Here is a 230686-nt window from a genome sequence, read left to right on the forward strand (position 1 = left end):
TGGCCACGTCGACCCGCCAGCCGTCCAGCCCGTACGGCGGACGCAGCCAGCGGCGCAGCAGCGAGTCCGGATCGGTGGCGAACCGGCGCCGCAGTTCGGCGCTGCCCCAGTTGAGCTTGGGCAGCGACCGCACCCCGTTCCACGACTCGTACGTCACCTCTCCGTCGCCGGCGGCCGCGTCGAAGTAGTACAGCTCCCGCTCGGGGGCGTGGACGTCGGCCAGGGCCCGGGTGAACCACTCGTGCGCGTCGCCGGTGTGGTTGCTGGTGATGTCGCCGAGCAGCCGCCAGCCCCTGGCGCGTACGGCGTCGGCGAGCCGGACCAGCGCCGCGTCCCCGCCGAGCAGCGGGTCCACCGTGTCGAAGCTGGCCGCGTCGTACCGGTGGTTGGAGCGGCCCGGGAAGATCGGCGTCAGGTAGACGGTGTTGACGCCGAGCCGGTCCAGGTGGTCCAGCCGTTCGGTGATGCCGTCCAGGTCGCCCCCGTAGAACTGGCGTGGGGTCTGCGGGCCGCGCCCGATCACCGGGGTGTCCCAGTCGCACGGGATCGCCCAGTCGGGCGGGGTACGGCCGGCGGCGGCGGCGGACCGGGCGAACCGGTCGGGGAAGATCTGGTAGACCAGCGCGTCCCGTGCCCAGGCGGGTGGCGGGGCGTGGCTGACCAGCTTGAAGTCGCCGTGGTCGGGCACGTCGTGGTCGACCAGGCCGGCGGCGTTGAGCCAGCGGTAACCGGTAGTCCCGGTGAGCATGAACCGGTAGTTGCTGACCGGGTTGCGGACCTCGACGTCGGCCCGCCACCACACGTCGTGGCCGTCCCGGCGGTCGACGGTGGCCTCGACGAAGCGCGGTTCACCGTCCCCGGTGGTCCGGACGTGCACCTGCCGGACGTCGGTGCCCTCGGGCGCCCTGACGAAGACCGGCACCCGCTGCCCGAGGGTGGGTTCCTGCTCGGGCACGTACAGCGCCGAGCCGTCGTGGTGCGGCGACAGGGACATCATGCGACCTTCCGCTTATCCCTTGACGGCGCCGGCGGTGAGGCCGGAGACGATGTATCGCTGGAGTAGCTGGAAGACCAGCACGGTGGGGATCGCGGTGAGCAGGGTGCCCGCCGCGAAGATGCCGAAGTTGTTGTTCCGCTCCCCCGCCACCAGGCCGAACATGCCGACCGCGAGGGTCTTGGATCCGGTGTCGGTGAGGAACACGTTGGCGATCATGAACTCGTTGATCGTGCCGATGAACGACAGCAGCGCGGTCACCGCCAGGATCGGTGCCACCAGCGGCAGCATGATCCGGAAGAAGACCTGGGCGTGGCTGGCACCGTCCATGGTGGCCGACTCGTCCAGTTCCCGGGGCAGGGTGTCGAAGAACCCCTTCATCAGCCAGGTGTTCATGCCCAGCGCGCCGCCCATGTAGAGCAGGAGCAGGCCCCACGGGGTGTTGAAGCCGATCGCCGGCCACAGGTCGGTGACCCGGGTGAAGATCAGGAAGATCGCCACGATCGCCAGGAACTGCGGGAACATCTGGATCAGCAGCAGGGTCAGCAGCCCGAACCGCCGGCCGCTGAAGCGCATCCGGGAGAACGCGTACGCCGCCAGCGAGGACAGGAAGATCGACACGAGGCTCGCCCCGCCCGCGATGAGCAGCGAGTTGAGGAACCAGTGGCCGAACTCGGTCCGCGCGAACAGGTTGCCGAAGTTCGTAAGCGACGCCCCGGTCGGCAGCAGTTGGGTCGACGAGAGGGTGCCGAGCGGGTTGAGCGCGGCGGAGAGCACGAACAGGATCGGGAAGAGGCTGAACGCCACCGCCAGCACGCCGACGAGGTGCCGCCAACCGACCTGGGTGAACCACCGGCTCCCGCGCCGGCCGGCGGCGTTCGGGTGGGTCGTCACGAGTAGACCTCCTCCTGCTGGCGGGTACGCCGGAAGCTGATCGCCGAGACCGTGGCCACGATCGCGAAGATGAAGATCGACACTGCGGCGGCCAGGCCGAACTCGGCGCCCTGCGCGCCGAAGGCCAGCCGGTAGGTGTACGTGATCAGCAGGTCGGTGGCCCCGTTGGTCGGGTTGTCCGGCGCGAACGGGCCGCCCTCGGTGGTGAACCAGATCGCGTTGATGTTGTTGAAGTTGAACGCGAACGACGCGATCAGCAGCGGCGAGAGCGCCACCAGCAGCAGCGGCAGGGTGACCGCCCGGAACGACTGGAACGGCGACGCGCCGTCGACCGAGGTGGCCTCGGTCAGCTCCCTCGGGATGGCCTGGAGCGCACCGGTGGCCACCAGGAACATGTACGGGTACCCCAGCCAGAGCTGCACCAGCAGCACCGCGAGCCGGGCCGACCAGGCCTCGCCGAACCAGTCGACGCCGAGGCCGAACAGGTTGTTGATCAGGCCGAAGTCGGTGTTGAACATGTCCCGCCAGACCAGCAGCATCGCGAACGACGGCATGGCGTACGGCAGGATCAGGAAGACCCGGTAGAGGTTGGTACCCCGCATCCGGGGCGAGTGCAGGGCCAGCGCGATCGCCATGCCGAGTCCGAAGGTGAACCCGGTGGAGCCGATCGCGAAGGCGAAGTTCCACAGCAGGGTGCCGAAGAACGGGCCGGAGATGTTCGGGTCGGTGAGCACCCGGGCGAAGTTCTTCAGCCCGACGCCGACCTGCCAACCCTGGGCGAGCCGCTCGCCGTCGGCGGCGACGAAGGCGCCGGCCGTCCCGTCGGCGGTCCAGGTCCGGCCGGTCTCGCTGTCGGTGATGCAGTCACACCTCTTGTCGTACGCCCGGATGGCCTTGCCCTCGTAGGCGCGGGACAGGCCGGTGGAGCGCAGCGCGCCCCCCGGGGTCGGCACGACCAGGTCGGTGATCTCCTGGCTGCGGACGCTGGCCTGGCCGACGTTCAGCACGGTGTAACCCTCGGCGGCGGTGACCTTGCCGCCCGGGGTGACTGTCACGTCGGTGGCGGCGAGCGGGCGCAGCCCGTCGGCGTCCCCGGCGGAGACCGTGCCGGTCGAGGGGTCGGTGACCAGGAAGACCAACGGCCCGGTGGCCGGGTCGCCCGTGGTGGCGATGGTGAGGGCGTACTCGGTGGAGCCGGGCACCTGCTTGACCGAGGAGCTCTGGATGGCGACGATCGCGTCGTCCTTGGAGCCCCGGTGGCCGTCGCCGAAGTTGGTGAATGCGGTGCTCGCGGTGTAGAGCACCGGGAAGACCTGGAAGGCGATCAGGAAGATCGTGCCTGGCACCAGGTACTTGGCCGGGATGTGCCGGCGGGTGAGGTAGAGGTAACCCAGGCCGACGGTGGTGACCACCAGGACGGCCAGTCCGACCCAGAGCCTGGCGGCGATGAGCGGGAACGCCGCCCAGATCGCGATCCCGGCCACCAGGCCGAGCAGGACCACCTTGACGACGAGGCCGGTCGCGGTGATCGGCGCGTGGCTACGCGCGGTACGGGTCGTGTCCGGGGGCCCGCCGGGGACGGGCCCCCCGGCCCGGGGCCTGCTGGGCAGACCCCGGGCCGGACGGCATGCTCATTACTTGATCTGACCCGAGATCGTCTTGCCGGCGGCGGTGACGGTCTTCGCCGGGTCGGCACCACCGATGACGGCGGCCTCCGCCTTGCCGAACGGGTCCCAGATCGCGGCCATCGCCGGGATCGCCGGGAGCACCTGGCCGTCCTTACCCGCCTCGGAGAACTTGGCCAGGTCCGGGTCGGTGCCCTTGACCTGGTCGAACGCGGCGGTCAGCGCCGGCGGGCGCGGTTCGGCCTGGTAGAGCGCCACCGCCAACTCCGGCGTGGTGACGTAGTTGGTGACGAACTCCTGGGCCAGCGCCTTGTTCTTGCCCTTGGCGGCGACGTAGAACGCCTGGACGCCCACGAACGGCTGGGCCTGCTTGCCACCGGCGAAGCCGGGGACCGGGGAGATGTCGTACGCGATGTTGGCCTTCTTGGCGTCGGCCACGGCCCACGGGCCGGAGACCAGGAAGGCGCACTTCTTGCCGGTGAAGGTGGAGATGGCGTTCTCCGGGGTGATGGAGCGCTTCAGCGCGCCGTCGCCCTTCTCCCCGAGCTTGCCGATCTTCTTGAACGCCTCGATCGACTCCGGCTTGCCCACGCCGAGGTCCTTCGGGTCGTAGTCACCGTTGGCGGCGGTGCCGAACAGGTAACCGCCGGCCGAGGTGTACAGCGGGTAGATGTGGTACGCGTCGCCGTTCTGGCCGGACTGGAGGCAGAGGATCTCGCTGGCCTTCTTCTCGGCCTTGAGCTTCCTGCCGGTGGCGACCAGGTCCTCGATCGTCTTCGGCGCCTCGGGGGCCAGCGCGGTGTTGCGGATCAGCGCGATGTTCTCGGTGGCGTAGGGGACGCCGTAGAGCTGACCGTTGAAGGTAACCGCCTTGATCGCGGTCTCGTTGAAGCTGGACTTCTGCGCGGCGGCGAGCTGCACCGGGTCGATGGCGCCGTTCTGGACCAGGTTGCCGATCCAGTCGTGCGCGCCGACCACGACGTCCGGGCCACTGCCCTGCTGGGAGGCGGTGACGAAGTTCGTCTGGAGGTCCTTGGAGACGGCCTGCACCTCGACGGTGATCCCGTTCTCCTGGCCGAACTTCTCGGCGAACGGCTTGAGCGCCGCGGTCCGCTTGTCGTCCGCCCAGATGACGAGCTTGCCGCCCGCGGCCTGGGAGGTCGCCTTGGCGGCCGGTTCGTCGTTGCTGTTGTCGCCGCCGCAGCCCGACGCGGCGAGCGCCAGGCCGAGAACGGTGACCACACCCGCGGTACGGATGCGCATCGGTACTCCTGTCGTCATGGCGAACCGCCGGGGGAGGGGCGATTCGCCGTGGGAAACCCTGAAAAGTTCTTGCCAACGGGCGCCGGAACGGCCGCGCCCCTGCTCTCGTGTGTTGCCGGGACGTTAGCAAGAGGTTGCAGGATATGGAAGGCCTTGCAGAAACGTACGCAAGAACTTGCCCTTGGGCTAAAGTTCCGCCATGCGCGCTCGACTGTCCGACATCGCCCAACAGGCCGAAGTCAGCGAGGCCACGGTGTCGCGGGTGCTCAACGACCGCCCCGGCGTGGCCCCCGAGACCCGGCAGGCCGTCCTGACCGCCCTCGACGTGCTCGGCTACGAGCGCCCCGCCCGGCTGCGCAAGCGCAGCGCCGGGCTGGTCGGCCTGGTGGTGCCGGAGCTGGACAATCCGATCTTCCCGGCGTTCGCCCAGGTGATCGAGTCGACCCTGGCGCAGAGCGGGTTCACCCCGGTGCTGTGCACCCAGACCCCGGGCGGGGTCACCGAGGACGAGTACGTGGAGATGCTGCTCGACAGGCAGGTCTCCGGCATCGTCTTCGTCTCCGGCCTGCACGCCGACACGGCGGCCAACCACGACCGGTACCGCGCGCTGATCGCCCGGCCGCTGCCGGTCGTCATGATCAACGGGTACGCCCCGGGTATCGCCGCGCCCTTCGTCTCCTGCGACGACGGAGAGGCCACCGAACTGGCCGTGGCGCACCTGGTCGCGCTCGGGCACCGGCAGATCGGCCTGATCACGGGGCCGGACCGGTTCGTGCCGGTGCAGCGCCGGGTGGCCGGCTTCCGGGCCGCGATGACCCGGCTCGGCGCCACCGGAAGCGAGCTGGACGCACTCGCCGAGCTCTCCCTGTTCGGCGTCGAGGGCGGCGAGGCAGCCGCCGGCCGCCTGATCGAGCGCGGGGTCACCGGGATCGTCTGCGGCTCCGACCTGATGGCGCTGGGCGCGGTCCGGGCCGCCCGCCAGCGTGGTCTGTCAGTCCCCGGCGAGCTGTCGGTGGTCGGCTACGACGACTCCCCGCTGATGGCCTTCACCGACCCACCGTTGACCACCATGCGGCAGCCGGTGGCCGCGATGGCGGTGGCCGCGGTCCGGGCCCTGGTCGACGAGATCAACGGGCACGCCGCCCCGCACTCGGAATACCTGTTCCGCCCCGAGCTGGTGGTCCGCGGGTCGACCGCGGTGGTGCGGCAGGCGACCCCCGCCCGGCAACGCCCGGTGCCTCCCGCGCTCGCCGTCCCCGCCTGACAGCGGGGACGTGGGAGCGGGGTCGCCCGGGTCCGGCCGCACCGGTTTCTCGACCCGGCAGCGGCCGACCCAGCGGGGGGCAGGACAGGTCGACCTCCCGGCTGCTGGGACAGCCAGGAACTCCGTCCCTGCCCGGCGGCAGGTGACGGACGTCATTTCTTGCGCAAGCGATGCTTGACTCTTGCAGCATTCGGCCGGCATTCTCTCAGCACCCGCGTCCGTCATCACCGCCGTGCGGGTACCACCGTCCCGCCACAGAACGGGGATCCGCACCGATGACCGCCGCCACCCACCCCACGCCGCTGACCTCCGACGACGACTGGTGGCGTGCCGCGGTCGTCTACCAGGTGTACGTCCGCAGCTTCGCGGACTCCGACGGCGACGGCGTCGGTGACCTCGGGGGCATCCGGCATCGGCTGCCCTACCTGCGTGATCTCGGCGTGGACGCGCTCTGGCTGACCCCGTTCTACACCTCGCCGCAGGTCGACGCCGGCTACGACGTGGCCGACTACCGGGACGTCGACCCGCTCTTCGGCGACCTGGCCGACTTCGACGCCATGATCACCGACGCGCACGCGCTCGGCCTGCGGATCATCGTGGACCTGGTGCCGAACCACACCTCCAGCGCGCACCCGTGGTTCACCGCCGCCCTCGCCGCCGCCCCCGGCTCCCCGGAGCGGGCGCGTTACCTCTTCGCCGACGGCCAGGGCGCACACGGCGAGCTGCCGCCGAACGACTGGGAGAGTATCTTCGGCGGCCCCGCCTGGACCCGGCTGCCCGACGGCCAGTGGTACCTGCACCTGTTCGACCCGGCGCAGCCGGACCTGAACTGGCGGCACCCCGAGGTGCGCGCCGAGTTCATCGACGTGCTCCGCTTCTGGCTCGACCGGGGCGTCGACGGGTTCCGGATCGACGTCGCGCACGGCATGATCAAGGCCGAGGGGCTGCCGGACGTCGGCTTCAGCTCGATGACCACCGGCCGGCGTCAGTCGGAGCTGCTCGGCAAGGGTCGGCTGCCCTACTTCGACCAGGACGAGGTGCACGACATCTACCGCGCCTGGCGGCCGATCCTGGACAGCTACCCCGGCGGTCGGATGGCGGTCGCCGAGGCGTGGGCGGAGACCCCGCAGCGGCTGGCCCGCTACATCGGCCCGGACGAGCTGCACCAGGCGTTCAGCTTCGACTTCCTCGACGCCACCTGGTCGGCCGACTCGTTCCGCAAGGTGATCGACACCGCGCTGGCCGAGTCGACGATCGTCGGCGCGCCGACCACCTGGGTGCTGTCCAACCACGACCGGCAGCGGCACGTCACCCGGTACGGCGACGGCGAGGTCGGCCTGCGCCGGGCCCGCGCCGCCGCCCTGCTGATGCTGGCGCTGCCCGGCTCCACCTACCTCTACCAGGGCGAGGAGCTGGGCCTGCCGGAGGTGCTGGACCTGCCCGACGCGCTCCGCCAGGACCCGGCGTTCCTGCGGACCGGGGAGAGCCGTGACGGGTGCCGGGTGCCGATCCCGTGGAGCGGCGAGCTGGCCCCGTACGGCTTCGGTCCGGAGGGCGGCGCGCTGAGCTGGCTGCCGGCCCCGACGACCTGGCGGGCCCTCTCGGTGGCCGCCCAGACCGGGACGCCCGGCTCGACGCTGGAGCTGTACCGGGCCGCCCTGCGGATCCGGCACGAGCACCCCGCGCTGGCCGCCAGCGCCGGCCCGGTGGTCTGGCGGGAGACCGGGCCCGGCGTGCTGGCGTTCAGCCGCTCCGCCGACGACGCCGTGCTGACCTGCGTGGTCAACCTCAGCGGCGCCCCTGTTCGGATCGACGGGTACGGCCAGCCGGTGGTGGCCAGCGCAGACCTCACCGCGCAGGACGCCGGACACGTCCTGCCGGTCGACGCCGCCGCGTGGTTCACCTGGCGTTGAGCCGGGTAACCCGCCATTGACCTGGTCGTCCGTTGTGCCCCGCGCCGACGGGCGGCTGGGCTGCCGGCCCCTTGTGGTGGGGGGTGAGGTGGCACCGGCGTCCCGGGGAGTCCGCTCCCCGGGACGCCGGAGCTCCATCGCGTACCGGCACGGCCCCTGGTTCTGCGCCGACGCCGCAGGCCGGCGTCCGACCGGTCGTCGGGTGGTGCGGGTGCCCGGCCCCGGTCGGCGAGGGTCGGGGCTCAGCAGGTGGAGGCGTCACCGCTCGCGCAGCAGCCGGGCGATCCGCCCGAAGCCCGCCCGCACCTGCGCCTCGGTCGGCACGGGCGGCGGTTCCGGCCGGTCCGCCCCGGCGTCCGCTGCCTCCTCCTGCGCGTCGAGGACGTCGTCGAAGTCGCCGTAGAGGTCGGCCGCCTCGATCCGGGCCGCCTCGTCGTCGGCGGCGAGCTGTGCGGCGGCGACCTCGCCCCGGATCTCCTCCGCCGACAGCGCCGGCAGCAGCGGCTCGACCACCGCCATCAACTGTTCGTCGGCCACCACCGCCTCGGCCAGCGCCAGCGCGTGCGGACGCTCGTAGGGGCCGCAGACCACCGGCTCCCACTCCGCCGGGTCGCCGAGAGGGCCGACCGTGATGATCCACGGCAGGCCGAGCAGCGGCGAGTCGTCCGGCAGGTCCAGCGTCACGAGTGCGCCCACCGGCTCATCATGGTCGGTCCGGCCGGCACCCAGGGTGGCATTTGCACCATTCATCTTTTTCCGCGGCTGTCGGTCTCCCGCTACCTGATGTCGTGGTCAGCCGCCCAGGGCGGCGCGGACCACGGCCAGCGCACGGTCGGGCGGCACACCGAGCCGGGCCGCCTCCTCGGCGTACCGGGTCGCCGCCCGCTGCAACCGGTCCGCCGCGTCGTCCCGCCCCGGGGCGACGAAGCTGCCGTGCCGGCCCCGGGTCTGCACCAGCCCGGCCGACTCCAGCTCCCGGTAGGCGCGGGCCACCGTGTTCACCGCCAGCCCCAACTCGGCGGCGAACTGCCGGACCGGGGCGAGCCGGGTGCCCACCGCCAGCCGGCCGTCCCCGATCATCGCGGCGAGCTGGCCGCGCACCTGCTCGTACGGGGGCACCGGTGAGTCCGGGTCGAGCTCTATCGGCATCAGCCCGCTCCTCCCGGCGTACCCGGATCGGTCTCGGTGTCGACGTCGGCCTCGACGTTGACCTGCCGCATCACCGCCCCCTCGGAGAGGTCGACGACCCGGCCGTGCCGGCTGGTCGCGGCGAGCGCCGCACCGAAGAGCACCAGCTGGTTGAGCAGGTAGAGGTAGAGCAGCACGGCCACCGCGCCGGTCACCACCGCGTATGCCGGGTTCCGCTCGGTCCGCACGATGTAGAACCGCCCCACCGTGTTGAGCAGGGTGATCCCGACCGCGACCAGCAGCACCACCGGTCGCAGCCGACGCCGGCTCATCCGCAGCCGGGGCACCACCACCAGCAGCGCCGTGGCCAGCACCGCGTTGACCAGCACGCTGAGCACGGCGCTGACGGTGGTCAACCCCACCGAGCCGGTGGCCCGCAGCAGGAACCGCAGCACCGACTCCAGCGCGTCCACGGCCGCCACCGAGACGCCGAGCATGACGAAGACCAGCAGCAGCACGCCCAGGTCCACCAGCGGGCGGACCACCAGGTTGCCCGGCTGCTGGTTGAAGCCGTACATCAGCCGCTGCGACGACCGGATCGCCTCCACCCAGCCGATCCCGGTGAAGACCAGGATGACCAGGCCCACCACGCCGACGGCGTTGCTGCTCTCGGCGATCTGCCGGGGGTCGAGGAAGGGCAGGTTGTCCCGCAGGAACTCCGCCGCCGCGGCGGAGACGTCGTCGTTGTCCTCCAGGATCGCCCCGAAGACCGAGTACGCGACCAGGGCGAGGGCGAAGACCGCGAAGAAGCCGTAGTAGGCGATGGCGGCGGCCAACCGAGCGCCGAGCACCTCGCCGTAGAGGTCCACCGCCCGCCAGACGTGGTCGAGCCGGGGCCACCGGTGCCGGGCCACGGTGAACCGGCGCTCGATGCCGGCCGTCCACCGGCCCCACGCGTTCACCACGTCATCCTCGCCGATCTGTCGTCACCGGTGCCGGCCAACCGGTCACCGGTGGGAGGTTCAGCCGCCGAGCCGGAAGTCGCGGCGTGGCTGCCACCGGGTCTGACCGCTGTGCGAGAAGAGGGTGAACGCCTCCACCTCGAACATCGCCGAGAAGTCGGCAAGGTCCTCGTACGCCCGGTCCAGCGCCTCGGGGGCGACGTCCTGGGCCACAGTGACGTGCGGGTGGTACGGGAAGCGCAGCTCCCGGTGCAGGTGGGGCGCGGCGTTGATGGCGGCGGCGAGCAGCTCGCACTCGCTGATCCCGGCCGCCACCGCGACGAAGACCACCTGGGTCACCGGCCGGAACGTGCCCGTGCCCCGCAGGTGCAGGGTGAACGGCAGGTGCGCGGCGGCGACCTGGGCCAGGTGCGCCTCGACCGCGCCCAGCGCGGCCACCGGGATCTCGGTCGGGCCGAGCAGGGTCACGTGCGCCGGGACGACCTGCGGGTCGCCTGTCTGCACCCGGCGTCGGGTGAGCAGCTCACCCCAGGGCGGCGGGATGTCCACCGCGATCCCGATCTGGATGGTGTCGCCGGTCACCGGAACCCCGTCCCTGCGATCCACGCTCCGCGCCACCCCTCCGGCCATCGTCCCGACCCGTACCGCCGTACCGCCCACCGTTACTCGAAGTGGACCGGCGCGAGGAATCCGACCCGCTCGTAGGCTGTCCGCAGCGTCGGCACGGTGACCGCGCGCGCCTTCTCCGCACCTGCGGCGAGCAGCTTGTCCAGCTGGGCGGGGTCGTCGAGGTAGGTCCGGGTGCGTTCCTGGATCGGGGTGACGAACTCGCGGACCACCTCGCCGAGGTCCTTCTTGAGATCGCCGTAACCCCGGCCCGCGTACGCGGCCACCAGGTCGTCGATGCTCCGGCCGGAGAGCGCGGAGTGGATGGTGAGCAGGTTGGACACCCCGGGCTTGGTCTCGGCGTCGAAGACGATCTCCCGGCCGGTGTCGGTGACCGCCGAGCGGATCTTCTTGGCCGAGCGGGCCGGATCCTCCAACAGGTCGATGATGCCGGCCGGCGAGGACGACGACTTGGACATCTTGGCCGTCGGCTCCTGAAGATCGGTGATCTTCGCGGTGTCCTTGACGATGTGCGGGGCGGGCACCGTGAAGGTCGGCCCGAACAGCGAGTTGAACCGCTGGGCCAGATCCCGGGAGAGCTCCAGGTGCTGCCGCTGGTCCTCGCCGACCGGCACCGCGTCGGCCTGGTAGAGCAGGATGTCGGCGGCCTGGAGGATGGGGTAGGTGAACAGGCCGACGCTGGACCGGTCGCTGCCCTGCTTCTGCGACTTGTCCTTGAACTGGGTCATCCGGCTCGCCTCGCCGAAGCCGGTGATGCAGCCCAGCACCCAGGCCAGCTGCGCGTGCTCGGGCACCTGCGACTGGACGAAGAGGGCGCTGCGCTCCGGGTCGATGCCGACCGCGAAGAGCTGCGCGGCGGCCACCCGGGAACGCTGCCGCAGCACCGCCGGGTCGTGCCCGGCGGTGATCGCGTGCAGGTCGACCACGCAGTAGAACGCCTCGTGGCTGTCCTGCAACGCCACCCAGTGCCGCACCGCGCCCAGGTAGTTTCCGAGATGGAACGAGTCGGCCGTCGGCTGGATGCCGGAGAAGACGCGGGGGCGGGCGGGAGCGTCGGACATGCCGGCAATTCTGTCAGCAACCCCCGGCGTACGTCATGACGGGCCGGCGGGTCGACTCGCCGCCGCTCCCGTCGGGGCGGTGACCTCGCGTCCCGACGCTCCCGTCGGGGCGGTGACCTCGCGGCGCGGCTCCGGTAGGCGGGCGACGGAGACCGCGACCCGGGACACCCGACGCCCGTCGAGGGCGAGCACCCGCAGCAACCACCCTTCGGCCGACCCCGTCGGCAGCGGGGCGGCCGACGACGTGACCGGGACCTCGTCCCCGGCCACCGGGAGCCGACCGAGCGCCGCCATCACGAACCCGCCGACCGTCTCGTACGGGCCGGCGGGCAGTGGCACCCCGGTCCGCTCGGCGAAGTCGGCCAGGTTGAGCCGACCGTCCACCACGGCCGGCAGGCCGGCGGAGGCCGGTTCGGGTGGGCCGGTGTGCTCGTCGTAGATCTCCCCGACCAGCTCCTCGATCAGGTCCTCGCAGGTGACGATGCCTGCGGTGCCGCCGTACTCGTCGACCACCACGGCGAGGTGGTGGCCCTCCCGGCGCATCTCGGTCAGCGCGGCGAGCACCCGCTTGCTGCCGGGCAGCCGCTTCACCTCCCGGCTCAGCCGCCCCACCGTGGTGTCCGGATCCAGGTCGGGGCGGAGCAGCACGTCGCGCAGGTGGACGAAGCCGACCACGTCGTCCTGGGTGCCGTCGACCACCGGGTAGCGGGTGTGCGGCTCCACCCGGACCAGCCGTCCGGCCTCGGCGAGGGTCAGGCCGGCGGCGAGGAAGACCACCTCGGTACGGGGCATCATCACCTCGCGGACCAGACTGGCCCCGGCGACCAGCACCTCGTCGATGATCCGCCGTTCGTCCGGATCGAGGACGGTGTTGGCGGCGACCAGGTCGCGCAGCTCGTGCTCGCTGATCCGTTCCCGACCGGCGGCGGGGCTCGCGCCGAGCAGGCCGGTGACCAGCCGGGTGGCCCCGTCGGCGGCCCGTACGACCAGCCGGGCGACGCCACGGGCCACCGGTCCGGGTACGCGTCGGGTCCGCCCCGGCGCGCGTCTCCGGAGCCCGGGACCGCCCGCTTCCCGCATGGAAGTGATGGTAGGGCCGCCGGTCACCAGGCGTGGGTGATGTGCGGATCTGTTCAATCATGAAGGTTCATGGTGGAATAGGGGCGACCCGCGACGCACAGCGCGACGACAGCGCCCGGCCGTAGGGTGATCACGAACGGCCGCACCGCGCGCGGCCAGGCAGGAGGACCGACGTGAAACTGCTCGTCACCGGCGGTGCCGGGTTCATCGGCAGCGTGGTGACCCGGATGCTGCTCGACGCCGGCCACCGGGTGACCGTCCTGGACGACCTGCGCACCGGTCACCGGGCGGCGCTGGCCCCCGACGCCACCCACGTCGACCTGCCGGTGCACGAGGCCGCCCAGGTGCTCACCCCGGACGCCGGCTACGACGCGGTGCTGCACTTCGCCGCGCTGATCGCCGCCGGTGAGTCGATGGTCCGCCCCGAGCTGTACTGGCACGCCAACACGGTCAGCTCGATCGCGCTGATCGACGCCGTCCGGGCCGCCCGGGTCCCGCGCCTGGTCTTCTCCTCCACCGCCGCCGTCTACGGCGACCCGGTCGAGCTGCCCATCCCGGAGACCGCCGCCAAGGCACCCACCAACACGTACGGCGCCACCAAGCTCGCCGTCGACCTGGCCCTCACCTCCGAGGCGACCGCGCACGACCTGGCCGCCGTCTCGCTGCGCTACTTCAACGTCGCCGGGGCGTACCTGCGCGACGGCCTCGCCATCGGCGAACGGCACGACCCGGAGACCCACCTCATCCCCATCGCCCTGGACGTCGCCGCCGGCCGGCGGGAGAAGCTCCGGCTCTTCGGTGACGACTACCCCACCGTCGACGGCACCTGCGTCCGCGACTACATCCACGTCGAGGACCTGGCCCGCGCCCACCTGCTGGCGCTCACCGCCGCCGTGCCCGGCCGGCACCGCATCTACAACCTCGGCAACGGCAGCGGCTTCACCAACCGCCAGGTCGTCGACGTGGTCCGTGAGGTCACCGGTCACCCGCTGCCGGTCGAGATCGCGCCCCGCCGCGAGGGCGACCCGGCCGAACTCGTCGCCTCCTCCGCCCTGGCCCGCGAGGAACTCGGCTGGGTGCCCGAGAAGCCGACCCTGACCGACATGGTGGGCGACGCCTGGGCCTTCTACCGCGCACACGTCCTGGAGCAGTCGTGACGTCGGCAGCGCCGGGAGGACCCGCCGCCGCACCCGACGTCACCGACCGCGCCACCGCCGCCTTCTCCTCCGGGTACGACGCACAGCCGACCGGCCGCTGGGCGGCGCCCGGACGGGTCAACCTGATCGGCGAGCACACCGACTACAACGACGGTTTCGTGCTCCCCTTCGCCCTTCCGCTGCGTACCGTGGTCGCCGCCGGTCCCCAGCCCGGCGAACGCTGGACGGTCCGGTCGGAGATCGCCGACCGACCGGTCGACTTCGGTGCCACCGAGGCCGACACCCCCGGCCGGGTCACCGACTGGGGCGGGTACGTCGCCGGCGTGGTCTGGGCCCTGCGCGAAGCCGGGTACGCCGTCCCCGGCGCCCGACTGGCGATCGCCTCGGACGTCCCGCTCGGCTCCGGGCTCTCCTCGTCGGCGGCCCTGGAGGCGGCGGTCCTCGCCGCCCTGGCCGACCTGGGCGGGCTGGACCTGCCCACCGAGCGCCGGCCCCGGCTGGCCCAGCGCGCCGAGAACGGCTACGTCGGCGCGCCCACCGGCATCATGGACCAGTCCGCGGTGATCCGCTGCCGCGCCGGCCACGCTCTCTTCCTCGACTGCCGTGACGAGTCCGTCGAACACGTCCCGTTCGACCTGGACGCCGCCGGCCTGGCCATCCTGGTGATCGACAGCCGCGCCCCGCACCGGCACGCCGACGGCGAGTACGCCTCCCGCCGCGCCGCCTGCGAACGGGCCGCCGACCTGCTCGGCGTGCCCGCACTGCGCGACGTGCCGATCGCCGACCTCGACGCCGCCCTGGGTCGGCTGCCCGACGACGAGACCCGACGCCGGGTCCGCCACGTGGTAACCGAGAACCAGCGGGTGCTCGACACCGTCGAGTTGCTGCGCGCCGGCCGGGTAGCCGAGATCGGGCCGCTGCTCACCGCCTCGCACGCCTCGATGCGGGACGACTTCGAGATCACCGTCCCCGAGGTCGACACCGCCGTCGAGGCGGCGCTCTCGGCCGGCGCGCTCGGTGCCCGGATGACCGGCGGTGGCTTCGGCGGCTGCGTCCTCGCCCTGGTCGAGGCGGACCGCTCGGACGCGGTGGCGGCCGCCGTCCGGGCCGCCTACGCCGACCGCGGCTTCACCGCCCCCACCACCCTGACCGCCCTCCCCGCCCCCGGCACCACCCGCCTCCCCTGACCCACCCGCCCCACCCCACCCCTGGTCCCGCCCCACCCCGGTCCCGGTCCCGGTCCCGGTCCCGCCCCGGTGATCAAGAGGTTTACGTCAACCCGCCAGCGAAATCTGACCCGAACCTCTTGATCACCAAGCCACAGCCGGGCCTGGGGCGCGGTAGGGGCCGCTGGGGCGCGGTGATCAAGAGGTTTGCGGCATCTGCCGGGCGGAATTTGACGCAAAGCTCTTGATCACCGCGAGCCGACGGGGCGGGGCTGGGGCGGCGGGGAGGCGGGGAGGGGAGGGGGAGGGGGAGGGGGTTAGGCGGTGTCGACGATCATGCCGGCGGCTACTGTGCGGTTGGTGGCCTCGTCGATGACGATGAAGCCGCCGGTGGTGCGGTTACGGCGGTACTCGTCGGCGAGGAGCGGGATGGTGGTGCGCAGCCGGACCCGGCCGATCTCGTTGAGGCGCAGCTCGCTGGCGGTCTCGTCGCGGTGCAGGGTGTTGACGTCGAGGCGGTAGTACAGGCCACGCACGATCGCCCGCGCCGTCCGGGTGGTGTGCTTGATGGTGTATTTGCCGCCGACCTGGAGGGGGCGGGTCTCGTCCATCCAGCAGACCATCGCCTCGATGTCCTGGGAGACGGTGGGGGCGTTGTTGGGTCGGCAGATCATGTCGCCGCGGGAGATGTCGATCTCGTCGGCGAGGCGGACGGTGACCGACATCGGGGGGAACGCCTCGTCGACCGGCCCGTCGGCGGTCTCGACCGCGCTGATCCGGCTGGTGAAGCCGGACGGCAGCACCATCACCTCGTCGCCGGGCTTGAGCACCCCGGAGGCGACCTGACCGGCGTAGCCCCGGTAGTCGGTCACTGTGGTCGACTGCGGCCGGATCACGTACTGCACCGGGAACCGCACGTCGACCAGGTTCCGGTCCGAGGCGATGTGCACGTGCTCCAGGTGGTGCAGCAGCGACGGCCCCTCGTACCAGGGCATGTTCTCCGACCGGGTGGCGATGTTGTCCCCGCGGAGCGCCGAGATCGGCACCACCGTCAGGTCCGGCGCGTCGAGTTTCGCCGCGAAGGCGGTGAACTCGTCGGCGATCCGCTCGAACACCTCCTGGGAGAAGTCCACCAGGTCCATCTTGTTGACGCACAGCACCAGGTGCGGCACCCGCAGCAGCGAACACAGGAACGCGTGCCGCCGCGACTGCTCCACCAGCCCCTTGCGCGCGTCCACCAGGATCAACGCCAGATCCGCCGTCGACGCCCCGGTGACCATGTTCCTGGTGTACTGGGTGTGCCCGGGGGTGTCGGCGATGATGAACTTCCGCCGGGGGGTGGCGAAGTACCGGTACGCCACGTCGATGGTGATGCCCTGCTCCCGCTCGGCCCGCAGACCGTCGGTGAGCAACGCCAGGTTGGTGTACTCGTCACCCCGCGCCGCGCTGACCGCCTCCACCGCGGCCAACTGGTCGGTGAACAACGACTTCGTGTCGTAGAGCAACCGGCCGATCAACGTCGACTTGCCGTCGTCGACACTCCCGGCCGTGGCGAACCGAAGCAGGTCCATCGGCCGGGCCTCGACCTCGGGCGACACCGTCTCGGTGCTCATCAGAAGTACCCCTCCCGCTTACGGTCCTCCATGGCGGCCTCGCTGACCCGGTCGTCACCCCGGGTCGCGCCCCGCTCGGTGATCCGCGTCGCGGCCACCTCCTCGATCACCCGCTCCACCGTGTCCGCGTCCGACCGCACCGCCGCCGTACAGGAGGCGTCTCCCACCGTGCGGTACCGCACCCGGGCGGTGAACGGCTCCTCACCCGCGCGGGGCGAGAAGAACTCGTTCACCGCGTAGAACATGCCGTCACGCTCCACCACCTCGCGGTCGTGCGCGTAGTAGATCGACGGCAACGGCACCCGCTCCCGCGCGATGTAGTGCCAAATGTCCAACTCGGTCCAGTTCGACAACGGGAACACCCGGATCGACTCACCCGGATGACGCCGCCCGTTGTACAACGACCACAACTCCGGCCGCTGGTTCTTCGGATCCCACTGCCCGAACTCGTCCCGGAACGAGAACACCCGCTCCTTCGCCCGCGCCTTCTCCTCGTCCCGCCGCGCCCCACCGAACAACGCGTCGAACCGGTGCTTCTCCACCGCGTCCAACAACACAGGCGTCTGGATCCGGTTGCGCATCCCGTCGGCCGACTCGCGGACCGTCCCGGCCGCCAGGGCGTCGGGCACGCTCGCCACGATCAGGTGCAGGCCCAGCTCGGTGACCCGTTGGTCGCGGTAGGCGAGCACCTCGGGGAAGTTGTGCCCGGTGTCCACGTGCATCACCGGGAACGGCACGTTGGCCGGCGCGAACGCCTTCTGCGCCAACCGCAACATCACGATCGAGTCCTTGCCACCGGAGAAGAGCAGGACCGGCCGCTCCATCTCGGCGACCACCTCACGCATCACGAAGATGCTCTCCGCCTCCAACTCGTCGAGGTGGGAGACCTGGTAGAAGCGGCCGGGGGCGGTCATGCCACGGGCTCGATCGGCGCGGATCCGTTCATGGATTCCAGACCTTTCCGGTCGGACAAATCAAAAACAGCGCTCAGGTTACCCGGAATGCCTCTGCAGCGCTGCAAGCAACCGGCTGGCGAGATCCTTGCGGCAGACCAGCAGGTCCGGCAGGCGCGGATCCGCCTCGTTGTATCTCAGCGCAGAACCGTCGATTCGGGAAGCGTGCAGCCCGGTGGCCGTCGCCACAGCGATCGGGGCCGCCGAGTCCCACTCGTACTGGCCGCCCGCGTGGATGTACGCGTCCACGTCACCGGTCACCACCGCCGCGATCTTCGCCCCGGCCGAACCCATCGGCACCAGTTGGGCCCCCACGTCCTCGGCCAGGTCGGTGAGGAAGGCCGGCGGCCGGCTCCGACTCGCCGCCAACCGCAGCGTACGGTCGCCCGAGGTGGCCGCCTCCACAGTCATCGGCGGGTACGCCGGCGGATAGTCCGTACCCAGCACCCGGTGCTGCGCCGGCAGACCCACCGCGCCCGCCACCAACCCGTGCGGCGACGGCGCGTTGCGGGCCCAGAGCGCCACGTGCACCGCCCAGTCGGAGCGCCCCTCCTCGGAGAACTCCCGGGTGCCGTCCAGCGGGTCGATGATCCACACCCGGTCGGCGGTCCGTCGGGAGACCCCGCCGGCGGTGTCCACCGACCGCGACCCCTCGTCCTCCTCGGAGAGGACGGCGTCACCCGGCCGCCACTTCGCCAACTCGCTGCGGATCAGGTCGTGCGAGACCTTGTCCCCGGCCGACTTCAACGCCCCGGCGTCGGCGAACCCCAGCTCGGCGCGAAGCTCCACCAGGGCCTGCCCGGCCCGGTCCGCCAGCCATCGGGCGAACGCGCCGTCGATCATCGGAGGACTGCCCACGAACTCGCTCCCGTCGCCTCACCACGGCCCACGCGCGGAGTCGGGCCACGTCAGAAGGCGCAGACTACCGGCACCCCGGCCCGCTCCGAGTACGCCCCCGTGCCTCAGGCCCCGTGATACGCGTTCTGGGTCGGCTCGACACCCTTGGTGACCACCGACTCCACCATGTCGGCGGCCCGGTCCACCAGGAACTCCAGCTCCTTGCGCTCCGCCGTGCCGAAGTCGGACAGCACGTAGTCCGCCGGATCCTGCCGCCCCGGCGGCCGACCGATGCCGAACCGCACCCGGACGTACTCCTTCGTCCCCAACGACTTGGACATCGACCGCAGACCGTTGTGCCCGCCCTCGCCACCGCCCAGCTTCACCCGAAGCTGCCCGTACGGGATGTCCAACTCGTCGTGGACCGCGATCACCCGGTCGGCCGGGATCTTGTGGAACTGCGCCAGCGCGGCCACCGGCCCGCCTGACAGGTTCATGTACGTCTGCGGCTTGAGCAGCACCAACTTCGGCCCACCGAAGCCGATCCGCCCCTCGGCGACGTCCGCCACCACCCGCTTGTACCGGCCGAACCGCCCGCCCAGCCGTACGGCGAGCAACTCGGCGACCATGAAACCGACGTTGTGCCGGTTCCCGGCGTACTCCCGACCCGGGTTGCCCAGCCCGACCACCAGCCACGGTCCCGTCTCGTCCGTCACTTCCTCGCATCTCCCCTCACCGTCGGTGCCCCGATACGCCGACAGGCGCCCCCGCGACGGGAGCGCCTGCCGTGAAACGATGCGACCGATCAGGCCTCGGTCTTCGCCTCGGTGTTCTCGGCACCCTCGGCGGTCGGAGCCTCGCCACCCTCGGCGGCCTCCGCACCCTCGGCCTCCGTCTCCGGGGTCTCGATCTCCGGCAGGGTCGCCTCGAGCTGCTCGGCGGTCGGAGCGGCGGTCACCGAGGCGACCGTCTGGTCCGCGTCGGCGGCCAGCTCGACACCCGAGGGCAGCTCGACGTCGGCGGCGGTGACCTGGCTACCGGCCTCCAGGCCCTCGATCGAGGCCTCCAGGTGGTCCGGCACCTTGGTGGCGTCGGCGGTCACCGAGAGGGTGTCGTGGTCGTGCACGATCAGGGTGTCCCGCGCGGCCTCACCGGTCAGCTGGACCGGGACCTCGACGGTGACCTTCTCGCCCCGGCGGACCAGCAGCAGGTCCACGTGCTCGAAGCTGTCCCGGATCGGGTCACGCTGGATCGCCTTCGGCAGCGCCAGCACCTGGGTGCCGTCACTGACCTCGATCGCGAAGAGCTGGTTGGCGCCGCCCTTGCGGATGGCGGCGGCGAACTCCCGCGCCGGCAGCGCGATGTGCTTGGGCTTCTCGCCGTGGCCGTACAGCACAGCGGGCACCTTGCCGGCTCGGCGGGTACGACGGGCACCACCCTTGCCGAACTCCGTACGGGGCTCGGCGCTGATCTTTACCTCGGACACGGGAAAACTCCTGATGCTAACGCTACGGCGGCTTGTCGTCTGGCGGTGCTGGGGCGAGGGGCTCGCTTGGGGCTCATGCGTCATGAACGACTGCCCGGAGCACCGCGTCGATGACGGTGCCTCCGTGCGGCGCTCTGTCAGCGACCCGCCGGGCACCCTCGCCGTGGCAACCGCACCAGTCTACCCGAGGTCTTTCCGCGCCTTGCGGCAGTCCCCCGGTCCGCGGGTCAGCTGAGTCCGCCGAAGAGGGTGGTCACCGAACCGTCGTCGAAGACCTCCCGGATCGCCCGCGCCAGCAGCGGCGCGATCGACAGCACGGTGAGCTTGTCCAGCTGCTTCTCCGGCGGCAGCGGCAGCGTGTTGGTCACCACCACCTCGGTGATCGGGCTGTTCTTCAGCCGCTCGGTCGCCGGGTCCGACAGCAGGGCGTGGGTGGAGGCCACCACGATCTCCGCCGCACCGGACTCCTTGAGGATGTCCGCCGCCTTGCTGATCGTCCCACCCGTGTCGATCATGTCGTCGACGATCAGGCAGACCCGACCCTCGACCTCACCGACCACCCGGTTCGCCACCACCTGGTTCGGCTTCAACGGATCCCGGGTCTTGTGGATGAACGCCAACGGGCAACCACCGAGCCGGTCGGTCCACCGCTCGGCCACCCGCACCCGGCCCGAGTCCGGCGCCACCACCGTCATCGGGCGGCCGGCGAACTTGCGCTCCACGTACTCGGCGAGGATGTCCATCGCGAACAGGTGGTCCACCGGGCCGTCGAAGAAGCCCTGGATCTGCGCGGTGTGCAGGTCGACTGTGAGAATCCGGTTCGCCCCGGCCGTCTTGAGCAGGTCGGCCACCAGCCGGGCCGAGATCGGCTCCCGGCCGCGGTGCTTCTTGTCCTGCCGGGAGTACGGGTAGAACGGCAGCACCACGGTGATCCGCTTCGCCGAGCCCCGCTTCAACGCGTCGATCATGATCAGGGTCTCCATGACCCAGGTGTTGACCCCGTGCGTGACGGACTGCACCACGAAGGCGTCCGAACCACGTACCGAGTCCCGGAACCGTACGAAGATCTCACCGTTGGCGAACTCGTACGCGTCGGAAGGGGTCGGCGCCACGCCGAGCACCTCACCGATCTGGTTGGCCAACTCCGGAAAGCCACGTCCGGAGAAGAGCATCAGGCTCTTGCGGTTTTCGGCCACGATGCTGCCCATGGGCTCGTCTGCTCCCGTTGGTCGGTGGTGCCCGGCGGCGGTGGGCCGGGGCTAGTCGGTTGCAGTATGCCCGGACCCCGGCGACCCTCACACCGTCTCGGCGCCCCCGTGCATTGCCTCACCTTCGCTTGCCGGCGACGAAGCGTCCGACGCGCCCTCGGCAGCCGCCCGGGCCTGCTCGGCGGCCCGCGCGGAGACCGTGCCCGGCCGGTTACGCAGCACCCAGCCCTCGATGTTGCGCTGCGGTGCGCGGGTCACCCCCAACGCCCCCGGCGGCACGTCCTGGCTGAGCGCGCTGCCCGCCGCCACGTACGCCCCCGCGCCCACCTCGACCGGCGCGATCAGGTTGGTGTCGCAGCCGACGAACGCACCGTCACCGACCACCGTGCGGTGCTTGTTCACCCCGTCGTAGTTCACGAAGATCGTCGCCGCGCCGATGTTCGCCTTCGCCCCGATCGTCGCGTCCCCCACGTACGACAGGTGCGGCACCTTCGCGCCCGGCCCGACGTCGGAGTTCTTCACCTCGACGAAGGTGCCCACCTTCGCCTTCCCGGCCAGCCGCGCCGCCGGCCGCAGGTAGGCGTACGGGCCCACGCTCGCCCCCGGGCCCACCTCGGCGCCCACCGCGTGGCTGCGCAGCACGGTCGCCGTCGGACCCACCACCGTGTCGATCAGCGTCACGTCCGGCCCGACCACCGCCCCGGCACCCACCGTCGTGGCCCCCCGCAGCTGGGTGTTCTGGTCGAGCACCGCGTCCCGCTCGACGGTGACGGTGACGTCGATCCAGGTGGTCGCCGGGTCCAGGATCGTCACCCCGGACCGCATCCACGCCTCGTTCACCCGGTCCCGCAGCAACTGGCGCAGCCCGGCCAGCTCCACCCGGTCGTTGCAGCCCAGCGTCTCGACGTGGTCGGCGGCCACGTGCACGCCGACCGGCTCACCGGCCGAGAAGAGCAGCCCGAAGACGTCGGTGAGGTACTCCTCGCCCTGGTCGTTGTCGGTGGAGAGCTTGCCCAGCGCGGCCCGCAGCCGGGCCAGGTCGAAGGCGTAGATGCCGGCGTTGATCTCCCGCAGCGCCCGCTGGGCCGGGGTCGCGTCGCGCTCCTCGACGATCTGCTCCAGCCGGCCGGCGACGTCCCGGACGATCCGCCCCAGGCCGGTCGGGTCGGGCACCTCGGCGGCGAGCACGGTGGCCGCCGCCCCCTCACCCTCGTGCGCCGCGACCAGTGCCTCCACCGTCCCGGCCCGCAGCAGCGGCACGTCCCCGTTGATCACCACGACGGTGCCGGTGGCCTCCGGTACGGCGTCCAGCGCGATCCGCACGGCGTGCCCGGTGCCGAGCTGCTCGGCCTGCAGGACCGCGGTGGCGTCCGGGGCGACCTCGGTCAACTGGGCGCGCACCTGCTCGGCCCCGTGCCCTACCACCACCACGGTGCGGTCCGCGCGCAGCGGCCCGGCCGCGGCCAGCACGTGACCGAGCAGCGTACGGCCGAGCAGCGGGTGCAGCACCTTGGGCAGCGCCGACTTCATCCGCTTACCCTCCCCGGCGGCGAGCACGACGACGGTACGGCGGTGGGGCTGGGACACGGGTGGGCTCCCGTCAGGGAAGGCGACAGTCTCGCCGCCATGCTAACCAGACTTCAAGGGCGGATCAGCAGAAGCTCCCGGGAGAGGATTCGAACCCCTACAATCAGGACCAAAACCTGACGTCCTGCCATTAGACGACCCGGGACGGTCTAAAACGGGCAAAACCCAACTGGCTTCGCCGGTCCCCTACACCTTAGCGCCCCGCGTCGTCCTCGCCATCGCTCATTCCCCTCATGATCCCTTCGATCCGCCAGTACAGCTGACGCGACCTGGGTACTTCGACGATCAGACAACCTCGATAGTCCTCACCGGTGTTGCGCCGAACCGTAGTCGGCCGATGACGCTTGAGCGACGTGGGGCGGAATGCCTCGATCGGGACCGCCACCCGCTCGGCCCACCACCGGACTGCCGCCTCGGAGTCGGCGGTCTCGTGGATGCTCACCCGAAAGCGCAGGGTCTCCCGTGGTGCACCCATCACCTCGACGAAGCGGATGAAGACGTCGACCAGCCCGGGATCGCTGTTGATGAACCTGACCCGACACTCGTGGGGCCGCCAGGGCTTGGCCTTCTCCCCCTCCGCCCAGTAGAGCGCCGCGCCGACCAGGATCAGCTCACGGTGCTGCATCGACCCGACCCAGGCCGAGGCGTCCGACACGACCGCTGTCCGCGCTGCGTCCCGTGCCTGTCGATGGGCCACCCACCGGGCGTCCGTCATCACCTTCGAGTGCGCCCGTCGACGTTCCCGGGCGGCCTCCTCGTCGGGATCGAGGGGCAGGTGGCGCACCCAGAGGTAGGCGGTCGACTTCGCCACCTCCACCCGGGCCGCGATGTCGTCGACCGAACAACCCTCGCCGCGCAGCGCCACCGCCGCCGCACGCAGCCCGTCCTTCGCGGTCGGCCGCCGGGTCCACGCCGGCGGCGGTACGCCGCGCAGCAGCGCGTACACCCGGTTGCGGCCGAGACCGGTGCGGGCCTGGATCTGCCGGACGGAGAGCCCCTCCTCGGCGCGCAGCCGGCGCACCTCGGCAGCCGTCGGATCGGTCATGAGCGGCAGATTAGAACAGGCGTATGACAGTCGAGCCGTCCGGCCACGCGGAACCCGGCGGTGCCCGGACGGGTCACCTGGCAGGATGACCGGGTGACCGAGACAGGCGGGCACGACCGGAGCATTCCACGACAGGGCGTCACCGAGCGCCGGCGAGGTGACGAGATGGCGCAGGCCCCGGGCGGGGAGAACACCGGTGCGCGACGACGGGCGGCACCGACGACAGGTGCGAAACCGACGTCCCGGGTACGGATGTCGGCCGCCCAGCGGCGCGAGCAACTGATCGCGATCGGTCGGCAGGTCTTCGCCGAGAAGGGCTTCGACGCGACCTCGATCGAGGAGGTGGCGGCGCGGGCCCGGGTCTCCAAGCCGGTGGTATACGAACACTTCGGCGGCAAGGAGGGCCTGTACGCGGTGGTCGTCGACCGCGAGGTGCGGGCCCTGCTGGACAGGCTCAGCACGGCGTTGACCGCCGGTCATCCCCGGGAGCTGCTGGAGCAGGCGGCGCTGGCGCTGTTGGGCTACATCGAGGAGGAGACCAGCGGGTTCCGGGTGCTGGTGCGGGAGTCGCCGCTGATGTCGGCGACCGGCAACTTCAGCAGCGTGATGAACGACGTGGGACACCAGGTGGAACACATCCTGGGCGCCGAGTTCTCCAGCCGGGGCTACGACCCGAAGCTGGCCGAGCTGTACTCGCAGGCGCTGGTGGGGATGGTGGCGTTGACCGGCCGCTGGTGGCTGGAGGTCCGCAAGCCGCGCAAGGAGACGGTGGCGGCGCACCTGGTGAACCTGGCCTGGAACGGACTGTCCCACCTGGAGGCCAGGCCGGGGTTGGTCACCGTACGCAAACGCGGTTGAGCGGCGGGCCGGACCGGCGGGCAGCGGGCGCCCGGGGTCAGCGGGCGCCGGCCTCGCGGGCCGGATGGAGCCGGCCGGCCCGTTCCTGTTCGGCGTGCTCGTCGGTGCCGATCTTGTCGTACAGGCCGGTGGCGAGCAGCAGCAGCCCGAACAGCAGCGAGACGATCACCGTCGACATCGAGAAGTTGAGGACGTTGGCGCGGGTCTGGAGCACGCTCATCATGGCGATGCCGGTGACCATGAAGACCACCCCGGCGGTGAGGTTCATGACGTGACCGAGGTTGCCGCGCCGGGACGCCCCGACGATCAGGACGACCCCGAAGGCCACCGAGACCAACGAGAACGCCAGGTTGGTACGCAGGCCCAGGGCCCAGTGGCTGCCCCTGTCGAACAGTGGTTCGCCCCAGGTCTGCACGACGCCGAGTGCGCCGAAGACCAGGATGTAGAGCCCGACGAGCCCGGCGAAGACCCGGTACAGCGGGCGGGCCGGGTGGTTGACCGGAAAGTGCGCCATGGCCCCTCCTCCGCGGACGACATGCCGGGACGATTGTCTCCCGTCATGCCGTCCGGCGTCGGCGAAACGCCAGGTCACCACCGCACCCGGCCCGCGTCGGAGCGGCGTCAGAGCACCAGGCGGGCCTTCTGCCAGGCTTCCTGCTCGTCGTCGGTGCCGACCTTGCCGTACATGCCGACCATCAGCAGGACGAGGCTGAGGGTCATCAGCACGATCACCGTGAGGATGCTGAAGTTGACCACGTTGGCGTCGGTCTGGATGAAGGCCAGACCGGCCAGGCTGATCACCATCAGGAGGTAGGACAGCCACTGGTTGATCGCCACGTCGAGGTTGCGGCCGATCACCGTGCCGACCAGGATGACCACCCCCAGCAGGGCGGACAGCACGGAGAACCCGAGGTTCGTGCCCTGACCGAGGACCTTGGTGTCGTCCTGGGCGAAGAAGTCGTTACCGGCGCTGGCGATGACGCCGAGCACGCCGAAGACCACGAAGTAGAGACCGATGAGCCCGCCGATCGCCCGGTAGACCGGCCGCGCGGGGTGGTTGACGGGGGTATGGGCCATGACTGTGTCTCCAACGCCGTTCGGGTGAGGGTCGCCGACGATTGTCCCGCACCCCGGGGTGTGACGCCGCACACGGGGGCGGTCCGGGTCTACAACGGCGGGATGTCGTCGGCCAGGGTCAGCCAGGTCTCCTCGGTCCGCTCCCGTTCGGCGCGTACCTCCTTGAGCTGCGTGTCGAGCTCGGCGACCTTGGCGTAGTCGGTGGCGTGCGCGGCGAGCTGGCCGAGGAGGGTGGCCTCCTTCTGGTCGAGCTTGCCGATCTGCCGTTCCAGCCGGGTCAGCTCCTTGCGGGCCTGCCGGGCGTCGGCGGCGGACATCCCGCCACCGGCCGGGGCGACCGGTGCGGCGGCGGGGCCGGTCGCGGTCCGGGCCGGGCCGGGTCCGGCGGCGCGGGTCAGGTACTCGTCGACCCCGCCGGGCAGGTGCACCAGCCGCCCGTCGCCGAACATCCCGTACGCGGTGTCGGTGACCCGTTCGATCAGGTACCGGTCGTGACTGGCCACGATGATCGTGCCGGGCCAGGAGTCGAGCAGGTCCTCCAACGCGGCGAGGGTGTCGGTGTCCAGGTCGTTGGTGGGCTCGTCGAAGAGGAGCACGTTGGGTTCCCCGGCGAGCAGCCGGAGCATCTGGAGCCGGCGACGTTCCCCACCGGAGAGGTCGCTGACCGGGGTCCAGAGCCGCCGGTCGTCGAAGCCGAACACCTCGGCGAGCTGGGCGGCGGAGATCTCCCGGTCGCCGAGCTGCACCCGGCGGGCGACCTCCTCGACGGCCTCCAGGACGCGCAGGTGGCCGGGGAGTTCGGCGAGTTCCTGGGAGAGGAACGCCGGCTTGACGGTGGACCCGGTGTGGAACCGGCCGCCGTCGGCGCGGGTGATCCCGGCCAGCAGCCGCAGCAGGGTGGTCTTGCCGGCGCCGTTGCGGCCGAGGATGGCGATCCGGTCGCCGGGGCCGACCTGCCAGGTGGTGTCGTGCAGGATCTCCTTCGGCCCGGCGTGCAGCCGGACGTGCTCCAGGTCGTACACCTGCTTGCCGAGCCGGGCGGTCGCCATCCGCTGCAACGACATGGTGTCGCGCGGCGGCGGCACGTCGTCGATGAGCGCGTTGGCCGCGTCGATCCGGAACTTCGGCTTGGAGGTCCGGGCGGGTGGGCCGCGCCGCAGCCAGGCGATCTCCTTGCGGAGCAGGTTCTGCCGGCGGGCCTCGGTGGCGGCGGCGACCCGTTCCCGCTCGGCGCGGGCCAGGATCCAGGCGGCGAAGCCGCCCTCGTAGGCCCGGACGGCCCGGTCGGCGACCTCCCAGGTGGCGGTGCAGACCGCGTCGAGGAACCACCGGTCGTGGGTGACCACGACGAGCGCACCCCGGCGGCCGACCAGGTGTTTCGCCAGCCAGTCGACGCCACCGACGTCGAGATGGTTGGTGGGCTCGTCGAGGATGAGCAGGTCCGACTCGCGAACCAGCAGGGCGGCCAGCGCCACCCGGCGGCGCTCGCCACCGGACATCGGGCCGACCGGCTGGTCGAGGCCGAGGTGGGGCATGCCGAGGCCGTCGAGGATGGCCCGCACCCCGGCGTCGCCGGCCCACTCGTGTTCGGCGCCCATGCTCTCACCGAGCCAGGCGGTGCCGAGCACCACGTCCCTGACGGTGGCCTCGGGGGTCAGGGTGAGGGCCTGCGGCAGCCAGAGCACCCGCAGGTCGCGGCGGTGGGTGACCCGGCCGTCGTCGGGGTCCTCCTGCTTGGTGAGCATCCGCAGCAGGGTGGACTTGCCGGCGCCGTTGAGGCCGACCACACCGATCCGGTCGGCGTCGTCGAGGCCGAGCGAGACGTCGGTGAGCAGCGGCCCGGCGGCGCCGTACCCCTTGGACACCCGGTCCAGGTTGACGATGTTGGCCACGACCTCACCTCCCATGATCAAGGCGTCCCGGTGCCGGCGGGCACCTCGGGACGCCTGGGGCAAGGGTACGCGGAGGCCCGAGGGCGCCGGTGGGGGGCGCGGGTCAGCCGATCCGGGCGCCGACGACCGGGCCGTGGGCCACCCGGGTCTCCCGGCAGACCCCGGCGGCCGTCACCTCGGCCCCGATCCGCTCCGCGTCGGCGGCGTCCCGGGCCAGGAATACGCAGGTCGGGCCGGAGCCGGAGACGATGCCGGCGAGCGCCCCGGCGGCCTCTCCCGCCTTCAGGGTGTCGGCCAGGGCCGGACGCATCGACAGCGCGGCGTCCTGGAGGTCGTTGCCGAGGCAGCCGGCCAGCACCCGGGGGTCGCGTTGGCGCAGCGCGCCGAGCAGGCCGTCGGTGCTGCCCAGCGGCGTACCCGCGGTGCCGGCGTCGCGCAGCCGGTCCAGCTCCCGGTAGGCCGCGGGGGTGGACAGCCCGCCGTCGGCGACGGCCACCACCCAGTGCCAGGAGGTGGGGCGGGCCAGCACCGGGCTGACCGCCTCGCCCCGGCCGGTGCCCAGCGCGGTGCCCCCGTGGATCAGGAACGGCACGTCGGAACCGAGGTCGGCGGCGATCCCGGCCAACTCGTCGCGGGACAGGCCGGTGCCCCACAGGGCGTCGCAGGCGACGAGCGCGGCGGCGGCGTCGGCGCTGCCGCCGGCCAGCCCACCGGCGAGCGGGATCTGCTTGCGCAGGTGCAGCCGGGCGTGCGGCGGCACACCGGCGTAGCCGGCGAGGGCGTGGGCAGCCCGGATGGCCAGGTTGGAGTCGTCCAGGGCCAGCTCGCCGGTGCCCTCGCCCTCCATGGTCAGGGTGAGCGTGTCGCCGCGTCGGGCGGTCAGCTCGTCGTAGATCGAGATCGCGTGGTAGACGGTGTTCAGCTCGTGGTAGCCGTCCCTGCGCAGCGGTCCCACCCCGAGGTGCAGGTTGACCTTCGCGGGGACCCGGACCCGGACCGGCCCGCTGCTGCCCCGCCGATGGTGGTCGTCGTCCTCCGGTCGCCAGGCCTCGGTCACCGGGTGACGCCCCGCGGGCAGGTGCGGGTGTCGGACGGCATCTCCACGATCAGCTCCTCGGCGGAGTCGGCGGCCGGCGACGTGCCGGCCGGCAACCAGGTCGTACGCGCGGCTGCGGCGCACCCCTCGGCGGGCACGGCGTCAGCCTACTGTGCGTCGGGCGTCGCCGTCGGGGCCGACGCGGCGATCGCGGCGAACTGCTCCACGGTGAGTGACTCCCCCCGTGCACCGGGATCCACCCCGGCGGCGGTGAGCGCCGCGGCGGCCCGGTCCGGGCCACCCGCCCAGCCGGCCAGCGCGGCCCGCAACGTCTTGCGCCGCTGGGCGAACGCCGCGTCGACCACGGCGAAGACGGCCCGCCGGGGTACGTCGTCGCGGGGTGGTTCGCGGCGGGTGAAGGCGACCAGGCCGGAGTCGACGTTCGGCACCGGCCAGAACACGTTCGGTGGCACCCGGCCGGCGGCCCGGGACCGGGCGTACCAGGCGAGCTTGACCGACGGGATGCCGTACACCTTGGAGCCGGGGCCGGCGACCAACCGGTCGGCGACCTCCTTCTGCACCATCACCAGGCCGTGCCGCAGGCTGGGCAGCTCGGCGAGCAGGTGCAGCACCACCGGGACGGCGACGTTGTAGGGCAGGTTCGCCACCAGCGCGGTGGGCGGCGGGTCGGCCAGTTCGGCCGCGGTGATCCGCAGCGCGTCGGCCCGGTGCACGGTGAGCCGGGCGGCGGCGTCCGGGCCGGCGTGCGCGGCGGCGGTCCGCGGCAGCGCGCCGGCCAGCACCGGGTCGATCTCCACCGCGTGCAGGTGGGCGGCGGCCGGCAGCAGGGCCAGGGTGAGCGAGCCGAGGCCGGGGCCGACCTCCAGTGCCACGTCGTCGGGGGTGAGCCCGGCGGCGGTGACGATCCGGCGGACGGTGTTCGGGTCGTGCACGAAGTTCTGGCCGAGCTTCTTGGTCGGGTTGACGTCGAGGCGCGCGGCGAGTTCCCGGATCTCCGCCGGGCCGAGCAGGCCGGTCACGCCCCGAAGCGTAGTCGCGGGTGCCGGGGCGTTCACCACGGGCCGAAGGCCCGGTCCCCGGTGGCGGAGATGGCCGCGCACAGCTCGTCGAGGTCGGCCCCGGTGGTCTCGGCGAGTGACCGCACCGTCAGCGGGATCAGGTACGACGCGTTGGGCCGGCCCCGGTGCGGCATCGGGGTCAGGTACGGCGCGTCGGTCTCCACCAGGAGCTGGTCGATCGGGGTGAGCGCGGCGGCCTCCCGCAGCCCGGTGGCGCTGCCGAAGGTGACCGTGCCGGCGAAGCTGAGCAGGTGGCCCCGGCGGACGCACTCGCGGGCGAAGTCGGCGTCGCCGGAGAAGCAGTGCAGCACCACCGTGTCCGGGGCGCCCTCGTCGTCGAGGATCCGCAGCACGTCGGCGTGGGCGTCCCGGTCGTGGATGACCAGGGCCTTGCCGTACCGCTTGGCGATGGCGATGTGGGCCCGGAAGCTCTCCTCCTGGGCGGCCCGGCCGTCGTCGCCGGTGCGGAAGAAGTCCATGCCGGTCTCACCGACGCCCCGGACCCGGTCCCGGGCGGCAAGCGTCTCGATCTCGCGCAGCGCGGCGTCCAGGTCGGTCAGCCGGGGGGCCTCGTTGGGGTGCAGCGCCACGGTGGCGAGCACCGCCGGATACCGGTCGGCGACGTCGGCCCCCCAGCGGGACGATTCGACGTCCACCCCGACCTGCACCAGCCGGTCCACGCCGACGGCGGCGGCCACCTCGACCGCGGCGGCCACCGGGTCGGCGGGGTCGCCCCCGCCGGGCGCCCCGGCCTCGGCGACGGTGATGTCGAGGTGGGTGTGGCTGTCCAGCACGGGACGGGGCAGCGGCGGCGGGGCGGGCGGGAACTCGCCGGCCCGGCGGGCGGCGCGCTGCTTGCGGGTTTCGGTCGGCTCGGTCATCGCGGCCAGCATCACACACCCGGGCTGCGGCGCGTCCCCCGGACGCCACCGGCTGTTCACCGGGCCGGCACCTGGCCGGCTTACCCTCGCCGGGATGAGTGTCACCGACCGGGCCAGCGACGCCGCCTCCGCGCGGACCGGGTTGCGTGTGACGTACGGCGGGGTGGTCCATCCGGCGGAGGAGTTGGCCCGGGGCGCGGCCTACGAGCTGTTCAGTGCCGAGGCGGCGACCGGTTTCGAGTGGGCGCCCCGACCGGGCTCGGCCTGGCCGTGGCGGCGGTTCGTGCACGTGACCGAGGTCACCGAGGTCCGGGGGGCCGGCGAGCCGGTGGAGGAGCCGGAGGCGGCGCTGCTGATGCCGGTGCACCGCGACCGGGGCTGGTCGTACGTGCACCGGCTCAGCCAGCAGCCGACGGCGGCCGGCGACCCGACGCTGGCCGCCGTGCGCGGGTCGGCGGTGCTGCGCCGCGGCACCCGGATGGTCAAGGTGCTCTCCGCCCGGCAGCTCGCCGGGTACGTGCGGGGTTGGTTGCCGCACGGTTTCTGCTACCGCGAGCACGACGTGGCACACCTGCGGACACCTGCCGCGCTGGCGGTGCTGCGCGGCGACGGCACCAGCGGCGACGGCAGCGAGATCGGGTACGCGCTGCGCTGGCGGGCCGCCGACCCGGGCGACTACGACGTCCCGGTCGGCGAGGCACACCGTGGCCTGCTGGGGTTGCCGCCGCACGACCGGCTCGGTCCACCGGTGCTGGGCACCGGGTTCGTGCCGAGCTCGGCGCAGCTGATCCCCGAGTTCGTCACCCGGGACTTCGCCGACCTGCCGATGCCGGCCAACGCCAGCCTGCTGGCGTACACCGCCGAGGGTGCCGAGGTGGTGCTCTACAGCTACCAGGCGGAGCAGCGTGGCTGGCTGCGGATGGTGGGGCCGCAGTGGCGGCACCTGCTGGCCGCGGTGCCGGGGCTCTCCCCCGACCAGGAGTACGTGCCGACCGGCGAGGTGCCGCGCTCCACCCAGCTCGTCGGCGGGTACGCGGGCGACGAGTACGAGGCGGTGGCGGACCTGCCGGGCGGGTTCCGGGTGCTGGCGATGACCCGGGCGGCCCGGTATCCGGTGGACCAGGTGGCCCGGCGGCTGCGGTACGCCCGGTGGCGGGGCGTGCCCTGCCTGGTGCTCCGGGAGGAGGGTGGCTGGTTGCGGCTGCGGCTGTGTCGCCCCGATCCGGACGCGGTGCGCGACACCGGGGCGCAGTGCCACGAACGGGGCGTGTACGAGACGTGGGCGCCGGCCGTCGAGGTGACCGACGACCGGGTGGTGGATCTGCCGTACGCGCACTGAGGGCATAACGGTGGTCGGCCGGGGAAAGCGCGGCGGGTCCGACACCGACGGATCAGGAGAAGATCATGCCCTTCATCACCGTGGGTACGGAGAATTCCGCCCCTATCGACCTTTACTACGAGGATCACGGGCAGGGTCAGCCGATCGTGCTGATCCACGGCTTCCCGTTCAACGGGGCGACCTGGGAGAAGATGTCCGGTCCGCTGCTCGCGGCCGGGTACCGGGTGATCACTTACGACCGGCGGGGCTTCGGCAGCTCGGCCCAGCCGGCGATGGGGTACGACTACGACACCTTCGCCGCCGACCTCGACGTGCTGATGACCGAGTTGGACCTGCGCAACGCGATCCTGGTGGGCCACTCGATGGGCACCGGCGAGGTGACCCGCTACCTCGGCGCGTACGGGTCGAACCGGGTGGACCGGGCGGTGCTGATGGCGCCGCTGGCGCCGTACCTGTTGCAGACGAAGGACAACCCGGAGGGCGTCGAGAAGAGCCTCTTCGACGGGTTCCAGCAGGCGATCGTCGCGGACCGGTTCGCCTACCTGACCCAGTTCTGCGACACGTTCTTCAACTACAGCGAGAACAAGGGCAAATGGGTCAGCGAGGAGGCGTACCGGGCGCACTGGCAGATCGGCGCGCAGGCGTCGGCCAAGGGCACCCACGACTCGGTGGACGCCTGGCAGACCGATTTCCGGGGCGACGTGCCGAACATCGACGTCCCGGTGCTGATCATCCAGGGCGACAAGGACAACGTGCTGCCGTACCCGAAGACGGGTCAGCGGTTGGCGCCGATGCTGCCCAACGGCAAGCTGGTCACCCTGAAGGGTGCGCCGCACGGCATTCCGTGGACCCACCCGGCCGAGGTGAACAAGGCGCTCATGGAGTTCATCGGCGCACCGTCGATGGCCCGCGCCTGACGTACCGCCGACCCGGCCCCGGGGGAACCCCCGGGGCCGTCGCGGGCCGGTCAGCCTTCCAGCCGGGCCAGTTCCTCGTCGACGATCGACGGGTCGAGCTTGCGGAAGACCGGCTTGGGCGCGGCCAGCGGCCGACCGGCCTGCAACGGTACGGACTCCCAGCGCGCGCCGACCGTGTAGTCCCCGGTGAGCACCGGGTAGCCGGGCCCGCCGTCGAGGTCGTCGACCTCTTCGAGCACCGGCATCGGGGCGTGCACCCCGGTGCCGCCGAGCAACTCGTGGATCTGCTGGGCGGAGTGCGGCAGGAACGGGGTGAGCAGGGTGTTGGCGTCGCTGATCACCTGGAGGGCGACGTGCAGGATGGTGCCCATCCGGGGCTTGTCGGCCTCGGACTTGAGCTTCCAGGGGGCCTGCTCGGACAGGTACCGGTTGGCCTCGGCGACGACCTTCATCGCCTCGCCGATGGCCTGCTTCTGCCGGTGCCGGGCGATCAGGTCGCCGACCGTGGCGAACCCGGCGCGGGCCACCGCGAGCAGCGCCTCGTCGGCCTCGGTGAGCCCGGCCGGGTCGACCGGCGGGATCGCGCCGAAGTTCTTGGCCGCCATGGAGACCGAGCGGTTGACCAGGTTGCCCCAGCCGGCGACGAGTTCGTCGTTGTTGCGGCGGAGGAACTCGGCCCAGGTGAAGTCGGTGTCGTTGCTCTCCGGCCCGGCGACGGCGATGAAGTAGCGCAGCGCGTCGGCGTCGTAGCGGGCCAGGAAGTCGCGGACGTAGATGACGACCTTGCGGGACGAGGAGAACTTGCGCCCCTCCATGGTCAGGTACTCGCTGGAGACCACCTCGGTGGGGAGGTTGAGCCGGCCCAGCTCGCCGGGCTGACCGTCGCGGCTGCCCGCCCCGGAGTAGCCGCCGAGCAGCGCCGGCCAGATCACCGAGTGGAAGACGATGTTGTCCTTGCCCATGAAGTAGTAGGCCGGGGCGTCCTTGCCCTCCCCGTCGGCCGACCACCACCTGCGCCACGCCTCCGGGTCGCCGGTGCGCCGGGCCCACTCGATGGACGCGGACAGGTAGCCGATCACCGCGTCGAACCAGACGTAGATCCGCTTGTCGCCCCGGTCCTGCCAGCCCTCCAGCGGGATCGGCACACCCCATTCCAGGTCCCGGGTGATGGCCCGGGGCTGGAGGTCGTCGAGCAGGTTGCGGGAGAAACGCAGCACGTTGGGCCGCCAGCCCTCCCGGGTGTCCAGCCACTGGCGCAGCGCGTCGGCGAGGGCGGGGAGGTCGAGGAAGAAGTGCTCGGTCTCCACGAACTCCGGCGTCTCACCGTTGATCTTGGACTTCGGGTCGATCAGGTCGATCGGGTCGAGCTGGTTGCCGCAGTTGTCGCACTGGTCGCCCCGGGCACTGTCGTAGCCGCAGATCGGGCAGGTGCCCTCGATGTAGCGGTCGGGCAGGGTCCGCCCGGTGGACGGTGAGATCGCCCCGGTGGTGACCTTCGGGACGATGTAGCCGTTGCGGTGCAGCCCGGTGAACAGCTCCTGCACCACCGCGTAGTGGTTGCGGGTGGTGGTCCGGGTGAACAGGTCGTAGGACAGGCCCAGCGCCAACAGGTCCTCGGCGATCACCCGGTTGTACCGGTCGGCCAGCTCGCGCGGGGTGACCCCCTCGGCGTCGGCCTGCACCTGGATCGGGGTGCCGTGCTCGTCGGTGCCGGAGACCATGAGCACGTCGTGGCCGGCCATCCGCATGTACCGGGCGAAGACGTCGGAGGGAACGCCGAAGCCGGACACGTGGCCGATGTGGCGCGGACCGTTGGCGTAGGGCCAGGCGACCGCGGCGAGAACGTGACTCATGACCAGCAAGCCTAGTGACCCGCGCGGGGTGCCCGCGAACCAATAGGGGGGAGCACACCGCGCCGACGGAAATCCGCCGTACACCCGAATTGTCGGCCGACACGCGGAGTCAGCTCACCGGCACCGAGGGCGACCCGGTGTCCAATGGCTGTCGTGACGGGCGGACGATCGGGGCACGACGAGTCGGCGGCGGGCACCCGGCGACCGCGCCCGGGTCCCGGGGACGGCCCGGGGCCGCGCGGGGCCGCCGTCGCCCCGCAGCGACGACCCGGCCCCGGGCCCGCCGAGGCGACAGTCGAGGTCGAGCCGACCACCGGGGCACCGGTCGACGCGGTGCCACAGCGGGTTCCGGTACGCCAGCCGCGCAGCCACCGCCCGCCCGGGGGTACCCCGCAGGACGACGACGCCTTCTTCTGGGCACCGATCGAGCAGGTGCACTGGGACGGCACCCCGTTGCGCAAGGAGCCGAAGCAGCGGCTCCGCGTACCGCGCCGACGTCGTCCGGCCCGCGTCGCCCATCCGCCGGACCCGGTCCGGGGACTCGCCGTGCTGCTGACGTTGAGCCTGGTGGCGACGTTCTTCGCCTGGGTGAGCGCGGGGCCGCTCTGGCTGGCGGTCGGGCACTCCACGGCGGGGACGGTGATGATCACCGACTGTTCGGGTGGCGGGCTCACCCAGCGCTGCCGGGGTATCTTCGCCGCCGACGGCGACCGGTTCCTGACCCACGGGGTACGGGTCAGCGGAGTGCCGGCCGAACGCACCGCCACCGGCACGGTGCTGCCGGCGCGGGTGACCGGAGCGCGCGCGGAGACCGCGTACGTGGACACCGGGGTGGGCCGGCATCTGCGCTGGCTGCTCGGCCTGCTGGCGGTGGCCGGCTGCGGGGCGGGGATCGTCCGGTGGACCGGGGCGACCCTGCTGGCCGACCCCAGACAGCGCCGCTGGGCGACCGGCGGCGGGTACGCCGGGCCGGCGCTGATCACCCTGGGCTTCCTCGTCGCCGCCTGGTGAGCCGGGGCCGACCGACGCGCTTCGCGGTCCACCGGCACGGGCCGCACGCGCGGCCATGCCACCGCGCGTACCACGGCTCAGCGGTGCACGACGGTGTAGACGTCCCGGCGGCGCAGCCCGTACCCGGTGGCCACCTCGCTGATAGCGTCCCGGCGGGACATCCCGGCGGCCTCCCGGTCGGCCACCTGGGCCCGCAGCGTGTCGTCGTCGGGACGCTCGGCGGGTGCCTCCGGCGCCCCCGCGACGACCAGGGTGATCTCGCCGCGCGGTTCGCCCCGGGCCGCCCAGTCGGCCAGTTCGCCGAGCGGTCGACGGACGACCTCCTCGTACGTCTTGGTCAGTTCCCGGCAGAGCGCGGCGGGCCGGTCGGCACCGAACGCGGCGGCCAGGTCGGCCAGTGCGGCGGCGATCCGGTGCGGGGCCTCGAAGAGGACCAGGGTGCGCGGTTCGTCGGCCAGCGCCCGGAGCCGGGCCCGCCGGCCGCCGGGCGAACGGGGCAGGAAGCCCTCGAAGCAGAACCGGTCGCAGGGCAGCCCGGACAGGGCCAGGGCGGTGGTGACGGCGCTCGGGCCGGGTGCGGCGGTGACCGGCACGCCGGCGTCGAGCGCGGCGGTGACCAGCCGGTATCCCGGGTCGGAGACGCTGGGCATACCGCCGTCGGTGACCAGCGCGACCAGGTAGCCCTCGCGGAGCACGTCGACCAGTTCGGGGGTACGCCGTTCCTCGTTGCCCTCGAAGTAGGACACGATCCGCCCGCCGACGGTGACGTCGAGGTCGCGGGCGAGCCGGGCGAGCCGGCGGGTGTCCTCGGCGGCGACCACGTCGGCGGTGGCGAGGGCCTCGCGGAGCCGGGTGGACGCGTCGGCCGGGTTGCCCAGCGGCGCACCGAGCAGAATCAGGCGTCCAACTTCGGACATTTCGCCCACGAGGCGTGCTCCTTCATCGATAGTCGTACCAATCTCGGGGACGACGGGCGCCACCGGGCACCTCCGCAGCCTACGATCGCCGGGTGACGAGTGCGTCGACAGCACAGAGTGCGAGCGCGGACCGGACCGACCCGGAGGCACCCCCTCCCGAGGGCGGCGGAGGTGGCGTGCCGGCGATCGTCCGTCGCCGGCTCGCCACCGTCGAGACCCGGCTGGACGTGAACTCGTGGATCGCCACCGCCGTGGTGGTGGCGATCGCCGCCGTCCTGCGCCTGCTCGGGCTGAGTAGCCCGAAGGGCAAGATCTTCGACGAGATCTACTACGCCCGGGACGGCTACGGCCTGATCGACAAGGGCGTCGAGTGGAACTACAAGGACAACGGTCCGTCGTACGTGGTCCACCCGCCGCTGGGCAAGTGGCTGATCGGGCTCGGCGAGTGGGCCTTCGGCTACCAGGACGCGGAGACCAACATCTCCGTGCCGGGCCACCTGATGACCACCGCCCCGGAGTTCGGCTGGCGGATCAGCTCGGCGGTGGCCGGCATCCTCACGGTGCTGATGCTGACCCGGATCGCCCGCCGGATGTTCCGCTCCACCACGCTCGGCTGCGCCGCCGGCCTGTTGCTCGCCCTGGACGGCTTCCACCTGGTGCTCTCCCGCACCGCGCTGCTCGACATCTTCCTGCCGCTGTTCATACTGGCCGCCTTCGGCGCGCTGGTGCTCGACCGGGACGCCCGCCGCCGACGCTGGGCCCGCGCCCTCGACGAGGGCCTCGACCCGACCGTCGCCGGCCGGGCCGGTCGCCCCGCCGGTGGCTGGCGGAACTGGCCCTGGTGGCGGCTGCTCGCCGGGGTGCTGCTCGGCTGCGCGTGCGCCGTGAAATGGAGCGGGATCTACTTCGTGCCGGCCTTCGGGCTGCTGGCCCTGCTCTGGGAGGTCGGTCTGCGCCGGTCGGTCGGGGTCCGCCGACCGTGGCGCGACGCGCTCCTCGACGAGCTGCCCTGGCTGGTGCTCGCCGGGCTGCTGGTGGTCGGGACCTACCTGCTGACCTGGTCGGGTTGGCTGCTCTCCGACGACGGCTACTACCGGCTCGCGGCCCGGTACCCGAACCTCCCGGGGCTCAGTGACACCCCGGTCATCGGCGCGCTGACCAACCTGTTCCAGTACCACAAGGCGGCGTTCGAGTTCCATACCGGCCTGGAGACCGCGCACAAGTACCAGTCGTGGCCCTGGCAGTGGTTGCTGCTGGGCCGGCCGGTGGCGTTCCACTGGTCCGGCGACGGCGCGTGCGGCGCACCGACCTGCGCGTCGGAGATCCTGCTGCTGGGCACGCCGCTGCTCTGGTGGTCGTTCCTGCCGGCCCTGGCCGCCACCCTCTGGCTCGGCATAGCGCGGCGGGACTGGCGGGCCGGGGCGTTCCTGGTGGCCGTTGCCGCCGGTCTCCTGCCCTGGTTCTGGTACGCCCTCGACGGCCGGACGATGTTCTCCTTCTACGCCGCCCCGGCGCTGCCGTTCCTGGTGTTGGCGGTGGTCTACGTGCTCGGTGCGATCGCCACCCCCACCACCACCGCCCGAGCCACCCCGGCCAACTCCGGCCCCGGCGACCCCGCCCTCGGCAGCCCTGCCCCCGGCAACCCTGCCCCCGGCAACCCTGCGTCGGACAACCCTGCGTCGGAGAGTCCCGCGTCGGGCAGTCCTGCAGCGGACGACCCCAGGCCGGACGACCCGACGTCGGGCAGCCGCGAACCGGTCGAGCCGAACATCACGGTCATGGTCGCGGAGGCCGACGCGGCGACCGCCGAGGAGATCGCCGACCGGCGACTGATCGGCGGGGTCATCGTCGGGGCCTACGTGCTGCTGGTGGCGCTCTGTTTCGCGTACTTCTATCCGATCTTCGTGGGCAATCTCCTGCCGTACGACGACTGGTCGGCCCGGATGTGGCTGGACGGCCGCTGGATCTGACCGACTTCGCCCCACCGCCTCACCGCCTCACCGCCCCACCGCCTCACCGCCTCACCGCCTCACCGCCTCACCGCCCTACCGCCCACCGCCTTATCGCCGCGAACCGTCAGCCTGACCCGCCCACCACCGTCCGTCGCGTCCGCCCCGCCGGGATGCAGCCCGGTACCACCGGGATGCCAGAAGAGAGCTGTCGAACCGGATCGGAAGCCGGCCAACCCTCACCGGTCTCGTCGCAGGTCGCCCGCCAGCGAACGCACGCGACCGTTCCCCCATGCACTCGCTACAGAGCTGATGACGTCAACGAATCACCCCCCAGTCATCGCACCCGGAGCGCCCGACCCCCTGCCGCATCGAACAACCACGCCACCCAGACCCCATATCCGCCGAACCACCAGCGGCCGTCGATCATGGAGTAGTGGTGGTCGTTCAGCACCTTTTCAGACCCTTTGGAAGCACCACAACTCCATGATCGACCATGGGGAACGCCCGGCACGAGGTGGAACCACGTCGTCGGGTGGGTGGGGGCGGCAGAGGAACGGGCGAGGCGGGCGAGGCGGGGAGCCTGCGGCGGATACCGGCGACACGGGTCGGCCCGGCCGGGGCACGGGGAACCGGGATCGGACCGGCGACACGGGTCGACCCGGTCGGGGCACGGGGAACCGGGGAGGTGGGGGGACGAGGGGCTCGCTGTCGGCCGCACGGAGGCGGGATGGCTGATTCGTTTTCGTCATCAGCTCTACAGGAGCACTCCGGACATCACCGCCGCCACATCACCGCCGCCAGCGAGGATCGATCGTTGTCGCGGCCCAATCCGCACGGGCACGGGCAGCCGAGATCGGAAGCGCGGGAGATGTTCCACGAGTGGATCCGGCAGAATCACGGCAGAAGGGCGCGCCCCGATCGCCTGCCACGGGGGAAGCGGGCGATTGGGGCGCGCAAGTTAGAGCTTAACCACGTTGCGCCAAGGGCACAACGGGTCGACTTGAGTCAGATTTCCGACCGATGCATCGTGCGGCAAATGCTTTACATATAGCATCTAACGGACAGTCATCCACCTTCGACCGAGCGCCCCACATCGACCGCTCGGCCGGGGCGGCTGCCCGGAATCCTGCCCACCCCGACTGCCCGGCGATCCGGCATCTCGCACCCGTGGCGATCCCGGGCGGACCTCCATAGTGGATCTCACTACACTTCGCCCGGTGATCAACACGAGACGACGATCGACGGCCGTCCTGATCGGAGTGTTGGCGGCGACGGCGCTGACCGGCCCCGCACCGGCCCACGCCGATGACGAGGAGCCCGCCGAGCCGCCCAAGGTCGAGCTGGTGCTCGACGTGAGCGGCTCGATGCGGGCCAACGACATCGACGGACGCAGCCGGATCTCGGTCGCCCAGCAGGCGTTCAACGAGGTGGTCGACGCGCTGCCCCAGGAGACCCAGCTCGGCATCCGGGTGCTCGGCGCGACCTATCGGGGCAAGGACAAGAAACAGGGCTGCCTGGACACCCAGCAGATCGTGCCGGTCGGGCCGGTGGACCGTACCGCGGCCAAGGCGGCGGTGGCGACGCTGCGGCCGACCGGCTTCACCCCGGTCGGACTGGCCCTGCGCTCCGCCGCCCGGGATCTCGGCACCGGCACGACCGCCCGCCGGATCGTGCTGATCACCGACGGCGAGGACACCTGCGCCCCGCCCGACCCGTGCGAGGTGGCCCGCGAGCTGGCCGCCCAGGGCACCAAGCTGGTGGTCGACACGCTCGGCCTGGCCCCGGACGCCAAGGTCCGCAGGCAGCTGCTCTGCATCGCCACCGCGACCGGCGGCACCTACACGGCGGCACAGAGCGCCGACGAACTGACCGGCCGGATCAAGCAGCTCGTCGACCGGGCCAAGGAGACCTACACCGCCGCCCCGACCGTGGTGACCGGCCGGACGGACTGCGCAGGCGCGCCGTTGCTCGCCCCCGGTGTCTACGCCGACCGGGAGGCGTTCTCCGAGCACCGCTGGTACCGGGTGCCCGTCCGGCCGGGGCAGGAGTTGCGGGCCTCGGTCAGCGTGGCGTTGGACCGGCCGGTGAACCCCGACCACGCGGTACTGCTGCGGGCCACCGCCACCGACGGCCGGGAACTCGTCCGGGGTGTCGACGCCGGCAGCGGTCGTACCGACGTGGTGTCGGCGGGGTTGCGCTGGTCGGGGACGGCGGACGGTGCGACACCCACTCCGTCGGCCACCGACGCGCCGGTGCCGGCCACCACGGTCTGCCTGGTGGTCAGCAACGCCTTCGCCCCCCGTCCGGGGACCCGGGCCGAGCCGGGCATGCCGGTCGAGCTGACCATCGACGTGGTCGACTCCTCACCCGCCCCGGCCGCGCCGGACCTGGGCCGCGGCTGGGTGCTGCTGCTCCTGCTCACCCTGGCCGGGCTGCTCACGGGTCTGGTCGTCGGGCTGCTCACCCGCTGGTGGGTGGCGACGTGGAGGACGAACTGACGATGCGTACCCCGATCATCCGGACCGGTGCGGCCCTGGCCGCCGCCGGGCTGACCCTGCTCGCCGCCCCGGCTGCGGCCACCGCCGCACCCACCCCCTCCCCCGGCGCCACCCCGGTCACCCGGGCCGGGACGTCCTTCCTCACCGCCACCGGCATCGCGGCCGGTCAACCGGTCCGGGTGGACGCCTCCACCGGCGACTTCCTGTACTGGTCGTTCCCGGCCTCGGCGGGGCAACGCCACGAGATCACCGCGACGGTGTCCCTGCCGAAGGCCCGCACCGGGGCGTCCACCTGGACGGTGGAGGTCTTCGACGGCCTGCGCCGCCGGCAGGCGTGCACGGCCGGGGCACAGACCCCGACGGTTGCCGCCTCCGCGGGCAGCGTGGCGCTGGGCTGCACGCTGCGCCAGGTGCGGTCCTGGGCGGAGCCGTGGTCGGCCGACCCGCTGCCCGGCACCTACTTCGTCCGGTTGTCCGTGACCGACCTCCCCGAGGCCGACCTGGGGCAGCCGATCGACGTGGAACTGCTGGTCTCCGCCGAGGGTGAGGGCTCGCGCGACGACGGCGAGCTGAAGGCGCCGCTGGTGCCGAACACCAGGGCCGGCACGGTGCTGACCGGCGAGCCGGCGGCGACCCCCGCCGAGTCCGACGACGACTGGTTCGACGGCGACTGGCTGCCCGCGCTCGGCTCGCGCTGGGCGTGGAGCGCCGTCGGCGGCGCGCTCGCCGCCGTCGCCGGGGTGGTCGGCTTCGCGCTGACCCGCCGCCCGCGCCGCCCCTGATCCCGGCGGTGGCCGTCCCGGGATCGGGGCGGCCACCGCCCGCCGGCACCACCGCCCGCCCGGGACAGCCCGGCGCGAGTGCCCACCCACCGCCGCCACGCAGCCACCACCCTCGCGCCGGCGGCACGGGACCCTCCGGTGTCGTCCGGTTGCGGTACGTTCACCAGCCATGGACGGTGTTCCGCTCACCGAGCGGGGCCGGCGGTGGTCGTACCGGAATGGGGTGGGTTGATGCGTGACCTGCTGCCGGCGGCGGTCTCGGTGGCGGTGGCCGAGACAGCCGACTGGGTGGGTGAGCTGCTGCCGGCGGAACGGGCCGGGCTGGGCGAGCGGGCGGTGGAGAGCCGGCGGCGGGACTTCACCGCCGGCCGGGTCTGCGCCCGGCGGGCGATGACCGCCCTCGGCCTGCCGGCCACGCCGGTCCCGGCCGCGCCGAACCGCGCACCGGTCTGGCCGGTCGGGCTGGTCGGCACCATCACCCACACCCGTGGCTACTGTGCCGCCGCGGTCGCCCGCCGCACCGACCTGCGCGCAGTCGGCATGGACGCCGAGCGGCACAAGGAACTCAACCCTGGGGTACGCCGGCTGATCCTGCGCCCCGAGGAGGAGGACCGGCTGGCCCGGCTGCCGGCCGGGGTGAACTGGCCGGTGGTGGTGTTCAGCGCCAAGGAGACCATCTACAAGGTGTGGCACCCCGTGGTCGGCTCCTGGTTGGACTTCCTCGACGCCACCGTCGAACTCGACCCGGACACCGGCGTCTTCACCGCCCGGATCAACGAGGCGCGGGTGTCGGCAGCCACCGTGGCGGACCCGCCCTCGCTGGTCACCGGCCGGTTCGTGGTCGAGGGCGACCTGGTCCGCACCGCCGCCGTGCTGCCCCTGCGCTGAGCCCTTGCCGCCACCCACTAGCGTCCAAGAGTTACGACAGTCGAAACGCGTGCGAGGAGTACGGTGAGCCAGCCTCAACCCCCTTACGGGCCGCAGGACCCCCACCAGCCGCCCCTCGGGGCGGCGCAGCCGTTCCCGTCGGCACCCGGCCAGCAGCACCCGGTCGACCCGACCGCCGCCCTGCCCCCGGTCCCCGAGCCGCCGCAACCGTCCTACTCCGACCCGTACGCGCCGCCGTCGCCGTACGCGCCGCCGCCGGGCTCCGGAGCCCCGCAGCCCTACCCGTCGTACGAGCCGGGGGCGGCGCCGCCGCCGGTCTCCGGTGCCGGCTTCACGCCGATGTCGGGCGCGGGATACCCGCCGCCCGCCCCGGGCTACCCCCCGGTCTCCGGTGCCGGATATCCGCCGCCCGGCGGTCCGGGTGGGCCCGGTTATCCGTTCCCGCCGCCGCCGGCCGCCTCGTCCGGCCGGAAGGTCTGGGTCGTCATCGGCATCGTGGTCGCCGTGGTGCTGCTGCTCTGCTGTGGTGGCATCGTCGCCGCCGTGGTCGCCGGGGGCAAGAAGGCCGACGAGGCGGCCGAGGAGTTCGAGCGCTCGTTGCCGACCCCCGACGTCACCAGGGCACCGGCGCTGCCGGGCGACCGACCCTCGGCGGCACCGTCGTCCACCGACGAGACGTTCAACCTGAAGGCCGGCGAGACGCTGGTGATCAGCGACGACGACGGGACCATCGAGATCACCGTCCGGAGCTTCACCACCTCGTCCAAGGGCTGCCGCTCGTTCGCCCCGCCACCGGACAAGGGCATGTACCTGATCGCCGACGTCACCGCCACGGTGACCAAGGGCACGGCGTCGATCAACCCGTTCTACTTCCAGTGGGTCGCGGACGACGGCACCACGGTCAACGGGCTGGCCGGCGCGCTCTCCGGCTGCGGCGGCGACATGCTCGACTCGGGCAGCAACATCCGGGCCGGCAGCAAGCGTTCCGGCGCGGTGGTGTTCGACGTGGCCGACAAGTCGGGGGCGGTCGAATACCAGCACAAGTTCGAGGCGGCCGGCTCCTGGAAGCCCTGACCTCCCTGGTTCCGTGACGGGCCGGTTCCCCTGGCGGGAGCCGGCCCGTTCCCGCCGCTGCGCCACCCCGAACCGGTCACCGGCCGGGATCGCTGCCGGGCCTTGAAACGGAGCCGGCACCGGCGGATGCTTGATGCATCGACCTTCACCGATCGACTTGGAGGTGGGAGATGCGCCGTCTCTCGCTCGCCGCCCTGACCCTGGCCGTCGTCCTGCTGCCGGCGACCCCGGCCGCCGCGCACGCCGGCGCCCCCGCACCGGCCGATGTGCACGCCAACGCCACCGAACCAGTGGCCGCGCACCTCCGGGCCACCGGACCGGCCGCCGCGCCCGCACTGCCGGACGTGCGGACGGTCGGCACCACCTGGGGCCCGGATCCGACGACCGGCCGGCTGACGGTCACCGTCGACGACACCGTCCCACCCGAGCAGGTACGCGCACTGCGTGCCGCCGCCGTCCGAGCCGGCGGGGAGCTGCGCCACGAGCCCGGCCGGTTGCGCATCCTCATCGCCGGTGGGCAGGCCGTCTACGGTGGGGGCGCCCGCTGCACGCTGGGCGCGAACGTGCACAGCGGCAGCACCTACTACTTCCTCACCGCCGGACACTGCACCGCCGGCGCGACGACCTGGTACGCCGACGGCGGTCAGAGCAGCGTGCTGGGCAGCCGCGTCGGCAGCAGTTTCCCCACCAACGACTACGGCCTGGTGCGCTACACCGGGACGGTCAGCCACCCGAGCGCCGTCTACACCTATCCCGGCCTGCTCACCGTCAACGGCGTCGGCACCGCGTACGTCGGGCAGGCCGTCTGCCGCAGCGGCTCCACCACCGGCGTCCGGTGCGGCACGGTGACCGGTCTCAACCAGACGGTCAACTATGCCGAGGGCAGCGTGTCCGGGCTGATCCGGACCAACATCTGCGCGGAGCCCGGCGACAGCGGCGGTCCGCTCTACGTCGCCGGGACCGGGCTGATCCTCGGCATCCTCTCCGGTGGCAGCGGCAACTGCACAAGCGGTGGCACCACCTACTACCAGCCGATCGCCGAGATCCTCGCCGCCTACGGCCTCACCCTCCCCTGAACACCACGTCGACCGTGACCCGTGGCCGACCCTGGCACGGGTGGTGCGGTGCCGTCCTTACCCCGTCCGGGGGCCGGAACGCGGGGGCTGGTGACCGCATAGCCGAAAGACAAGGCCCTGACCAGCAGGAAAGCTGGTCAGGGCCTTGATTATGTGGAGCTGTGGGGATTCGAACCCCAGACCCCCTCGATGCGAACGAGGTGCGCTACCAGACTGCGCCACAGCCCCTCCGCCGGCATGCCGGCTTCGGTCCCACCCGGCTTTCACCGGGCGGGCCGGCGCCAAGACTAACAGCCCACCCACCCCCCGGGCGAATCACCCCTCCCACCGCACGGGCCGGGTGGTGCGCCGCACCGGTGGGCCGAAGAAGCGCCACCCGGCCCGCCCCGATACCGCCGCTTCGGCCCACATGAGTCGATCAAGGGCGCAGCCCGCCCCGAGGGCAAGCGAGGGGTCAGCGGGGGTCGCGGCCGGACTGGTAGGGGCGTCCGCGCAGGCCACCGGAGCGGCGGTAGGACACCGAGCCGCCCCCGCTGGCCGCCGCCGGCAGGTCGGTCGGTCGGTCGAGACCCATCGCCGTGCGGCGTACCGCCTCGCGCTGGGCGGCCAGTCGATGCTGCGCCTCCCGACGGGCCGCCGCCCGACGGGCCTGTTCGCGGCGCACCTCGGCCTGCCGGACGGCCAGCCAGGCCGCCTCCCGGGCCCGCAGCCGCCGCCGGCGGCGCTCGGTCAGCGCCCGTCGTCGCAGGTGTACGACGTACACGGCGAGCAGGGTGGCGGTGACCGAGAAGCTGATCCAGAACCCGGGGCTGACCAGGATCACGCCGACCAACTCGACGAAGTTGAGCAGCAGCAGCGCGGCGAGCACCCGGCGTCGCCGGTAGACGGCCGGGGTGTGGTGCCGACGCGGGGGCGGCCGGCGACGGGCCTGCCGGGAGGCGGGCGGCACGGCGCGCAGCCGACCGGACCGGCGGGTGGAGGCGGCCGACCGGGCAGCCTGGCGGTCGGAGACCGGCGGGGCGGCACCACGGGCGGAGGCCGGTGGCGCGGAGACCGGTGCGCCGAGTTCCCCGGTGGCGGCGTCCTCGGTCAGCGTGACCACGAGCGCCCTGGGCTGGTTGACGGGTCGCCGACCGGGGACAGTACGACGCCGCCGGCGGCGCTGGAGCACCCGCGCCGTCGACTGCGCCCGCTCCGCCACCAGCCGCTCGGTGGCGTCGTACCGACGAACCAGCGCCGGGGCGAGGGCGAGCAGACCGGCGGCGGCGAGGACGGCGAGGAGCACCGAGGTCGGCACCCTCACCCCTCCCGTCACCGAAATTCGGGGCAACCGCCGAGAAGCAGCAAGATCTTTCCCGAAATCTCACTCTCGGCGCAGATCCTGCGGCCGGCAGCGCTTGCCGCAGCTTGCAGTTACTTGAGGTTACGGGCCACCGACCGGGGATGCCGGCACGCCGCGCCGAATCCCGTCCGTGGGACGACTCACCCGACGTCGTGGCGCTGCCGGTGCCAGCGGGCCAGCAGACCGCCGTCGGCAGCCGCCTCCTCGCTGGTCATCGCGTATCCGATGTGGTCTCGCCAGGCCCCGTCGATGTGCATGTAGCGCACGTGGTACGCCTCCTCGCGGAAGCCCAGCTTCTCCACCACCCGGCGGGACGGCTTGTTCTCCGGGCGGATGTTCACCTCTACCCGGTGCAGACCGCCCGGACCGAACGCGTGGTCCACGGCGAGCGCCATCGCGGTGGGGATCACCCCGCGACCGGCCACCCGGGAGTCCACCCAGTAGCCCACGTATCCGGAGCAGAACGCCCGGCGGACGATGCTGCCCACGTTGAGGTGCCCGACCAGCCGCTCCTGCCCGTCCTCGCGCAGGCAGACCGCGAACGGCATCCCCTCGCCGGTACGCGCGGAGCGCCGCTGGTCGGCGTGCACGTAACGGAACGCGGCGGGCGAGTTGGCCTGGTCCCAGCCGCCGGGCAGGTGCGACTCCCAGGGGGCCAGCCACGCCCGGTTCGCCCGGCGTACGGCGGACCAGGCGGTGGCGTCGGACCGCCGGTACGGTCGCAGCACCACCGGACCGTCCATCAGCACCACCGGCCACCCCGGCGTCCGCCCGAACCAGCTCACCGCGCCGACCTCCCGTCTGCGACCGGGACGCCGACCGCACCGACCCGGCTCACCGTCGCCGGTCCAGGAGCAGCACGTCGACGGTGGAACCGGCCGCCGCAGTGGTGACCCGCTCACCGAGCACCATCAGGCCGTTCGCCTCGGCCAGCCCGGAGAGGGTGTACGGCCCACCGCTGAGCGGCTGCACCGTGTAGCCCCCGCCGCGCCGCTCGGCCACGTGCGCGGGCCGGAACTCGCGCAGCCCACCGGGGGACGAGATGGTCTCCAACAGGTGCGCCCGTACGCTCGGCCGGAACACCGGCTCCGCGCCGGCCAGCAGCTGGATCGCCGGCCGGGCCAGCACCTCGAAGCCGATCAACGCCGCACCGGGCTCACCGGGAAGACACACCACCGGCACCTCCTCGGCGCCGACGGTACCGAACCCGAGCGCCGTGCCGGGGTACAGCGCCACGTCGGTGAAGGTCACCGGACCGGCCCGGCCACCCTCGCGGCGGGACAGGATCCGCCTGACCATGTCGCCGGGGCCGGTCCCGGTGCCGCCGGTGGTGATGATCAGGTCGGCCCGCAGGGTCTGGTCCTCCAGCAGGCCGCGCAGCCCCTCCGGGTCGTCGTCGCAGATCCCCACCCGGTACGCCAGCGCGCCCACCTCGGCGGCGGCGGCGGTCAACGCGTGCGAGTTGGCGTCCACCACCTGACCGGGCTGGCTGCCCCGGCCCACGTCTACCAGCTCGTCCCCGGTCGCCACGATGACCACCCGGGGGCTGGGCCGTACCACCACGTGCCCGATCCCGGTGGCGGCGAAGACGGCCACCAGCGCCGGGGCGACGTACGTGCCGGCGCGGGCGAGTACGGTGCCGGCGGGCAACTCCTCACCGGCGCGGCGGACGCCGTACCCGCGCTTGGGGGTGCGGAAGATCTCCACCGCCGCCATGCCCTGATCGGTCCACTCCACCGGCACCACCACGTCGGCGGCGATCGGCATCGGCGCACCGGCCGCCACCGAGAAGCACGAACCGGGGGTGAGCCGCACCGGACGCCAGCTCGCCGCCCCGAGGTCACCGACCACGTTGAGCCGGACCGGGCGGCCCGGCCCCTGCGAGGGGACCGGGCCGTAACCGACGAGGTCCTCCCAGCGCGCGGCGTACCCGTCCACCGCCGCCTGGTCGAAGGCGGGGAACGAGTGCGGGGCGACCACGTCCGAGGCGAGGACGTTGCCGTACGCCTGGGTGAGGTCGAGGTCGAGCGGAGGCAGCGCGCGTAACCTGCGCAGCACGCTGCCCAGGTAGTCGGCGAGCGGCGTCAACTCGTTCGCGGCCGCCTCGGCGTCGGCCGTCGAGGTCATGTACCGGAGCCGCCCGCCGCGTCACGTACCCCGTCGAGGACCGCCGCCGTGACCGTCTGGTCGCCGTTGTTGACGAACTCGGTCAGCCACGCCCGGAACTCGGCACCGAGGTCCTCCCGTTCGACGGCGATCTGCACGACTGTCTGGAGGTAGCCCAGCGGCATGCCGGTGTCGTAGCGGGTGCCCCGGTAGACGATCGCGTGCACCGGTACGCCCTCGCCGCGCAGCAGCTCCATCGCATCGGTCAGCTGGATCTCGCCGCCACTTCCCGGCTCGGTACGCCGGATCGCGTCGAAGATCCGCCCCGGCAGGACGTACCTGCCGAGGACGGCCAGGTTGCTCGGGGCGTCCTCCGGCTGGGGCTTCTCCACCATGCCGGTGACCTTCACGACCTCGCCGAGGTCGGTCAGCTCGGCCTCGGCCGGCTCGACCGAGGCGATCCCGTACCGCCTGGTCTCGGCCGGGTCGACCTCGAAGAACGCCAGCACCACGCCACCGGTGCGGGCCTGCAGCTCCAACATGGCCGGCAGCAGCGGCTCGGACGGCTTGACGAACTCGTCGCCGAGGAGCACCGCGAAGGGCTGGTCGCCGACGTGCGACTCGGCGTACCCGACGGCGTGGCCGAGACCGAGCTGCTCCGGCTGCCGGCAGGTGTAGATCTCGGCCAGTTCGCTGGGGCGCTTCACCGCGGCCAGCCGCTCGGCGTCACCCTTGGCCTCCAGCCGGGCCTCCAGGTCGGGGCGGCGGTCGAAGTGGTCCACCATCGACGTCTTGCCCCGACCCGTGATCAGCAGCACGTCACCGATACCGGCCTGGGCGGCCTCCTCGACGATGTACTGGAGCACCGGCCGGTCGATCACCGGCAGCAGCTCCTTGGGCACCGCCTTCGTGGCCGGCAGGAACCGGGTGGCGAGGCCGGCGGCCGGGATCACGGCCTTGACCGCACGGGCGCGACCGGTCGCGGCGGTCGTTGAGGGGTTCGCTGAGTGCTCCGACATGCCGCGAGACTATCGGCCACGGCTCTGCCGCGGCGGGTGAGGACCGCAAGACGCGCCGCCCGGCTGCGTCACACCGGGAGCGCCGACGGCGTGCCGACCGGCCGGCTCGCCGGGCGGCAGGTCGGTCGGCAGGTCGTCGACGGGAGCCCGATCGGTCGGCGGCCGGTGGGCGGGTGGCTGGTCGGCACAGGTCGGCTCGACGGGTGGTCCGGCCCGGGGCAGGCCGTCGTCCGGGCTGGTCGCCCCCGCCGGTACGGCGATCTCCTCGACCGCACCGTCCGCTGCCGGCGTCGGTCGGGGCCGCGCGGTCGCCACCCGGTAACCGTCGCGGCCGGCCCCCTTGGCCGCGTACAACGCCTCGTCGGCGGCGTCCAGCACCTCCGCGCCGGTGCTGGCGTGGTCGGGATAGACGGCGATGCCGATGGAGACCGACACCGTGATCGTGGTCGGGGTGCCCGCATGGCCGGTTACCACGACCGGGGTGTCCCGCACGGCCGCGCCCAGCCGCTCGGCGACCGTCGCCGCACCCGGGGCGTCGGTCTCCGGCAGCAGCACCACGAACTCCTCACCACCCTGCCGGAAGGCCAGGTCCACCTCACGGATCTCGGCCCGGACCCGGCGGGCGAACTCGACGAGCACCGCGTCCCCGGCGGCATGCCCGTAGCTGTCGTTGACGATCTTGAAGCGGTCCAGGTCGAGGACGAGGATGCTGAGCATCCGGCCGAACCGGCTGGCCCGCTCGACCTCCCGACGCAACGACTCGCGCAGGTAGCGGTAGTTCCACAGCCCGGTCAACGGGTCGGTCAGCGACAACCGCTGCGCCTCCTCGTGCACCCGGACGTTCTCCACCGCCACCGCGGCGTGCCCGGCGAAGGTCCGCAGGGTGGCCAGGTCGTCGTCGTCGAACTCGGCAGCGCCGGGCCGGTCGTAGAGGACCAGCACGCCGACCGCCGGGGCCCGGCCGGCGGCGTCCCCGCCGGGCACGGTGAACGGCACCGCCACGTACGTCTCGCACCACGGCTCGCCGGGTGGCGTCGGGCCGGCCGGGAGCCGACCGCGCTGCGGCTCGCCGGTGGCGGCGACCGCGCCCACCACGCCCGCGCCGACCGGCACCCGCAACTCCTCCGGCTCGGTGCCCGGCGGGCAACGCCCGGCCAGCCCTTCGGCGCACTGCCCGACGAGCATTCCGGTGTCGTCGAGCAGCAGCACCGCCCCGGCCCGCGCCCCGGTCGCCGCTATCGCGCTGTGCAGGATCACCCGCAGGATGCGTTGCAGGTCGTGGGTGCTGGCCAGGGTGTCCCCGAGCACCCCGAGATGGCCGCGCAGCTGGTCCCGGCTGCTGGTCAACGCGGTCACGTACCCGGCGGTCTCCCGGATCATCCGGTTGAACGCGGCGGCGAGCCGGCCGATCTCGTCCCGGCTGCGCACCGGCACCCGGGTGGTCAGATCACCCCGGGCCACCCGGTCCACCGCCCCGGCCAACTCCACAAGTGGCCGGGTGGTGACCCGGGCCAGCCGCCACGCGGTCAGCACGGCCAGCGCGGCGGCCAGCAGCACCGCCCCGACCAGCACGACCGGCAGACCCGACGGCTGTTCTCCGTCCACCGAGAGGATCAGCGGCAGCGGCTGCCCGGGGGTCGGCCCGAGCCGCCGGACGTACCGGCCGCCGGGGGTCGCGCTGACCCGGTCGCCGTCCACCGTGCCGGCGGCGGCGAGCACCGCCTCGCGTACCCCGTCGGCTTCGGTGGTGTGGGTGATCCGGCCGGGGCCGGCGGTGTCGTCGAGGAGGGTGACCGCGACGCCGGTCGCGGCGGCCAACCGGGCCACGAACGCCGGGTCGACCACCTCGGCGGCGGCCACCGCGCCGAGCGGCGTGCCGGCCGGATCCCGCAGGTCCACCCGGGCGCTGAGGGCCAGGACCGGTCCGCCGACCGGGACGCCCGCGCAGTCCTGCCAGGGTGGCGGGGGTCCACCCGGGGTGGCGTACGCGATGCCGCCGGTCCCGTCGGTGACCAGCACGGCGGCGGCCAACCCCCGGCTGACCACCTGGCCGGCCGCGCCCGCCCGGCTGGCCGGGTCGGAGCGCAGGGCGACCGCGTCGGCGGCGGCCCGCAACTGCTGGCAGAGCGCGTCGATCGAGGTACGGACGGCGGACGCGGCCAGGCCCAGCCGTTCGGTGGACCGGCTGCGGTCCACCGTCGACAGCGTGGTGCCGACGAAGGCAGCGCCGAGCAGCACCGGGCCGAGCACCACCGTGAGAAAGGCCGCCGTCAACCGCCCGCGTAGCGTCAACGCTGTCCCCCCGGAAGTCCCAGGCCCGTTCCTGCGATGCTGACACAGAGCGACCGATTTGACAGCGTTGCGTCAGGAGTGTTGCGTGCCCGATTTTTCTGCCGAAGCGGAAGTCGTCCATGCGGCGAAACGCGAGACGCGCGCCGCGTTGCTCGCCCACCGCCGGGCGCTCACCGCGCCGCAGCGGGCCACCGCCGCGATGCGCGTCCAGGCCGAGCTGACCGAGTTGGTACGCCGCCTGCGCCCGACCAGGATGACCGGGTACGTGCCGGTCGGCTCGGAACCGGGCGGCCCCGACCTGCCCGAGGTGCTCCGCACCGCGCTACCGGCCGGGGCGGAACTGCTGCTGCCGGTGCTTTGCGACGATCTCGACCTGGACTGGGCGTCGTACGCCGGGCCGGGCACCCTGGTCGCCGCCGGTCGGGGCATGCGCGAGCCGGACGGTCCCCGCCTGGGCCGGACGGCGATCACCGGGGCGACCCTGGTGGTGGTGCCCGCGCTGGCGGTCGATCGACGCGGGATGCGGTTGGGTCGGGGCGGCGGCTCCTACGACCGGGCCCTGGCCCGGGTGCCGGCGACCACCCTGACCGTGGCGCTGCTGCACGACGGCGAGCTCCTTTCCTCGCTACCCGCCCAGCCGCACGACCGGCCGGTGCGGGCGGCCCTCACCCCGTCCGACGGCCTGCGCCCACTCACTACGACCCCCTCCGCCACACCCTGAGCGCCCCCGCCTCCGTCGACCGGCGGTCCTCCTGCCCGCTCTCCCGACGGCGGGGCGGTGCTCCGACACCCGCGTCCGCTCCGCCGGGTGTGGGGTGCCGGGGGGTGACGATCGTCCCCGTCCGCTGGACGAACCCGGGTCGCATGACGCACCATTGGCACTCGAATACGCCGAGTGCCAATCGGCCGTGCCAGATCCGGAGGAGAACGTGCCCACGTACCAGTACGCCTGCACCGCGTGCGGCCACCAGCTCGAGGCGGTGCAGTCGTTTTCCGACGAGCCGCTGACCGAGTGCCCCGCCTGCGAGGGGCGGCTGCGCAAGGTCTTCAACTCGGTCGGTGTCGTGTTCAAGGGTTCCGGCTTCTATCGCACCGACTCCCGGGCCTCGGGCGCCGAGGGCAAGAGCGGCGCCGCGAAGTCGGAGAGCACCTCCTCCGGTTCCGGCACGGACTCCTCGGGCTCGGGCAAGTCCTCCTCGGGCACGTCTTCCTCGGGCTCGTCCTCCTCCTCGGGCACGGGTTCGGGATCCTCAGGCTCGGGATCCGCCCCAGGATCGGGTTCGGGTACTTCGACGAGCGGTGGTTCCGGCTCGACCAAATCCCCCACCGCCAGCACTCCCGCCTGACCCCGCACACCCCCGACGTCCCTGCCGCCCCCGGGCCGCAGGAACGTTCGACACCCTCCCCCTCCCTCCCTCCCCCTCCTCCCTCCCCCTCCTCCCCTCCCTCAGCGTTGATCAAGAGGTTTCGGTCAAGAATCGGCCTTCTGGTGACCTAAATCTCTTGATCACTCCCGGCTCGTAGCTCCGTCTGGGTGGGGGACGGGAGCGGGGGGTGGGGGGGTGGGGGGTTTTCCACAGGTTCGTTTGTTGTCCACAGGCTGCGGACGACGGCTCGTGGGTTGGTGGTCCCGCGCCTAGCCTGCTGAAGCGGGATGCCGGCAGGGCGCCCGGTGAGCGGCGGAGGTGTGGTCATGACGGCCGGTGGCATGGATGGTGAGGGCTCGCTGCGGCCGTTCCGTTGGCCGCGCCGCCCCGGCGGGGGAGCCCTGCTGCGGGCGGCACTGGTGGCCGCCCTGCTCGGATTGGCGGTGCTCGTCCTGGACACCCCGACCGGCTGTCCCACCAGCGCTGCACCACCCACCGTCTCCCTCGCCGCCGCAGGCTCCTCCACCCCGACGACCGACCCGGGCGGATGTCCCGCTCCGCCGACCGGGGCGACGGACGGGGCTGCCGCCGCGAGCCAACCCGGCCACGCTCGCATCGCACCCACCCCGGGTACCGGCGGGACCGTTGTCCCCGGTGGGGCGGACGGGAGCCGGTCCGCCGACGGGGACACCCCGGCCGCGCTGCCGCTGCCGAGAGGCTTCGTGGGGGTGCCGGTACGTCTGGCCGAACCGGCCGCCCTCGCGGTCCTCCGCCCCGGCGCGCGGGTCGACCTGCTCGTGGTGCCGGGTGGTCGGACGGCCGGTGAGACCATCCTGCTGGCGGCCGACGCGCTGGTGCTCGACGTGGTGGGTGGAGGTGCCGCCGACGGCTCGTCCGCGCTCTACCTGGCGGTCCGGCCCGATCAGGCGCAGCGCTCCGTCGGCCAGCCGGAGGGCAGCCGGTTCAGCGTCGTGGTCCGGGGCTGAGCCACTCACGTGTCGACACAGCGGTATCGCACCCGCCCGGGTGCGCCACCGGAAGTGGATCCCGCCGGCCCCACGTCAGGACGATATTGATCGTGCGGGCCCGCACGATGGCCGGCGACGCTCAGTCCCAGTGCGGAGGACGCTCGGCGAGCAACCAGTCGTCGTTGCCACCACGGCGCTCACCCCAGCCGAAGTCGGTGTCGTCGGCGGTCTGCTCGGGCAACACCACGAAGTCGTCGCTGAGGTCGACCGCGCGGTCGTCGTCGCCGGGCACGCCGCGCCCGGCCGGGTCCTCGGTGATCACAACCGGCAAGACTACCCGGAGGACCGGCCCGATCGACCATCCTGCGGAATGGCGGGTCGACCCGTTCCGCGGGCCTGGTTGGTAGCGTCGGACGGCGTGACGACGCCCAGCGGTGCCAGCCCCGAGGACGACTACTGGCGACGCCCGCCCGCGCAGCAACCCACCCCCGCACCCACCGAGCCGACGCCCCCGACGAACGCAGCCGAGCCGAAAGCCGAAGCCGGATCGGGGTGGCCTGCGGCGGGGGGTTACACCGGGCCGCCGCCGACCATGCCGCCGCCGCCGGGCTGGCGTCCACCGGTACACCTGGAGGCGACACCGGCCCGCGCCCTGCCCGGTCAGGACATGGCGGCGATGGACACGGCGGAGCAACGGGCGCAGCGGGTCACCTGGAGCGTCGGCGCAGTGGTAGGCGTCGTGTTGCTGGTGCTGCTCTGCCTGCTCTGCTCCCGCGCGCTGCGCTGACCACCGCCAGCCACCCCCGCCTGGACACCCGCCGGACGCCCACCTGCGGACCGGCCGGCCGCGCACCCTCGCCCGAGCGGCGGTGGTGCGCGGCCGGCCGTGGTCGGCCTACCGCCCGGGGTGACCGGTCAGAACGTGTTGCTCCACACCGAGGCGGCGCCGCTGTCCCCGGTGAGATAGGCGGAGATGGTGGTGAGCACCGCCAGCACCACGACGATCGCGGTCAGTACCCAGATCGCCCAGGTGGGCAGGTCCGGGGTACGCACCCGGTCGCTGGTCACCGCCAGCAACAGCAGCGCCGCCACGGCCAGCCCGAGGGTGAACCAGAGCAGAATGTCGCCGAACTCGGAATGCTCGTGGATCTTGGCAAGCAGTTCGGGTGAGTAGCCCTTCTCCTCCAGCGCCTCCTCGAACGCCTCCCCCGACTCGGTCGCCACCCAGGCGAGGACCGGGGTGACCACGGCCAGGATGGCCACCGCCCAGTCGAGGCGGGGCCGCCAGCGCGGCATCAACCCGTACGCGCTGGCCAGCAGGGCGAGCAGCGGTACGAAGACCACCACGGCATGGACCACCAGGACGTGACCTGGCAGACCGTTGATCTCTTTGAACACCGACACCTCCGGCAGTGGAATGCGGTTGCGGCAGACAGCGTACGACGGGCCGGTCGGCGCGATGTCCCCCATCCGCGTACACGTGGTCGCGAGCGCCCCGGTTCACCCGGCGTCGTCCCGACCCCGCAGCCCCGCAGCCCCGCCGGCCCGCCGGCCCGCCGGCCCGCCGGCCCGCCGGCCCGCCGGCCCGCAGTGGAGTATCCCGGCACCGGGCGGTACGCCGTCCGGCGTGGCACTGTTGACGGGTGGACAGCGACGATCTCGGCCTCTTCGGTCCCGGTTCGGTCACCTGGAAGGTGCACGACGAACCGATCCTGATCGTCGCCGGCCTGCGTTCCCTCTACCTGCAGGCCCTGCACCCCCGGGCGATGGCCGGGGTGGCCCAGAACAGCAACTTCCGGTCGGACGCCTGGGGCCGGCTTACCCGCACCGGCACGTACATCGGGACGGTCGCCTACGGCACCACCGCCGAGGCCGAGACGGCCGGTCGGAGGTTGCGGGCCCTGCACGCCCGGTTACGCGCCACCGACCCGTTCACCGGGGAACAGTTCCGGATCGACGAGCCGGACCTGCTGCGCTGGGTGCACGTCACCGGGGCCGAGTCGTTCGTCGGTACCGCCCGACGGGCCGGTCTGTCGCTGACCGGGGCCGAGGTGGACCAGTACTACACGGAGCAGCGGCGGGCCGCCGCACTGGTCGGGCTGGATCCGGCCGAGGTGCCCGGCAGCGCCGCCGAGGTGGCCGACTACTACCGGGCGGTCCGGCCCGAACTGCGGATGACGAAGGCGGCGGCGGAGACCGCTTTGTTCCTGACCGCACCGCCGATCCCGTGGAAGCTCAGCCGACCGGCCCGGCTCGGGCTGAGCCTCGGGCCACCGCGCTGGGCGTACTTCGGGGTGGCCGGCACCGCGCTCGGGTTGCTGCCGCCGTGGGCGCTCCGGCTGTACGGCGGTCTGGGGCTGCCCACCACCGCACTCTCCGCGGATCTGAGCGTACGGGCGCTGCGGCTGGCCCTGTCGGCGCTGCCCCGCACCTGGCGGGAGGACCCGATCCAGCAGGCGGCGAAGGAGCGCGCCGCCCGCCTCACCGCCGCCTGAACCGGGCAACTCCCCGCCCCGGCCCGGTACCCCGCACCGCCCCCGCACCGTGGGCTCGACCCGGCTCGACAGCGGCACCGGAACCGGCGTCAGTCGGCCGCCGGGGTGGTGGGGCGGTCGATCGCCGACCACGGTTCCCGGCCGGGCGTCTGCGCGCCCACCGGGCAGGTGCGCCGGTAGTCGCACCAGCCGCAGCGCGGCCCGGCCACGGTGGGGAACGCCTCGTCCGGGTCGACGCCGTCGGTGACCGACCGCTCGGCGGCCATGATGTCCCGGGCGGTGTCCTCGGCCCGGGTGAGCTGGCGGGTCAGCGACTCGACGCTGTGGTCGTGCCCGGCGACGGTGCCGGTCGGCAGGTGGTGCAGCTCGACCCGGCGGCACGGCCGACGGAACGTCCGCTCGGCCGCGTACGCGTAGAGGGCCAGCGCCTGCGAGCCGCGCGCGTCGTCGGCGTCCAGCCCGGTGCGGCCTGTCTTGTAGTCGACGATGACAAGCTCGGGGCCGTCCGGGCCGGGGCGGGAGTCGATCCGGTCGGCCCGCCCGTTGAAGGCCAGCACGGCGGTCTTGACGGCGACCACCCGTTCCACGCCCAACGGGTCGTCGCCGGGGTCGAGGGTCGAGACGTACCCCTCCAGCCAGCCCAGCGCCCGCTGGTAGGCCGCCCGTTCCTGCTCGTCGTCGCGGTAGCCCTCCCGAACCCAGGTGCCCTTGAGCAGGGCGGGCAGCGCCTCGGGACGACGCCGGTCGGCGGGCAGCGCATACCAGTTCTTCAGGGCGGTGTGCACGCTGGCGCCGAGCGAGTTGTGCGCCCACGGCGGCCCCTTCGGCGGGGCGGGCCGGTCCAGATAGGCGTAGCGGTAGCGCCGGGGGCAGTCGGCGTACGCCCCGAGCTTGCTGGGTGTGCAGGTGAAGAGCCGTTCGGGCATGCCGGCGAAGCCGAGCTGTTCGGACTGGCCGGAGCGGGGCCGGGGGGCACCGGCGGAGGAGGCTCGTCGCACACCCGTGATCCTGCCAGCCCGGTACGACAGCCCGGCACCGGCACGACGGTGGCTCAGCTCATGTTCACGTACTGGGTGACGAAGGCGGCCACCGCGTCGGCGATGAGCTGCACCGCGATGGCGGCCAGCAGCAGGCCGGCGATCCGGGTCAGCACCTCGATGCCGCCCGGCCGGAGGATCTTCACGATCCCGCCGGAGAACCGCAGCACGATCCAGACCGCCAGCATCACCGCGACGATCGCGGCGGCGATCGCGGACACCTGTCCCACCCCGTCGGCCTGCTGCACGAAGAGCATGGTCGCCACGATCGCGCCGGGGCCGGCCAGCAGCGGGGTGCCCAGCGGCACCAGGGCGATGTTGGAGGTGACCTGCTGGCTGGGGTCGTCGGCCTTGCCGGTGAGCAGTTCCAGCGCGACCAGGATCAGCAGCAGCCCGCCGGCGGCCTGCAACGCCGGCAGGTCGACGTGCAGGTAGGCGAGGAGGGTCTGGCCGGCGACGGCGAAGACCACTATGACGCCGAGCGCCAGCGCGACCGCCTGCCAGGCGGCCCGGTTCCGGTCACGGGCCGCCAGCGGGCCGGTCAGGGCGAGGAAGATCGGCATCATGCCCGGCGGGTCGACGATGACCAGCAGGGTCACGAAGACCTCGCCGAAGAGCTTGAGATCCACCGGACGAGGGTAGCGGTGCCGCTGTCAGGCCGAACGCGGATCAGCCGGAAGCGACGCCGGTCACCCCCGAGGACGCCGCGACGATCCGCTCGTACGCCTCCGGCGCGGTGGTGTGCGCGCCCAGCCGGACGGTCTTGTGGCTGCCGTGGAAGTCCGACGAGCCGGTGACCAGCAGACCCAGTTCGGTGGCGAGCCGTCGGACGTGGGCCGCCTCGGCGGGCGTGTGGTCCTCGTGGTCGGCCTCCAACCCGGCCAACCCCACCCCGGCCAACTCGGCGATCAGCTCGTCCGGGACGATCCGCCCCCGCCGGCTGGCCCGGGGGTGGGCGAAGACCGGTACGCCCCCGGCCGCCCGGACCAGGGCGACGGCCCGGAACACGTCGATGTCCTCCTTGGGCAGCCGGTACCGCTCGCCCAGCCAGTCCCGGCCGAACGCCTCGGTGGTGGTGGCGACCAGACCCGCCCGGATCAGCGCGGCGGCGATGTGCGGGCGGCCGACCGTCCCACCGTCGGCGGCGGCCATGATCTCCGACCAGCTGACGTCGACGCCGTCGGCCCGCAGCAGCGCCACGATCCGTTCGCCGCGTACCTCCCGGGCCTGCCGTACCCGGGCCAGCTCGGCGACCAGCCCTGGGTGCGCCGGGTCGAACAGGTACGCCAGCAGGTGCAGCGGGACGGCCGGTGCGACGCCGTGCCAGCGGCAGGAGATCTCCGCGCCCCGGACCAGGCTCAACCCGGGCGGCAACGCGTCGACCGCCGGCCCCCACCCGGCGGTGGTGTCGTGGTCGGTGATCGCCACGACGGCCAACCCGGCCTCGGCGGCGGCCCGGACCAGTTCGGCCGGGCCGAGCGTGCCGTCGCTGGCGGTGGAGTGGGCGTGCAGGTCGATCATCGGGCGCGCGGGCATGGTCCCGACGCTACCGGGCGGGTCAGCCGCCGCCGGTCAGCGCGAGGTCACCCCGGGCCTGCCACCACTACCGGTCGGACGTCGGCGTTGGCCCCGGCAACCGGGGTAGAGACAGCCCGCTCCCCCGCCAGCACGTCGTCGGCGCGTAGCCGGGCCAGGGTGCCGTCCCGGTCGACGTACGCCGCGTGGCGGGTGTCCGTCCAGGCCACCTCGTCGCCGATCACCGGTCCGGCGGTCCGCTGGGGCGCGGCGGTGCCGGTCAGGTCGACCAGGATCGCGCCGTCCGATCCGGCGAGTCGACCGTTGACCAGCAGCCACCGCCCGTCGGGGGAGACGGCGCCCCGACCGTCGGCGGCGGGCGTCGGCTCGCAGCGGGTGCTGCCCGGGCTCAGGTCGGGGCCGAGCAGGGCCAGGCAGCTCCGGGTGCCGACGCGCACCCGGGCGACCAGCCGGCCGTCCGCCCTGCTCCCGTAGACGTCGAGGACGTCCGGTGCGACGGTGCCGGGCGGCGTGCCCGGGGACGGCCGCCACAGCAGGTGACCGCCCTGGGAACCGGCCCGGAGCACGACCTGGCTGCCGACGAACCGGACCGGGACCACACCGGCGGGAGCCGGCTCGGCCACCGTCGCGAGGAGCTGACCGGCGACGATCCCGGCCGCGAAGACCCGGCCTTCGTCGCGCCAGGCCACCTGCCGACCATCCGGCGACAGGACGATCTCCTCCGCCCCGGCGAGCAGCGCCCGCGGTTCACCGCCCGCGGGCACCATCCAGAGGGTACGGCCGGCAGCGGTGACCGCCCCGGTCAGCAGCCAGCCACCACGATCGGGCAGCCGTTGCGCGCGGTCGACCGGCCCGACGCCCAGGTCGTACCGCTGACCGGTGGCGGTGACCAGGACACCGGCCATGATCAGCTCGACCTCGCCGTCGGTCGGTTCGTCTGGTGGGACGGGCGCGACCGGGTCGGCGGACCGGGTGGCCACCCTGCTCGGGTCGCCGAGCACCACGGTCGGGGTGGTGGGCCGCTCCGCCTGCCCGCCGAGCTGGGTCATCCCACCGGTGGCCAGGGCCGTCACGACGCCGGCCAGCGCGAACCCGGCGACCGTACGCCGTCGGCGCATCCGCCGGGCCCGACCCAGCGCCGTCCCGGCCGGGTCTACCGGTAGCCGGTGCGGTACGGCGACCCGCTGGGAGAGGGTCTCCCGCAGGGCCCGCTCCAGCCGCTCGTCGTGCGTCACGGCGAATGGACGCTCGGGGCGGCCGGTCTGGTTGCCCGGCCGGGGTGACGGGGAGTTCATCGGGTCTCCGCGGCGACCGGTGTGGCCCGCGTCGGTGTCCGGGCCCGGTCGGTGACCAGGCCGGGCGAGGCCGGTCGGGGGGTACGCACCGGACGGGCGGACGCCACCACCGGACGGGGGCCGGCATCCGCCGGGAGCGGTGCCGGCTCGACCGGGCGGGGGACGGGATCGGTCGTAAGGTCGAGCTGTGCCTCGGCCCCGAGCCTGCGGCGCAGGGTGGCCAGGGCACGGGACGTCTGGCTCTTCACCGTGCCGGGCGAGATCTCCAGCAGGGCCGCCGTCTGGGCTTCCGACAGATCCTCGTAGTAGCGCAGCACCAGCACCGCGCGCTGTCGGGCGGGCAACGCCCGCAGGTGCTGCCAGAGCGCGTCCCGGTCGAGGTGCTGGGCGATCTCGTCCACGCCGGCCCGTTCGGGCAGCACCTCGGTGGGGCGCTCACCGTGCCACCGTCGCCGCCACCAACTGGTGGACGTGTTGACCAGCACCCGCCGGGCGTACGGCTCGACCGCCTCGATCCCACCCAGCCGTCGCCAGGCCAGGTACGTCTTGGTCAGCGCGGTCTGGAGCAGGTCCTCGGCGGTGGCCCAGTCCCCGGCGAGCAGGTACGCGGTGCGCAGCAGGGCACCGGAGCGCGCCGCGACGAAGTCGCGGAACTCGTCCTCCAGCGGATCCCGGTCGACCACCGCTCACCTCCGCACCCCGTCCTGCCAGGCAGGCTGCCATGCCGGGCGGCACCCGGTCGACGGCGAAAGGTGTGTAGTTCGCCCGACGGACGGACGAAAACCTTCAGGCGCCGTCGTCGGCCTTGGCCTCGTCGGCCTCCTTGCCCAACCGGGCCTCGACCGCCTGTGGCTCGTACATCTCCTCGACCACCCGCAGGTAGAGCTCGTTCGGGTTGGGCAGATTCTTGATCTCCCGCAGCGCCTGCTCCTGGCCGGCGGACTCCAGCACGAAGGTGCCGTAGTTGAGGGCCCGGCCGGTCGGGGTCTGCTCGTACTTCATGTCGGTGACCCGGGCCAGTGGCATCATGGCGACCTTGCGCGTGACGATGCCGTTGACCACCATGACCCGTTTGTTGGTCAGGATGAAGCGGTCGTACCACCAGTCGGCGACCTTCCAGGCGACCCAGCCCATCACCGCGAACCAGAGCAGCACCGCGATGGTGGTGAGGGCGCCGACGTCCTGCCCGGCGAGGAAGCCGGAGAGGTAGCCGAGGACGAAGGTGGCCGCCACGCCGACGATGATCGGGGTGGTGAGGTGGATCCAGTGCCGTTTCCACTCGCCCCGGTAGCGCTCGGTGGGGAAGAGGTAGCGGGCGACAAGCGAACTGGGCTCGTCCTCCAGCGGGAGTACCCGGCGGGGGGCCATGCCCTGGGAGTCGGACCGCAGGCCGGCCAACTCCTCCTCGGAGATGACCGGCTGCTGGTAGTCCGCCTCCGGATCACGGACCCAGGGGCGCCCCTCACCGCCGTATCCCGGGCCGTCGCCGTAGCCGGCGTCGTCCGAGAAGGACGGTCCGCCGGGGAACCCCGCACCGGACCCGTAGCCCGGCCCGTCGTCGGGCCGGTACCTCGGGATCGGTTCGGTGTCCTGTTCCCGGCGGTCCCGGCCGGGATCGTCCGGGTCGAACGGGGGTCCGGAGGGGCTGCCCATCGGCGGCTAGGCGACGAGGCTCGTGAAGAAGTCACCAAAGCCCTGGGCGATGTCCACGATGCCACCGCCGAGCGACTTGAAGACGTCCGCTGCCGAATTTGGCCGGTAGGCAACGAAGAAGATCAAGAATGCGATACCGGCCCAGGTGAGGACCTTCTTGACCATAGCGGGCCATCCTCTCGCGCGGCGCCGGGTCCATTTACCGCAGCGGCACCCACAGTATCAGCATGGTGCCGCAGCGTGAATATCTGCGTCCCATCTCCGACTCACCCGGAGGGCCGTCAGGCCCTGCCGTGCAGGTACGGGGACGGTGCGCCGTACACGAGCTCGGGCGGAGTCCACTCGGTGAGGTCGTGCAGGACGACATCTTCCGCGAGGAGGTGACCCGCGCTCGCCGGCCAGGCTATCGCATGGAGCCACATTCCCCGAGCCTCACCGGCGTACGCGCTTCGATCCGTTGCGGAATTGACCAACCACAGTGGAGTCGGATGGCCGCCGGCCCGGATCCTCGCCGGCTCGACGTGTTCGGGATGACCAGGGCCGGGACCCGGCCCTGCCAGCACCTCCGTCAACTCTGGACCGGGGTCCGGGCCGGCCACCCCGGCGAACCGGGTGCCCAGTCCGACCCCGGGCTCCTCCGCCACCAGCACCAGCTCGGCCGGTCCGCCACCGAGCGGCGCCGGCCCGGCGCACGCGACGGCCGTGGCCCGGACGCCACCGGCCTCGTCACCGGCCCAGGCCACCCCGGTCACGGTCCAGCCGGACGGCAGCGGCCACGGGCACCACAGCGGCAGCGCGGGCCGCTCCGGGTCGCCCTCGGCGGCGACCCGGTCCACCACGCTCGCCACGATCTCGGCATCGATGTGCTCAGGCACGTGCAGCGGAGCGACCGGCCCGCACCGGACGCAGCGCGACGCACCGTTCATCAGGTCGGGCGGGCGCACCTGACCCGCACACCTCGGACAACTCACCACGACACTCACATCCCCACCGTGGCCCCACGAGGCGGGTCCGTCAAGCCGACCCCGCCGACGCGCTGCCCCTTCCTCGTCCCGCCTGCCGCCGGCCGCCCCGAGAGCCTGGGAAGGCGCGCGCCGACCCGACGGGCCCGGGATCGGCCGGCATCCGGGGAGCACCCGCGAGCGGGCGGCGGGTCAGGCCGGCGGGGCGGCAGCGTACGCGCGAATCCAGGCGTGCATGGCGATGCCGCTGGCCACTCCGGCGTTGATCGACCGGGTCGAGCCGTACTGGGCGATCGAGAAGAGCTGTTCACAGGCGGTCCGGGCGGCATCGGAGAGACCGGGGCCCTCCTGGCCGAAGAGCAGCACGCAGCGCCGGGGCAGGGTGGTGGTCTCCAGCGGTCGGGAGCCGGGCAGGTTGTCGATGCCGACCACGGGCAGATCGTGGCCGGCGGCCCATCCGACGAATTCCTCGATCGTCGGGTGGTGTCGGACGTGCTGGTACCGGTCGGTGACCATCGCGCCCCGCCGGTTCCACCGACGCAGCCCGACGATGTGCACCTCGGCGGCGAGGAAGGCGTTGGCGTTGCGGACCACCGTGCCGATGTTGAAGTCGTGCTGCCAGTTCTCGATGGCCACGTGGAAGTCGTGTCGACGCTCGTCCAGGTCGGCCACGACGGCCTCCCGCCGCCAGTAGCGGTAGCGGTCCACCACGTTGCGCCGATCGCCCGCGGCGAGCAGCTCCGGGTCGTAGCGGGGGTCGTCCGGCGGATCGCCGGGCCACGGTCCGACACCCACGTCGAGCTGGTCCTCGGTCACGATCCCAGGAGGGTACGGCCCTCGACCGCTGCCGTCGTGACCCACCCCGGTCGGCCCTGGTTCTCGTGGGTGCCGTAGCCGCCCATGCCCGCCCGGTGTCAGCGCAGCCCCAGGGCGTCGCCCAGGCGGTCCAGGAACCGCCGGTCGGCCAGGTCCGGATCACCGGCCCGGCACACCCGGACCGCCACCGACTCGACCCACTGCCGGTACGCGGCGGAGTCGGCCGGGTCGGCCCTGCGCCGCAGCACCCGCACGGCGGCCCGGCAGACCGGTGGCAGATCCGCCGGGCCGGCCAGTTCACCGGTCGCCAGGGCGGCCGGGCTGTCGTGCCGGGCGTAGATCGTGGCGACCACGGCGCGGACCAGGTCGCTGTCGGAGGCCCGGCCGGCGGCGACCGCGTCCAAGCCGACGAGGCCGGCGGCGACCGCGTCCAGCCCGACGGCGACCTCCCGGACCGGTCGACCCGGGCCGGGCGTGGCGGCGGCAACCAGCACCCGACCGGGCAGCGTGGTGAGCAGATCCCACTCGGCGGCGGAATAGACGGCGGTGGTCAACGGTGCGGCACGCCGTCCGGCAGAGGGCGGCTCTCCGGCGAGGGAGTGGCTCATCAGGACCTCCGCCGTCAGCATAGGCCGACCGAAGAGGTGACGGGCACGTCCCACCCCGATTCGCGCCGCTCGCCGCCCACCGCCCGGGTGTTCGCCGACACCCCGCCGCCGACCAGGGCGAATCGCCATCGGCAGGGGCGGCACCGCACCAGCCGGTGGCGGCACGGGGCGAGACGGCATCGGCTGGTGCGACGTGGCGCAGCGTCCCGATCACCGCGGCGCAGCGGCCTCCCCCTCGGTGGGCGGCGACGGAGTGCGGCCCAGGCGCCTTACCGCTGGTTAAGGAGATACCGGGGACGCGGGTGACAGGTAAATGCCACACCGGGGCTCACCCGGGGGGAGACGCAATGAGCGGCGGGGCCCTCCCCGGCACCCGCCGCCCACGCTCTGATGCCCAAGATTCTGCCCCATCCGCGCGATGAACGAACAGAGACGGAGGTCACATTTATCTTTTCGTAACAATACGAAGAGTCACTAATGATCAACGAGAGAGCGATCTCCGCAGGTGAAGTAGGCCCTTGTCAGGCGGCAAGTTCGGGCATGATGGCTGCTCCGGGCTGCGATCTCCCTGGAAACGCTCCCATCACGGCCGGTCACGCAAATGCGTCATGCAAGTGCAGTCCGCACGCGCGCATCGACAGACACGGCTCGATGGGCAGGATCGGGCCGTCCGGGCCGCGCCGGTTTCGGTGCCCGCAACCCGGGAATTTGCCGGGGTACCGCCTGGTTCTACCGGACGAAAAAGCAATCCGCGCTGATCGGAGAGTCCAATGGCAACCGTTGAGCTGACCACGGCCAACTTCGACGAGGTGACCGGAAGCAGCGGCATCGTGCTGGTCGACTTCTGGGCCGAGTGGTGCGGCCCGTGCAAGCGGTTCGCCCCGGTCTACGAGCGATCGTCGGAGAAGCACCCGGAGATCACCTTCGGCAAGGTCGACACCGAGGCCCAGCAGGAGCTCGGCGCCAAGTTCGACATCCGCTCGATCCCGACGATCATGGCGGTCCGGGACGGTGTCATCGTCTTCGCCCAGCCCGGCGCCCTGCCCGAGTCGGCCCTGGAGAACCTGATCGAGCAGGTCCAGGCCCTCGACATGGACGACGTACGCAAGCAGCTGGCCAACCACCAGCACTGAACGCCACAGGCGGCGGCCGGGTCCACGGGACCGGGCCGCCGTCGCGCACTTGCACCGCAATCGCACACGTGTTCGAATGAGCGGCATGCGCTGGAAGCGCCTCTCCGCTCCCCCGGACGAGGCGCATCCCGACCGGGCAGCGCCAGCGACGCCACCCCTGCCGCTGGCGCTGCCCGGGGCGGGCCCGGCGACACCCGCAGCCTGCCGGCTCCGTCACCCGCACCCCGCTCCCGGACAACTCGCCCTGCTGTGACCGCGACCGCTGCCGACCTCGCCGTCCGATAGAGCCGGTCCGCTGCCGGCCCACTGCCCGGAGAACCGGGCCGCCGATGATTCGGCCTGCCACCCACAACTGCGGGAGTTCCCGACCGGCGGGGCTAGGCTCGGCGGATGCGGACCGCACAGCAACTCCTCGCCGACTCCGCCGTGATCGCCGTCGTGGGCGCGTCCCGCGACCCGGGCAAGGCCGCGCACCGGGTACCGGCGCAGATGCAGCGGTACGGCTGGCGGATCATCCCGGTCAACCCGACTGTGGACGAGTTGTTCGGTGAGCGGGCGTACGCCTCGCTTGCCGACATCCCGCACCCGGTGGACCTGGTGGACGTCTTCCGGCCGGCCCGGGACGCGATCGAGGTGGTGCGTCAGGCGGCGGCGATCGGCGCCCCGGCGGTCTGGCTCCAGCTCGGCATCGTCTCGCCGGAGGCACGGCGGATCGCCGAGGAGGCCGGCATGGACTACGTCGAGGACCGGTGCCTGATCGTCGAACGGGCCGCCGCCGGCCTCACCCGGCTCGACCCGGAGCAGCGCGGCTGAGACCAGCTCGGCTTGACCAGCTCGGCTTGACCACCTCGACCGGGACCAGCTCGGCTTGACCAGCGCGACCGGGACCAGCTCGGCTTGACCAGCGCGACCGAGACCACCTCGACCGAGGCCGGCGCGGGTTCGGCTGCATCAGCCTTCGGGGCGTCCCGGCCTACCCGCCAAGGTGACCAGTCCCCTCAACCACGGTGAAAGGTGCACCGTTGCCGGTAGCGTCCGCCGGAGGAAGGGCACTGACCTGCGGCGGAGGGTGGACACCGTGAGTACCCCAGCGGGGGAGCCGGAGCAGCCACCGTCACCGTACGAGCCACCCCACCTCCCGCCCGACGGTCCGGCGGCCCCACCCGGGCCCGGCTCGACGGGCGGAGAGCGGGGACCTATGCAGCCCGCCCGGTCACCCTGGGAACAACCCGCCGGGCCATCGCCCTGGGAACAACCCGCCGAGCCGGCACCGTGGGGACAGCCCGCCGAGCCCCCGCCTGGGCAGCCGACCGAGCCGCCACCGTGGAGCCAGCCGACCGAGCCGCCGCAGTGGGGGCAGCAGCCACCGGGCGAGCAGCCATGGGGGCAGCAGCAACCGTGGGGGCAGCAGCCAGGGGACCAGGGCCAGCAGCAGGCCTGGGGGGAGCAACCGGGCTACCCGGCCCCCGGGCAGTACGGGCAGTACGGGCAGTACGGGCAGTACGGGCCGCCGGGCGGCGGCGGGACCAACGTACTGGCGGTCCTGTGCCTGGTCCTCGCCTTCGTCTTCGCCCCGGCCGGCATCGTCCTGGGTCACCTGGCGAAGCGGCAGATCAAGCGCACCGGAGAGGCAGGCGACCAGCTCGCCACCTGGGGACTGGTCCTCAGCTACGCGTTCACCGTGATCGGGGTGCTCGCCTGCTGCGGCTGGCTGGCCGTCGTGGTGTGGGCCGGTGCCGGCAGCAACAGCGGCACCGGTTACTGAGACGGCATCGTGCTGCCGGTCCGGCCGGTACGACAGTGGGCGCCGCTCAGCGGAACTGTGACTCCCGGACGCTGTTGCCGCCGTCCACCACCAGCATCTGCCCGGTGATGTACGACGCCGCCGGGGAGCAGAGGAAACTGATCGCGGCGGCCACCTCGTCGGGGGTGCCGGGGCGTCCGACCGGGGTACCCAGCCCCTGTTTGATCTCCGCCATCGTGGAGGCCGCCGTGTAGATCGTGCCGGGGGCCACCGCGTTCACCGTCACCCCGTCGGCGATCATCTCCATCGCCAGCGCCCGGGTGAGCCCGACCACGCCCGCCTTGGCCGCCGCGTACGCCGCCTCGGTGGGCAGGGCGTTCACCGGGCCGGCGGTCGCCGACAGGTTGACGATCCGTCCCCAGCCCCGCTCGGCCATCCCGCTGATGAACGCCCGGCTGCACAGGAACGCGGTGGTCAGGTTCCGGTCGATCTCGCCACGCCACTCGTCGTAGCTGAGCTGGGCCACCGGGCGGAGCACCTCGGGGCTGGCCCGGCTGGCCAGGCCGGCGTTGTTCACCAGCACCTCGACGTCACCGAGCTGCTCGGCGACCGCGTCGGCCAGTGCGCCGACCTCGGACTCGTCGGTCAGGTCGGCGACGAAGCCGGTCACGCCCAGCTCGCCGGCCCGCTCGTGGATCCGCCTGGTCGTGGAGACGATCGCCACCCGGGCCCCCAGGTCGGCCAGCCGACGGGCGGTCGCGTACCCGATGCCGTCCGGGCTTCCCGCGCCGGTGACCAGGGCGACCCGGCCGTCCAGGCGCATGGTCACCGGGTCGGCCACCGGCATCGGCTCGTCCTGCCCGGGCTGGCTGCCCCCGCCGCCGGCGCGGGTGCGCCGGGCCAAGCCGGGACGGCTCACGTCCCGCCTCGGTCGGCTGCCGGATCGGTCGGCCCCACGCGCGTCGATAGCCATGCCGGGCATCCTGCCCGGTCGGCGCGGCCCGGGCAACGAGCCACCACGGGCGGACCCCGGCGCGCCTCGGGCAGCGAGCAAACATGGGCGGACCTCGGTACTGTCCGGCGCTGGCTACCCTGACGGCGCACCTACATGCGACGGAGAAGATCAGATGACCTACCCCCCGCCTTCCGGTTGGCAGGACCCGGCGTCGTCGAGCCAGCAGCCCGACCCGACCCTGCCGGTCAGCGGCCAGCCGATTTCCACCCAACCGACAGGCAAGGACCCCTACGCCCCGGCCGACCCGTTCGCGGGTGCGCCGTTCATCCCCGCCCAGGCCGGCCCGGTCGACCCGTACGCCGCCGCAGCCGCCTACCCGCAACCCGGCGGGTACCCGCAACCGGCGGGGTTCCCCGGCTACGGCGGCTACCAGCCCCCGCCGCCCCAGAACGGCCTCGCCATCGCCTCGATGATCGTCTCGATCATCGGCGCGATCGGCCTCTGCGGTTACGGGCTCGGCGGCTACATCGGCATCATCGGCGCGATCCTCGGCCACGTGGCCCGCAAGCAGCTCAAGGAGCGGGGGGAGGGTGGTGCGGGCTTCGCCACCGCCGGCATCATCGTCGGCTGGATCTCCACCGTCATCGCGGTGCTGGCCACCATCGCGATCGTGGTCTTCTTCGTCTGGCTGGCCAACCAGGAGTCGTCGACCGGCTACGGCACCGCGTACTGATCCGGCCGGCCGCCCCGGAGAGCCCGGGGCGGCCCGTCCGGTGGCACCGAGGATGTGGTGACGCCACGGTAACCTCGTGCCGTGACCGGGGTGGACGGACCTGAGGAAGATCTCACTGGGCGACGGACCGTGGTGGTGACCGGGGCCAGCTCCGGCATCGGGCTGGCCGCCGCCGTGGCGCTGGCCCGGCGGGGCGACCGGGTGGTGCTGGTCGGCCGGGACCCGGCCCGACTCCAGGCCGCCGGTGATCGGGTACGCGAGGCGTCCGGCGAGCGCCCCGAACTGTTCCGCGCCGACTTCGCCGTGCTGGACGACGTACGCGGCCTCGCCGAGCGGTTACGGGCGGCGTACGACCGGATCGACGTGCTGGCGAACAACGCCGGGGCGATCGTGTTGGCACCACTCACCACGGTCGACGGGTTCGAGCTGTCGATCCAGGCCAACCACCTGGCCCCGTTCCTGCTGAGCAACCTGTTGATCGGCCGGGTCGGCCGGCTGGTGGTGACCGCCTCCGGCGCGCACCGCAGCGGCACCCTCGACCCGGACGACCTCAACGCCGCGCTGCGCCGCTACCGGCCGATGCGCGCGTACGGCACCAGCAAGCAGGCCAACATCCTGTTCGCCGCCGAGGCCGCCCGACGCTGGCCGGACGTGCCGGCGTACTCGTTCCATCCGGGCGTGGTGCGGACCCGGTTCGGCGCGGACAGCCGGCTGGTCGCCCTCGGCATGCGGGTGATGCCGTTCCGCAGCCCGGAGAAGGGCGCGGAGACCCTGGTCTGGCTGGCCAACCAGCCCGCCTCCCGGCTGGTCGACGGCGGCTACTACGCCGATCGGCGGCTGCGCCGCCCCTGGCCGAGAGCGGCCGATCCGGCCCTGGCCGCCCGCCTCTGGACCGCCAGCGCCAAGGCCGTCGGCATCGAACCCTGACCCGGCCTCGAAGGGAACTACTACTCCTACGCACCACCGTCGCGCAGGAAGACGGTCACAGTTCGTCGTATTCCAGAAGCCCGTTCTCCAGAACATGATGACGGAAACCGCCGACCCCAAAGGGCAGGTAGTACTCGCCTTCCAGAAGATGGTCGGCCAGGTACTCGACCATCGGCATGGCGAGTCTGTTCGTGCGCACCGCCTCGCACAGCAGCGAAACGGTCGCCGTGACTTGGAGACCTCTTTCTTCCGCCATCTGACGCGGCACGGCGTCGTCTAACACGATTTCACACTTGTAGACCTGCCCCATGGCGAGCACCCCACATTCACCAACGTTCCTACCACCAGCCACCAGCCGATCGGCGTAGTGGGCGAACGCCTCGATAAAATCGAGATCAGTTGACCTGTGAACTTGGATCCAATCTGCATCGAGCACCGCACGGGCGGCCGGCACATGCTCGACAGCACCATTGAGCTCACGCTCCACGCTCTCAGGGATGTAGACAGGTCGGCCCTCAGCCAGAAAATGCAGGACCCTCAGCCATCCCTGCTTCGCAAAATGGCGCAACGGCCCGGTGTCGAAAACCAGGGCGTTCTCGGGAACCGCCGTCACGACACGAAACGCCAGATCTCGTCGGCCCGCCGCTCGCGAATCTGCGGCAGGTCCACCTCGTCGAACGTGCCCTGAAGTAGGTCCAAGGCCCGTTCGCGGCTGATTCGCTCATCCCGCACGAGCCGCAGCACCGCACGGGCGAACGATCGAGGAACCGTCGTCCCCGCCAACTCCTCCGGGGGGACGTTGAGACCCATCTCTACGATGTCAGCCTGGGTCGTGCGGTACTTGCGCACCGAGGCGACCTGCTCACTGTCTGCTAGACCCAATTCTCTCAGACGCTTTGCGAGGGTGGCCATGTCAACCCGAAACGCACTGGCCAGATAGATCGCCGCAGCGCGCTCTCCGGACTGGGAGGCCTTTTCCTCCCACTGCCGGGTGACCGAAACCTCGGGCAGCAGAAACGCGCGCGCAAATCGATCGAGGCGTGACTCCAGGGGGACGACAAGATCGGAGTGGTCAGCCACTCGCCAGTCGATGGTGTACGTGTCCGCGATGAGGTAATGACCGAGTTCGTGCGCTAGGGCGAGTCTCCTACGGCCGACCTTCATGTGGCTGTTCACGAGACATACACCGCCACGGGGCAATAGGATCGATCCTGCGTCCGCCGTATCTTTGCCGATATCGCGAGAGAACGCCAGAAGGCCGACGTCGGCGACCCGTTCGGCGAACTGGCGGATCGGTTCCGCTGCCGAAAAGGCCAACAGGTCGCGCGCCTGCCCCGCAAGCGCCTCGGCCTCCACGTTGGTTGCAGGCGGCGTGATGCCGGCCCGGACGACCACCTCGGCACCACCGAGCCCCAGTTCGTCGACGCCCAACGAGGCGACGAATTCGACCTCGCTGGCGAACTTCGTCAGCAGGGCGTCGACCTGCGAGTCCACGGTGTCCAGCCCTTGGCTGGACCGATGCGCGACAAGCGCGGGAACAGGCTCCTCGAAGAAAGTCGACATTCGCACACCGATTGCGGAGGCGATGTCCGCCAACTCGAGTGCCGTGACCTTACGTACGCCACTCTCGATCTTGTTCATGACCGTGCGCTCGATGCCCACCGCCTGTCCGAGGTCCTCTTGGCTAAGGTCTGCACGCTTACGCGCTTCTCGGATGCGCTCCCCCAGCGTCCGCGCGTCGATGTCAGCCACAGTGCGATTCTCGCACACTATGGCTGTGACGCAGGCCACGAACTCGAGAAATCACCAGTCGGGTAGCCGCTCTACTCGACGAGGTGGACCGGGATGCTTGTCACCACCACGCCGGGCAGCGCCCGCAACGCCTTGCGCAGCCGTTGCTCGGTACGGCTGTGCAGCAGGCGGTGCCACGGCCGGCGCAGCACCACCTCCGGCACCACCACGGTCAGCACCAGCTCCGGCGCGGCGGCGTGCAACGCGGCCAGGTAGTGCGCCAACGGCCCGATCACCGCCCGGTACGGCGAGACGATCGTCTCCAGCCGGACGTGGTCCCCCCAGGCCCGCCACTGTTCCCGGAACCGGTCCGCCTCGGCGTCCTCCGGGGCGAGGTGCACCGCCAGCGTCGGCCGGCCCAGCGACACCGCGTACGCCAGGGCACGCATCGACGCCCGGTTGAGCCGTACCACCGGGACCACCACCAGGTGCCGCAGCTCCTGCGGCACCTCCTCCCCCTCGACGGACCCGGCAGCGCGGTCCGGAGCGGCGGGCGGCGGGCCCGCGCCCGGCCCGCCCGCCACCGACGGCGACCGCGCCCCGGAGGGCCGAGCCCCGGACGGCCGAGCCCCGGGCTCCCGCCCGGCCGGCGGGGGTCGCAGGGCCAGGGCGGCGTGCAGGGTGCGGTAGTGCCGGTGCACCCGGTGGAAGAGCAGCACCAGCAGCGGTACGGCGACCACCACCACCCACGCCCCCTCGGTGAACTTCGCCACCGCCGCGGTCAGCAGCACAAGACCGGACAGGACCGCGCCCACCCCGTTGACAAGCGCCCGACGCCGCCAGCCGGCCTCCCGGTGCCGCCGCCAGTGCACCACCATGCCGCTCTGCGACAGGGTGAAGGCGAGGAACACCCCCACCGCGTACAGCGGGATCAGCTTCTCGGTGTGCCCGCCGAACGCGACGAACACCACGATCGCCGTCCCGGCCAGCGCCACCAGCCCGTTGCCGAACGCCAGCCGGTCGCCCAGGTGCAGGAAACGGCGCGGCGCGTGACCGGCGCGGGCCATGAAGAACAGCAGCCGGGGAAAGTCGTTGAACGCGGTGTTCGCGGCCAGCAGCAGGATCAGCGCGGTGGTCGCCTGGACGACGGCGTACCAGGGGCCGGTCGGGAAGGTGACCCGGGCCAGTTGGGACAGCAGCGTCTCACCGGGGCGGGGCACCAGGCCGGTGAGGTGGATCAGCAGGGTCAGCCCGGCGAAGAGGACCACCAGCATCGCCACCATCCAGGCCAGCGTGGTGCGCGCGTTGCGCCACTCCGTCGGGCGGAACGCCGGGACCGCGTTGGAGACCGCCTCGATGCCGGTCATCGACACCGCCCCGGAGGCGAACGCCCGCAGCACCAGCAGCAGCCCCAGCCCCTGGGTCGCCGGCACGGCCGGCGGGGCCACCGGCACGAACCCCCGCCCCGCCGCCCGCAGGTAGCCCACCACCAGCAACCCCGACAGGGCTGCCACGAAGGCGTACGTGGGGAGGACGAAGATGTTGCCGGCGGTGCGTACCCCGCGCAGGTTGCCGGCGAGCAGCAGCAGGATCACCAGTGCCCCGAGCGGCACGGTGAAGGGCGTCAGCCCCGGCAGCGCCGAGGTGATCGCGTGCATTCCGGCGGCGATCGACACCGACACGGTCAGCACGTAGTCCAGCATCAGCCCGGCGGCGGCGGTCAGCCCCGCGCCGACGCCCAGGTTGTCCCCCGCCACCAGGTACGACCCGGCCCCGTGCGGGTACGCCGGGATGGTCTGCCGGTACGAGATCCCGACGGCGACCATCAGCAGCACCAGCGCGGCCGAGAGCGGCAGGGCCAGGCCCAGTGCGCCACTGCCGGCGAGCACCAGCACTGTCAACAGCGCCTCCGGCCCGTACGCCACCGAGCTGAGCAGGTCGGAGGAGAGCACCGGCAGGGCCACCAGTTTGCGCATCCGCTCGTGCAGCACCGCCGCGCTGGTCAGCGGCGGGCCGAGGAGCACCCGTCGGACCCGGGCCAGCCGCCGGCCGAGCCGGGAGTCGGGCGGGCTCGCCGGTGCGGCAGCAACCAACCCGTCCCGCCCATCCCGCCCGGCCTGCCCGACCCGCCCGGCCTGCCCGGCCCGCTCGGCCTGCTCCGGCCGGAACAGGGCGATCGGGGCCAGCCGGCTGAACCGGCCCGGGGCGGGACTGCTCCGGTACCGGTCCAGAGTCGGGTCGACCGGCAGGGCGGGCGGCGCCCCGGTCGGCCAGTGCGCGCCGACCCGGCGCAGGGTGTCCACCTCGGCCGGGTCGAGCGGCGGGAACTCCGCCGACGGGGTGACCACGGTGCCGCCGTGCTCCTCTTCCGCGCTCCGCCCCGACATCGCCCCACCTCCCCCCGCACTCTCACGTGCGGGCGGAACCCGCGTCGGCGATTCGGGTGGAATCGCGACGAACGACATCGCCGCCGACAGACAGACGGACGAACGCGACGTCCGGCAGCGGCCCGGTCAGGCAGCGGCAGCGGAGGTGGTCGGGCGGGTCGCGGGCAGGCGGTCAGGGCGGTGGTGGGGCGACGTCGGCGGGGACCGCCGGGGCGGGGCGGCGGCCGGCACGGGATCCGCCGAGCACCACCACGGCCACCCCGGCGAGCAGCAGCGCCAACCCGGGCAGGGCGAGCGGACGCGGTAACTGCCCCAGCCAGGCCCAGGCGATCAGCGCCGCCCCGGGCGCCTCCAGCAGGATCAGCACGCTGATCGTGGTCGCCGACACCCGGCGCAGCGCATGGTTGAACATCGAGTGGCCGAGCAGTTGGGCCCCCGCGACCAGCCCGATGATCGCCAGCCACGTGCTTGACGCGTAGCCGTGCAGCCGTACCCCGCCGACCAGGCAGACGGCGAGCAGGACCGCCGCGCACACGCCGTAGCAGATGGTGGTGTAGGTGGCGGTGCTGATGGTGGCGCGGGCGCGTTCGCCGAACGCGGTGTAGACGGCGGCGAACATACCGCCGACCACCGCGAGCAGGTCACCGGCGAAGGCCCGGCCGGAGACCCCGACGTCCGCACCGGTGGCGAGGACCGCACCGAGCACCGCCAACCCGATGCCGCCCCAGACGGCGTACGACAGCCTTCGGCCCTGCCAGCGGGCGATCAGCCCCTGCCAGACCGGCTGGGTGGCGCCCAGCGCGGTGGCAGCCGCGACGGAGGTGAGCTGGGCGCTCGGCATCCAGGTGGCGAAGTGGGCGGCCAGCGCCACCCCGGACAGCACGCAGTACCAGCCCTCCCGGCGGCCCGCCCCCACGGTCAGCGACCGGAGCTCGGGCCGGCGGCGGGCCAGCGTGAACGGGGCGAGCACGGCGGTCGAGAGCATCGTCCGCCAGAACGCGACGGCCAGCGCCGGGGCCGCCGCGAAGGCGATCAGCGGGGCCGACGACGAGACCGAGGAAACGGCGAGCACCAGGACGCCGACGGTCAGCGGATCGACGGTCGGACGGGGGTGGGGTGGGGCAGAGGACACGGAGAGCAATCCTCACACGGGCGGCGGCGGTGCCGCGGACGCCGGGCGGTGGGGCGGCGGCGGTGCCGCGGACGCCGGACGGTGGGGCGGCGGCGGTGCCGCGGACGCCGGACGGTGGGGCGGCGGCGGTGCCGCGGACGCCGGACGGTGGGTCAGCGGCGGCGCACCCGGTGCAGGCGGAACGGCTTGCGGGTGGCCCGGACCACTGCCGCGCCGCGCGGCTCGGCGGCCAGCGAGGCATCCGGCAGGGCCTCCCCGGCGTCCGGTGGGCCGTCCGGGGCGAGGCGGGTCAGCGCGCAACCGTCGGCCGCCCAGCGGGCCACCAGGTCGGCGGTCGGGCCGGAGGCGTTCAGCCGCTTCGCCGCCACCAGTGGGGCCGACGTCTCCCACTCCGGCGTGCCCGGGGCCAGCCTGGTCACCCGGGCCGGCCAGGTCACGATGCGCCCGCCGTGGTCGCCGCGCAGGGTGACCCGGGCGGCAGCGGCGTCGGCCAGCCCCGGCGCGGTCTGCTCCCCCGGCCCGCTGACCACGAACAACGACCCCTCCAGGGGTACGCACCACAGCGCGACCGCCGGCCGGTCGCCGACGCCCACCCAGGCCACGGCGGCCTTCTTCATCGCCTCGTCGACCAGGGGCGTCGACCCGGAAGCGTCCACCTCGTCCGTCACACCGGCATCCTCTCGCAGCTCTGGCCCGATCGACACCCGACTCCCGCAGCCGGCGGGGCATCGCCCTGCACACTGGGACGGCACCGCCGCGCGTCCCGCTCGTCGCCGGCCCGCACACAGCACCTGCGGTGGCGGCCCCGCACGCGCCGTCGGCCGACGCCCGTGGCGCGGTCAGCCGACGAACGGCGGGACCAGGATCTCGCCCCGGGCCACCGGCACCACCTGACCGGCCACGGTCGCCCCGACCGCCATCCCGTCCTCGGCGGTCACCGTGCAGGCCAACTCGGACGGACGACGGAGCTCCGCGCCCTGCCGGACGGCGTACCCGGAGCGCCCGTCGCCGGGGAGCAGACCGCTGGCGACCAGCCACACCCCCAGCCCCAGGGCGGCCGAGCCGGTGGCCGGGTCCTCGGGCACCCCGAGCCCCGGCACGAAGACCCGGGCGTGGGCGGTTTGCGCGTCGGCGTCCCAGGAGAAGACGCTGATGTGCTCCACCCCGTACCGCTGGGCTGCCGCCGCGTCGACCCGGGCGCGGGCCACCGCGTCCGGACGCACCGGGAGGTAGGGGAACTCCAGCCCACAGCCGGCCACCCGGGGCGGCGGGCCGGCGTGGTCGGCGGCGGTGAGACCGGCCATCTCCAGCAGCGGCTCGGGGTCGAGTTCCGGCCCGAGGGTGGGGGTGCCGCCGGTCAGGGTGGCGCCGGTCGCGGTCACCTCGACCGGAAGCACCCCGGCGTGGCACTCCTGGCTGACCGACCCGGCATCGAACAACCCGCGTCGGCTGGCGGTGACCGCCGCGCCCACGCTGGGATGACCGGCGAAGGGCAGCTCCCCGGTCGGGGTGAAGATCCGGGCCCGGTAGGTGGCACCCACCTGGGTCGGCGGCAGCACGAACACCGTCTCCGACAGGTTGAACTCCATCGCCAGGGCCTGCATCTGCTCGGTGGCCAGCGCTTCGGCGCCGAACACGACGGCCAGCGGATTACCGGCGAACGGGCGGTCGGTGAAGACGTCCACGATCTCGTAGGCCAGGGTCGACATGGTGACAAACACTAGGCGCTTAGGCTGGTGGCCGTGAGCACGCCGAACCGGGTCTACATCGCTCGACTCGCCGGAGTCGCCGTCTTCGACCCGAACGGCGACCAGGTGGGGCGGGTCCGCGACGCGGTGGCCCGGATCCGGCCGACCCAGCGTCCGCCCGAGGTGGTGGGGCTGGTGGCCGAGATGCCGATGCGCCGCCGGATCTTCCTGTCCATCAACCGGATCACCTCCATCGACGCCGACGCGGTCGTCCTCGGCAGCGGCACCCTCAACCTGCGCCGCTTCGAGAAGCGCCCCAACGAGCTGCTCGTCCTCCAGGAGTTGCTGGACCGGCGGGTGCAGCTCGACCCGGGCGGCCAGCCCGGCGCGGTGGTGGACGTCGCGATGGAACGCAGCCGGGGCGGCGAGTGGGCGTTGTCCCGGGTCGCCGTCCGCGAGCAGTCCACCCGGTTGACCCGCCGTGGTCACCTGCACCAGGTGGACTGGGAGCGGGTACGCGGCCTGAGCGGCATAGCCGACAACCGGGGTACGGCCAACCTGCTCGCCGTGCTGGAGGACATGCGCCCGGCCGACCTGGCCAACGCCCTCCAGGACCTGCCCGACGCCCGGCGCAACGAGGTCGCGGCGGCGCTCGACGACGAACGCCTCGCCGACGTGCTCAGCGAACTGCCCGAGCGCGACCAGGTGGAGATCCTCGCCGCCCTGGACCGGGAACGGGCCGCCGACGTGCTGGAGGAGATGGACCCCGACGACGCCGCCGACCTGCTCAACGAGCTACCCCCACCGGAGCAGGACGTGCTGCTCGACCTGATGGAGCCCGACGAGGCCGACCCGGTCCGGCAACTGCTGAAGTACACCTCCGGCACGGCCGGCAGCGTGATGACGTCCGAGCCGGTGATCCTGCCGCCGGACGCCACCGTCGCCGAGGCGCTGGCCCGGATCCGGGAGGAGCAGCTCTCCCCGGCGATCGCCGCGCAGGTCTTCGTGACCCGCGCGCCGATGACCACCCCCACCGGCCGCTACCTGGGCATCGTGCACTTCCAACGGCTGCTGCGCGAGCCGCCTGCCGACCTGCTCGGCGGGGTGGTGGTCAACGACATCGACCCGCTGCGGCCGACCACCCCGTTGCCGGAGATCACCCGCCGGATGGCCACCTACGACCTGGTGGCGATGCCGGTGGTCGACCGGAACAACCGGCTGGTCGGCGCGGTCACCGTCGACGACGTGCTCGACCACTCGCTGCCGAGGGACTGGCGGGACCGGGACGCCGTACCCGCCCCGGCCACCGCCGACGAGACGGACCCGTCCGCCCCGGCGATCGGCGGTGGCACCGATGGCTGAACAGCGCCGGGCCGAGCGGTTGGACCAGCCGCGCGAGCCCCGGGGGGTCAAGCTGCCCCGGTTCGACGCGGAGGCGTTCGGCCGCTGGTCGGAGGGGATCGCCCGGGGGATGGGCACGGCGAACTTCATCGTCTACATGACCGTGGTGATCGCGCTGTGGTTCGGCTGGAACACCCTGGCCCCGGCGGACCTGCGCTTCGACCCGTACACCTTCACGTTCCTGACCCTGGTGTTGTCGTTGCAGGCGTCGTACGCGGCACCGCTGATCCTGCTCGCGCAGAACCGGCAGACGGACCGGGACCGGGTGGCACTGGAGGAGGACCGTCGTCGGGCGACCATGCAGAAGGCGGACACCGAGTACCTGGCCCGGGAGGTCGCCGCGCTGCGGATCGCGCTGGGCGAGGTGGCCACCCGGGACTTCCTCCGCTCGGAGTTGGCCCGGCTGGCCGAGGAGCTGGACGCGGCCGCCCAACGCCGGCAGAAGCGGGAGCTGCGGCAGTCGAAACGGACCGGCGGGCGGCCCGGGGGCGGCGAGGGGCGGTCGGAGGCTGGCCAGGGGCGGTCCGGGGGTGGTGAACCGCCGCTCGACGAGCCCCGGGACGAGCTGGACGGCGACTACGCCCGGGACGGCCGCCCGGAGAGCTGAGCGTGGCACTTCGTACCTGATCATCCGGGTTCGTCGGCGGGCCGGGACGACCCCGGCCCGCCGATCGATTCGCTCACACCCGGCCCCGCTGCCGGCGGACGCACCGCACCGCCGACGTAGCATTGCCCGCATGTCAGCTCCCGTCAGCACCATCTCCGACGCGATCCAGGCCGCCCTGGCCACCGTCAACGACCCGGAGATCCGCCGGCCCATCACCGACCTCGGCATGGTCCGCTCCGCCGAGATCGGCGAGGACGGCGTGGTCCGGGTCGGGCTGCTGCTCACCGTCGCCGGGTGCCCGCTGAAGGACAAGCTGCGGGGTGACATCACCGCCGCCGTCGGCGCGGTGCCCGGGGTGGCCGGCGTCGAGATCGAGTTCGGGGTGATGAGCCCGGAGCAACGGCAGGAGTTGCAGGGCAAGCTGCGCGGGGGCGCCGCCGGTGACGAGTCGGTGATCCCGTTCGCCCAGCCCGGCTCCCGCACCCGGGTGTACGCGGTGGCCAGCGGCAAGGGCGGCGTCGGCAAGTCCAGCGTCACCGTCAACCTGGCCGCCGCGCTGGCCGCCCGGGGCCTGGCCGTCGGCGTGGTGGACGCCGACATCTACGGCCACTCGGTGCCCCGGATGCTCGGCGCGGACGGCAAACCCACCCGGGTGGAAGACATGATCATGCCGCCGCAGGCGAACGGCGTGAAGGTGATCTCGATCGGCATGTTCACCCCGGGCAACGCGGCAGTGGTGTGGCGCGGCCCGATGCTGCACCGGGCGTTGCAGCAGTTCCTCGGCGACGTCTACTGGGGTGAGCTGGACGTCCTCCTGCTCGACCTGCCCCCGGGCACCGGCGACATCGCCATCTCGGTGGCCCAGTTGCTGCCCAACGCCGAGATCCTGGTGGTGACCACCCCGCAGGCGGCAGCGGCCGAGGTCGCCGAGCGGGCCGGTGCGATCTCCCTGCAGACCCACCAGCGCATCGTCGGCGTCATCGAGAACATGTCCTGGCTGGAGCTGCCGGACGGGTCCCGGATGGAGGTCTTCGGCACCGGCGGCGGTGCGGCGGTGGCCGAGTCGCTGACCCGGACGATCGGCGCGCAGGTGCCGCTGCTGGGTCAGATCCCGATGGACACCCGGGTCCGCGAGGGCGGCGACGCCGGCACCCCGATCGTGCTGTCCGCGCCGGACGCGCCCGCCGCGAAGGCACTGCGCCAGGTGGCCGACCGGCTGGCGGTACGCCGCGAGTCGCTGCTCGGCAAGCCACTGGGCCTCAAGCCCGCCGGCCGCTGACCTGCCCCCGCCGCCACCCGGGCCGAGGGGTCAGGTGGCGTCGTCGTAGCTGGGGCGGGGGGCCGGTGCGGGAGCGGGAGCAGTGCTGGTCGCGGTGCTCTTCCGGGCGGCGGCCCGCGGGTCGACCCGGTCGGCGACCTCCTTGAGCTCCTCGTGCACGCCTGTCACGTCCGCCCGCAGGTTGTCGTAGACGCCCTGGAGGGGCTTGCGGATCGCCTGCTCGTCCTCCTCGCTGAGGAGGTGCTTGCGGATGAACGCCTTCGGGTGCAGGTCCTCCAGCTGGATGTCGGTGCCCAGCTCACGGCTCAGGTCGCCGGTCGCGTTGCGGGCCATGTTGCGCAGGTTGCGCACCATCCGCAGGCCGTCGCTGATGACGTTGGGCAACCGGTCTCCGAAGATCAGCAGCGCCAGGAGCAGCAGTACGCCGATCTCCCACCAGTTCAGGTTGTCGAGCACCGCGGGGCCTCCTCGTCGCGTCGGGCCAAGCCTACGCACGTCAGACCCCGATCCGGGAGGGGGTGACCGGTCCTCACTTGGCGTCCGCGGCGAGCGTCACCGAGGCGTTCTGCCGGGTCGTGCCACGCCGGTACTCCACCGTCACCACCGATCCCGGGGCGAACTTGCGGACCAGGGCGATCAGGTCGGTCGGCTCGTTCATCGGCCGCCCGTTGAGCCTGAGGACCACGTCGCCGGTCTTCAGGCCCGCCTCGGCCGCCGGGCCGGTCGGCTCCACGGCCGCCAGGCGCACGCCGGTGCCGGCCCGGCTGGCGGTCCCGGTGCCGGCGACCTGGGCCCCGATCACGGTACGCCGGGCCTTGCCGGTGCCGATGATGTCCTGGGTGATCCGTTTCGCCTGGTTGATCGGGATGGCGAAGGCGAGCCCGATGTTCCCCGCCTCCTGCCCCTCCGCCACCAGCGACTTGATCGTCGAGTTCACCCCGATCACCCGGCCCGCCGAGTCGACCAACGGACCGCCGGAGTTGCCGTGGTTGACCGCGGCATCGGTCTGGATCGCGGCGTAGTAGCGGACCGGCCCACCCGGTTCACCCGCCTGCATGGTGCGGTCCAACGCGCTGATGATGCCGGCGGTGACCGTGTTCGCCAGGGACAGCGGTGAGCCGATGGCCAGCACCGGGTCGCCCACCGCGAGCGTCTCGGAATCACCGAACTCGATCGGCCGCAGCCCCTTGCGGTTCACCTTGATCACCGCGATGTCCGACTCCGGGTCCTGACCGACCACCGTCGCCGGGGAGCTGCTGCCGTCGTTGAAGGTCACCGACGCCCGGCCGGTGCCGTCGGCGACCACGTGGTCGTTGGTGACGATGTAGCCGTCGGTGCTGACGACGAACCCGGAGCCCTCGCTGGTGCCGCCCAGGCTGGCCACCCGGATGGTCACCACGCTGGGCAGGACCCGGCCGGCGACCCCGGCCAGCGAATCGGGGCGACGCTGGGCCAGCGCCGGGCCCTCGGCCGGGCCGGCCCCCAGGGTGACCCCGCCGCCGACCCCGCCACGCACCGCGAAGGCGTACCCGAGGGCACCGCCCAGGGTGCCGGCGAGCAGCGCGACGATCAGCGGGACGAGCAGCAGTTGGCGGAGCTTCGGCCGGCCCGGCGCGTCCGGGTCGGTGACCGGCTCCGGTGCCGCCCCGGTGGCCGGCACGCCCGGCAGGACCACCGCTGACGGGGCGTACGGGTCGCGCCAGGGGTCGGCGAGCGCGTCGGACCACCATGGCGACGCCGGACCGCCGTGGGCCCCGTACGGCGTCGTCGGGCCTGTCTGTGGCGGCCCGGCCGGCGGCGACGCCGACCCCGGAGTCCCGCCGGGCGCTCGCCAGTCCCAGCCGTCGGTCACGTCGGTGCCTCCCAGTCCGTCCCCCGGTGCCCCGGGCCACGACCGGGGGTGGCGGTCACGGCGCAGGAGGGCACCCCATCCAGGATTGCACGGATGCGCCGGACGGAGTCAGCTCTTGCCCGCCCGTGATCGCGACCGACGCCTTTCATCCCGTCACGACCGACCACCGACGACCGCCGGCCCCACCGACGACCGCCGGCCCCGCCGTCGGCGGAACTCCGGCCCTGCGGAACGGTGCACGGACGGACTTCGGCACGCCGTCGGTGGTGCACGGGCGGACTCCGGCCCGACCGGGAACGGTCACGGGTGGACTCGCGGCTGCGCCGAGGAAGCCTCGCCTCTAGGCTCATACCGCCAACCCGCCCGTTGCACCATCATCCCGCCCGGAGGTGTCCCATCGCCACGGTCGCCAGTTCCGGCAGCCCGACGGCGCAGGCGTTGCAGTTCGCCGAGTCGTACGTGGGCGAGGACATCGTGCTTCGGACCGCCCGCAGCCTCGCCCGGGAGGTCGGCCTCGACGCGGTCACCCCGGGCGCCGGGGCGGCGCTGCGCCTGCTCGCCGCCGCCGGCAACGCCCGCGCGGTGGTGGAGATCGGCACCGGCACCGGGGTCAGCGGGGTCTGGCTGCTCCGTGGCATGCGTGCCGACGGGGTGCTCACCACCATCGACGTCGAGATCGAGCACCAGCGGATCGCCAGGCGGATCTTCGTCGAGGCCGGCTTCCTGTCCGGCCGCACCCGGATCATCACCGGTCGGGCGCTGGACGTGCTGCCCCGGCTCGCCGACGGCGCGTACGACCTGATCTTCGTGGACGGCGAGGCGACCGGCTCCGCCGCGTACGTCGACGCCGCGCTGCGGCTGCTGCGCCCCGGCGGGGTGCTCGCCCTCAACGGCGGCTTCGCCGGCGGACGGATCGGCGACCCGGCCGCCCGGGACGCCGAAACGGTGACCATGCGGGAGACGGTCAAGGCGATCCGGGAGGCCGAGCAGTGGATTCCGGCTCTGCTCCCGGTCGGTCACGGCCTGCTGGCCGCGGTGAAGTGCTGACCCGCTGACCGGCCGGAGCGCGGGCCGGGGTGGGCGGCTCAGTCCAGGGTCGCCAGCCAGCGCAGCAGGCCCCGGACGCCCCAGCCGGTCGCACCACGGGTCAGCTCCGCGTGGTCGCCGTCGGCCCAGGACGGCGCGGACATGTCGATGTGCAGCCACCGGTCCCGCAGCTCGCCGGTGAACTCGCGCAGGTAGAGCGCGGCCATCACCGAGCCGGCCCCCCGGTCCGGGGAGCTGTGCCGGTCGGCCAGGTCGCTGCCGAGGTGTTCGAGGTAGTCGGCGGGCAGTGGCATCCGCCAGGCCGCCTCGCCGGCGTCGTCCACGGCGCCCAGCACGGCGGCGGCCAGTTCGTCGTTCTCGCTATAGAGCGCGCCGGTCCGCTTGCCCAGCGCCACCGCGTTGGCACCGGTCAGGGTGGCCAGGTCGATCAGCAGGTCGGGGCGGAGCTCGCGGGCCGCGTAACCGAGCGCGTCGGCGAGCACCAGCCGGCCCTCGGCGTCGGAGTTGGTGCTCTCGCTGGTCGTGCCGTCGTAGTGCCGGATGACGTCGCCGGGGCGGAACGCCGCGCCGCTGACCATGTTCTCGGCCAGGGGCGTCAGGGCGGTGACCCGGAGGGGCAGCCGCAGCGCCGCCGCGCCGAGGGTGGCCGCGACGACCGCCGCCGCACCGGCCATGTCCTTGCGCATCAGTTTCATCGCCGGCACCGGCTTGATCGAGATGCCGCCGGTGTCGAAGGTGATCCCCTTGCCGACCAGGACGACGTGCAGCCGGGCGTCGGCGGGCCGCCAGTCCAGCTCGACCAGGCGAGGAGGGCTGGCCGAGCCGCCGCCGACGGCGAGGATGCCGCCGAAGCCCTCGGCCGCCAACTCCTGTGGACCGCGTACCCGCAGGTGCAGGTCGGGGTGTTCGGCGGCGGCGGAGGCGACCTGGGCGGCGAACCACTGCGGGTTCTTCACCGAGGACGGGGTGTTGGTCAGGTCCCTGGCGAAACAGGTCATCCGGGCGGTGGTCCGGGCCGCCTCGACCGCCTCGGCGAGCGGGTCCGGCGCAACGGTCAGCAGGGTCACCCCGGCCAGCGTGGGCGACGGCTCTCCCTCGGACAGCCGGAACCGGTACGAGGCGAGCAGCACCCCCTCGACGAGGGCCCGGACGACTCCGGCCGTAGCGTCGACCGGCAGAGCCAACGTGATATGTGTCTCATCTGCGGCGGCACGGGCCAGGGCGGCACCGGCAGTCCGCCAGGCCCGCTCTCCACCGTCGCCCACGCCGAGCAGCAGCAGACGGGCCGGGGTACGACCGGGGCGCAGCTGGGTCAGGGTCTCGCCGGCCCGGCCGGTCAGCCGGGTGGCCGGCAGCAGCGCCTCCGCCTCGGTCCGCAGCTCGTCGGCGGGCGGCGGTGCGGTGGCGACCAGTGCCGGCGCGGTGCCGTCCGGGTCGGTGGCGGCGCGGACGGGCAGGACGAGGACGTCCGACCGGTCGACGGCGACGGCGAGGCTGATGGCGAGCACGCTGGACCGTACCTCCGGGAAGTTCGTGGTGCGGGACCTCGATGACCCGCGGGTGACAGACGAAGTCCCTGAGTCACCGGCGACGCCGGTGACTCAGGGACCCGGGACCGTCCGCGCGGCACCGCGCGGAGTGCCGGCCGATCAGCCGGCAGCCGCCTTCAGCGCGTCACCGAGCGCGTTGGCCTCGTCGGGAGTCATCTCGACGACGAGCCGGCCACCGCCCTCCAGCGGGACCCGCATGACGATGCCCCGACCCTCCTTGGTGACTTCCAGCGGACCGTCGCCCGTCCGCGGCTTCATCGCCGCCATGTTGTCTCCCCTCAGACCTAAACATCAGGGTAGGTGTACTGCCCCACAGCCACTTCGTGCCGACCACCCGCAAGGTACGCGGGGGCGTCGACCACGATTTTCCCTGATGAACACCGCCGGACCCAAACCGGAGCAGCATTGATGTAACAGCATCTAGCTTATCTTGAGAAGGCCTGTCACAATGTGCGGTCATGCAGGCACGGTCGGCACTCTTCGACCTCTACGGCGACCATCTCCGCACGAGGGGTGGGCGCGCACCGGTTGCCGCCCTGGTGAAGTTGCTGGCCCCACTCGGCGTCGCCCCGCCGGCCGTCCGGACCGCCGTGTCCCGGATGGTCCGCCAGGGCTGGCTCGAACCGCTGCGGCTCGCCTCCGGCCCCGGGTATTCGATCACGCCCAAGGCGGTCCGCCGGCTGGACGAGGCCGCCGCCCGGATCTACCGCACCGGGCGGATCACCTGGGACGGGCGGTTCGACCTGCTGGTCCTGTCGACCCCGACGGCCCGCCGGGACCGGCAGCGGCTCGCCGCCAACCTCAGCTTCCTCGGCTACGGCACCCTCGACGAGCACACCTGGGTGGCCACCCGGGCCAGCGAGGACGTCGACGTGCTGCTGGAGGAGGCCGGGGTGCACTACGAGCGGTTCACCGCCGCACACGCCGCCGGCACCCCCGGCGCGATGGGCGTGGTCCGCCGCGCCTGGGACCTCGGCGAGATCGGGCACGCGTACGAGCGGTTCGTCGCCGAACAGCGTGCCCAACTGGCCGGGGTGACCGTACGCAGTGGCGACGAGGAGGCGTACGCGGCCCGGTTCCGGCTGGTGCACGCATGGCGTACCTTCCTTTTCCAGGACCCGCAACTCCCCCCGGCGTTGCTTCCCGAACGCTGGCCCGGCACCGCCGCCGCCAGCTTCTTCGACAGGCACGCCACCCGGCTCCGGCCGGCCGCCGACCGGTACGTCGAGCAGTGCCTCGACGCCGGCAACCGGCTTCCCCGACAGAAGGGCCGTTAGCGACGTGACCGAGCCACTGCTCGTCGACCGCACCGATGCCGTGGTCACCCTGACCCTGAACCGCCCCACCGCGATGAACTCGCTCGACGTGGCGCTCAAGGAGGCCCTCCGGGACGCCCTGGCCGAGCTGGAGACCGACCGGTCCTGCCGGGCGGTGGTGCTGGCCGGGGCGGGTGGCTCGTTCAGCGCCGGTCAGGACCTGCGCGAGCACGTACAGACCCTGGAGTCGCCGGGTCGGGATCCGTTGGACACCGTCCGGGCGCACTACAACCCGATCGCCGCCCGGCTGGCGAACCTGCCCAAGCCGGTGGTCGCCGCGGTCCGCGGGATGGCCGCCGGAGCGGGCGCCTCGCTGGCGTTCCTGGCCGACTTCCGGATCGGTGGGCCGAAGACGAAGTTCCTGATGGCGTTCGCCGGGGTGGGCCTGGCCGCCGACACCGGGGCGTCCTGGACACTGCCCCGGTTGGTCGGCCACGCCAAGGCCGTCGAACTGCTGATGCTCGCCGAGCCGGTCGGTGCCGACGAGGCCTACCGGTCGGGGCTGCTCACCCGGCTGGTCGAGGACGACGAGCAGGTGCTGCCCACCGCGCACGAGCTGGCCGCCCGGCTCGCCGCCGGCCCGACCGTCGCCTACGGGGCGATCAAGCGGCAGCTCTCCATCGCCGACGCGGGCACCCTCGCCGACGCCCTCTCCGCCGAGGCGCAGGCCCAGTCGATCTGCGGGGCCACCGCCGACCACCGGGCCGCCACCATCGCGTTCGTCAAAAAGCAGAAGCCGGTCTTCCACGGCAACTGAAGTGCCGGGCCGGCCCGGGGGCACCGGCCGTGCCGTGCCGTGGCGGTCACGCGTCACCTCGACGACCTGCCGGCCGGGCCACACCATCCCCGTCGGTGCCGGGCCACACCGTCCCCGTCAGCGGGCGACATAGCCGCCGTCGATGGGGACGGTGTGGCCGGTGATCCAGGTGGCGTCGTCGGAGCAGAGGAAGAGCACCACGCCGGCCACGTCGTCCGGGCTGGGGATGCCGGGTTTCGGGTTGAACGACTCCATCCGGGCCCGCATCTCCGCCGGATCGGGCGCGCTGTCGATGAAGTGCTGCACCAGCGGGGTCATCACCACAGTGGGGGCGACCGCGTTGACCCGGATGTTGCGGGCCGCGTACTCCACCGCCGCCGACCGGGTGAGCCCGACGATGCCGGCCTTGGTGAAGGTGTACGGGGAGATGTTCTCCTGCGCCGCCAGGCCGGTGGTGGACGAGGTGTTGACGATCGCACCCCCGCCTCCGCGCAGCATGGCCTCGATGCCGTACTTGAGCACGTGGAACACGCCGTCGCCGTTGATCCGCCGGACCTTCTGCCAGTTCTCCACGTCCATCTCGTGCAGGGGCTGCTGCCGGCCGTCGATGCCGGCGTTGTTGAAGATGACGTCGATCCGGTCGTAGCGCTGCACCGCGTCCGCGATGCCCTGCTCCACCGCTGCGGCGTCGCCGGTGTCGACGGTGACCGCGAGGGCGTCGGGCAGCTCGGCGGCCACCCGCCGGGCGCCCTCGGCGTTGATGTCGGCGATCACCAGCCGGGCCCCCTCGGCGGCGAATCGGCGGGCGGTCGCCTCCCCGAGCCCCGAGGCGCCACCGGTGACGAACGCGACCTTGTCCTGGAACCGCATCGGCTCTCCCCCGACCGGCCGACCGACTGCCGGCACCCGTGCGCCCTTACCCGGTCGGCGGGTGGCTAGTCGTCCTCCTCCGGGTCCTGGTTGGCCTCGGCGCCCAGCACGAACGCCTGCATGGCCAGCTCGTCGCCGCTCGGTGAGACGAAGGCAGGCAGCTCGGCCGGACCGAGCTCCTGCACGTACGACCAGAAGAGCCGGACCGCCTCGGCCGGGGACTCGGCCTCGATCGGCAGGTCGAGGCTGACCAGCCAGGTCCGACGCAGCGGCGGCGGGCCGAGCCGGTCGACCAGCTCGCGGTAGCTGCCCGGGGCGAGCGCGGTGACCGGGCCGGCGACCGCCGTCCGGTCGATCGGCACCGGCGCGTCGAACGACCGCCGGGTGTACGTCACCAGCAGCGCCTGCCCGTCGTGCCGGGCGACCCGGCCCAGCGCCACCAGCCGGGGCGGGTCGTCGGCCAGCACCGCCACCGGGTCACCGGGGCGGGGCGCGGGCGCACCGGCCGGGACGGTCAGCTCCAGGGTGTCGTGGTGGACGAGGCGTTCGGCGTCGTGCCGCCCGGCCGGCAGCAGCACCGCCCAGGCGTCGTCGCCCCGCCCGCCGTCGACGTCGGTCGGGCCGGTGCTGCGGTGGTCGGTCACGGTCATGACCCCATCCCATCACGGGCCACGGCGGTGCCGGCGTGGCAGCCGGCGAGATGGTCGTCGACCATTCCGGTGGCCTGCATCAGCGCGTACGCCGTGGTGGGGCCGACGAAGCGGAAACCCTGCTTCTTGAGCGCCTTGGCCAGCGCGGTGGACGCCGGGGTCGTGGCCGGCACCTCGGCGAACGATCCGAACCGGGCCGCCCGGGGCGGCGGCGCGTACGACCAGAGCAGCGCGGAGAGCCCGGCGGGCAGGGCCAGCGCGGCGCGGGCGTTGGCGACCGCCGCCTCGATCTTGGCCCGGTTGCGGACGATTCCCGCGTCGGCGAGCAGCCGGGTCACGTCCGCGTCGTCGAAGGCGGCGACCCGGTCGATCCGGAAGTCGGCGAAGGCCAGCCGGAACGCCGGGCGCTTGCGCAGGATGGTCAGCCAGGACAGCCCGGACTGGAACGCCTCCAGGGTGAGCCGTTCGTAGAGGGCGTCGTCGCCGCGCAGCGGACGGCCCCACTCGGTGTCGTGGTAGATCGCGTAGTCCGGGGTGCTCGCCCCCCACGCGCAGCGGGGCAGTCCGTCGGGGCCGGTCACCAGGTCAGTCACCCGGTACACGCTAGGCCAGGGGCCCGACACCGCCGGGTGGCGGGCCGGACCGGTCAGCGGGGCGCGGACGGCCGGGGCAGGCGGCCGGACTCGACCAGGCGGGCGAAGCGCCTCAGGGCCAGCGTCAGGCTTGCCTTGGAACCCGGCCAGAGCAGCGGCCAGGCGACCCGCCCGGCCGACCCGCCGGGCAGGTGGAACCACTCGTGCCAGACCACCTGCGTGCGGCCGTCGGCCAGCGGGGTGCAACGCAGCACGCCCGGGCCGCGCAGCAGCCTGCCGCAGTGCACCACGCCCACCTCGTACGGGGCGTCGACCCGGACCACCCGCATCTCGTCGCGCAGCGCCGCCGGGCCGAGCGAGGTGACCGCCTCGACGAGGCTGCCCTCCCCGCCGTCGCCCTCGACCACCCGCACCCGGGTCAGCGGAATCCAGTCGGACTGCCCCTCCCAGTCGGTCAGCGCGGCGAAGACCCGCTCGGCGGGAGCGTTGACGATCACCGTGGCGGTGAACTCGCCGGCACCCGGCTGGGCGGCCTCGTCGGCCAGGCCGCCGCCGGCCGGATCGGGTCCGGTCACACCGGCTCCGACCGGGCCACGGCACCGCCGGGACGGTCCGCGTCGGCCCGGTCCGTCTCGGCACGGTCCTCGGTGCGGTCCGTCTCGGTGCGGTCCGTCTCGGTGCGGTCCGTCTCGGTGCGGTCCGCATCGGTGCGGTCCGTGGTCGGGGTGGGGGTGATGTCGATGGGCTCGACCTCGACGGTCGGGCCTTCCGGACCGGGTGCGTCCGGGGCAGGGGTCGCCGGAGAGGCGTCGGGCGGGGTGGCGACGGCCTCCTCCCGGGTACGGCGCAGCACGTCGGCGTCGGCGGTACGGCCCTCCCGCAGCGCGACGACCTCGGCCTCCAGCACCCCGATCAGCTCGGCCTTGTATCCGATGTCGTAGGCGGCCCGGCGCATCGCCTGGTCGACCTGGGCCATCCGGTAGCCGCGCAGGGCGGTGTCGAAGCGGAGCGCGCCGACGTCCGACTCCCGCAGGGGTCGGCCACCGGGCAACGGGACGGCTCTGCCGTCGGGCTCGGTGGGGGCGAGCCCGTCCCGACCCGAGATCAGCACCGTCACGCCGAACACGACCGCCGCCACGGTCAACGCGACGACCACAATGAGCAGAGTCTGACCCATAGGGAGATCGTGGCACGGGGACACCCTCCGGAGCGACCCCAACCACCATCATCGTCACCGATCTTCTGGCCGTACCGGCTCCGGAGCGGGGCGGGGGCCTGGGGTCGTACCGGCCCGAGGGCCGGGGCGGACGACCGGCTAGCGTCGGCATCGGCCGGGTCGTCCGGCCGGTGACCTGCGGGAGGCGGAATTGGCCGGGGCGCTGCGGCTCGGAGGGCGGACGTTCGCCCCGGGCGAGCCGGTGGTGATGGCGATCGTCAACCGGACGCCGGACTCGTTCTTCGACCGGGGTGCCACCTTCGCGCAGGACAGCGCGCTGCGCGCGGTGGAACGGGCGGTCGCCGAGGGCGCCGAGATCATCGACATCGGTGGGGTGAAGGCCGGGCCGGGCGACGAGGTCGACGTGGTCGAGGAGATCCGGCGGACGGTGGACACCATCGCCGCCGTCCGGGCCGCGTTCCCCGAGGTGGTCATCTCGATCGACACCTGGCGGGCCGAGGTGGCGGTCGAGGCGGTGGCGGCCGGTGCCGACCTGCTCAACGACACCTGGTCAGGGGCCGATCCGGCGCTCGCCCGGGTGGCCGCCGAGACCGGGGCCGGGCTGGTCTGCTCACACGCCGGCGGCCTGACGCCCCGCACCCGGCCGCACCGGGCGGCCTTCCCCGACGTGGTCGCCGACGTGGTCGCGACGGTGACCGGGCTCGCCGAGCGGGCGGTGGCCCTGGGGGTACGCCCCGACGGCATCCTGATCGACCCGGCGCACGACTTCGGCAAGAACACCCGCCACTCCCTGGAGATCACCCGCCGGTTGGCCGAGCTGTCCGGCACCGGCTGGCCGCTGCTGGTGGCGTTGTCGAACAAGGACTTCATCGGCGAGACACTGGACCTTCCGGTGTCGGACCGGTTGGAGGGCACCCTGGCCGCGACGGCGGTGTCGGCCTGGCTCGGTGCCCGGGTCTTCCGCGCCCACCAGGTCCTGCCTACCCGTCGGGTGCTCGACATGGTGGCCTCGATCCGGGGCGACCGCCCACCCACCGTCACCCGCCGCGGCCTGGCCTGACCGCCGCCCGACCCGGCCGCTGGGGTGGTCAGGTCCAGTTCAGGATGCGCTTGCGCCAGGCGTAGAGGATGCCGAGCGCGACCACGGCCACGAAGACGCCCATCTCGGCGACCGTCACCGCACCGAAACCGGGCCGGTCGAAGACCATCGCCCAGGGGAAGAGGAAGACCGCCTCGACGGCGAAGAGCACGTAGAGGTACGCGTACACGTAGTAACGGATCTGCATCTGCGCCCAGTCGCCACCGACCGGGTCGAGGCCGCACTCGTAGCCGGCCCGCTTGCCGGCGGGGTCGGCCGGACGGCCGGGACGTAACACCCGGTTGGCGGAGAACGCCGTAACGAAGAAGAGGACGGCAGCGAGCAGCAAGAGCCCGAGCGTCGCGTACGAGCCCAGGTAACCGGTCACGGTGGGTCAGCCTACCGGGCCTCGGGCCGGTCCGGACGCCGTGGGCGGGCACCCGAACACGTCACCGAATTCTCTTCCACAGGTACTGGTGCCACCTGGCAACTGTTACCGAATAATGAACTCTCACCCAGAGTCACGGAGGTCAGATGCCCGGCGTGAACACGCGTGCCCTTCGGCGGTTCCTCGTCCGGCGTACCCCTGCTCTGGTCGGGGCGGTGTTGACGGCCGGGCTGGTGGTCGCGCTCGGGATGCCGGCGGGCCTGGCGACGGCGGCACCCACCGTGACCCGTCTGGTCACCGACCCGGCCGACGTCCCCACCGCCGGCGGCGGCGACCCGACGGACGGGACCACGCCCCCGGGCGAGCCGACGGCGACCGGGCCGGCCCCGACCACGGCACCGCCGACGCTGCCGCCGGCCCCGGAGCCCACCACACCCGCGCCGGAGCCGACCGGCACGACGCCGGAGACCACGGCACCGGTGCCGACGGCCACCACCACTCCGACCGCGGCACCGACCCCGAAGCCACCGCTGCCCAGCAGGCCCGCGCCGCCGGGGCCGAACCCGCAGCAGCCGGGCGGCGGGCGGGTCGGGGTCCAGGTCACCACGGGGGACGTCACGCTCGACGACCGCTACTGGGGAGCCCGGAGCACGGTCACCACCCTGCGGGTCACCGTCTCCAACACCGGTGCCGTGCCGGAGCGGGTGCGACTGGCGTACACGCTGCCGGCCGGGCTCACCGACGCCGGGACGCCTGGTTGCGCGGCGGCCGGCGACGACGGTTGGCACTGCGGCGAGTGGACCACCGCGCCGGGCGACCTGTTCGACACCCTGATCCGGGTACGGGTCAGCGGCGGCGCCTGGCGGCAGATGCCGCTGAGCGGTGCGGTACGGGTCACCGCGACCGGGCCGGGCGCCGGCGACACCGCCCGGGACAACGAGGGCTTCGCGGTCCTCTTCCCGCCCGGTCCGCCGGTGCCCGGGATCCTGCTGGACGCCGACGAGGTCGCCTTCGACATCAGTGGCGGACCCACCGTGCTGGCGGCCCAACTGGGCAACACCGGGCGGGTGGACGCCACCGGACGGGTCGAGGTCGTGCTGCCTGCCGGGGTCAGCGTGCTGGATCCGCCGGCCGGCTGCGTGTCGGCGTCGCCGACGCGTACCCGCTGCGACCTGGGCGTCATGCCGGCGGGGCGGACGGAGACGCTCCGGTTCACCGTCGCCGCCACCCCGGACGCCCAGCGCGAGGCGCCGCTGGCCGGCGCGTTGGTCGGCCGGCTGACTCCGGAGCGCGGGCCGGCCCGTCAGGTCCAGCTGAGCTTCCGGATCACCGCCGCCGCCGCGCTTGCCACCACGCCGGTGGGCACTCCCGCGCCGACCGGGTCGCAGGGGTTGATCGCGGCGGAGGGACGCGGGGCCGTCGACATCGCCGGGATGTCGTCCGCCCAGCGGACCGCGCTCGTGCTGATCGTGGTCTCCGTCCTGCTGGTGGTGTTGGCGCTCGCGCTTGCCACCGGCTCACTACGGCGACGGGCGACCGGGCCGGCGGCGGACACCACCGGCGAGGCACCGACCCGGCTGACCGGCTGACGGGCGGGCGGGAGCCGGGGAGTCCGGTGGCGACCGGGACGGGCGGTGATCTCAATTACGGCGGGCACCGCAAATCGCCGCAAACTCCCACAAATGCCACCGACCTGTATCCCAGGTGTCGGACCTCCACCAAGGATGCCCTAAGCCCGGGACGTAGGCTCGGAGCGAGAGACGACAGCGGGCCGGGCCAGCCCACGGGCGGACCGGGCGCAGCGGCGCGTCAAGGAGGTCGAGTGGCCGGGCAAGGCGGGGTCACCATCATGTGCAGCCGCGCGCGCGGCGGGGCCGAGCGAAGCGAGGTGCGGGCGTGACCAAGCAGATCCGTCAGTTGGACCGGGTGGTGATCCGGTTTGCGGGTGACTCGGGTGATGGGATGCAGTTGACGGGGGACAGGTTCACCTCGGAGACGGCGCAGTTGGGTAATGATATTTCGACGTTGCCGAATTTCCCGGCGGAGATTCGGGCGCCGGCGGGGACGTTGCCGGGGGTGTCGAGTTTCCAGGTGCATTTCGCTGATTACGACATTCTGACGCCGGGGGACGCGCCGAACGTCCTGGTGGCGATGAATCCGGCGGCGTTGAAGGCGAATCTGGCGGATCTGCGTCGGGGTGCGGACATCATCGTGAACACCGATGAGTTCACCAGGCGGAACCTGGTCAAGGTCGGTTACGCGGTGAGTCCTCTGGAGGATGACTCTCTGGCGGGGTTCGTGGTGCATCCGGTGGCGTTGACGTCGATGACGGTCGGTGCTCTGGCGGAGTTGCAGGTGTCGAAGAAGGACGCCGAGCGGGCGAAGAACATGTTCGCGTTGGGGTTGTTGTCGTGGATGTACTCCCGCCCGTACGACTCGACGTTGCGGTTCCTGGAGCGGAAGTTCGCGAAGCGTCCGGATCTCGTCGCGGCGAACATCGCCGCGTTCCGGGCGGGGTGGAACTACGGCGAGACCACTGATTCGTTCTCGGTGCGCTACGAGGTGAAACCCGCCAGGATGCTGCCGGGTACCTACCGCAACATCACCGGTAACGCCGCCCTGTCGTTGGGGTTGGTCGCCGCGGGGGTCCGTTCCGGGTTGCCGGTGTTCCTCGGCGCGTACCCGATCACCCCCGCCTCCGACATCCTCCACGAACTGAGCAAACACAAGAAACTCGGCGTGGTCACCATGCAGGCCGAAGACGAGATCGCCGCGGTCGGCGCCGCGTTGGGCGCCTCCTACGGCGGTGCCCTCGGGGTCACCACGACCAGCGGCCCCGGGGTCGCCCTGAAATCCGAGACGATCTCCCTCGCCGTCGCCCTGGAACTTCCCCTGGTCGTCGTGGACGTGCAACGCGCCGGCCCGTCGACGGGGCTACCCACGAAAACCGAACAGGCCGACCTGAACATGGCCCTACACGGCCGCCACGGTGAAGCCCCCGTCGCGGTCATCGCCGCGAAGTCCCCCTCGGACTGCTTCCACGCCGCCCTCGAAGCCGCCCGTATCGCCGTGACCTACCGCACCCCGGTGATCCTGCTGTCGGACAACTACGTCGCCAACGGCTCCGAACCCTGGCTCCTGCCCGACGTCGACTCCCTGCCCGACCTACGCGTCTCCTTCGCCACCGCACCCAACCACGACGACGGCGTCACGTTCCTGCCCTACCTACGCGACCCCGACACCCTCGCCCGCCCCTGGGCGATCCCCGGCACCCCCGGACTGGAACACCGCATCGGCGGCCTGGAGAAAGCCGACAAGACCGGCGACATCTCCTACGACCCCACCAACCACGACTACATGGTCCGCACCCGCGCCGCCCGCATCCAGGCCATCCCCGTGCCCGACCTCGAGGTCGACGACCCCGACGGCGACGCCCGCGTCCTCGTCCTCGGCTGGGGCTCCACCTACGGCCCCATCGGCGCCGCCTGCCGCACCCTGCGCCACCGCGGCCTGCCCATCGCCCAAGCCCACCTACGCCACCTCAACCCCCTCCCGGCGAACCTCGGCCAGGTCCTGACCGCCTACGACCGGGTCGTCATCCCCGAGATGAACCTCGGCCAACTCGCCCAGGTCATCCGCGCCCGCTACCTGATCGACGCGATCGCCTACAACCAGGTCCGCGGCCTACCCTTCACCGCCGCCGAACTGGAGACGACGCTGGAAGAGGTCCTCAAAAATGCCTGAACCCGTCACGGTGAAACTCACCACCAAAGACTTCAAATCCGACCAGGAAGTCCGCTGGTGCCCCGGCTGCGGCGACTACGCCATCCTCGCCGCCATCCAACAATTCATGCCCGAACTGCACATCCCCCGCGAGAACACCGTCTTCATCTCCGGCATCGGCTGCTCCTCCCGCTTCCCCTACTACATGAACACCTACGGCATGCACTCCATCCACGGCCGCGCCCCCGCCATCGCCACCGGACTGTCCGTCACCCGACCCGACCTGTCCGTCTGGGTCGTCACCGGCGACGGCGACGCCCTCTCCATCGGCGGCAACCACCTCATCCACGCCCTACGCCGCAACGTCAACCTCAAAATCCTCCTCTTCAACAACCGCATCTACGGCCTCACCAAAGGCCAGTACTCCCCCACCAGCGAAACCGGCAAAATCACCAAATCCACCCCCACCGGCTCCGCCGACGCCCCCTTCAACCCCCTCTCCCTCGCCCTCGGCGCCGAAGCCACCTTCGTCGCCCGCACCATCGACTCCGACCGCAAACACCTCCAAACAGTCCTCCGCGCCGCCGCCCAACACCAAGGCTCCGCCTTCGTCGAGATCTACCAAAACTGCAACATCTTCAACGACGGCGCCTTCGACCAACTCAAAAACCCCGACACCCGCGACGACCACCTCATCCCCCTACACCACGGCCAACCCATCACCTTCGGCCACAACAACCAACACTGCCTCGTCCACCCACCCCACGCCTTCGGCCTCGAAGTCCGCGACACCGCCACCACCCCACCCGAAGACATCGTCATCCACGACACCACCATCACCGACCCCGCCTACGCCTTCGCCCTCACCCGACTCCCCGGACCCCACCTCCGCAACACCCCCATCGGCGTCTTCCGACAAACCAACCGCCCCACCTACGACAACCTCGTCCAACAACAGATCACCACCGCCAAAGCCACCACCACCCACACCCCCGAACAACAACTCACCGACCTCCTCCACACCGGCGACACCTGGACCATCAGCTAGTCGCCCGTCGACACGTCGAAGTGGCCGTTCCCCACGCAGGGGCCGGCCACTCGCCGTTTCGGCGGGCTACACGGTGTCAGGAGGCGGTGGTGTTGGCGGTGGGTCGATCGTCGCGGACGTGCACGAGCATGTCGCCGGTCTCGATCACCGCACCGGCCTTGTCGGCCAGGGTGACCACCTTGCCCCGGCGTACCAGGGCGATGACCAGGGACTCCAGCTCACGCGGGGACTTGCCCACCTCGTGCCGCTCGGCGGAACGCATCGCCAGCGCCATGCCCTGCCCGGGGGTGAGCAGGTCCTCCACCACGTCGATCAGCGGCGGGGCCGAGGTGGAGAGGCCCAACAGCCGGCCCGCGGTGGCCGAGGAGACGATCACGTGGTGCGCGCCGCTCTGGCGCAGCAGCGGGGCGTTCTCGGCCTCCCGGACGGCCGCGATGATGCGTACCTGACCGGCGGTGAGCTGCCGGGTGGTGAGCGCCACCAGCACCGAGGCGTCGTCACTGTCGGTGGCGATGATGACGGACTTGGCGTTGCGGACGTGCGCCTCCTCCAGCACCGACGAACGGGTGGCGGAGCCCTCGATGGCGACCAGCCCGGCCGAGGTGGCCTGCCGCAGCGCGGTGCCGCTGCGCTCCACCACCACGATCCGGGACTTGTCCAGGCCGTTCTCCAGCAGGGCGGAGACCGCGCTGCGACCCTTGGTGCCGTAGCCGCAGATGATGACGTGGTCCTTCACGGTTCTCCTCCACCGACCCAGGCGACGGCCGGTCCGGTACTGCTCGGTCAGGACTTCCAGGGTGGTGCCGACCAGGATGATCAGGAAGATCACCCGGGCCGGGGTGATGAACAGGACGTTCACCAGGCGGGCCGACTGCTCGTAGGGGGTGATGTCGCCGTACCCGGTGGTGGAGAGGGTGACCACCGCGTAGTAGAAGCAGTCGAGCAGGGTCAGCCCGTTCTCGTCCACGTCGCGGTAACCGCTGCGGTCCAGGTAGACCACCGCCACGGTGAGCAGGACCAGGCCCAGGGCGGCGGCCAGGCGGAGACTCAACGCGCTGAGCGGTCCCCGCCGCTGCGCCGGGAAATGGATCACCGTCGGTCCTGCTCCCCCTGGGTCACCTGCACGAGCACAACATAGCGGGTGACGGGTGGGGCGGCAGGTCGGGCCGCCGGTCGGACCAGCGGGAGACGCCGGGGGCCGGTGCCGAGCCGGGCGACCGGGCATGATGGGAGGGTCCCGGGACACCGGCCACGAGGAGGCCCGCATGTCACTGCTGCGTCGGGTGATCGGCGGGGTGCTCCGCCGGGTACGGCTGCGCCAGGGCCGCACGCTGCGCGAGGTGGCCACCGCCGCCGGCGTGTCCCTGCCCTACCTCTCCGAGGTCGAGCGCGGGCGCAAGGAAGCCTCCTCCGAGGTGCTGGCGGCGATCTGCCGGGCCCTCGGGATCCACCTGTCCGACCTGCTCGAAGAGGCCCGCGACGAGCTACGGCGGGTCGAGCGTCGGGTGCCCGTCCCGCCGGGCGGCACCCTGGCCGGGCCGGGCCGGGTGCCGACCGCCCGCCGGGCCGGCACCGGTCCGCACCTCCAGGTCGGCCGACCCACGGCAGGATTCGGCCGACCCACTGCGGCGGTCGGTCCGTCCAGGGCGAACAGCGGCCCATCCACGGTACGGGCCGGCGGGCCGACCGGCTTCGCGCCGATGTTCCACGTCGGCGGCGCGGGCTTCCGCTCCAGCGGCGCGGGCTTCCGCTCCGGCGGTGGTGCGCCGGCACCCGTCGGCGGTGCGTCCGGGTTCGCCGTGGTGGCCGGTGTCGCGCCCGTCCGGGTGCCGGCCGTCCTGTCGACCGCCCGCCCCGCTGCGCGTACCGCCAGGATGCTGGCGCGGCGGCGGGCCCGGACGGGCCGGCGGCGGCTGCTGGTCGGTTAGGCTGGCCGGGTTCTGCCGAGGGCAGATCTGCCCGGGGCAGAAAGGCTGGGGTGGCGGCCGCCCGACGGCGCAGGCTGGACCCGCCGGTCCCCGGGCGGAGCGAGGTCGCCCGCCGGCAACGCGGAGGGTGGTCACCATGATCGGGTACGACGTGCGCATGCTGGACGGCGGGCAGCCAGCCTTCGGCGACCAGGTCTTCGAGCGGCTGCTGCGGGAACGGATCATCTTCCTCGGCACCGAGGTCACCGACGCCTCGGCCAACCAGATCTGCGCGCAGATCCTGCTGTTGGCCGCCGAGGACAGCAAGCGGGACATCTACCTCTACATCAACTCGCCAGGTGGCTCGGTCAGTGCCGGCATGGCCGTCTACGACACCATGCGGTACGTCAGCAACGACGTGGCCACCCTGGCGCTGGGGCTCGCCGGGTCGATGGGGCAGTTCCTGCTCTGCGCGGGGGCGGCGGGCAAGCGGTTCGCCCTGCCGCACGCGCGGGTCATGATGCACCAGCCATCCGGTGGGATGGGTGGCACCGCCGCCGACATCACCATCCAGGCGGAGAACATGCTGCACGTCAAGCGGACCATGCAGGAGCTGATCGCCGAGCACAGCGGGCGCACCCTCGACGAGATCCAGGCCGACTGGGACCGGGACCGGTGGTTCACCGCCGAGCAGGCCAGGGACTACGGCCTGATCGACCAGGTGCTCACCCGGGCCGACCAGCTTCCCGGCTGACCGTCGACGTCACCCCCGGCGCGCACGACGGCGGCGGAACGCGTGACCCACATCGACGGTCTTCAGACGGTCAACACCACCTTGCCCAGCGCCCGCCGGCCCTCCAGGTCGGCGTGCGCGACAGCCGCCTCCGCCAGCGGGTACGCCGACACCAGCGGACGCCACCAGCCCCGGCCGCCCAACTCCACCGACCGGGCCGCCAACCCGGCGATCCCCCCGGGCCTGGTGCGGAGCCGTTGCCCGAGCCACCCGGCGGTCAGGCTGCGCCCCACCAGATCATCCGTGCCGATCCGGGTCGGCTCCCCCGCCGACCAGCCGAACATCACGAACCGTCCACCCGTCGCCGTCGACTCCAGCGCGGCCCGGCCCAGCGCCCCGCCGACCCCGTCGTACACCAGCGTCGGCCCGCCGACCCGTGCCCGGACCAGGTCCGTCCAGTCCGGCCGGTCGTAGTCGACCACCACCACGTCCGCACCCAGTTCACCCAGTCGGGCCGTCCGCTGCGCGCCCCGCGCCGCCGCGACCACCGTCGCGCCGACCGACCGGGCCGCCTGCACCAGCAACCAACCCATCCCGCCGGCCGCCGACAGCACCAGCACCACGTCGTCCGCCGTCGGCGGCTCCACCTCGAACACGCCGAGCGCGGTCCGGCCCGTACCCACCAGGGCCACCGCGTCGGCGAACCCCATCTTCTCCGGTACGGCGAACAGCGATCCGACCGCGGCGACCGCCTGCTCCGCGTACCCGCCCGGGACCATGCCCAGGTGGGCGACGACCCGTCGACCCCGCCATGTCTCGTCCACCTCGTCCCCTACCAGGTCGACAGTCCCCGCGACCTCCCGGCCCGGCACGGTCGGCAGCTCCGGCAGCGGCAGCGGGCCGCCGCCCTCGCCCCGACGCAGCGTGGTGTCGAGCAGGTGCACCCCGCTGGCCGCCACGGCGATACGTACCTGGTCGGGGGCGGGGGTGAGGTCGGGCAGGTCGTCGAGGACGAGATTGGTGGCGGGACCGAACTCGTGAAGGCGAATCGCACGCATGCCCCCATCCGACAACCTGCACCGGACGTGAGGTCAATGGTCTCCACAGTTTCCGGTGCGCACCGCCCCCTCGGGCAGGTGGGCGGCGAGGGCGGCGAACTGCGCCCGGGTCAGGTACGACGGGTTGGCCGCCTGCGGCTGACGGAACACCTCCAGGCCAGCCAGCCGGGGGTCGGCGCGCAACCGGTCACGGCGCAGCCGTTGCGGCTCAGGAAGGATGGTCAGCTCCAGCGGCACCGACCAGGGTGCGTGGGCCTCCTCGCCGGGCACCGGCTCGCCGATGAGCCGGCCGATCCCCCAGACGCCGTAGGGCAACCGTCCCCGGCTACCGCTGGCCCAGAAGAGCATGGGCTGACCGGCCCGCATCAGCCGGGCCCGGTAGCCGGGGCGTACGCACCAGCTCGTCACCCGGGGATCCCGGGCGAACCGGCCGGCGAGGTCGACCGTGTCCGCGTTGCCCTTGATCAGCCAGGCGCCCAGGTTCTCCCGGGTCACCTGTCGCTCGTCGGTTTTCGACACGTCGGTTCCTCCTCGGCGACCGGTCGGCTCTGCCCGGACCGCGCTTCGGACCACCGGAGCGGTGGGTCCGGTGCTCAGGTGCCCCGGCTCGCTTCGGACAATGCCGTCCGTCCGCGGAAACCTCGATCCGGCGCGTCCTGGCGCCGTACGGGAACTCGAAGTCAACCGCGACGGAGAGGGTGAGGTCGGCCCATGGCCGGCTTCCTGCTGGTCACGGCCCCGCGTTGGTGCCCCCGGCAGGATTCGAACCTGCGACACACGGTTTAGGAAACCGATGCTCTATCCCCTGAGCTACGAGGGCGCGAGCGCCTAGTCTAGCGACCTGCGGGTTCACCTGGGGTGGCAGGGAGCGGCCCACGTCCACCCGCAGCACCCGGACCCGTGTTCGCCCAGCCCAGGCCCACACCTCGAGCACACGAACCCCCGTTTGCGACCACAATCGGCTGCGGTGACCCGCGTCGGCACCGGGTGACCCGGGCTGGCATCCGCTGGCGAACACACGTCGAGCACAACATCGAAGATCAACGACGTTCCGTCCATGTAGCCGCCCCTTGGCGTCGTCACCAGAGAAGCACGGAGCGCTCACCTCGGGGTCGCTCGCGCCGTGTCCTGTCCGGCGAGGTCCTGATGGACTCGGGTACATGCGGGCGGATTCTGGGCCCGGGATAGCCAACAGAGTTGACCGAGGCATCCCCGACCACGGTCAGGTGGGGGCGTGGGTGAGGGCCTGGTCGGGCTAACCCGTCCGAAGGGTGAGCAGGGTGATCTCGCTCGGCGCGAAGATCCGGAACGGCGGGCCCCAGAAACCGGTCCCCCGGCTCGTGTAGAGCTGGGTCCGGCCGTGCCGGCTGAGGCCCTGCACGACCGGCTGGTCGAGCCGGACCAGGTAGTGGAACGGCCACATCTGGCCGCCGTGGGTGTGCCCGGACAGTTGCAGATCCACGCCGGCCGCGACCGCGTCGTCGATCTGCTTCGGCTGGTGCGCCAGCAGCAGCACCGGCAGCCGCGGGTCGGTGCCGGCCAGCGCCGCGGCGTGGTCGGCGCGGTGACCGGCCACGCCGGACGAAGCGGCGGTCACGTCGTCGACCCCGGCCACGACAAGTTGGGCGCCTCCCCGCTCCACCACGAGGTGCCGGTTGTGCAGGGGCTCCCAGCCGAGGGCCCGCATGTGGTCGACCCAGCCCTGCGCCTGGCCGTAGTACTCGTGGTTGCCCGTCACGTACACCCGGGCCAGCCGGGCCTGCACAGTGCCCAGCGGCGCTGCCTGCGCCCGGCGCTGGTCGACGGTGCCGTCGGCGATGTCGCCGGTGTGGCAGACGATGTCGGGGGCCAGGCCGTTGACCACCTCGATCGTGCGGGCGGACCAGCGGGCCCGGTCGATCGGGCCGTAGTGGGTGTCGGTCAGCAGCACCACCCGGACCCCGTCGAGACCGGCACCCAGCCGGTCGATGGTCACGTCCACCCGCCGGACCCGGGGCACCCGCATCGCCTCGGCGTACCCCCAGACGGCCAGGACGATCGAGACGACCGCCGCACCGACCGCCACAGCCCGGGACCGCACCGGGTCGGCGACCCCTGCGACGGCGAGCGGGAGCCGAGCCACGTTGCCGAGCAGCGCCCAGACGAAGAGGATCCAGACCAGGCCAAGGAGCGTGTCCCCCGCGCGGGCCGCCGCGTCCAGCCGCCGGCGGCCGTGCCCGAGATACATCAGAACGGGGAGCGCGACCACCGCGACCACGAACACGCTCGTGCCGGCGGCCACCACCGGCTCCGGCCACCGCGCCGCCACCGTCAACGTCCACCATGGCAGCCCGAACAGCAACGCCAGGACCACGACCAGCGTCGCCCCGGACACCAGCGGTCGCAGCGACCCTCGCGCCGGCCGGACCTGTACGGCATCGCCAGCAGCCATCGTCGTCCTCCCGTCGGGTCCATGCAGCATGACACGGTCCGCGCCAGATCGACCACGCCCGGAAACCGGGACGGATCCGGCCCGTAGGTGATCGATCCGCGACCTGGGAGTGCCTCGGCTCGGATACGGTCAGCGGGTGGCGTACGACGCCCTGGCCGAGAGCCTGCGCCTGACATTTCAGGGTTGCCGGACGGCCGGCTATAGAGGGCTGGTAGCAGGCTCACCGCCCCCGTACGGGTGGCGAGAGCCGGTGCTCGGTGCCTCCTTCCCGGCGGCGGGCCTATGCGGACCAGTGGGGAAGGCCGTCGTACCGATCGGCGCTGTCTCGGCCGGATGTCGGCAGTACGTCCGTGCGTATCAGGATGTGATCTCGGGTGCTATGACGGTCGTCTCCTTCGGTGTTTCGTTCATGGCTTCCACGAAGTCGTTCCGTGCCCCTTCGTACCGCATTGATGGATGCGCTTACATTCGGGCCGCGCGGTGGACCCTGTGTTTGGCTGGCGTTCGGTGGTCATCGGCGGGGCTCCCAGCGGAAGAGTCGGGTGGCGAGGGCGACGGCGATGACGACCCAGCCGAGCGTGGGCGCGAACAGGAGCAGGGAGTCGGTCACGGCGACGCCGCCGTTCCACGCGTTCATGGTCAGCTCGGTGGCGGCACCGCCGGGCAGCAGTCGCTTGAGCCAGGGGAGGTTCTCGGTGCCGGAGATGCCGACCCAGGTGGCCATGGCGATCACACCGAGGGTGACGGGCAGGGTGGTGACCTGCGCGTGTTCCGGGGAGTTCGTCAGCCCGGCCGTGGCCAGGGCCAGGCCGACCATCATAGCCAGGGTTGCGAGGAACGCCACGACCAGCAGAGCGACGTTGGCCGGTGCGCCGGCGACCACGGCCAGGGCGGTCAGGATCGCGGTCACCTGCACGACCGCGAGGACCAGTACGGGCAGCAGCAGGCCGGCGAGAATGCCGGCGTCGCTTTCCGCGGTGGAGCGCAACCTCTTGAGGAAGAGGTTCTGCCGCCGGGAGGCCAGCGTGGTGACGGCGGTGGCGTAGAGCCCGAACGCGGTGATCGTGAATATCACGACCGCGGCGATGTAGCCGAGGCTGCCGAGGGCGGCGTAGGTCTCGTGCTGGCGGACGAAGAACGCGCTGACGACGACCGGGATGATGAGGCTGGTGATCAGTACCAGCCGGTTGCGGAAGATCTGGATCAGTTCGCCTGCGGCGATGGACCACACGGTGGAACTCCTGTCGGGATGGCGGGATGCTCCTATGGATGTCAAGCGGCGAGTTGGAGATCGTTTGAGGTGATGAGCTGGTAGAGCTCGCGGGCGATGTAGCGCTTGAGGCAGCGGATGATCTCTTTCTTGGAGAGGCCTTCCTTGGTGCGGCGTTGCATGTATTCGCGGGTGTGGGGGTCCCAGCGCAGGCGGCAGAGCACGACTCGGTATAGGACGGCGTTGGCCTGGCGGTCGCCGCCGCGGTTGAGGCGGTGCCGGGTGGTCTTGCCGGACGAGGCGGGGATCGGGGCGACACCGCAGAGCATGGCGAAGGCTGCTTCGGAGGCGAGCCGTTCGTGGTTTTCGCCGGCGGTGACCAGCAGTTGGCCGGCGACGTCGGTGCCGACGCCGTTGGCGGCGAGTAGGCCGGGGTTGATGGCGGCCACCAAGGGATCGAGGACCTCGTCCAGGTCGGTGATCTCGGCGGACAGTTGTTGGTGGCGACGGGCCAGGGACCGCAGGGCGATTTTGACGGCGGTTACGGGGGCTGCGGCGTCGGCCGGGTCGAGTCGCATCCTCGCGCAGACGGTGATCAGCTGCTTGACGGTCAGGCCGCGTAGCTGGGCGCGTAGTTCGTCGGGGGCGGTGACGATCAGGGTCTTGATCTGGCGTTGGGTGTCGGCGCGCTGGTCGACGGCGCTGCGCCGGGCCACCCGCAGGTTGCGCAGGGCTTCGACGCGGCCGTCGCGCTGCTTGGGGATCCCGGTCCGGTCGCCGGCCAGGGCGGCCTTGGCCGCTTGGATGGCGTCGATCGGGTCGGACTTGCCCTGGAACCGGCGGGTCTTACGGTCGGGCCGGTCGACCTCAATCACCTCGACCTGCTCGTCGCGCAGCCGGCGGGCCAGACCGGCCCCATAAGCGCCGGTGCCCTCGATCCCGACTCGCCCCAGGCGACCGAAACCGCGCATCCAGGCCAACAACGCGGTGTAGCCGGCCACCGTGGCCGGGAACTGCTGGGTGCCCAACACTCGGCCGACCTGGTCGATCACCGCTGCGGTGTGGGTGTCCAGGTGAGTATCGACGCCGCCGGCGACCTCGATCATGGCGATATCGGGTGTAATAGAGGGCATCGTCGTCCTGTCGTTCGTGGCTGGCAGCAGGGCGGCACGCACCAGCCGGGCAACGCGGACAAGACAGAGACGGGGCCTCTAGCCAGGCTCCTATGAAGTCACAACGCCACGTCCAGTGAGTGCACGAGCACCTCCCGACCGAGGCCGACAAATCCCGTTAAGGACCCGAAGTCAGTCAGTAGCTGGGTCAGACCCCGGGCGGGAGGTGCTCACCAACATCATCTCTGTCAGTTGCTGATGGCGCGGAAGACGTCGTCGAGGCGGGTCGGTCCGGCCTCCAGGCCCTGCAGCTCGACGGCGTGGTCCTGCGCCCACCGGAGCAGGAGGTGCAGGTCCTCCTGCAGTCCGAAGGTCTCGACCACGACCTTCCCCTCGGCGTCGGCCACCGCCTGCAGCGGCAGCTCCGGCGCGCCGGCCGGGAGGGAGAAGCGGATGACGGCCGGCAGGGTGCGGGTCAGTTCGGCCACGGTTCCCTCGCGGTGCAGGGTGCCCTGGTGCATCAGTCCGATGCGGTCGGCGCGTTGCTGCGCCTCCTCCAGGTAGTGGGTGGTGAGCACGATGGTCGCGCCGTTCTCGCGGAGCCGGTCGACGGTCGTCCAGACGGCGTCGCGGGCGGAGATGTCCAGGCCGGTGGTCGGCTCGTCCAGGAAGATCAGGTCCGGGGTGCCGTAGACGGCGGTGGCGAAGTCCAGCCGACGCTTCTCCCCGCCGGAGAGCTGCGACACCCTCCGGCCGGCCCGGCCGGTGAGATCGACGAGGTCGAGGACCCGGTCAACGTTGTCGGGGCGCCCGCTGAGCCGGCCGACGAGCCGGACGGACTCGCGGACCGTGAGGTCCGGGGAGAAACCGCTCTCCTGGAGCATCACGCCCATCCGGGGACGGACCACACGCCGGTCCTGCGGGCTGTGCCCGAAGACGCGCACCGCGCCGGAGGACGGCCTGCGGTGTCCCTCGACAACCTCCAGGGTCGAGGTCTTGCCGGCCCCGTTGGTGCCCAGCAGCGCGTACAGCTCTCCGGGCTGCACCTCGAAGGAGAGGTCCCTAACGGCGTGGAAGTCACCGTAGGTGAGGTTCAGCCGGTCGACTTCGATGACGGGTGAGGTGGACATGCACCCATCACAGCGCGGGCGCCACCTTCCCGTCAGTGGCACCATGTCACCGCCGAATGTGACGCGGTGTCACTGGTCGTGGCCCTCGGCTGCCGGATACTGGTGTGGTGACCGCGACATCCCCGCGCTTCACCGAGTCGACGCAGGGAAGGCTGCGCCGGCTCAATCTCGCCACGTCACTACCGCCGGTCGTGTTCGCCGCCGTGGTCCTGCTCTACATCGACGCGCGCACCTGGTGGCATCTCGTCATCCTTGTGCCGGGGGCCGTGGCGGCCGTGGTGGCCTTCGAGCGGTGGACTGCCAACGACCTGGCCCGGGTAGCGGTCCCGTGTGTGATCGTCGGGGCAGCGGTGTGGCCGCTGGGGGTCCTGGTGACCGGCAGTCCCAACGCCTACTGGGGGTTCTGCGCCGTCGGTTCGCTTGCCCTGCGCGAGGTCCGGCGACACCGCCGGCTGGCGGTGGCGGGACTGTTCAGCTACGTCGCCGCCGTCGGCGCGACGCGGCTGATGGTGCAGCGGGACGACGTCGGTCACGTCCTCGTCACCTACGTCCTCGTCCCGACCGCCCTCACCGTCGTCGTGACGGTCTTCACCATCGTGGGCGAGCGGTTCTACGACCTCATCCGGGAACTCGAACAGACCCGGGAACGCGAGGCGGAACTTGCCGTGGTCCGCGAGCGCGTGCGGTTCGCCAGCGACCTGCACGACATCCAGGGACACACCCTGCACGTGGTCAAGCTGAAGATCGCGCTGGCCCAGCGGCTGCTGGGCCGCGACACCGAGCGGGCCGAGAAGGAGCTGCGCGAGACGTACGCGCTGGTCAGCGACACCATCACGCAGACCAAGGAGCTCGCGTACGCCCAACGGCGGCTCAACCTCACCGCCGAGATCGAGAACGCGAAGAACCTGTTCGAGGCCGCCGGCATCCGGGTCCGGGTGACCCGCGAGGCCGAGGTCGACGCCCGCGTCAGCGAACTGCTCGGTCAGGTGCTGCGCGAGACCACCACCAACATCCTGCGCCACGCACAGGCCACCCAGGTACAGATCACACTCTCCGAATCAGGCATCACCATCGTCAACGACGGCGCGACCGCCGACACCCCACCGCAGCTGCGGGGACTATCCGCGCTGCGGCAGCGAGTGGCGGGTGACGGAGGTCAGCTGAACGTGGAGCAGCACGAGGGGCGCTTCCAGACGGCCGCGACGTTCCCGCCCGCCCGTGGCGCGGTGAGCCCACCGGCCCGCGAGGAGGGCCGTCGATGACGACGATCGTGCTCGCCGACGACGAGGTGCTGCTGCGTACGGCCCTCGCCGCGCTGCTGCCCATGGAGGGTGACATCACCGTCCTCGCCGAGGCGCAGGACGGCGCGACGGCCATCGAGGCCACCCTGCGGCACCGCCCCGACGTGCTGGTCATCGACCTGGAGATGCCCGGTGTCGACGGCCTCGGCGCGGTCGCTGAGATCCGCCGGACTCGACCCGAGCAGGTGGTCCTCATGCTGACCCGGCACGCCCGCCCCGGGGTGCTGCGCAAGGCGTTGAAACTCGGCGTCCAGGGCTTCGTCAGCAAGTCCGCCGAGCCTGCCCACATCACCTCCGTCATCGCCACCCTGCACGCCGGCAGACGCTGGATCGACCCGGACGTCTCCGCGCTCGCCGTCACCGACGACTCCCCCCTCACCGACCGCGAAGCCGACGTCCTACGGGTCACCGGCGAGGGCTACTCGGTCACCGACATCGCCGCCCGACTGCACCTCGCACCGGGAACCGTCCGCAACTACCTCTCCAACGCCATGCGCAAGACCCAGACCCGGACCCGCCACGAAGCGGCCCGATATGCCCGCGAACACGACTGGCTGTAACCGGCGGTACGGGCGTCCTCGCCGAGGCGCGAGACCACAACACTCGATGGATTGAGAGCATGACCTCCACCTGGATCGATACCCCGATCACCGCGGACCTCCTACCCGGCGCGCTCGACGTGCAGCACACCGCGCGCGGTGTGCTGCCGCACCGGCTGCCCGCCTGGGCGCGCGCCCAGAACACCGACAGTCAGCTCGCCATGGTGGAGGCCCAGCCCGCCGGCGTACGGCTGGCCATCCGCACCCGCGCCACCGCGATCGAGCTGGACGCGCTGCCTACCCGATGGACCTACACCGGCCTGCCGTCCCGCCCCGACGGTGTGTACGACCTGCTCGTCGACGGTCAGCTGATCGACCAGGCCAGCGTCGCCGGTGGTGACACGGTGACCATCGACATGAGCAGCGGGACCACGCAGCGCCGGTCGGGTCCACCCGGCACCGTCCGCTTCACCGGCCTGCCCGACCGGATGAAGCACGTCGAGATCTGGCTACCGCACAACGAGACCACCGAACTCGTCGCCCTGCGCACCGACGCCCCCGTCACACCGGCGCCCATCCGAGGTCGCCGGGTGTGGCTGCACCACGGGAGTTCCATCAGCCAGGGCTCCAACGCCGCCGGCCCCACCACCACCTGGCCGGCCCTCGCCGCCCGCTCGGGCGGCGTCGACCTGGTCAACCTCGGCTTCGGCGGCAGCGCGCTGCTCGACCCGTTCACCGCCCGCACCATGCGCGACACCCCGGCCGATCTGATCAGCGTGAAGATCGGCATCAACCTGGTCAACACCGACGTGATGCGGCTGCGCGCCCTCGGCCCGGCCGTGCACGGCTTCCTCGACACCATCCGCGACGGCCATCCCCACACGCCGCTGCTGGTCATCTCCCCGATCTACTGCCCCATCCACGAGGACACGCCCGGCCCCGGCTCGTTCGACCTCGCCGCCCTCGCCACCGGGCAGGTGCGGTTCCGGGCCACTGGCGATCCGGCCGAGAAGGCGACCGGGAAGCTCACCCTCGGCGTCGTCCGGGAGGAGCTGGCCCGGATCACCGTCCAGCGGGCGGCCGCCGACCCGAACCTTCATCACCTCGACGGTCTCGCTCTCTACGGCGAGGCCGACTTCGCCGAGCTGCCGCTCCCCGACGACCTGCACCCGGACACCGCCGCCCACCGGCGTATCGCCGAACGCTTCGGGCCGCAGGTGTTCGACACCAACGGCCCCTTCGCGGGCCCTGTTGCCTGATCGGGCCGGGGAGACCCGGTGGAGGCGGGATGAACTGACCCGTCAACTCGCGGCCCTGCGGCAGTTGGAGCGGAACGGGGTTGTCGATCGGACGCTTCATGCCACCGTTCCGCCACGCACCGAGTACCGACTTACCCCCGCCGGCCGGGATCTGCACGACACGATCAATGACTTCTGCCGGTGGAGCCGCCGCCAACTGGATGAGGTCCTGACCTCGCGTCGCCGGTTCGATTAGGCCGGACTTCCGAGCGCCACCGCCTCGCGCCCGGCAGCCTTCCCGGTCGGGCGATCGCCGCCGACCGCCCCTTCGCGGAACGCCGCTCCTGATCCACCCGCGGTCAGTCCGCACCGCGCCGCTGATGCCCGATCGGCATGAATCCCGCGATTTCTGTCTTCGACCCGCGCGGAGCCGGTCCATGCGACGATCCCGACGGCGACCGCCACCCCGAGCAGGCTCCCGACCGCGGAGACGAGGCGCTCTCCGCGCAGCAGCCGAAAGACGACCAACGCCAGCCCGGTCGCGACGGCGACGGCGACGGCGACGGCGATCAGCAGCGGCAGCAACGCGTTCGCCGTCACGAACACGACTACCGGGATCGTCGAGTAGACGAACCCGGAGACGCCGCCCACCTGGTCCAGGATGGTCGGGCTGGTGGCCTGGCCGGCGTCGTCGGGGCGGGCGGAACCGCGATGACGCTCCGGCACCACTTGCGGTGATCCCTCGTCGATATGCACCGAAACAATAAGCAGGTATGCCGCAGCGGCACACTCAAGCCGGCCCGGCCCGGTGTGGCCGACCTCACGGCAACCGAGCCGGCCGCCTCGCGGCCGGGCAGGTTCAGCCGACGGGTTCGTCCCGGTCGAGGATGACGTTGACGCGCTGTAGGACGTCGATCTGCACGGGTTGTGCAGTTCGACGACCGCGTGGGGGAAGCACTCTCGCCTCCTGTCCGACCCGCCCTCAGCGGACTCGCCCCCATCCGAACCTGTGCCCTCGGGTCACAGTCAAACGGCGGCTGGGCAGCTCTTCCGCTGACGATTCCGGGGCCCCACAGGGCGGCTCCGACCGCCCGGGCCGTCAGTCCCCCTACCGAGTTGAGTGTGCCGCTACGGTCGGGTGTTCCCTCGGACGCGCACTCTGTTGAACGACTCGATCCCGGAGGCTCCCATGACCTTGTTCGACACCGGCCCGCCAGCGGACCGGCCCAGCTCACCAGCTCAGGGGCGTACCACCGGTCGCTTCCGCGCCGCTGCCGGGGCGACCGCGGTGCTCGCCCTGCTGGCGGCCTGTACGAGCATCCCGACCTCGGCGGGTTCCGACCCGCAGCCGTCCGCAGCCGACCTGACGGCGTACTAGGGGCAGAAGTTGTCGTTCGGCTCGTGCGAGGGCTACGGCACCACGCCGAACGAGAAGAAGAGCTTCGTCAAGCCTTTCGAGTGCGCCCGGCTCAAGGTGCCGCTGGACTACCAGGACGCGAAGGGCAGGACCATTCAGGTCGCGGTGCTCCGGCTCCCTGCCCAGGGTGATCCCGGACAGCGCAACGGGTCACTGGTGCTCAACCCGGGCGGCCCGGGCGGTTCGGGCATGACCCAGGCGACGAGCTTCGTCGCCGCATACGCGAAGAGCCCGGTGCTGCAGCGGTTCGACGTGGTGGGGTTCGATCCGCGTGGGGTCGGGTCGTCGACGCCCGCGATCAGCTGTTTCACCGACGCCGAACGCGATCGCGGCGAGGACCAGACCACGTTGCTGGCGTCGTCGGGTGAGTGGAGCCAGGACGACACCCGGCAGCTGCTGGCGGGAAGCGGCAGCGCAGGAGCAGACGCTTCCTGTCGACGCCGATGGGAGTCCACTAATGCGGTGAAGCGGGTGCCCGCCGCGTCGGAGCTTCCATCGACGCGGTGAAGGTCGTAGTGGGGGTGACCGTGACCGGGGATCGCCGGCCCCGGCCGCCGTTCGGTGGCGGTCCGACTCCCCCGCCAACCGTCGCGGCACCTGCTTGAATGGCGGTGTGCAGGTCAGCAGGGACGGACGGAGTTGGCGCATCGGCACCGCCGACGACGTGGCATGGATCGCTCGTCACACCACTGCCGGCTTCTCGATCACCACCGCCGTCCCGCAGACCTTCGACGCCTACGCCACGACGTACCAGGCCGACGATGTCACCGCCGCCGTCTACGAGCAGGCCCTGGTCGAGGACCTCAGCACGCACACCCCGGAACAGCCGTGGTGGCTGGCCTACCTCGACACCGGCGCCCACGACGTCGTCTTCCCCCACGCCCCGAGGGTGTCGCTCTACTGGGACTGGTCCTACGTGCTCGTCGAGGCCGGCCCCGAGCAGGCCCTGACCTGGCGCACCGGCGGCCACATGCGCCACGACCTCGGGGCGCTACCCGACCTGTTCTTCCCCGCCGACCGGTCGTGGCTGGTCTCCGCGCTCTGGGACGACACCTGGACCTGCGTCGGCGGCCCCGCACCACTGATCCACACCCTCGCGCGCGACCCCCTGGTCAACGCCCGCCGGGTCCGACCCGACGAGGACGCGCTGCCACCGGGGCTGACCCGCGAGTGACGACCGCCGCCCGGAGTCGGGGCGAGCCTCCGACGGTGGCCGCCGTCTCCTCGTGCCGTCGTCGAGTAGGAGCCCCGCTCGATGGCCACCGCCGGATCGGCCAGGGACATCGGGACGACGCGCAGATCGTGCCGCCCCCGCGCGGCCTCATCGTGGCGGCCCACCCCGCCCGCGGACGGCATCGATGACGCTGGGTGGGTGGGCGATAGGCTGCGGGCGGCGTACGACTGACCTAAGGGGTACGGGTGACAGGCGGCACGGTTCGCGCGCTGGTCGCGGTCTACGGGCATCCGGCATGAACGACGGGTTGCGTCCCGGCGACCCGACCCGCCTCGGTGGGTACGAGGTGCTCGGCCGGCTCGGCGAGGGGGGCATGGGCAGCGTCTTCCTGGCCCGGTCACCGCAGGGACGGCGGGTGGCGGTAAAGGTCGTCCGCGCGGAGCTCTCCCACGACGACGAGTTCCGTGGTCGTTTCCGTAGCGAGGTGAACCGCGCCCGTCAGGTTCCGCCGTTCTGCACCGCCGAGGTCCTGGACGCCGACCCGGACCATGACCCGCCGTACCTGGTGGTGGAGTACGTCGAGGGCCCCAGCCTGGCCCGGGTGATCCGGGAACAGGGGCCGCTGCGGCCTGCCCAACTGCACAGCATCGCGGTCGGGGTGGCTACCGCGCTCACCGCCATCCACGGCGCCGGGGTGATCCACCGGGACCTGAAACCGGCGAACGTCCTGGTCGCACCGGGTGGGATCAAGGTCATCGACTTAGGTATCGCCCGAGCGTTCGAGGCTACGAGCCGGCACACCCGGACCAACCAGATGGTCGGGACCGTCTCGTACATGGCTCCGGAGCGGTTCGACACGACGTCCGGCCCTCCGGTGGGCCCGGCCGCGGACATCTTCGCCTGGGGTGCGGTGGTCGCCCATGCCGCCACCGGCCGCAACCCGTTCGGGGGCGACTCGCCCACCGCCATCGCGATGCGAATCCTCACTCAACCTCCGGACCTGACCGGGCTCGACGGGCCGTTGCGGGAGTTGGTCTCCCGGGCGTTGGAGAAGGATCCCGCCGCCCGGCCCACCGCCCGGGAACTGCTCGACGGGTTGTTGACCGCTGCGTACCCGGTGGGTGTCGGCGAGCCGGCCCAACCCTTGATCGGGACGCCGACGGCGGGTGTGTCGCCCGCCGCCGGCGGTGACGAGCAGGGCCGGCGGCCAGTGCCACCGGCTCCGGCCCCGGATCCGGATCCGGCCCCGGTCCGCCGAGCGGGCTCCCGTCGGCGCGGCTGGCTCACCGCCCTGGCGGCGACCGCCGCGGTGGTCGCGGTGCTGGTGCCCGCTTCCCTGTTCGGCCCGCAACTGCTGAGTGGGCGGTCCACGTCGGACCGGGACGGCCCGGCGGTGACCGGCAGCCCGACGGCGAGCGGGCCGGCGGCCGCCGGGTCCACACCCGCATCGGGCAAGCCGCCACCGTCGACCGGTGCGGACCCTACCCGGGCCATCCTGGCAGGCCAGCGGCGAATCCTGCTGCACGTGGTGGAGATCGACCGTGACCTGTCGCTGCCGTTCCACGGGGAACTCGAGGTCGGTGACGGGACCGGCAAGGATGCGCTCTTCGTGCTCGAACCGGTCGGTGTCGACTACATGATCAGGTCGGTGAACCCGGACATCGCCCACCGACCCTGCCTCGGCGTCAAGATCGACGCGAAGGGGTACGCGTCGCTCGTGGGAGCCGATTGTTACGCCACAGCCGCAACCGTGTTCGGGATAACCCGCGAGGGCAAGGACGACAAGGGACGCACCTCCTACTCCATCATCAGCGACGAGTACGGCGTGGTGCAGTGGAGCCCGAGCAAGAAGGGGATCCGCGTGGAGTTCCTCGGTGACGCCCCGGTCCCCACCACGTTCAGCCTGGTCGACCGGGGCGCGGTCTGACTCGCGCGCCCCCGAAGGAACACGCGCACCACAGACGAGCGTCCCCCCGACGGCCCCGACCCGCTGGGCACCCACGACAGGGAGCCGGCAGGGCGGACGCCCGCAGCGCCGCCGCCAGCCAGCCGGCCGGGTGTTGGCGGCGGACCTGGAGACAAGCCGTCGGGGCGTCGCGGGGTCTGGCGTGTCGCCGACGCGCACGGCAATCTATGGAGCGGACCGGCCCCCGGCGGAGAAACGATCATGACATACGCGGCGGAAGGCGGGACATGGGCCATCTCGACGGCGGCACCGACTACTTCAGCGACCCGCTCGGCGGGCTCGCCGACCAGCAGTGGGACGAGATGGCCGGCAACCGGTTCTACTCCTCGGCGTTCTGGCTGCGGCTGTGCGCGCTGGAGGGCGGGGGTGCCTCCGGCGGCGTCCACGTGACACTGCCCGACGGCGGGCGGGCGGGCGTGCCGGTGATCGCGGTCGGCGCGGATCCACACCCCAACTGCCGGTGGGGCACCATTCTCGCCGCCCACCACCTGCCGAGCCCTCCACCACAGGGCATCTACGTCGGACAGCGCCGCGGCTACCTGGCGAACCTGCTGACCTCGCCGGGAGCCGACCCGGTGGCGGCCGCCGGAAGGATCCTCGAGGAGGTCCGGTCGGCGCGCCCACCGGTGCCGCCCGCGTCGGCGTCCGCGCAGGTCGCCGTACACCTGACCACCCCGGACGTGCTGGCCTTCCGGGAGGCGGGGGTGACTGCGGAACCGGTCCTGTTGGCCGCCGACGCCTGGATCGGCATTCCGCCCGGCGGGTGGGAGGAGTGGCTGGAGTCGCTGGGCTCCCGGCACCGGATCCGTCGTATCCGCGCCGAGGTACGGCGGTTCGCACAGGCCGGCTACCGGGTTACCCGGCGTACCCTCCGGGAGGCCTGGGCGGACGTGGCCCGGCTCGCGATCCACACCGAGCAACGCTACGGCCGGGCGGGTGACCCGTCCGTCTACTACGACGGGTTCCGCAAGCAGGGCGAGTTGGCCGGGCCACGGGCCGAGGTCCTGCTCTGCGCCTACGACGACGAACCGCCGGTCGGCTGCTGCCTCTACTACCGCGACGGCGACACGGTCTACCTGCGGGCGGTGGGCTTCGACTACGAGCGGCTCCGGGGGGCCGCCGAGTACTTCAACCTGGCCTACCACCTTCCCGCCCGGCTACCCGGCGTGCGGTGGCTGCACGCCGGCGTCGCGACCCCGGACGGCAAGGCGCTGCGGGGCGCCGAGCTTCGTCCACTGTGGTTGCTGGACCTCTCGGCGACCAGCGTGCTGGACAAGCACCGCGACGAGATCCGGGACCACAACGCGGCCCTGCGGTCCGACCTGGCCGGGCGTTCGCCGGCGGTCGCGGCGGCCCTGGGCACGGCGGAGTGGGAGACCTTCTGCTGATCCGGCGGCCGGATCGCCCGCCGGTCCGCCCGCAGCGCTCACACACGACGAGGAAGGCGAGGTCGACCGGCATGGGTGGTGCGATGACGACCCGGCATCTGTTCACGGTCCACGCCCTGCTGCACGACGCGGCCGGGACGTTCGGCGACGACCTCGCGGTGAGCGACGGCACGCGGTCGCTGTCCTTCGCCGAGCTGCGGGACGCGGCGCTGGCCACCGCGGCAGTCCTGGCGCGTCACGGCGTCCGGCGGGGCGACCGGGTGGGGATCTGCATGGCGAAGTCGGTCGACCAGGTGGTGGCGATCCTCGCCGTGTCGACGGCCGACGCGGTGATCGTGCCGATCCTGCCCACCCTCAAGGGCGACAACATCCGGCACATCGTCCGGGACTCCGGGATGCGCACCGCGATAACGGACGACGTACGCGCCGACGAGCTGCGTACCTCCGTCCCCGTGCTTCCGCTGCTGCTCGCCGGGGACGTCTGCGTCGAGCCGGGCGACGCGGCTGCGCGGACCGACGGTGGTGCGGTGCCGCAACGCGCCATCGGCGACGACCTCGCGGGGATCATCTACTCCTCCGGCTCCACCGGCCGACCCAAGGGCATCATGGTGACCCATCGCAACGTCTGCGACGGCGCCCGGATCACCGTCCGGTACCTCGGCACCCGCCGCGACGACCGGATCGGCAGCGTCCTGTCCCTGAACTTCGACTACGGGTTGAACCAGCTCTGGCAGGCGCTGTACACCGGCGCCCAGCTCCATCTGCACGAGCTGGTGTTCCCCGCGGACCTGTTCCGTTTCCTGGCCGCCGAGCGCATCACCGTCCTGCCGGTCATGCCGGTCATCGTCACCCGGATGTTCAACCCCCGGTTGCTCCGGGAATGGCCGACCGGGGACCTCTCCGCCGTGCGCTACGTCTCGTCGTCCGGCGGCGCGGTGTCGCACCGCATGATCGAGAACCTCACCCGGGCCTTTCCGGTGGCGGAGGTCTTCCTCATGTACGGGCTGACCGAGGCGTTCCGCTCGACCTACCTGGAACCGGACCAGCTCGGTCGCCGTCCCACGTCGATCGGTCGGGCGATTCCGGACGTGGAGATCCTCGTCCTCGACGAGCAGGGCCGCGAGGTCGGCCCGAACGAGCCCGGGGAACTCGTCCACCGGGGGGGCTGCATCGCCAAGGGCTACTGGGAGGCCCCGGAGGAGACCGCGAAACGGTTCCGGACCCTGCCGGCGTACCCCGGCGAGACCGTGGTGTTCAGCGGCGACATGGTGACCCGGGACGAGGAGGGTTACCTGTACTTCCAGGGCCGGCGCGACGCGATGATCAAGACTTCGGGGTTCCGGGTCAGCCCGACCGAGGTGGAGGAGACGGCCGCCCGGTTCCCCGGCGTCGACGCGTGCGTGGCGGTCGGCGTGCCGAACGTCGAGATCGGCGAGGACGTCGCCCTCGTCTACACCGTGAGCGCGCCGGTCGACGCGGGGGAGTTCCGGCGCTTCCTCGTCGACCACCTGCCGACCCACATGGTGCCGCACCGCCTGGTGCCGCGCCCGTCCCTGCCGGCCACCGGCAACCAGGGCAAGATCGACAGGCAACGGGTACGGGACTCGCTGCTGAGCCCCGCCTCCGCCACCGACGGCGACCGGCCCTGACTTTACCGGTCAGGCCGGCCGGGTCCGGATGACGAAGCTCCGACGGGCCAGTTCGAGCCCGTCGTCGACCAGGGTCGGGTCGTCGGCCGAGAGGATGACGTAGGCACGCCGCTGTGCGGACGACACCACCGGGGCGAGGACGTCGCCGACCCCCGCCAACACGCCGGCGCGTCGCACCGCCGGGTGGGCCCGCACCTCGTCCAGCCCCTCGATCGCCGTGACGACGCCGGGTTCCGCGAGCGGGAAGTGCGCCGCGGCGTGGGCCACCCACCGCGGCGGTCGCTCCGGCAGCGGCATCGACATCGCCAGCCGGACGACCATCTCGAACCAGTCGATGCCGTACGTCAGGCCGAGCAGGTCCATCAGGTAGTCGCCGGGCATCCGGACGGCCACCTCCATCACCGTGGCACCGGCGTCGGCCAGCCGGAACTCCAGATGCACGATGCCGCTGCCCATGCCGAGCGCGGCCAGGACGGACCGGCCGAAGCCGTCGACGGCCGCGCGCGTCACGTCGTCGACCGGCGCAGCCGTCCGGTGACCAGTCTCGACGAAGTACGGGGGACCGGTCGTAGCCTTGGCCGTGACGGTGGAGAACCAGACGGCACCCTCGTGGACCAGCGCCTCCCAGCTGTACTCCGACCCTTCGACGGCCTGCTCCACCAGCAGCGGCGTCTCGCCGGCACGGCGGCGTACGACGTCGGTCCACCCGCGCTCGCCCGCCACCAGTTCGACGCCGACGCTGCCCGCCGACGACAACGACTTCACCACCACCGGGAAGCGGGCGCCCGCCCACTGCCCCGCGGCGTTGAGGTCGGTGGCGATGAGGTACTCGGGCTGCCGGATGCCGGCAGCGGCGAAACGGCCCCGTTGCAGCGCCTTGTTCCGCGACAGCACCGCCGCGCCCAGTGACGGGCCGGGCAACGAGAAGGTCTCCGCCACCAGGGCGGCCGCCAGCACCTGCGGCTCGGTGAAGGCGACGACTCCGTCGGGCGTCCGCGCGGCGGTCGCCGAGGCGGCGGCCGCCGCCCAGGCCTCGTCGCTGTCGCCACTGGTCACCGTCAGGTGATCGGGTTGCTCCGGCAGCGCGGCTGCGGCGGCGGCCGTCTCCACGACGTGCACGCTCAGGCCCAGCCGACGCGCCGCGGCCAGGTAGGGCCGGCCCATGAGGCCGACCCCGATCAGCAACAACTCTCCCAACCCGTCCTCCTCCGTCACTTCCGACCGGCGAACTCCGTCACTGCTGCCAGCAGCCCCCGACACTGCCCGTCGGCTGCCCCCGTCACTGCCCGTGGGCTGCCCCCGTCACCGCCTGGGGGCATCCTTCGTCACTGCCCGTGGGCATCCTCCGTCCGGCGCCCGGCGGCGACGCTGTCGGCCCGCCGGTCACCCGGCCGGGGACAGACGGCGTCCCACGACGACCGGCACGAGCGCCCCGGCGACGGCGAGCACCGCCCCCAGACCCAGCCAGCCGACCGCCCCGGCGGGCAGGACGACCGAGGTGAGCAGTGCCGGACCCACGATCATCGCCCCGGTGGAGCCGAGACTGTAGAGCGACAGGTGGTAGCCGCGGCTGGCGTCGGGCGCATAGCCGTAGGACACGCCCCAGGCACCGACGGACTGGTAGATCTCGCCCACCGTCAGCGCCACGGTCGCCGCCAGGATCAGGGCCGCCGCCACGGCGGGCGCGCCCGAGCCGGTCACCGACACCAGCCCGCAGCACACGGCCAGGACGAGCCCGGCGTACACCTGGCGCGACGCGGCGGGTCGCAACCCGTCGACGCCCCGGCTCAGCCGCATCTGCAACGAGATCGCGAGCACGGTGTTGAGCACGACGACCGCGCCCACGAGTTCCACCGGCGCGTCCGTCCTGATCGTGATCCAGAGGGGCAGGCCGACGCTCAGGATCACGGCGTGCAGATAGAGCACGCCGTTGAGCAGAGCCAGCACGAGGAACCGGAGGCTGGGCCGGGTACGAAGCCCGGCCTGCTCCTGGTCGTCGGTCGGTGGCCGGACGACGGCCAGCCGGCCGCGCAACCGCAGCAGCAGAGCGCCGGAGACGAGGAAGGACACGGCGTCGAGGACGACGAGCGCCCGGTAGACGTCGCCGCCGCCCACGGCGATGGCGATCGTCGCGGAGGCCGCGCCGAGGACGAAGCCGATGTTGCGGACCAGCATCACCGCGGCCATGGTGCGTACCCGCGCCGCCGGGGCGACGAGCGAGCCGAGCAGGCTCTGCACGACCGGGCCTGCCGCCCACTCGCCGGCACCGGCGAGGCAGCACACCACGAGGAACCAGGGCAGGCTGTCCACCATCGGGTAGGCGAAGAACCAGGTCGCCCGCCAGAACTGGAGGGCCACCAGGACCGGTAGTGCGCCGTACCGGTCCGAGAGGCGGCCGACGGGCACCGAGCACAGGAAGCCGGTGACGGCGGCCAGGGACAGGCCCAGGCCGACCTGCGCCGCGGTGAGCCCGATGTCCCGGGTGAAGAACAGCGCCGACCCGGTGAGGAACATGCCGGTGCCCAGGGAGTCGATGAACGACACGGCCAGCATCCGCCGGACCGCCGTCCCGTCCGGTAGCCAGCCGACGGCGAGGCGGACCACACGGCTGCGCATCCCGGCCGGAGCCGCCGGTCGGTCGTCGGCCCTCGGAGGGGCGTCGGTCGCCACTGCACCGGCGGACGGGTCGGGACCGGGAGTCTCGGGCGACCCGTCGTCGGCCATGCGCGGGATCCTCTCGCACGAGTCGAAACGGATAGGCACTCGGCGATTTTTCTATCACAGTTCGTTCCCGCATGGTCGCCCTGTGACACGGAGGCGACCGTCCGGGTGCCGGGCGCGTCGGGGTCGCCGATCGACCACGGCCACTGTTAGCCTGCACCGGTGAGCACCGCGTCGGCACTGCGCGCCAACTCCCGCTATCTCCTGGTGCTCGGTGCCACCATGGCATTGCGTGAACGCGCGATCGTGGCAGCCGTCCGGAGCTTCCCCGGGCCGGTCGTCACGATCGCACCGACCGCGGCCACCCGGGCCGGCAAGTTCTTCGACCACGTCGTCCGGGGCGTCAGCAGTGACCCGGTGGCGGCCCTGGAGGCGGTGCGCGACCTCGAGAAGGAGACCGGCTGCACCCCGGCCGCCGTGGTGCCGTTCATCGACGGTGTGCTCGTCGCCGGCCTGGCCCTCGCCGAGCACTACGGCGTGCCCTACCTCAGCCGGGACGCGGTCGTCACCTCCTCCATCAACAAGAACCTGATGAAGGACCGGCTCCTGGCCGCCGGCCTCGACACGCCGCGGTACCGCCAGGTGGACAGCGTGGACGAGGTCCACCAGGCCATCGCGCAGTTCGGCCTGCCGTGTGTCATCAAGCCGTCGGCGTTCGGCGGCAGTCTCGGGGTCCGGTTGATCCGGTCGGCCGCCGAGGTGCCCGAGGCGTACGGGTACGTCCGGACGATCATCGACCAGACCGCCGCGACGTTCACCGTCAAGAACCGGTCGATCCAGGTGGAGCAGTTCTGCACCCTGACCGACGAGGTCTCGGTCGAGGTGCTCAACCACCGTGACCGCCGGGTCGCGCTCGCCGTGGTCGACAAGTCGCTCGGGCCGGAGCCCTACTTCGCCGAGATCGGGCACCGGGTGCCGAGCCGCTACTCCGACCGCGCCGACGTACGGGAGCTGGCGATCGCCTCGTGCGCCGCGATCGGCCTGGACCGGGGGCTCGCCCACGTCGAGATCCGGCTGGAGGACGGCCGGGATCCGCAGATCATCGAGGTGGGTGCGCGCACCGCCGGCGACGGCATCCTCGACCTCGTCGAACGCGCCCTCGGGATCTCACCGTACGAGCTGCACGTGCGCTCCTACCTGGACCAGCTCGACGAGCTGCCGCTGCCCGGGCCGGCTGTCGGAGTGGCGGCCATCGCCACCCTGAAGGCGCGTCCGGGGCGGATGACCCGCATCGCCACGCCCACGACGGTGCCTCCCGCGGTGTCGAGTTACGAGGTCTTCGCCACCCCCGGTCACGTCTCCGCCGCCGTGTCGGCGAACTACCTGACCCGCGAGGGGTACGTCGAGTGCTTCTGGCCGGACGCCACCCCTGAGTCGGTGCCGCCCCGCGCCCACCTGGACGTGGCCGACCAGTTGTCCGCCCAGCTCTTCGAGGTGACGGACGAGCCCGCCGACGCCTGAGGGTCAGCAGGGCGCCGGGCTCCGTGCCGGCACGTCCTGGAGGCCGTACGCCCACAGCAGGTAGCGGTGGTCGACCACCACGGCGCGCGGCGGTTCCACCCGGCCGGCGGCGGCCTCCACGACCCGGCGGATCTGCGCCGTCGACGCACCGCAGCGGGCACCGCCGGTGACGACGACGCTGGCCGCCCGACCGACGTCCACGAGGTGTGGGCCGTCCGGTGCCGCGAGCCGGCGCAGGGCCAGGAAGACGCAGCACAGGAAGCCCACCGGAGGCTTGAGCGCCGCCTGACGACCGGCGCACAGGTCGTGGTAGAGACCGCGGGACCGCTCCGGTGCCACCGCCCGGACCAGGTCGAACAGGTCCGGATCGGCGGCGAGTCGGCCCAGCAGGGCGGGCCCGGAGGCGACGACACCGAGGTCGGTGAAGACATGCCGGACGACGGAGCTGTCCGGCCCGGTGCCGCGCGCCGGATGCGCCCGGCGCAGCTCGGTGCAGGCGAAGGCGTCGGTGGTCGCGCCGCCCACGTCGATCAGGACGAACGGTGCGGTCACGCCGGGGAGAAGGAGACCTCGTCGACTCATCCGCTCCGCCGCCAGCCCGACGACTGCCGGGGTGGGCCAGATGGGCGTCTCGGTGACGTCGGCCAGCGCGCCCAGACCCTTGCGACCGACGAGATCACTCGTGTAGATGTCTCGGACCAGCTCGGTGAGCCCACCGGGACGCGGTCGGAGGTGACGGTCGAGGACGTTGCTGGCGCTGCGGTGCGGCGGCAGCAGGGCGGTGACCTCGGGAGCGTCCACTCCGGCCCAGACCAGGATCTCGTGCGGATGGTCCGCGAGCCGCGCGCCGGCCAGCGCGGCGCGCAACCGGTGGTGGTCCCCGCCGTCGACCCCGCCGGTGAGGATCAGGACGTCCACCGGCGGGGCGGGCGGGCCGGACAGGTCGGTGAGCACGCGTTCGTAACGGACGTTCCCGCCCGCGGCGACCGCCGCCCGGGCCGCCGCCGCCACGCTGTGCCGCCCGGAGAGTCCTAGTACGCCGACGAGAACTCCCCCGCTGGCCGAGCTGCACACCCGCACGCCGGTCACCGCGTCCGTCAGCCGTCGGGCGGCGATCTCGACGACCTGGTCGCCGGGGCTGATGCCGGGAAGTCGAGGGATCCGCTGCACCGCCGAGAAGCGGTCGGCCCGCCACCTGGTGCACACCTTCACCACGGTGCTGCCCACGTCGACGAGCAGCGTTCCGGTGGAGGTCACGCGAGGATCCGCACGTCGCGCAGCAGGCGTTCCCAGAGCGGGCTCCGGTCGTCGTGACGCGTGCCCAGCAGCTCGCGCTCGCGGCGGAGGTGGCTGCTGGAGAGCGGTACCGCACCGGGCGACAGGATGCGGATCCTCCGCCCCGGTCCACGGTCGGTGAGCAGCCGCCCGGCGTTCTGCTCGTGGGGCGCGAACGGCACGTCGAGGACCCCCGAGACGACGCACCGGTGCACCGCCGCGAGCAGGGATCCGGTCGCCTGCTGGAGCACGTGCTCCATCACCTCGGTGACCTCGCCGTCGATCAGGTCGTCCTCCTCGTCGATGACCTCGCTCGACAGCGCGGCGGTGCCGGGGAACATGTCGAGCACGTACCGGACGGCACGGACCGCAGCGGCGTTGGTCTCGACGCGGGGAATGCCGATCGCCTCCTCCGGCGTCTTGACCACCACCTTGTCGGCCCCCACCAGGCGGCTCAGCGCGGCCGAGACGGCGATGAGCTGCCAGGCCAGGGACGGCTCTGTGGGGAAGGCACCCATCCACTGGTGGTAGACGAGGCCGACCCGCACGTCGGGGCGGCCGGCGCGGGCCAGGAGCCGGGCGGCGTGCCGGCGCAGTACCCGGGCGATGGCGACGTCCTGTTCGAAGCTGCCGGTCTGGCCGAAGCTGACCGCGAACGACCGGACGCCCTGTTCGGCGGCGAGGAGCAACTCGCAGAGCTGGACCACGACGGTCGTCACCGGCGGCACCAGGGTCGCCGTCAGCGGACCGAACGACTCCCGGTGGATCGGCGCGTCCGCGGGCCCGACCAGGGCGCAGAGGCGGTCCACGTACTGCCAGTGCACGAGGGCCCGGTCGACCGGGTAGCTCTTGGCGTAGGGCAGGGAGTAACACAGCCCGCCGCCCTCGATCTCGGTGATGCCGGAGGCCAGGGCCACCTCGGCGAGCAGCCGGGCGTCGGGGGTGCCGTGGCGCAGACTCACCGGGACGTCGACGCCCTCGTACAGGTCACGGGTACGGGCGAAGCCGTGACTGACCAACGGATACCCGTTCAGCAGGTCGTGCCCCTCGGCGTGACCGGCCTCCAGCAGCTTGCCGGCGGTGGCGTAGTCGTTGTGCCGGGTGTAGCTGTCGATCGTCAGCGGGATGAAGTCCGCGCCCGCCCGGTGCAGCGCCACGGTCAGTGCGCGCTGCTGGTCCCAGCCGGGGAAACCGCCCCGGGGCTGGATGTACGGCCGGTCCCGCTCCCGCTGGTAGGCGACCGAGGCGAAGCGGCTGCGGGGCAGTGACTCCAGATAGCGGCGGGCGGTCGACAGGTCGAGCTCGGTCGAGCCGCCGGCCCGGATGACCTGCGCCCGCTCGTCGTCGAGGTCGCCCAGGCAGGGGTCGTCAGGATCGGACATCGACGAGGTCCCGCTTCAGCGCGTCGAACACCGGCCGGAAGCTCGACGGCCGGTGGAACACCCGGTGGAAGCCGAAGCCGGTGAAGAGCCGTTCCACCTCGGCGGAGGGGCGGTCCCCCACCACGAGGTTCCCGCCGGCGTAGAGGAGGACGTCGGCCAGGCCGACGGCGGCGAAGTGGGCGCCGAAGCCCCCGCAGGCGCCCTCACCCTCGCCGTTGATCGAGGCGACCAGCACTGCGCGGGCGCCCGTCTCCCACGCCGCGTCGGCGAAGTCCACGATGTCGTTGCTGGTGCCCAGGTTGTACGGGCGGAATCCCTCCTCGGCCAGCCCGATGGTCAGGATGCGGTTGGCCACGACGTGGATGTCGTGGCCGACGACGCCGAGCACGACGCCCGGTCCGGACGCGTCGTGCAGGATGTCCGGACCGGCCACCGGCCCCGTCGACGCGTCCACTACTCCGACGCGGACCTGACGGCGAGCGTCGGCATCCCGAGCAGCGCCACCCCACCCGGGTTGGCCGTCTTCTGCCCCGGCTTGTCGAAGTGCCGGAAGCAGGAGAAGGTCTGGTCCTCGTGCTTGCTCTGCACGAACGCCTTCAGCTTGGGGCTCTCCTCGTACATGGCGAGCATGTCGGTCTCGAAGACGTTGCCGATCACGTCCGGGTTGCCCAGCTCGCAGATCATGACGTCGCCGTTGGAGTGGAGGTGGAGCTGCGCCTTGCCCTCGATACAGCTGGCGTAGATCACCCCCGGGTCGCGGAGCAGCGGCTGCAGCCGCTTCCACCCGTCACTGCCCGGCCGGAGGTAGGCCGACAGGCAGCTGAAGAAGAGGGTCGTCCGCGGATCCCGCTGCTCGACGAGGTTGGCGATCGCCGTGCAGACCCGGTCGGCGTCGAGGGTGTTCGCGTACCCCTGGTGGACGCTCGGGATCTCCATCTGGATCTCGTGCTTCCGGACGCCCAGCTCCGCCGCGAAGCGGTGCACCTCGGCCATCCGCGACTCGGTCTCGTCGAAGAGGATCGTCTCGACCACGGTGTCGATCGAGGACGAGGCGACCGACCGGCCGATCGCCGTGACGATCTTGCCGAACATCTTCTCGGTGACGCCGTAGAACGCGGAGTGGCTGGCCGCGTCGGTGTGGTTGAGCGAGAAGTGCAGGACGCTCAGCCCGGCCGCCTCGAGACGCTGGAACTTCTCCTCGGTGAGCACGGTGCCGTTGGAGTTGATCTGCGTCTCGATGCCCTTGCTCGTGCAGTACCGGACGATGCCCTCGCAGATGTCGAACTCGAGCAGCACCTCGCCGCCCGACAGCTTGACGCGCTGGAGATCGGGCAGCGTGTCGATCACGTTCGCCACGTCCTCGACGGAGAGGATCTTCCGCTCGAGAAGGTCGTACGCACCGCAGTAGTCGCAGCGGAAGTTGCACCGCGACGTCACACCGATCTCGATTGCCCGCAGGGCGCCCCCGCCCACGCGATCCATTTCCAGAGACTTGAATGTCACTTTCGCTCCCCTGCAGCGAGATATCCGGGCGGCGACGTGCCGCCGAGATCGGAAAATTGCGCCTCGGTGCGATTCGGTCGCGCTGGCCAGGACGGCAACGCCCCCACTCAACCTCGAAAAAGATTAACTCTCATCACTTCCCGCAGGCAAGGCCATGTCGGGAACCCGTCGTACCACCGCTATCGAAACGCCCGGGAAACAGCGAATCGTCATCCTGCGGCGAAAACTCCACCGATGTGCCCGAATTCTGCGGGATCTGGAGGTAGGTCGATAATGATGTCGGTAATGCCGAGGTCGTGACACGACCGCAGCCAGTCGGCGACACCCGCCACGGATCCGACCAGTTTCGGCGCGTCGATCCCCCGCATCGGCGCGCCGTACCACAGCCGCTCGTCGTGGACCTCCCGCGCCTCGGCGAGGGCGTAGCTGGCGGTGTGCTCGCTGGAGACGACCTGCGACATGAACATCCTGCCGGCCACCTCCTGACGCCGGTCCGGCGCGTACCACCGGGTGGTGGCCGCCCAGGCCTGCTCGTCGGTCTCCCGCACCACCAGACCGACGAGCATGGCGACCCGGTCGACGCCCTGCTCCGCCCGGACCCGGGCGACGTCCCCGGCCAGGGTGGCCCGGGGCCGGGCCATCATCAGGACAGCGTCGACCGGCACCACCCCGGCGGTCGACGACGAGGGCGTCACCAGCAGGGGGGCGCACGGCCCCTCGGCGTACCGCCCACGGTCCAGGCCGGCCCGGAGCTCCACGGCGAACTCCGCGAGCCGACGCCGGGCCGCGACCTTGTCCGGCTCGGCGGCGCGTGCCGTCCGGGTCGCTCCGGCCACGATGTTGACGTGCGTCGGCCGTCCGAACCGGTATTCCAGGTCGGCCACCCGCCGCGCCACCGACTCCGCGCTCTCCTGGTGCGGCCGGACCGCCACCACCGGTTGGAGCGTCGGCGAGCAGGCCAGCAGGTCGAAGGCGACCAGCCAGGGATCCATCGCGGCCGGGAAGTCGTAGACGAAGGCGCCGACCACGCCGGCCCGCTCGGCGGCGCGCGCGTACCCGACCAACCGCTCCAGGTACGACCGGGTGGGCAGTCGTCGCCCGATGCCGAAGCTCTCGGAGTGCGGCGGGACGATGAAACTCAGCGACGTCGGCCAGTCAGCCACCCGGCCGAGTGTGCCGGACGTGGCAGACCCCGACAAGGCCGCTGTCCACCATGCGTCAGGCACCCCGCCGGACCCCGCCCCCGACCCGGACGGGATCGACCGACATGAGCAGGACAACCGGGGCGCGGGACGGATCTCCGACCCCGGCCGACAGGCTCCGGACGCGTTGCCGAGCGACCTCGGTCGGCGCTACCGTCCATCCGGTAGCACCGTGATCCCGTCCCGAACCGTTCCCCACGCACGGCTCACCGACCGAGGTGCCATCATGCTCACCGATCTGCGGAACTTCTCGATGACGGCCTTTCCCGCCCGGCGGCTGGTGGTCGGTTCCGCCACGCTGACCGCTCGGGAGCACCCGCCGCACGAGATCCACCTCGACGCGTACGACCTGGGTGACAGGTGCGTCAGCGCGGCCGACTTCCACGCCTTCCTGCGCGACCGCCCCGGCGACGTGAGCCACCTGGACGTCGACTGCATCGACCCGTGCTTCGTCGTGCACCGTCCCGGTGGCTTCGAGCTCCGGCCGGGCTGCGCCGACTTCCCCATGATCCAGATCAGCTACTGGGGTGCGGCGGCCTACTGCAACTGGCTGTCCCGCCAGGAAGGCCGACGCCCGGTGTACGACCTGCCCGTCCGCGGGGTCGACCCCGACGCCGACGGCTACCGGCTGCCCACCGAGGCGGAGTGGGAGGCCGCCTGCCGGGACGGCCACCCCGAGGAGACCGTGGCACCGGGCGACGCCGCCAACACCTCCGACGCCGGCCCCGCCTGCCGACGGCTGCGGGCGGGGGAGAGCCGCGCCGGCAACTTCCTGCCGGGACAGCCCGCGCCGGTCCCGGTGGCGGGCCTGCCCGCCGACGCCGCGGGCCTGTACGGGATGCTCGGCAACGTCCGGGAGTGGTGCCACGACCGTTACGGCCCCTACGGTCCCGAGCCCCGACGCAACCCGACCGGAGTCACCAAGGGCTCGTTCCGGGTGGTGCGGGGCGGGTCCTTCGTCGACCCGGCGGCGGACGTCGGCCCGGCGAGCCGGATGGCGGCGTACGAGGACACGAAGTGCGAGGTCTACGGGTTCCGGGTGGCCCGGTCGCGATGACGGAGGAGAGGTCCGGCACCATCGCCGCCGCCGTCACGCCGACGTTCGTCGACGTGCCGCCCCCGGCCCCGTTACGCCCCGACGAGGCGACGCCCGTCGCCGGTTTCCGCCTGGCCGCGACGCCCACCACCGTCGGGCAGTACTGGCACTACCTCGTCGACCTGGGGCTGGACCGGTCCCCCGCACCGTTCCTGCACGGCCTTCCCGCCACCCCCGGCACGGGTCTGCGCAGCACACCGGCCGGCACCGTGGAGATCGACCCGGACCTGGGCGACCTGCCGGCCACCTGGGTCACCTGGCACGGGGCGACCGCCTACTGCCGGTGGCTCGCCGGCCGGACGGGCGTGCCGTGCCGGCTACCCGACGCCGCCGAGTGGCGGCACGCCGCCGCCGGGCCCGCCGGCTTCCGCTGGGCGCTCGGCAACGACTTCGACCGGCCGGTGTACGCCCCCGCGGCGACCGGTCCACGGCCGGTCGGCCGTACCCCCGCCAACGGCTTCGGTCTACACGACATGACCGGAAACGTCTTCGAGTGGTGCCAGGATGCGCTGGACGCCCCCGACGGCCCGGAGGCGGGGAACCCCGGCTCACGTGTCATCAAGGGCGGGGCCTACACCGTCCGCAACCCGGAGAGTTTCGACAACGCCACCGTGTTCACCGCCGACGAGCTGAGCGCGGTGCCGTACATCGGCTTCCGGGTGCTCAGCTCCCCCGCACCGACCCGGCGCTGAGCGGCACGCCCAGCGCGACCGGCAGGTGGCCGCTCGCCAGCGTCCACGCCTCGACCACGTCGTCGCCGTCGACCACCACCTCCACCGCGGGGGGCCGGGAGAGGAACGCCGACAGCGCGGCGGTCGTCGCGTACGCGCCGACGTTCTCGACGCAGAGCAGGTCGCCGACGCGCGGGGCGGCGACCGTGGAGTTGACGGCGAGCCGGTCGAGCGGCGTGCAGAGCGGCCCGACGACGTCCACCGTGGTCGTCGCACCGTCCGGGTTCGACAGGTTGCGCAACCGGGTGCTCGGACGCAGCACCCGGCCCAGCCCGGACATGCCGCCCAGCACGTTCACCCCGGCGTCGACCACCAGCACGGTGCTCCCGCCCCGCTCCTTGACGTCCCGCACGGTGGTGAGCAGCCGTCCCGCCGCCGCGACCAGGCCACGACCGGACTCGAACCAGATCTCGGCACCGGTGGACGTCAACGGGGCAAGCACCGGGGGCAGGCCCACGGTGAGCGGGGTCAGGTCCGGCCCCTCGCCGGGTGCCGCGTACGGCCAGGGGAAGCCCCCGCCGACGTCGACCACGCGGGGCTGCACGCCGGACGCCGCGGAGATCTCCCCCACCACGTCCACGACGTGCGCGAACGCGGCGAGCAGGTCGTCGGGCGTGGGCAGCTGGGAGCCCAGGTAGCAGTGGAAGCCGAGGACCTCGACCCCCGCGCCCGGTCGCCGGCAGAAGTCGACCGCCTCGTCCGGCAGGAATCCGAACTGCCGACCGTCCGCCATGGACAGGCCGGCCGCCGGACGGCTCGGCGGCTGGACCCGGACCACGACCGGGAGGGGATCGGCCGGACCGGGCCGTACGGCCTCGCGGAGCCGGGCCACCTCCACCGCCGACTCGCAGGACAGGACGGCTCCGGCGGCCACCGCCGCCCGGAGCTCGGCGATCGACTTGCCCGGGCCGGTGTAGAGCAGCCGGCCTGGTGGTGCCCCGGTGCCCAGCGCCACGGAGAGCTCGCCGAGAGAGGAGACCTCACTGCCGCAGCCTGCGGCCTGGAGGGCGGCGACGACCGGTGGGAGCGGGTTGGCCTTGAGCGAGTAGAGCAGGAGCGCGTCGGCCGGCAGCACCCGCCGCAGTTCCTCGGCCCGTCGGCGCAGCACGGCCCGGTCGTGCACGAGCAGCGGGGTCGACAGTTCGGCCGCGAGGTGCCGCAAAGCCGACTCCGATGAATGGTCGATCGACGGTCGCAGGTCTTCCAGCGGCTCGCTCACGTGCGTTACTGTAGCCGGGAGTTCATGAGCCGCGACGGCTGATTTCAGGCAGTTCGGCCGGTTTTCCCGGGCGACGAGCGAGAAAATGCAGGAGCTCATGGGCGACGTGCAGGCGACGGAGACGGCAGTCCGCGACAGGCTTCAGGCGGTGCTCGCCAATCATTTGCGAAAAATCCCCGAGGGCACCGACTGGACCAGCGTCCCCCTACCAGATCTTGGCCTCGATTCACTGTCGGCAATCGATCTGGTGATCGATATCGAGGAGACCTTCGGCGCGGAGTTCCCCGCCAATCTTCTCGTCCGCGAGACATTCGCGACTTTCGCTGCTCTTGAAGCGGTGGTCACCGCGATGGTGCGGTCGGCGTAACAGAAGCACGGAGAGGAGCGGGGAGCGTGGCCGTCTCGACCGAGCATCGACGGCGGCGTCTGCCGGGGCCGAGCGGGCCGGGTCACCTGCGGTACGTCCGCGGCCTGCTGGGGCGCCCCTACGACGCCCTGCTCGACCTGCACCAGCGCTACGGGCCGGTGTGCGCCTTCGGGTTCGGTCCGCAGCGCTACGTGCTGCTCTTCGGCGCCGAGGCCAATCAACTGCTGCTGACCGACAATCCGGCCCGGCCCCGGTTCCTCTCCCGGGACGTGCTCAGTCTGCTGATCCCGGTGGTCGGCGCGCGCGCCATGGTGGTCAGCGACGGAGAGGACCACCGGCGGCGACGTGCCCTGGTGCGGCCCGCGTTCGTCCGCCGACGGATCGAGGGCTACGTCCCGGTGATGGTCGACGAGATCCATCGCATGATCGGGAGCTGGCAGGTGGGCGGCACGGTCGACGCCTTCGACGCCGTACGCTCCTGCATCCGGCGGATCGCGATCCGGTCGCTCTTCGGTGACCGGCTCCAGGCCCACACCGACCAGATCGGCCGGGAACTCGAGACGGCGCTGCGATACATCAACCGTTCGCCGTTCCTCCGGTTCGACCACGACCTGCCCGGCACCGCGTACCGCCGGGCGATGGCCGCCCGGGGTCGGGTCGACGAGCTGGTCCGGGCGGAGGTCGCCAAGCGCCGCGCCGAGCCCGAGGACCGGGGCGACGTCCTCGACGCGCTGCTCGCCGCCTCCGCCGACGACGGCGACCACCTCGCCGACCTGGAGATCCGCGACCAGGTGATCAGCCTGATCGCCTCCGGGTACGACTCCAGCAGTTCCGCCGCGGGCTGGGCGGTGTACGCCCTGCTCAGCCATCCCGAGGTGTACGACCGGGTGCGCGCCGAGGTGGGCCGGGTCGCCGGCGACGAGCCGCTGACGGCCGCCCTGCTGGGCGACCTGACCTACGTGGGCTGGACGGTGTCGGAGATCCTGCGTCTCTACACTCCCGGCGTGCTGACCGGGCGCTCCACGATCACCGACGTCGAGTTCGCCGGTGAGCTGATCCCCGCCGGCAGCAAGGTCCTCTATTCCCAGTACGTGACCCACCGGTTACCCCGGCACTGGGCCGACCCGTTGACCTTCCGTCCCGAAAGATGGAATCGTGACGCGCCTGACCATCGGGAGCCCGACCCGTTCAGCTTCGTTCCCTTCGGTGGCGGTTACCGCAAGTGCATCGGCTGGGCGTTCGCTGAGCTGGAGTTACGGGCACTGATCGCGGAACTCGCCCGCTGTACGCAGTTGTCGCTCGCCGGGCCACCGGTCGAGCCCACCGGCGTGGCCACCATGTGGCCCCGGGGAGGCGTACCGGTCACGGTGCGGAGCGTAGAATGCGCCAGAGGCTGATGCCGCTGCCCCGTTCGGGGCCCCCCGGGGCCTGACCCGGTTCGCGCCCGTCCCGTGCCAGCCGGGCAGGCGGCGGTGCCTCTCGCCGATGGGCCCGACCCCATCTGCGGAGTCTGCGACCAACCGAGGTGTCGAATGAGTCAGTCGTCCGTCCGTGACAGCGTTACCCCGGCCCTTCGCGACCTGATGTCCCAGCGGGTCCTCGTGCTGGACGGTGCCTGGGGCACGATGCTCCAGGACGCCGGGCTCACCGCTGCCGACTACCGGGGCGACCTGCTGACCGATCACCCGCGGGACGTCACGGGCGACCCGGACCTGCTGAACCTGACCCGGCCGGACGTGGTGCTGGACGGGCACCGCCGGTACCTCGCCGCAGGGGCCGACATCACCAGCACCAACACGTTCACCGCGACCCGGATCAGCCAGGCCGACTACGGTCTGGAGGATTACGTCCGTGAGATGAACCTGCGCGCCGCGCAGTTGGCCCGGCAGGCGGCGGACGAGGTCGGCGGCCGGTTCGTGGCCGGCTCGGTGGGACCGATGAACGTGACCCTGTCGCTGTCCCCACGGGTCGACGACCCCGCCTACCGGGCGGTCTCCTTCGAGCAGGTCAAGGACGCCTACGCGGAGCAGATCGCCGCGCTCGCCGAGGGTGGCGTCGACCTGCTGTTGATCGAGACCATCTTCGACACGCTCAACGCCAAGGCGGCGCTCGCCGCGGCCCGCGAGGTGGCGCCGCACCTGCCCCTGTGGATCTCGGTCACCATCGTCGACCTGAGCGGGCGGACGCTGTCGGGCCAGACGGTGGAGGCGTTCTGGCGGTCGATCGAACACGCCGAGCCGCTGGTGGTGGGGGTCAACTGCTCGCTGGGCGCCGCGGAGATGCGGCCGCACGTGGCGGAGCTGGCCCGGTTCGCCGACACCTTCGTCGCCTGCCACCCCAACGCCGGCCTGCCGAACGCGTTCGGCGGGTACGACCAGACCCCGGAGCAGACCGCCGAGTTGCTCGGCGAGTTCGCCCGGTCCGGCATGGTGAACATCGTCGGCGGCTGCTGCGGCACCTCGCCGGCACACATCTCGGCGGTCGCCGAGGTCGTCGAGGGGCTCACCCCCCGCAAGCCGGCCACGAGCGCACCGGCCACCCGGTTCAGCGGCCTGGAGCCGTTCGTGGTCGGGCCGGACACCGGGTTCGTGATGATCGGGGAACGGACGAACGTCACCGGGTCGGCCCGGTTCCGGCGGCTGATCGAGGCCGACGACTACCAGGGCGCGGTGGCCGTGGCCCTGGAGCAGGTACGCGGCGGGGCGAACCTGCTCGACGTCAACATGGACGCCGATCTGCTCGACAGCGAGCAGGCGATGACGACCTTCCTCAACCTGATCGCCACCGAGCCCGAGGTGGCCCGGATCCCGATCATGATCGACAGCTCCCGGTGGAGTGTGCTGGCCGCCGGCCTCACCTGCGTGCAGGGCAAGGGGGTGGTCAACTCGATCAGCCTCAAGGAGGGTCCGGAGGCCTTCCTCAGGCAGGCCCGGTTCATCCGGGAGCACGGCGCCGGCGTGGTGGTGATGGCCTTCGACGAGCAGGGGCAGGCGGACACCGCCGAACGCAAGGTCGAGATCTGCGGCCGGGCGTACGACCTACTGGTGAGCGAGGTGGGGACCGCGCCGGAGGACATCATCTTCGACCCGAACGTGCTGGCGGTCGCCACCGGCATCGCCGAGCACAACGGGTACGCGAAGGCGTTCCTCGACGCGCTTCCGTTGATCAAGCAGCGCTGCCCGGGTGCGCGGATCAGCGGCGGCATCTCGAACCTGTCGTTCGCGTTCCGGGGCAACGACGTGGTCCGCGAGGCGATGCACTCGGCGTTCCTCTTCTACGCCGTCCGCGCCGGGCTCGACATGGGCATCGTCAACGCCGGTCAGCTCGCGGTCTACGAGAACATTCCGGCCGACCTGCTCACCATGGTCGAGGACGTGCTGTTCGACCGCCGTCCCGACGCCACCGACCGGCTGGTCTCCTTCGCGGCCACGGTCAGCGGGTCCGGTGCCCGACGCGAGGTGGACCTCGGCTGGCGGGACGCTCCGGTGGCCGACCGGCTGGAGCACGCGCTCGTGCACGGCATCGTCGACTTCGTCGAGGCCGACACCGACGAGGCGTTGCAGGCGCTGGGCCGGCCGCTCGACGTCATCGAGGGCCCGCTGATGGACGGGATGCGGACGGTCGGCGACCTGTTCGGATCGGGCAAGATGTTCCTCCCCCAGGTGGTCAAGAGCGCCCGGGTGATGAAGCGGGCCGTGGCCTTCCTGGAGCCGCACCTGCAGCGTGAACGCGAGCAGGCCGAGCGCGAGGGGCGGGTCTCCGCCGGGCACAGTCGGGGCAGGGTGGTGCTCGCCACGGTCAAGGGCGACGTCCACGACATCGGCAAGAACATCGTCGGTGTCGTGCTGGGCTGCAACAACTACGACGTGATCGACCTCGGGGTGATGGTGCCCGCCGCGAAGATCCTGGACACCGCCGTGGCGGAGGGTGCCGCCGTGGTGGGCCTGTCCGGGCTGATCACCCCGTCGCTCGACGAGATGGTCACCGTCGCCGCCGAGATGCAGCGTCGTGGCCTTCGGCTTCCGCTGCTGATCGGCGGGGCCACCACGTCCCGGCAACACACCGCGGTCCGGATCGCCCCGGCGTACGACGCCACGACCCTGCACGTGCTGGACGCGTCGCGGGTGATCGGGGTGGTGTCGAACCTGCTCGACCCGGTCCGCGCCGGGCAGCTCGCAGCGACCAACGCCACCGAACAGGAGCGGCTGCGCGAGCAGCACGCCGCCCGCCGCCAGCCACTGCTGAGCCTGGCGCGGGCCCGGGAGAACCGGGAGCAGGTGCCCTTCGACGATCTGCCGGTGCCCGCGTTCACCGGCGTGCGCACCGTCGAGCCGGACCTCGACACGCTGCGCGCGATGATCGACTGGCAGTTCCTCTTCCTCGCCTGGGAGGTCAAGGGCAAGTTCCCGGCGATCCTGGAGCAGCCGGTGGCGCGGGAGCTCTACGACGACGCCAACGCCCTGCTCGACCAGATCACCGCAGCCGGGTCACTGCAGGCCCGGGGCTGCTACGGCTTCTGGCCGGCCCACACGGAGGGCGACGACATCGTCCTCGACGACCCCGCCGTACGGCTGCCCATGCTGCGCCAGCAGACGGTGAAGCCGACCGGTCGCGCCAACCGCTGCCTCGCCGACTACGTCGCGCCGGCCGGCGACCACCTCGGCGGCTTCGCCGTCGCCATCCACGGCGCCGAGGAACTGGCCACCCGCTACGAGAAGGACAACGACGACTACCGCGCCATCATGGTCAAGGCGGTCGCCGACCGGCTCGCCGAGGCGTTCGCCGAGCACATCCATCTGCGTGCCCGGCGGGACTGGTTCGAGCCCGACGCGGATCCGCTCCTCGAGGACCTGCACGCCGAGCGGTTCCGGGGCATCCGGCCCGCGCTGGGCTACCCGGCCAGCCCGGACCACAGCGAGAAGCGGGACCTGTTCCGGCTCCTCGACGCCGAAGCCCTCGGGATCGAGCTGACCGAGTCCTACGCCATGACCCCGGCCGCCAGCGTCAGCGGGCTGATCTTCGCGCATCCCGGGTCGCGGTACTTCACAGTGGGCCGCATCGACCGGGACCAGGTCGACGACTACGCGGCCCGGCGTGGCGTCGACCGTGCCGAGGTCGAGCGCTGGCTCCGACCGAACCTCGCCTACGAGCCGGAGTGAACCGCCAGGACGGTTTCGGCAACGACGCCGATCATCGTCCGATCATCGACACGGGGTACACCGTGATCGATGGCGGACCTACTGTGGACCTCAACCGGTGGGCTGTCGACGTCTAGACTGGGGCATCCGGTCACGTCGATGTCCACACGTCGACCACAGCCTCCCGTCCGGAAGGAAACCGCCGTGTCCGACGACACGCTCCAGTCGTTTCCCCACCTCCGCACGCTGTTCGACAAGGAGATCGCCGACGGCGTCGAGACCGGTGTCCAGTTGTCGATCTCGCACGCCGGCGTCCGCCACGACATCGCCGTCGGCGACGACGGGCTGGGCTCGCCGCTCACCCCGGACACGTGGGTGCCCTGGACCTGCTCGTCGAAGCCGCTCGGCGCGCTGGCCTTCGCCCGTGCCTGGGAGAGCGGCCTGCTCGGCCTCGACGACCGGGTCGCCGCGCACCTTCCCGAGTACGGCGAGGGCGGCAAGGACGCCGTCCGGGTGCGGGACCTGCTGACCCACACCACGGGTGTGCCGGACCCCCTGCTCATGCTCGACACGGACGGCCAGGAGCTGCCGGACTGGGATCAGGCGCAGGCGTTGGTCTGGATGGTGGTCTGCGCCGCCGAGACTCAGCAGCGGCCGGGCACGTCGATGAGCTACAACCCGATCACGAACTGGTTCGTGCTGGACCGGCTGCTCACCACCATCGACGGGACCGCCCCGGGGGACAGCTACCGGTCCATGTTCTCGTTGCTCGGCATCTCGGCGACCCTCGGGCTCGACGGGGACGTGGCGCCGCCGGTCGCGCCGGTCGCCTCGCCGGAGGAGGCCGTCGGGCTGGAGAAGATGGTCATGGCGGCCCGGCTGCCGCTGCCCGGCACGGGGGTCTGGGGCAGCATGCGCGACCTGCGGTGCGTCGGCGAGGCGCTGCTCACCGGCCGGGCCGCCGACGGCACCGAGGTCGCCCGGCGGGCCACCATCGAGGCGTTGACGGCGACGCACTGGCCCGGCACGGTCCGCAGCGCCCTCTCGGACACCGACTTCGCGTACGGTCTGGGGTTCATGACCCTGCCCCATCTGCTGGGTCGCGCCTGCTCGTTCCGCGCCTACGGCCACGCCGGCGGCAACACCTCCAGCCTGGTGGTGGATCCGGACGCCGAGCTCGTGATGGCCATGTACTGGAACGGGCGGCTGGCCGACGTACCGACGGTCACCCGCCGGCACGCCCTGGTCGAGGCCGTCTACGCCGACCTGGAAATCCACCGGCCTGCGGTCCAGTCACCGCAGGGCGCCTGACCCCGACGGTCGTCGGGGCCAGGCGCCGCGGAGGGTGTCCTTCCGGTGCACTCACCGGCCGGGCAGGGCGTGGCGGTGGCCTCAGCGGCCGACGGACCGGGCGACGCGGAACCCCACGTCGTCGATGCGCAGACTCGGGTGGCTGCGCCGACGGACGGACGCCCGGCAACTCCACTGCTCGTCGAACCAGCCACCACCGCGCAGCACCCGGTAGCTGCCGTAGACCTCGGCGTCGTAGACGTCCCAGCACCAGTTCCAGACGTTGCCGAGCATGTCGTGAAGGCCCCACACGTTGGGCAGTTTGCCGCCCACCTCGTGGAGGCGTTCGCCGGAGTTGCCGCGGTACCAGGCGATGTCGTCGAGCGGGCCGTAGCGCGGGCCGGCGGTTCCGGCGCGGCACGCGTACTCCCACTCCGCCTCGGTCGGCAACCGGTAGCCGTCGGCGGCGGTGTCCCAGCCGGCATGCTCGTCGGCGGCGCGCAGGCGGTAGGCCGGGGTCAGGCCGTCGCGTGCCGACAGCGCGTTGCAGAACTCGGCGGCGTCCCACCACGACACGCTCTCCACGGGCAGCGAGTCGCCGGTGGCGACGCTCGGCCGCCGGCCGGTGACCTCGGCGTAGCACCGTTGGGTCACCGGACAGGCGGCGATCTCGTACGCCCCGAGGCCCACCTCCCAGGAACGCTGGGTCCGGCGGTCCGACAGCGTGACCTGGCCGGCGGGAATCCGGACCATCTCGGTGTACGGCCCATCGCTCATGATCGGACGATCGTACCCGGGACACCCGCCACCGGTACGGGGCTCTGCCACGGCATCGTCCGGTAACGCGGGACGGGCCCGGCGCGGAGAGTGGTCCTCCGCGCCGGGCCCGTCCCGCCGGTCGGGGTCAGCCCGCGCAGGTGGCGGTCGCGCCGGGGCCGGTCCCGGTGCCCTGGAAGCCGAAGTTGGTCGACTGCCCGGCACCGACCTGGCCGTTGTAGCTCACGTTGGTGAACCGGACGGTGCCGCTGTTGCCGCTGGACTGTGCGCTCCAGGCGCTGGTGACGGCGGCGCCGCCGGGCAGCGTGATGGTCACGGTCCAGCCGTTGAGGGCGGTGGCGCCGGCGGTGACCGTCACGCTCGCGGTGAAGCCACCGGACCACTGGTTGACCGTCACCGACGCGGAGCAGCCGTTACCCGCCGGCGGCGGCGTGGTGGGCGGAGCCGTGGTCGGCGGAGCGGTCGTCGGGGGAGCCGTGGTCGGGGGAGCCGTGGTAGGCGGCGTGGTGGTGGGCGGGTTGGGCGCGCCGTTGGCCAGGCTGAAGGCCAGGTCCGGCTGGAACGACCCGGCCGTGTAGCGGCAGCCGTCCGCCTCCCCCGGCGGCTTCACCCAGAGGTACGCGTCGATGTTGTTGTCGTTGGTGTTGGTCGTCGGGTACATCCCGATGCGCCGGTCGGTGTTGTCGTCGCCGCACCAGTCCCCGCTGGCACCGCCGTTGCGGCTGGTGTCGATGACCTGGCGCTTGCCCGAGATGCCCATGCCGTTGAGGGCGGAGATGACCGCCCGGCCGAAGTTCGCCTCACTGGAGGTGGGGTTGAAGTTCGACACGTTGCTGAAGAAGCCGTCGGCGTACTGCACGCCGGCCGCCCGGAGCCGGTTGGCGGTCTCGTTGGCGCTGTTCCAGGTGGAGTGGCCGGCGTCGAGGTAGACCTTGGCGTTGGGGTTGGCCGACTTGAGAGTCCGGGTGGCCGTCGAGATCGCCTGGTTGCGGGCGTTGATCTCGTTGCTGTTCAGGCAGGTCAGCAGGGCGAGGGAGTCGGTCTCCAGGATGATGATGACGGTCCGGTTGCCCAGCCCCCGGGAGAAGTTGGACACCCAGGTCTGGTACTGGTTGAGGTCCGGCGCTCCACCGGCGCTGGCCCCGCCGCAGTCCCGGTTGGTGATCTGGTAGATCGCCAGCACCGGAATCTGCTGCGCCGCGTTGGCGGCGCCGATGAACTCGGCGGCCTCGGCCTGCGCGGTCGACAGGTTGAAGTTGGCGAACCAGCGGGCCTGCGGCTGACTCGCGATCTTGTCCCGGATGGCGGCGGCACGCGAGTCGCCGGGGTTCGCGGCGACCCAACGGACGACCGCCGAACTCGGGTCTCGGTAGAGCGGGCCGGAGATGGTGCCGGCGGAAGCGCCGCCGGCGGCGAAGCAGACGGCGGCAGCGGTGGCGCCCGCGACGGCGGCCACACTGGCGGCCACCGATCTGCGACGCCGGGAGAGGATAGCCACGTCGTGTTTCCTCCTCATCACATAGATGTGTCTGAGTTCATGGGAGCGTTTCCATGGACGGTAGCCGAGGCACACGCTGCTGCCAAGGTGTGTGGACTTGTCGATAGGCAGGGGACGTTTCCGCTGCACTCCCGTTGGCCTCCGACCCGAAGCAGCGGATGCCTGCCGATCTCCCTCTGCGGCACGACGGCTGATCCCGCACGAGCAGCCGCCCGACCACCGACCTGCCGGCCGCCCCCTGATCCCGGCGGGGTCGAAGGCCCCCGGCCGGCCGCCGGATGCTCGCGGTCCTCACCTACCTGCTGCACCGGCCCGGCCCGGTAGCGGCCCGGCGTCGCGCCGAGGGTCCGCCCCCGGCCCCAGCCATGATCAAATTGCCGGAATGCAGACGACACCCCGGGGAGAGTGCAACTGATCGCAATGCGATCTTGAAGCTTCCTTGGCAAGTTTCCGAGGTGCTGGTCGCCACCCGGCCCAGCGGTTCCGGGTGATCCGCGTGCTCGACTGGCCACCTGCGACGGCTGGATCCGGCTCGACGGCCACCGGCTCGACGCCGAGGGGAACGCGGTGGCCCGCCGATCGATCTTCGTACAACCGGCGGGACTGGTCGTCCCACGACGAACCGCCCCGGCGCGACCGGGGCGGTTCAGGGGGCGGGCGGTGGCGACGGGTCGGCCACGAGCAGGGTGAGCTGCCGTACCAGGTCGTCCAGGGATTCGCCGGTGTGCGCCCGGACCAGCCCGAGGGCGAGGTCGGCGAGCAGGTAGAAGCCGAGGGTGCGGGCCGCTTCGGAGTCGAAGGAGGCCAGCAGCGTCTCCGCGCCGGCGAGGTCACCGCGACGGCGCGCGGCGATGACCCCGGCGGCGCGTTGGACGAGGTCGGCGGCGACCGGGACCGGACCGGTCACGCCGGTCAGCGCTTCGGCGGCTGGGCGCGGGCGGCGTCGAAGCGGGCGGTGACGTCGGCCCAGTCGACCAGACCCCACAGCCGGTCGACGTAGTCCGGACGGACGTTGCGGTACTGCAGGTAGTAGGCGTGCTCCCAGGCGTCGAAGACCAGCAGCGGCGTCGAGCCCTGCCCGACGTTGCCATGGTGGTCGTAGACCTGCTCCACGATCAGCCGCCGCCCCAGCGGCTCCCAGGCCAGCACTCCCCAGCCGGAACCCTGCACGCTCTTGGTCGCCGCCGACAACTGCCCGGCGAAGCCCTCGAACGCGCCGAAGTGCTCGTCGATCGCCGCCGCCAGTTCCCCGTCGGGGCGACCACCGCCGTCCGGGGAGAGGTTGTTCCAGAAGATCGAGTGCAGCACGTGCCCGGACAGGTTGAACGCGAACGTCTTCTCCAGCCCGACCAAGGCCGCGAAGTCACCCTTGTCGCGGGCCTCGGCGAGCTGCTCGACGGCGTCGTTGCTGCCCTTCACGTACGCCGCATGGTGCTTGCCGTGGTGCAGCTCCAGGATCTCGCCGGACATGGCCGGCTCCAGCGCCCCGTAGTCGTACGGCAGGTCGGGCAGCGAGTAGAGGCCCACAGCAACTCCTCGGAATCGTCGGTCGGTGGCGGGGCGGGGCGGACACCCGGGCGAGGTCGGATCATCGCGCGCCCGGACGCCCGCCACTGCTGCCACTATTCCGCAGTTGCCAAGTCTTGGCAATAAGGCCCGACGCGGATGGGCCTGCACAGGTCGCCTCGGCTCCCGGTGCTCCGCCGCCACGAGGGACACCGGCGCGAACGGCGCACCGGGACCGGCAGCGGACCGGGAGGTGGGTGGACAGCGTCGTGGCCCGGAGCCGGTCGGCTCCGGGCCACGACGTCACAGGTCAGGCGCAGGTGATGTTGCTGGGCGGCGGGGTGCCGTTGCCGGTGGCGGTGAATCCGAAGGTGGTCGAGCCGTTGGCGGCCAGCGCGCCGTTGTAGGCGGCGTTGCGGACGGTGACGTTACCGGTGCTGCCGGTGTTGACACCGTTCCAGACGCTGCTGATCGCCTGGCCGCTGGCCAGGCTCAGGCCCACGGCCCAGCCGCTGATGGCGCTGGCGCTGGTGTTGGTCACGGTGACCTCACCCTGGAACCCGCCGGGCCAGCTGTTGACCGCCTTGTAGGTGGCGGTGCAGCCGCCGGGTCCGCTGGTAGGCGGAGCCGTGGTCGGCGGCGCGGTCGTGGGCGGCGCGGTGGTGGGCGGCGCGGTCGTCGGCGGCGCGGTCGTCGGCGGGGTGGTCGTCGGCGGGGTGGTGGACGCGAACTGGGTGAAGAACTTCCAGATCTCCCCCGAGGTCCAGGTCCGGGAGTCGTTGGGGCTGCCCGACCCGTCTACCGGGCTGGGGGTGTGGTCCCCGTCGAACGCGGCCCACTGCACCGGGTAGCCGGAGCGGCAGCCGGAGTAGGTGGTGGTGATGTGGGTGAAGGTGTTCAGGCCGGGCTCACGCGGGCTCTGTGCGGTGCAGCCGTTGTTCCGGACGAACGTGTCCCGCAGCGACCGACCCATGGAGATGTTCAGCACGCTGTCGTGGGTGCCGTGGATGCCGAAGTAGGGCACCGGCTGGGTGCCGCCGTTGCAGCCGCTGAGCTGGGCGCCGGAGAGCACGGCGACCGCGCGGACGACGGTGGGCCGGGCGCAGGCCACCGCGTAGCTCATCGCCCCGCCGTAGCTCCAGCCCAGCACGAACCGCTGGGTGGTGTCGACGCACAGGTCGTTCTCGACCTGCCGGGTGATGTCGTCGAAGAGGGTCAGGTCCCGACCGTTGGTGTTGGCCCAACCCGCGTCGATGCCCTGGGGGGCGACGAAGATCGTGCTGTTGTTCGACAGCGGCAGCAGGCCGTAGTAGCCGGCCGAGGAGACATTCTGGGCCGAACCGTTCAACCAGTGGAAGCCGACGACCAGCCGGTACTGGCGGTTGCGGTCGTACCCGTCCGGGATCCGCAGGATGTAGCTGCGGTTCTGCCCGCTGCTGGAGATCGTGCGCGTCCCGTTGGTCAGCGTGGGGGCCTTGCCGCAGCCCGCGGTCGCCGCGAGGGCGCCGTTCGTCGCGGCCTCCGCCGTTGCCGGCAGGCCGCCGTTCAGCGCGCCGCCGACGGTCGCCGCGAGGAGGACGGCCGCGGCGGCGATGGTGGGGAGTAGATGTCTGTGTTTCACCATTGCTTGGCTCCTTGCCAGGGGTGTTCTGTCCCAGTGGTGGTGGGTGCGAGGTCGACCCGACGAGCGCCGGCTGCGCCCCGCAGGGCAGCAGGATGCGCAGGACGATTCACACCTCGTCTCCTCGCGGTCAGCGAGTCGATTCGGGTAGGCGGACGCGCCCGTTCGGCGCAGGCGGCACGGCAGCTCGGTGGGGCGGCCCGGACTGGTCACCGACCGGCAGGACGGCGGGAGGGGTGCCCGCGGATGCCGCTGCCGATTGACTGAGGTGACTGGGAGCGTGCCCTTCGCTCCTGCGCCGAAAGATAGCAGGTTATCGATAACATACTCAACCGGGCGAGCGGCGACCGCAGCCGGCACGGGCGAAACAGGTCCACCGCTTGCGGACCGACCGCCGGCGTCCGACGGCTGCTCGGCGCAGGGCTGCGGGTGCGCAGGGCCGGGTCGACACCCTCGAAACTTGCGGTTGAGAAGTTCGCAACTTTCTGGGAATCTGGCGTTCCGCCGACGGCTCCAGCGCCGCCCGGCGTTTCTTCAACCTGCACGCACCGGCAACGACCGGATCGAGGCCGCGTTCCGCGCCGCCGATGCGGCCGACCCGAACGCCGAACTGGTCGGCTGGACCGGCAGGCGGCGGGCTCGGCACAGGCCGAGCCCGTCGCACGCCGCAGGGCCGGTGGCAGGAGAGGCGTACGGAGATCGGCAGTGCATGCCAGGTGGCTGTCGGCCAGGGGTGCCGGGGTCCTCGGCGCGCGACCGGCGTACGCGGATTCGACTGTCACTCCGGGCGCGGGTGGTCCTGGTTACGCCGGAGGGCCTCTTCGAGCTGGTCTTCGAGAATGATGATCCGGCACGCGGCTTCCAGCGCCGTGCCCTGGTCGACCATCTCCCGGGCCCGCGCGGCAAGACGCAACTGGTAACGGGAGTAGCGGCGGTGGCCACCGGCCGACCGGACCGGGGTGATCAGCTTCAGCTCGTCGAGGCGACGCAGAAAGTCCTGCGAGACGCCTGTCATCTCCGCGGCGCGACCCATCGTGTAGGCGGGGTAGTCCTCGTCGTCGAACATGTCGTCGGGTTGGGCCATCCACACTCCTCTCATGACGAGGGCCCCGGCGCGGGAAGCGCCGGGGCCCGGGGTTTACGGGTCAAAAACACCATCTACCGACAGGTACGTCGGGTTGTCGTATCCGCACCCGCCACCAGCGGCGGCCTGAGGCGCGAGGATCGCATAAGCGTGACCGGAGACCACCTCTCGTTCGATGGAAACTGCGGTGTCCGGCTCCAGGCATGAGACTGCGTCCCGGAGACGGGCGATCCAACGGTGTTCGGGGCCCTCCCTTTCCTCTGCTTTCATTTCCTGGTACTGGTCGTGCTGTCCGCCGGTGGCGGAGCCCCACGCGACTTCACGGCCCCATCCACGTGCGACGGACTGTCCTACCAGGTGAGCCCTGAACCAGCATTGGCCCACCTGTCTGCCCTGACCTGGAATTACGTCAGGGTCTTGACGTCAACTTCACGTTTCCTGTCGTGCTGTCTGCGGTGATCGAATTTCCACCGCTGTGCCGAGTGGGCCACGAGACATGTCCGCGGCTCCTGGATAACGCTCGGCTACTTCGTCGGCGTCTTCGACGATCTCTGCTGTCAACAACAGGAACATTAACCACCCGCAGCAAGAATGTCTAGCGCTTCGCGCATAGATTTTCTCGGTGAGCGCGCGTACACCCTGGGTGTCGGCAGAGCCGTGGTCAGACGCTGGCGAGCGCCTCGGTCGGCGGGAGGGCGGCGGCCCGCATCGACGGGTAGACGCCGGCCACCATGCCGACCACCACGGCACCGCCCAGCCCGGCGAGGGTCGACGACAGCGGCACCACGACCGGCCAGTGGTGGAAGGCGGCGTAACCGACGGTGACGGCCAGCCCGAGCAGCGTCCCGGTGACGCCGCCCAGCGTCGCCAGGGCCACCGACTCGGTGAGGAACTGGCCCCGGATCTGCCCCCGGTTCGCCCCGAGCGCGCGGCGCAGGCCGATTTCGGCCCGCCGTTCGAGCACCGAGATGACCATGGTGTTGGCCACCCCGATCCCGCCCACCAGCAACGCCACCGCAGCCAGGGCGAGGAAGAGGGCCGAGAAGGCGTTCTCCGTGGCGCGTTTCGCGGCGAGGGCGTCCGAGGGGCGACTGACCAGCACGTCGGCGGGCCGTTCCGGGCTGACCGTCTCCGGCAGCACCGCCCGGACCTGCTCCACCGCGGGTTCCAGGGACCTGACGTACAGCACGGTGGGGTGACCGTCGAAGCCGAGTTCGGACTGCGCAGCCGGCCAGCCGACCAGCACGGACCGGTCGATCTCCGGCAGCAGTGGGACGTCGGCCAGGATGCCGACGACGGTGAACCACCGGTCACCGATCATCACCTGCTGGCCGGGACCGTCCCCCGGGGACACGTCCAGGACTCCCAACCGGGTCGCCGCCACCGAGCCGAGCACCACTGTGGGAAACCGGGCGGTGGCCGGGGTGAGCCAGCTGCCGTGCTGCACCCGGGCATTGATGATCGGGAGCAGGTCGAGCTGGCTGGCCAGCACCGTCAGCCCGGAGCCGTCCCCCGGGTCGGTGCGGTCGGAGCGGCGGATCAGGGCGTGCGTGTTGGCGACCGCGCTGACGCTGGTCACCGGGCCGATCCGCCGCACCATGCCGGTCGACTCCGGGGGCAGCAGCGCCGGCGGATCCTGGTCGGGCAGTGCGTTCACCTGGAGCAGGTTGGTGCCGAGCGCGGAGAGTTCCCGCATCAGTTGGGCCTGGCTGGAGGCGGGGATGCCGGTGACCACGATCATGGTGGCGATCCCGATGGCGATGCCGAGGGCGGACAACGCGGCCCGGGCCCGGCGGGTACGGATGCCGAGCAGCCCCAGGCCGAGCAGGTCGACCACGGCCAGCCGGACCGGCCGGGCGGCGGCGAGTGCGGTACGGGGGTGCGCCTCGTGCCTCGTACCCGTGATGGTGGGTCTGGTCATCGGGCCGTCACCACCGTGCCGGAGTCGGCGACCAGGCTGCCGTCGCGCATCTCGATCCGGCGGGGCAGCCGGTCGGCGATGTCCCGGTCGTGGGTGATCACGGCGATGGTGGTGCCCTCCCCGTGCAGCCGGTAGAGCAGGTCCAGGACGGTCTGGCCGGTGCGGGTGTCCAGTGCCCCGGTGGGTTCGTCGGCGAGCAGCAGGGCGGGCTGGTGGACCAGGGCCCGGGCGATCGCCACCCGCTGCCGCTCGCCGCCGGAGAGCTGGTGCGGCAGGTGGGTGACCCGGTGCGACAGACCGACCCGGTCGAGCGCCGCGAGGGCCAACGGTCGGCGGTCCCGGCGCGGCACCCCGGCATAGAGCAGGCCGGTGGCGACGTTCTCGGTGGCGGTGAGCCCGGCGGTGAGGTGGAACTGTTGGAAGACGAAGCCGAGCCAGCGCCCGCGTAGCGCGGACAGTCGCCGGTCGGAGAGGTCGGCGACGTCGAGGCCGCCGAGGCGCACCGTGCCGGAGGTCGGCCGGTCCAGGGTGCCCATGATGTTGAGCAGCGTCGACTTGCCGGAGCCGGACGGGCCGACGATGGCCAGCATCTCCCCCTCGGTGATGTCGAGGGAGACGCCGGCGAGTGCGGTGACCCCGCCCGGATAGACCATGGAGGCGTCGCGTACGGCAAGTACGGTCACGAGGTGGTCACCACCTTCATGCCCTCGGTGAGGCCGTCGCCGTTGACCTCGACCATCCCCTTGGCGAACATGCCGGTCGTGACGGCGACGAACCGGCCGTCGGCCAGTTGCAGGGCGTAGCCGCCCTCGCTGAGCGCCACCAGCGCGCCGACGGGGACGGCGAGGACGTCCGCCCGGGTCTCGCCGGCCAGGTCGACCTGCACGTCGGCGGCGTCGATGCCGGCCAGGTCTTCGTCCACGGTCACCGTGACGGCACGCTTCGACTCGGCGGTCCCCGCCGGGCCGTCCTCCTGCTGCACGGTGGTGCTGACGGCGGAGACCGAGCCGTCGGCGGTCTTGTCGTCCGGCAGCGTCACCGTCACCTGGTCACCCCGCTGGATCGTGCCGGCCTCGGTGACGTTGGCCAGCACGGTGATCACCTTGGCGGTGGGCGTGACGGTCAGCAACGGCGTGGCGGCGTCGTCCCCCCGCAACGCGGTGACGCCGTCCACCCGGACCGCGCCGGGCAGCACGGCGACGTCGCCGACCCCGATCCGGCCGGTCACCGGCAGCTCGGCGTCCTGCTGCCAGCGCTTGACCGCCCGGATCAGCGCCCCGGTCAGCACGCCCTCGCCCTTGCGGACGACGACCCGGGTCGAGCCGCCCGCCGCCTGACCGCCCGCCGTCGACGCGGGATCCGCCACCGGCTCGCCCTGCCCCGCCGCCGGATTCCCCGGCTTGGCAGGCGATTTCCCCGGTGCCGCCGGCCGGGTGACCGTCTCCCCCGCGCCGGGCTGGCGACCGATCTCGTAGCCCAGCGCCTTGAGGTTCGCCGCGACGATCCGCACGTCGCGGCCCACCGTGCCGGGTTCCGCCAGATCGCGGTAGAGCGGCATGCCGCCGTAGAACAGCGGCACCGGTTGGTCGTCGACCCGGTAGAGCTGCTTGCCCCGGCTGATCGTCGACCCGGCCTGCGGCAGCCAGGTGACGGTCCCGCTCCGGCCCCCCTTCACCGGTTCCGCCCGGCCGTATCCGAGGGTGCCGGTCAACGACACGGTGGCGGAGAGGTCGGTCCGGACGACGGCCACGGTCTCCACCGCGGCCGGCGGACCGGCCGAGGACCCGGGCGGGACACGGTGGACCGCCCAGACGACGCCGGCCCCGACGACCGACGTCGCCAGGACCAGCACGGCCGAGAGGATGCTCCGTCGACTGATGCGGCGTGGTGAGCTCTGCGCTGGTGGCTGTTCTATTGGCACGCCGAGAGCATGGCGACGGTTCTTCAGGAACCTGTCAGGATCTCGAGGACCAGCGCCCGCTGATCCGCTTCGCGATCTCATGGCGGGGCGGTCGTCGACATCCGGTCGACCTTTCCCGCATCAGCCGTTCGGCTGGTAATCGATCCGTTTTTCGGGTAGCATTCGATCCCTGAACTGGACGACATGACGCGGTGACCAGACCCGTGATCGTGACCTTGCGACAGTGCGCAGCCCGTCCGCGTGCTACGGCGACAAGCCGATTCGGAGCACTTCCGGTCGTACCGATCAGCGGGCACGTGCGGAAGGCCCACCATGCTCACCACAGCCGAACCGACGACCCGCCAGCAGCACGACCAGAGCACCAGGGCCGCCAGTGCCGACGATCTCCTGGCGGCGATGGCCGCGATGCCGGCCGACGACCCGCGCCGTCCGGCGCTGCGGGCACACGCCATCGAGGCATGGCTGCCGCTCGCCCGGCACCTGGCCCGTCGCTACTCGGGACGCGGGGTCCAGGACGAGGACCTGACCCAGACCGCGGCGGTCGGGCTGATCAAGGCGGTCGACCACTTCGACCCGACCCGGGGGGTCGCCTTCACCGGTTACGCCATCCCCACGGTGGTCGGTGAGATCAAGCGCTACTTCCGGGACCGCACCTGGTCGGTGCGGGTTCCTCGCCGTCTCCAGGAACTGCGCCTGGCCGTCAGCGAGGCGAACAGCACCCTCACCCACACGCTGGGGCGCTCGCCGACCGTCGCCGACGTGGCTGACTACCTGAACCTGCCGGAGGAGACCGTCCTGGAAGGGCTGGAGGGTGCCCGGGCCTACCGGGCGACCTCGCTGTCCACCCCCATCGGCACGGACAGTGGCATGGATCTCGCCGACACGCTGGGCGCCGACGACCACGACTTCGAGCTGGTCGAGATCCACGTCGCCCTCGGCCCCGCCTTGGCCACCCTGCCGGAACGCCAACGCCAGATCCTGGCCCTACGCTTCCACGGCAACCTGACCCAGGCGGAGATCGCCGACCGGATCGGCATCTCCCAGATGCACGTCTCCCGGCTCATCACCCGGGCGCTGGCCACGCTGCGCGGCCGGCTCACCGACGAGGGCTGAGCCCCGCGAGTACGGCGGGCAGCCACGGGTATCCGGTGCCCATGGCGCGGTACACGAAGCCCGAGCTGCGGGAGCAGCTGAAGGAAGAGATCCGGGCCGGCGACCGGGGCGGCCGGCCGGGGCAGTGGTCGGCACGCAAGTCGCAGCTGCTGACCAGGGAGTACCAGCAGCGCGGCGGCGGTTACCAGGGTCCCCGGGACGAGCGGCAGAAGTCCCTGCGGCGCTGGGGCGACCAGAAGTGGCGGACCAGGCAGGGCACCAGCCGGGCCCGCCACGACGGTGAGACCGACCGCTACCTGCCAGACCAGGCCTGGAAGCAGCTCTCCCCGCAGCAGCAGCGCGCCACCGACGCCAGGAAGCGCAGGGCGTCGACGTCCGGCCGGCAGTACGTCGCCAACACCGGGCCGGCCAGACGCGCACGCCGCACCGCCGCGTCGGCCGTCTCCCTCACCGAGTTGCCCGTCGCGGAGGCGACCCGGCACGTCCGTGACCTCGACACCGCCCAGCTCCGGGCCGCCCTGCGGGCGGAACGTCGGGGCAAGGGACGCAAGACGCTCATCCGACGGCTGGAGTCCGCCCTCGACCGTCGCTGAATCCGCCCGTGAGGCGACCGGCACCCGGAGTGCATATGCTCGGCGGGTGGAGGACAGCGAGCAGGCCGTGCTGGTCGAGATGCTGCAGTCGGCCGAGGACGCCGCTCCGGTCGAGGCGGTCGAGGCGGTCACCGGGGCCATCGCCTCGGCGTTGAACGCGTTCGGTGTCTCGTTGCTGATCGCCGATCTCAGCGGGCGGGCGCTGGTGCGGCTGACCCACCAACCGGCCACCGACGGCCCCGGCGGCCTCCAGGACGACGAGGTCGCCGAGGTGCTGCCCTTCGACGGCGGCCCCTACGAGCAGGCGATTCGACAGCAGGCCGCCCGGGTGCTGCCCGGTCCCGGCCGGTGGCGGCTGCTCGCACCCGTCACCGAACGCGGCGAGGCCATCGGTCTGCTGGAGATCGACCTGCCCGACGAGCCGGACGCCGAGGTGATCGACCGGGTCGCCCGTACCGCGCACGCGCTGGCGTTCGTGGTGATCGCCAACCGGCGGCACACCGACCTGTTCGAGTGGGGGCAGCGCAGCACTCCGTTCACCCTCTCCGCCGAGATCCAACGTCGACTGCTGCCCGCCTCGTTCACCTGCGAGGCCGGCGCGTTCACCCTCTCCGGTTGGCTGGAGCCGGCGGCGAGCGTCGGTGGGGACACCTTCGACTACAGCGTCGACCGGGACGTGCTGCACCTCGGGGTCACCGACGCGATGGGCCACGGGGTCGCCAGCGCGCTGACCGCCACCCTCGGGGTGGGCAGCCTGCGCAACACCCGTCGCCGTGGCCTGGGCCTGGTCGCCCAGGCCGAGGAGGCCAACCGGGCCATCGCCGAGCATGCCAACGTCCGTGGCGCGTACGTGACGGCCGTGCTGGGCCGCATCGACCTGCCGACCGGGCGCTGCGAACTGCTCAACGCCGGGCACATCCCGCCGATACTGGTCCGCGACGGCCGGGTCACGCCTGTGGAACTGCCCGGCAACTTTCCGCTGGGGATGTTCCCCGAGGCGAGCTTTCGCAGCGGCGAGATCCCCTTGCGGCCCGGTGACCGGCTGGTCGTGGTCACCGACGGGATGCGCGAACGCAACGCCGCCGACCTCGACCTGCCCGCCGCCCTGCTCGACATCGCGCACCTGCACCCCCGCGAGGCCGTCCGGGCCCTGTCCGACGCGGTGCTGGCCACCGCCGGGCCCCACCTGGCCGACGACGCCACCCTGATGATCGTCGACTGGTACGACAGCCACGGGCCGCGCCGCAGCAGCGCCGGGGCCGACACCAGCCGGGCCAGCGTCGCACCCCGGTGAGGACGTCTCACGACACCGGGGCGGCCTCCTCGGCGTCCCGCACGGTGTCGTAGATGCCGATGACCTGGTCCACCGAGGTGATCGAGAACACCGTGCGGACCGACCGACGGACCCCGGCCAGCCCGAGCCAGCCGTCGCGTTGTTGCAGGTCCCGGTAGGCGACCACGAGCGCGCCCAGGCCGCTGGAATCCATGAACCCCACCCCGGTCAGGTCGACCACCACGACCCGGGTGCCACCCTCCACCACCTCGCGTAACCGGTCCCGCAGCTGCGGTGTGGTGCTCATGTCCAGGTCACCGGCGACCTCCAGCACCGTGCCTGCGCCCTCCTGGCGGGTCGACATCGTGAACTCCACGTGAACCCCCTCTGATCTCGGCGTACCGGGCCTCGGGTCCGCAATACGTGTCACCCACGGTGCCAGAAACCGGCCGCGAGCGCTCGGCGACCGGCTGCCGGCGGACCGGCGCCGGCAGCGGGGCGGTGACTCGACGAGTGGCGCACGGACGGGGCCCGCGGCTCCTACGACTGTCGTGACCTGCGCGATCGCCTGAGGGTGAATGTGCAGGGCTTGTCGCGCAAACACGTACATAGCTCACATCAACCCCTTGACCAGCGATTGATCGTCGGTACGGTCCTTACTCACACGACGCCAATGTGGACGTCGTGGCTGGTCCTTCGATCGGAAGGCGATACATGACATCTCACTCGACCACCAGGACACGCCGGGGTCGACAGACCCTCGGCCTGGCAGCCGCGGGGTTGCTCCTGGTCGGCGCGATGCCCGGCACGGCGTCGGCGGCGGAGCCCGATCCGCGCGTCGGCCTCGGCGCGGGCTGGCTCGACGCACAGTCCGCGATCAGCAACCTGGAACAGGTGGCGCACCGCGACAAGCCAGCCGGATTCGTCGACCCGACAAACCCGGGTAACGGCGGATATTACAACTCGGACCTCGCCTTCGGCGGACGGTACGCCTTCCAGGGCAACTACAACGGGTTCACCATCACCGACGTCGCCGACCCGGCCGAGCCGACCCTGGTCACCAGCGTGGTGTGCCCCGGCGGGCAGGGTGACCTCTCCGTCCAGGGCAACCTGCTCTTCATGTCGGTCGAGGAGACCCGGGGACGGGTCGACTGCGGCACGAACCCCAACGTCGGCACCCGGTTCCAGGGCGTGCGGGTCTTCGACATCAGCGACGTGCGCAACCCGGTGCAGGTCGCGGGGGTGCAGCTCTGCAGGGGCTCGCACACCCACACGGTGGTGACCGACCCCCGGGACGCCGACAACGTCTACGTCTACGTCTCCGGTACGGCATCCGTGCGCCCGGCGACCACGATGGAGGGTTGCAACAACAACGCCGCCGACGGGGAGAACCCGTCGCGGTGGCGGATCGACGTCATCAAGGTGCCGGTGGCGGCCCCCCAGAACGCCGCCGTGGTCAACCAGCCGAGGCTGTTCCAGGACCCGGCCACGGGCCGGGTCGACGGCCTCCAGAACGGCCCGGTGACGCCCCGGCACCCGTCCGGGTCGACCTGGTCGCCCTCGCCGAACACCAACGCCTGCCACGACATCACCGCGTATCCGGAGATCGGGCTGGCGGCCGGCGCGTGCCAGGGCAACGGCATCCTGATCGACATCTCGGACCCGGCGAACCCGAAGCGGATCGACGAGGTGGCCGACCCGAACTTCGCGTACTGGCACTCGGCGACGTTCAACAACGACGGCACCAAGGTGATCTTCACCGACGAGTGGGGCGGGGGCAGCGGGGCCCGCTGCCGCGACACCGACCTGCCGCAGTGGGGCGCGAACGCCATCTTCGACATCGTCGACCGGAAGATGACCTTCGCCAGCTACTACAAGCTGCCGGTGCCCCAGTCGCTCCAGGAGAACTGCGTGGCGCACAACGGCTCGCTGATCCCCGTGCCCGGCCGCGACATCATGATGCAGGCCTGGTACCAGGGCGGCATCTCGGTGTTCGACTTCACCGACTCGACGCACCCGCGCGAGATCGCGTACTTCGACCGGGGTCCGGTCAACCCGAACTCGCTCGTGCTGGGTGGCTTCTGGTCGGCGTACTGGTACAACGGCAACCTCTACGGCAACGAGATCGCCCGCGGCCTCGACGTGTTCAAACTGACCCCCAGCGCACACCTGTCGGCGGCCGAGATCGAGGCTGCAGGCCAGGTGAAGCTGGCCGGGTTCAACGCCCAGGGGCAGCCGAAGATCAGCTGGACGCCGAGCTTCGCGCTCGCCCGCGCCTACCACGACCAGTTGGTCCGGGCCGACGCGATCGACCAGGCGTTGAGCGCGGAGGTCGACGCGGCCCTGCGCCGGGCCGGGGAGTTCGCGGCCGACGGCCGGCGGTACGCCGCCGAGACGCAACTGCGGACGCTTGCCGACACGCTCGACGCCGCACCGCACCGCACGCTCCGACAGGCCGTGGTGGACCTGGCGGACACCTTCAACCCCAGGGTCTCCGCCACGGTGGGCCCGGCCGAGCCGACCGGCAACAACGGCTGGTACACCGGTGACGTCACGCTCACCCTGACCGGCCTGATCGCCGGCATGTGGACCGGCCAGTACTCCGTCGACGACGGTGTCACCTGGGTGGACGTGCCGGCCAGCGGCGTCGCGACGATCAGCGCCGACGTCAGGGGCCCGGTGCGCTACCGGGCCGTCGACGGTGCCGGCAACACCTCCCGGCAGGGCAGCCAGTGGCTCAAGGTCGACCGGACCGCACCTGCCGTGCAGGTCTCCGGACTGACCGACGGGACGTCGTACGGTGACTCCGGCGCGGTGACGGTGGACTGGACGATCACCGACAGCGGCTCCGGGCCCGGCATCAACCCGGACAGCGCGCTGCTGGACGGCAAGCGGGTCGCCCGAGGGGCCACGGTCGTCCTGTCCGGCCTCCCGCTGGGCGGTCACACCCTGGTGGTGACCGCGAAGGACAAGGCCGGCAACACCACCACCCGGTCCGTCGCGTTCACCACCACGACGTCCTTCGCCGATCTCCAGGCGCTCGTCGACGGTTACCGGTCCGCCGGCACCGTCAGCGCGGGCAACGCCGACAGGCTGACGACCAGCCTCGGCAAGGCCGGCACAGCGGCCACCGGCGGCCAGCAGGCGGAGGCGGTCGGGCACCTGACCACCTTCGTCGACCAGGCCGGCGCGCTCAACGCCGCCGGCGCACGCAACCTGCTGGTCCGTGACGCGCGGGCGCTGATCGACCAGCTCGACGGGTAACCCGTCCGGTCCTGTCGGACCGGCGGACCGCACGGAACCGGGGCCTGCCCAGCATCTCCGGGCAGGCCCCGGTTCAGCCGAGCTTGGCCAGCATCTGCTGCATGCGCTGGATCTCGATGCCCTGGTCGGCGTTGACCTCGCGGGCGAACTGGTCGCTCGCCGGTTCCAGCCCGCCGCCGCCCGCGTACAGCTGCTCCACCATGGTCAGTGCCCCCTGGTGGTGGCGGATCATCGCGGTGAGGAAGAGCCTGTCGAACTCCGCGCCGCGCGCCTGCCTGAGCTGGTCGAGCTGCGCGGCGGTGAGCATCCCCGGCATGAGGGCGTCGTGCCCCGCGCCGCCGTGCGGGCCGGTGGTCGGTACGTTGCGCTCGGCGAGCCAGTTCCGCATCCGGGCGATCTCGTCGCCCTGCGACACCTCGATCCGCTTGGCGAGCAGCGTGACGTCCGGGCTGGTGGTCCGCCCGGCCAGCAGCGCGGTCATCGCCAGGGCCTGGGTGTGGTGCGGGATCATGCCCTGGACGAACAGGCTGTCGGCCGCGGTGAACCCGGGCGGTGAGACCTGCGACAGGTCGGTGCCGGACAGTTGCCGGCCCGGCTGGCCGGGTGCTCCGGGCTGCACCACATGCGACATCGGCGGCTGGTACGCCGGATCGTCCCGGCCCGCCCAGACGACCGCGCCCACCGCCGCACCGAGGACGGCCGTGGCGACCACACCTGACACGACCACGCGACGGGGCAGCGGCACGATTCACCTACCTGTCCGAGCTTGAGCTGCGCAGATTCCACCGGCATAGTGCCTCAACTCCGGCACCCCCACCAGCCCACGACCCGGTGGAATCAGGCCCACTCCGGGTCACTTTCGTTCATGCATCGAAAAGTTTCCCCGAATCGATCGAAAGTGCTAGCGTCTGCGATCAATCTTTGGTGTGACGTGTTCCATACCTACCCGCCATCGGAAGAAAGTGGCGCGGTCCCTCCCCGGCCGGGCCCACCACCACTGGAGGAAGCATGACCACCCCGCACCGGCGTCGCCGGCGTCGCAGACCCGGGCTCGTGGCCGCCGGCACCGCCCTGGCGACCGTGCTCGCCACCGCGTCCGTCACCCCGGCCACCGCCGCACCCGCCGCCGACGTCCCGCCACAGGAACCCGGCGTCACCCTGCGCACGTACGACATGGGCACCCCACTGTCGGCGCTGTGCACCCTCAAACCCGCGCAGACACCCAACGTCGACAAGCTGATGCCGCAGGTCAACTGGACCAGCACGGACGACTTCGGGCTCTCCGACCGGTTCGTCAGCCACGTCACCGGCAACCTCGCCGCACCTGTCGACGGCACCTACGCCTTCCGCCTGACCAGTGACGACGGCTCCCGGCTGACCGTCGGCGACACGGTCGTGGTCGACCACGACGGGCTGCACGGCGAGACCGCCAAGGAGGGGTCGGCCACCCTCACCGCCGGCCTGCACCCGTTGCGGATCGAGCACTTCGACGACGGCGGCGGCCAGGTGCTGCGGCTCGAATGGCGTCCGCCGGGGGCCGCCGACTTCACCCTGGTCCCGAACTCCGCGTTGAGCACCGACGCCGGGGTCGTCCGGGTCACCGCGCCGGGCTGGAAGTACTGCGAGGGGGCCACCGACTCGGCAGGTGACGGCCTGCCGCTCGACCGGACGCACCCCGGCTACACCCTCACCGACCTGCGCCCCGACGGGTTCCGACCGCAGGTCACCGGGATGGCGTTCCGCCCCGACGGCGGCCTGGTCCTGAGCACCTGGGGCGGCACCGACAACGCGACAGGCGAGATCTACCTGGTCGAGGGGGCCACCGGCGCGACCGGTCCCGGACAGGTCACCTACCGCAGGTTCGCCGACGGGCTGCGCGAGCCGCAGGGCGTCGCCGTGGTCGACGGCACCGTCTACGTCAGCCAGAAGCACGAGCTGACCGCGCTGCGCGACACCGACGGTGACGGCGTCGCCGACGACAGGCGTACGGTGGCCACCTGGCCGTGGGGCGGCAACTTCCACGAGTTCGCCTTCGGCCTGCTCTACCGGGACGGGTTCTTCCACCTCAACCTGTCGGTCGCGATCAACCAGGGTGGTGCCACCACCGTGCCGCAGCCCGCCCCCAACCGGGGCACCTCGATCAAGGTGAACGCCCGGACCGGCAAGATCACGTATGTGGCCGGTGGCCTGCGCACTCCGAACGGGATCGGCTGGGGGCCGCGCGGCGAGGTCCTCGTCACCGACAACCAGGGTGGTTGGCTGCCCGCGTCCAAGCTGGTCCAGATCCAGCAGGGGGCGTTCTTCAACCACTACACCAGCCCCGACGGGCCGTTCGACGACAAGCCGGTCACCCGGCCGATCGCCTGGCTTCCGCAGAACGAGATCGGCAACTCACCGTCCACTCCGGTGCTGCTGGCGCAGGGACCGTACGCCGGGCAGCTCGTCGTCGGCGACGTGACCTACGGGGGCCTGCAACGGGTCTACCTCGACGAGGTCGAGGGGCAGTACCAGGGGGCGGTGTTCCGGCACACCCAGGGCCTGGAGGCCGGCGTCAACGAGGTCGCCCTCGGCCCCGACGGCGCGCTCTACGTCGGCGGCGTGGGTGCCGGCGGCAACTGGGGGCAGGAGGGCAAGCTCAGCTACGGCCTGCAGAAGCTCACCCCCAACGGCACCTCGACGTTCGAGGTCAAGCAGATGCGGGCCACCGCAGGCGGGTTCGACCTGGAATACACCGAGCCGGTCTCGGCCGAGACCGCCGCGCGGCTCGCCGAGGCGTACCAGGTGACGCAGTGGCGCTACGGGGCGACCAGCCAGTACGGCGGTCCCAAGCTCGACCTGGAGAAGCTCACCGTGACCAAGGCGGTGCTGGCGGCCAACGGTCGCACCGTCCGGCTGCGGATCCCGGGCCTGAAGGAGAACCGGGTGGTGCACGTCCGCTCCCCGCGCCCGTTCTCCGCCGCCGACGGCGAGCAGCTGTGGAACACCGAGGCCTGGTACACGCTCAACGAGATCCCCGGCCGGGTGTCCCAGCCGCAGACCTTCTTCGAGGCCGAGGAGGGTCGTACCGTCGGCGTCGGCCTGGCCACCGACCACGCCGCCTACTCCGGTGCCGGCTTCGCCGCCGGGTTCGCCGACGACGGCTCGTCGACCCGGATCTCCGTGGACGTCCCCGAGGCCGGCAACCACGACCTGGCCATGCGCTACAGCAACGGCCCCAACCCGTTCTCCGGCCCGAAACAGCTCAGTCTCTATGTCAACGGCAAGCGGATCGAACAGACGGTCTTCCCCTCCACCGTCACCTGGGAGGAGTGGGGCACCGTCAGCACGAAGGCGCACCTGCGGCGGGGCCGCAACATCGTCGAATACCGTAAGGAGGGCGCGGACTCCGGGCACGTGAACCTCGACGTGCTCGCCGTCCGGCCGCGCGGTGAACGGATCACCCTGTTCGACGGCGGTGACCTCACCGAGTGGCAGCACACCGACGGGCGCGAACCGGAGTGGACGCTCGCCGGCAACACCATGACCGTACGCGGCGGCGACCTGCGCACCGTGCAGGCGTTCGGCGACTTCCGGCTGCACGTGGAGTTCAACCTGCCGCTCTACCCGCCGGAGGTGACCGGCCAGCAGCGCGCCAACAGCGGGGTCTACCTCCAGGACCGCTACGAGATCCAGGTGCTCGACTCGTTCGGCGTCGACCCGCCGCAGCACAACGACGCCGCCGCCATCTACACCCAGAAGGCGCCCGACGTGAACGCGGCCCGACCGCCGCAGACCTGGCAGACGTACGACATCGAATACCGTCAGGCCCGCTACGACGCGGCCGGCGTCAAGGTGGCGAACCCCCGGGTCACCGTGGTGTGGAACGGCGTCACGGTGCACGACGACGTGGAGATCCTGGGCCCGACCGGCGGCAGCCGGCCGGAGGGTCCGGCGGCCGGCGCGATCCGGCTCCAGGACCATGGCAACCCGGTCCAGTACCGCAAGATCTGGATCAAGCCACTCGACGGGTGACCCCCGCTGGAGACGCGGCCGGGACCGTTTCGGCGGCCCCGGCCGCGCCGTGCCGGCGGGCCGAGGTCCCTGCCGACGTACGTTCCTGCCGACGGTCCGCCACGTCGGCGGTCGCTCACGCTGGCCCACATCGCGGCCTAACCAGATTGCCGAACCTGATCGTCTTCCTTGCGTTACTAGGGGTCTCGGGGGTGCCGCAGGTGGTGGAGGTGGTCGGCCATACGTTGGGTGGCGGGGTGGTCGGGGTGGGCGCGGCGGTGGCGGGTGATGGTGTCGGTGAGGAGGGTGTGGGCGGCGTCGTGGTGGCCGAGGTCGTGCAGGACTAGCGCGGTGGTGGCCCGCACGGCGAGGGTGGGGTGCGCGTCGGGTCCGGCGGTGGTGGTGAGGTGGTCGGCGAGTTGCCGGTAGAGGCGGTAGGCGCGTTGGTGGTGTCCGGCCCGGTGGTGGGCGGTGGCGAGGGTGTGCGCGGCGCCCAGGGTGAGCGGGTCGGTGGGGCCGTGGAGGTGGGTGAAGCTGCGGTGGGCGTAGTCCGCCCAACGGATCGCGGCACGGCTGTGCAGGAGGGTGGCGAGGAGGTGTGCGGCGTCGGCGTGGTGGGTGCTGGTGGCGGTGGTGGCGGGATCGACGCCGGCGAGGATGCTCTGTAGGAGGTGGTGGGTGCGGGTGGGGTCGGTGGTGGCGAGTTGCCGGGCCACGCGCAACTCCTCGACCAGAGCATGCCGGGGTTGACCTGCAATGGTGGGCCAGGTGATGCGCAGGTCGGCGGGGCGCAGGCCGACGGTGATGCGGTTGACGAGCCGGTGAGCATGAGCAGCGGCGATGCCCGCCTGCTTGGGGTGGGTGAGGGCCGGTACGAGGTGCGCGGCGTGCCCCAGCACCACCTTCCCCACGGCCTGGGCGACAGCCACCGCGTTCAGTGGGGGGCGGCGGCATGGCGGCGGGCAGTCGTAGACGAGACCGGCGGCGGTGAAGGTTGCGGTCATGGGTTGTTGGCAGAACCGGCAGTGCAGCAGACCGTCCGGCAGCACCACCGGATCATCCCCAGCATCGGTGCGCGGCGTGGTGGGTGGGACTGCTGTGGTTGCTTGGGTGCGGGCTTTGGTGACCCAGGTTTGGAGGAGCCGGCGGTCGAGGTGGAGTTCCCGGGCGACGCTGCTGATCGGGCCACGCCGGCCGGTCGCGCGGGCGGCTTCGACCTGACGCACGGCGGCGGTCATGACATCGGAGGTGTACTTACGGGGCAAGGCCATCAGGAAGATCGGTCCCTCGGCAAGACGGATGGGCAGGGGGCGAGGTGAGGCCGGCGGGCCCGACCAGGGCGATGCGCCGGTTTGGTCGGGCTCGTGGACGCCGGCCGATGCGTCTGACCAGGCAGTCAGGGCTGCGGACGGCGGTCAGGGGGTGCTGATGCTGGCGGTTGGTGAGGACGCTGGTCGGGGGCGTGGGATCGATCTCGGGGTGCTGTCGGTGAGGTCGGCGACGAAGGCGTCGATCTGCCCTTGGGTGACGCCGGGCATACAGATGAGGTGACTGACGTCCGCGTCGGTAGCGAGCAGCCACTTCGCCCGTACCGGGGCGGGTGGGGTGGGCAGGACGACGGTGAAGGCGTGGGGGTGTCGCCAGGCGGGCCAGCCGGCGGCGGTGAGCTGGTCGACGGTGTACGCGGCGAGACGGCGGGCTTCGCTGACCCGCCACCGGTGCCCCTCCCGCCCATGCGTGGCGATGGCATGCCACAGCAGGGCGGCAGCCAGCCCACAGCGCGACCCGGTGACCGTCGAGTCGAGCGTCGCGGTGTAGGTGACCGGGGCGCCCTCGCGGCGGAGGCTGTCGCGGATGAGGACCACCCCACACGGCGTCGGCACCCCGAAGAACTTGTGCCCCGACACCGCGATGCTGCCAATGCCGCTGTCGTCGTCCAGGCGCAGCCGCCCGTCGAGGGCCAGGGGGATGCCGGACAGGGCCGCATCGACGTGCACATGCCGGCCCGGCACCTCGAAGGCGTCGAGGACGGCCCGGATACGGGTGGTGTCGTCTACCGCCTCGGTCATGGTGGTCCCGGCGGTGGCGACCACGATCGCCGGCCACCGCCGGTGCCGGCGCACCCCGACGGCGAGGTGGTCGTAGTCCATCTCCCCGTCCGCACCCGCCTGGACCACCACCCCGCGTGCGCCGAGCATCTCGACGATCTTCGGGATCGAGTAGTGCGCGGTAGTCGAGTAGTAGATCCGTGCCGTCGGAAGACGACGGCGGGCGGCGTGCAGGGCGGAGAGGTTGCCTTCGGTGCCGCCGGTGGTGACGTAGCCCCACCGGTCGTCGACCGGCATGGTCAGGGTGTCGGCGAGCCAAGCGATGACGGCTTGTTCGAGGACCCGGGTGTGGGCGGTCCCGCCGACGTCGGTCGGGTCGCCGATGTTGTTCCACAGCCGGCGGCCGAGGCGGGCCATCACCTCCCGATGGTCCAGGTCGACCGCGCCAGGGAAGCCGATGCTCGTCGGCGCGGCTGTGTCCGCATGGGTGACGAGGTGGTCGAGGACGGCGGTGATGTCGACCGGGGTACGGCTGAGGTCGGCGGCCTCGGCGAGACCACGCAGACGAGCGGGCACGGGGGTGTGGGTCATGCGCGGCGTCCGGTGAGGAGGTGCCCGGTGAGGGTGTGGTGCAGCATGGTCACCTGCCGCCAGGTGTCACGCGTGATGCTGTCGCCCTGGTCGGTGAGGTGTTCGTGGGGGTTGTAGTAGGTGACCCGGTCGGGGTCGAGGGGTTTGGTGCAGCGGACACCGTCCGCGCCGATCGGGGCATGGGGGTCACGGTCGACGTGCAGGACGGTGCCGTCGGTCAGCAGGACGAAACACTGACCCTTGAGGTCGAACACCGAACGGCGACGGTCATCGCCCGGGTGGCGCAGGGTCCGGGCGAGCTGCTGCCAACGCCCCTGGTCTGAGTCGAGGGTGGTCACCCCCACCCCGACGTAGACGGCCCCGGAAGGCAGGGTCATGTCGCCGCCGTTGACCATCGACCCCTGCGGGCCCAACGGATGCCACCACCGACCCGCCGACCCGGCCCGCGCAATGCTGTCCCCGACAACCTCGGTCAGGTCCGCCAGCAGGCGGGGCAGGTGCTGCGACTCCGGAGACGCCAGCCACAACCGGTAGGCGGTGTGCAGCTGGTAGCCGTGCGGCTGGGCCGCAGCTTCGGAGACGAAGAACAACATCACCCCGTGCGGGCCGAGCGCGTCACGCTGCCCGTACCGCTGGTCTGCTTCGATCATGTGTCCGGTGTTCAGGCGTTTCGCCCGGTAGACGACCTGCTGGCGCAGGTCGGCCCACCATCGGGCCTCGGCCGACACCCCGCTGTCGGGCTCCCCCTGCTGCGGGGGAGGTGACGGGGTGTGCTCGGGTGGGGCCGGGTGGACAGGGGTGTCCCGGCGGTACGGTCGCTCGTCGGGCATCCGGTAGTCCGGCGGGGGCGGCTGGACCAGGCTGAGACCCGGTGGGGGTTGGTGGTCTGCTGGTCGGCGGGGGCCGGGTGGTGGCGTCGGTCGTGGGGGTTCGGGTCGCCAGGCCGGGTCCAGCGGGTCACTGCTGTGGTGCCCCCGTGCCGCTGGTATGTGGACGGTGTAGGTCTTCATGGTCGGGTCTTCCTCGGGGGTCAGATGGAGATGTGGAGGGCGTCGGGTACGGCGTGGGTTTTCGGGGTGCCGTGGCCGATGCCGGCGTAGACCTCCGGCTGAGACCGCCGCAGGTGGGCGGCCCACACGCCGCCCGCAATGGCGGTGGCGACGAGGATCGCCGGAAGCAGCAGCGGATACGGCGACCCCGGTACGGCTCCGAGGAGGGAGCCGACGTTGCCGACCATCGCGACGAGGACCACCGACCCGCCGAGCACCCCCAACGCGGGTGCGACCTTCCACTGCCACATTCCGGCCCGTTCACCCCGCACTGCGGGTGGGGCGGCCAGTGCGGCGATCGAGGCGGCGAGGAGGAGGCAGAGCAAACCGAGCGCGCCGAGGGTGGACAGCCAGGTGAACGTCACCGCCACCGGATCAGTCCCGCTGACGGCGAACACCCCCACGACGAGGGCTGCCACCCCGGTTTGGCTGAGGGAGCCGCCGCGTGGGGCGCTGACCCGGGTCGTACTCCCGGTCTGGGCGAGACCGGTGGGGAGGACACCTTCACGGGCCATGGCAAACACGTAGCGGGCGATGACGTTGTGGAACGCCAGCATCGAGGTGACGATCGCGAACACGAGCACCAGCCCGGCGATGCCCACCCACATCCCGCCTGCGGCTTCGAGGATCGTGAAGGGCAGGCCGGAGGACGGGTCGGCAGCGCGGGTGGCGACAGTCTGCGGGCCGACGGCGACACCCATCGCCCACGCCGCAGCGGCATACACACCACCCAGGACGAGGACGGCGGTGATCGTGGCGCGGCCAATCGACCGGCGGTCGACGGCTTCCTCGACGAACGAGCCGGGGGCGTCGACGCCCATGAACGCGGCCACACACAACGCCACCGCCCCACCGATCCCCCCGACCCCCAGACCGGAGACGTCGAACCCCTCCCACGACACCGTCCCGTCGGACGGAGAACCGAGACCGGCGACGACGAACAGGCCGACGATCAGCAGCGACACCGCGAGGACCCCGCCGAGGACCCAGGTGGACAGGACGATCGCCCGCACCCCGAGCGCGCTGACAACAGCCCAGGCGATGCCGGCCCACACCCACCAGGTGCCGCCGAGCTGGGCGGCGAGGGTCGCCCCGAACAGCCCGTACAGGCTGGTCTGGATCGCCGTGTACGCGACCAGGGCGACCAGGCCGGCGGCGACACCCCAACTGCGGCTGAGACCGTGGGCGAGGATGCCGTAGTACGCCGCCGGATGACCGACCTGCCGGGCCAGCGCGGTGTAACCCACCATCAGCAGTGCCACCACTGCGGCGACCAGGATGAACGTCAACGGCAACGCCGTCACCCGGGTCGTGGCGTAGGTGGTGACGAGACCACCGGCGAGGACCACCATCGGCGCGGACGCCGCCGCACCGAAAATCGACAAGCCAGTCGGAGTCATCGTCCGCCGGGCGAGCGCCACCTGCACATACGGCGTCATCGCTGCCCCCACTGCAACGAGTCCGGGCACGACAACTTCCGGCAACCCCGCACCGGATGTGACACCACATCGCCGGCGCTCGCGGTGACCAGCAACACCGCCGTCGGACGCACCGGCCCACCCCGCCAGTAACCCCGATCCCGGTCCAACCGCCGCAACGCCACACCCGCACGCGGCGTGAACCCGAACAGGTCATGCGCACCGTCCGACCACTCCCGACGGATCGCATACCCCCACAGATCCACCCCCGCCCCTACCCCCGCGCCGTCCTCGCCGTCCGCGCTGTCGGGGGCGGTGGGCCGCGAGCGGACAGGAGCCAACCAGGGCGGCAACCACCAGCCCAGCTCACGCCGACGGGGCGGGAACATGACCACCGGACGATCGACAACAAACAACATGAAGCAAGCCCTCCTTCAGAGAACGGGTACACAGGGATGACCGGCGGGCCACACGGCCATCGCCAGCTGCTGATCGGGGTGGTGCCCTACCGGGCGTGGTCAGGGAAACGTGGTCAGGGAGAACGCGGCGGTGCGGGGATGAGCCGGCCGCGCGACACGGTCACGCCACGGCGCAGCCGGGCCCGAGGGGGAAGCCCGCCACACGACCGACCGCTGTCGGGGGTGGGCCGCCACATCCGCCACAGGGCGGGACCGTCCGGCTCCAGCAGGATCGGTGACCTCGGCTCGTATCCCAGCGCGGCCAACAGGCCCTCCCGGGGGCGGCCACCCGGGCACTCCGCGTACGCAGGAAGCCCTTCGGTGTCTAACACCCGGTGGTGGGCGGCCAGCAACGCCCGCGCGGTGTCGTCGTGGCCGGGGTGGGTGGCGAGGTGCGCGAGGTAGGCGTGCGGGACGTGCGGCACCACGGCATCGAGGTACGCGTGCCACAGGGCAAACCGGGACGCCTGCGAGCCGAGGACCCGGTGCAGGTCGTACATCCACACCGCCGACGGCACCGGCACCTCCCCACGCCGGAACCACACCGCCACCGCCGACCGGTCCCCGGTTGTGTCGACCTGGCCGTGCGCCAACCCCCACGACACGGCCAGCCGCGCATACCGGCGCAGCACCTGCGGACGATCTGTGGCGACCGGCACCAACCAGGCACCCACCGGGCCCACCGACAACGCCTGCACGACGAGGACCGACAACACGTCGAGATCCGCACCCGACGCCCGGCACACCACCGCCGACCGCGTCACGACACATCCCCCGCCCGGCGGTCCCCACCCTCGCCACCGGACGCCTCGCCGACCGTGGAAGTGCGTTGGCGGGATGCCCACAACGCCGCGTCGAAGGTGTGCCGGAACGTCACCGCCAGATGCAGATCACCCGGCTCCACCCCACCGATCGGCAACCACGCCCGTGCTTCCTCGACCAACTGCGGCGGCCCACACACCAACACCGCCTGCCCCGGTACGTAGTGGTACAACACCAGACCCACCAGGCCACCCTGCGCGGCCGGGTCGACATCCCCGTCGTCGGAGAACGCCAACACCACCGACAACCAGTCGCCATGCACCCGCCGCAGCATGGTCAACACCGCCGCGTCATACAGATCCCACAGGGTGCGGGAACCCACCACCAACGTCACCCGCCGCCGCACCGGCGACGCCGCGACCTGTTCCACCAACGCCCGCAACGGCGCCCACCCGGTACCCCCGGCAACCAGCAGTAGATCGGCGTCACCCGCCGGCAATGACAACCCCACCTCACACGCCGGCCCCAACCACAGCAACTCCCCCACCTCCACCTGCCCCACGAGCACAGGTGAGACGGCACCATTGGGAATGGCACGGATGTGGAACTCGACCGTCCCGTCCGGACGTGGCGCGTTCGCCGGAGACAACCACCGCCACTGGCCCGGCATCCGAGGCGAGCACACCGGCAGGGCGTCACCCGGGGTGTAACGCAGACGCCGCACCGGACGGACCGTCACCACCGCGACGTCGTCACACGCCGACACCACCGACTCCACCACACCGAACGTCACACTCGGGCCGTCACCCAGCATCCCTGCGGACTGCCCGGCCGAACGCCACACCCGAAGACAATCCTGCTCCCAGATGTGGGCCAACTCCGGCTTCCATGACTCCCCCGCGAACCGGCGCACCGTGTCCACCAGGGCCGCCGCGATCACCGCCCCGTGGTGCGGATGCAGGTCACACCGCCGATACCACCGGCCCAACACCACCAGACCCGCCCGACGGGCAGCAGGATCACCCCGACCAGCGATCGACTCCACCAACGTCGAGAAGAACAGCGGCGCAAGCCGCTCCGGAAGGAATCGCACATCCCGATCCACCATGACCGACCAGAAGTGCTCCGCCGCCCGCTCATGATCAGCGGAGATGATAGTCGGCACCTCTGTTGGACCAAACTCGCGCGTTCGACCATTGGCCGAGAGGAGCCATTTCATCCGGCGCATTCACCTTCTCCGCCCAGGGTCCACGCTCGGGGATTGCTAGCCATAGATCAACAATCCCCGAAGGGCGGAGCTCCGGGAAGGCCGACCTTCGGTCCCACCTCACGTACTGACCTACGGTCCGACCAGCACATGAACTGCTAAGGAATCGCAGACATGAACTTTACTGGGATCCACAAGAGCGCCGCGATACGCGAAGCTCGCCGGCGAGCAAGGAGATATGACACCCGAGCCAAGTTCAGGAAATCTCGCAGATGGGGGGTAGCGAGAGGATGGGGCGACGAAGTCGAACGCGCACGCCGCTACCGCCGGAAGCGATGTCGGCCAACTCGAAGCCGGGCGGGGTGAGGCACCATGCGGCTGCGAGATCAGCGGACGGTGAAGTTGCGTCTAGAGAGATCACGATCTCGTCGACGCAGTCGAGGCCCTCGCGGAGTTCGTCAGAGTGTTGGTCACCTATCAACAGGATGGACCGAGAGCCAGCGGCATAGCAGGTTGACAGCCACTCGCGAAGATCACTGGTCGGGTCGGTGGGTATCGTGAAGTGTGCGGAGGCGTGGCCACCGGGGGTGCCCTCCTCTATCGGGCCTCCGCCAAAAACGAGGTCTGCCGTCATACGCAGGTCGTTTGTCAGCCGCTCATCGGCCGCGACGCTGTCCTTGCCATCCGAGGCGTAGGCCCATGTCAGGTAGGGCCGGCGGCGCCGGGTAGCGACGAGCCAGGGCCCGAGGACTATAAGGGTCTCGTCGGGGATCACGTTCGTCTCGACGTCGACGCCGTGAGCGGTCAGGACGGCGGCACCCCCGTCGCCCCGGGATGTGGGATCGATAATGCTGATAACGACTCGGGCTATGCCAGCATTAATGAGTTCTTGGCGGCAGGCCGGAGTGACGCCGATGTGGTTGCATGGTTCGAGCGTGACGACGGCTGTGCCCCCTCGCGCTGCGCTCCCAGCTGCGCGCAGGGCGTTGACCTCGGCATGTGCTTCTCCCTTACGCCGGTGATACCCCGTGCCTACAACATCGCCGTGGCGATCGAGGACGACGCAGCCGACAGGCGGGTTCGGACTCGTGGTGCCAAGACCGAATGATGACAGTGTGATCGCGTACCGCATCGCGGCCAACTCTGATGCGGATGCCATCAGGAAGCCTCCTTGAGTTCATCGAGGAAGGCACGGACGTGCGGGAGTTGCTGGTGCACGCGAATGATGGTGCCGAGTTGGGCGAGTCCATCAAGGACTCGCCGTGCTCCCGCCCGACGGGCGATGCGCAAAGCACGATGTGCCGTCGCGGCGGCCAAGTCGGGCTGGCTGGCTGCGGCATGGGCGGCGGCCTTGGTCAAGAGGGCGGATGCGAAGTCTTGACGATGCCGCGATGGGATCGTCGGAAGAGCTTCGTCCAGCACAGCGATCGCCTCCGTTGGACGCTGCGCCAACCGAAGGCATGCGCCCCGGTGCACCTCGATGTAACCGCTGGTGCAGTAGGAGCCGTGCTCCCCCTCAGGCTTGCCTGGACGACGGTCTGCTGCCCAGTTATGCGCGTCGTCGAGCAGACGCATGGCCGCGTGGTGCTCGCCCGTACCCGCCAGGGCGTGCGCGTGCTGAACCCGCAGTGCCGCTCGCATCGGTCCAGGCAGCTTCTGGTCGTAGCGCAACGCCGCTTCGGCCTGCTCAACTGCTCGGGTAAATCGCCCAGCGGCCAGTTTCTGCTGACTGCTGCGGTAGATGGCCCAAGCAGTCATCGCGGGGTCGGCGATCTGCCGTGCCCAGAAGAGTGCTTGCTGGGCCCAGCGCTGGCCTGCGTAGTGGTCATTGAGGGACTGGTTGAGCCAAGCAGCAGACTCGGCGTACTGGGCAGCGAGCCGAACCGCCGCAGGCCGCAGGGTCTCAGGTACCTCATGCAGAAGCGCCTCGATCGTCGCGAGTTGCCTACTGACCCCCATCAAGGCATACTCCGGCCCGAACGTCTTGTCGTTCTGAACCAGAAGATGCCACTCCTCGCGCAGCAAGTGGATCGTCTCGTCCCAACTGCCTGGTCGAGCTTCGAGCTGCCCGTCGACGATGTGCGCCCCATCGCTCCTTCGCGGACTGTAGAGATCAATATCCGCATCGGTGGCGGCATCGAGCACCTTGCGCAGGGCAGCCCTTCGTGCTGCGCTGGGCCAACGATGCTCGCCGCGCTCCAACTTGCCAATCCAACGAAAGTCGACGTAGTGGGCGGTAACGTCACGGCCCGAGTAAATGGCGTCAAGCGTCGCGTTGACTGCGTCAGCCAGCTCACTCCGGGACATACACTGGCCGGGACGCATCGGTGACGGCAACCGTTTCCGGGCAGCGGTGAGCACGGTGTTCGGCGCGATCACCGTGTCCGGATGACGAGGCACCCTCTCTCCTCTCGGTCCAGCTTGCCGGGCCCTGCCGACTATGCCACCGGCTGTATAGATCAGCCACCTGCGATACAGCACAGGTCTGGAAACAACACGGCTGAGTTTAAGGACGTCAGTGTCCTGCCGAGAGTGCCGACACCCGTCTGTCGTACGGCAAGGCCAACCACACCCCGGACGAAGCGGCGGACACCTTCGTCTCAGTCCTGCGCGCGATGGGCACCAACGGTGCAGCCGAAAGCACCACGCTGCCGCATACCGGTCCGGATGCCGATACTGGTGAGGACAGCCACCACAGCTCGGACTCGGATGGTGACGTGCGACGGCGAGACTTTCTGCGCAGCGCTGCGGTCAGCGTCGCCGGTGCCCCCGGCGTCGCGCCGGTGCTCGACGCGCTCGTCTCGCTCCGGCAACCACCGGCCACGGTGTTGTCCGTGCAGCAGCTCTCCCGCAAGGTGGCCACCGTCAAACACGACTACCAGGCATGCCGGTACGAGCGCGTCCTCGATCAGCTCGTCACGCTGCTACCCGCCCTCGAGCCCGCAACGGTCGACGCGGAAAGCGGGCATCAGATGCAGGTCAACGTCCTCGCCGCCGAGCTGTACCACGTCGTCGGTAGCGTCCTGCTCAAGCTGGGCGACCGTGGGATGGCCCTGATCGCCGCCGAGCGGAGCACCCGCGCCGCCGCGACGAGCCAGGACCCGGTGGCGGTCGCCGCGAGCGCACGGATCATGACCCACGCTCTGATGAGCAACCACCACGACGACCAGGCGGTAACCCTCGCCGCAGACGCGGCCGGCGTACTCGACCGGGACACCCGCCTCGCATCGACCGACGCGGTCGCCGTGTACGGCTCCCTCGTCCTACGCGGTGCCGTCGCCGCAGCCCGCCGCGACGACCGGGACACCGCACACACCATGCTCGACGAAGCGACCCGCGCCGCGACCCGACTCGGCTATGACGGCAACGACCGGTGGACCGGCTTCGGTGCCACCAACGTCCTGCTGCACCGGGTCAACATCGCCCTCACCCTCGGCGACGCCGGCACCGCCATCGACATCGCCCGCACCGTGCCCCTGGAAAAGGTGACCCTCGCCGAACGCAAAGCCACGCTGCACGTCGATGTGGCCCGCGCCTACACCCAGTGGGGACGCCACGAACAGGGCCTCAACGCCCTCCGCACCGCATACGAGGTCGCACCCGAAGAGATCCGCTGCCGCCCAGCAGTCCACCGCCTCACCAACGACCTCACCCGCCTCACCACGGGCCCGATACGCGCAGCCGTCGTCAACTTCACCCAGACCGCCGGAATCCCCCAATGACAGGCAACCACCTCCAGATCGTCGTCTGCGCCGCCGGCCCCGCACCCGACGTCACCACCCTGATTAACACCGCACACCAGCAGTCCTGGACCGCAGCGGTCACCGCCACACCCGACGCAACCAGCTTCATCGACATACCGGCCATCGAAAAGCTGACCGGCACTCCCGTGCGATCCGACTACCGCGCAGCTCCGGGCACCCGCCGCTCGCTACCCACCACCGATGCACTGGTCGTCGCACCCGCGACCTATAACTCCATCAACAAGATCGCCCTCGGCCTCGCCGACAACTACGCCATGACCACCATCGCCGAACTCATCGGACGACACATACCCACCGTCATTGTCCCCTTCGTCAACACCGCCCTCGCCACACGACTCCCCTTCCGCCACGCCGTAGCCAGCCTCCGCGCCGAAGGGCTACACATCATGCTCGGCCCGGAACACGGCTGGGAGCCACACCCGCCCGGTGGCGGCAACGACCGGCAGAGCGACTTTCCCTGGACAACCGCGTTCGAGATCGCGGCCCGGCATGCTGCCTAATCGATGAAAAGCGCCGAGGCGAACGGGTGCGGGGGTGGGAAAGCCCGCAGCAGCACCAAACGCGCCTTGCCGTCGAACTGCGGTCAGCCGACGTCTTCCGCGACAGGTTCCGACTCAACCCCCGCGTCGTACGCGGATGAAGCCAGGCGAAGGCCGCCGAGAAATGGAACCAGCGCTTGCCCAACTCACATCGGTCACGCCCACCACCCTACGGACGCCCCACACCCCACCCTTCCCCGCGCGACGGGGAACTACGCTGAGCAAGTATCAAGTACACGAACAAGAAGACGCCTACCGACGGCGAACGTAGCTGTTGATCAATGCGACCAGAGCCGGCAGAACTATCGACGGGCGCGCCCCGACGCGACACGGCGGCGGGCCGCAGGCCCACCCTTGACCAAGTAAAGAAATCCCAAACACACGTACGCGAATATTCCTGACCTCATTCTGACGCCGACACTACAGACGGCAACCCGCAAAAATCGACTTCACTATAGGAAGACTGTGCAATGCATAACGGGCCAGTTCGGGAGCGACGGCCTTATGGATGAGGCGGTCGGTGGCGACGTCGTGCGCGAAGTGGTGAAATGCGTCGACCACTGGCAAGAAGCGCAGATCCTCCAGGTCATCGGCATCGATCGTAGGCTTTTCGCGTGCCGCCTGCTCGAAGACGCGGATGACACCCCGCCACGATCGATATCGCGCCTCAACTAACTCGCTGCGGGCATTGAGTCCGAGCAGGTCGATGGTCTCGCGGCCCTGGGGCGTGAGGTCGATAAACTGCCCGGTACTGGCGAGGGTCATGTGGTCGGCGGAGTCGTCCACGCTAGGGTCCAGCAGCAGCGGATGCCCGGTCAGGTCGACCGGGAAACGCTCCTTCTTTGCCTGCTGATTGCAATAGCCGCAGGCGAGGATGTGGTTTTTCCATTCGAAGGTTCGCGCAGGATCGCGGGCAATCGGCACGAAATGGTCGACGTCCGTGCCGCGGCTTTCGTAGCAGTACATGCAGAATGAAGGTCGCGCACACATTCGTAGAAGCTGAGCCTTGAGCTGTCGGCGGGTACCGGTTGCGGCGCTCCAACTCGCGCGAGCCGTCTTTTGAGGGGTTGCGCTGGCCACAATCTGCGCGGTTTTGTCGATTAGGCGCTCTGAGATCTGCACGGGAAGCGGCCGACGCGCGATCGGGATCAAACGTCGTCCCCCAACACGTCACGCACCCGGCTCCCGGGCGACGGCGACAGAGCCTCGGACAACTCCGTCAGCCTGGCGAGATCTTCTGGGCTTGCCTGACCGCGAATGGCGAGCCGCTCCAGTCGGGTCAGCGCACTTCGCAGCTCGTCAACGCGTTCGGAGTACGGTGAGTCCAATCCGAATAGCTCCGTCAAAACAGCATCGTCACCACTTCCATTCACGACACGCCGGAAGAGTTCCTCGTTGGCGATACGCGGTGGGAACAATTCCTCCGGCCCTGGAAGCTGAATCAGGCCACCCGGCGACGCACTCTGACAAATATACGGGCTATGGCTTGTGACAATGAACTGAATGAATGGGAAATGCTCCAGCAGCCATGGCGCGATACGTTTTTGCCAGGAAACGTGAAGATGGACGTCGATCTCGTCAATGAGTACGACTCCCGACGTGAAGATGACCGCCTGACCTTCTTCACCCCACTCAATCTTCCCGTCGAAGCATTCGTTTATTTGGCGCACGATATCGGTTACCAGTGCCGTGACGGTGCGGTAGCCGTCGCTCATCTCGTCGATTCGGACGGGCATTCCGGACTCCTTGGTAATCCACAGACCGTCCGGATCGACCCTATCAACCAAATAGCCGTCGGGAAACAGGCCGTCGTTAAGAAGCCCGATGACACGCTCCTCCAACTCCGCATAACCGGCACGCCCGGATCTGGCGCGATAGTTGACCTGCTGAAGCCACTGCACCGTCTCGGCGAGTGAGGCTTCCTCTCGGAACAGAGTTATGAAGCGTGCCGCTGTCCAGTCTCCGGCCATCAGGCGTGCGACCTCGCCGCTCGTGCCGGCCAAGCGCCGGAATGGCCCGTAGCCCGCGGCGAACCAGCCAGTCGGTTTCGGAGACCAGAGCGATCGCTCGGCCATCTTGCCGCCTCGACCGCGGCGTGTGTCGGCCTGAGGCCGCGCTCGCGCACCTTCAGTCCGTTCCCATTTCAGTGCAGCGGCGAAGGAGTCCGCAGGTCGGCCCGCGCCCAGGTTGACCTCGAAGGAGTCTCGTACGATCTCTGCGCTGACCGTTGCCATTGTCTGTCCATGACTGATCCAGTCCCGATCGCCCTCCGTCAAGCTGTTCGCTACCTCGGGACCGGCCAGCGCAGTTGCGGCGGCACGAAGGAGGGTTGTTTTACCTGACCCATTGCGGCCAGCGATAACGCAGAATCCCCGATAGCGCTTGAAAAGATCTTTATCGTCGGTGTTCCGCTCAAAGCGGAGGTCGACAGCGCGAGACCCCTGGAAGCCTCGCACTCCCTGGATGCGCAGGCGCTGTAAGTACACCGACAGTCCTCCACCAATCTACGGTCCGTGCTTAGTCGATAGCGCTGATCGCTGCGAGCAGTCTACTGCTGTAGCCGGGAGCGGGTCATCGTCTCGGTGCTCCGGTGGACTGCTCCTTGGCTAGAGGTGTTGGCTCGCACAGGTCTCACCCGACATCAGACACTGAGAGTCGCTTGACACATGCATCAACGACCTCCCGCAGTTGGTCACCACCAAATCCTCTCCGGCTGCCTGGAACCTCTCGGCTTTGGCGGACGGTTCGCGTACCCGATCACGCGACCTCCGGGTGCCCGCGCGCCGTCGATGTTCGTGAGGGAGTCGCCACTCAGTACGCATCGGGCTGGCGGCTCGCCTACTGCGTACGCAGCTTGCCGGATCGGTTCCGGGCTGGGCTACTGCTGCCGTCTCTGGTGACCCGTGGCGTGCCTTCGGCAGCGTCAGGTACACCCGTTCGCCGTTATCGATTGGGGATGCCGCCTCCGTGTCACACGTCGAGAAGATCACCGGTGAACTCCGCGCCCTGACGGCCGGCGTCGAGCGGGCCCAGGGGTTGACGGCCGCCGCCCACCTTCAGGCGCAGGAGATCGCGCTGCGGGCCACCACCGCCGGCTTCCTCGTCGTCGCCGCAGCGTCGCCCGGGCCCGCACCGCGCTCACCGACGTCCAGGGCGGCCTGCCTGGGAAGACTCGAAGGGTCGACCGGTGAGGCGACGAAAGCCGTCACCCCCGTACCCCAGCAGGCCACCCCGCAGAAGACGATCGCCGCACTGACGCCCGTGCAGAGCGCCGTCGGCACCGCCCGCGACTCGGCAGGCAGCGCCATCACCCGGATCGGTGAGACACAACAACTCCGTCACCACGATCCTCCACGGTGGACAATCCGGACCCCTGCTACAGGCCCTGGACGGCATCAAGCAGGTGCTGATGCAGGTTGTCGCCCGCACCAGCGGCGCACGAAAGGCCATCGAGACGGCGATCGCCGAGGCACAACGGGTGGGATCAACGGGAAACTGACCGGGGCTGGAGGCCACCCACCGCCCAGCCCCAGCCCCAGCCGCGCGGATCGTGTCCCTGGAAGGACGCTGCGCGCAGTCAGCACATCTGGGTGATCTCCCATGACGGGCCCGAGTCGTTCGAGGAGGCCAATGCCGCCTACCGGGCTTCGGATCGCCGTAAGACGCTGGGGCTGGACCCGGGCAACTACCTCGTGGATGAGGAAACCTGGGAGGTAGAGCAGACGCTAGGAGTTCCCGCTGCCCGGGAGCAGGTGGGTTCGCCGCTCGTCGTCGGTGAGCGCGCGGAACACTCGGGTACGGGCTCGGGTGCCCAGGCCACCACGCCGACCCGCTTCTCGTGGCCGCTGAGCACGAGGGGCCGGTTGGTGCCGGCGAGGTCCCAAATCTCTACGATCATTACCAATTACTAAAAGTGCTTTTATCCTTAACAATAGTATTCATAACCCCACACTATTTGCCGCATCATCTCGGCGCGCCGTAGGCGGATCATCGATCCGGGACTCCGGCGACGGCCGACTCAGGGGGCTGTTGTCCGCAGGTCGTGCAGGTGGGACAGCGGTGCGTGCGGTGGACGCCACTCCAGCAACAGCGCCGTCGCGTCGTCGTCGAGCTGCCCCGACTGGTACGCGACCACCGCGCGCACCAGCCGGCGCATCGTCTCCGGGGTGGCCAGCTGGTCGTTGAGGGCCCGGTTGACGAAGTCGACGAGACGCGTCAACCCGAACCGTTCCCCGTCGATGCCACGCGCGTCGGTGATGCCGTCGGTGTAGGCGAGGATGCGGTCCCCAGGGTGCAGCTCCTCCTCGTACACCTCGGGGCGGTGGGTCGCGAGGTGACCCAGGCCGAGCGGGAGCGCGGTCGGGCCCGGCAGCTCCCGGATCGCCTTGCCGTCGCGCAGCAGCAGGGCACCCGGGTGGCCGGCGTTGATCATCCGGAGCCGGCCGGTGCTCCGCTCCAGCTCGACCAGGAGCGCCGTGGCGAACATGTGCGGGTGCTCGGAGCGCACCCACCTGTCGATGCTGGTCGCCGTGTCGACCAGGTCGAGGCCACAGCGGCGCGCGTTGCGGTAGGCGCTCACCACCAGGGAGGCCAGGGTGCTCGCCTTGATGCCGTGCCCGCAGGTGTCGAACAGCCCGACGCTGAGCACGTCACCGTTGAGCGCGTAGTCGAAGATGTCCCCGCCGACGTCGTAGCACGGTTCGAGGATGGTGGTGAGCACCATGTCGTCGGTGGCGAAGGTCAGCGGCGGCAGCAGGCCCCAGACGATCTCGGCGGCGACCTGCATCGGCAGCCGACGCCGCAGCCGTTCCACGACGTCGCCGTACGGTCGGCGGTTCACCACGAGTTGCGCGACACAGGTCGCCAACTCCCAGGCCGGCTCGTTCATCGCCGGGTCCCCGGCGGCCGGCGAGACGATCTCCAGCACGCCCATCCGTTCGCACCCGACGAGCAGCGGGACCCAGATCCGGTCCGGGCTGTCGGGCGCGCGCTGCACGTCGAGGCCGGTGAACGCCCGACCGGCGAGGGTCGTCTCGATCGGCAGCGCCTCGCGGTCCAGGCCGGCACCGAGCAGCGGTACGAGGCTGGCCTGCTGGTAGTCCGCCAGGTAGATCACGATCTCGGTGGCGTCGATGGCCGGCGCGGCCCGGTTCACCAGCAATGGCAGGTCGTCCGGCCCCCCGCGAGGCGCGGCGAGCTGGAGCCAACGCACCGCGTCACCCGCGTCGACCAATCTGAACCTCCCCCACGTCTCCCCCACCGTAGGAGGCGCACGGGAAACCCGCCACCACCTGATTCGAGGACACGGCGGACAGGAAGAATGACGGTGGCGGACATCTCCGTCCGCGCGTACGAAGGAGGCAGCGTCATGGTCGTCGCAGGGCTCATCCTGGCCGGCATCGCCGGCCTCATCCACGTCTACATCTTCTACCTGGAGTCCGTCGTCTGGACGACCGCCCGCGCGCGCTCGGTCTTCGGCACCAGCCGCGAGGAGGCGGAGGCGACCCGGCAGCTCGCCTTCAACCAGGGCTTCTACAACCTCTTCCTGGCGATCACGATCGTCGTCGGCATCATCGCCTACGCCGTCGGCGCGCACACCGTCGGCGCGACCCTGGTCTTCGTCGGCGCCGGTTCGATGGTCGCCGCCGGTCTGGTGCTGCTGATCTCGGCACCGGCGAAGGCGAGCGCCGCGCTCAAGCAGCTCGTCCCCCCACTCCTGGCCGTCGTCGCCCTGGCGATCGGGCTCAGCCTCGGCTGAGCCCGATCGGTCACGACCCGGCACGGGAGCCCGGTCAGGGGCGGTAGCGGTAGCCCATCCCCGGCTCGGTGATCAGGTGCCGGGGCCGGGCCGGGTCGTCCTCCAGCTTGCGCCGCAACTGGGCCAGGTACTGCCGCAGGTAGTTGGTCTCGTGCTGGTATTCCGGCCCCCACACCTCGTGCAGGAGCTGGCGCTGGCTGATCAGCTTCCCGGGGTGGCGCAGCAGCCGCTCCAGCACCGCCCACTGGGTGGGGGTGAGCCGGACCTCGACACCGTCGTCGCGGGTGACGACGCGGGCGGCGAGATCGACGGTGTGCCGGCCCACCCGGGCCTCGGCGGCGGCGTCGACCGGCGCGCTGGTGAGCCGACGGGTGACGGCGCGGATCCGGGCGAGGAGTTCGTCGACCCCGAACGGCTTGGTGACGTAGTCGTCGGCACCGGCGTCGAGGGCGGCGACCTTGTCCGCGCTGCCGGCCCGGCCGGAGAGCACGATGATCGGGATCGTGGTCCAGCCGCGCAGGCCCCGGATGACCTCGACGCCGTCGAGGTCGGGCAGCCCGAGGTCGAGCACCACCAGGTCCGGCGGGTGGCTGGCGGCGGCCTTCAGCGCGGCGGTGCCGGTCCCGGCGACCTCGACGTCGTACCCCCGGGCACGCAGGTTGATCCGGAGTGCGCGGAGGATCTGGGGTTCGTCGTCGACGACCAGGATGCGGGTCACCGGTCCGGCCTCTCGTCGGCGGCAGGCAGCCGCAGCACCATGGTCAGTCCTCCGCCGGGGGTGGTCTCCGGGGTGATGCTGCCACCCATCGCCTCGGTCAGCCCCCGGGACAGCGCCAGCCCCAGCCCCACCCCGGTCTGGTTGTCCCGGTCGCCGAGCCGCTGGAACGGCAGGAAGACGTGCTCCCAGCGGTCCTCGGGGATGCCGGGGCCGGTGTCGATGACCCGCAGCTCCACCTGCCCGGCGTGGGCGCTGGCGGTGAGCGTGGGCGGCTGCCCGGGTGGGCTGTGCCGCAGGGCGTTGGCGACGATGTTGACAAGCACCCGTTCCAGCAGGCCCGGGTCGGCGTCGACCGCCGGCAGGTCGGCGGGGATGTCGGTCCGCACGTCGGCGGCGGCCGGCCCCAGCTCGTCCAGGGCCAGCGGTACGGCGTCCTCCAGGCCGATCGCGGTGCGGGTGACGCCCAGCGCGCCGGCCTGCAACCGGCTCATGTCGAGCAGGTTCGCCACCAGCCGACCGAGCCGGTCCAGTGACTCGTCGGCGGTGGCGAGCAACTCGGCCCGGTCCTCGGGGTCGAAGTCGACGTCCGGGCTGCGCAGGCTGCTCACCGCGGCCTTCGCCGACGCCAGCGGCGTACGCAGGTCGTGGCTGACCGCGGCGAGCAACGCGGTGCGCAACCGGTCGGCCTCGGCGAGCGGCCGGGCGGTGGCCGCCTCCTCGGCGAGCCGTTCCTGGCGCAGCGCGACGGCGGCCTGGGCGGCGAACGCCTCGACGATGCGCCGGTCGGCGGCCTCCAGCCGACGGCCGCTGAGCACCACGGTCAGCCGGTCGTCGACAGGTACCGTGGTCTCCCCCGCGCCGGGGCTGCCCGCCGGGTCCGCGCCGACGCTGGCGACCAGACGCCAGGCACCTTCTTCGTGGGCCCGGCCGGGCCGCCCCTGGGCGTCGGGGGCGAGCTCCAGGACGCTGACCGCGCGCAGCGCGAAGGTCTCCCGCAGCCGGGCGAGCAGCGCCGGCAGCGGCCGTTCACCGCGCAGCACGCTGCCGGCGACGGTGGCCAGGGTCTGCGCGTCGGCGGCGGCACGGGCGGCCTCCCGGGTACGCCGGGCCGCCACGTCCACCACCCAGCTCACCGCGACCGCCACCCCGACGAAGACGCCCAGTGCGAGGAGGTTGTCCGCCTCGGCGATGGTCAGCGTGCGGTACGGCGGGGTGAAGAACCAGTTCAGCAGCAGTGATCCGCCGAGCGCGGCGACCAACGCGGGCCACAGCCCGCCGACCAGCGCCACCCCGACCACCCCGGCCAGGAAGATCAGGATGTCGTTGGTCAGGGTCAGGTCCGGCAGCGTCGACAGCAGCAGGGTGAGCAGCGGCAGGCCAAGCCCGGCGAGGGCGAACCCGAGCAGTCGACGCCGTCGGGACAGCGCGGCCGGCACCCCGGCCCCGCGCCGGCCCCGCCCGGCCTGCGGGTGGGTGACCAGGTGCACGTCGATCGCCCCGGAGCGGGCGGTGGTGGTGACGCCGACGCCCCGGGCGAGCAGTTGGGCGAACCGACCGCGCCGACTCGCCCCGAGCACCAGTTGGGTGGCGTTGACCCCCCGGGCGAAGTCGAGCAGGGCGGCCGGGACGTCCCCGCCGAGCACCTGGTGGTAGCTGCCGCCGAGGCTCTCCACCAGGACCCGCTGCCGGGCGAGCTGGGCCGGGTCCGCCCCGGCCAACCCGTCGTTGCGGGCCACGTGCACGGCGAGCAGGTCGGCCCCCTTGCTCCGGGCGGCGATCCGGGCGGCCCGGCGGATCAGCGTCTCCCCCTCCGGGCCGCCGGTGAGGGCGACGACGACCCGTTCCCGGGCCTCCCAGGTGGCAGAGATGCCCTGCTGGGCCCGGTACCGGTCGAGCTGGTCGTCGACCTTGTCGGCCAGCCAGAGCAGGGCCAGCTCGCGCAGCGCGGTGAGGTTGCCGACCCGGAAGTAGTTGCCCAGCGCCGCGTCGATCCGGTCCGGCCGGTAGATGTTCCCGTGCGCCATCCGCCGGCGCAGCGCCTCCGGGGTCATGTCGACCAGTTCGACCTGCCCGGCGGCGCGGACGACGGCGTCCGGGACGGTCTCCCGCTGGGTGGTGCCGGTGATCCGGGCGACCACGTCGTTGATCGACTCCAGGTGCTGGATGTTGACCGTCGACAGCACCGAGATGCCCGCGTCGAGCAGTTCCTGGACGTCCTGCCAGCGCTTCTCGTGCCGGGAGCCGGGCACGTTGGTGTGCGCCAGTTCGTCGACCACGACGAGGTCCGGGCGGCGGGCCAGCACGGCGTCGAGGTCCAGCTCGGTGAACTCGACGCCCCGGTGGCGCAACGTGCGGCGGGGCAGCACCGTCAGGTCGCCGATCATCGCGGCGGTGTGCGGCCGGCCGTGCGTCTCCACCAGGCCGACCAGCACGTCGGTGCCCCGCCCGGCCCGCCGCCGGGCCTCCTCCAACATGGCGTACGTCTTGCCGACGCCGGGGGCGGCGCCCAGGTAGATGCGCAGTTCACCTCGGGGCACGGGACCATCCTCTCGCTGTGCGCACCCTCCCCGGGCCACGACTGCCGGGCCGGCACCCGACCTGTCGGGCGCGGACGGGGTGCGTTGTCGGTCGTCAGCGGGCGGGGAAACTCCGGTCGAGGGCCAGGTTCAGTTCCAGCACGTTCACCGTGGGGGCACCCAGGAAGCCGAGCGTCCGGCCGGTGGTGTGCTCCCGGACCAGCCGCCGGACCACCGCCGGGTCCGCGCCGCGCTCCCGCGCCACCCGGGCCACCTGGATCTCGGCGTACGCCGGGCTGATGTGCGGGTCGAGGCCGCTGCCGCTGGCGGTGACCGCGTCAGCGGGGACGGCGGGGTGTTCCGGGGCGTCCCCCCGGACCGGGGTCACCAGCCCACCGGCCGCCCGGTAGTCCTCCCCGGGCTTCGCCAACTCCACAGGCACCCCCTGCCAGGAGGAGACGAAGGGGGTGGCCGGGGCGGTCTGGTTGACGCTTACCACCCGGGTGACCCGGCCGGTCAGCCCGTCGGCGCGGAACACGGCCAGCACCGCCCCCACCCCGTCCGGCGTGCAGTACGGCCGCCGCCCGTCGACGCCGTCCAGGGCACCGACCGCCCGGCTGCGCGCGCAGACCTGGCTGAGCAGGCTCCGGTTCGAGTCCTGTGGGTCGGCGGCGAGGGTGTCCACCACGCTCTCCGGGCCGAGGTTCGAGGCGGCGGAGGCGGTCGGGTCGTAGCCGTCGCCGGCCGCCGACGGGCGGGACTGGAAGTAACGCGGGACGGGGTTGCCGTCGGCGTCGGTGAAGGACTGCCCGATCAGGGCGCTGCCGACGGTGCGGCCGTTGACGGTCAGCAGCGACCCGGCGGCCCGGCCGTCGAGGCCGGGGAGCCGACCGACGGCGACCAGGGTGAGGGGGTAGGCCACCCCGAGCAGCACGGTGAACACGAGCAGGGCGCGCAGCGCGGCGAGGTGGGCGGCGAGCCAGGCGGGTGGGCGCATCACGAGACCCCCGGAACGAACTGGATGAGCAGGTCGATGAGCTTGATGCCGACGAACGGCGCGACGATGCCGCCGAGGCCGTAGACCAGCAGGTTGCGGCCGAGCAGCGCGGACGCCGCAGCCGGCCGGTAACGCACCCCGCGCAGGGCCAGCGGTACGAGCGCGATGATCACCAGCGCGTTGAAGATCACCGCCGCGAGGATCGCCGACTCGGGGCTGCCCAGCCGCATCACGTTGAACCGGTCCAGGCCCGGATAGATGCCGGCGAACATGGCCGGGATGATCGCGAAGTACTTCGCCACGTCGTTGGCGATGCTGAAGGTGGTCAGCGCGCCCCTGGTGATCAGCAACTGCTTGCCGATCTGCACGATCTCGATCAACTTGGTCGGGTCGGAGTCCAGGTCGACCATGTTGCCGGCCTCCTTCGCCGCCGACGTGCCGGTGTTCATCGCGACCCCGACGTCGGCCTGGGCCAGCGCCGGGGCGTCGTTGGTGCCGTCCCCGGTCATCGCGACCAGCCGACCACCCTCCTGCTCCCGGCGGATCAGGGCGAGCTTGTCCTCCGGGGTCGCCTCGGCGAGGAAGTCGTCCACCCCGGCCTCGTCGGCGATCGCCTTCGCGGTACGCGGGTTGTCACCGGTGACCATCACCGTCCGGATGCCCATCCGGCGCAGCTCGGCGAACCGCTCCCGCATCCCGGCCTTCACCACGTCCTTGAGATGGATGACGCCGAGCGCGCGGGCCGGCTCCCCGTCGACGTGTTCGGCCACCACCAACGGGGTGCCACCGAGCCCGCTGATCTCGTCGACCACCTGGCCGACCTGCTCGTCGGGGTGGCCGCCGTGCTCCCGTACCCAGGTCAGCACCGCCGTCGCCGCACCCTTGCGGACCCGGCGGGGCGGTGCGGCCCGCGGGGTCAGGTCGACGCCGCTCATCCGGGTCTGGGCGGTGAACGGCACGAAGACGGCGTACGGCAGCAGCCCTGGCTCCTCCGCGCGCAGGTCGAACTCCCGCGTGGCCAGCACGACCACCGACCGACCCTCGGGGGTCTCGTCGGCGAGGCTGGACAGCTGCGCGGCGGCGGCCAGGTCGGCGGCGGTGACCCCCTCGGCCGGCAGGAACGCGGCGGCCTGCCGGTTGCCCAGGGTGATCGTGCCGGTCTTGTCCAGCAGCAGCGTGTCGACGTCCCCCGCCGCCTCCACCGCCCGACCGCTCATCGCCAGCACGTTGCGCTGCACGAGCCGGTCCATGCCGGCGATGCCGATCGCCGACAGCAGCGCCCCGATGGTGGTCGGGATCAGGCAGACCAGCAGGGACACCAGCACCACCCCCGTCACCCCGTCGTCGGTGACCGCCCCGGTGTCGGGCGCGGCGGTCTGCCAACCCTTGGCGAAGATCGCCAACGGTTGGAGGGTGACCACGGCCAGCAGGAAGATCAGGGTGAGCGCGGCGAGCAGGATGTTCAACGCGATCTCGTTCGGGGTCTTCTGCCGGTCGGCCCCCTCGACCAGGGCGATCATCCGGTCGATGAAGCTCTCCCCCGGCCGCTGGGTGATCCGCACGACGATCCGGTCGGAGAGCACCCGGGTGCCGCCGGTGACGGCGCTGCGGTCACCGCCGGACTCCCGGATCACCGGCGCGGACTCACCGGTGATCGCGGACTCGTCGACGCTGGCGATGCCCTCGACGACGTCACCGTCGCCGGGAATGGTCCCGCCGGCCGCGACCAGGACGACATCCCCCTGCCTGAGTTCCGGCGCGGGCACCGCCTCGTCGGTGTAGGCGTTGGCGGGAGCGCCCGGGGCCCAGCCGACCAGGCGGGTGGCGATGGTGTCCCGCTTGGCCTGCCGCAGCGAGGCGGCCTGCGCCCGGCCCCGGCCCTCGGCGACCGCCTCGGCGAGGTTGGCGAAGAGCACGGTGAGCCAGAGCCAACCGGTGATCGCCCAGCCGAACACCGACGGGTCGGCCACCGCCAGGACGGTGGTGAAGACCGCGCCGATCTCCACGATCAGCAGCACCGGGTTGCGCCACACGGTGCGCGGGTCGAGCTTGCGCACCGCGTCGGGCAGGGAGCGGACCACCTGTCGGGGGTCCAGCAGGCCGCCACCGGCCCGGCCGCCGGTCGGTGCCCGGCCGGCGGGTGGGTCGGCCGGTCCCGGGGCGTCGGGTGGGCCGGCCTGTCCCCGGGCGTCGGGTGGGCCGGCAACCGGCGGCCGGTCGCCGCCGGGTGCCACGGACGGGACGGTCATGTCGTTCTTCCCCATGGTGGTCACCGCCCTTCGGCCAGCGGGCCGAGGGCGAGCGCGGGCAGGAAGGTGAGCGCCACCAGGATCACCGTGACGCCGACGACCAGCCCGACGAAGAGCGGGCGGTGGGTCGGCAGGGTGCCCTCGGAGGCGGGGGTGGGTGCCTGCCGGGCGAGCGAGCCGCCCAACGCGAGCACCAGGATGATCGGCAGGAACCGGCCGAGCAGCATGCACAACCCGAGCGCGGTGTTCCACCACGGGGTGTCCACGGTGATCCCGGCGAACGCCGAGCCGTTGTTGTTGCTCGCCGAGGTGAACGCGTAGAGCACCTCGGACAGGCCGTGCGGGCCGACGTTCAACGTGGTCGAGTCGTTGCCGGTGGCGAAGGCGGCGGCCGTGCCGATCAGCACCAGGGCCGGGGTGACCAGGAAGTACAGCGAGGCGAAGGTGATCTCGCGGGAACCGATCTTCTTACCCAGGTACTCCGGGGTCCGGCCGACCATCAGACCGGCGACGAACACCGTGATCACCGCGAGGACCAGCAGCCCGTACAGGCCCGCGCCGACGCCGCCGGGGGCGACCTCACCGAGCATCATGTTGCCCAGCGTCATCATCCCGCCCAGCGCGGTGTACGAGTCGTGGGCCGAGTTCACCGCGCCGGTGGAGGTCAGCGTGGTGACCGCCCCGAAGGTCGCCGAGTTCGACACGTCGAAGCGGACCTCCTTGCCCTCCAGCGCCGCGCCGACGGCCTGCGGCACGGTGCCCTGCCCCGCCAGCTCGAACACGTTGGTGAGGGTGACGCTGCCGAGCGCCAGGACGGCCATCACCGCGACGATCGCGTAGCCCTGCCGGTGCTGGCCGACCATCCGGCCGAACACCCGGGGCAGGCTGAACGGGATCAGCAGGATCAGGAACAGCTCGACCCAGTTCGTCCAGGCCGTCGGGTTCTCGAACGGGTGGGCGCTGTTGGCGTTGTAGAAACCACCGCCGTTGGTGCCCAACTCCTTGATCACCTCCTGGCTGGCCACCGGCCCACCGGTGACGGTCTGACCGCCGCCGGTCAGGGTGGTCACGTCGGTGCCGGCGGAGAGGTTCTGCACCACGCCGCCGAGCATCAGCACGAGCGCGCCGAGCACCGCCACCGGCAGCAGCACCCGCAGCGTGATCCGGACCAGGTCCACCCAGAAGTTGCCCAGTTCGCCGGTACGGCTGCGGGCGAACCCCCGGACCAGTGCCACCGCCACGGCGATGCCCACCGCGGCGGAGAGGAAGTTCTGCACCGCCAGCCCGGCCATCTGCACCAGGTGCCCCATGGTCGACTCGCCCGCGTACCACTGCCAGTTCGTGTTGGTCACGAACGACACGGCGGTGTTCCAGGCGCCGTGCGGGACCACCGGGCCGGAGCCCAGCGACAGCCACAGGTGGTCCTGCCACCGCTGGAGGGCATAGAGGAACAGCACCGAGACGGCGGAGAAGGCCAGCAGGCTGCGGGCGTACACGCCCCACGGCTGCTCGGCGGCCGGATTCACCCCGACCAGCCGGAACACCCCGCGCTCGACCCGGGAATGCCGGGTGCCGGCGACCACCCGGTACAGGTGGTCGCCGAACAGCCGGTACGCGGCGGCCAGCGCCACCACCAGGGACAGGACGAAGATGACGCCGGTCGTGGTCGTGGTCATCAGAAGCGCTCCGGGAACAGCAGCGCGACGACCATGAACACACCCAGACCGATCGCCAGCACCAGGCCGACGGCGTTGACGGCGTTCACCGCTTCTCCACGCCCCTCACCACGAGGGCGAGCGCCGCGAACAGCACCACCGTCACCAGAACGAACACCACGTCAGCCACGCGGACTCCCCCAACCGGACCGGTACGCCGTGACCGCCTCCCGGCCACGCCGGGGCAATCACAACGCGCTGTCGTCCGATGGGCAGGGTCCATAACGCGACCGTGACGGGCGGCCAGGGTTTCTTGACGCGTTCTTCACGCCGGCCAACGGGTCGGTGACGGTGGTCACCACGGTGTCGGCCCCGTCCCGTTCCGGGGGCGACCGGGTCAGCGGCGGATGGCCCGCCGGATCGACTCGGGCACCCGACGGGCCACCGCCCGGCGCAGCCGGAAGCGCAGGCTGTCCAGGTGCGGCACGACGACCGGGCGGGCACCGTCGGCCGCGCAGCGGAAGGCCACCGGGAGTACGGCGTCCTCGGTCCACCCGCAGCAGGTGACCCGGGCCTTCAGATCCCAGGTGCCCCGGCTCCGGCCTCCGTTGAGCGCGCCGACGTCGAGTCGGGCGGTACCGCTCTGGACCAGCCGAAGGGTGTCGTCGGCCGACGGGACCAGCTCGACGGTGCCGGTGACCGGCACGAAGAACTCCTCCCTGGTGTCCCGCCGCCGGGCGATGACGTCGAGCTTGGACTGCTTGATCCGGCTGGTCGCGTCCCGCAGTTCGGCCGGCACGTCGTCCACCGGCACCACCAGCAGCCGCTGCTCGCCGTCGGCGGTGAGGGTGAGCGGGCGGTCGCCGAAGCACAGCTCGGCGGAGAGGGTGACGGTCAGGGCGGCGCCGTCCCGCTCGACCTGCTGCACGGTGGGCACGGCCCGGACGGCCGCCTCCCACTGGGCGAGCCGGCGCAGGTCCGCCGTGCGGCCCTGCTCGATGAGCCGGGTGATGATCCGTTGCAGCGGGGGCAGACCGGCGGCGACGCCCGGGGCGAACCGGTCCCGGATCACCCGCTGTGCCTCGCCGACCAACTGGTCGGCCCAGTCGGCGGGCGCGTCGAGCAGCCGCCGGCCGCGTACCCGGGCCACCATCTCGTTGCGCAGCCAACGCCGGTGCAGCCGGTCCCGCAGGGGGCCGGGCTCGGTGTGCGCGTCGACGATGTCCAGCGCCTCGCGCAGGTTGACGAAGTAGCCCGCCGGCTCCAACGCGGTGGCCGTGACGTTGCCGGCGTCGACCCGTCGCTGGTGGTGGTAGCAGACGTAGTCGGCCAGCACGCAGGTGCGCCGGGACAGGAAGTAGGCCCGGGTGACCAGGACGTGGTCCTCCAGCCGCCGCTTGCCCTCCGGGAAGCGCAGGTCGTGTTCGACCAGAAGGGAGCGGCGGAACAACTTGTGCGCGGTGAGGCTGTCGATCAGGGGCGTGTTCGCCAGGGTCGCGTCGAACCGGTTACGCCGGAACAGCTCACGCGGCACCGAACGGCGGTGCCCGGCCATCTTGCCGACCACCAGGTCCGCGTCGTGCGCGGTCGCGCAGGCGTACAGGCGCTCCAGGGCTTCCTCGCCGAACCAGTCGTCGTCGTCGGCGAAGAAGACGTACTCGCCGCGGGCGTGGTCGACACCGAGGTTACGGGGCCGCGACGGCCAGCCGGAGTTGTCGATGTGCAGCACCCGGAAGTGCGGGTGGGCGGCGGCCAGCTCGTCGAGCCGGGCACCTGTCGAGTCGGTCGAACCGTCGTCGACGAACATGACCTCGAACTCGCCGGCCGGCAGCGACTGGTTCAGCAACGAGGTGACGAGTTTCTCGATGTGCGGCCCGGAGTTGTACGCCGGGACCACGACGGTCACCTTGGGAGCATTCGTACTGGCGGTCATGGCTCTTCCTGAGGCGGTCCGCGAGCCGGCGCGGGGATGCGCCCAACCGTGCGGACGGGCACCCGTAAGCGGGGCGTTCCGTCGCCGACATGGCCCGTTCAGTTTGCGGACTTTACGCGACCGCGGGCGCTGACGCAGGCCCCGAACCGGGTGATTTCTCGATCCCCGGCATGGCGGCGGTGGGCGACCCGGCCCCGCCTGGAACACCACCCTCGACAGTGGCCCGAACCACACTCCGCCCGGTGTCCCACCCAACCGGGGTCGCCCGCACGACGGCTCCGAGCCACCGCACGACGGCCTCCGAGGTGAGCAGGCGCGGCGGCTTCGACATGAGCTGCGCGGGCGAGGCGCCGACGTCGGCCGGTACGGCGGAGCGTTCCGGGTGCCCGACGGGACGAATCCCCGACAGCGGGCCCGGCATGGGAGACCGCTACGCAGGGTAAACCGAGATCATGGCACCGCTTCTCACCTCGCCGCCCCCGCCTCAGGCCACCGAGTTGCGCCGGTGGGAGCTGGCCGATCCCGCCGGCCTGCGTGCCCTCCGCGCCTCCCTGCACGAGGCCCTCACCGGTGAGCAGCTTCTCGACGGTCAGAGCTTGGACGAGGTGCCGGAGCTGATCGTCCTGGTCGCCACCGAGCTGGCCACCAATGCCCTCAAACACGGCATTCCGCCCACGGTTGTCCGGCTGCTCACCATCGACGAGTCGCTCATCCTCGACGTCGCCGACCACGACATCAGCACCATCCCCGAGTTGGCCGACACCCGACCGATGGGGGCCGGTGGCCGGGGACTCCAGATCGCCATGGCGGTCTCCCTGGAGGTCGGCTGGTACGCCACCGACCGCACCAAGAACATCTGGGCCTCCTTCCCCCGTCGCTGACCCGCCCGAACGACGACACCCGCCCGGGTGGCTCAGTTGTCGGCCGGGATCGGGTCGTCGTACTCGCCGGCGGGACCGGTGAGCAGGGCGCCGCCCACCATCGGCCAGGCGTTCGGCCGGCAGCCGTGCAGGCCGAGGGTCTGCTGCTGCATCACCGGTGCCGGCCCGCCCGCCGCCGGGCACCGTTCGTGACCCCGACCCAGCCGGTGTCCCACCTCGTGGTTCAGCACGTACGACCGGTAGGTGCCGAGGTCACCCCGGAAGTCCGGTACGCCCCGCGCCCACCGCGCCACGTTGATCACCACCCGGTCGCCGTTGCGGCAGGAGGTGTACCGGTCCGAGGTGTCCCCGCACAACTCACCCCGGGTGACCGGGGTGGTCAGCAACACGGTGAAGTCGGCCGGAGCGTCGGCACCGACCCGTTGCAGCCGCCACCGGCCGTCGGCGGTCCAGCCCCGGCGGTCGGCGAGCACCACCGCCACGTCCCGGCCGAACCGCTCCGGGTCGACGTCGTCGATGCCGCCCTCCACCGCCACCCGGTAGCGCAGCAGTTGGCCGGACCGCCCGGCGACCGCGCCCTGGGCGTTCGCCGTCCGCCAGGTGCCGGTCCCGCGCTGGGGATAGCGCAGCGGAGCCGGGGCGGGGGCGGCGGCGGATCCGAGCGGGCCGGGTGCCTCCGCCCGGGTCGGCACGGGCGGCACCGCGGCGGCGGGTGGCCGGACCGGTGCCCGCCGTACGTCGCCGACGAGAGCGCCCAGGTCGACGCCCTGCCGCTGGGCCACCACCGCACCACCAGCGGTCAACCCGGCCACCACCAGCACCGCCGTCAGGACACCCGCCGGGGTCACGCCCCGGCGTCGCCCCCGGTGCCGGCCCCGGTCGGCGGCCTCGCTCACCGTCAGGGTGCTCACCGTTCGCCTCCCCGTCCACCTGTGGTCCACTCCGGGCAGGAGTACGGGCGCGAGGCGCGTACGGATGAGTGCCCGGGGTGGGCAATCCAGGGTACGGGTACCGTTGCCGGGCAGACACTCCCGGCGATCCGGACACCACCCGGCCGTCATCCCCCAGGAAGGACCACCCGTGCCGGACGCCGACGCCCTCATCACCGCCGCGGTCACGGCGGTGCGTGGCACCGACGTACGCGACGCGGAGCGGAAGCTGGACCGGCTGGTGGTCGGCGGCGATGGTGGCCGGGGTACGGCAGGCGCCCTCGACGGCCCGGCGGCGGTGGACGCCGTGCTGCTCGGCCGGCTGGTCGCCGCCCTGGGCCGGCTCTGGCCGCGCGGCTGGCAGCCGGCCGACGTGGCCCGGATCGTGACCCGCCGACTCGGTGCGGGCCCCGGTCGGCTGGTCACCGACGCCCTCGCCGCGGACCGGGCGGCCCAGCCCGGTCCGGTGCCGCAGTGGTGGGACGACCAGTTGACCGGCCTGGACGCCCTGGTCCGCTGGGACGACGACGCCGGGTGGCTGAGTGGTTGGGCCACCCGGGAGGGTACGGACCGGATCACCGCCCTGCGTGACGCGATCGAGGTGCTGGCACTGCTGGCCGGCCTGCCGCCGGTCGCGGTGCTCCGCCCTCCGCCCGGCAGCCCCAACGGCACGGCCGCGACCGGGCCGACCGGGTCCCGGGTGCTCGACCGGGTACGGGCGTTGCTGGCCAAGGCGGAGTCCACCACCTTCCCGGCCGAGGCGGAGGCGTTCACCGGTAAGGCCCAGGAGCTGATCGCCCGGCACAGCCTGGAACGGGCGCTGGTCGAGGCGACCGCCGCCGACCCCGGCCGGGCCGGTGGAATCCGGATCGGCACCGACGCTCCGTACCCGGGCGCGAAGGCGCTGCTGGTGCAGGAGGTGGCGGCGGCGAACCGGTGCGAGTCGGTCTGGTCGGACGATCTCGGTTTCGCCACAGTGCTCGGCTTCCCCGCCGATCTGGAGGCGGTCGAGCTGCTGCACACCTCACTGCTGGTGCAGGCCACCGCCGCGATGCTGCGTGGACGCCGGGAACGTCAGGGTGGCGGTCGACGCACCAAGGCGTACGACGAGGCTTTCCTGCACGCCTTCGCCCGACGGATCGGCGAGCGGCTGCGGGCCGCGACCGACGAGGCGAACCGGCAGGCGACGGAGGCCGCCGGGCCGGATCGGCTGCTGCCGGTGCTCGCCGCCCGCTCCGGTGCGGTACGGGAGCGGATGGACACCCTCTTCCCCGGCGTCACCCGGGCCCGGCTGACCGTGCGGGACGCCGAGGGCTGGCAGTCCGGCACCTCCGCCGCCGACCGTGCCTCGCTCGCCGGCGCCACCCCGCCGGCCCGGCCGCTCCCCGGCCGACGCTGACCCGGGTGGGCGGAACGGCCGGGGTCCGGCTCACCGGTCGACGCTGACCCGGGGTGAACGGACCGGCCGGGGTCCGGCTCAGACGTGACAGTCGCGGGTGAGCCGGGGCGGGATGTCGACGAAGTCGGTGCCCATCCAGGTTGCCGGGCTCTTGGCCGCCGCACCCTTGTCGATCTTCGCGGCGGTCTCGTCGACCAGCTTCCTGATCCGGGCGTCCTGGGCCTTTCGGGACTGCGCGCGGACGTCGTCGGCGAGCCGGCTCAGCCGCCCCTTGAGCTTGCCGTTGAGCTGCTCCGGGGTGAGTTCCTCGCGGGTGGCCTCGGTCGAGTCGGCGACGATCTGCCGGCTGCCGTCGATGATCAACTGATCGACGGCACGACAGACCTGCGCGGTGTTCGCGGCACTGCCCGCGGTCGGGGTGGCATCGGCGGTGGCCGTCACCGTGTCGGGCGTGGACTCCACGGTGGGGGTCCCGGTGGCACCGGCCGACGGGCCGGGTGCGGCATCGGTGTCGGCCCCACCGTCCGAGCAGCCGGTGGCGAGGACGGTCAAGACGGCGAGGGTGAGCGCGGTGGCGGAGCTACGGTGCATCGACTTCCCCGTTTCGATGTGTCGGCGTTACCACGGACACGATGCCGCACGGCCCGGGTCGGCCGACGCCTCACCCCCGGCACGCCGCACGCCGGGCCGACGAGTGTCGGTCCGGCGTGCCGGGCTGGAGCGGTTCAGCTCTTGAAAGCGTCCTTGACCTTCTCGGCGGCCTGCTTGAGGCTGGACTTGGCCTGGTCGTTGCGACCCTCGGCCTCCAGGCGCTCGTTGTCGGTCGCCCGGCCGACGCCTTCCTTGACCTTGCCGGCAGTGTTCTCGGTCGTGTTTTCGATCTTGTCGTCGAATCCCATGAGAGCCTCCCGTATAAGCATTTCTTCCAACGCCCCTCAACTACCCCCACCCCCCGAACCCAAAACACCCCACCCACCGCTCCAGCGGGTCGATCAAGAGGTTTGCGTCACCCGTGAGTCGGCGGATGACGCAAACCTCTTGATCAACGCGGTTGTCCGGGGTGGGGGGTGGCGGGCGGGAAGCGGCGGAGGCGGAGGCTGTTGGCGACCACGAAGACCGAGGAGAAGGCCATCGCCGCGCCGGCGATCATCGGGTTGAGCAGGCCGGCGGCGGCCAGTGGCAGCGCTGCCACGTTGTAGGCGAACGCCCAGAACAGGTTGCCCTTGATCACGGCGAGGGTGCGCCGGGAGAGCCGGATCGCGTCCACTGCGGCGGTCAGGTCGCCCCGGACCAGGGTCAGGTCGGACGCCTCGATCGCCACGTCGGTGCCGGTGCCCATGGCCAACCCCAGGTCGGCCTGGGCCAGGGCGGCGGCGTCGTTGATCCCGTCACCGACCATGGCGACCGTACGGCCCTGTGCCTGGAGCCGGCGGACCACGTCGACCTTGTCGACCGGCAGCACCTCGGCGGTCACCTGGTCGATGCCCACCTCGGCGGCGACCGCCCGCGCGACTGTGGCGTTGTCCCCGGTGAGCAGCACCGGAGTGAGGCCCAGGGCACGCAGGCCGGCGATCGCCGCCCGGCTGGTGGGCCGGACCACGTCGGCGACCGCGAGGACGCCCCGGGCCCGCCCGGACCAACCCGCCACCACCGCCGTACGGCCGGCGGCCTCCGCCTCGGCCACCGCCCGGACCACCTCCTCCGGTACGTCAAGACCCCGCTCGCGGAGCATTCCCGGCCGCCCGACGACGAGGTCGTGGCCGTCGACGGTGCCGGTCACGCCCAACCCCTCGGTGGCGGCGAACCCGGTGACCGACGGCAGTTCACCGGCCTCGGCCGCGCCGGCCGCGACGGCCCGCGCGATCGGATGCTCCGAGCCGGCCTCCACCGCCCCGGCGAGCCGGAGCAGTTCGGCCTGGTCCTGCCCGTCGGCGGGGCGGACGTCGACCAGGGTCATCCGGCCGGTGGTGACCGTGCCGGTCTTGTCCAGCACCACCGTGTCGACCTGGCGGGTGGACTCCAGCACCTCCGGCCCCTTGATCAGGATGCCGAGCTGGGCCCCCCGCCCGGTGCCGACCAGCAGCGCGGTCGGGGTGGCCAGACCGAGGGCACACGGGCAGGCGATGATCAGCACGGCCACCGCGGCGGTGAAGGCGGCGGTCGGACCGGCACCGGTGCCCAGCCACCAGCCCAGCGTGCCGACGGCCAACGCGATCACGATCGGCACGAACACCCCGGAGATCCGGTCGGCCAACCGCTGCACCGCTGCCTTGCCGGTCTGTGCCGCCTCCACCAGTTTCGCCATCTGGGCGAGCTGGGTGTCCGCACCGACCCGGGTGGCGGTGACGACCAGCCGGCCGCCCGCGTTGACGGTGGCGCCGGCCACCAGGTCGCCCGGTCCGACCTCGACCGGCACCGACTCGCCGGTGAGCATGCTGGCGTCGACCGCCGAGGTGCCCTCCTCGACCCGCCCGTCAGTGGCGATCTTCTCGCCCGGTCGGACCACGAACCGGTCGCCCACGACGAGCTGGTCGACCGGGATCCGGGCCTCCGTGCCGCCCCGCAGCACCGCGACGTCGCGCGCGCCGAGTTCCAGCAGGGCGCGCAGGGCCGCCCCGGCGGTCCGCTTGGACCGGGCCTCGAAGTAGCGACCGGCCAGGAGGAACAGGGTCACCCCGGCGGCGGCCTCCAGGTAGATGTTGCCGGCCCCGTCGGTGCGGGTGACGTCCAGGCGGAACGGGTGGGTCATCCCGGGCATCCCGGCGTCGCCGAGGAAGAGCGCCCAGAGCGACCAGCCGAACGCGGCGAGGGTGCCGAGCGAGACCAGGGTGTCCATGGTCGCCGCGCCGTGCCGCAGGTTGGTCCAGGCGGCCCGGTGGAACGGCAGCCCGCCGTACGCCACCACCGGGGCGGCCAGGGTCAGCGACAGCCACTGCCAGTAGGTGAACTGCCAGGCCGGCACCATCGCCAACACGATCACCGGCACGGTCAGCACGGCCGACACCCGCAGCCGGGTACGCAGGGCGGTCAGCTCGTCCACCGACCCACCGGCCGGTTCCGCCCCGGCGGGGGTGGGCGGCGGCGGCACGACTGCGGTGTAGCCGGTCTTCTCGACGGTGGCGATCAGGTCGCCCGGGGTGATCTCGTCGGCGTACCGGACGGTGGCCTTCTCGGTGGCGTAGTTGACGGTCGCCTCCACGCCGTCCATCCGGTTGAGCTTCTTCTCGATCCGGGCGGCGCAGGACGCGCAGGTCATCCCGCCGATGGTGAGTTCGATCAGGTGGGGGGCGGTGGGCAGGTCGTTCGCGGTCGGGGTCATCGCGGCACCTCCGGTCGACCGTGGGGGTGACCTGCCCCGCCGGTGACGGTCCCGGTCGGCGTCGGGTCGGGGCCGGGGGCAGGGGCGTCGGTGGGGCGGGTGGGATCCGGGGTGTGCGCCGGGTCGTGGCGGGTCTCGGCGGGCGGGCGTACGGGGCCGGTCAGCTGACCGGCCCCGTACGCCGCGCCGAACACCACCGCGAGACCGAGGGCGAAGCCACCCAGCCTGGTCGCCGTGTTCATCGGTTGCCCCGGCCCCCGGCGGGCCGGTGGCCCGTCACGCCTCGACGAGGTCGTAGCCGGCCTCGTCGACGGCGGCGCGCACGGCCTCGGTGTCGAGCGGACGGTCGCTGGTGACGGCGACCCGGCCGGAGGAGAGGTCCACCTGGACGTCGGTGACGCCGTCGAGCGCGCCCACCTCGCCGCTCACCGCGTTGACGCAGTGCCCGCAGGTCATGCCGTTCACCTGGTAGTTCGTGATCATCGAATGTTCCCCTCCCACTCTTCGAACATACCCCCTAGGGGTACCTTTCCCGGCGACCGTAGCATACCCCCCAGGGGTACGCTATCGTGGTGGTCATGACCACACCGAGTACCCCGGTCCGGGGCTACACCACCAGCAAGGACCAGCTGCTGGCCCGGCTGCGCCGGGTGGAGGGCCAGGTCCGGGGCATCGAGAAGATGGTCGACGACGACCGGTACTGCATCGACGTGCTCACCCAGATCTCCGCCGTGCAGGCCGCCCTGGACAAGGTCGCCCTCGGCCTGCTCGACGGCCACGCCCGGCACTGCATGCACGAGGGGGCCGCCGAGGGCCGGGCCGACGAGATGGCCGCCGAGATGATGGCCGCCGTCGGTCGCCTGATGAAGCGCGGCTGACCCACCTCCGGTGCGGACCGGGGGGCATCCCGTCTGCGAAGCACCCGCACCGTGACGAGCCGGAGCCCTGCCGGCAGGGTCGACCACGCCGGTCGGCCGGGACGCTGGCTACCATCGTCCGACGACGACCCGCCGCCCGTGGGATGAACCGGTTGGCCAACTGACACGTATCCCGTCCCGGATCGTTGGGAGGACTCGCACACATGGGCGCCGACCACACCCGTCCCGCTCCGTCCACCCCGCCCGGGGTGCGGCGGATCCTCGTCATGACCGTGGTGCCGCTCATCGTCGTCACGGTGATCGCCACGCTGGCGCTCTGGCCGGGTGACACCCCGCAGATCGACCAGGGGGATCAGGTCCCCCGCCACCACGGCACGGTGACCCGGGTGGTGACCGAGGCCTGCCCGCCCGCCCCGCAGACCCCCGACGGCCCGTCCGGGGCGGCAGCCGGTCCGTGCGGCACGGTGACGGTCTCCGTCGAGCAGGGGCCGGACAGCGGGAAGCAGGTCGAGACGCCGATCCCGTCCGGCCCCGGCGCACCGACGGTGGCCGTCGGTGACCGGGTGGTGCTCGTCGCGTTGGCCGACCCGACCGATCCCTCGACGAGCAGTTACCACATCGCCGAGCACCAGCGGGGTACGCCGCTGCTCTGGCTGGTCGCCCTGTTCGCGGCGGCGATCGTGGCGTTCGGCCGGCTGCGCGGGCTGGCCGCGCTGGCCGGTCTGGGCGCCAGCTTCGCCATCCTGTTGACCTTCGTGGTGCCGGGCATCTCCGCCGGGGGCGCGCCGCTGCCGATCGCGATCACCGGCGCCGCGCTGATCATGTTCGTGGTGCTGTACCTGACCCACGGGATCACCGCGCAGACCTCGGTGGCGGTGCTCGGCACGCTGGGCAGCCTGGTGCTGACCGGCGTGCTGGGCACGCTGGCCACCGCCGCCACCCACCTGACCGGGTACGGCAGCGAGGAGGCCACCACGCTGTCGATGTACCAGCGTGACGTGGACCTGCACGGCCTGCTGCTGGCCGGGATCATCATCGGTTCCCTCGGCGTGCTGGACGACGTGACGGTCACCCAGTCGGCCACCGTCACCGAGCTGGCGCACGCCAATCCGGGGTTGTCCCGGTTGCAGCTCTACCGGGCGGCGACCCGGGTCGGCCGGGCGCACATCGCCTCCACGGTCAACACGATCGTGCTGGCCTACGCGGGAGCCTCGTTGCCGCTGCTGCTCCTGCTCACCGCCGACAGCCGGCCGGTGGGGCAGATCCTCACCAGCGAGTTCCTGGCCCAGGAGATCGTCCGCAGTGCGGTGGCGACCCTCGGCCTGGTGGCGGCGGTGCCGCTGACCACCGGGTTGGCCGCGCTGGTCACCACCGCCGGGCGCGGTCCCGCCGACGCCGACCCGACCGGGCCGACACCCACCCCACGCCCCGCGCCCGACCGCGCCGAGGCGCTGGCGGCGCTGAGCGCGCCCCGGCACGGCGAACCGTCCACCCCGGCCCCCACCCGGTGGCCGGACCCGGAAAGGAGCACGGACTCGGCATGGTGACACTCCGCTGCGTAACCGGAGGCGAGGTCGCAGTTGTCGGCCGCGTCACTGGTCACGCCCGGTTATCGGAAAAATACACATTTTGTCGAGTTGTGACCGTAGATCCCCGGTACGACTCTCGGGTAACCTCGCTGCCGGTCACCGCCGAAGGCGCCCACCGGTGCCAGCGGGGCCACCGCCCAATCGCCGTACGGCGAGCCGGGGAACCGAGCACCTGGGGTGAATCCGCGCCAGCGGTAGGGGCCACTTCCGTCCCGAACCCGTCAGCTAACCCGGTCGGCGGTCGACGGAAGGGAAAACTGTGACGGCACCCCTACGCCGCTGGATGACTCCGGCAGTGGCCGTACTCGCCGCCCTGGCGATCGTCGCCGGTCCGGCAGCCGCCCCCGCGGCAGCCGCCCTCAACGCGCCCACCCCCTCCGGGCACGAGGAGGACGAGGAGCCGAAGCTGCTCACCGACGTCATCGAGGCCACCAACCGGGATTACTCGGCGGCGAAGAACCGGCTGGAGAAGTCCAAGAAGCGCCAACTCGAGTACGCCATCGAGGTGGAGAAGGCCGAGCAGGAGCTGGCGGCGCTGGCCCCGCAGGTAAACGAGATCGCCGCCCAGTCGTACCGGACGGGTCGGGTCGGCGCGGTCGCCGCGCTGCTGGAGAGCGACGCCCCGGACACCTTCGTCCGGCGGGCCGCCGCCCTGGACGAGCTGAACATGGTCAACGCCGGCAAGCTGGCCGAGGTCAACGAGGCCAGGACCCGGGCCGAGAACGCCAAGCTCGCCGTCGACGCCGAAGTGCGTGAGCAGCAGAAGCAGACCAACCTGATGGCCAAGAAGAAGACCGAGGCCGACAAGGCGCTGGCCCTGGTCGGCGGCCGGGGCTTCACCGGTGGCCTGGTCAACGCCACCTCGCCGGTGGCCCGCGTCGCCCCGGGCCAGACCTCCGACGGCGAGTGGCGCGGCGAGTCGTGCAGCGAGAACGACCCGACCACGTCGGGCTGCATCACGCCGCGCACGCTGCACATGTACAAGGAGGTCAAGCGGGCCGGCTTCAGCCGGTTCGTCGGCTGCTACCGCCCGGGTGGGCCGTGGGAGCACCCCAAGGGCAAGGCGTGCGACTGGTCGTTGCAGAACAGCGGCTTCAGCCCCTGGCACAACAACGACACCCGGATGTACGGCAACAACCTCGCCGCATTCCTGATCCGCAACGCGGACCGGCTGGGCATCTACTACGTGATCTGGAACCGGCAGATCTGGTTCCCGGCCAACGGCTGGAGCTCGTACTCCGGACCGTCCAACCACACCGACCACGTACACGTGTCACTGCTGTAGCAGTTCATGATCGACACGAGGGCCGCCCGGCTGAGCCGGGCGGCCCTCGTCGTGATCGCGTCTCAGCCGGCGACGGCCGCCGGCTCGCCGGCCGGCGCGGCGTCGGCACCCGGCGTCGCCCGGACGGACCCGGGCACCGTGGCGGTGAGGGCGGACGACTCGGCGGGAGCGTGGGCCGGGGCCACCGGGCGCACCTCACCGGCGGCCAGCCGGTAGGACATGCCGACCACCGCGCAACGCCCGGCCGCCACCTCGGCGGCGATCACCGGGGAGTTGCCGAGCAGCACCTCGACGGTCTGTGCGATGTGGATGTCGACGATCCCGTCGATGTCGTGCACCCCCTCCTGGGCCGCCCGACGCAGGCTGGGCCCGACGGCGGCGACCACCGAATAGAGGTGCCCGGGGGGTTGGGTGCCGGTGCGGGCCGCCTCCCGGGCTGCCTGCACCGCCCCGCAGGAGTCGTGCCCGAGGACCACCACCAACGGGGTGCCGAGCACCGTCACCGCGTACTCGACGCTGCCGAGCACCTCGGGCCCGGCGGTGTGCCCGGCGGTCCGGACCACGAAGAGGTCACCCAGACCCCGGTCGAAGATGATCTCGGCGGCGAGCCGGGAGTCGGAGCACCCGACGATGACCGCGAAGGGGTGTTGGCCGTCGGCGACTGCCGCCCGGTGGCCGGCGCCCTGGTTGGGGTGCCGGGGCGCCCCGGCGACGAAACGCCTGTTGCCGGCTTGCAGCTCGGCCAGCGCCTGGGTCGGAGTGATCGGGGCCATTGCCTCACCTCGGTCCGGGATCGCACCTGGTCACGCCGGCCGGCGGCGACGACGGCCGTGTCCCCACGGTCACACGCAGCGAAAGGTACGTCAAGATTTCGTGATACACGTTTCAGGCGTTGGTCCGGGGGATGTCGACGGCGGGTCGAACGCCGGGCGTGGGCGGACGCGAACACCGGCCGGCGGCGGGCTTTCCGGGTACGGGCCATACGATGACCGGCATGGCAACGACGGCAGGCGGCACCGGGAGCACCCGGAACTGGACGTTCCTCACCAACCACGGTCACGTGCTGCTCGCCATCGCCCGCAACCCCACCGCCCGCCTGCGGGACGTCGCAGGGGAGGTCGGGGTGACCGAACGGGCCGCCCAGGCGATCGTCGCGGACCTGGAGGCCGGCGGCTACCTGCGGCGTACCCGGGTCGGCCGCCGCAACGAGTACACGATCGACCCGAGCGGGCACTTCCGGCACCCGGCCGAGGCCGACCGCCAGGTCGGTGACCTGCTCGCCCTCTTCACCCCCGACCCGGCCGACTCCGACGCCTGAGCGGCAGGTGTCCGCCACCCGGCACCCGGTGGCCCGGGTCACCGGTCCGGTCGGATCGCCGACGCTGCGCGGACGGCCGGGTGTGGATAGGCTGTACGGGTGATCCGCGTAGCTTCCGCCCCGCCCGTCTGGGTGTCGAGGCTGCGCGACCTGACCCGGCTGGCGGTGACCGCGCTGGTGCTCGCGGTCGGTCTCGGTGGGATGTTCGCCACCACCGGCGGCCCGGCCGCCACCGCTGTCCGACCGCCCGTGGTGACCTCCCGGGTGGCTGCGCTGCCCGGCGAAGACCGGCCCGGAAACGAGCGGTTCGCCGACACCCGCCCCGGTGACGAACGGATCGTCGACGAGACCGTCCGGCCGGATCCGCTGCCGGCCGCCTCCGCCGAAGGCTCCACCGCGCGGGCCCCCGAGGCGACGCCGGACCCGGCCCGGGACGCCACCGGCCGACGCGGTCCACCCCGGAGCTGAGCGGCGCGGCACCCCTCGGTGCCCGTCCGGCCGCCGCGAACGGCCGCTCCCGACCGAGATCCGGTCCGGCGCGAGCCGGCCCGGTGGTCCCAGGACCCGCCGCCCACAGCTCCCCGTCCGTCGGGCTTCCGTCCGTCCACATCGTTGTACCACCGTGAGGTGCTGGTAATGCAGACCGTGTTCTCCGCCGTCCTGCCCGATGTCCCCGCCGCCGCCGGAATCTGGCTGATCCTGCTCGCCGTCGCGGCCGTCGCCGTCGCGGTCCTGGTGGTCCGTCCCGACCGGCTCCGGCCGGCGGTGACAGGCCGGTTCCGGGAGGCCGCCCTGCCGACCGACCCGGAGCGCGCCGAGCAGGACCGGGAGCACACCCGGTACGCCGAGGAGGTGGCGGTGGCAGCCGACCGGGCCGGCACCACCGCCGGCCGGCTGCGCGCCGAGTGGTTGGCCGCCCAGGACGAGGTCGAGTCGGCCTGGGCGACCCTGGAGTCGGCCGAGGTCCACCTCAGTCGGCTCGTCGCCGCCGCGGCCATGCCGCTGCCGCACACCGGCCAGACCCCGGCCGAGTACGCCGACCGGGAGCGCTGGCTGCACCGGGCCGCCGTGGACGCGCACCAACGGGGCGAGTTGTCGGACGCACAACTCGACGACGTCTTCGCGCACCGCGCCGGCTGGGACCCGCGCCGGCACCCGGTGGAGCAGGAACTGGTGCTGCGCCGCGCGACGCGGGACCACCTGGCGGCCCGGCACCGGGCGGCGGTCGCGCGGGAGCAGGCGGCCTGGCGGGCCGCCGACCTGGCCGGCGCCGCGGCCCGCAGCCTGCGTGACGAGGCGTTCGCGGCGATCGACCGCCGACCGGAACGGGCCGAGTCGGTGGTGCCGATGCCGGAGAACCCCCGCCCGTGGGCGGAAACCACCCGGGAGAACACCACCGTGGCGCGCGGTCGGGCCGCCGTCGCCGCCTACTGACAGAGATGATGTTGGTGAGCACCTCCCGCCCGGGGTCTGACCCAGCTACTGACTGACTTCGGGTCCTTAACGGGATTTGTCGGCCTCGGTCGGGAGGTGCTCGTGCACTCACTGGACGTGGCGTTGTGACTTCATAGGAGCCTGGCTAGAGGCCCCGTCTCTGTCTTGTCCGCGTTGCCCGGCTGGTGCGTGCCGCCCTGCTGCCAGCCACGAACGACAGGACGACGATGCCCTCTATTACACCCGATATCGCCATGATCGAGGTCGCCGGCGGCGTCGATACTCACCTGGACACCCACACCGCGGCGGTGATCGACCAGGTCGGCCGAGTGTTGGGCACCCAGCAGTTCCCGGCCACGGTGGCCGGCTACACCGCGTTGTTGGCCTGGATGCGCGGTTTCGGTCGCCTGGGGCGAGTCGGGATCGAGGGCACCGGCGCTTATGGGGCCGGTCTGGCCCGCCGGCTGCGCGACGAGCAGGTCGAGGTGATTGAGGTCGACCGGCCCGACCGTAAGACCCGCCGGTTCCAGGGCAAGTCCGACCCGATCGACGCCATCCAAGCGGCCAAGGCCGCCCTGGCCGGCGACCGGACCGGGATCCCCAAGCAGCGCGACGGCCGCGTCGAAGCCCTGCGCAACCTGCGGGTGGCCCGGCGCAGCGCCGTCGACCAGCGCGCCGACACCCAACGCCAGATCAAGACCCTGATCGTCACCGCCCCCGACGAACTACGCGCCCAGCTACCCGGCCTGACCGTCAAGCAGCTGATCACCGTCTGCGCGAGGATGCGACTCGACCCGGCCGACGCCGCAGCCCCCGTAACCGCCGTCAAAATCGCCCTGCGGTCCCTGGCCCGTCGCCACCAACAACTGTCCGCCGAGATCACCGACCTGGACGAGGTCCTCGATCCCTTGGTGGCCGCCATCAACCCCGGCCTACTCGCCGCCAACGGCGTCGGCACCGACGTCGCCGGCCAACTGCTGGTCACCGCCGGCGAAAACCACGAACGGCTCGCCTCCGAAGCAGCCTTCGCCATGCTCTGCGGTGTCGCCCCGATCCCCGCCTCGTCCGGCAAGACCACCCGGCACCGCCTCAACCGCGGCGGCGACCGCCAGGCCAACGCCGTCCTATACCGAGTCGTGCTCTGCCGCCTGCGCTGGGACCCCCACACCCGCGAATACATGCAACGCCGCACCAAGGAAGGCCTCTCCAAGAAAGAGATCATCCGCTGCCTCAAGCGCTACATCGCCCGCGAGCTCTACCAGCTCATCACCTCAAACGATCTCCAACTCGCCGCTTGACATCCATAGGAGCATCCACCCCGCCGACGGCCGACCCGCCGACCCGCCGGGCCGGCGGCGGACCACGGCAGAGCGGGCCGGGTTGGGCTAGCGTTGCGGGCATGTCCCGGGAGATGTGGGTACTCGTCGTCGTCGGCGGCATCCTGGCGCTGGCGACGCTTGTCGGCGCGGTCCTGCTGGCGATACGGGTGGTCCGCACCCGGCGGCTGCTCGGCACGCTCGGCATGGGCGGCAAGGTGGCCTTCTACGGCGCCCTGATCTACACGATCCTCCCGGTCGACGTGTTGCCCGACCCGATCTACCTGGACGACATGGGGGTGCTGGCCGGGGCCCTGATCTATCTGACCCGCCTGGCCCACCAGCGCCGGACGGCCGATCGACCGCTGCCCGGCCGACCGGATGCTCCGACCGCCGGATCCGGCACCCCGCCCGGTCCGGGTCGGTCCCGCCAGATCGTGTCATGATCGGGGCCGAGCCGGGGCGACGCCGGCCACGGGACGGGGAACGGACATGGCCGGCAGGCACCAGTTGGACCCGTACGACGAGCGCGTCCTGGCGTTCTGCCGCGAGCGGCACCTGGCCACGCTGACCACCCCGCGTGCCGACGGCACGCCGCACGTCGTACCGGTCGGGGTGACCTACGACGCGCCGGCCGGGCTGGCCCGGGTGATCACGTCCGGTGGTTCGGCAAAGGCCCGGCACGTGGAGGCCGCCGGAGCGGCGGGGGTTCCGGTAGCGGCCTGCCACGTCGACGGCCGCTGGTGGCTGACCATCGAGGGTCGGGCGGTGCTGCGCACGGACCCCGAGGCGGTGGCCGAGGCGGAGCGCCGGTACGCCGAGCGCTACCGCCAGCCGCGCCCCAATCCGGAGCGGGTGGTCATCGAGATCACCGTGAACCGCCTCCTGGGCGCCCTCCCACCCGCCGCGTCCCACTAGGACCCGCGACGGCGGGCCTTGCCCCACCAGAAAAGCGTCTCGCGACCCGCCGGCCTACTGACGACGGGCGGCGGGCAGGTGCGTGCGGGTCCTCGTCCGCTCATCGACGGTGATGGGTTCGGGTGGCCCGGGGCGGGGGTACAGGCCCCACCGGGAGCCGATCCGTCCGCAACCGGTAAGGGGCACCGAGATGAGCAACGCACAGGCCACCACGGGTCAGGACGTCGTGGACGTCCTGACCACCGACCACCACGAGATCGAGGCGATCTTCATGGAGCTGGCGGCCCGACAGGGTGACGCGGAGCATCGTCGCCGACTGGCCGACGTGTTGATCGCCGAGTTGGTCCGGCACGCGGTCGCCGAGGAGATGTACGTCTACCCGACCGCCCGCCGGGCACTGCCCGACGGCGACCAGCTCGCCGAGCACGAGATCGCCGAGCACGCCGCGGCCGAGCGGACGCTGAAGGAGCTGGAGCCGTTGGACCCGTCCGACGCCCGCTTCGAGCCACTGATCAGCCATCTGACCAAGGCCATCCGGCACCACGTGCAGGAGGAGGAGTCGGAGCTCTTTCCCCGGCTGCGGGCGGCTGTCGCCCGCGAGGAGCTCGTCGAGCTGGCCGACCGGGTGCGGGCGGCGAAGCGGCACCTGCCGACCCGCCCGCATCCCGGCGCCCCGGACCACCCGCCGGCGAACCGGCTGATCAACCCCGGCACCGGGCTGGTCGACCGGATCAGGGACGCGCTGAGCGGGCGACCGACCACCATGGCGGAACTGCACGACGACGCGCAGGACTGAGCGGGGGTGGTGGTCGCTTCCGGGTACCCCGCCGGAGGCGACCACCACCCGGTCAGGGTTCCGGAGCGATCCGGCTGTCGTCCGCCGCGTCGGAGACCACGATCGCCTCCATCGGGCAGGACTCGGCGGCGTCCAGCACCGCTTCCGCCGGGTCGATCCGCTCGGCCACCGGCCGGGACAACCCGTCCACCAGCACGAAGTGGGTCGGGGCGTAGCCCGCGCAGATTCCCGTCCCGATGCACCGGGTCGGGTCCACGTGCACCCGCCAGCCGCGCTCCCCCATCTGCCCCATCGTCCCTTCCGCTACCAGCCGACGGGCAACGCCGTCAGGCCCCGGACCAGCAGGCCGCTCTTCCAGGTCAGCGCCGACTGGGGCACCGCCAATCGCAGGCCCGGGGCCCTGGCCAACAGCGTCTCGATCACCACCTGGAGTTCCATCCTGGCCAGTTGGGCACCGATGCAGTGGTGCGGCCCGTGCCCGAAGGCGAGGTGCGGGTTGGCCTCCCGGTCGAGGTCCAACCGGTCGGCGTCGGGGAAGACGGTCTCGTCCCGATTGGCCGAGGGGATGGAGACCAGCACCGGTTCCCCGGCCCGGACCAGCACCCCACCGAGCTCGACGTCCACCAGGGCGTACCGGGCGAACGCGGAGGTGGCACCGAGCGGGATGAAGCGCAGCAGCTCCTCCACGGCGGACGGCACCAGGGCCGGCTCGGCGCACAGCCGCTGCCAGACGTCCGGCTCGGTCAGCAGGACGTAGACCAGGTTGGGGATCTGGGTCACGGTGGTCTCGTGCCCGGCGGCCAGCAGCCCCGCCGCCAGGCGTACCACCTCGTCCTCGGTGAGTCGGTCGGCGTTCTCGTCGCGGGCCCGGACCATCGCCCCGATCAGGTCGTCGGTGGGCGTCACCCGCCGCTGGGCGATCAGCCCGGCCATGTACGACAACAGGTTGTCGAGATAGCTCTGTGCCACCTCCGGTCGTAGCGACGTGGTCGACACGATCGCCTCCGACCAGGTGTGGAACCGGTCCTGGTCGGCGACCGGCACCCCGAGCATGTCGCAGATGACCCGGATGGGCAGCGGGGTGGCGACGTGCGCGACCAGATCGGCCGGTGACCCGGCGGCGATCATGCCGGCCACCAGTTCCCCGGCCAGCTCCCGGGTACGCGGGCGGAGTTCCTCGACCCGGCGGGCGGTGAACGCCTTCGCCGCCAACCGGCGCAGCCGGCTGTGCTCGGGCGGATCCATTCCGAGGATGCCGGCCTCCCGCTGGTACGGGATGCTGCGCGGCTCGTCCCGGCCGACGGCGGCGGCCCGGCTGAACCGGGGGTCGCCCAGCACGGTACGCACGTCGGCGTGCCGGGTGGCCAGCCAGGCCGGTTCGCCGTACGGGAGTTGGACCCGGATCAGCGGCTCGTCGCGCCGCAGCCCGGCGTAGCGGGGGTCGACGTCGAGCCGGTGCGGATCGCTGAACGGATACGGCCGGGCGATCGTGGCGTGCGTTGTCTCGGTCACCGGGGATGCTCCCTCTCGTCGACGGCCCGCAGTGCCGCGCGCCGGTCCACTCCACACGACTCCACGGTGAGTCATGCCCCGACTGCGGATAGTAGCGAGACTCTTCGATGGTTGCCAGAGGTGAGCAGTTTTTGACACGACACTGCCGGGCCACCCGTGTTCGGTGGCCCGGCAGGTGGGAAGCGCTCAGCGACCCTGGTCGCCCTCACCGGTGCGCGCCTGGGCCGCGTCGACACCCTTGTCGATCTGCTCGTCGTACCTGCCGCCGGTCCGCTTGTCGGCGTAGTCGCCGGCCTTGTCCAGACCCTGATCGACCTGCTTGTCGTGCTTGTCGGCGAAGTCCTTGGCCTTGTTCATGAAATCGCTCATGACGTCCTCCTCGTCGTCAGCCTGCTGGTTCCCCGACCACCCGGGCGCAAACACCACGGCGCGCCGTGGCACGGCGGCAGCAGGCGAGCCGGGGCGCGGGGTGGGCCGACCGGGTGTCGAGACCGACCGGGTCGGGTATCGACCCCGCCGAGACCGAGGAGGATCCGACGTGGTCGAGGACGGTGCCGGGCGTACGCCCGAAGTGACGGCGGCGGGCGCCCGCCCCACCCCACGGCAGGCCTGGGCGACGCTGCCCTGGCTGGTCCGCACGGCGGTGGTGTGGAGCGCCTGCCTGGTGGTCGTGGTGCTCGGGTGCTACCTGCTGGGCAAGGTGGCGGTGCTGCTGGCGCCGCTGGCGATCGCGGTGGCGGTGACCCTGTTCCTCACCGCGCTGCTGGATCCGGTGCTGCTGGGCCTGCGGCGGCTACGGGTGCCGGCCGCGCCGGCCGCCCTGCTGACCGTCCTGTTGCTGCTCGGCGTGCTGGTCGGGGTGGGGGTGCTGGTGTGGAACCTGACCGCCGCCCAGTTCGGGGAGCTGAGCCAACAGCTCGACGAAGGGCTGCAACGCTCCCGCGACTTCGTCACCGAGACCCTGCCGGTCAGTGACGCCCAACTCGACAAGCTGGTCGGGCAGGTCCGGGACGGCCTGGGCGGCGGCGCCCCCGACCCGGTCGGCGGGGCCCGTACGGCGGCCGAGGCGGCCGGCTCCACCCTGCTCGCCCTGGTGCTGCTGTTCTTCCTGCTCAAGGACGGCCGGTCGATGTGGCACTGGGTGCTGCGCCGGATGACCGGCCCGAACCGTACGGTGACCGCCGAGGCGGGCCGGGCCGGCTGGCGGACCCTCGGCTCGTACAGCCGGGGCACGATGCTCATCGCGGCCATCGACGCGATCGGCATCGGGCTGGCGCTGGTGCTGCTCGGGGTGCCGTTGGCGCTGCCACTGGCGCTGATCACCTTCCTCGGCGGCTTCGTCCCGATCATCGGGGCGACGGTGGCCGGCGCGGTCGCCGTCCTGGTGGCGTTGGCCGCCAACGGCCCGACCACCGCGTTGCTGGTGCTGGCGGCGGTGATCGCCGTCCAGCAGATCGAGGGCAACCTGCTGGAGCCGTTGATCATGAAGCGGCAGGTGCAGCTGCACCCGGCGGTGATCCTGGTGGTGGTCACCGCCGGCACGCTGATCGCCGGCATCGCGGGGGCGTTCGTCTCGGTGCCGATCGCGGCGGTCGCCTACCGGGTGGTCGACACAGTCCAGCGGCACCGCGAGCAGGCCGCGTCGACGCCGCCGGACGACCGCCCGCACCACCGCCACACCGACCCACCCGCCACCCCCGCCTGACCCACCGATCCATCACCCCCACACCGCTGGCCATGATCGTGGAAAGGACGTGCGACAACGACGAGACGCCGCCGGGCCTCGTGTCGCCGCCCCAGCCGCCCCCGCGACCCGAGCCACCGCAGCTTTCCAAGATCATCACAATGAGGGCTGTCGGGTCGGGACGGAGAGGTGCCGGGTGAACCAGCCGGCGGCGGCGTCGGCGACCTCGTCCAGCGTGCCCGGTTCCTCGAACAGGTGGGTGGCACCGGGCACCACCCTCAGCTCGTGCGGGGCGGTCAGCAGCCCGGCGGCCTGCTCGTTCAGCGTGATCACCTGCTCGTCGAGGCCCCCCACCAGCAGCAACGTCGGCGCGCGTACCTCGGCCAGGGCCGGGCCTGCCAGGTCGGGCCGGCCACCCCGGGACACCACCGCGCCGACCCGCTGCGGACGTCCGGCGGCGGCCACCAGGGCGGCGGCGGCACCTGTGCTCGCCCCGAACAGGCCGACCGGCAGCCGGCCCAGCGTGGGTTCCGCCCCGAGCCAGTCGACGATCCCGGCGAGCCGACCGGCCAGCAGGTCGATGTCGAAGCGCAGCTCGGCGGTACGGGCGTCGACCGCGTCCTCCTCGGCGGTGAGCAGATCCACCAGCACGGTCACCAACCTTCGGCGTTGGAGCACCCGGGCCACCGCCACGTTGCGCGGGCTGTGCCGGGAGCTGCCACTGCCGTGGGCGAAGAGCACCACACCTGTCGCGTCGTCCGGCCCGTCGACGTCCGCCGGCAACCGGGCGTCCGGCAGCGGCACCGTCGCCTCGGCGCGTACCCCCATGGTGTTGCTCCTTTCCGCCCGTGCGGTCGGTGGCGGTTACCCGCCCGGTGGCCGATCTCACCCTTGCCGCCCTCGCCCGGTGCCGCGCTCGCCCGGTGCCGCGCTCGCCCGTTGCCTTGACACCGGCGACAAGGTCTAGCGTGACGCCAGGGACGGGCCGAGGAGGTCGGATGCTGATCGGTGAGCTGGCGGAACGGGCCGGCACGAGCACCCGCACGCTGCGGTACTACGAGACGCACGGGCTGGTCCGGCCACGCCGCTCGGCCAACGGCTACCGGGTGTACGACGAGGCCGAGCTGCGGGTGGTGCACGAGATCCGGGCGCTGCTGGCGGTCGGCTTCGGCCTCGACGACATCCGGCCGTTCGTGGCCTGTCTGCGGGCCGGCCACGCCTCCGGGGACGTCTGCCCCGACTCGGTCGCCGTGCTGCGCCGAAAGCTGGCCGAGGTGGACGCCTACCTCGACCGGCTCGGCACGGTACGACGCCAGCTGCACGAACAGCTCACCCAGGCCATCACGCAACGGGAGGAAACATGTCTCAGGACACGGCAGCGGGACCGCTGACCGCCGTCACCGACGCCACCTTCGCCGACACGGTGCTGACCGCCGACCGGCCGGTGGTGGTCGACTTCTGGGCGGACTGGTGCCCGCCCTGCGTCGGGACCTCCCGACACCTGGCCGAACTGGCCGAGGAGTTCGGCGACCGGCTTCGGGTGGTCACCGTGGACACCGACGCGAACCCCGCCACCGCCCGGACCTACGGGGTGATGTCGCTGCCCACCATGCTGGTGTTCGTCGGCGGCGAGGTGGTCGGCTCGATCATCGGCGCCCGGCCGAAGAACCACCTGCGGCTCGCCTTCACCCGCCACCTCGACGGCTGAACACCGAACCGCACCGGCACGGCGGCGTCTGCCGCGATGTCCGGGCGGCGATGTCGGAGGCTGGTGCCGTTTGCGGCGGTGGCGGGCGGGAAGTCGGGCGGGACACCGGCGCAGCCGCGCCCCGCACGGATCACGAGGTTCGCCATGGCCAAGCGGAAGGCACGTCAGCAGACCCGGACCATCGAGCAGGAGCGCCCCGAACAGGACGCCGAGCACAACCCCGACTGGGCGGACGAGGCGGCGCAGGCGCGTACCCCGGACGACCCGCGGGCGGTGGCACCGCGCGATGCCGCTGGCCGCCCCTCCGACGGCCCTCAGTTCTGACCCCCCGGCGGCCGTCGGGGTCGAGGGAGGACACCAGGCACGTTGTGTGGACAGTTCTTGTCGCTCCCGCGACAAGAACTGTCCACGATGGACCCGGAACAGCACGACCGGCCGGACCGCACGATGGACCCGGAACAGCACGACCCGGTTGGCCGGGCGAGGTCAGGAGCGGGATTCCGGGAGGCGCAGCAGCGGGGCCCGACCGGGCGGCTGTTCCGGGTCGGGGCCGTCCTGGTGGGTCTGCGGTACGGGTACCGTCACCGGCGCGGCGGAGGTGACCCGGACGGTCTGGCCGTGGTGGCGCAGCTCCACCTCCGTGTCCGGGCCGCCGTTACGCAGTGAGTAGGTGGTCTGGTGCGGCCGGACGTCCACCCGCAACCGCATCGACCGCCACTGCAACGAGAACTCCAACCGGCTCAGCCGGCTGGACAGCCGGGGGGCGAACGACAGCTCGCCGTCGTGGTCGCGCAGCCCGCCGAAGCCGGCGACCAGCGCGATCCACGCCCCCGCGAGTGACGCCATGTGTACGCCGTCGCGGGTGTTCTCGTTCAGGTCGTGCAGGTCCATCAGCGCTGCTTCCCGCAGGTAGCTGTGGGCCAGTTCGGGGTGGCCCACCTCGGCCGCGAGCACCGCCTGGGTGCAGGCCGACAGAGACGAGTCCCGCACCGTACGCCGCTCGTAGTAGAGGAAGTTGCGCAGCTTCTGCGCCTCGGTGAAGGCGTCCCCCCGCCAGTGCATCGCCAGCACCAGGTCGGCCTGCTTGACCACCTGCTTGCGATACAGATCGAAGTACGGGTAGTGCAGCAGCAGCGGGTACTTTTCGGCCGGGGTGTGCTCGAAGTCCCACTCCTGGAGCCGGGTGAAGCCCTCCACCTGCTCGTGCACATCGAGGTCCTCGTCGTACGGGATGTGCATGGCCTGGGCGGCGTCGCGCCACTCGGCCGCCTCCTCCTCGGTCACCCCGAGGTCGAGGGCCTCGTCGCGCAGGCGCATCGCGCAGTCGGCGGCGGTGAGCAGGTTCCGCTGCGCCATCAGGTTGGTGTAGATGTTGTCGTTCTTGACCGCCGTGTACTCGTCGGGGCCGGTCACCCCGTCGATGTGGAACCGGCCGTACCGGTCGTGGTGGCCCAGCGAACGCCAGAGCCGGGCGGTCTCCACGAGCAGTTCCAGGCCGATGTCGCGTTCCAGTTGCTCGTCGCCGGTGACCAGCACGTAGCGGCGCACCGCGTCGGCGACGTCGGCGGCGATGTGGAAGGCGGCGGTGCCGGCCGGCCAGTACGCCGACGACTCCGGGCCCTCGATGGTGCGCCACGGGAAGGCCGCGCCGGCCAGGTTCAGCGTACGGGCCCGTTCGTGGGCCTGCTCCAGGGTGGCGTGCCGCCAGTACAGCGCGTCGCGTACCGCGCCGGGCTGGGTGTACGTCAGCACCGGCAGGACGAACATCTCGGTGTCCCAGAAGGCGTGCCCGTCGTAGCCGGGGCCGGTGAGCCCCTTGGCGGAGATCGGTCGCCGCTCGGCCCGCGCCCCGGCCTGGAGCACGTGGAACAGCCCGAACCGGACCGCCTGCTGCACCTCCGGGTCCCCCTCGACCCGGACGTCGGCGGCGTCCCAGAACTCGTCGAGGTATTTCCGCTGCTCCCGGTGCAGACCGTCCCAGCCGGTCAGCCGGGCGGCGGCGAGCGCCGCGCCGACCTGGTCACGCAGCGCCGGCAGGGAGCGCCGGCTGGACCAGCCGTAGGTGAGGTACTTGACCACCCGCAGCGACTCGCCGGGCTGGAGCACGCAGCCGACCGTGGTACGGACCCAGTCCTCGTACCCCTCGGACTCGATCGTGGTCCGGCTCGGTGCGGTGACGTCATGGCCCATCCCGGCGGCCACCCGCAGCCCGCTGACCTTGGTGCGGTGGATGAGCAGACCGCCGTCGTCGGTGGTCAGCTCCTCCTCGGCCTGCAACGGTGACTCCAGCACGGCGGCGACCCGGGGGTCGCGGCTCTGCGCCGGCAGGTTCTCGTTGGCGACCAGCTCGGACTGGAGGATCAGCCGCAGCGGGCCGCTGACCGCCTCCACCTCGTAGTGGATAGCGGCGACCGAGCGCTGGGTGAAGGAGACCAGCCGGGTGCTGCGGACCTTCACCTCCCGGCCGGCGGGCGAGCGCCAGTGCATCTCCCGGTAGAGGGTGCCGGCCCGCAGGTCGAGGACCCGTTGGTGGCTGAGCAGCTCGCCGTAGCGCAGGTCGAGGGGTTCGTCGTCGACGAGCAGCCGGATCAGCTTGCCGTTGGTGACGTTGACGATGGTCTGCCCCGACTCGGGGAACCCGAACCCGGCCTCCGCGTAGGGCAGTGGACGCAGCTCGTAGAAGGAGTTCAGGTAGGTGCCGGGCAGGCCGTGCGGCTCGCCCTCGTCGAGGTTGCCGCGCAGCCCGATGTGGCCGTTGGAGAGCGCGAAGACCGACTCGGACTGGGCCAGCACGTCCATGTCGAGACGGGTCTCCCGGATGTGCCACGGCTCGACCGGATAGGCCCGTTCGCGGATCATGCGGCCGGTCCGGTCAGCAGGTCAGCGAGGTCGGTGACCACCACGTCGGCACCGTGGGCGCGCAGCTCGTCGGCCTGCCCGGCGCGGTCGACACCGATCACGTACCCGAAGTCGCCGGCCCGGCCGGCGGCCACCCCGGCCAGCGCGTCCTCGAAGACGGCGGCGTCGGCGGGGGCCACCCCGAGCAGCTCGGCGGCGGCGAGGAAGGTGTCCGGATGCGGCTTGCCGCGCAACCCCTCGGCGCGGGCGACCAGCCCGTCGACGCGTACCTCAAGCATCGGTTCCAGGCCGGCGGCGGCGACCACGTCGCGGCAGTTGGCGCTGGCCGAGACCACCGCGCGGCGCAACCCCGCCCGCTCGGCCGCCTTCAGATAGGCCACCGATCCCTGGTACGCCTCGACGCCGTCGTGGTGGATCCGGTCGAGCAGCACCACGTTCTTGCGGTTGCCGACACCGTTGACGGTGTCCGCGCCCGGCGGGTCGTCCGGGCTCCCCTCGGGCAGGGTGATGCCCCGGGAGGCGAGGAAGGAACGCACCCCGTCGGCGCGTGGCTTCCCGTCCACGTAGCGGTTGTAGTCCGGGCCGGGATCGAACGGCCGGAACGGTTCGCCGCTGGCCTCGGCGTGCCGGCGCAGCAGGTCGTCGAAGGTCTGTTTCCAGGCGGCGTTGTGCACCTTGGCGGTCTGGGTCAGCACGCCGTCGAGGTCGAAGAGGCAGGCGGTCACATGAGCAGGTAGGCCCAGCACGCTACGAATCTATCCACCGTCCCGGTCGGGCAAACCCCTTTCCCCACCCGCCACGCGGGCCGACAACCCGGGGCGGGGCAGGGTCAGCGCCAGCCGACGTCGATGCGGTCGCCGCGTTCGTCGAAGAAGTGCAGGGCGTCCATCCGGACCGCGACCGCCATCGGGTGACCCGCCGAGATCGCCGGGTAGGGGGCGAGCCGTACCGCCAGCTCGGCCGGGCGGCGGTGGTGCCGGCCGGGGTCGTTCAGCACGCTGCCCCGGTTGCCGCCGGGCGTCGGGGCGGGCTCCTCCGGTTCGCCGGCCCGCCCGGTGAGCCGGGACATGACCTGGCCGAACCGGCGCAGCCCACGCTGGCCCGGGACGGCGTCCTCGGCGGGGGCGCTCATCTCGTCCACCATGATGGCGGTGGCGCCGATGTCGAGGAAGGCGAGCGACTCGTGCCCGTGGTGCTCCAGGTAGCGGACCCGCCCCTGGAGCACGTCACCGGGGGTGTCCGGGGCGACCGGGGTGAGCGCCTCGGCCCGCATCCCGACCACGATCCGCTCGCCGTGGTAGTGCGCCACCGCCCGACTGCGGATGTCGTCCCACGGCAGGTAGAGCGCCTGGTCACCGAGGGTGAGCGTGACGTACCTGTCGAGGTGGACATAGACCGACGCCTCGAGCAGGTTCATCCGGGGGCTGCCGAGGAAGGCGGCGACGTACAGGGTCGCGGGCCGGCCGTACACCTGGGTGGGGGTGCCCACATCCTGGAGCACGCCCTTGCGCATGATGGCCACCCGGTCAGCCATGGTCAGCGCCTCGGCCTGGTCGTGGGTGACGTAGATGGTGGTGACGCCCAGCTCGCGGGTGAGCCCGGAGATCTCGGCCCGCAGCTCGGCGCGCAGGCCGCTGTCGAGGTTGGACAACGGCTCGTCCATCAGGAAGAGCCCCGGCCGGCGGACGATCGCCCGGCCCATCGCGACCCGCTGCCGCTGACCGCCGGAGAGCTGACTCGGCTTACGGGCGAGCACGTCGCCGATGCCGAGCGCGCTGGCCACGTCCTGCACCCGCTCGCCGCGCGGTTCCGGCTCGATCCCGGACAGCTTCAGTGGGAAGCCGATGTTGTCACCGACCGACATGTGCGGATAGAGCGCGAAGTCCTGGAAGACCATGGCGATCCTCCGGTCGCGCGGCGGCAGGTCGTTGGCGACCTCACCGTCGAGCAGCACCGCACCACTCGTCGGGTCCGCCAGACCCGCGATCATTCGCAAAACGGTTGATTTCCCGCAGCCGGACGGGCCGAGCAGCACCATGAACTCACCGTCGACGACGTCGAGGCTGACGTTGTCGACGGCGACTGTTCCGTCCTGGAAAACCTTTGTGACGTCCTTCAGCGCGACGGTGGTCACCGTCTCCTCCCCCAGCTTGGCCGAACCCCGGGGTTGACTGTGACGAGCATCATCGGGTTAGCACATCGGGTAAACGTGCCATGTTCGACTGATGACAGCCCTATTACGGGCCAGTACGGCGATCCACCACGGATCACCCAGGTTCTCCGAGGAACACCCGGCGGACCACCCGCTCGGCGGCGTGCCCGTCGTCCCAGCGGCAGAACCGCTCCCGGAACTCCTCCCGGGCCCGGTCGGCCGACGCCCCGGTCACCGCGCCGGAGCGGAAGACCCCACATAGTTCGTCGAAGGTCGACGCGACCGCGCCCGGCGGCTCGGCGGTGACGTCGAAGTAGACCCCCCGGGCCACCCGGTAGGCGTCCCGGTCCGGCGCGTAGATCACGATCGGCCGGTCCAGGACCCCGTAGTCGAACATCGCCGACGAGTAGTCGGTGACCAGCACGTCGGCGGCCAGGTAGAGATCCTCGACGGCACCGACGGCACTGACGTCGACCACCCGTCCCCCGGTACGCCGCCGGTCCCGACCGTCCCGGTCGTGGAAGTAGTGGCTGCGCACCAGCAGCCGCCCCGCCGGCCCGAGCACCTCCAGCAGCCGGTACGGGTCGAACGGCGGCCGGTAGCCCGGCAGGTGCTCCCGGTGGGTGGGCGCATAGAGCACCACCCGCTCACCCGGGGCGATCCCGAGCCGGGCGCGCACCGCCCGCACCTCCTCGGCGCTGGCGGTGACCAGCCGGTCGTTGCGCGGATAGCCCACCTCCAGCCGCACGTAGTCCGCCGGATAGGCGCGGTCCCACATCTGAGTGGAGAAGGCGTTGGAGGTGATGCTGTAGTCCCAGCGGTCCACCCGGCGCAGCAGCCCGGCGAAGTCCATCCCGACCGCGCCGAGCGGGTACCGCTGCTGGTCCAGGCCCATCACCTTGACCGGGGTGCCGTGGTGGGTCTGCACGTGCACCTGGCCCGGTCGCTTGCGGACGAAGTCGGGGAAGTTCACGTTGTTGACCAGCCACCGGGCCCGCGCCAGCGCCCGCTGACACTCGCGGGTGCCGGCGACGACGTACTCGGTGCCGGGCGGGAGGGTGTCGATCCGGTCCCGCCGGACGATCCACACCCCCCGTACCTGCGGGGCGAGCCGGCGGGCGGCGGCGTCGATCGCCGCCGGGTTGCAGGCGTAACCGCGGTACCAGTAGGCGGCGTAGACGGCGAGCGTCGGGTCGATCGGCCGGCGCAGTTCGGCCCGGTAGTACTCGTGCAGCAGCGCGTCCCGGGCCAGCCGGGCGGTCCGCCGGGCCACCGGCCGGGCCCGCCGGCCGGCCACCCGCGCGGTCTCCCGGGCCTGGTTGACGGTACGCAGCGCGCTGAAGGTCCGCCACCGCCCGGTGGCGACCAGCAGGTGCTTGACCCCGTCCAACCCTCCCGGCACCGGGTAGCCCCCGGCCGGGTGGAAGCGCCTGTGGTCGGCGGTGATCCGCCGGAAGAACGCCTGCCGCAGTTCCGGGGCGATCCGGTCGCCGTTGCCGAGCACTGTCAGGTAGTGCCAGATCATCCGCTCGAAGACCACCGGCCGTAGCCCGGCCGACTCCGGTCGGTCGTCGAGGAAGCCGAACACCCGGTGCCACTGGTCGAAGACCTCGAAGTGCCTGTCGTCGAGGGTCCGGGTGATCGCGCCCGCCCGGCGCTGCCGGTAGTTGACGCAGACCCGGTCGAGCACACCGATCCGGTCGGCGGCCAGCAGCACCGGGTAGCTGAATGCGACGTCCTCGTACCAGCCGGGGGCGAAACGCAGCCCGAGGCCGGTCAGGAACTCCCGGCGGACCGGCCGGTTCCAGGCGGTGTGCAGCAGGCGTAGGGTCTGCGGCCGGTCCGCCAGCCGGAAGGTCGCCGCACCGGGCGGCTCGGGAAAGACCTCCGGCAGTGCGCTTCGGGTGGCGTGCCCGTCCCAGTGCACCCGGACGTGGTCGACAAGCAGCACGTCCGGTCGGGTGGCGGTGAGCCGGTCGGCCACCTCGGGCAGGCAGTCCGGGGTGAGCCAGTCGTCGCCGTCGAGGAACCAGACGTACTCGCCAGTGGCCCGGTCCAGCCCGGCGTTGCGGGCCGGACCGAGCCCGACGTTGTGCGGCAGTCGTACCGCCCGGACCCGGGGGTCGCGGGCCGCGTACTCGGCGAGGATGTCGCCGCAGCCGTCCGGGGAGGCGTCGTCGACCCCGATCACCTCGATGTCCCGCACCGGCTGGTCGAGCAGCGAGTCCAGGCATTCGCGCAGGTAGCCCTGCACCCGGAAGGCCGGTACGACGAAGCTGATCAACGTCATCCGGCCGCCCCTGTCGTCAGCCCGCCCTGTCGTCAGCCCGGCGAACCACCCCGCACGGGTACGGCCGCCGCCCGGCTCGCGCGGGCCGGCAGGACCACCCAGGCCAGCACGACACTCGCCACGAAAACCACCAGAAGGTACGCACCGAGTGTAGCCATGGCAGGGCCGGCAAATCCGGCGATCGCCGCCACCGCCAGCAGCACCGAACGCCCCTCCCAGCCCAGCGTCCAGGCGTGCAGTGGCGGGGCCGCCTGCCGCTTCTCCAACCGGGCGGTCAGGTCGTAGTGGTGCACGGTAAGCACGAAGACGTACCCGAAGATCAACCAGGCCGGCACCCCGCCGACCACCCCGACCACCACGGCGAAGAGGTACTCGCCGGCCCGCAGCGCCGCCGGCACCAGCCAGTCCAGCGGCCCGTTGTGCGCCGCGCCCGCCCCCAGCCCGGCCACCAGCAGCACCAGCAGCGCCACCGGCAACCACCAGCGCAGGCCACCCGGGTCGGCGTCACCGGCCGACCGGAGCAACCCCACCACCAGCAGCACCGCCGGCCCTAGTGCCCCGAGCACCGCCAGGGTCAGCGGACCCATCGGGCGGACCACAGGCAGCCGGGCCGCCAGCGGGCCGTCGTCACGGTGCAGCGTCGCGTCGACCGTGTCCAGCACCGGCACCCACATCCAACGCGCCCGCAGGGTCCGCAGCGCACCCGTGTAGCCGAACGCCAGCACCCCCCACACCAGCACCGAGACCAGGCTGACCAGCGGCCCGAACAGCGCGGCGGTGACCGCGATCAGCGCCCACCGCTCGCCGATCGGGAAGACCACCGTCCGCTTCAGCCAGTACGACACCGAGCCGGTGTCCGCCTGCACCCGGGTCGAGGCGGCGTTCAGCTTCCCGCCGATCCCCCCGGCGGCCGGGGTGGCCGGGCGGGGACGCCGGGCCGCCTCGTCGTGCAGCACCCCGTACCAGGCGTCGGTCATGTGCCGGACGGTCTGCAGGGTCATCGCGGCGATGGCCAGCGCCCAGCCGTAGCGGAACCCGGCGTGCGTCGCGCCGTAGCCCAGCCCGGCGTAGACCAGGTACTCCTTCGCCCGGTCCGCCATCGTGTCCAGCCAGCCGCCCCAGGCGCTGAAGTGCCTGGTGTAGCGGGCCAACTGTCCGTCCACGCAGTCCAGCACGAAACCCAGGTAGAGCAGGACCGCGCCGGCCACCAGGGCGACCCGGCCACCGGCACCGAAGAGCACCGCCGCGACCACCGCGAAGAGCACCGAGATCATGGTGACCCCGGTCGGCGTCAGGCCCAGCCGGGCACACGCCTTCGTCACGTACGGCGACCAGGTGCTGACGAAGTAGGTGGTGAAGAAGTCGTCCCGCTCCTTCACCGACAGCCGCAACTCGGCCCGGTCCTCGTCCACCCCGGCCAGGGCCGCCTCGGCGGCGGCCAGCTCGGCCGGATCGGCCACCCGGTGCGCCACGAGCAGGCGTACCCGGTGGGCGAAGGTCAGGGTGCCGAGGTCGGTGAGCGCGGCGAACAGCCGGTCCACGGCGGAGCCGGCCGCGCCCCCCGCTACCGGGCTGTGGGCGGCCTGCGCCGTCACCGGGCCGTGGGCGGCGCGGGCCGCGGCGGCCAGCGCGGGCAGGTCGTCCGCGCCGACCCGCAGCGCGCCGCCGAAGACGCCTGTGGCGTCGGGCAGCTCCGGGCCGGCGTCGACCACCTGCCCGCGCTCCTCGCGGACCACCGTCCGGCCTTCGGCCGGCGGGTCGGTGAGCACCAGGGCCACCGTCGGGCCGACCGGACTGGTCACCAGATGCTTCAGTACGGCCGTGTGCGCGACCAGGTCGGCCCCGGTGACCAGGACCGGGCCGGTGACGGTGTCCACCAGGGCGGCCAGCTCGGTCAGACCGGTGACGGTGGCGACCCGGTCCGCCCCGGCCCGGCGCAACTGCTCGGCGAGCCGGTCGGCAAGTGGTCCGCCCGTGCCGGTGGGCGGGCCCGCGGCCGGCGCACCGGCGGCGAGCACGATCGCCACTGTCACCTCGGCACCGCGGCGTGGTACGCGTCGAGCGCCTCGGCGACCGTCCCGTCCACGGTCAACCGCCCACCGTCGAGGTAGAGCCCCCGACGGCAGAACCGGGTCAGGTCCTTCTCGTTGTGTGACACCAGCACCAAGGTGCGCCCCTCCGCGAGCAGTCGGTCGATAGTCGAATAACACTTCTTGCGGAACTCCGCGTCGCCCACCGCGGTCACCTCGTCCATCAGCAGGACCGGGTGCGGCAGGTGCGAGATGATCGCGAATCCGAGCCGTACCTTCATCCCCGATGAGTAGTGCCGGACCGAGGTGTCGATGGCCCGCTCCACCTGCTCACCGGCGAACGACACGATGTCGTCGAAGTGCCGCTTCAGGTAGCCCGAGGACAACCCGTGCAGCCCGCCGACCAGGTAGAGGTTCTCCCGCCCGGTCAGGTCGTTGGAGAACCCGGCGGAGAGCTCCAGCAGCGGCGCGACGTCGCCCCGGACCCGGATCCGCCCCTCGTCGGGGATGAGCACCCCGGCGATCAACCGCAGCAGGGTGCTCTTGCCGGTGCCGTTGCGCCCGATCACGCCCAGCGTGTCGCCCGCCTCGACAGTGAACGAGACGTCCCGCAGCGGCCAGAACTGGCCCGCGACGGCGGCCCGACCGCCCCGGTGGATGAAGAGTTCCCGCAGCCGCAGCTGCCGACGACGGTTACGGACGAAACGGATGCCGAGACCCTGCGCCTCGATGATCGGCGGCACCTACAGTTCCTTCAGCACGGCCGGTTCGAGCCGGCGGAACGCCCACCAGCCGGCCACCAGCACCAGCAGGCTGCCGGCGATCGTGGTGGTCAGCAGCCGGGCGTCCGGGAACTCGTCCGGGTACCAGATGGCGTGCTGGAGCTGGAAGATGCCGACCAGCGGGTTCAGCTCGTACGCCACCTTCACCCAGGTCGGCATGCCGGACTCCCGGACCAGGCTCAACGGATAGATGATCGGGGTGGCATAGAAGAGCACCCGGATGACCAGCCGCATGAACCGCTCCACGTCGCGCATCAGCACGTTCACCGCGGACAGCAGCAGGGCCAGCCCGACCAGCAGGGTGCCCTGCACGGCGACGGCCAGCGGCAGGCTCAGCAGCGACCAGCCCAGCTCGATCCGGCCGTGGGCGGCGTAGACGGCGGCGACGGCCAGCAGGATCGGCAGGCCGGCGACGTACTCGGCGAACCGGCCGGTGACCCGGCCGATCGGGAAGACCTGCCGGGGCACGTTCATCGTGGTGATCAGGCGGGACTGCCCGGTCAACGCGTTTGTCGCCTCGCTCAGTGCCGAACTCGTCCACATCCAGGCGAAGATGCCGGTGATCAGGAAGAGCGGGTACGACCCGGCGGCCTCGCCGAGGTGCCGGTTGGTCGGCCCGGAATAGAGCACCCCGAAGACGAAGAAGTAGATCGCGCCCATCCCCAGCGGCTCGATCAGCGACCAGAAGTAACCGAGCACGGACTGCTGGTACTTCACCGCGAGATCGCGCCTGACCAGGATGCGCAGCGAGTTGCGGTGCGACCACAACGCCGTGACGCCTGCGGTCACCGTCGCCTCCCGCCTGACAACAACGGACGACAGGTTAGCAGTCGGTGAACGAACGCCCCTCAGCACTCGATCACGTTGACGGCCAGGCCGCCGCGTGCCGTCTCCTTGTACTTGACCTTCATGTCCGCCCCGGTCTCGCGCATGGTCTTGATGACCTTGTCGAGCGAGACGTGGTGCACCCCGTCGCCGCGCAGCGCCAACCGGGCCGCCGTGATCGCCTTGATGCTAGCCACCGCGTTGCGCTCGATGCAGGGGATCTGCACCAGCCCCCCGACCGGGTCGCAGGTCAACCCGAGGTTGTGCTCCATGCCGATCTCGGCGGCGTTCTCCACCTGCTCGGGGGTGCCACCCAACGCCTCGGCCAGCCCGGCGGCGGCCATCGAACAGGCCGACCCGACCTCGCCCTGACAGCCCACCTCCGCCCCGGAGATGGAGGCGTTCTCCTTGAACAGCACCCCGATCGCCCCGGCGGCCAGCAGGAACCGCACCACCCCCTCGTCGGAGGCGCCCGGCACGAACCGGGTGTAGTAGTGCAGCACCGCCGGGATGATCCCGGCCGCGCCGTTCGTCGGGGCGGTGACCACCCGGCCACCCGCCGCGTTCTCCTCGTTGACCGCCAGCGCGAACAGGGTCACCCAGTCCATCGCGCGCAGCGGGTCGGTCGAGCCGGCGTCCGCCTCCAGGCTGCGGCGCAGCTCGGCGGCGCGACGACGGACCCGCAACCCACCCGGCAGTACGCCGTCCCGCTCGCCGCCGTGCGCCACGCACTCCCGCATCACCCGCCAGATGTCCAGCAGCCCCGCCCGCACGTCCGCCTCGCTGCGCCAGGACAGCTCGTTGGCGAGCATCACCGCGCTGATCGACAGGCCGGTGCCGGCGGTGACCTCCAGCAGCTCGGCACCTGTGGTGAACGGATGCCGGACCGGGGTGGCGTCCGGCCTGATCCGGTCCGCCCCGGCCGCCGCCTCGTCCACCACGAACCCACCACCGACCGAGTAGTACGTCCGGGTGAGGACCTGCTCCCCCGCCGCGTCCCAGGCCGAGAAGACCATCCCGTTCGGGTGGTACGGCAACGACCGGCGGCGGTGCAGCACCAGATCCCGGTCCGGCTCGAAGTCGATCTCCTGGGTGCCGAGCAGGGCGAGCCGGCGCTGGGCACGGATCTCGGCGACCCGGGGCCCGACGCTGTCGGTGTCCACCGTCTCCGGGCTCTCCCCGGCCAGCCCGAGCAGCACCGCCCGGTCACTGCCGTGGCCGTGGCCGGTCGCGCCCAGAGAACCGAACAGCTCGGCCCGGACCCGGGCGACGGTGTGCAGCAGCCCGTCGGCCTTCAGCCCGGTGACGAAGGTACGCCCGGCCCGCATCGGGCCCACCGTGTGCGAGCTGGACGGGCCGATGCCGACACTGAAGAGGTCGAAGACACTGATCATCGCTGCGCTTCCTCGCCGTCGCCCCGGTGGTGCCGGGTCCGGCCGGGTTCGTGGCCACCCGGGGTCCCGGCGACCTGCGGATCCCGCCCGGGGTGGGGGCGGCGTCGACCGGCGAGCCTACCCGCCCACCCCGGGCCCACCCCACCCCACGCCCCACCCCACGCCCCACGCCCGCACCCCGCACCCCGCACCCCGCACCCCGCACCCCGCACCCCGCACCCCGCACCCCGCACCCCGCACCCCGCACCCCGCACCCCGCACCCCGCACCCCGCACCCCGCACCCCGCACCCCGCACCCCGCACCCCGCACCAAGATCGTGCTACTTCCTGGTTGTCAACGTTGTTGCGTTAGGTGGAACGGCTGTTCGTCAACCAGCGCTGCCTCGCCGATCATGGAGTTGTGGTGGGTAACAGAACGCCCGTAAAACCCCCAAAGTCGGCACCACCACTCCATGATCGCCGAGCGGGCCCACCCCGCTCCCCGATCGGGCACTTCCTGTCCCGGGTTGACCAGCCGCCCACGGCGTTAACGCAACGGGGTTGTCCTGGTTGTAGTGGCATCCCCGTGCGGCGAGGCCACTACAACCAGGATCGAGCGCGGTCCTCCTCGGTGGCCCGCCAGCGGCGGACGGCCGGCGCCGGGCGGGGACAGCGAGGCAGCAGGGCAACGGCGCGGTGGCGGGACCCCGGGGCAGCGGCGCGGTGGCGGGGGCTTGGCGCGCGGCTGGCGGTGGGGGCGGCGCGGTGGCGGGGGCTTGGCGCGCGGCTGGCGGTGGAGGCGGGGCGGCGCGGTGGCGGGGCGGGCGGTGGGGGCGGGCGGTGGGGGCGGCGGGGCTCGCAGTGGAGGGCTTGGCGGGCCGGGCGGGGATGGGCCGGGCGGGGATGGGCCGGGCGGGTTCCGGGGGCGTCAGCTGAGGCCGACTCGGGTAACCACCTACGGGTACGGGGTCATCGGATCACCCTCGGGACGGAGGGCACGGTGGCCGCCCCTTCCTACCGTGGAGTGCAGCGCGGCGGATCGCCGCAGAGTGGGAGTACGACGATGAGTCGCAAACTGGTCCGACCCCGTGAGGGGCGCATGCTCGCCGGTGTCTGTGCCGGCCTGGCCCGCCGGTTCAACACCTCGGCCAACCTGGTCCGGCTGCTGTTCCTGCTGTCGCTGCTGCTGCCCGGCACCCAGGTGATCGTCTACCTGGTGCTGTGGATCCTGATGCCCAACGAGGACCGGTACGCCACCACCACCTACTGACCGCGCCGGGCCACCGGCGAAGGCCGCCAGGATGCCGCCACCCCCGGCCGGGGAGACGGCATCCTGGCGTCCCCACCCCGCTGGCGCCAGTTCCCTCGACGCCCTCGATGCCCGCCAAGGTGCCACTCCCCGGCACCGGATCGGTCACCCGTCGACACGATCCAGTGCAGGTCGTACGCGGCGGGGTTGTGCCCGGTGATCAAGAGGTTTGCGTCAGCTTGAAGATCAAGACTGACGCAAACCTCTTGATCACCGGGACCGCCGGCGCTGGTCCTGCAGCGCCATCGCCTCGCGGCCCCGGTGGCGCGTGGTGGTCTGCCCGGAACCCGAACGGTGGTGGCGCTGCAGGTCAGGGGGCCGTGTAGGTGATGGTGATCTTCTCGTAGCCGAGCGAGCGGAGCAGGCCCTCCAGCATCTTGCGGGTGTTCTCCTCGGCCCGCTGGGCCAGCCCGCTGTCCCGGGCCGCCGCGGTGATCCGCTCCTCGGCCATCCGGTAGACCTGCTGCTGCCGGTTGGGGTCGCCCTTGACCAGCTCACTGATCCGGTTGAACAGGCCGCGTTCCTCGGCGAAGACGTAGCTCTTGTCCAGGTCGAGGTTGGTCTTGCCGAGCTGCGGCGCGGGCAGCTTGACCTCGACGGACTTGCCGTCGGCCGACGGCACCACCGCCCCCTCGGAGATCTTGCCGAAGTCCACGTACGCCTCGACGCTGCCCGCCCCGACGAAGAGGGTCCGCTGGTTGAGCAGGAACTCCGGCACGTTGTTGCGGTCGTTCTGGAGGTCGACCACGACCTGGAAGTTGCCCTCCGCCGCGACGTAGCGGCTGAGATCCTGGATCGACTTGAGCAGCGGCGGCTGGCTGCGGTCGGTCTGTTCCTTGGCGAACGGGTTGCGGAAGTCCGGGAAGATCCCGGTCACCTGGGTGCCGAGCAGCACCACCACGACCAGCGCCGCCGCACCGAGCACCCAGAGCAGGCCCCTGGCCGGGCCACCCGCGCGGGGCGGGTCGGCCGGTGGGGTGTCGGGGTCGGCCGGGTCGCCCGACCGGGTACGCAGTGTGTCGGCGGTCGGGTAGCCGGGGAACTCACTCTGGGGGGTCTCACCGTCGCGGGCCATCGCCCTCACCGTCCTCGTCAGACACGTGCATCTGTCGATGACGGTACGGGTACCGTGCGACGCCCGCGCGGCGAGCGACCCGAACGGGTGACGGGTGGTCTCAGGCGAACGCGGACAACCCGGTGAGCCGCTGCCCGATGACCAGCTGGTGGATCTCGGAGGTGCCCTCGTAGGTGAGCACGCTCTCCAGGTTGTCGGCGTGCCGCATCACCGGGTACTCGCCGGAGACCCCGTTCGCGCCGAGGATCGTCCGGCACTGCCTGGCGATGGCCAGCGCCTCCCGGACGTTGTTCAGCTTGCCCACGCTCACCTGCTCCGGCCGCAGCGTCCCCGCCTCGGCCAACCGGCCCAGGTGCAGGGCGAGCAGCAACCCCTTGCTCCACTCCACCGCCATGTCGGCCAGCTTGGCCTGGGTGAGCTGGAACCCGGCCAGCGGGCGGCCGAACTGGGTCCGGGTGGTGGCGTACGACAGGGCGGTTTCCAGGCAGTCGCGGGCCGCGCCGAGCGCGCCCCAGACGATGCCCTGCCGGGCCTCGGTCAGGCAGCTCAGCGGCGCCCGCAGCCCGACCGCCTCCGGCAGCAGGGCGTCCGCCGGCAGCCGGACCCCGTCGAGGGCGATCTCACCGGTCACCGACGCCCGCAGCGACATCTTCCGCCGGATCTCCCGCGCGCCGACCCCGGGGGTGTCCATCGGTACGAGGAAACCCCGTACCCCCTGGTCGGTACGCGCCCAGACCACCCCGACGTCGGCGATCGGCGCATTGGTGATCCACATCTTCGCGCCGTCGAGGATCCAGTCGTCGCCGTCACGACGGGCCCGGGTCGTCATCGAGGCCGGGTCGGAGCCGTGGTCGGGCTCGGTCAGGCCGAAGCAGCCGATCGCCTCTCCGGCCGCCATCGCGGGCAGCCAGCGCTGTTTCTGCTCCTCGCTGCCGAAACGCCAGATGGCGTACATGGCCAGCGAGCCCTGCACCGAGACCAGGGACCGGACGCCGGAGTCGCCGGCCTCCAGTTCCAGGCAGGCCAGCCCGTACGCCACGGCCGGGGCGCCGGCGCAGCCGTACCCGGTCAGGTGCATGCCGAGCAGGCCGAGCTTGCCGAACTCCCGGGCCAGCTCGCGGGCCGGGACCTGGCCGTCCTCGTACCAGCCGGCGACGTACGGGCGGACCCGGTCGTCGACGAGCCGGCGGACGACGGCCCGGATCTGCCGCTCCTCCTCGCTCAGCGAGGCGTCGACGTCCAGCAGGTCCAGCGCAGTGCCCATGGCCGCCACCTTAACGACTGCTCAGGAAGGCGTCACTCGGGCTGACCGTTGAACACCAGCACCCGGGCGTGGATCTGGTTGCGCTGCTGCAACGCCGCCCGCAGCGCCCGGTGCAGGCCGTCCTCCAGGTAGAGACCGCCGCTCCACTCCACCACGTGCGGGAAAAGGTCACCGTAGAAGGTGGAGTCCTCGGCGAGGAGCTTGTCCAGCGCCAGCTCGCGCTTGGTGGTGATGAGCTGGTCCAGCCGCAGCGGACGCGGCGGGATCTCCGCCCACTGCTTGAGAGTCAGGTTGTGTTCCGGGTAGGGACGCCCGTCCCGGACCGCTCTGAAGATCACGGCACGCTCCCCTCCCGTGGTCAGGCCGACCCTCGGCGTGGTGCCGGGCCACGCCGAAGTGCCGCACGGTGCGGCACCGATGACGGTGCCAGCCTATCCGCCCCCGCCACACCGCGTTTTGCTCCCCGTTGTCAGTTTCCGTCCCACCGGCATCCACCGCGGAGGGTACGAACCAGCGTCAACTCCACCGACCGCGCCGGACCACCTCGTCCACCGGCCGACGCCCCCGACGCAACGACGGTGACCGATGATCGACGGCCCGATAACCTACCGTGATCGCGCCGATCGGGTGGTACTCCGGCGGCACCCCGAACGCCTCCCGGTACGGCGGCAGCCGGTCGGGTGGGATGCCGAAGAAGCACGCCCCCAACCCCTCGTCCACGGCGGTCAGCAGCATCAGCAGCGCGGCGAAGCCGGTGTCGACATACCAGTAGGGCACCGGCCAGCGGTCCTCCGAGCGGTCCGCCCAGCCCTTGTCCGGCTCGGCGTAACGCTCCAGGTAGACCGACCGGTTGGCGTGCGGCACCACGATCAGCGGGGCCCGCCGCATCCCCGCCAGCCACCGTTCCCGGCCACCGCCCGAGGGAGTGGTGGCCGCCCAGAACCGCTCCCGGTCGGCCGGCTCCTCAAGCACCAGGAAACCCCAGCCCTGGGCGAAGCCCGCCGACGGCGCCCGGACCGCGTGGTCGAGCAGCCGGTCCACCACCTCCGGCGGGACCGGACGGTCCGGGTCGTAGTTGCGCACCATCCGTCGTCGTCGGACCAACTCGCCGAACTGCATGCTCAGACCCCGGGCCGGATGCCCCAGGTGCCCCGCCAGGTCTCCCCCGGGGCCAGCTCGATCACGTCCCGGCCGGACCGGAACGCGTCGGGCGGGCAGGTCATCGGCTCCACCGCCACCGACCTGCGGTGCCGCTCGCCGGTGAGCGCGTCGCCGGTGAAGACCTGCCACCAGCCGAACTCGCGGTCCGCCCAGAGGTGCACGCCGTCCGCGTCGTCGGGGGCGGCCAGGGTCACCGACGAGCCACCGTCGTCGTCCCGGATCACGTCACCGAAGCAGAGGTCGAGCTGGGCGTCCCCGATCGGCCTGGGGGTGGTCCAGTCGTACTCGGTGCCGGCCACCGGGGTCGCCCCGATCGGCAGCAGCCGGGCGTCGACCTGGAGCCGGCTGCGGGCCGGCATCCGCATCGTCAGGTCGTCCACCGCGACCCCGGCCAGCCGCAGGTACGGGTGGACGGAGAACCCGAACGGGGCGGTCTCGGCCCCGGTGTTGGTCACCTCGTGCGCGGCCCGCAGCCCGTCCGCCCCCACGCTCCACCGGGTACGCAGCCGCAACGGCCACGGGTAGCCGGGGGTGGGCGGCAGCTCGTAACCGAGGGTGACCGAGTCGGCGGACTCCTCGACCGGCTGCCAGCGCACCCAGTTGACCAGGCCGTGCAGGGCGACCCCCCGGTCCGGCTCGGTCAGGTCGAGCTGCAGCGCGCGGTCGCCGAAGGTGTACTGCCCGTCCCGGATCCGGTTCGGCCAGGGGGCCAGCACGTGCCCGGCGCTGCCGGGGCTGATCTCGTCCTCGGCGTACCCGTCGAGGTAGTCCACCCCGTCCCGCCGGTACGTCCGTACCCCACCGCCGACCTCGACGATGACGGCCTCGTGGCCGTCGGCGGCGATGGTCCACTGTGTCCCCGAGGCGGGGCGGTGCGCGGCGTTGTCCATACCGTGACCTTAGTCGGTGGCCTGCCCGGCCCGCCGGACCCGGCGCACCCGTCCCACCGGGCGCCGATCAGCTACGGTCGCCCGCCGCCGCCCTGGTCGCCCGGTAGCGCAGCAGGGCCGGGAAGCTCACCACCAGCAGCACCGCCAGCGCGGCCGAGAGCAGGCCGCCGCCGACCCAGGCGACGCCGGTGCCGAACCCGGCGGCCATCGCCCCGGCCCGCAGGTCACCCAGGCGCGGACCGCCGGCCACCACCACGGTGTTCACCCCCTGGAGCCGGCCGCGCATCCGGTCCGGCGCGTAGACAAGCAGCATCGACTGCCGCAGCACCGCGCTGACCAGGTCCGCCGCGCCCGCCACCGCGAGCAGCAGCACCACCAGCCAGAGCTGCCGGGCCAACCCGGCCGCCGCGATGGCCAGCCCCCAGCCGACCACCGCCACCACCAGGGCCAGCCCCTGCCGTCGCAGCCGGCCGATCCAGCCGGAGGTCAGGCCGCCCAGCATCGCGCCGATGGCGATGGCGCTGTAGAGCCAACCCACCGCCGCCCCGCCGCCGAACCGCTCCTGCGCCACCTCGGGAAAGAGCGCCCGGGGCATGGCCAGGATCATCGCGATCAGGTCGATGGCGAACGACGAGAGCAGCACCGGTGTGGTGGCCAGGTAGCGGAAGCCGTCGAGGATGCCGGCCAGCCCACCCCTGCGCGCCTCACCCTCGGCGGGTGGGGCCGGTGGCATCGCGGGCAGCCGCAGCGTCGCCACCACCAGCGCGGTGAACAACAGCGCGTCGGCGGCGTACGCGATCGGCAGGCCGGTGCCGGTGCCGAAGGCGGCGAAGATCAGGCCGGCGGCCAGCGGCCCGACCACCGACGCGGCGGTGAAGGTGGTGTAGTTCAGGGTGCTGCCCGCCGGGACCAGCTCCCGCGGCAGCAGTCGGGGCAGGATCGCCGACCGGGCCGGCGAACTGATGGCGAACGCGATCGAGTGCACGGTCACCAGCGCCAGCAGCAGCACCGGGCTGCCGATCCCGGACAACGCGTGGCCGAGCAGGCCGAGCATCGACACCCAGAGCAGTGCCGAGCCGACAAGCAGCACCCGCCGCCGGTCCCGGGCGTCGGCGACCGCCCCGCCCCACAGCCCGAAGACCAGCAGGGGCAGGAAGCCGGCCACCCCGAGCAGACCCACCCAGAAGGAGTCGCGGGTCAGCGCGTACATCTCCACGGGTACGGCGACCGCGGTGAACTGGAACCCGAACATCGCCACCGTGTTGCCGAGCCACATCCGGCGGAACGCGGGGATCCGCAGCGGGCGCAGGTCGATGGCCCAGCGTCGGGCGCTGTCCGACCGGCCCGGTTTGACGTCGGTCACGGGGCCAGCCGCTCGACGACCCAGTCGTCCCCCTCGACCCGACGGAACCGCAGCCGGTCGTGCAGCCGGCCGGCCCGGCCCTGCCAGAACTCCACCGACTCCGGTCGGACCCGGAACCCGCCCCAGTGCGGGGGCGCCGGGACCGGCGTTCCGGCCGGAAAGCGCTCCGCCGCCGCCCGGTACGCCTCCTCCAGCGCGGCCCGGTCCGGCACCACCTCGGACTGGGTGCTCGCCCAGGCCCCGAGCTGGGAACCGCGCGGCCGGGTGGCGAAGTACGCCTCGGTCTCGGCCCGGTCGACGGGCGCGACCCGGCCGGTCACCACCACCTGCCGCTGGATGGCGAACCAGGGGAACACCAGACTGGCCCACGGGTTGACTGCCAACTCGGTGCCCTTACGCGACAGGTGGTTGGTGTAGAGGACGAAGCCCTCCCGGTCGTACTCCTTGAGCAGCACGGTCCGGCCACTGGGCCGGCCGGCGGCGTCCGCGGTGCCGAGGACCATCGCGTTCGGCTCGGGCAGTCCGGCGGTGACCGCGTCGGCGAGCCAGCGGCCGAACTGGGAGGGCCAGTCGGCGGCCAGGTCGGTCTCGGAAAGGCCCAGGTCGGCGGCGTACTCGTTCCGCATGGCCGCCAGGGCGGGTGTGTCCCCCGTCACGTCGCTCTCCCTCTCCTCGGGCGGCCCGCGTCCTGACGACGCCGGTCGGCCCACTGATCAGTCTCACGGCAGGTGCCCCGGCGTCCAGCGGCGGGGATGTCGCGTGCAGCACAGTCGTCGCGGGTCGCGCACTTGGTTACTCACCAGGCAAGATGGCACGAACACATCCCTGAGGGTCGCCTAAGGTACCGGGCCGGACCGAGCCCGTGGCGGGCGCACCGAGCCGGAAGCCAGGAGACGACATGGCCGACTTCAAACCGGGCCTCGAAGGCGTCGTAGCCTTCGAGACCGAGATCGCCGAACCGGACCGCGAGGGTGGCGCGCTGCGCTACCGGGGCGTGGATATCGAGGATCTGATCGGTCAGGTCTCCTTCGGCAACGTATGGGCGCTGCTTGTCGACGGGCGTTTCGGCCCCGGCCTGCCGCCGGCCGAGCCGTTCCCGGTGCCTGTGCACTCCGGCGACATCCGCGTCGACGTGCAGTCCGCGGTCGCCATGCTGGCCCCGTACTGGGGGCTCAGTCAGCTGCTGGACATCTCCGACTCCCAGGCCCGCGCCGACCTGGCCCGGGTCTCGGTGACCGCGCTCTCCTTCGTCGCCCAGTCCGCCCGCGGTCTGGGTCTGCCGGCGGTCCCGCAGAAGGAGATCGACAAGGCCGAGACGATCGTCGAGCGCTTCATGAAGCGTTGGCGGGGCGAGCCGGACCCCCGACACGTCAAGGCCGTCGACGCGTACTTCATCTCGGCCGCCGAGCACGGCCTGAACGCCTCCACCTTCACCGCCCGGATCGTCGCCTCCACCGGCGCCGACGCCGCGGCCTGCATCTCCTCGGGCATCGGGGCGCTCTCCGGCCCGCTGCACGGCGGCGCGCCGTCGCGGGTGCTCACCATGCTGGAGGCCGTCGAGCGCAGCGGCGACGCCGAGGGGTACGTCAAGGGCGTCCTCGACCGGGGCGAGCGGCTGATGGGCTTCGGCCACCGCGTCTACCGGGCCGAGGACCCGCGCGCCCGGGTGCTCCGGCGCACCGCCCGGGAGCTGGGCGCACCCCGTTTCGAGGTGGCCGAGGCGCTGGAGAAGGCCGCGTTGGCCGAGCTCCAGGCCCGCCGCCCGGACCGCGTCCTCGCCACCAACGTCGAGTTCTGGTCGGCCGTCGTGCTGGACTTCGCCGAGGTGCCGGCGCACATGTTCACCTCGATGTTCACCTGCGCCCGGATGGGTGGCTGGTCGGCGCACATCCTGGAGCAGAAGAAGCTCCAGCGACTGGTCCGGCCGTCCGCCCGGTACGTCGGGCCGAACACCCGCAAGCCGCAGCAGGTCGAGGGCTGGGACGCCATCCCGCACGGCGTCTGATCCGGTTCCACCCGCGCAGGGGCGTCGACCGGTCGGGTCGACGCCCCTACGCGCGTACCCCGGGTCGACCGCGCCGGTGTGGCCGACGCCTCAGGCCCGGGTCTGGGACCAGCCGGCATCCGACCCGGCACGGGTGCGAGGATGAAGGCCGGCAGTGTCGCCGGACCGGCCCGGACCCGGCAACGTCGTGCTCTCGCACGCGACCGCCGCAGGTCCGCGCCCGTTGAAGGGCCCGCCCTCGCCCATGCGGAAGGATCGAGACAACCGTGGCTGACGCACCGACCATCCGGATTCCCGACGACATCAAGCCCGCCGACGGGCGGTTCGGCTGCGGGCCGTCCAAGGTCCGTCCGGCGGCGGTCTCCGCGCTCGCCGACGTGGCGACCAGCTACCTGGGCACGTCGCACCGGCAGCAGACCGTCCGCGCCGAGGTCGCCCGGTTGCGCCGGGGCATCGCCGATTTCTTCTCCCTGCCCGAGGGCTACGAGGTGATCATCGGCAACGGTGGCGCCACCGCCTTCTGGGAGGTCGCGACCTTCGGTCTGGTCCGCGACCGCGCGCAGTTCGCCAGCTTCGGCGAGTTCGGTGCGAAGTTCGCCAAGTCGGTCAAGGACGCGCCGTTCCTCGGTGAGCCGACCGTCCGCAAGGCCGAGCCGGGCAGCGCCCCGGGCCTGCAGGCCGAGGCCGGGGTGGACGTCTACGCCACCCCGCACAACGAGACCTCCACCGGTGTCGCGGTGCCGATCGCCCGGGTCGCCGACGCCGACCCCGGTTCGCTGCTGCTTGTCGACGCGACCTCCGGCGCGGGTGGCCTGGAGGTCAACGTCGGCGAGACCGACGTCTACTACTTCGCCCCGCAGAAGTGTTTCGGCTCCGACGGTGGCCTGTGGCTGGCCCTGATGTCGCCGGCCGCGCTGGAGCGGGCCACCGAGATCAAGTCGTCAGGCCGGTACATCCCGGCCTTCCTCGACCTGGTCACCGCGATCGACAACTCGCGGCTGGAGCAGACGTACAACACGCCCGCGCTGGCGACCGTCTTCCTGGCCGCCGAGCAGACCGACTGGATGAACTCGCAGGGCGGCCTGAGCTGGGCGGCCAAGCGCACCGCCGAGAGCGCCGGGGCCGTCTACGGCTGGGCCGAGCGGGCCGACTTCGCCACGCCGTTCGTCACCGACCCGGCGCTGCGCTCCAACGTGGTCGCCACCATCGACTTCGCCGACGGGGTGGACGCCGCCGCGATCGCCAAGGTGCTCCGGGCGAACGGGATCGTCGACACCGAGCCGTACCGCAAGCTGGGCCGTAACCAGCTGCGGGTCGCGCTCTTCCCGGCGGTGGAGCCGGCCGACGTGGAGGCGCTCACCGCCGCCATCGACTACGTGGTCGAGCGGCTCTAGTCACACCCGTCACAGTGGGTGGTCGCAGCGGTCGCTGCGACCACCCACTGTGATCATTGCCGCAGCTCAGTCGCGACATGCGCGAGTCACATCCCCCACCTGTGGGCAGATAAGCGTACGGTGGTGCGAGGACGCCCGGGTGGCCGGCTCGTGGCGTGACGGCCAGCGAAGCGGGACGGAGGCTACGCCATGCGCCCAGTACGCTTCGTCGCCCTCTCCGAGGACGGCCAGGCGCTGGTGCTCGCCGACGAGGTCGGGCGCCTGCTCGCCCTCCCCATCGACGAACGCATCGCGACCGTGCTGCACGCCGAGCCTGGTGCGCCGCCGCTCGCCGTGGTCCCCACCAGCGTCGACCCGACCCCCTCGCTGTCACCTCGGGACATCCAGGCCCGGATCCGCTCCGGCGAGTCCGCCGAGGACGTCGCCCGGATCGCCGGCGTCCCCGTCGACCGGGTGCTGCGCTATGCCGGCCCGGTGCTCCAGGAACGGGCCATGCTCGCCCAGCACGCCCGGCGCACCCGGCTCAAGGGGGCCGAAAAGGCCACCCCGCTGGCCGAGGTGGTCAACGGTCGGCTGGCCCAGCATGGCATCGACACCGAGAAGATCTCCTGGGACGCCTTCCGGCGCGACGACGGCACCTGGCGGATCATCGCCACCTGGCCCTCGGGCAAGGCCACCGCGCAGGCGGTCTGGGATCTCGACAAGCTCCGGCAGAACGTCACCCCGCACGACGACATGGCGCAGTACCTGTGCGCCGAGCGCCCCACGCCGATCCTCGGCCAGGAGCCGGCGCCGGAGCGGGGCGGTCACGCGCTGCCCGGCCCGTCGCGTGGTGAGCCGAGCCGGGGTGGGCACGGCCTGCCGGCCGCCAGCGAGCAGGCCCGTCCGGGCCGGGACCCGATCCGGGCCGGGCGGGACGCCCTGCTCGCGTCGCTCGACCGTCCGCTCGGCGGCACCTCGGGGCGGGGTCTCGACCCGCGTTCCCCGGCGGCGTTGGCCGGCGCCGACGCACCCCGTCAGCGGGCCGTCGGCGGGGGCGCCGCCGCACTGCTCGGCGGTGGTCAGGGTTCCGCCTTCGACGACGACTCGGACGCGCCCAAGGAGATCCCCGCCGTACCCTCGCTGGCGGTGCTCCGGCCGCGACGCACGGGCGCGGCGGCGGCTGCCGGCGGCGAGTCGACGGACGCCTCGGGCAAGCCGCGCAAGCGCCTGCCGAGCTGGGACGACGTCCTCTTCGGCAGCGGCCCGGCCGCCCGCGAGTCCTCCTGACCCGAGGCACCACGCTGGCACCGCGAGGCACTTCTCCCCCGCACGTGTCAGGGTGGGGCCATGGAGTACACCAATCTGGGACGCACCGGGCTGTCGGTGAGCCGGCTCTGCCTCGGCACGATGAACTTCGGGCGGCAGACCGCCGAGCCGGACAGCTTCACCGTGATGGACCGGGCGCTCGAACACGGCATCAACTTCTTCGACACCGCCAACGTGTACGGCTGGCAGACCGGTGAGGGGATCACCGAGCAGATCATCGGTCGCTGGTTCGCCCAGGGCGACGGCCGGCGGGACAAGGTCGTCCTGGCCACCAAGGTCTACGGCAAGATGGGCGAGTGGCCCAACGAGCAGGGCCTGAGCGCCCGGCACATCATCCGGGCCTGCGAGGACTCGCTGCGCCGGCTCCAGACCGACGTGATCGACCTCTACCAGATGCACCACGTCTCCCGGACCACCCCGTGGGAGGAGATCTGGCAGGCGATGGAGACGCTGGTCGCCCAGGGCAAGGTGATCTACGTCGGGTCGTCCAACTTCGCCGGTTGGCACATCGCGCAGGCGCAGGCCGCCGCCGGGAAGCGCAACTTCCTCGGCCTGGTCGCCGAGCAGTCCATCTACAACCTGCTCACCAGGCACGTCGAGTTGGAGGTGATCCCGGCCGCGCAGCACTACGGCCTGGGGGTCATCCCGTGGTCGCCGCTGCACGGCGGGCTGCTCTCCGGGCTGCTGCGCAAGATGGCCGAGGGCAGCGCCTCGCGGGGCACCGGTGGTCGCGCCGCCGACGGGCTCGCCGTACACCGGTCGACAATCGAGGCGTACGAGAAGTTCTGCGCGGACCTGGGTCACGACCCGGCGAACGTGGCGTTGGCCTGGTTGCTCTCCCGTCCCGGGGTGACCGCCCCGATCATCGGCCCGCGCACCGTGGAGCAGCTCGACAACACCCTGGGCGCGCTCGCGGTGGAGATCGACGAGGCGACGGCGCAGCGGCTCGACGAGTTGTTCCCGCCGGTCGGCAACGGTGGCCCCGGCCCGGAGGCCTGGGCCTGGTGACCCACCGCTGATCCGCGGGGACGGCTCAGAGGGGCCAACTGGCGAGCGGGGTGTAGCGGGGGCCGGGGCGGCTGTGCACCAGCACCATCCCGGTCGCCGGCCACCACTGACCGGTGTGGTCGTCGAGGGCGAGCCGATCGGCGTCCACCTCGGACGGGTCGAGCCGGTCCCCGGGGCGGGCCACCGTCAGGTGTGGGCGGAACGGTTTCCCGTCGTACGGCAGGCCGGTCCGACGCAGCTCGGCGCGGATCAGCCGGGCCAGCGTCCGCAGCGCGGCCACCTCGCCCTGGACGTCCACCCACAGCACGGTGGACCGGCCCTGTCCGAAGCGGCCCCCGCCGCCCAGCCGCAGCCGGGGCGGGCGGTCCCAGCCGGCGCGGGCGGTCCCGGCGGCCGACCCGAGGGCGTCCGCCACCTCGGGCAGCCGACCTGCCTCGACCTCACCGAGGAAGGCCAGTGTGACGTGCAGGTGGGCCGGCACGGCCAGGCGTACGTCGAGGCCGGCGGCGGTGGCCG

At 72.1% G+C, this 230686-nt stretch carries 218 protein-coding genes, 3 tRNA genes, 3 pseudogenes and 1 riboswitch (2 of these 225 running past the window's edge); of the genes and pseudogenes, 86 read left to right on the forward strand and 138 right to left on the reverse strand.

Features of this window, described 5'->3' with window-relative positions; all coding sequences use genetic code 11:
- From OHQ87_RS20775 to OHQ87_RS20790, 4 genes are all read right to left on the reverse strand, one after another.
- Positions 1–994 carry the 5' portion of a glycoside hydrolase family 13 protein gene (locus OHQ87_RS20775; RefSeq protein ID WP_328340272.1) on the reverse strand. It extends 917 nt beyond the left edge of the window, so only the first 994 of its 1911 coding nucleotides appear in the window; it begins with the start codon at positions 992–994; its stop codon lies beyond the left edge, outside the window.
- 15 nt (positions 995–1009) lie between these two features.
- A complete protein-coding gene (locus OHQ87_RS20780) occupies positions 1010–1888 on the reverse strand; it encodes a sugar ABC transporter permease (protein WP_328340274.1) in 879 nt (292 codons plus the stop codon).
- On the reverse strand, positions 1885–3390 hold the full coding sequence (locus OHQ87_RS20785) for an ABC transporter permease subunit (protein ID WP_442930578.1): 1506 nt from the start codon (positions 3388–3390) through the stop codon (positions 1885–1887). The genes OHQ87_RS20780 and OHQ87_RS20785 overlap by 4 nt, the downstream gene beginning before the upstream one ends.
- A 132-nt stretch (positions 3391–3522) precedes the next feature.
- Positions 3523–4776 carry a sugar ABC transporter substrate-binding protein gene (locus tag OHQ87_RS20790; RefSeq protein ID WP_328340276.1) on the reverse strand — a complete coding sequence of 418 codons (1254 nt, stop codon included), beginning with the start codon at positions 4774–4776 and terminating at the stop codon, positions 3523–3525.
- Positions 4777–4975: 199 nt separating this feature from the next.
- Between OHQ87_RS20790 and OHQ87_RS20795 the strand changes: the two genes are divergently transcribed.
- Complete coding sequence (locus OHQ87_RS20795) at positions 4976–6040, forward strand: LacI family DNA-binding transcriptional regulator (protein WP_328340278.1); 1065 nt, start codon at positions 4976–4978, stop codon at positions 6038–6040.
- Positions 6041–6315: 275 nt separating this feature from the next.
- Positions 6316–7953, forward strand: coding sequence for a glycoside hydrolase family 13 protein (locus OHQ87_RS20800; protein WP_328340279.1), 1638 nt, complete (start codon positions 6316–6318; stop codon positions 7951–7953).
- Positions 7954–8211: 258 nt separating this feature from the next.
- On the opposite strand, the gene OHQ87_RS20805 is transcribed toward OHQ87_RS20800, so the two are convergent.
- The 6 genes from OHQ87_RS20805 to OHQ87_RS20830 form a co-directional block, all read right to left on the reverse strand.
- Complete coding sequence (locus tag OHQ87_RS20805) at positions 8212–8649, reverse strand: hypothetical protein (protein WP_328340281.1); 438 nt, start codon at positions 8647–8649, stop codon at positions 8212–8214.
- Positions 8650–8745: 96 nt separating this feature from the next.
- On the reverse strand, positions 8746–9102 hold the full coding sequence (locus OHQ87_RS20810; protein WP_328340284.1) for a GntR family transcriptional regulator: 357 nt from the start codon (positions 9100–9102) through the stop codon (positions 8746–8748).
- Positions 9102–10043 (reverse strand): YhjD/YihY/BrkB family envelope integrity protein, encoded by a 942-nt coding sequence (locus tag OHQ87_RS20815; RefSeq protein WP_442930579.1) that lies wholly within the window; start codon positions 10041–10043, stop codon positions 9102–9104. The genes OHQ87_RS20810 and OHQ87_RS20815 overlap by 1 nt, the downstream gene beginning before the upstream one ends.
- Before the next feature lie 60 nt (positions 10044–10103).
- Positions 10104–10673 carry a 2'-5' RNA ligase family protein gene (locus tag OHQ87_RS20820; protein WP_328340286.1) on the reverse strand — a complete coding sequence of 190 codons (570 nt, stop codon included), beginning with the start codon at positions 10671–10673 and terminating at the stop codon, positions 10104–10106.
- Positions 10674–10705: 32 nt separating this feature from the next.
- Positions 10706–11731 (reverse strand): tryptophan--tRNA ligase, encoded by a 1026-nt coding sequence (gene trpS / locus OHQ87_RS20825; RefSeq protein ID WP_328340288.1) that lies wholly within the window; start codon positions 11729–11731, stop codon positions 10706–10708.
- 33 nt (positions 11732–11764) lie between these two features.
- Entirely contained in the window at positions 11765–12811 is a 1047-nt protein-coding gene (locus OHQ87_RS20830; RefSeq protein ID WP_328340290.1) for a hemolysin family protein, read from the reverse strand.
- 227 nt (positions 12812–13038) lie between these two features.
- On the opposite strand from OHQ87_RS20830, the gene galE reads away from it, so the two are divergent.
- Both galE and galK read left to right on the forward strand, forming a co-directional pair.
- Positions 13039–13968: a UDP-glucose 4-epimerase GalE gene (gene galE, locus OHQ87_RS20835; RefSeq protein WP_328348934.1), complete on the forward strand. Its 930-nt coding sequence runs from the start codon at positions 13039–13041 to the stop codon at positions 13966–13968.
- Entirely contained in the window at positions 13965–15155 is a 1191-nt protein-coding gene (galK, locus tag OHQ87_RS20840) for a galactokinase (protein WP_328340292.1), read from the forward strand. The genes galE and galK overlap by 4 nt, the downstream gene beginning before the upstream one ends.
- A 296-nt stretch (positions 15156–15451) precedes the next feature.
- Here the strand turns inward: galK and cysN are convergent, their stop codons facing one another.
- From cysN to OHQ87_RS20885, 9 genes are all read right to left on the reverse strand, one after another.
- On the reverse strand, positions 15452–16747 hold the full coding sequence (cysN, locus tag OHQ87_RS20845; protein ID WP_328340294.1) for a sulfate adenylyltransferase subunit CysN: 1296 nt from the start codon (positions 16745–16747) through the stop codon (positions 15452–15454).
- Entirely contained in the window at positions 16747–17661 is a 915-nt protein-coding gene (gene cysD / locus OHQ87_RS20850) for a sulfate adenylyltransferase subunit CysD (protein ID WP_328340296.1), read from the reverse strand. Before cysD ends, cysN begins: the two co-directional genes overlap by 1 nt.
- A gap of 78 nt (positions 17662–17739) precedes the next feature.
- A complete protein-coding gene (locus OHQ87_RS20855; protein ID WP_328348935.1) occupies positions 17740–18543 on the reverse strand; it encodes a 3'(2'),5'-bisphosphate nucleotidase CysQ in 804 nt (267 codons plus the stop codon).
- Between the two features lie 119 nt (positions 18544–18662).
- On the reverse strand, positions 18663–19253 hold the full coding sequence (gene pth, locus OHQ87_RS20860; RefSeq protein WP_328340298.1) for an aminoacyl-tRNA hydrolase: 591 nt from the start codon (positions 19251–19253) through the stop codon (positions 18663–18665).
- An 89-nt stretch (positions 19254–19342) separates the two neighbouring features.
- Entirely contained in the window at positions 19343–20023 is a 681-nt protein-coding gene (locus OHQ87_RS20865) for a 50S ribosomal protein L25/general stress protein Ctc (RefSeq protein WP_328340299.1), read from the reverse strand.
- Positions 20024–20250: 227 nt separating this feature from the next.
- Positions 20251–21231, reverse strand: coding sequence for a ribose-phosphate diphosphokinase (locus OHQ87_RS20870; RefSeq protein ID WP_328340301.1), 981 nt, complete (start codon positions 21229–21231; stop codon positions 20251–20253).
- An 87-nt stretch (positions 21232–21318) separates the two neighbouring features.
- Positions 21319–22818: a bifunctional UDP-N-acetylglucosamine diphosphorylase/glucosamine-1-phosphate N-acetyltransferase GlmU gene (gene glmU / locus OHQ87_RS20875; RefSeq protein WP_328340303.1), complete on the reverse strand. Its 1500-nt coding sequence runs from the start codon at positions 22816–22818 to the stop codon at positions 21319–21321.
- Positions 22819–22892: 74 nt separating this feature from the next.
- Positions 22893–22963 (reverse strand) — tRNA-Gln (locus tag OHQ87_RS20880).
- A 48-nt stretch (positions 22964–23011) separates the two neighbouring features.
- A complete protein-coding gene (locus OHQ87_RS20885; RefSeq protein WP_328340304.1) occupies positions 23012–23863 on the reverse strand; it encodes a helix-turn-helix domain-containing protein in 852 nt (283 codons plus the stop codon).
- A 165-nt stretch (positions 23864–24028) separates the two neighbouring features.
- Between OHQ87_RS20885 and OHQ87_RS20890 the strand changes: the two genes are divergently transcribed.
- Positions 24029–24721, forward strand: coding sequence for a TetR/AcrR family transcriptional regulator (locus tag OHQ87_RS20890; RefSeq protein ID WP_328348936.1), 693 nt, complete (start codon positions 24029–24031; stop codon positions 24719–24721).
- 37 nt (positions 24722–24758) lie between these two features.
- Here the strand turns inward: OHQ87_RS20890 and OHQ87_RS20895 are convergent, their stop codons facing one another.
- The 7 genes from OHQ87_RS20895 to OHQ87_RS20925 all read right to left on the reverse strand — a co-directional run bounded on the left by OHQ87_RS20895 (position 24759) and on the right by OHQ87_RS20925 (position 30698).
- Positions 24759–25235 (reverse strand): DUF4383 domain-containing protein, encoded by a 477-nt coding sequence (locus OHQ87_RS20895; protein WP_328340305.1) that lies wholly within the window; start codon positions 25233–25235, stop codon positions 24759–24761.
- A gap of 107 nt (positions 25236–25342) precedes the next feature.
- The gene (locus tag OHQ87_RS20900; RefSeq protein WP_328340306.1) at positions 25343–25798 is read right to left on the reverse strand and encodes a DUF4383 domain-containing protein; all 456 of its coding nucleotides are present in this window, start codon (positions 25796–25798) and stop codon (positions 25343–25345) included.
- Positions 25799–25887: 89 nt separating this feature from the next.
- Positions 25888–27690, reverse strand: a complete 1803-nt coding sequence (locus tag OHQ87_RS20905; RefSeq protein WP_328340308.1) for an ABC-F family ATP-binding cassette domain-containing protein — start codon at positions 27688–27690, stop codon at positions 25888–25890.
- Between the two features lie 103 nt (positions 27691–27793).
- Positions 27794–28747: a 4-(cytidine 5'-diphospho)-2-C-methyl-D-erythritol kinase gene (locus OHQ87_RS20910; RefSeq protein WP_328340310.1), complete on the reverse strand. Its 954-nt coding sequence runs from the start codon at positions 28745–28747 to the stop codon at positions 27794–27796.
- The gene (locus OHQ87_RS20915; RefSeq protein ID WP_328340312.1) at positions 28744–28884 is read right to left on the reverse strand and encodes a hypothetical protein; all 141 of its coding nucleotides are present in this window, start codon (positions 28882–28884) and stop codon (positions 28744–28746) included. The genes OHQ87_RS20910 and OHQ87_RS20915 overlap by 4 nt, the downstream gene beginning before the upstream one ends.
- Before the next feature lie 9 nt (positions 28885–28893).
- Positions 28894–29766: a 16S rRNA (adenine(1518)-N(6)/adenine(1519)-N(6))-dimethyltransferase RsmA gene (gene rsmA / locus OHQ87_RS20920; protein WP_328340314.1), complete on the reverse strand. Its 873-nt coding sequence runs from the start codon at positions 29764–29766 to the stop codon at positions 28894–28896.
- A gap of 32 nt (positions 29767–29798) precedes the next feature.
- Entirely contained in the window at positions 29799–30698 is a 900-nt protein-coding gene (locus OHQ87_RS20925; RefSeq protein ID WP_328348937.1) for a TatD family hydrolase, read from the reverse strand.
- A gap of 82 nt (positions 30699–30780) precedes the next feature.
- Between OHQ87_RS20925 and OHQ87_RS20930 the strand changes: the two genes are divergently transcribed.
- Both OHQ87_RS20930 and OHQ87_RS20935 read left to right on the forward strand, forming a co-directional pair.
- Positions 30781–32025, forward strand: coding sequence for a hypothetical protein (locus OHQ87_RS20930; protein WP_328340316.1), 1245 nt, complete (start codon positions 30781–30783; stop codon positions 32023–32025).
- 65 nt (positions 32026–32090) lie between these two features.
- Positions 32091–32942 carry an alpha/beta fold hydrolase gene (locus tag OHQ87_RS20935; protein ID WP_328340318.1) on the forward strand — a complete coding sequence of 284 codons (852 nt, stop codon included), beginning with the start codon at positions 32091–32093 and terminating at the stop codon, positions 32940–32942.
- A gap of 50 nt (positions 32943–32992) precedes the next feature.
- Here the strand turns inward: OHQ87_RS20935 and metG are convergent, their stop codons facing one another.
- The gene (metG, locus tag OHQ87_RS20940) at positions 32993–34795 is read right to left on the reverse strand and encodes a methionine--tRNA ligase (protein ID WP_328340320.1); all 1803 of its coding nucleotides are present in this window, start codon (positions 34793–34795) and stop codon (positions 32993–32995) included.
- A 144-nt stretch (positions 34796–34939) separates the two neighbouring features.
- Between metG and OHQ87_RS20945 the strand changes: the two genes are divergently transcribed.
- The gene (locus OHQ87_RS20945) at positions 34940–35806 is read left to right on the forward strand and encodes a hypothetical protein (RefSeq protein WP_442930580.1); all 867 of its coding nucleotides are present in this window, start codon (positions 34940–34942) and stop codon (positions 35804–35806) included.
- Positions 35807–35883: 77 nt separating this feature from the next.
- Here OHQ87_RS20945 and rsmI read toward each other — a convergent pair whose 3' ends face one another.
- On the reverse strand, positions 35884–36723 hold the full coding sequence (gene rsmI, locus OHQ87_RS20950) for a 16S rRNA (cytidine(1402)-2'-O)-methyltransferase (RefSeq protein ID WP_442930581.1): 840 nt from the start codon (positions 36721–36723) through the stop codon (positions 35884–35886).
- 92 nt (positions 36724–36815) lie between these two features.
- On the opposite strand from rsmI, the pseudogene OHQ87_RS20955 reads away from it, so the two are divergent.
- From OHQ87_RS20955 to OHQ87_RS20980, 7 genes and pseudogenes are all read left to right on the forward strand, one after another.
- A pseudogene (locus OHQ87_RS20955) lies at positions 36816–38363 on the forward strand (dolichyl-phosphate-mannose--protein mannosyltransferase); the annotation flags it as partial.
- A 54-nt stretch (positions 38364–38417) separates the two neighbouring features.
- Positions 38418–38693 (forward strand): annotated as a pseudogene (locus tag OHQ87_RS31430) (hypothetical protein); the annotation flags it as partial.
- 1199 nt (positions 38694–39892) lie between these two features.
- Positions 39893–41173, forward strand: coding sequence for a VWA domain-containing protein (locus tag OHQ87_RS20960; RefSeq protein WP_328340328.1), 1281 nt, complete (start codon positions 39893–39895; stop codon positions 41171–41173).
- Between the two features lie 2 nt (positions 41174–41175).
- Positions 41176–41955, forward strand: a complete 780-nt coding sequence (locus OHQ87_RS20965) for a peptidase (protein ID WP_328348938.1) — start codon at positions 41176–41178, stop codon at positions 41953–41955.
- 231 nt (positions 41956–42186) lie between these two features.
- Positions 42187–42843, forward strand: coding sequence for a 4'-phosphopantetheinyl transferase family protein (locus OHQ87_RS20970; protein ID WP_328340330.1), 657 nt, complete (start codon positions 42187–42189; stop codon positions 42841–42843).
- A gap of 63 nt (positions 42844–42906) precedes the next feature.
- Positions 42907–43917: a DUF4352 domain-containing protein gene (locus OHQ87_RS20975; RefSeq protein ID WP_328340332.1), complete on the forward strand. Its 1011-nt coding sequence runs from the start codon at positions 42907–42909 to the stop codon at positions 43915–43917.
- Between the two features lie 170 nt (positions 43918–44087).
- Complete coding sequence (locus OHQ87_RS20980; protein ID WP_328340334.1) at positions 44088–44993, forward strand: S1 family peptidase; 906 nt, start codon at positions 44088–44090, stop codon at positions 44991–44993.
- 154 nt (positions 44994–45147) lie between these two features.
- Here the strand turns inward: OHQ87_RS20980 and OHQ87_RS20985 are convergent.
- From OHQ87_RS20985 to OHQ87_RS21010, 6 genes are all read right to left on the reverse strand, one after another.
- A tRNA-Ala gene (locus OHQ87_RS20985) sits at positions 45148–45221 on the reverse strand.
- Between the two features lie 226 nt (positions 45222–45447).
- On the reverse strand, positions 45448–46296 hold the full coding sequence (gene sepX / locus OHQ87_RS20990; RefSeq protein ID WP_328340336.1) for a divisome protein SepX/GlpR: 849 nt from the start codon (positions 46294–46296) through the stop codon (positions 45448–45450).
- Between the two features lie 179 nt (positions 46297–46475).
- On the reverse strand, positions 46476–47078 hold the full coding sequence (locus OHQ87_RS20995) for a GNAT family N-acetyltransferase (protein WP_442930847.1): 603 nt from the start codon (positions 47076–47078) through the stop codon (positions 46476–46478).
- A gap of 91 nt (positions 47079–47169) precedes the next feature.
- The gene (locus OHQ87_RS21000; RefSeq protein WP_088647610.1) at positions 47170–48462 is read right to left on the reverse strand and encodes a molybdopterin molybdotransferase MoeA; all 1293 of its coding nucleotides are present in this window, start codon (positions 48460–48462) and stop codon (positions 47170–47172) included.
- Positions 48459–49460, reverse strand: coding sequence for a UTP--glucose-1-phosphate uridylyltransferase (locus OHQ87_RS21005; RefSeq protein ID WP_328340343.1), 1002 nt, complete (start codon positions 49458–49460; stop codon positions 48459–48461). The genes OHQ87_RS21000 and OHQ87_RS21005 overlap by 4 nt, the downstream gene beginning before the upstream one ends.
- A 9-nt stretch (positions 49461–49469) precedes the next feature.
- Positions 49470–51752, reverse strand: coding sequence for a sensor domain-containing diguanylate cyclase (locus OHQ87_RS21010; RefSeq protein ID WP_328340345.1), 2283 nt, complete (start codon positions 51750–51752; stop codon positions 49470–49472).
- 85 nt (positions 51753–51837) lie between these two features.
- On the opposite strand from OHQ87_RS21010, the gene OHQ87_RS21015 reads away from it, so the two are divergent.
- The 3 genes from OHQ87_RS21015 (at position 51838) to OHQ87_RS21025 (ending at position 54105) form a co-directional block, all read left to right on the forward strand.
- On the forward strand, positions 51838–52473 hold the full coding sequence (locus tag OHQ87_RS21015; protein ID WP_328340347.1) for a 5-formyltetrahydrofolate cyclo-ligase: 636 nt from the start codon (positions 51838–51840) through the stop codon (positions 52471–52473).
- Positions 52474–52681: 208 nt separating this feature from the next.
- Positions 52682–53098 (forward strand): FmdB family zinc ribbon protein, encoded by a 417-nt coding sequence (locus OHQ87_RS21020; RefSeq protein ID WP_328340349.1) that lies wholly within the window; start codon positions 52682–52684, stop codon positions 53096–53098.
- Between the two features lie 347 nt (positions 53099–53445).
- Positions 53446–54105 carry a flagellar biosynthesis protein FlgA gene (locus OHQ87_RS21025; RefSeq protein WP_328340351.1) on the forward strand — a complete coding sequence of 220 codons (660 nt, stop codon included), beginning with the start codon at positions 53446–53448 and terminating at the stop codon, positions 54103–54105.
- 121 nt (positions 54106–54226) lie between these two features.
- On the opposite strand, the gene OHQ87_RS21030 is transcribed toward OHQ87_RS21025, so the two are convergent.
- Entirely contained in the window at positions 54227–54409 is a 183-nt protein-coding gene (locus OHQ87_RS21030) for a hypothetical protein (RefSeq protein ID WP_442930582.1), read from the reverse strand.
- A 96-nt stretch (positions 54410–54505) separates the two neighbouring features.
- Here OHQ87_RS21030 and OHQ87_RS21035 point away from each other — a divergent pair, with 96 nt between their 5' ends.
- Positions 54506–54874: a hypothetical protein gene (locus OHQ87_RS21035; protein ID WP_328340354.1), complete on the forward strand. Its 369-nt coding sequence runs from the start codon at positions 54506–54508 to the stop codon at positions 54872–54874.
- A 128-nt stretch (positions 54875–55002) separates the two neighbouring features.
- Here OHQ87_RS21035 and OHQ87_RS21040 read toward each other — a convergent pair whose 3' ends face one another.
- Positions 55003–55485 (reverse strand): DUF2231 domain-containing protein, encoded by a 483-nt coding sequence (locus OHQ87_RS21040; RefSeq protein ID WP_328348939.1) that lies wholly within the window; start codon positions 55483–55485, stop codon positions 55003–55005.
- Between the two features lie 245 nt (positions 55486–55730).
- Between OHQ87_RS21040 and OHQ87_RS21045 the strand changes: the two genes are divergently transcribed.
- Positions 55731–56582, forward strand: a complete 852-nt coding sequence (locus OHQ87_RS21045; protein WP_328340356.1) for an oxygenase MpaB family protein — start codon at positions 55731–55733, stop codon at positions 56580–56582.
- A gap of 89 nt (positions 56583–56671) precedes the next feature.
- Here the strand turns inward: OHQ87_RS21045 and OHQ87_RS21050 are convergent, their stop codons facing one another.
- The 10 genes from OHQ87_RS21050 to OHQ87_RS21095 all read right to left on the reverse strand — a co-directional run bounded on the left by OHQ87_RS21050 (position 56672) and on the right by OHQ87_RS21095 (position 64510).
- The gene (locus OHQ87_RS21050) at positions 56672–57508 is read right to left on the reverse strand and encodes a RecB family exonuclease (protein WP_442930848.1); all 837 of its coding nucleotides are present in this window, start codon (positions 57506–57508) and stop codon (positions 56672–56674) included.
- Between the two features lie 125 nt (positions 57509–57633).
- A complete protein-coding gene (locus OHQ87_RS21055; RefSeq protein WP_328340360.1) occupies positions 57634–58248 on the reverse strand; it encodes a MarC family protein in 615 nt (204 codons plus the stop codon).
- 40 nt (positions 58249–58288) lie between these two features.
- Positions 58289–59155, reverse strand: a complete 867-nt coding sequence (locus OHQ87_RS21060; RefSeq protein WP_328340362.1) for a PHP domain-containing protein — start codon at positions 59153–59155, stop codon at positions 58289–58291.
- Between the two features lie 47 nt (positions 59156–59202).
- A complete protein-coding gene (locus tag OHQ87_RS21065) occupies positions 59203–60450 on the reverse strand; it encodes a hypothetical protein (protein ID WP_328340364.1) in 1248 nt (415 codons plus the stop codon).
- Positions 60447–61133, reverse strand: a complete 687-nt coding sequence (locus tag OHQ87_RS21070) for a SigE family RNA polymerase sigma factor (protein ID WP_328340366.1) — start codon at positions 61131–61133, stop codon at positions 60447–60449. Before OHQ87_RS21070 ends, OHQ87_RS21065 begins: the two co-directional genes overlap by 4 nt.
- Before the next feature lie 103 nt (positions 61134–61236).
- A complete protein-coding gene (locus OHQ87_RS21075; RefSeq protein ID WP_328340368.1) occupies positions 61237–62103 on the reverse strand; it encodes a PH domain-containing protein in 867 nt (288 codons plus the stop codon).
- Positions 62104–62109: 6 nt separating this feature from the next.
- Positions 62110–62268 (reverse strand): hypothetical protein, encoded by a 159-nt coding sequence (locus tag OHQ87_RS21080; RefSeq protein WP_165942702.1) that lies wholly within the window; start codon positions 62266–62268, stop codon positions 62110–62112.
- Positions 62269–62384: 116 nt separating this feature from the next.
- Positions 62385–63086 (reverse strand): DUF6758 family protein, encoded by a 702-nt coding sequence (locus tag OHQ87_RS21085; protein ID WP_328340372.1) that lies wholly within the window; start codon positions 63084–63086, stop codon positions 62385–62387.
- Positions 63087–63257: 171 nt separating this feature from the next.
- Complete coding sequence (locus OHQ87_RS21090; protein ID WP_328340374.1) at positions 63258–63881, reverse strand: TrmH family RNA methyltransferase; 624 nt, start codon at positions 63879–63881, stop codon at positions 63258–63260.
- A 98-nt stretch (positions 63882–63979) separates the two neighbouring features.
- The gene (locus tag OHQ87_RS21095; protein WP_328340376.1) at positions 63980–64510 is read right to left on the reverse strand and encodes a hypothetical protein; all 531 of its coding nucleotides are present in this window, start codon (positions 64508–64510) and stop codon (positions 63980–63982) included.
- 749 nt (positions 64511–65259) lie between these two features.
- On the opposite strand from OHQ87_RS21095, the gene trxA reads away from it, so the two are divergent.
- The 4 genes from trxA (at position 65260) to OHQ87_RS21115 (ending at position 67387) form a co-directional block, all read left to right on the forward strand.
- Entirely contained in the window at positions 65260–65622 is a 363-nt protein-coding gene (gene trxA / locus OHQ87_RS21100; protein ID WP_328340378.1) for a thioredoxin, read from the forward strand.
- Positions 65623–65707: 85 nt separating this feature from the next.
- On the forward strand, positions 65708–65875 hold the full coding sequence (locus OHQ87_RS21105; protein WP_328340380.1) for a hypothetical protein: 168 nt from the start codon (positions 65708–65710) through the stop codon (positions 65873–65875).
- Between the two features lie 137 nt (positions 65876–66012).
- Positions 66013–66435, forward strand: coding sequence for a CoA-binding protein (locus OHQ87_RS21110; RefSeq protein WP_328340382.1), 423 nt, complete (start codon positions 66013–66015; stop codon positions 66433–66435).
- A gap of 385 nt (positions 66436–66820) precedes the next feature.
- On the forward strand, positions 66821–67387 hold the full coding sequence (locus OHQ87_RS21115) for a DUF4190 domain-containing protein (RefSeq protein ID WP_328340384.1): 567 nt from the start codon (positions 66821–66823) through the stop codon (positions 67385–67387).
- Positions 67388–67433: 46 nt separating this feature from the next.
- Here the strand turns inward: OHQ87_RS21115 and OHQ87_RS21120 are convergent, their stop codons facing one another.
- Positions 67434–68270, reverse strand: coding sequence for an SDR family NAD(P)-dependent oxidoreductase (locus OHQ87_RS21120; protein ID WP_328348940.1), 837 nt, complete (start codon positions 68268–68270; stop codon positions 67434–67436).
- A gap of 223 nt (positions 68271–68493) precedes the next feature.
- Between OHQ87_RS21120 and OHQ87_RS21125 the strand changes: the two genes are divergently transcribed.
- Positions 68494–69054 (forward strand): DUF4190 domain-containing protein, encoded by a 561-nt coding sequence (locus OHQ87_RS21125; RefSeq protein WP_328340386.1) that lies wholly within the window; start codon positions 68494–68496, stop codon positions 69052–69054.
- A gap of 81 nt (positions 69055–69135) precedes the next feature.
- Positions 69136–69981 carry an SDR family NAD(P)-dependent oxidoreductase gene (locus tag OHQ87_RS21130; RefSeq protein WP_328340388.1) on the forward strand — a complete coding sequence of 282 codons (846 nt, stop codon included), beginning with the start codon at positions 69136–69138 and terminating at the stop codon, positions 69979–69981.
- Between the two features lie 55 nt (positions 69982–70036).
- Here OHQ87_RS21130 and OHQ87_RS21135 read toward each other — a convergent pair whose 3' ends face one another.
- From OHQ87_RS21135 to OHQ87_RS21160, 6 genes are all read right to left on the reverse strand, one after another.
- On the reverse strand, positions 70037–70594 hold the full coding sequence (locus tag OHQ87_RS21135) for a nucleotide-binding protein (RefSeq protein WP_328340390.1): 558 nt from the start codon (positions 70592–70594) through the stop codon (positions 70037–70039).
- A complete protein-coding gene (locus OHQ87_RS21140; protein WP_328340392.1) occupies positions 70591–71733 on the reverse strand; it encodes an XRE family transcriptional regulator in 1143 nt (380 codons plus the stop codon). Before OHQ87_RS21140 ends, OHQ87_RS21135 begins: the two co-directional genes overlap by 4 nt.
- Positions 71734–71804: 71 nt before the next feature.
- The gene (locus tag OHQ87_RS21145) at positions 71805–74099 is read right to left on the reverse strand and encodes an APC family permease (protein WP_328340394.1); all 2295 of its coding nucleotides are present in this window, start codon (positions 74097–74099) and stop codon (positions 71805–71807) included.
- Between the two features lie 172 nt (positions 74100–74271).
- Positions 74272–75240: a DMT family transporter gene (locus OHQ87_RS21150; RefSeq protein ID WP_442930583.1), complete on the reverse strand. Its 969-nt coding sequence runs from the start codon at positions 75238–75240 to the stop codon at positions 74272–74274.
- Positions 75241–75383: 143 nt separating this feature from the next.
- A complete protein-coding gene (locus tag OHQ87_RS21155) occupies positions 75384–75848 on the reverse strand; it encodes a hypothetical protein (protein ID WP_328348941.1) in 465 nt (154 codons plus the stop codon).
- A 222-nt stretch (positions 75849–76070) separates the two neighbouring features.
- Positions 76071–76940 (reverse strand): PhzF family phenazine biosynthesis protein, encoded by an 870-nt coding sequence (locus OHQ87_RS21160; RefSeq protein WP_328340398.1) that lies wholly within the window; start codon positions 76938–76940, stop codon positions 76071–76073.
- A gap of 33 nt (positions 76941–76973) precedes the next feature.
- Here OHQ87_RS21160 and OHQ87_RS21165 point away from each other — a divergent pair, with 33 nt between their 5' ends.
- The 3 genes from OHQ87_RS21165 (at position 76974) to OHQ87_RS21175 (ending at position 80206) form a co-directional block, all read left to right on the forward strand.
- Complete coding sequence (locus tag OHQ87_RS21165) at positions 76974–78281, forward strand: magnesium transporter MgtE N-terminal domain-containing protein (protein ID WP_328340400.1); 1308 nt, start codon at positions 76974–76976, stop codon at positions 78279–78281.
- Entirely contained in the window at positions 78274–78927 is a 654-nt protein-coding gene (locus OHQ87_RS21170) for a DUF1003 domain-containing protein (protein WP_328340402.1), read from the forward strand. Before OHQ87_RS21165 ends, OHQ87_RS21170 begins: the two co-directional genes overlap by 8 nt.
- A 130-nt stretch (positions 78928–79057) precedes the next feature.
- Entirely contained in the window at positions 79058–80206 is a 1149-nt protein-coding gene (locus OHQ87_RS21175; RefSeq protein ID WP_328340404.1) for a P-loop NTPase, read from the forward strand.
- A 30-nt stretch (positions 80207–80236) separates the two neighbouring features.
- On the opposite strand, the gene OHQ87_RS21180 is transcribed toward OHQ87_RS21175, so the two are convergent.
- On the reverse strand, positions 80237–80662 hold the full coding sequence (locus OHQ87_RS21180; RefSeq protein ID WP_328340406.1) for a preprotein translocase subunit TatB: 426 nt from the start codon (positions 80660–80662) through the stop codon (positions 80237–80239).
- A gap of 73 nt (positions 80663–80735) precedes the next feature.
- On the reverse strand, positions 80736–82073 hold the full coding sequence (locus OHQ87_RS21185) for a S1C family serine protease (RefSeq protein ID WP_328348942.1): 1338 nt from the start codon (positions 82071–82073) through the stop codon (positions 80736–80738).
- A gap of 444 nt (positions 82074–82517) precedes the next feature.
- Here OHQ87_RS21185 and OHQ87_RS21190 point away from each other — a divergent pair, with 444 nt between their 5' ends.
- Complete coding sequence (locus OHQ87_RS21190) at positions 82518–83105, forward strand: O-methyltransferase (protein WP_328348943.1); 588 nt, start codon at positions 82518–82520, stop codon at positions 83103–83105.
- 38 nt (positions 83106–83143) lie between these two features.
- Here the strand turns inward: OHQ87_RS21190 and OHQ87_RS21195 are convergent, their stop codons facing one another.
- Entirely contained in the window at positions 83144–84613 is a 1470-nt protein-coding gene (locus tag OHQ87_RS21195) for a leucyl aminopeptidase family protein (protein WP_328340409.1), read from the reverse strand.
- 141 nt (positions 84614–84754) lie between these two features.
- Positions 84755–84922: a DUF3117 domain-containing protein gene (locus OHQ87_RS21200; RefSeq protein WP_007455245.1), complete on the reverse strand. Its 168-nt coding sequence runs from the start codon at positions 84920–84922 to the stop codon at positions 84755–84757.
- Between the two features lie 191 nt (positions 84923–85113).
- Here OHQ87_RS21200 and OHQ87_RS21205 point away from each other — a divergent pair, with 191 nt between their 5' ends.
- Complete coding sequence (locus OHQ87_RS21205) at positions 85114–85932, forward strand: PaaX family transcriptional regulator (RefSeq protein WP_328340411.1); 819 nt, start codon at positions 85114–85116, stop codon at positions 85930–85932.
- 4 nt (positions 85933–85936) lie between these two features.
- Positions 85937–86728, forward strand: coding sequence for an enoyl-CoA hydratase/isomerase family protein (locus tag OHQ87_RS21210; protein ID WP_328340412.1), 792 nt, complete (start codon positions 85937–85939; stop codon positions 86726–86728).
- A gap of 117 nt (positions 86729–86845) precedes the next feature.
- On the opposite strand, the gene OHQ87_RS21215 is transcribed toward OHQ87_RS21210, so the two are convergent.
- The 5 genes from OHQ87_RS21215 to OHQ87_RS21235 form a co-directional block, all read right to left on the reverse strand.
- On the reverse strand, positions 86846–87598 hold the full coding sequence (locus tag OHQ87_RS21215) for an SDR family NAD(P)-dependent oxidoreductase (RefSeq protein WP_328340414.1): 753 nt from the start codon (positions 87596–87598) through the stop codon (positions 86846–86848).
- A 65-nt stretch (positions 87599–87663) separates the two neighbouring features.
- The gene (locus OHQ87_RS21220) at positions 87664–88248 is read right to left on the reverse strand and encodes a hypothetical protein (RefSeq protein WP_328340416.1); all 585 of its coding nucleotides are present in this window, start codon (positions 88246–88248) and stop codon (positions 87664–87666) included.
- Positions 88245–88841, reverse strand: coding sequence for a DNA-3-methyladenine glycosylase I (locus OHQ87_RS21225; RefSeq protein WP_328340418.1), 597 nt, complete (start codon positions 88839–88841; stop codon positions 88245–88247). The genes OHQ87_RS21220 and OHQ87_RS21225 overlap by 4 nt, the downstream gene beginning before the upstream one ends.
- Positions 88842–88894: 53 nt before the next feature.
- Complete coding sequence (locus tag OHQ87_RS21230) at positions 88895–89416, reverse strand: SRPBCC family protein (RefSeq protein WP_328340420.1); 522 nt, start codon at positions 89414–89416, stop codon at positions 88895–88897.
- Complete coding sequence (locus OHQ87_RS21235; RefSeq protein ID WP_328340422.1) at positions 89413–90018, reverse strand: DivIVA domain-containing protein; 606 nt, start codon at positions 90016–90018, stop codon at positions 89413–89415. The genes OHQ87_RS21230 and OHQ87_RS21235 overlap by 4 nt, the downstream gene beginning before the upstream one ends.
- A gap of 190 nt (positions 90019–90208) precedes the next feature.
- On the opposite strand from OHQ87_RS21235, the gene folP reads away from it, so the two are divergent.
- Positions 90209–91078, forward strand: a complete 870-nt coding sequence (gene folP / locus OHQ87_RS21240) for a dihydropteroate synthase (RefSeq protein ID WP_328340424.1) — start codon at positions 90209–90211, stop codon at positions 91076–91078.
- 28 nt (positions 91079–91106) lie between these two features.
- Here folP and ndhC read toward each other — a convergent pair whose 3' ends face one another.
- Complete coding sequence (gene ndhC / locus OHQ87_RS21245; protein ID WP_328340426.1) at positions 91107–91484, reverse strand: NADH-quinone oxidoreductase subunit A; 378 nt, start codon at positions 91482–91484, stop codon at positions 91107–91109.
- Between the two features lie 146 nt (positions 91485–91630).
- Between ndhC and OHQ87_RS21250 the strand changes: the two genes are divergently transcribed.
- The 3 genes from OHQ87_RS21250 (at position 91631) to OHQ87_RS21260 (ending at position 96255) form a co-directional block, all read left to right on the forward strand.
- Entirely contained in the window at positions 91631–93073 is a 1443-nt protein-coding gene (locus OHQ87_RS21250; protein WP_328340428.1) for a hypothetical protein, read from the forward strand.
- 307 nt (positions 93074–93380) lie between these two features.
- Positions 93381–95228 (forward strand): 2-oxoacid:acceptor oxidoreductase subunit alpha, encoded by a 1848-nt coding sequence (locus OHQ87_RS21255; RefSeq protein WP_328340430.1) that lies wholly within the window; start codon positions 93381–93383, stop codon positions 95226–95228.
- Positions 95221–96255, forward strand: a complete 1035-nt coding sequence (locus OHQ87_RS21260; RefSeq protein ID WP_328340432.1) for a 2-oxoacid:ferredoxin oxidoreductase subunit beta — start codon at positions 95221–95223, stop codon at positions 96253–96255. Before OHQ87_RS21255 ends, OHQ87_RS21260 begins: the two co-directional genes overlap by 8 nt.
- A 76-nt stretch (positions 96256–96331) precedes the next feature.
- On the opposite strand, the gene OHQ87_RS21265 is transcribed toward OHQ87_RS21260, so the two are convergent.
- Positions 96332–97348 carry a potassium channel family protein gene (locus OHQ87_RS21265; protein ID WP_328340433.1) on the reverse strand — a complete coding sequence of 339 codons (1017 nt, stop codon included), beginning with the start codon at positions 97346–97348 and terminating at the stop codon, positions 96332–96334.
- A 172-nt stretch (positions 97349–97520) separates the two neighbouring features.
- Between OHQ87_RS21265 and OHQ87_RS21270 the strand changes: the two genes are divergently transcribed.
- Positions 97521–98183: a helix-turn-helix domain-containing protein gene (locus tag OHQ87_RS21270; protein WP_328340435.1), complete on the forward strand. Its 663-nt coding sequence runs from the start codon at positions 97521–97523 to the stop codon at positions 98181–98183.
- A gap of 136 nt (positions 98184–98319) precedes the next feature.
- On the forward strand, positions 98320–98916 hold the full coding sequence (locus OHQ87_RS21275) for a ClpP family protease (RefSeq protein ID WP_328340437.1): 597 nt from the start codon (positions 98320–98322) through the stop codon (positions 98914–98916).
- Between the two features lie 62 nt (positions 98917–98978).
- On the opposite strand, the gene OHQ87_RS21280 is transcribed toward OHQ87_RS21275, so the two are convergent.
- From OHQ87_RS21280 to OHQ87_RS21310, 7 genes are all read right to left on the reverse strand, one after another.
- A complete protein-coding gene (locus OHQ87_RS21280) occupies positions 98979–99953 on the reverse strand; it encodes a zinc-binding dehydrogenase (RefSeq protein ID WP_328340439.1) in 975 nt (324 codons plus the stop codon).
- A gap of 33 nt (positions 99954–99986) precedes the next feature.
- Positions 99987–100472, reverse strand: a complete 486-nt coding sequence (locus tag OHQ87_RS21285) for a hypothetical protein (RefSeq protein WP_328340441.1) — start codon at positions 100470–100472, stop codon at positions 99987–99989.
- Between the two features lie 225 nt (positions 100473–100697).
- A tRNA-Arg gene (locus OHQ87_RS21290) sits at positions 100698–100773 on the reverse strand.
- Between the two features lie 435 nt (positions 100774–101208).
- Positions 101209–102384: a metallophosphoesterase gene (locus tag OHQ87_RS21295; protein ID WP_328340443.1), complete on the reverse strand. Its 1176-nt coding sequence runs from the start codon at positions 102382–102384 to the stop codon at positions 101209–101211.
- Positions 102385–102895: 511 nt separating this feature from the next.
- Complete coding sequence (locus tag OHQ87_RS21300; protein WP_328340445.1) at positions 102896–103615, reverse strand: ABC transporter permease; 720 nt, start codon at positions 103613–103615, stop codon at positions 102896–102898.
- A gap of 41 nt (positions 103616–103656) precedes the next feature.
- Positions 103657–104700 carry an IS110 family transposase gene (locus tag OHQ87_RS21305; protein WP_328340447.1) on the reverse strand — a complete coding sequence of 348 codons (1044 nt, stop codon included), beginning with the start codon at positions 104698–104700 and terminating at the stop codon, positions 103657–103659.
- 254 nt (positions 104701–104954) lie between these two features.
- The gene (locus tag OHQ87_RS21310) at positions 104955–105836 is read right to left on the reverse strand and encodes an ABC transporter ATP-binding protein (protein ID WP_328340448.1); all 882 of its coding nucleotides are present in this window, start codon (positions 105834–105836) and stop codon (positions 104955–104957) included.
- A gap of 107 nt (positions 105837–105943) precedes the next feature.
- On the opposite strand from OHQ87_RS21310, the gene OHQ87_RS21315 reads away from it, so the two are divergent.
- Genes OHQ87_RS21315 through OHQ87_RS31435 form a run of 4 tightly spaced genes read left to right on the forward strand, consistent with a single transcriptional unit; the run spans position 105944 to position 109170 of the window.
- Complete coding sequence (locus OHQ87_RS21315; protein WP_328340450.1) at positions 105944–107098, forward strand: sensor histidine kinase; 1155 nt, start codon at positions 105944–105946, stop codon at positions 107096–107098.
- A complete protein-coding gene (locus tag OHQ87_RS21320) occupies positions 107095–107697 on the forward strand; it encodes a response regulator transcription factor (RefSeq protein ID WP_328340451.1) in 603 nt (200 codons plus the stop codon). The genes OHQ87_RS21315 and OHQ87_RS21320 overlap by 4 nt, the downstream gene beginning before the upstream one ends.
- A 59-nt stretch (positions 107698–107756) precedes the next feature.
- The gene (locus tag OHQ87_RS21325) at positions 107757–108935 is read left to right on the forward strand and encodes an SGNH/GDSL hydrolase family protein (protein WP_328340453.1); all 1179 of its coding nucleotides are present in this window, start codon (positions 107757–107759) and stop codon (positions 108933–108935) included.
- Positions 108928–109170: a winged helix-turn-helix transcriptional regulator gene (locus OHQ87_RS31435; protein WP_442930584.1), complete on the forward strand. Its 243-nt coding sequence runs from the start codon at positions 108928–108930 to the stop codon at positions 109168–109170. Before OHQ87_RS21325 ends, OHQ87_RS31435 begins: the two co-directional genes overlap by 8 nt.
- Here OHQ87_RS31435 and OHQ87_RS21330 read toward each other — a convergent pair.
- A complete protein-coding gene (locus OHQ87_RS21330; protein WP_328340455.1) occupies positions 109167–109670 on the reverse strand; it encodes a DUF3159 domain-containing protein in 504 nt (167 codons plus the stop codon). The two genes, OHQ87_RS31435 and OHQ87_RS21330, sit on opposite strands and share 4 nt — an antisense overlap.
- 433 nt (positions 109671–110103) lie before the next feature.
- Between OHQ87_RS21330 and OHQ87_RS21335 the strand changes: the two genes are divergently transcribed.
- From OHQ87_RS21335 to OHQ87_RS21360, 6 genes are all read left to right on the forward strand, one after another.
- Positions 110104–110292, forward strand: a complete 189-nt coding sequence (locus OHQ87_RS21335) for a hypothetical protein (protein ID WP_328340457.1) — start codon at positions 110104–110106, stop codon at positions 110290–110292.
- A gap of 9 nt (positions 110293–110301) precedes the next feature.
- Positions 110302–110838: an alpha/beta fold hydrolase gene (locus OHQ87_RS21340; protein ID WP_328340459.1), complete on the forward strand. Its 537-nt coding sequence runs from the start codon at positions 110302–110304 to the stop codon at positions 110836–110838.
- 106 nt (positions 110839–110944) lie between these two features.
- Complete coding sequence (locus OHQ87_RS21345) at positions 110945–111505, forward strand: hypothetical protein (RefSeq protein WP_328340461.1); 561 nt, start codon at positions 110945–110947, stop codon at positions 111503–111505.
- A 295-nt stretch (positions 111506–111800) separates the two neighbouring features.
- On the forward strand, positions 111801–113432 hold the full coding sequence (locus OHQ87_RS21350; protein WP_328340463.1) for a serine/threonine-protein kinase: 1632 nt from the start codon (positions 111801–111803) through the stop codon (positions 113430–113432).
- Between the two features lie 266 nt (positions 113433–113698).
- The gene (locus OHQ87_RS21355) at positions 113699–114859 is read left to right on the forward strand and encodes a GNAT family N-acetyltransferase (protein ID WP_328340465.1); all 1161 of its coding nucleotides are present in this window, start codon (positions 113699–113701) and stop codon (positions 114857–114859) included.
- A gap of 83 nt (positions 114860–114942) precedes the next feature.
- The gene (locus OHQ87_RS21360) at positions 114943–116508 is read left to right on the forward strand and encodes an AMP-binding protein (RefSeq protein WP_328340467.1); all 1566 of its coding nucleotides are present in this window, start codon (positions 114943–114945) and stop codon (positions 116506–116508) included.
- Positions 116509–116517: 9 nt separating this feature from the next.
- On the opposite strand, the gene OHQ87_RS21365 is transcribed toward OHQ87_RS21360, so the two are convergent.
- Entirely contained in the window at positions 116518–117705 is a 1188-nt protein-coding gene (locus OHQ87_RS21365) for an ATP-grasp domain-containing protein (RefSeq protein ID WP_328340469.1), read from the reverse strand.
- Positions 117706–117891: 186 nt separating this feature from the next.
- Positions 117892–119232 carry an MFS transporter gene (locus OHQ87_RS21370; protein WP_328340471.1) on the reverse strand — a complete coding sequence of 447 codons (1341 nt, stop codon included), beginning with the start codon at positions 119230–119232 and terminating at the stop codon, positions 117892–117894.
- Positions 119233–119391: 159 nt separating this feature from the next.
- Between OHQ87_RS21370 and OHQ87_RS21375 the strand changes: the two genes are divergently transcribed.
- Positions 119392–120690, forward strand: a complete 1299-nt coding sequence (locus OHQ87_RS21375; RefSeq protein ID WP_328340473.1) for an ATP-grasp domain-containing protein — start codon at positions 119392–119394, stop codon at positions 120688–120690.
- Positions 120691–120693: 3 nt separating this feature from the next.
- Here the strand turns inward: OHQ87_RS21375 and OHQ87_RS21380 are convergent, their stop codons facing one another.
- The 5 genes from OHQ87_RS21380 to OHQ87_RS21400 all read right to left on the reverse strand — a co-directional run bounded on the left by OHQ87_RS21380 (position 120694) and on the right by OHQ87_RS21400 (position 126013).
- Entirely contained in the window at positions 120694–121947 is a 1254-nt protein-coding gene (locus OHQ87_RS21380) for a glutamate mutase L (protein WP_328340475.1), read from the reverse strand.
- Entirely contained in the window at positions 121944–123347 is a 1404-nt protein-coding gene (locus OHQ87_RS21385) for a hypothetical protein (protein WP_328340477.1), read from the reverse strand. The genes OHQ87_RS21380 and OHQ87_RS21385 overlap by 4 nt, the downstream gene beginning before the upstream one ends.
- The gene (gene glmS / locus OHQ87_RS21390; RefSeq protein WP_328340479.1) at positions 123334–123801 is read right to left on the reverse strand and encodes a methylaspartate mutase subunit S; all 468 of its coding nucleotides are present in this window, start codon (positions 123799–123801) and stop codon (positions 123334–123336) included. Before glmS ends, OHQ87_RS21385 begins: the two co-directional genes overlap by 14 nt.
- Positions 123801–124850: a radical SAM protein gene (locus tag OHQ87_RS21395; RefSeq protein WP_328340481.1), complete on the reverse strand. Its 1050-nt coding sequence runs from the start codon at positions 124848–124850 to the stop codon at positions 123801–123803. Before OHQ87_RS21395 ends, glmS begins: the two co-directional genes overlap by 1 nt.
- A 209-nt stretch (positions 124851–125059) precedes the next feature.
- Positions 125060–126013: a hypothetical protein gene (locus OHQ87_RS21400; protein ID WP_328340483.1), complete on the reverse strand. Its 954-nt coding sequence runs from the start codon at positions 126011–126013 to the stop codon at positions 125060–125062.
- Between the two features lie 265 nt (positions 126014–126278).
- Between OHQ87_RS21400 and OHQ87_RS21405 the strand changes: the two genes are divergently transcribed.
- Entirely contained in the window at positions 126279–127109 is an 831-nt protein-coding gene (locus tag OHQ87_RS21405) for a formylglycine-generating enzyme family protein (RefSeq protein WP_328340485.1), read from the forward strand.
- On the forward strand, positions 127106–127840 hold the full coding sequence (locus OHQ87_RS21410; RefSeq protein ID WP_328340487.1) for a formylglycine-generating enzyme family protein: 735 nt from the start codon (positions 127106–127108) through the stop codon (positions 127838–127840). Before OHQ87_RS21405 ends, OHQ87_RS21410 begins: the two co-directional genes overlap by 4 nt.
- Here the strand turns inward: OHQ87_RS21410 and OHQ87_RS21415 are convergent.
- The gene (locus tag OHQ87_RS21415; RefSeq protein ID WP_328340489.1) at positions 127812–129098 is read right to left on the reverse strand and encodes a type III PLP-dependent enzyme; all 1287 of its coding nucleotides are present in this window, start codon (positions 129096–129098) and stop codon (positions 127812–127814) included. The genes OHQ87_RS21410 and OHQ87_RS21415 overlap by 29 nt on opposite strands.
- An 85-nt stretch (positions 129099–129183) precedes the next feature.
- Here OHQ87_RS21415 and OHQ87_RS21420 point away from each other — a divergent pair, with 85 nt between their 5' ends.
- The 4 genes from OHQ87_RS21420 (at position 129184) to OHQ87_RS21435 (ending at position 135914) form a co-directional block, all read left to right on the forward strand.
- Positions 129184–129465, forward strand: a complete 282-nt coding sequence (locus tag OHQ87_RS21420; protein WP_328340491.1) for an acyl carrier protein — start codon at positions 129184–129186, stop codon at positions 129463–129465.
- A gap of 26 nt (positions 129466–129491) precedes the next feature.
- Positions 129492–130862 (forward strand): cytochrome P450, encoded by a 1371-nt coding sequence (locus OHQ87_RS21425; RefSeq protein ID WP_328340493.1) that lies wholly within the window; start codon positions 129492–129494, stop codon positions 130860–130862.
- A gap of 135 nt (positions 130863–130997) precedes the next feature.
- Positions 130998–134624: a methionine synthase gene (metH, locus tag OHQ87_RS21430; protein WP_328340495.1), complete on the forward strand. Its 3627-nt coding sequence runs from the start codon at positions 130998–131000 to the stop codon at positions 134622–134624.
- A gap of 183 nt (positions 134625–134807) precedes the next feature.
- Positions 134808–135914: a serine hydrolase domain-containing protein gene (locus OHQ87_RS21435; protein WP_328340497.1), complete on the forward strand. Its 1107-nt coding sequence runs from the start codon at positions 134808–134810 to the stop codon at positions 135912–135914.
- An 81-nt stretch (positions 135915–135995) separates the two neighbouring features.
- On the opposite strand, the gene OHQ87_RS21440 is transcribed toward OHQ87_RS21435, so the two are convergent.
- Together OHQ87_RS21440 and OHQ87_RS21445 are read right to left on the reverse strand one after the other, a co-directional pair.
- Positions 135996–136670: a formylglycine-generating enzyme family protein gene (locus OHQ87_RS21440; RefSeq protein WP_328340499.1), complete on the reverse strand. Its 675-nt coding sequence runs from the start codon at positions 136668–136670 to the stop codon at positions 135996–135998.
- 127 nt (positions 136671–136797) lie between these two features.
- Positions 136798–138168 (reverse strand): glycoside hydrolase family 6 protein, encoded by a 1371-nt coding sequence (locus OHQ87_RS21445; RefSeq protein WP_328340501.1) that lies wholly within the window; start codon positions 138166–138168, stop codon positions 136798–136800.
- A gap of 481 nt (positions 138169–138649) precedes the next feature.
- Here OHQ87_RS21445 and OHQ87_RS21450 point away from each other — a divergent pair.
- Positions 138650–138858 (forward strand): annotated as a pseudogene (locus OHQ87_RS21450) (hypothetical protein); the annotation flags it as partial.
- Here the strand turns inward: OHQ87_RS21450 and OHQ87_RS21455 are convergent.
- The 7 genes from OHQ87_RS21455 to OHQ87_RS21485 all read right to left on the reverse strand — a co-directional run bounded on the left by OHQ87_RS21455 (position 138815) and on the right by OHQ87_RS21485 (position 146152).
- Positions 138815–139075 carry a superoxide dismutase gene (locus OHQ87_RS21455; protein ID WP_328340503.1) on the reverse strand — a complete coding sequence of 87 codons (261 nt, stop codon included), beginning with the start codon at positions 139073–139075 and terminating at the stop codon, positions 138815–138817. The pseudogene OHQ87_RS21450 and the gene OHQ87_RS21455 overlap by 44 nt on opposite strands.
- A gap of 5 nt (positions 139076–139080) precedes the next feature.
- The gene (locus OHQ87_RS21460; protein ID WP_328340505.1) at positions 139081–139695 is read right to left on the reverse strand and encodes a superoxide dismutase; all 615 of its coding nucleotides are present in this window, start codon (positions 139693–139695) and stop codon (positions 139081–139083) included.
- Between the two features lie 289 nt (positions 139696–139984).
- On the reverse strand, positions 139985–141298 hold the full coding sequence (locus tag OHQ87_RS21465; RefSeq protein WP_328340507.1) for a cellulose binding domain-containing protein: 1314 nt from the start codon (positions 141296–141298) through the stop codon (positions 139985–139987).
- Positions 141299–142073: 775 nt separating this feature from the next.
- Positions 142074–142379: a MerR family transcriptional regulator gene (locus OHQ87_RS21470; RefSeq protein ID WP_328340509.1), complete on the reverse strand. Its 306-nt coding sequence runs from the start codon at positions 142377–142379 to the stop codon at positions 142074–142076.
- Between the two features lie 661 nt (positions 142380–143040).
- Positions 143041–144300 carry an ABC transporter permease gene (locus tag OHQ87_RS21475; RefSeq protein ID WP_328340511.1) on the reverse strand — a complete coding sequence of 420 codons (1260 nt, stop codon included), beginning with the start codon at positions 144298–144300 and terminating at the stop codon, positions 143041–143043.
- Complete coding sequence (locus OHQ87_RS21480; RefSeq protein WP_328348944.1) at positions 144297–144953, reverse strand: ABC transporter ATP-binding protein; 657 nt, start codon at positions 144951–144953, stop codon at positions 144297–144299. The genes OHQ87_RS21475 and OHQ87_RS21480 overlap by 4 nt, the downstream gene beginning before the upstream one ends.
- Before the next feature lie 26 nt (positions 144954–144979).
- A complete protein-coding gene (locus OHQ87_RS21485; protein WP_328340513.1) occupies positions 144980–146152 on the reverse strand; it encodes an efflux RND transporter periplasmic adaptor subunit in 1173 nt (390 codons plus the stop codon).
- 381 nt (positions 146153–146533) lie between these two features.
- Between OHQ87_RS21485 and OHQ87_RS21490 the strand changes: the two genes are divergently transcribed.
- The 3 genes from OHQ87_RS21490 to OHQ87_RS21500 are packed head-to-tail and all read left to right on the forward strand — an operon-like array spanning position 146534 to position 149221.
- Positions 146534–147334, forward strand: coding sequence for a SigB/SigF/SigG family RNA polymerase sigma factor (locus tag OHQ87_RS21490; protein WP_328340515.1), 801 nt, complete (start codon positions 146534–146536; stop codon positions 147332–147334).
- Between the two features lie 41 nt (positions 147335–147375).
- Positions 147376–147927: a hypothetical protein gene (locus OHQ87_RS21495; protein WP_328340517.1), complete on the forward strand. Its 552-nt coding sequence runs from the start codon at positions 147376–147378 to the stop codon at positions 147925–147927.
- 46 nt (positions 147928–147973) lie between these two features.
- Positions 147974–149221 (forward strand): PP2C family protein-serine/threonine phosphatase, encoded by a 1248-nt coding sequence (locus OHQ87_RS21500; RefSeq protein ID WP_328340519.1) that lies wholly within the window; start codon positions 147974–147976, stop codon positions 149219–149221.
- Between the two features lie 7 nt (positions 149222–149228).
- On the opposite strand, the gene OHQ87_RS21505 is transcribed toward OHQ87_RS21500, so the two are convergent.
- Complete coding sequence (locus tag OHQ87_RS21505) at positions 149229–149564, reverse strand: STAS domain-containing protein (protein WP_328340521.1); 336 nt, start codon at positions 149562–149564, stop codon at positions 149229–149231.
- Positions 149565–149914: 350 nt separating this feature from the next.
- On the opposite strand from OHQ87_RS21505, the gene OHQ87_RS21510 reads away from it, so the two are divergent.
- Complete coding sequence (locus OHQ87_RS21510; protein WP_328340523.1) at positions 149915–152464, forward strand: FIMAH domain-containing protein; 2550 nt, start codon at positions 149915–149917, stop codon at positions 152462–152464.
- Positions 152465–152537: 73 nt separating this feature from the next.
- Here the strand turns inward: OHQ87_RS21510 and OHQ87_RS21515 are convergent, their stop codons facing one another.
- Positions 152538–153209, reverse strand: a complete 672-nt coding sequence (locus tag OHQ87_RS21515; protein WP_328340525.1) for a DUF305 domain-containing protein — start codon at positions 153207–153209, stop codon at positions 152538–152540.
- Between the two features lie 263 nt (positions 153210–153472).
- Between OHQ87_RS21515 and OHQ87_RS21520 the strand changes: the two genes are divergently transcribed.
- On the forward strand, positions 153473–156475 hold the full coding sequence (locus OHQ87_RS21520; protein WP_328340526.1) for a family 16 glycoside hydrolase: 3003 nt from the start codon (positions 153473–153475) through the stop codon (positions 156473–156475).
- Positions 156476–156651: 176 nt separating this feature from the next.
- Here OHQ87_RS21520 and OHQ87_RS21525 read toward each other — a convergent pair whose 3' ends face one another.
- From OHQ87_RS21525 to OHQ87_RS21565, 9 genes are all read right to left on the reverse strand, one after another.
- Positions 156652–157725 (reverse strand): tetratricopeptide repeat protein, encoded by a 1074-nt coding sequence (locus OHQ87_RS21525; protein WP_328340527.1) that lies wholly within the window; start codon positions 157723–157725, stop codon positions 156652–156654.
- A 144-nt stretch (positions 157726–157869) separates the two neighbouring features.
- Positions 157870–159093: a histidine decarboxylase gene (locus OHQ87_RS21530; RefSeq protein WP_328340528.1), complete on the reverse strand. Its 1224-nt coding sequence runs from the start codon at positions 159091–159093 to the stop codon at positions 157870–157872.
- Positions 159090–159923 (reverse strand): hypothetical protein, encoded by an 834-nt coding sequence (locus OHQ87_RS21535; protein ID WP_328340530.1) that lies wholly within the window; start codon positions 159921–159923, stop codon positions 159090–159092. Before OHQ87_RS21535 ends, OHQ87_RS21530 begins: the two co-directional genes overlap by 4 nt.
- Positions 159924–160123: 200 nt before the next feature.
- The gene (locus OHQ87_RS21540; RefSeq protein ID WP_328340532.1) at positions 160124–161581 is read right to left on the reverse strand and encodes an APC family permease; all 1458 of its coding nucleotides are present in this window, start codon (positions 161579–161581) and stop codon (positions 160124–160126) included.
- Entirely contained in the window at positions 161578–161979 is a 402-nt protein-coding gene (locus OHQ87_RS21545) for a hypothetical protein (RefSeq protein WP_328340534.1), read from the reverse strand. Before OHQ87_RS21545 ends, OHQ87_RS21540 begins: the two co-directional genes overlap by 4 nt.
- Positions 161980–162092: 113 nt before the next feature.
- A complete protein-coding gene (locus tag OHQ87_RS21550) occupies positions 162093–162782 on the reverse strand; it encodes an N-acetyltransferase (RefSeq protein ID WP_328340535.1) in 690 nt (229 codons plus the stop codon).
- Positions 162779–163873, reverse strand: coding sequence for an FAD-binding oxidoreductase (locus OHQ87_RS21555; protein WP_328340537.1), 1095 nt, complete (start codon positions 163871–163873; stop codon positions 162779–162781). Before OHQ87_RS21555 ends, OHQ87_RS21550 begins: the two co-directional genes overlap by 4 nt.
- Before the next feature lie 370 nt (positions 163874–164243).
- On the reverse strand, positions 164244–165146 hold the full coding sequence (ribD, locus tag OHQ87_RS21560) for a bifunctional diaminohydroxyphosphoribosylaminopyrimidine deaminase/5-amino-6-(5-phosphoribosylamino)uracil reductase RibD (protein ID WP_328340539.1): 903 nt from the start codon (positions 165144–165146) through the stop codon (positions 164244–164246).
- Entirely contained in the window at positions 165146–166387 is a 1242-nt protein-coding gene (locus OHQ87_RS21565; protein ID WP_328340541.1) for a hypothetical protein, read from the reverse strand. Before OHQ87_RS21565 ends, ribD begins: the two co-directional genes overlap by 1 nt.
- Positions 166388–166533: 146 nt before the next feature.
- Here OHQ87_RS21565 and OHQ87_RS21570 point away from each other — a divergent pair, with 146 nt between their 5' ends.
- Both OHQ87_RS21570 and OHQ87_RS21575 read left to right on the forward strand, forming a co-directional pair.
- Positions 166534–167709 (forward strand): hypothetical protein, encoded by a 1176-nt coding sequence (locus OHQ87_RS21570; RefSeq protein WP_328348945.1) that lies wholly within the window; start codon positions 166534–166536, stop codon positions 167707–167709.
- Entirely contained in the window at positions 167706–168251 is a 546-nt protein-coding gene (locus tag OHQ87_RS21575; RefSeq protein ID WP_328340542.1) for a flavoprotein, read from the forward strand. The genes OHQ87_RS21570 and OHQ87_RS21575 overlap by 4 nt, the downstream gene beginning before the upstream one ends.
- 459 nt (positions 168252–168710) lie before the next feature.
- Here OHQ87_RS21575 and OHQ87_RS21580 read toward each other — a convergent pair whose 3' ends face one another.
- From OHQ87_RS21580 to OHQ87_RS31440, 3 genes are all read right to left on the reverse strand, one after another.
- Positions 168711–169256 (reverse strand): hypothetical protein, encoded by a 546-nt coding sequence (locus tag OHQ87_RS21580; protein ID WP_328340543.1) that lies wholly within the window; start codon positions 169254–169256, stop codon positions 168711–168713.
- 182 nt (positions 169257–169438) lie between these two features.
- Positions 169439–170776, reverse strand: coding sequence for an AAA family ATPase (locus OHQ87_RS21585; RefSeq protein ID WP_328340545.1), 1338 nt, complete (start codon positions 170774–170776; stop codon positions 169439–169441).
- Between the two features lie 570 nt (positions 170777–171346).
- Positions 171347–171598 carry a hypothetical protein gene (locus tag OHQ87_RS31440; RefSeq protein ID WP_442930585.1) on the reverse strand — a complete coding sequence of 84 codons (252 nt, stop codon included), beginning with the start codon at positions 171596–171598 and terminating at the stop codon, positions 171347–171349.
- Between the two features lie 11 nt (positions 171599–171609).
- On the opposite strand from OHQ87_RS31440, the gene OHQ87_RS31445 reads away from it, so the two are divergent.
- A complete protein-coding gene (locus tag OHQ87_RS31445; RefSeq protein ID WP_442930586.1) occupies positions 171610–171789 on the forward strand; it encodes a DUF6244 family protein in 180 nt (59 codons plus the stop codon).
- 519 nt (positions 171790–172308) lie between these two features.
- Here the strand turns inward: OHQ87_RS31445 and OHQ87_RS21595 are convergent.
- The gene (locus OHQ87_RS21595; protein ID WP_328340547.1) at positions 172309–173523 is read right to left on the reverse strand and encodes a PP2C family protein-serine/threonine phosphatase; all 1215 of its coding nucleotides are present in this window, start codon (positions 173521–173523) and stop codon (positions 172309–172311) included.
- 93 nt (positions 173524–173616) lie between these two features.
- On the opposite strand from OHQ87_RS21595, the gene OHQ87_RS21600 reads away from it, so the two are divergent.
- Positions 173617–174048 carry a DUF1304 domain-containing protein gene (locus tag OHQ87_RS21600; protein ID WP_328340548.1) on the forward strand — a complete coding sequence of 144 codons (432 nt, stop codon included), beginning with the start codon at positions 173617–173619 and terminating at the stop codon, positions 174046–174048.
- Between the two features lie 34 nt (positions 174049–174082).
- Here OHQ87_RS21600 and OHQ87_RS21605 read toward each other — a convergent pair whose 3' ends face one another.
- The 7 genes from OHQ87_RS21605 to OHQ87_RS21635 all read right to left on the reverse strand — a co-directional run bounded on the left by OHQ87_RS21605 (position 174083) and on the right by OHQ87_RS21635 (position 184116).
- On the reverse strand, positions 174083–174766 hold the full coding sequence (locus OHQ87_RS21605; protein WP_328340549.1) for a response regulator: 684 nt from the start codon (positions 174764–174766) through the stop codon (positions 174083–174085).
- A complete protein-coding gene (locus OHQ87_RS21610; RefSeq protein ID WP_328340551.1) occupies positions 174763–177303 on the reverse strand; it encodes a DUF4118 domain-containing protein in 2541 nt (846 codons plus the stop codon). The genes OHQ87_RS21605 and OHQ87_RS21610 overlap by 4 nt, the downstream gene beginning before the upstream one ends.
- A 94-nt stretch (positions 177304–177397) precedes the next feature.
- The gene (locus OHQ87_RS21615) at positions 177398–178279 is read right to left on the reverse strand and encodes a potassium-transporting ATPase subunit C (RefSeq protein ID WP_328340552.1); all 882 of its coding nucleotides are present in this window, start codon (positions 178277–178279) and stop codon (positions 177398–177400) included.
- Positions 178279–180528, reverse strand: a complete 2250-nt coding sequence (gene kdpB, locus OHQ87_RS21620; RefSeq protein ID WP_328340554.1) for a potassium-transporting ATPase subunit KdpB — start codon at positions 180526–180528, stop codon at positions 178279–178281. The genes OHQ87_RS21615 and kdpB overlap by 1 nt, the downstream gene beginning before the upstream one ends.
- Positions 180529–180548: 20 nt before the next feature.
- On the reverse strand, positions 180549–182204 hold the full coding sequence (kdpA, locus tag OHQ87_RS21625; RefSeq protein WP_328340556.1) for a potassium-transporting ATPase subunit KdpA: 1656 nt from the start codon (positions 182202–182204) through the stop codon (positions 180549–180551).
- A complete protein-coding gene (gene kdpF, locus OHQ87_RS21630) occupies positions 182204–182293 on the reverse strand; it encodes a K(+)-transporting ATPase subunit F (protein ID WP_067312053.1) in 90 nt (29 codons plus the stop codon). The genes kdpA and kdpF overlap by 1 nt, the downstream gene beginning before the upstream one ends.
- A gap of 287 nt (positions 182294–182580) precedes the next feature.
- The gene (locus OHQ87_RS21635; RefSeq protein ID WP_328340562.1) at positions 182581–184116 is read right to left on the reverse strand and encodes a glycosyltransferase family A protein; all 1536 of its coding nucleotides are present in this window, start codon (positions 184114–184116) and stop codon (positions 182581–182583) included.
- A 452-nt stretch (positions 184117–184568) separates the two neighbouring features.
- Between OHQ87_RS21635 and OHQ87_RS21640 the strand changes: the two genes are divergently transcribed.
- Entirely contained in the window at positions 184569–184997 is a 429-nt protein-coding gene (locus OHQ87_RS21640; RefSeq protein ID WP_328340564.1) for an ATP-binding protein, read from the forward strand.
- Between the two features lie 32 nt (positions 184998–185029).
- Here OHQ87_RS21640 and OHQ87_RS21645 read toward each other — a convergent pair whose 3' ends face one another.
- Entirely contained in the window at positions 185030–185908 is an 879-nt protein-coding gene (locus OHQ87_RS21645; protein ID WP_328340566.1) for a DUF3152 domain-containing protein, read from the reverse strand.
- A gap of 169 nt (positions 185909–186077) precedes the next feature.
- Here OHQ87_RS21645 and OHQ87_RS21650 point away from each other — a divergent pair, with 169 nt between their 5' ends.
- Positions 186078–187325, forward strand: a complete 1248-nt coding sequence (locus tag OHQ87_RS21650) for a DUF2786 domain-containing protein (RefSeq protein WP_328340568.1) — start codon at positions 186078–186080, stop codon at positions 187323–187325.
- Positions 187326–187403: 78 nt separating this feature from the next.
- Here OHQ87_RS21650 and OHQ87_RS21655 read toward each other — a convergent pair whose 3' ends face one another.
- The 5 genes from OHQ87_RS21655 to OHQ87_RS21675 form a co-directional block, all read right to left on the reverse strand.
- Positions 187404–187916 (reverse strand): hypothetical protein, encoded by a 513-nt coding sequence (locus OHQ87_RS21655; protein WP_328340570.1) that lies wholly within the window; start codon positions 187914–187916, stop codon positions 187404–187406.
- A 134-nt stretch (positions 187917–188050) separates the two neighbouring features.
- A complete protein-coding gene (locus OHQ87_RS21660) occupies positions 188051–188224 on the reverse strand; it encodes a CsbD family protein (protein WP_328340572.1) in 174 nt (57 codons plus the stop codon).
- A 143-nt stretch (positions 188225–188367) separates the two neighbouring features.
- Complete coding sequence (locus OHQ87_RS21665) at positions 188368–190644, reverse strand: heavy metal translocating P-type ATPase (RefSeq protein WP_328340574.1); 2277 nt, start codon at positions 190642–190644, stop codon at positions 188368–188370.
- Entirely contained in the window at positions 190641–190886 is a 246-nt protein-coding gene (locus OHQ87_RS21670) for a hypothetical protein (RefSeq protein WP_328340576.1), read from the reverse strand. Before OHQ87_RS21670 ends, OHQ87_RS21665 begins: the two co-directional genes overlap by 4 nt.
- Positions 190887–190920: 34 nt before the next feature.
- Complete coding sequence (locus OHQ87_RS21675) at positions 190921–191127, reverse strand: heavy-metal-associated domain-containing protein (protein ID WP_328340578.1); 207 nt, start codon at positions 191125–191127, stop codon at positions 190921–190923.
- A 95-nt stretch (positions 191128–191222) separates the two neighbouring features.
- Here OHQ87_RS21675 and OHQ87_RS21680 point away from each other — a divergent pair, with 95 nt between their 5' ends.
- The 3 genes from OHQ87_RS21680 to OHQ87_RS21690 all read left to right on the forward strand — a co-directional run bounded on the left by OHQ87_RS21680 (position 191223) and on the right by OHQ87_RS21690 (position 194396).
- Entirely contained in the window at positions 191223–191522 is a 300-nt protein-coding gene (locus OHQ87_RS21680) for a metal-sensitive transcriptional regulator (RefSeq protein ID WP_328340580.1), read from the forward strand.
- Between the two features lie 203 nt (positions 191523–191725).
- Positions 191726–193069 (forward strand): YibE/F family protein, encoded by a 1344-nt coding sequence (locus OHQ87_RS21685; protein WP_328340582.1) that lies wholly within the window; start codon positions 191726–191728, stop codon positions 193067–193069.
- A gap of 166 nt (positions 193070–193235) precedes the next feature.
- A riboswitch (cyclic di-AMP (ydaO/yuaA leader) is annotated at positions 193236–193367 on the forward strand.
- Between the two features lie 3 nt (positions 193368–193370).
- The gene (locus OHQ87_RS21690; protein WP_328340584.1) at positions 193371–194396 is read left to right on the forward strand and encodes a coiled-coil domain-containing protein; all 1026 of its coding nucleotides are present in this window, start codon (positions 193371–193373) and stop codon (positions 194394–194396) included.
- Between the two features lie 62 nt (positions 194397–194458).
- On the opposite strand, the gene OHQ87_RS21695 is transcribed toward OHQ87_RS21690, so the two are convergent.
- On the reverse strand, positions 194459–195169 hold the full coding sequence (locus tag OHQ87_RS21695) for a carbonic anhydrase (protein WP_328340586.1): 711 nt from the start codon (positions 195167–195169) through the stop codon (positions 194459–194461).
- A 212-nt stretch (positions 195170–195381) separates the two neighbouring features.
- Here OHQ87_RS21695 and OHQ87_RS21700 point away from each other — a divergent pair, with 212 nt between their 5' ends.
- The 7 genes from OHQ87_RS21700 (at position 195382) to OHQ87_RS21730 (ending at position 200178) form a co-directional block, all read left to right on the forward strand.
- On the forward strand, positions 195382–195714 hold the full coding sequence (locus OHQ87_RS21700) for a helix-turn-helix transcriptional regulator (protein WP_328340588.1): 333 nt from the start codon (positions 195382–195384) through the stop codon (positions 195712–195714).
- Positions 195715–195813: 99 nt separating this feature from the next.
- A complete protein-coding gene (locus OHQ87_RS21705; RefSeq protein WP_328340589.1) occupies positions 195814–196182 on the forward strand; it encodes a hypothetical protein in 369 nt (122 codons plus the stop codon).
- A 168-nt stretch (positions 196183–196350) separates the two neighbouring features.
- Complete coding sequence (locus tag OHQ87_RS21710) at positions 196351–197148, forward strand: hypothetical protein (protein ID WP_328340590.1); 798 nt, start codon at positions 196351–196353, stop codon at positions 197146–197148.
- Between the two features lie 254 nt (positions 197149–197402).
- A complete protein-coding gene (locus OHQ87_RS21715; protein WP_328338473.1) occupies positions 197403–198446 on the forward strand; it encodes an IS110 family transposase in 1044 nt (347 codons plus the stop codon).
- Between the two features lie 101 nt (positions 198447–198547).
- Positions 198548–198910 carry a YkvA family protein gene (locus OHQ87_RS21720; protein ID WP_328340593.1) on the forward strand — a complete coding sequence of 121 codons (363 nt, stop codon included), beginning with the start codon at positions 198548–198550 and terminating at the stop codon, positions 198908–198910.
- A gap of 46 nt (positions 198911–198956) precedes the next feature.
- Positions 198957–199382: a pyridoxamine 5'-phosphate oxidase family protein gene (locus OHQ87_RS21725; RefSeq protein WP_328340595.1), complete on the forward strand. Its 426-nt coding sequence runs from the start codon at positions 198957–198959 to the stop codon at positions 199380–199382.
- A gap of 190 nt (positions 199383–199572) precedes the next feature.
- Positions 199573–200178, forward strand: coding sequence for a hemerythrin domain-containing protein (locus tag OHQ87_RS21730; protein WP_328340597.1), 606 nt, complete (start codon positions 199573–199575; stop codon positions 200176–200178).
- Between the two features lie 52 nt (positions 200179–200230).
- Here OHQ87_RS21730 and OHQ87_RS21735 read toward each other — a convergent pair whose 3' ends face one another.
- The 3 genes from OHQ87_RS21735 to OHQ87_RS21745 form a co-directional block, all read right to left on the reverse strand.
- Positions 200231–200461 carry a ferredoxin gene (locus tag OHQ87_RS21735; RefSeq protein WP_328340599.1) on the reverse strand — a complete coding sequence of 77 codons (231 nt, stop codon included), beginning with the start codon at positions 200459–200461 and terminating at the stop codon, positions 200231–200233.
- Between the two features lie 20 nt (positions 200462–200481).
- Positions 200482–201690 carry a cytochrome P450 gene (locus OHQ87_RS21740; protein ID WP_328340601.1) on the reverse strand — a complete coding sequence of 403 codons (1209 nt, stop codon included), beginning with the start codon at positions 201688–201690 and terminating at the stop codon, positions 200482–200484.
- 186 nt (positions 201691–201876) lie between these two features.
- Entirely contained in the window at positions 201877–202059 is a 183-nt protein-coding gene (locus OHQ87_RS21745; protein WP_088643551.1) for an antitoxin, read from the reverse strand.
- A 169-nt stretch (positions 202060–202228) separates the two neighbouring features.
- On the opposite strand from OHQ87_RS21745, the gene OHQ87_RS21750 reads away from it, so the two are divergent.
- Positions 202229–203395 (forward strand): AI-2E family transporter, encoded by a 1167-nt coding sequence (locus OHQ87_RS21750; RefSeq protein ID WP_328340602.1) that lies wholly within the window; start codon positions 202229–202231, stop codon positions 203393–203395.
- A gap of 135 nt (positions 203396–203530) precedes the next feature.
- Here the strand turns inward: OHQ87_RS21750 and OHQ87_RS21755 are convergent, their stop codons facing one another.
- Positions 203531–204202, reverse strand: coding sequence for a dienelactone hydrolase family protein (locus tag OHQ87_RS21755; protein ID WP_328340603.1), 672 nt, complete (start codon positions 204200–204202; stop codon positions 203531–203533).
- Positions 204203–204372: 170 nt separating this feature from the next.
- Between OHQ87_RS21755 and OHQ87_RS21760 the strand changes: the two genes are divergently transcribed.
- The 3 genes from OHQ87_RS21760 to OHQ87_RS21770 all read left to right on the forward strand — a co-directional run bounded on the left by OHQ87_RS21760 (position 204373) and on the right by OHQ87_RS21770 (position 205406).
- Entirely contained in the window at positions 204373–204765 is a 393-nt protein-coding gene (locus tag OHQ87_RS21760) for a MerR family transcriptional regulator (protein ID WP_328340605.1), read from the forward strand.
- The gene (locus OHQ87_RS21765) at positions 204735–205082 is read left to right on the forward strand and encodes a thioredoxin family protein (RefSeq protein WP_328340607.1); all 348 of its coding nucleotides are present in this window, start codon (positions 204735–204737) and stop codon (positions 205080–205082) included. Before OHQ87_RS21760 ends, OHQ87_RS21765 begins: the two co-directional genes overlap by 31 nt.
- Positions 205083–205226: 144 nt before the next feature.
- Complete coding sequence (locus OHQ87_RS21770) at positions 205227–205406, forward strand: hypothetical protein (protein ID WP_328340610.1); 180 nt, start codon at positions 205227–205229, stop codon at positions 205404–205406.
- Between the two features lie 162 nt (positions 205407–205568).
- Here the strand turns inward: OHQ87_RS21770 and OHQ87_RS21775 are convergent, their stop codons facing one another.
- From OHQ87_RS21775 to OHQ87_RS21810, 8 genes are all read right to left on the reverse strand, one after another.
- A complete protein-coding gene (locus OHQ87_RS21775) occupies positions 205569–207941 on the reverse strand; it encodes a glycoside hydrolase family 65 protein (protein ID WP_328340612.1) in 2373 nt (790 codons plus the stop codon).
- Complete coding sequence (locus OHQ87_RS21780) at positions 207938–208687, reverse strand: HAD family hydrolase (protein WP_328340613.1); 750 nt, start codon at positions 208685–208687, stop codon at positions 207938–207940. Before OHQ87_RS21780 ends, OHQ87_RS21775 begins: the two co-directional genes overlap by 4 nt.
- An 83-nt stretch (positions 208688–208770) precedes the next feature.
- Positions 208771–210075 (reverse strand): ABC transporter ATP-binding protein, encoded by a 1305-nt coding sequence (locus tag OHQ87_RS21785; RefSeq protein WP_328340615.1) that lies wholly within the window; start codon positions 210073–210075, stop codon positions 208771–208773.
- Positions 210076–210208: 133 nt separating this feature from the next.
- On the reverse strand, positions 210209–212383 hold the full coding sequence (locus tag OHQ87_RS21790) for a bifunctional glycosyltransferase/CDP-glycerol:glycerophosphate glycerophosphotransferase (protein ID WP_328340617.1): 2175 nt from the start codon (positions 212381–212383) through the stop codon (positions 210209–210211).
- A 32-nt stretch (positions 212384–212415) separates the two neighbouring features.
- On the reverse strand, positions 212416–214416 hold the full coding sequence (locus tag OHQ87_RS21795; protein ID WP_442930587.1) for a DUF5941 domain-containing protein: 2001 nt from the start codon (positions 214414–214416) through the stop codon (positions 212416–212418).
- Entirely contained in the window at positions 214413–215156 is a 744-nt protein-coding gene (locus tag OHQ87_RS21800; protein ID WP_328340619.1) for an ABC transporter ATP-binding protein, read from the reverse strand. The genes OHQ87_RS21795 and OHQ87_RS21800 overlap by 4 nt, the downstream gene beginning before the upstream one ends.
- Entirely contained in the window at positions 215157–215984 is an 828-nt protein-coding gene (locus tag OHQ87_RS21805) for an ABC transporter permease (RefSeq protein WP_328340621.1), read from the reverse strand.
- 59 nt (positions 215985–216043) lie between these two features.
- Positions 216044–217414 carry an L-serine ammonia-lyase gene (locus OHQ87_RS21810; RefSeq protein WP_328340624.1) on the reverse strand — a complete coding sequence of 457 codons (1371 nt, stop codon included), beginning with the start codon at positions 217412–217414 and terminating at the stop codon, positions 216044–216046.
- A gap of 1042 nt (positions 217415–218456) precedes the next feature.
- On the opposite strand from OHQ87_RS21810, the gene OHQ87_RS21815 reads away from it, so the two are divergent.
- Positions 218457–218663, forward strand: coding sequence for a PspC domain-containing protein (locus tag OHQ87_RS21815; protein ID WP_328340626.1), 207 nt, complete (start codon positions 218457–218459; stop codon positions 218661–218663).
- Between the two features lie 349 nt (positions 218664–219012).
- Here OHQ87_RS21815 and OHQ87_RS21820 read toward each other — a convergent pair whose 3' ends face one another.
- The 7 genes from OHQ87_RS21820 to pdxH all read right to left on the reverse strand — a co-directional run bounded on the left by OHQ87_RS21820 (position 219013) and on the right by pdxH (position 225081).
- The gene (locus OHQ87_RS21820; protein WP_328340628.1) at positions 219013–219777 is read right to left on the reverse strand and encodes a DUF4230 domain-containing protein; all 765 of its coding nucleotides are present in this window, start codon (positions 219775–219777) and stop codon (positions 219013–219015) included.
- Positions 219778–219877: 100 nt separating this feature from the next.
- Positions 219878–221041, reverse strand: a complete 1164-nt coding sequence (locus OHQ87_RS21825; RefSeq protein ID WP_328340629.1) for an acyl-CoA dehydrogenase family protein — start codon at positions 221039–221041, stop codon at positions 219878–219880.
- Between the two features lie 32 nt (positions 221042–221073).
- Positions 221074–221379, reverse strand: coding sequence for a type II toxin-antitoxin system VapB family antitoxin (locus OHQ87_RS21830; protein WP_328340630.1), 306 nt, complete (start codon positions 221377–221379; stop codon positions 221074–221076).
- Positions 221380–221557: 178 nt separating this feature from the next.
- On the reverse strand, positions 221558–222160 hold the full coding sequence (locus OHQ87_RS21835) for a nitroreductase family protein (protein WP_328340632.1): 603 nt from the start codon (positions 222158–222160) through the stop codon (positions 221558–221560).
- Positions 222161–222162: 2 nt separating this feature from the next.
- A complete protein-coding gene (locus OHQ87_RS21840) occupies positions 222163–223092 on the reverse strand; it encodes an aldose 1-epimerase family protein (protein ID WP_328340634.1) in 930 nt (309 codons plus the stop codon).
- A 67-nt stretch (positions 223093–223159) separates the two neighbouring features.
- Entirely contained in the window at positions 223160–224455 is a 1296-nt protein-coding gene (locus tag OHQ87_RS21845) for an MFS transporter (RefSeq protein ID WP_328340636.1), read from the reverse strand.
- The gene (gene pdxH / locus OHQ87_RS21850) at positions 224452–225081 is read right to left on the reverse strand and encodes a pyridoxamine 5'-phosphate oxidase (protein ID WP_328348947.1); all 630 of its coding nucleotides are present in this window, start codon (positions 225079–225081) and stop codon (positions 224452–224454) included. Before pdxH ends, OHQ87_RS21845 begins: the two co-directional genes overlap by 4 nt.
- A gap of 272 nt (positions 225082–225353) precedes the next feature.
- On the opposite strand from pdxH, the gene OHQ87_RS21855 reads away from it, so the two are divergent.
- From OHQ87_RS21855 to OHQ87_RS21870, 4 genes are all read left to right on the forward strand, one after another.
- Positions 225354–226460 (forward strand): citrate synthase 2, encoded by a 1107-nt coding sequence (locus OHQ87_RS21855; protein WP_328340638.1) that lies wholly within the window; start codon positions 225354–225356, stop codon positions 226458–226460.
- A gap of 266 nt (positions 226461–226726) precedes the next feature.
- Entirely contained in the window at positions 226727–227854 is a 1128-nt protein-coding gene (gene serC, locus OHQ87_RS21860; RefSeq protein ID WP_328340640.1) for a phosphoserine transaminase, read from the forward strand.
- Positions 227855–228043: 189 nt separating this feature from the next.
- Positions 228044–229123, forward strand: a complete 1080-nt coding sequence (gene sepH, locus OHQ87_RS21865) for a septation protein SepH (protein ID WP_328340642.1) — start codon at positions 228044–228046, stop codon at positions 229121–229123.
- Between the two features lie 60 nt (positions 229124–229183).
- Positions 229184–230170 carry an aldo/keto reductase gene (locus OHQ87_RS21870; protein ID WP_328340644.1) on the forward strand — a complete coding sequence of 329 codons (987 nt, stop codon included), beginning with the start codon at positions 229184–229186 and terminating at the stop codon, positions 230168–230170.
- Between the two features lie 25 nt (positions 230171–230195).
- On the opposite strand, the gene thpR is transcribed toward OHQ87_RS21870, so the two are convergent.
- Positions 230196–230686, reverse strand: partial view of an RNA 2',3'-cyclic phosphodiesterase gene (gene thpR, locus OHQ87_RS21875; RefSeq protein ID WP_328340646.1) — the 3' portion only. 82 nt of this gene lie beyond the right edge of the window; the window shows 491 of its 573 coding nt (coding positions 83–573); its start codon lies beyond the right edge, outside the window; the stop codon is at positions 230196–230198.

This window comes from Micromonospora sp. NBC_00421 (assembly GCF_036017915.1).
Classification (GTDB): Bacteria; Actinomycetota; Actinomycetes; order Mycobacteriales; family Micromonosporaceae; genus Micromonospora.

Coding starts and splice junctions, on each gene's coding strand:
- OHQ87_RS20790 (WP_328340276.1), bottom strand. CDS start 4,776: ATGCGCATCCGTACCGCGGGTGTGGTCACCGTTCTCGGCCTGGCGCTC.
- OHQ87_RS20795 (WP_328340278.1), top strand. CDS start 4,976: ATGCGCGCTCGACTGTCCGACATCGCCCAACAGGCCGAAGTCAGCGAG.
- OHQ87_RS20800 (WP_328340279.1), top strand. CDS start 6,316: ATGACCGCCGCCACCCACCCCACGCCGCTGACCTCCGACGACGACTGG.
- OHQ87_RS20810 (WP_328340284.1), bottom strand. CDS start 9,102: ATGCCGATAGAGCTCGACCCGGACTCACCGGTGCCCCCGTACGAGCAG.
- OHQ87_RS20820 (WP_328340286.1), bottom strand. CDS start 10,673: ATGGCCGGAGGGGTGGCGCGGAGCGTGGATCGCAGGGACGGGGTTCCG.
- trpS (WP_328340288.1), bottom strand. CDS start 11,731: ATGTCCGACGCTCCCGCCCGCCCCCGCGTCTTCTCCGGCATCCAGCCG.
- OHQ87_RS20830 (WP_328340290.1), bottom strand. CDS start 12,811: ATGCGGGAAGCGGGCGGTCCCGGGCTCCGGAGACGCGCGCCGGGGCGG.
- galE (WP_328348934.1), top strand. CDS start 13,039: ATGCTGCTCGACGCCGGCCACCGGGTGACCGTCCTGGACGACCTGCGC.
- cysN (WP_328340294.1), bottom strand. CDS start 16,747: ATGAGCACCGAGACGGTGTCGCCCGAGGTCGAGGCCCGGCCGATGGAC.
- cysD (WP_328340296.1), bottom strand. CDS start 17,661: ATGACCGCCCCCGGCCGCTTCTACCAGGTCTCCCACCTCGACGAGTTG.
- OHQ87_RS20855 (WP_328348935.1), bottom strand. CDS start 18,543: ATGATCGACGGCGCGTTCGCCCGATGGCTGGCGGACCGGGCCGGGCAG.
- OHQ87_RS20870 (WP_328340301.1), bottom strand. CDS start 21,231: ATGGGCAGCATCGTGGCCGAAAACCGCAAGAGCCTGATGCTCTTCTCC.
- OHQ87_RS20885 (WP_328340304.1), bottom strand. CDS start 23,863: ATGACCGATCCGACGGCTGCCGAGGTGCGCCGGCTGCGCGCCGAGGAG.
- OHQ87_RS20890 (WP_328348936.1), top strand. CDS start 24,029: ATGGCGCAGGCCCCGGGCGGGGAGAACACCGGTGCGCGACGACGGGCG.
- OHQ87_RS20895 (WP_328340305.1), bottom strand. CDS start 25,235: ATGGCGCACTTTCCGGTCAACCACCCGGCCCGCCCGCTGTACCGGGTC.
- OHQ87_RS20900 (WP_328340306.1), bottom strand. CDS start 25,798: ATGGCCCATACCCCCGTCAACCACCCCGCGCGGCCGGTCTACCGGGCG.
- OHQ87_RS20925 (WP_328348937.1), bottom strand. CDS start 30,698: ATGCTGGCCGCGATGACCGAGCCGACCGAAACCCGCAAGCAGCGCGCC.
- OHQ87_RS20930 (WP_328340316.1), top strand. CDS start 30,781: ATGAGTGTCACCGACCGGGCCAGCGACGCCGCCTCCGCGCGGACCGGG.
- OHQ87_RS20935 (WP_328340318.1), top strand. CDS start 32,091: ATGCCCTTCATCACCGTGGGTACGGAGAATTCCGCCCCTATCGACCTT.
- metG (WP_328340320.1), bottom strand. CDS start 34,795: ATGAGTCACGTTCTCGCCGCGGTCGCCTGGCCCTACGCCAACGGTCCG.
- OHQ87_RS20945 (WP_442930580.1), top strand. CDS start 34,940: ATGGCTGTCGTGACGGGCGGACGATCGGGGCACGACGAGTCGGCGGCG.
- rsmI (WP_442930581.1), bottom strand. CDS start 36,723: ATGTCCGAAGTTGGACGCCTGATTCTGCTCGGTGCGCCGCTGGGCAAC.
- OHQ87_RS20965 (WP_328348938.1), top strand. CDS start 41,176: ATGCGTACCCCGATCATCCGGACCGGTGCGGCCCTGGCCGCCGCCGGG.
- OHQ87_RS20970 (WP_328340330.1), top strand. CDS start 42,187: ATGCGTGACCTGCTGCCGGCGGCGGTCTCGGTGGCGGTGGCCGAGACA.
- OHQ87_RS20980 (WP_328340334.1), top strand. CDS start 44,088: ATGCGCCGTCTCTCGCTCGCCGCCCTGACCCTGGCCGTCGTCCTGCTG.
- OHQ87_RS20995 (WP_442930847.1), bottom strand. CDS start 47,078: ATGGACGGTCCGGTGGTGCTGCGACCGTACCGGCGGTCCGACGCCACC.
- OHQ87_RS21000 (WP_088647610.1), bottom strand. CDS start 48,462: ATGACCTCGACGGCCGACGCCGAGGCGGCCGCGAACGAGTTGACGCCG.
- OHQ87_RS21005 (WP_328340343.1), bottom strand. CDS start 49,460: ATGTCGGAGCACTCAGCGAACCCCTCAACGACCGCCGCGACCGGTCGC.
- OHQ87_RS21025 (WP_328340351.1), top strand. CDS start 53,446: ATGACGGCCGGTGGCATGGATGGTGAGGGCTCGCTGCGGCCGTTCCGT.
- OHQ87_RS21050 (WP_442930848.1), bottom strand. CDS start 57,508: ATGCCCGAACGGCTCTTCACCTGCACACCCAGCAAGCTCGGGGCGTAC.
- OHQ87_RS21060 (WP_328340362.1), bottom strand. CDS start 59,155: ATGCCCGCGCGCCCGATGATCGACCTGCACGCCCACTCCACCGCCAGC.
- OHQ87_RS21065 (WP_328340364.1), bottom strand. CDS start 60,450: ATGAACTCCCCGTCACCCCGGCCGGGCAACCAGACCGGCCGCCCCGAG.
- OHQ87_RS21075 (WP_328340368.1), bottom strand. CDS start 62,103: ATGGGCAGCCCCTCCGGACCCCCGTTCGACCCGGACGATCCCGGCCGG.
- OHQ87_RS21080 (WP_165942702.1), bottom strand. CDS start 62,268: ATGGTCAAGAAGGTCCTCACCTGGGCCGGTATCGCATTCTTGATCTTC.
- OHQ87_RS21095 (WP_328340376.1), bottom strand. CDS start 64,510: ATGCTGACGGCGGAGGTCCTGATGAGCCACTCCCTCGCCGGAGAGCCG.
- trxA (WP_328340378.1), top strand. CDS start 65,260: ATGGCAACCGTTGAGCTGACCACGGCCAACTTCGACGAGGTGACCGGA.
- OHQ87_RS21105 (WP_328340380.1), top strand. CDS start 65,708: ATGCGCTGGAAGCGCCTCTCCGCTCCCCCGGACGAGGCGCATCCCGAC.
- OHQ87_RS21110 (WP_328340382.1), top strand. CDS start 66,013: ATGCGGACCGCACAGCAACTCCTCGCCGACTCCGCCGTGATCGCCGTC.
- OHQ87_RS21115 (WP_328340384.1), top strand. CDS start 66,821: ATGCAGCCCGCCCGGTCACCCTGGGAACAACCCGCCGGGCCATCGCCC.
- OHQ87_RS21125 (WP_328340386.1), top strand. CDS start 68,494: ATGACCTACCCCCCGCCTTCCGGTTGGCAGGACCCGGCGTCGTCGAGC.
- OHQ87_RS21145 (WP_328340394.1), bottom strand. CDS start 74,099: ATGTCGGGGCGGAGCGCGGAAGAGGAGCACGGCGGCACCGTGGTCACC.
- OHQ87_RS21155 (WP_328348941.1), bottom strand. CDS start 75,848: ATGAAGAAGGCCGCCGTGGCCTGGGTGGGCGTCGGCGACCGGCCGGCG.
- OHQ87_RS21160 (WP_328340398.1), bottom strand. CDS start 76,940: ATGTCGACCCTGGCCTACGAGATCGTGGACGTCTTCACCGACCGCCCG.
- OHQ87_RS21170 (WP_328340402.1), top strand. CDS start 78,274: ATGGCTGAACAGCGCCGGGCCGAGCGGTTGGACCAGCCGCGCGAGCCC.
- OHQ87_RS21175 (WP_328340404.1), top strand. CDS start 79,058: ATGTCAGCTCCCGTCAGCACCATCTCCGACGCGATCCAGGCCGCCCTG.
- OHQ87_RS21200 (WP_007455245.1), bottom strand. CDS start 84,922: ATGGCGGCGATGAAGCCGCGGACGGGCGACGGTCCGCTGGAAGTCACC.
- OHQ87_RS21205 (WP_328340411.1), top strand. CDS start 85,114: ATGCAGGCACGGTCGGCACTCTTCGACCTCTACGGCGACCATCTCCGC.
- OHQ87_RS21215 (WP_328340414.1), bottom strand. CDS start 87,598: ATGCGGTTCCAGGACAAGGTCGCGTTCGTCACCGGTGGCGCCTCGGGG.
- OHQ87_RS21220 (WP_328340416.1), bottom strand. CDS start 88,248: ATGACCGTGACCGACCACCGCAGCACCGGCCCGACCGACGTCGACGGC.
- OHQ87_RS21235 (WP_328340422.1), bottom strand. CDS start 90,018: ATGGGTCAGACTCTGCTCATTGTGGTCGTCGCGTTGACCGTGGCGGCG.
- OHQ87_RS21250 (WP_328340428.1), top strand. CDS start 91,631: ATGCCCGGCGTGAACACGCGTGCCCTTCGGCGGTTCCTCGTCCGGCGT.
- OHQ87_RS21260 (WP_328340432.1), top strand. CDS start 95,221: ATGCCTGAACCCGTCACGGTGAAACTCACCACCAAAGACTTCAAATCC.
- OHQ87_RS21270 (WP_328340435.1), top strand. CDS start 97,521: ATGTCACTGCTGCGTCGGGTGATCGGCGGGGTGCTCCGCCGGGTACGG.
- OHQ87_RS21275 (WP_328340437.1), top strand. CDS start 98,320: ATGATCGGGTACGACGTGCGCATGCTGGACGGCGGGCAGCCAGCCTTC.
- OHQ87_RS21280 (WP_328340439.1), bottom strand. CDS start 99,953: ATGCGTGCGATTCGCCTTCACGAGTTCGGTCCCGCCACCAATCTCGTC.
- OHQ87_RS21295 (WP_328340443.1), bottom strand. CDS start 102,384: ATGGCTGCTGGCGATGCCGTACAGGTCCGGCCGGCGCGAGGGTCGCTG.
- OHQ87_RS21305 (WP_328340447.1), bottom strand. CDS start 104,700: ATGATCGAGGTCGCCGGCGGCGTCGATACTCACCTGGACACCCACACC.
- OHQ87_RS21310 (WP_328340448.1), bottom strand. CDS start 105,836: ATGTCCACCTCACCCGTCATCGAAGTCGACCGGCTGAACCTCACCTAC.
- OHQ87_RS21320 (WP_328340451.1), top strand. CDS start 107,095: ATGACGACGATCGTGCTCGCCGACGACGAGGTGCTGCTGCGTACGGCC.
- OHQ87_RS21325 (WP_328340453.1), top strand. CDS start 107,757: ATGACCTCCACCTGGATCGATACCCCGATCACCGCGGACCTCCTACCC.
- OHQ87_RS21335 (WP_328340457.1), top strand. CDS start 110,104: ATGACCTTGTTCGACACCGGCCCGCCAGCGGACCGGCCCAGCTCACCA.
- OHQ87_RS21350 (WP_328340463.1), top strand. CDS start 111,801: ATGAACGACGGGTTGCGTCCCGGCGACCCGACCCGCCTCGGTGGGTAC.
- OHQ87_RS21355 (WP_328340465.1), top strand. CDS start 113,699: ATGGGCCATCTCGACGGCGGCACCGACTACTTCAGCGACCCGCTCGGC.
- OHQ87_RS21360 (WP_328340467.1), top strand. CDS start 114,943: ATGACGACCCGGCATCTGTTCACGGTCCACGCCCTGCTGCACGACGCG.
- OHQ87_RS21370 (WP_328340471.1), bottom strand. CDS start 119,232: ATGGCCGACGACGGGTCGCCCGAGACTCCCGGTCCCGACCCGTCCGCC.
- OHQ87_RS21385 (WP_328340477.1), bottom strand. CDS start 123,347: ATGTCCGATCCTGACGACCCCTGCCTGGGCGACCTCGACGACGAGCGG.
- OHQ87_RS21405 (WP_328340485.1), top strand. CDS start 126,279: ATGCTCACCGATCTGCGGAACTTCTCGATGACGGCCTTTCCCGCCCGG.
- OHQ87_RS21410 (WP_328340487.1), top strand. CDS start 127,106: ATGACGGAGGAGAGGTCCGGCACCATCGCCGCCGCCGTCACGCCGACG.
- OHQ87_RS21420 (WP_328340491.1), top strand. CDS start 129,184: ATGCAGGAGCTCATGGGCGACGTGCAGGCGACGGAGACGGCAGTCCGC.
- metH (WP_328340495.1), top strand. CDS start 130,998: ATGAGTCAGTCGTCCGTCCGTGACAGCGTTACCCCGGCCCTTCGCGAC.
- OHQ87_RS21440 (WP_328340499.1), bottom strand. CDS start 136,670: ATGAGCGATGGGCCGTACACCGAGATGGTCCGGATTCCCGCCGGCCAG.
- OHQ87_RS21465 (WP_328340507.1), bottom strand. CDS start 141,298: ATGGTGAAACACAGACATCTACTCCCCACCATCGCCGCCGCGGCCGTC.
- OHQ87_RS21470 (WP_328340509.1), bottom strand. CDS start 142,379: ATGGCCCAACCCGACGACATGTTCGACGACGAGGACTACCCCGCCTAC.
- OHQ87_RS21475 (WP_328340511.1), bottom strand. CDS start 144,300: ATGACCAGACCCACCATCACGGGTACGAGGCACGAGGCGCACCCCCGT.
- OHQ87_RS21480 (WP_328348944.1), bottom strand. CDS start 144,953: ATGGTCTATCCGGGCGGGGTCACCGCACTCGCCGGCGTCTCCCTCGAC.
- OHQ87_RS21490 (WP_328340515.1), top strand. CDS start 146,534: ATGCTCACCACAGCCGAACCGACGACCCGCCAGCAGCACGACCAGAGC.
- OHQ87_RS21495 (WP_328340517.1), top strand. CDS start 147,376: ATGGCGCGGTACACGAAGCCCGAGCTGCGGGAGCAGCTGAAGGAAGAG.
- OHQ87_RS21505 (WP_328340521.1), bottom strand. CDS start 149,564: ATGTCGACCCGCCAGGAGGGCGCAGGCACGGTGCTGGAGGTCGCCGGT.
- OHQ87_RS21510 (WP_328340523.1), top strand. CDS start 149,915: ATGACATCTCACTCGACCACCAGGACACGCCGGGGTCGACAGACCCTC.
- OHQ87_RS21520 (WP_328340526.1), top strand. CDS start 153,473: ATGACCACCCCGCACCGGCGTCGCCGGCGTCGCAGACCCGGGCTCGTG.
- OHQ87_RS21525 (WP_328340527.1), bottom strand. CDS start 157,725: ATGGCCTTGCCCCGTAAGTACACCTCCGATGTCATGACCGCCGCCGTG.
- OHQ87_RS21530 (WP_328340528.1), bottom strand. CDS start 159,093: ATGACCCACACCCCCGTGCCCGCTCGTCTGCGTGGTCTCGCCGAGGCC.
- OHQ87_RS21535 (WP_328340530.1), bottom strand. CDS start 159,923: ATGCCCGACGAGCGACCGTACCGCCGGGACACCCCTGTCCACCCGGCC.
- OHQ87_RS21540 (WP_328340532.1), bottom strand. CDS start 161,581: ATGACGCCGTATGTGCAGGTGGCGCTCGCCCGGCGGACGATGACTCCG.
- OHQ87_RS21545 (WP_328340534.1), bottom strand. CDS start 161,979: ATGTTGTTTGTTGTCGATCGTCCGGTGGTCATGTTCCCGCCCCGTCGG.
- ribD (WP_328340539.1), bottom strand. CDS start 165,146: ATGGCATCCGCATCAGAGTTGGCCGCGATGCGGTACGCGATCACACTG.
- OHQ87_RS21575 (WP_328340542.1), top strand. CDS start 167,706: ATGACAGGCAACCACCTCCAGATCGTCGTCTGCGCCGCCGGCCCCGCA.
- OHQ87_RS21580 (WP_328340543.1), bottom strand. CDS start 169,256: ATGTACTGCTACGAAAGCCGCGGCACGGACGTCGACCATTTCGTGCCG.
- OHQ87_RS31440 (WP_442930585.1), bottom strand. CDS start 171,598: ATGGCGCTGCCTGCCGAGTCGCGGGCGGTGCCGACGGCGCTCTGCACG.
- OHQ87_RS21615 (WP_328340552.1), bottom strand. CDS start 178,279: ATGCGCCCACCCGCCTGGCTCGCCGCCCACCTCGCCGCGCTGCGCGCC.
- kdpB (WP_328340554.1), bottom strand. CDS start 180,528: ATGACCGTCCCGTCCGTGGCACCCGGCGGCGACCGGCCGCCGGTTGCC.
- kdpA (WP_328340556.1), bottom strand. CDS start 182,204: ATGACCACGACCACGACCGGCGTCATCTTCGTCCTGTCCCTGGTGGTG.
- OHQ87_RS21635 (WP_328340562.1), bottom strand. CDS start 184,116: ATGACCGCCAGTACGAATGCTCCCAAGGTGACCGTCGTGGTCCCGGCG.
- OHQ87_RS21640 (WP_328340564.1), top strand. CDS start 184,569: ATGGCACCGCTTCTCACCTCGCCGCCCCCGCCTCAGGCCACCGAGTTG.
- OHQ87_RS21655 (WP_328340570.1), bottom strand. CDS start 187,916: ATGCACCGTAGCTCCGCCACCGCGCTCACCCTCGCCGTCTTGACCGTC.
- OHQ87_RS21660 (WP_328340572.1), bottom strand. CDS start 188,224: ATGGGATTCGACGACAAGATCGAAAACACGACCGAGAACACTGCCGGC.
- OHQ87_RS21665 (WP_328340574.1), bottom strand. CDS start 190,644: ATGACCCCGACCGCGAACGACCTGCCCACCGCCCCCCACCTGATCGAA.
- OHQ87_RS21670 (WP_328340576.1), bottom strand. CDS start 190,886: ATGAACACGGCGACCAGGCTGGGTGGCTTCGCCCTCGGTCTCGCGGTG.
- OHQ87_RS21675 (WP_328340578.1), bottom strand. CDS start 191,127: ATGATCACGAACTACCAGGTGAACGGCATGACCTGCGGGCACTGCGTC.
- OHQ87_RS21680 (WP_328340580.1), top strand. CDS start 191,223: ATGACCACACCGAGTACCCCGGTCCGGGGCTACACCACCAGCAAGGAC.
- OHQ87_RS21685 (WP_328340582.1), top strand. CDS start 191,726: ATGGGCGCCGACCACACCCGTCCCGCTCCGTCCACCCCGCCCGGGGTG.
- OHQ87_RS21695 (WP_328340586.1), bottom strand. CDS start 195,169: ATGGCCCCGATCACTCCGACCCAGGCGCTGGCCGAGCTGCAAGCCGGC.
- OHQ87_RS21700 (WP_328340588.1), top strand. CDS start 195,382: ATGACCGGCATGGCAACGACGGCAGGCGGCACCGGGAGCACCCGGAAC.
- OHQ87_RS21710 (WP_328340590.1), top strand. CDS start 196,351: ATGCAGACCGTGTTCTCCGCCGTCCTGCCCGATGTCCCCGCCGCCGCC.
- OHQ87_RS21715 (WP_328338473.1), top strand. CDS start 197,403: ATGATCGAGGTCGCCGGCGGCGTCGATACTCACCTGGACACCCACACC.
- OHQ87_RS21720 (WP_328340593.1), top strand. CDS start 198,548: ATGTCCCGGGAGATGTGGGTACTCGTCGTCGTCGGCGGCATCCTGGCG.
- OHQ87_RS21725 (WP_328340595.1), top strand. CDS start 198,957: ATGGCCGGCAGGCACCAGTTGGACCCGTACGACGAGCGCGTCCTGGCG.
- OHQ87_RS21730 (WP_328340597.1), top strand. CDS start 199,573: ATGAGCAACGCACAGGCCACCACGGGTCAGGACGTCGTGGACGTCCTG.
- OHQ87_RS21735 (WP_328340599.1), bottom strand. CDS start 200,461: ATGGGGGAGCGCGGCTGGCGGGTGCACGTGGACCCGACCCGGTGCATC.
- OHQ87_RS21745 (WP_088643551.1), bottom strand. CDS start 202,059: ATGAGCGATTTCATGAACAAGGCCAAGGACTTCGCCGACAAGCACGAC.
- OHQ87_RS21755 (WP_328340603.1), bottom strand. CDS start 204,202: ATGGGGGTACGCGCCGAGGCGACGGTGCCGCTGCCGGACGCCCGGTTG.
- OHQ87_RS21760 (WP_328340605.1), top strand. CDS start 204,373: ATGCTGATCGGTGAGCTGGCGGAACGGGCCGGCACGAGCACCCGCACG.
- OHQ87_RS21765 (WP_328340607.1), top strand. CDS start 204,735: ATGTCTCAGGACACGGCAGCGGGACCGCTGACCGCCGTCACCGACGCC.
- OHQ87_RS21770 (WP_328340610.1), top strand. CDS start 205,227: ATGGCCAAGCGGAAGGCACGTCAGCAGACCCGGACCATCGAGCAGGAG.
- OHQ87_RS21775 (WP_328340612.1), bottom strand. CDS start 207,941: ATGATCCGCGAACGGGCCTATCCGGTCGAGCCGTGGCACATCCGGGAG.
- OHQ87_RS21790 (WP_328340617.1), bottom strand. CDS start 212,383: ATGACGTTGATCAGCTTCGTCGTACCGGCCTTCCGGGTGCAGGGCTAC.
- OHQ87_RS21810 (WP_328340624.1), bottom strand. CDS start 217,414: ATGATCAGTGTCTTCGACCTCTTCAGTGTCGGCATCGGCCCGTCCAGC.
- OHQ87_RS21815 (WP_328340626.1), top strand. CDS start 218,457: ATGAGTCGCAAACTGGTCCGACCCCGTGAGGGGCGCATGCTCGCCGGT.
- OHQ87_RS21820 (WP_328340628.1), bottom strand. CDS start 219,777: ATGGCCCGCGACGGTGAGACCCCCCAGAGTGAGTTCCCCGGCTACCCG.
- OHQ87_RS21825 (WP_328340629.1), bottom strand. CDS start 221,041: ATGGGCACTGCGCTGGACCTGCTGGACGTCGACGCCTCGCTGAGCGAG.
- OHQ87_RS21835 (WP_328340632.1), bottom strand. CDS start 222,160: ATGCAGTTCGGCGAGTTGGTCCGACGACGACGGATGGTGCGCAACTAC.
- OHQ87_RS21840 (WP_328340634.1), bottom strand. CDS start 223,092: ATGGACAACGCCGCGCACCGCCCCGCCTCGGGGACACAGTGGACCATC.
- pdxH (WP_328348947.1), bottom strand. CDS start 225,081: ATGCGGAACGAGTACGCCGCCGACCTGGGCCTTTCCGAGACCGACCTG.
- OHQ87_RS21855 (WP_328340638.1), top strand. CDS start 225,354: ATGGCCGACTTCAAACCGGGCCTCGAAGGCGTCGTAGCCTTCGAGACC.
- sepH (WP_328340642.1), top strand. CDS start 228,044: ATGCGCCCAGTACGCTTCGTCGCCCTCTCCGAGGACGGCCAGGCGCTG.
- OHQ87_RS21870 (WP_328340644.1), top strand. CDS start 229,184: ATGGAGTACACCAATCTGGGACGCACCGGGCTGTCGGTGAGCCGGCTC.